Origin of the sequence: Rathayibacter sp. VKM Ac-2804, assembly GCF_009866655.1 — a bacterium.
Taxonomy (GTDB): domain Bacteria; phylum Actinomycetota; class Actinomycetes; order Actinomycetales; family Microbacteriaceae; genus Rathayibacter.
Map to the genome: position 1 here is coordinate 282240 of NZ_CP047420.1, position 223799 is coordinate 506038.

A 223799-nucleotide genomic window follows, 5' to 3' on the forward strand; every position below is an offset into this window, starting at 1 on the left:
CCGAGACCGGCGAGCCCCTGCGCGGCGGCACCGAGCAGGGCGCCTTCGACGACTCCTGCTGGGCGCGCGGGCAGGCCTGGGGCGTCTACGGCTTCGCGATGGGCTTCCGCGTGCTGGGCGACGAGACGCTGCTGGAGGCGTCGCGCGCGTGCGCCGAGTACTTCCTCGCGCACCTCCCGCAGGACCTGATCCCCTACTGGGACCTCGTCTACGCCGACGGCAGCGACGCGCCCCGGGACAGCTCGGCGGCCGCGATCGCGGTCTGCGGACTGCTCGAGCTGGCGCTGGTCGAGACCGACGCCGAGTGCGCCGAGCGCTGGCGCGACGCCGCGCACCGGATCCTCGCGGCGCTGATCCGGGAGTGCGCTCCCGAGAGCCCCGAGGTCGCGGACACCGTCCTGCTGCACAGCGTCTACGACCTGCCGAAGAACGTCGGCGTCGACGAGGGCTCGCTCTGGGGCGACTACTTCTACCTGGAGGCGCTGATGCGCGTCTCCCGACCGGGATGGCGGCCCTACTGGTGAGACTCGTCCGATTCGAGAGCGCCGAGGGCGCTCGCACCGGAGTCGTGCTCGACGGCGACGGCGACGGCGACGGCGATCGCGACGGCGACCGCGTCCTCGACCTGGGCACCGCGACCGTCACAGAGCTGCTCGCCGACCGCGCGCTGCTGACCGCGGCGCGGGCGGTCGGCGCCTCGACCGTCCCGCTCGGCTCCCTCCGCCTGCTGCCGCCGGTCGTGCCGGGGAAGATCCTCTGCATCGGCTACAACTACCGCGGCCACGTGCCCGCCGGCGGCGAGGACCGGCCCGTGCCGACGACACCCGACGTGTTCGTCAAGACGCCGAACACGCTCGGCGCCCCGGGCGACCCGGTGACGCTGCCGCTGACGGCGACCGACGTCGACTACGAGGGCGAGATCGCGCTCGTCATCGGCCGCGGCGGGCGGGACATCCCGCTCGACGAGGCGGCCTCGCACATCGCCGGCTACACCGTGATCAACGACGTCTCCGAGCGCACCTGGCAGGGCCGCTCGAGCCAGTGGACCCTCGGCAAGTGCTCCGACGGCTTCGCGCCGCTCGGCCCGTGGCTCGTGACGCCCGACGAGATCGCGGACACCGGCGACCTCCGCGTCGAGGTGGTCCGCGACGGCGTCGTCACCGTCTCGCAGAGCACCGCCGACGTGGTCTTCAGCATGGCGGCGCTCGTGCACCACCTCAGCGAGGGGATGACCCTCGAGCCGGGCGACGTGATCGCCACGGGCAGCCCGCAGAAGCTGCCGGAGGCGCTCGCGGCGCACCGCCCGCTGGCCGACGGCGACGCGGTGACGATCCGCGTCGACGGGATCGGCTCCCTCACCACGACCTTCCGAAAGGCACGACCATGACCGCCGACGCGCCCACCTCCGCCCCCGCCGCCTTCACCCTCGAAGCCTTCCGCCTCGACGGCCGGGTCGCCGCCGTCACCGGGACCAGCCGCGGCATCGGCCGGGGCGCCGCGCTGGCGCTCGCCGGGGCCGGCGCCGACATCGCGCTGATCGACCGGGGCGACGCGAGCGAGACGGCCGAGCTGATCCGCGGGCTGGGCCGCCGGGCGCACCTGATCCGCCGCGACTTCGCGACCGCGACCGCCGCCGAGCTGCACTCCGCGATCGACGAGGTCGTCGGCGAGCTCGGCCGGATCGACGTGCTGGTCAACAACGCCGGCACGATCAAGCGCACCGCCGCGGCCGAGCACAGCGCCGAGGACTGGGACGAGGTGCTGAAGGTGAACCTCGACTCGGTCTTCCACCTCACCCAGGCGGCCGGCCGGCGGATGCTCGCGCAGGGCTCGGGCCGGATCATCACCGTCGCGTCGATGCTGTCCTTCCAGGGCGGGATCACCGTCCCCGGCTACACCGCGTCGAAGCACGCGGTCGCGGGGCTCACCAAGGCGTTCGCGAACGAGTGGGCCGCCTCCGGAGTGACCGTCAACGCGATCGCCCCCGGCTACCTCGCCACCGACAACACCGCCGCGATCCGCGCCGACGAGGCCCGCGAGGCGTCGATCGTCGCGCGCATTCCCGCCGGCCGCTGGGGCACCCCCGCGGACCTGCAGGGCGCCTTCGTGTTCCTCGCCTCGGACGCCGCCGCCTACGTCACGGGGACGATCCTCCCCGTCGACGGCGGCTGGCTCGTGCGCTGACGCCGACCGGCTCCCCGAACCCACCCGACCAGAACCGACCCGACAGGAGTCTCCCCATGGAGCAGCGCTACGCCACCAACCCCTCGCAGATCCCCGGCATGAGCACCGAGGACCTGCGCCGGGAGTACCTCGTCCCCGACGTGTTCGTCGCCGGCGAGATCACGCTGGTCTACACGCACCACGACCGCATCGTGCTCGGCGGCGCCGTCCCCGCGGGGCAGCGGCTCGAGCTGACCGGCTACGAGGAGATCCGGAGCGACACCTTCCTCGAGCACCGCGAGCTGGGGATCGTCAACGTCGGCGGCACCGGCACGGTGACCGCGGACGGCGAGACGTACACGCTCGTCTCGGGCGCCTGCCTGTACCTCGGCCGCGGGATCGAGGCGGTGGCGTTCGAGGACGCCGACGGTGCGGGCGACGCGGGCGCGCAGTTCTACCTCTTCTCCGCCCCCGCGCACACGACGTACCCGTCGGTGCTCGTCGCGCCCGGCGAGGGCACCGTCCGCGAGCTCGGCGAGCAGGCGACGAGCAACCGCCGCACGCTCAACCAGTACATCCACGAGAACGGCGTGCGCAGCTGCCAGATCGTGATGGGCGTGACGACCCTGCACGAGGGCTCGATGTGGAACACCATGCCCGCGCACACCCACGACCGCCGCACCGAGTGCTACCTCTACTTCGACCTGCCCGAGGACGCCCGCGTCATCCACCTGCTGGGGGAGCGCCAGGAGACCCGACACCTCGTCGTGGCCGACCGCCAGGCGATCCTCTCGCCGAGCTGGTCGCTGCACTCCGGCGTCGGCACGGCCGCCTACTCCTTCGTCTGGGCGATGGCGGGCGAGAACCAGGCGTTCGACGACATGGATGCGGCGCCGGTGAAGGACCTGGCGTGACATCCGGATCCGCTGCCGGCGGGGTGCTGCTGGCCATGGGGGAGACCATGGCCGTGCTGGTGCCCTGCGGCGGGTCGGTCGCCGACGCGGACGACTTCCTGGTCGACGCGGGCGGCGCGGAGTCGAACGTGCTCGCGCACGCGGCGGCGCTGGGCGTTCCGGTGCGCTGGCACAGCCGGCTCGGCGCCGACGCGCTCGGCGAGCGGGTGCTGCGGCAGCTGGCGGAGCGGCGGATCGACGTCTCGCGCGTCGTCCGCGACCCCGGGCATCCCACCGGCGTCTACGTGAAGGACCCCGGCCGCGGCGTCTCCTACTACCGGGCGGGCTCGGCCGCGGCGCACCTCGACACCGCCGACGCCGATGCCGCGCCGTTCGACGACGTGGCGCTGCTGCACCTGTCCGGGATCACCGCGGCGCTCTCGGAGCCGGCCGACCGCTTCCTCCGCCGCGCCGCCCTCCGCGCCCGCGAGCTCGGCGTGCCGGTGAGCCTCGACGTCAACTACCGTGCCGCGCTCTGGAGCGTGGCCGACGCCGCGCCGGTGCTCGCCGAGCTCGTGCGCCTGGCCGACGTGGTCTTCGTCGGCCGCGACGAGGCGGAGACGCTGTGGGGCACCCGCACCGCCGAGGACGTCCGCGCGCTGTTCCCGGACGTCGGCGAGCTGGTCGTCAAGGACGGCCACATCGGCGCGACGGTGTTCTGCGCCGATGCCGGTGTCGGTGCTGCCGGCTCCGTCTTCGAGCCCTCGCACGAGGTGGAGGTGCTCGACGCGGTCGGAGCGGGCGACGCCTTCGCCGGCGGCTACCTGTCCGCACTCCTCCAGGGCGCCGACCTCGGCGCACGCCTGCGCCGCGGCCACGACCGCGCCGCCCTCACCCTCGCCGTGGCGGGCGACTCCCTCGACGAGAGAACGGCACGACGATGACCGCGTTCACCACCACCCCCGCGACCACCCCGACTGCGAGCCCGACCGCGAGCCCGACCGAGAGCCCCTTCGACGAGGTCTTCGCGGGCGCCCCGCTGATGGCGATCCTGCGCGGGATGGGCGTGGAGCGCTCGATCGCCCTCGCGACGACCGCCTGGGACCTCGGCATCGACTCGGTCGAGGTGCCGCTGCAGACCGCGGAGGACGAGGTCGCCCTCCGCGAGGTCGCGCGTCTGGGCGCCGAGCGCGGCAAGACCGTCGGAGCGGGTACGATCGTCCGCCCCGAGCAGGTCGCGCTCGCCCGCGAGGCCGGCGCCGGCTACCTCGTCTCACCGGGCCTCGACCAGCGCATCCTCGCCGCCGCCGGCGCCGTCGACCTCCCGCTGCTGCCCGGAGTCGCGACCCCCTCGGAGGTGCAGCTCGCCGCCTCGCTCGGCCTCACCTGGCTGAAGGCCTTCCCCGCCACCTGGCTCGGCGCCGGCTGGTTCAAGCACATCCGCGGCCCCTTCCCCGGCATCCGCTTCGTCGCCACCGGCGGCCTCGACGCCGCCAACGTCTCCGACTTCCTCGCCGCCGGCGTCCGCGTCGCCGCTGTCGGCTCCGCCCTCGAGGACCCGGCCCAGCTCGCCCGCCTCGGCGCCGTCCTCGCCGCGGCCCGCGCCTGACCCCGGCCCCGCTCCATGCTGATCGAGTAGCCCGCGGCGCGTTCCCTCCATGCTGATCGAGCAGCCCGCGGCGCAGGCCCTCCATGCTGATCGAGTAGCCCGCGGAGCGGGCGTATCGAGATCCACCACCGTTCGAACGCCGGCGGAACGATGCCTGATCGCGTGGGTCTCGATACGCCCTCCGGGCTACTCGACCAGCATGAGGGGGTGGCCTCCACGTCGTGTGCCCGCGCCATTGCATGCTGATCGAGCAGCCCGCGGCGCAGGCCCTCCATGCTGATCGAGTAGCCCGCGGCGCGGGCGTATCGAGATCCACCACCGTTCGTACGCCGGCGGAACGATGCCTGATCGCGTGGGTCTCGATACGCCCTGCGGGCTACTCGACCAGCATGAGGGGGGCGTCGGTCCGCGTCGTGTGCCGCGTCGCACCTGCGGGCTGCTCGACCAGCATGAGGGTGCGAGGCCGACCCCGGGCGGTCAGGGCACCGGGGCCTCCTCCGCGCCGAGCCGCACCGCCAGCTCCATGCAGCGCAGGCGCGCCGGCGAGAAGTCGTAGGGCATGCTCCGGACGACCTCCGCCGCGCTCCTGGCGCGCGCACTCGCGGTCGCGCCGCCGTCGTCCGCACCGCCGTCGTCGGCCGGCGGGTGCCGCTCGTCCCACGCCTCGAAGAGCGCGTCGTCCTCCTCCAGCTGGCCGGCCTCCTCGCAGGCGCGCATCAGCGCGGTCTCGAAGGCGTGCCGCTCCGCCGCCACCTGCGCCACCCGGGGGTCGTCGACGGCGACCGTGTCGTCCAGCGCCTCCTCTGCGGCGTCGACGCGGTCGGACTCCGCTCGCAGCGCCGGATCGGCGGCCAGCGCGACGAAGCGGCCGGCCTGCACGGCGGCGCCCAGCGGACCGAAGACCCGCTCGGTGACCAGCAGAGTGTCCAGGTCGTCCTGGCGCAGCGATCCCTCGGGCGCGCCCTCGAGGCGGCCGGACACGAGATCGTCCAGCAGCCCCAACCGGGAGCCGAGGCTCCGCATGCGCTGCACCGCCGCCCGCTTCCGCTGCAGCTCGGCCTCCTGCTCGGCGAGCGCAGCCTCCAGCCGTGCGAGGACGCCGGCGACCTCGTCCGCCCCGCCAGCGCCCTCCACACGACTCGGCGCAGCGCCGTCGAAGGCGTCGCGGATGTCGTCGAGCGCGATCCCCGCGTCGGCCGTTCGCCGGATCCAGAGCAGCCGGATGATCTCCTCGTAGCCGTACCGCCGCCGCCCGTCGGCGCCCCGCTCGCGCTCGGGCAGCAGCCCCAGCCGGTGGTAGTGGCGGATCGCCCGCGGCGTGATGCCGACGAACGCCGCGGCGTCGCCGATCAGGACCTCTCGGGGCGGGGTCGGGAACGACGGCATGGCTGACCTCTCGGAGCGGGGGAACAGGACGTGCATCGAGCAGACCACATGACGCTGCGGCAGGAGCAAGCCGGGAACGCCGACGCCGCCCCACCGGAAGGCGGGGCGGCGTCGGCGACCGCAGGTCAGCGGCGTCAGCGGTGTCGGCGTCAGCAGCTCGCGGCCGGGTACTCCTCGCTCTGCTCGCGCGTCACGTCCTCCCCGTCGACCGTGCCCGTCACGGTCAGATCGACGGCGTCGGCCGGAACCGTCTTGGCCCGGGTGGTGAAGGAGTGGAACGCGCTCTTCCCCGGCGCGACGGCGGTGAACGCCTTCTCGCCGTACGGCGTCGTCATCGTGATCCCCACGGGCACATCGGCCGTGTTGACCGCGGTGACCCCGAGCTGCACCTTGCCCGCGACGCACCGGCTCTGCACCGTCACGTCCAGGTCCGGCAGCGCCGGGGCGGCGGGGGCGACCGCCGCGACTCCGAGCCACGAGATCACCGGCTTCTCGCCGCCCGCGCCCTCGTTGGTGACCCGGTACTCCACCGTGGTCGCCGCGTCGAGCGTGAAGGTCAGCGCACCGGTCAGCGGCGTGTTCGTGCCCGAGAGCGGGATGCTGCCCTTGGCCAGCTCCACGCCACCGGCCGAGACGGTGTGGTTCATCGTCCGGCTGAGGTTCCACCACTCGGTGAACCCGCCCGTCAGCGTGTAGGTCCCGGCGGCCAGCGGCAGTCGGTAGATCAGCTGGGTGGTGTCCTGGTAGAGGCCGGTCGAGAACTTGTCGTTCACGTCCGTCCCGGACTTCACCTTCATGCCCTCGGGCGCGAAGCCCCACTGGTCGGCGGCGGTCGAGGCCCGGTCCGACACGGCGTTGAGCAGCGACGGGACGGCCGCCTGCACCGCGCCGTACTGCGGCGAGGACGTCGCCGCGGTACCGGAATCGATGTAGTAGACGAGCCCCTCGGGCACGACCTCGTAGCGCGCGGTCACCTTCGCGCCGTTCGCGAGCGTCCCGCGCAGGGTCACCGGCGCATAGTCGCTGCGGGTCTGCGCCGCGGAGTCCGCGTCCCAAGTGACGCCGCTCGAGGCCCCGTCGACGGTCAGCGTGGTCGGCAGCGCCGCGCTCGCGGTGAGCGCGCCCTGGTAGCCGAGGTCGCGGGTGACGCTCTGGACGTAGACCAGGGCGAGCCGCGCGTTGTAGCCGCTCGTCCCGTCGGTCCCGAAGGACACGTCGACGACGCCCGGCGCCGCGAGGGTCACCTGCTGGCGGACCGGGGTGGCCGCCCCGGTCGAGACCGCGGTGGCGCGCTTCGTCGTGCCGGCCGCGGTCACGGTCGAGACGACGTTGGTCGTCAGACCGGGTCGCGGCGCCTGCACGGCGACGACGTCGTAGGTCCCGGCGGGCAGCGTCAGGTGCGTCACGACGGGCTTGCCGAAGTCGGCCGGCACGTACGAGGAGCTCCAGTCCGCCGGGCTGCCCGGGACGACGGCGCCCGTGGACGTGGTCGAGTACCCCCAGGTGCTGCCCGCGGAGACGCCGTCCCACTTGCGGTCGGCGGCGTCGTTGAGGACGCCCGGCTGGCTCGCCTTCACGGCCGCGTAGGCGGATCCGGCGGCGGCTCCGCTCGACCCCGAGTCGACGAAGTAGCGCAGGTCGGCGGGAGTGACGAGCAGCGGCACCGAGAAGCGCTGGAACACGCCGGTCGAGGCGACCTTCTCGGTGGTCCGGCCGGTCAGCCGCACCGTGCCGAGCTCGGCCGTCCCCGCGAGGGCCTGCGCGGCGCCCGCGTCCCAGGTGACGGCGCGGTCTGCGCCCTCGAGGGTCAGGGTCTTCGGCAGTCCGGCGGAGGCGGTCCCGGCGATCAGGCCGAGGTCGCGGACGTCGGTGCTCACGCCCTCGGGCACGAGCTCCGCAGCGGTCCGGCTGAGGCGCGCCACCAGAGCGGCGGCCCCCTCCGCGTCGAGTCCGTAGCCGGCCGGGTCGGCCAGCGCCGACCGCGCAGAACCGACGACGCTCGCGAACGGGGCCCACGAGGAGGCGCTCCACTCCGCCTCGACGAAGCGCTCGGCCGTGGCCAGCGCCGCCGCGAGGGCGGTGGTGTCGACGGCGGACGAGTCGGCGTTCGCGACGACCACGCCGACCGCGTCGACGTTCAGCGCGCCGTCGTTCGCCGTCTCCAGCACCACCGTGTGCGCGCCGTCAGCGAGACCGCGGAGCTGGAACGCCGTGCGCTCGCTGCCCGCGGCCCAGGTCGGCGCGTTCGTCGCCACCCGGACGCCGTCCACGGTCACGTTCAGCGTCGCGGCCCCGGTGTTGCTGCCGAGGACGTCGAGTCCGGTCCCGGTGAAGGAGTAGGTCAGCGCCGCGCCCTTCCCGGTGCTCTTGGAGGCCGTGCGCTGCCACTCGAACATGCCCTGGCCGTTGACGTGCGTCCACTGCTCGTCGAACTCCAGCACCGGAGTGCTGCTGTCGCTCCAGCTGGTCTGGTGCATGCCGTCGACGACGGTGGAGTAGTAGGGAGTGAAGCCGGGCACCTGCTCGACGACCAGGTCGTCGAACTGCGTGAAGGTGAAGGCGGAGCCGAGCTGCACGCGCCCCGCGGCCTGCGGCGCCGGGTCGGTGTACGCGGCGACCTGCACGCCGTTGAGGAAGGCGGTGTAGCGGTCGCCCGCCACCTGCACGGAGATCCGGTTCCACACTCCGGTGCCGGTGCGGAACGCCGTGCCGGGAGTGGCGGAGGCGGTGCCGGACGCGACGGAGGTGCCGTAGCGCAGCAGGCTCCAGGCCCCCGTCGCGTCGACCCGCAGCTCGGCCGCGGAGACGTTCTGGCCGTTCGCCGTCCCGCCCTGCTCGCGCGCGCCCAGGGTCGCGTACGGGGTGCCGCCGTTCTCGAACAGCACGTCGACCGAGGCGCGGTAGTTCGCCCAGCGGTAGTCGCCGATCGTCGTCTTCGGGTCGCCGCTGTTCCAGGCCGAGCCGTTCATGCCCGGGCCGACTTGCTGGCGCAGCACGCGGTCGCGCGCCGCATCGGCGGTCGCCACGGACTCGAAGGCGCCGTTGGTGTCGTTCGTGTAGCGCGGGATCGCGCCGTCGTCCTCCGGCTGCACCGCGGGGGTGCCGGCGGGCTTCGCCTTCGCGCCGCGGCTGTCGAGGAAGGACTCGCCCGAGTCGCCGAGCGCGCCGGTCGCCGGGTCGTAGGAGCGGATGTCCGCGGCGTCGGCGTAGTCGAAGTCGTCCGCGTAGAGGACGGAGTCGGTGGTGACGCCGTTGACGTCGCCGCTCGCATCGGTGTCGAGCACGTCGCGGCCGCCGTCGGCGTCGGTGTACTCGGGCGCGGTCGGCAGGGTCGAGCCGTAGCCCTCGCGTGGAGTGAGGACACCGCCGGCGCTCGCCGCGTGGTCGAGCGTGGTCGCGGTCGCCGTCGACCAGGGCTTCACCGTCACCGTGTACGTGCCGTCCTGGGCGGTCAGCTCCGACACGGGCACGACGTAGTTCGCGTCGTAGGCCTCGCCGGCGTCGGCCGCGCGGGTCTCCCAGACCTCCATCGTGCGGTCGGCGCCCAGGTCGAGGTCCTTCGCCGAGAGCGCGTAGGTCTTCTCGAACGGGCTGTCGTTGACGATCACGGTCGAGAAGTCCGAGCCGTCGGGAGCGGCGAGCGTCGTGTACGACACCGCGCCGGTCGAGGCGCCGCTGGGCGGGTTGCCGCCGCCGAGCGCGCTGCCGGAGGCCTGCGGGATGCCGCGCCAGACGCCCGCGGTGTTGTCCTCGTTCTCCCAGCCGAGCTGCGCGAACTGCGTGTACTGCTCGACCGCGGCCAGGCCGCCGTCGTAGTAGAGCCAGCCCGACCACGGGTCGCGGGCGCTGACCAGCTCCTTCGAGGAGTACTGGAAGCCGTCGTAGAACGAACCGATCGCCGGCTGGAAGATGTTCAGGGTCCGGAGCGACTTCGCGAAGCCGGAGGTGACCCAGTTGCTCATCTCGAGGGCGCTGTTGGTGCCGCCGAACTCGGTCCCGGTGCCGCCCTGGCCGTCGGGGTTGGTGTTGTTCGGGCGATCCGCGGAGTTGGAGAAGGTCGCCTGGCCCTCGGAGTTCCAGATCTCCTTGTCGTAGGTCTGCGCGAACCTCTTGAGGTTCCCGTTCGCGTCGTCCGAGGTGGCGTAGTGGAAGCCGACGACGTCGACGGCGTCGCGGAGCGACGGGTCGGTGGTCGAGTTCAGCTGGTCGCCGAAGGAGGTCGGGGGAGTGCCGACGGTGTCCGCCGCGACCGTGCGGATCGCGCGGTAGCGCTCGCCCTCGTCCGCCGAGGCGAAGCCGTTGCTCGGGTCCTCGGCGCTCGCGCCCTCGTAGCCCTTCGTATCCGTCCGCAGCCAGGTGGAGAACTTCTTGTAGAGCGCCGCGTTCGGGCTGGAGGTCTCGTTGGTGTCCGGGTTGATCGAGTCGACCATGATCCCGTACTCGCGCTCCGCCGCCAGGACCGTGTTCTTGAACCAGATGTACTGGTCCTCGTCGCTGGTCACCCAGGTCGGGCGGCTCCAGCGCAGGATGCTGACGTGCACGTCTCCCTCGGCGACCTTCTGCGCGTCCGCCGCCAGCTGGAAGCCGGGCTCGCGCTGCACGTTCGGGTACTCGTCGCGGGAGCGCATCGTCGCGACGTTCGGACCGGTCGAGGTGTTGCGGTCGTTGCCCATCTCGATCTTGATGGTGGTCATGATCGGGTGCTCGCCGCCGAAGAGCGTCTCGATCAGCTCCCAGTACTTCTCGGGGTGCTGCGACTTGTAGTCGAGCAGCAGCCCGCTGGTCGAGTTCGCGGAGAGGATGCCGAAGCCCTTGAAGGTCAGCGCGTTGACGCTCTCGGCCGCGGCGGCGACGTCGGCCGCGGTGACGGTCACGGCCTGGACGTCGGAGGGGGCCGCCTGCGCCGGTGCGGCCTGCGCGAGTCCGGAGGCGAGCAGGGCGCCGAGCGCCGTTGCCGCGACGAGGCCGCGTCCCCTGCCCTCCCTTCTGCGGCGGGAGGAGGGCTCGGGCTGCGAGCCTCGAGCGTGCCAGGGGGAGCGGTTGAGCATGGTTGCGCCTCGTCGTCGAGTCGAATGGGATGAGCGATCCGCCACATCCGATCATTTCAGGACAGGCAGAGAGCGATGGCTGTGGTCACCGTAACCGAGGGCTTTCCCGGGCGCAACGGCGCGAAGCAGCGTGCGAGCAGGGTCTTTCCGTGCGGACGCACCGCGGGGTAGTGTGCTCGGCAGCGCGACCGAGGGTTCCTTCATGATCGATACTGATCGATTCGGGAGTCGGAGTGCGCGACACGAGTCGGCGACGGTGCCGACCGGAGAACGGAGAGACCCCGCCATGACCACCCGCTCCACACGGATTCGCCCCCTCCTCACGCGCGGCGCCGCCGGCATCGCTGCCAGCATCGCCGGGGGCCTGCTCCTGCTCGGCGTCGCCGGCACCGCCTTCGCCGACGAGCAGCAGGGCGCCGACGACGTCGACGTCAACGTGCAGATCGCGCCGCTCACCACGCCCGGCTCGCTGTCGATGACGGTCGCGAGCGACGCCACCGCGCTGACCGAGAGCGGCTCCACCAGCGTGGTCCGCCAGTTCACCGGCACCCTGCCGACCGTGACGGTGACGGACACCCGCGACGCCGCCGACATCCCGGCCGGCGCCGGCTGGTACGTGCTCGGCACCGCGAGCGACTTCACCTCGTCGACCGGCGACACCATCGGCGCGGAGAACCTCGGCTGGGCGCCGAACCTGATCGACGGCGGCGACTCCGGCCTGGTCGCCGAGGGCGACGTCGTCGACACCGCCATCGACGGCGGCCTCGACGGAGTCGGCCTCGTCGACCAGGAGCTCCTCGCCATCACCAACGACAGCGCGGGCGTCGCCGAGGAGGGCTCCTGGACCGCGAACGCGGCCCTGACCCTCAAGACCCCCACCACCGTCGACGCCGGCGACTACAGCTCCACCCTCACCCTCTCCCTCTTCGAGTGACCCGGCGCACGCCGGCCGAGTAGCAGCCGGCGTGCCCCTTCCTTGCCGGCCGAGCAGCCGCCGCAGGCGGCGTATCGAGACCCACCCTGCTGGACATGCCCTGGCGTCCCGCCGGACGGCTGTGAACGTGTCGTATATGTTACGCTCGGCCGATGGCGAACCAGTTCTGGCAGGACCTGCAGACCGACCTGAACGACCCCGAGTTCGCGCGTGCCTACGCGGCGGAGTCGATCCGGGTAGCCACGCTCGACGCGGTCGTGAGTCAGCTCGACGACCTTCGCGAGACCGCGCACCTGTCCAAGGCCGCGCTCGCGCGAGCGATCGGTGCCGACCCGTCGGTCGTCCGCCGGCTCTTCTCGTCCTCGTCCGCGAATCCCACGCTCGGCACCCTCGCCGAGATCGCGGCGGCGCTGGGGATGAAGGTGGCGCTCGTGCCGATGGAGTCGGAGGAGCGGCAGCGGATCACCGAGCCCCTGCTGGCCTCGACGCGATGACGTCAGATCACCGACCTCGGTCGGCGTGACCGGTACTCGTCACCCAGACTCCGGACGTCTCTGTAGTCGGACGCGCTCACTATCGTCCTGAAGGGCTTGCTTCGGCCGTCGACGACCACGAGGAGGGGCTTCCCGCCATCGTCGGCACCGTAGTCGAGCAGGCAGAACAGTCGGTGGTGAGTACGGTGCGGGCCGTCCACCCGCACCTCGAACCAGCCGGTCATGTCGCCGTGCATCGCCTCCCAGTACCCGCCGCCGGAGAACCGCTTCGGCGGCGCTGCAGCCACTGCCACGAGAACGGCGCGCATCGTCGCCCGGACCTTGGGGGGAAAGCCGTCGAGCGCTTCCTTGCCCGGCGCGCACTCGGACGGATCGTCTTCTCGGTGTCGTCGGAAGTAGACGATCTCGTGGGTGTCGTCCGCGGACGGTCCGGTCTTCAGTGCCAACGTCGTCGCCTTGCGGGAGCGGCCTCGGGGAACCATGCGGTCACCGTAGTGAAGCGACGGTCCGCACTGTCTGCGCGATGGCGCGGCACGGCAGGGAAGGGGCCGAGACCCACTCGGCTGGACGTGCCGGATCTCGATGCGCCCGTTGCGCGGGCGACTCGATCAGCGAGCATCCTCCAGTGGACCTGCGACGGGTCTCGAGTGTCGAGCAGGCCCCTGTGCGCGTCCGTTCGGCGAGGTCGGCTCGCGCGAGTGGACGCGCGCCGGGCCCTGCGGCTGGGCCGGAGCCCGTTCCAAGTCCACTCGCTCGCGCCGCTGCGCCTCATGCTGGTCGAGTAGCCGCCGGAGACGGCGTATCGAGACCCACCCTGCTGGACACGCCGGATCTCGATGCGCCCGCTGAGCGGGCTGCTCGATCAGCATGCCGGGGCCCCACTCCGCGGTCTGTCCGATCACCGGGCAGGGCAGATTGCGCTCAGGCGCTCAGGCGCTCAGGCGCTCAGGCGCTCAGGTGCTCAGGCGCTCGGGCGCGGGGTCGCGGTGCTCTCGCGGAGGACGAGCTCGGGGAGCTCGGAGGAGAAGGCGGCGCCCGTGCGGCCCTCCATCGCGGTGAGGAGCAGGCCGAAGCCGCGGCGGCCGAGGCCGGCGAAGTCCTGGCGGACGGTGGTCAGGGCGGGTGTCCACATCCGGGCGAGCGGGTGGTCGTCGAAGCCGACGACGCTGATGTCCTCGGGGACGCGCAGCCCGGCCTCGGTGATGCCCTTGATCACGCCCATCGCGATCTCGTCGTTGCCGCAGAAGACGGCGGTGACGCTCGGGTCCTCGACCAGCCGAGCGGCGAGCAGCCGCCCGGACTCGGGCTCCCAGGTCGCCTCGAGCGGAGTCGGCGCCGTGGCGACTCCCGCGGCCTTCAGTGCGCGGCGCCAGCCGGTGGTGCGGCCGTCCTCGCGTCGCGACGGCGGGATGCGGATGTGGTGCACCGTCGCGTGCCCCAGCTCGAGCAGGTGCTCGGTCAGCGCCTGGGCCGCGCGGAGCTCGTCGAGCACCGCCTGCGGCCGCCGCCCGCGGACCCCCGAGAGCGCGACGACCGGCACGGTCTCCGGGATCGCCGCGAGCACGGCCACACCGGGCGGGTCGAACTTGAGGACCACGATCCCGTCGGGGCTCTGGTCGAGCACCGAGGAGAGCGCCCGCTCGACATGCTCCGGGTCGGCCGACTCGACGACGGTGATGGTGACGGTCCAGCCGCCGGCTCGCGCCTCCTCCTCGATGCCGCGGATCGCCTCGGCGTAGCCGTACTGCGAGGTGTTGCCGGCGACGACGGCGATGGTGCGCGAGCGCCGGGTCACGAGGTTCCGGGCGACGGCGCTGGGCCGGTAGTTGAGCTCCGCGATGGCCGCGAGCACCCGCTCGCGCTTGTCGGGGGCGACCCGCGCGGCGCCGGTCAGCACCCGCGACACGGTCGGCACCGAGACGCCGGCGAGGCGGGCGACGTCGGCGATGACCGGTGCCCTCGTCGCCTTGTCGCGCGTCACGCCGTCCCGCTTCCGTCCTCGACCGTCCTGCAAGTGCCCGGCGAGCCACGACGGAGCGAGGGCGACCGGCTCGGTGCCGCGGGCTCCGGCGGTGGTCACTTCACCGCGCCGCTCGTGATGCCGGAGATGATCTTGCGCTGCGCGAAGACGAACACCAGGAGCAGGGGCAGGCTCATCAGGATGATATAGGAGAAGATCAGGTGCCAGTTCTGCAGGTAGAGCCCGGCGCTGGCCACCTGGTAGAGGTTCAGCGGCAGGGTGTCGAGCCGGCCGCCGACCACGAAGAGCGCGTAGAAGACGTCGTTCCAGATGTAGAGGCAGATCAGGATCGTCGCGGTCGCGAGCACCGGCATCAGCAGCGGCAGGATGATCGTGAAGAACACCCGGATCGGCCGCGCGCCGTCGACGCGGGCCGCCTCCTCCAGCTCCGCCGGGATGGTGCGGACGAAGCCGGTGACGAAGAAGATCACGGTGGAGAGGTACATCCCCATGTACACGCCGACCATGCCGATAGCGGTGCCGGCGAGCCCGAGCTGGCGCAGCAGCAGCACCACGGTGACCACCGCGGGCGGCAGGACGATGCCGCTGATGGCGAGCGCGTAGACGACGGCCATGCCGCGACCGGTGCGGCGGCCGAGGATCCAGGCGGCCATCGAGCCGAGCACGAGCACGCCGAGCACCGAGGGCACCATCACGAGGACGCTGCCGAGGAACGCGGGGACCATGCGGCCGTCGGTGAAGACGGTCGCGAAGTTCTCGAGCAGCTGCCACTGCGAGGGCGCGGCGAGGTTGGGGTTCAGCGCCTCGGCCTGCGTCTTCCCGGCGGTGCTGATGATCAGCCAGAACGGCACGCCGAGCAGGAGGGCGACGGCGGCGAGGGCGGCGATCGGCTGCAGCAGCGGGCGGCGGGAGCGGCGGACCCGCGACTCCGGGGCAGCGGGAGTGGACGTGACCGGTCGCTCGATGACGGTGCTCACAGGACGTCCTCTCGACGGCGCAGGGTGCGGATGACGGGGAAGGCGAGGACGGCGACGGTCACGAAGAGGATCAGGCTCATCGTGGTCGCCTGGGCGAACAGGCCCTGGCCGAAGGTGCGGAAGATGAAGATGTTGAGCAGCTCGGTCGTGCCGCCGGGGCCGCCTTCGGTGGTGGCCTGGACGATGTCGAAGCCGTTCATCGAGCCGAGCAGCGCGGTGGCGACGTTGAAGGTCAGCGCCGGCGCGATCAGCGGGAAGCGGATGTCGCGGAAGGTCTGCCACCAGGAGGAGCCGTCCAGGCGCGCGGCCTCGAGCACGTCGCCGGAGATCGTCTTGAGCCCGGCCAGGTAGATCAGCATCGACAGGCCCATCCACTTCCAGGAGTGGATCAGCGCGACGACGACGATCGTCCAGGTGGTGTCCCCGAGCCAGGCGATCGAGACCGGCTGTCCGGAGACGAAGGAGAGGATCCCGTTCAGCGCGCCGTCCGGCTTGAGCAGCGCCTGGAAGACGTAGCCGACCGCGAGGGCGGACATGATCACCGGGATGAAGAACATCACCCGGGCGAAGCGGTTGACCCGGGTGTCCCTCTCGAGCAGCAGCGCGAGGATCAGGCCGAAGACGTTCTGGAAGACCGCGACGAGCACCGCGTAGACCAGCGTCACCCGCAGCGCCTGGATCAGCGTGCCGCTCTGGAAGAGGTCGACGAAGTTCGCGACGCCGACGAAGCCGATGGCGGCCTTGAAGCTGGACCAGTCGGTGAAGGCGTAGACGAAGTTGAACACCGTCGGCACGAAGAAGAAGACGATCAGGACCAGCAGGGCCGGCACGAGGAAGACCAGCGGGTGGTCGGAGCGGCGTCCGCTCGGCATGCCGCCGGTCTTCACGGCGCGGGCGAGGACCCGGGGTGGCGCGGCTGCTCGGGTGGTGGACACGCGGGGCACTGCCTTTCGAGAGAGGGGGTCGTGCGCGGGAGGGTCCGGGGCCCGCCGTCGTGGCCGGGCCCCGGTGTCGAGCGGCTAGAAGCCGGTGGCGCCCTGCGCCTTCGCGAGCTGCGCGAACTGGTCCTGCGTCGCCTGCGCGACCTGCTCCGGGGTCTTGGTGCCCTGGATCATGTCGGCGAGGTAGATGTACAGGTCGGGGTTCGCGATCGCCTGGGCCTGCATCGAGCCGACCGAGTCGCCGACGGAGTCGCTGACCGAGACGAGGGCGGTGGGCACTGTGTCGGGCGTGGTGACCGACGGCTGGAGCGAGATGGTGTCCTGCGCGGTGACGAAGTCCGAGTAGCCGTCGCCGAGCCAGTAGGAGAGGAGCTGGCGCGAGGCCGCCTCCTTCTTCTCGTCTCCGGTCGCGAAGGCGACGAGCGCGTTCGACTGGTCCGGGATGAAGGTGCCGACGTTGCCCGAGGGCGAGATCGGGAAGAAGCCGATGGTGTCGTTGAGCGTCGCGGTGTCGGACAGCGACTGCAGCTGGCCGAAGAACGAGTTGACCTGGACGACCATCGCGGCGTCGCCGGCGAGGAGGGCCGCGCCCTGGTCCTCGAAGGTGGCGGTCGTGATGTCCTCGTTGAAGAGGCCCTCGTCGATCAGGCCCTTGTAGGTGTCGATCGTGCCCTGGATGGTCGGGTCGGTGAACTTCTCCTCACCCGAGTTCACGCGGTCCCAGAGGCCGTCCTTCGCGGCGTCGGCGAGCTGCACCTGCACCCACCACTGGGTGGCCCAGCGGTCGGCGCCCATCTCGAAGAACGGGGTCTCGCCGGCGGTCTTGAGCTGGCGTGCCGTCGCGAGGAACGAATCCCAGTCGGTCGGCGTCTCGGTGATCCCGTTCGCCTCGAAGACCTTCTTGTTGTAGTAGACGCCCTCGACCGCGGGGGTGGTGACCAGCGCGGCGTAGCGGGTGTCGTCGAGCAGGCCGGTGATGTCCTTCAGCGAGGGGTCGACGTCCTCGAGCCAGGGCGCTCCGTCGAGGCTCTGCAGGTTCGTGGAGGCGTTGAGTGCGGTGAGCTGCGAGGCGGTGGGCTGCCAGAAGGCGAGGTCGGGCTTGTCGCCGGTGGCGACCTTGGTCTGCACGCCCTGCTCGTAGGGGTCCGGGATGGTCTCGACGTCGACGCTGGCGCCGGTGAGCTCCTCGAAGCCCTCGATGACCGACTCCGGGACGGTGTTGGAGTTCTGCGCGGCCCAGATGGTGAGGTCGGTGCCGGACAGGTCGGTGTCCTGGGCGGGCCAGGAGGCGGGTGCGGCGTCGCCGCCCGCGGTGCCGCCGCCGGCCCCGGGGTCGCTGCAGCCGGCGAGGAGCAGGGCGGAGGCCGCCGTCAGGACGGCCGCGCTGAGGAGTGACTTCTTCATCGAAATACTCGAGCTTTCTCTGTGTGGAGAGGGTGTACCGGAACGGGTGGAGCCGGCAGGGGGTCAGGTGGTGCGGAGGGACAGGCGGAAGGTGCGGGCGGAGGGACCGGAGCCGGTGGGCCGGACGGTGAGGCGGGCAGTGCTGGGCTCCCACTCGAGGGGCCAGGCCGTCAGCGCGACCGGGAACACGACCGAGACGTCGACGTCCTGTCCGCGCAGCTCCGGGACGTGCAGCACGACGTCGTCGCTGCCGCTGCGGCGCCAGACCGAGACCAGGTGCTCGTCCTCGGTCCGCAGCGCCAGGGCGACCGCGTCGTCCGTCCAGCCCGGCAGCTCGAGCGGCCAGCGCGGCGAGGAGGAGGCGATCGCGCCGCGGAGCGCCTTCGCCGCGGCGACGGCCTCGTGGACCAGGGCGAGCTGCGGGTCGGACATCCGATTGAGGTAGCCCGAGAGGTAGAACCGGCCGAGGAGCCCGGTGACGAGGCAGAACGCGATCTCCTCGTCGTCCATGTCGGCCTGCGGGTACGCCCAGCTGGCGGCCTGCTCCGGCAGGAGCATCATCGGCGCGGCGGCCGCGATCGGCGGGTAGCGGCGGAAGTCCTGCTGGTCGGAGGTCGACTGCATCTGCAGGCGGGACATCACGGCCCAGTCCTGCCGCATCGCGCCCGAGGAGCAGCTCTCGATCACCAGGGTCGGGTGCCGGTCGAGCACGCCGTCGAGCCAGGCGAGGTAGGCACGGTTGTGGCCGAGCAGGCCCGCGCCGATCGAGTCGGCGCCGCGGTCGGTGCCGGGGCCGGCGTCGATGTTGTAGTCGAGCTTGAAGAAGCCGATGCCGAAGTCGGCGATCAGCCGGTCGACGGTCGCGTCGAGGTGCGCGCGCGCCGCGGGGTGGCGCAGGTCGAGGTGGAACCGCTCGTGCTCCTCGATCCGGGCGCCGGCGCGCTGCAGGAACGCGTCGTCCGGCAGCTCGCCGGCGAGGGGGCTGTCCACGCCGATGACCTCGGGCTCCAGCCACAGCCCCGGCACCAGACCGCGGGCGCGGATCCGCTCGATCACCTCGCAGAGGCCGTCCGGGAAGCGGACCGTGGAGGGCTGCCAGGCGCCGACGCTGCTCCACCAGCCGCCGGCGACCCCGCTGTCGTCGTACCAGCCGGCGTCGATGCAGAAGATCTCGGCGCCCGCGGCGGCCGCGGCGTCGATCAGCGGCAGCAGCTTCGCGGTGGTCGGGTCGCCGTCGAGGGTGTTCATGTAGTCGTTGAAGACGACGGGCATCGCCGCGTTGTCCGGGTGCGCGCGGCGCCGGGCCCGGCGGCTGAGGGTGAGCGCGTCCGCGGCGGCCGTGGTGTCGGCGCCGACGGCGACCGTGACGGGAACGGAGCGGAACTCCTCGCCCGGCTCGAGCACGCAGAGCCAGCCGTGGTCGAGGTCGGTCGGGCCGGAGAGGGCGATCGAGCCGCCGTCGATGTCCTCGCCGACCTCCCAGCGCCAGGCGCCGTTGTGCTCGATCTGCCAGAGGAGGGCGGCGTCGGGGGCGTGGAGGCCGGCGACCGGGAGCTGCTCTCCCGTGGACCAGCTGCCCGTCGAGACCGCGCCGACCGCGCCGCGCGGGTCGTGCCCGGTGATGTCCTCGCGGAGGGCGACCAGGCCGGCCTCGCGCAGCGGCGTGCTGCTCCAGCGGCCCTCGCCGAGCCAGTCGTTCCGGCCGCGCAGCAGCGACCAGCGGGCGAAGGACTCCTTGCCGGACACCGCCGCGTCATTCACGGTGGCGCCCGGGTCGCAGCTCCAGGAGACGACTGAGCGCAGCACCTGCCGCTCGACCGCGCGGACGACGACCTCGGAGGTGACGGCGGCGACGCCGGGCACCCTCCGGAGCACGGCGGTCGCGACCAGTCCCGGCGCCTCAGCCGTGACCTCCAGCACGTCGAGGCCGTCGACGACGCTCTCGCGGTGCGAGACGTAGCGCAGTGCGGTGCCGAGCTGCGAGTGGGTCAGCCGGCTGCTCGCCGGGGCGTGACCGGCGGCGACGGTGGTGATCTCGAAGAACGGAGCGACGTGCGTCGCCCGGAGCGCGACACCGCGGGCCGTCAGCGCGACCAGCCGGAACGGAGCATCGGCGTCGCAGGCGAACGTCAGCTGCAGGTCCTCGGGGTCTCCCCAGGTCAGGTCGTTCGGCACAGGGGCTCCTTGTCGTCGTGGAGTGGGAAGGGCTCGCTCCCGGTGGAAGCTCGACTGATACTGATACCGATTTCAGTTGAGCGCAAGGGCGAGATGAAACCGTTATCGCTGAGGACGCATGGACATGCGATACCGATTTCAGAATTCTCTGGCTCGCCGAGTCTGAAATCGCTATCGTGCTGGCAGCGGCGCCTCGCCGTCCCCTCCCACAGGAAGAGCATTCGATGATGAAAGCCTCCAGAGCACTGGCCTGCGCCGCCGCGATCGGCGTCGCCCTCAGCGGATTCGGCCTCGTCGCGGTCGCCGCCCCCGCGAGCGCGGCGGGCAGCTCCGAGACCCTCGCCGTGGACTTCTCGCGGTCCACCGGTGATTTCCGCGGCGGTGCGACCGGCACCCTCTACGGCTTCGGCGACGAAGGAGCGCCCACGCAGGCGCTCATCGACGGAGCGCACATCACCAACACCTCGCAGAAGGCGCCGTTCGGCACCCAGCACCCGAGCGGTGACGCCCTCAAGGTCGAGGACGGCTTCTTCGCCGAGCACGGCGAGGACATGTACATCTACACGCAGGACTACTACCCCGACTGGGCCTACAACGGCGGTCAGCGCCCGGGCGACACCCGCACCTACGACCAAGCGACCGGCACGTACACGAACACGCCGAACGGAGTGTGGGACTACCTCGAGATCGTCGAGTTCGTCACCGAGGCGGTCGCCACGAAGTCGGACCGCCCGCAGGACTACGTGCACATCCCGTTCAACGAGCCGGACGGCGGCAACTGGTACAACGACTGGGGTGCGCTGAAGGACACCTTCCTCGCCGACTGGAAGGCCTCGTACGACGTCATCCAGAAGGTCTACGCCCGCCACGGCCTGGGCACCGCGCGCGTCGGCGGACCCGGCGACGCCTCCTATCACGCCGATCGCACCGCGGACTTCCTCGACTACGCGAAGTCCACCGGCACGCTCCCGCAGGTCATGATCTGGCACGAGCTCGGCATCGACAATCTCGCCACCTTCCGCTCGCACCTGGAGGACTACCGCGCCCTCGAGGACGCCCGCGGGATCGCCGACATCCCGATCAACATCACCGAGTACGGGATGCTGCGCGACATGGGCACGCCCGGCCAGCTGATCCAGTGGCTCGCGATGTTCGAGGACGAGAAGGTCGACGCGCAGGTCGCCTACTGGAACTACGCCGGCAACCTCTCCGACAACAGCGCCCGCCCCAACGCGGCGAACGCCGGCTGGTGGATGTTCAAGTGGTACGGCGACCTCGACGGCTCGAAGACCGTCGCGGTCACGCCCCCGAAGCTGAACACCGCCGACACCCTGCAGGGCATCGGCGCGGTCGACGCGGTGAACAAGCGCGCGACCGTCCTCTACGGCGGTTCGGGCGCGCAGAACGTCGCCCTCGATCTCGACGGGCTCGATCCGGCCGTCTTCGGCTCGACCGTGGACGTCGAGGTCCGCGAGGCGACCCTCTCCGGCGCGCAGGGCGTGCACGGCACGCCGCGCGTGATCGCCGCCGTCGACGGAGCGGCCCTCGCCGTCGGCTCGCTCGATCTCGCGATCCCGAGCTACGACCGCTACGCCGCCTACCAGGTGGTCATCACTCCCGCCCAGGACCGCGTCGTCAGCACCACCGCGAGCTGGCAGACCAGCATCGAGGCCGAGGACACGGCGCTCACCGGCGCCCAGGCCTACACGCAGAACCCCACCGACGGCGGCGGTTGGAAGTTCCTCGCCTCCGGCGGGCGCGACGTCGGATCGTTCAACAACGCCTCCTCGAAGGCCGACTGGACCGTCACCGTCCCGCGCACCGGCAGCTACCGCTTCCAGGTGATCGGATCGACGCCCGGCGTCCCCGGGCGCCACGCCCTCTTCGTCGACGGCGCGAAGAACCAGCTCGTGCAGTACACCGCCGACCTCGCCCTGACGAACACGCAGAAGTGGCAGTACCGCGGCAGCGCCGAGGTGACCGTCGAGCTGACCGCCGGCCAGCACACCCTCTCGCTGCGCGCCAGCGAGAACGGCACGACGGTGCTCCCGAACGCCGACATCACCCTCGACAAATTCCTCCTCACCGACGTCACCGACGGCGAGAAGACCGTGTACCCGGCCTCGACCCTGCGCTACACGGGAGGAGCCGAGGTCGTCTACGACACGGCGGGTGCGCGCGGCTTCGCGAGCATCGCCGGCCAGCAGCGCGCCGACGTCTACGCCAACGCGTGGAAGACCGGCTACTACGACGTCGCGCTCGACTACCGCACGAGCGGAGCGTCGAGCATCGACGTGTCCGTCAACGGCCGCAAGGTCAGCACCGTCAGCGCCGGATCGGCCGGACTCTGGTCCTCGACCACCCGACTGCACCTCGTCGAGGGCATCAACGAGATCGAGCTGCACTCCACCGCCGGCGTGCTGCTCAGCACCGTGACGACGACCCGCGCCGCCGACTCCGACTCCGCCGCGACGACGATCGAGGCCGAGAACGCGACGAAGACGGGTGCGGCGGCGAACGCCTCGCTCGCCGCGAGCACCGGCTCCAACGTGTCGGGCGGGCAGTACGTCGGCTTCGTCGGCAACGGCGCGGCCAACACCCTCGAGATCGCGCGGGCCTCGGGCTTCGACACCGCCGGCGCCTACGACCTCTCGGTGACCTACTCCAACGCCGAGCTCAGCGGCCGCCACGACTACAACCCGCAGGTCGTCGACCGCCGGATCGACGTGACGGAGAAGGGGGTCGCCGGCACTGTCGGCAGCGCCTACTTCCGCTACACGATCTCGTGGAACAGCTTCTGGGAGCGCACCATCCCCCTGACGCTGACCACCGGGACCGCGCCGATCGTCCTCGGGAACGCCACGGCGTACGCCCCGAACATCGACAAGGTCACCATCGCGCCCGTCGCCGTCGGCACGCCCACCACGGTGTCGATCGCGCCGGCACTGCCGACGACCGTCACCGCGTCGAGCCGCTGCGTCGCCGGCAAGGTCGTGCTGACCGTCAGCGCCCGCAACGATGCGACGGTCCCGGCCGACCTGCAGGTCGCGACCAGCCACGGCACGAAGTCGTTCCCGAAGGTCGCGCCCGGCTCGAGTGCCAGCGCCGCCTTCACCGTCCGCGCGACGAGCATGCCGGCCGGAACGGCGACGGTGACCAGCACCGCCACGGTCGGCGGCGCCCCCGCGACGTCCACGACGAGAGCCCCTTACCCGGCGGCCACCTGCTGAGGCCCGCCGCGCGACCAGCAAGCGGAGGGACGCTGCGCGAGCTTCCGGGCGGTTCCATGCTGGTCGGGTAGCCGCGGGAGGCGGGGTATCGAGACCCACCCTGCTGGAGGCGGTGGATCTCGATACGCCCGCTGCGCGGGCTACTCGATCAGCATGTTCTCCGCGGGCTACTCGATCAGCGTGAGCTGGGCGGGTGACCCGATCTGCGCGGTTCCATGCTGGTCGAGTAGCCGCGGGACGCGGCGTATCGAGACCCGCCCTGCTGGAGACGGTGGATCTCGATACGCCCGCTGCGCGGGCTGCTCGATCAGCATGCGCGCTACGAGGTGTAACCCGCCTGGATGGTGTCGAGGACCTGGTCGGTGCTCGAGCCGTCGATCCAGTCCACGATGCCCTTGAAGAAGCTGTCGGAGCCGACGGCCTTGGGCATCAGGTCGGAGGCGTCGAAGCGGAAGGTCGTGTTCGGGTCCTGCAGGATCGCGATCGAGTCCTTCAGCACGTCACTGCTCGCGTTCTCCGGGTCGAGACCCGTGTTCGCCGAGATGACGCCGCCGAGCGAGACGCGGCTGTTGGCCCAGTCGGCGCTGGCGAGGTACTCCTGGACCTTCGCGGTGTCCTCGTCGTCGGAGAACGCGGCGACGAACTCGCCACCACCGGTGACGGCCTGGTCGTCGTCCGCGGCGATCGGCGGGGTGAGGAACGCCCAGACGTCGCCGTCCTCCGCCACCGTGGCGTCGGCGCCGGTGATGAAGCCCTCGAAGAAGGACGCCTGGTGGGTCAGCGCGCAGGAGCCGTTCGCGACGTTCTGCGCGACGTCGCCGAAGGCCGTGGAGTTGATCGAGGACACGTCGCCGTAGCCCGCGTTGACGAGCGTCGGGTCGAGCAGGATCGAGCCGACCCGGTCGAACGCGGCCTTGATCTCCGGGTCGGTGAACGGGGTGTCGCCCGCGACCCAGGAGTCGTAGACGTCCGGGCCGGCCTCGCGGAGGACGGCGTCCTCGATCCAGTCCGTGCCCGGCCAGCCCGACGCGGCGTCGGAGGCGAAGCCCGCGCACCAGGACGGTCCGCCGGACTTCTCGGCGATGGTCGTCCCCAGCGCCTCCATCTCGTCCCAGGTCGTCGGGACCGAGACGCCCCACTCCGCGAACTTGGCCGGGGAGTACCAGACGTAGCCCTTGACGCTCGCCATCAGCGGAGCGCCGTACTGGGTGCCGTCGACCTGGCCGTACTTCTGCCAGTCCTCCGACCAGTTCTGCTTCACGTTCGCCAGAGCGCCCTCGGGCAGCTCCTTCACCTTGCCCGAGGCGACCGTGTCGGCGAGGAGTCCCGGCTGCGGGAAGATCGCGAGGTCCGGGACGTCGCCGCCCTGGACCTTGATGCCGATCTGCTGCTCGAAGCCCTTGTCGCCGGTGTAGTCGATCTCGATCCCCGACTCCTCCTCCCAGTCCGCCCAGGACTCCTCGAGCAGGGTCGCCTCGTCGCCGTTGATCGTGCCGTAGACGGTGACCGAGCCGTCGCCCGCGGCGCCGCCGGAGCTCGCGCCGCCGCCGGCGTTCGGGTCGTTGGGGTCGCTGCTGCTGGAGCAGCCCGCGAGCGCGAGACCGGCGGCCGCGAGAACGGCGACCGGAAGGGTGAGACGACGGTGCAGGGATGACCGCATGGTTCCTCCTCGTTGAGTGATGGTGCGACGAGGGGAGGAGCCCCCCAGCTGCGTCTGGCCAGCGTACGTCTCAGGAGAGCGCTCTCTCGGTAACGATCCGGCCTCGATCACGGGGCGGCCCGTCGTCGGCGTCCCTGCCCCCGCCCAGCGGGCTCCGCTACCCTGACCGGGTGATTCCTCCTGTCGTCCGCTCCGCGCGCGCCCGCGCCGCGGTGCCGGCGGCGTTCCCCACGCGGCTGCTGCTGACCAAGCGCACCTCGGGGACCAACGGCTGGATGAGCCTCTGGGGCACGAACGCGCACGGCGAGATCGCCGGCTGCCCGCCGCCGCGCGCCTGACCCGCGACCGTCCCTCCGAAGGAGCCTGCGGTCGCGCGTCCCCGCGTCCCCTCTTCCTCCGACCGGAGCACTCATGCCGCATCACCCCCTGCCCGCCGACCAGGCCCCGCACTCGATCTGGCGCGGACTCCGCCAGACCCTGCAGAAGGACACGACAGGCGGAGCCCTCCTCCTGAGCGCGACCCTGCTCGCCCTGATCATCGCCAACAGCCCCGCCTCCGGCCTCTACGAGACAGTCCGCGACTTCCGCTTCGGCCCGGAGGCGCTGCACCTGGACCTCTCCGTCGGCTCCTGGGCCGCCGACGGTCTGCTCGCGATCTTCTTCTTCGTCGTGGGCCTCGAGCTCAAGGAGGAGTTCGTCGCCGGCAAGCTGCGCGATCCGCGCACCGCCGTCGTGCCGATCGTCGCCGCGGCCGGCGGCGTGGTCGTCCCCGCGCTGATCTTCGTCGCGATCAACCTCCCGCGCGGCGGAGCGGCGCTGGACGGCTGGGCGATCCCGGCTGCGACCGACATCGCCTTCGCCGTCGCCGTCATCGCCGTCGTCGGGAAGTTCCTGCCGCCCGCTCTGCGCACGTTCCTCCTGACCCTCGCGGTCGTCGACGACCTGATCGCGATCACGATCATCGCCGTCTTCTACACCGCCGGCATCGACGTGCTGATGCTGCTGCTCGCCCTGATCCCGCTCGCGGTCTTCGCCGTCTGCGTGCAGCGCGGCGTCCGCGCCTGGTGGGTGCTCATCCCGCTGGGTGTCGCGACCTGGGCGCTCGTGCACGCCTCCGGGATCCACGCGACCGTCGCCGGAGTGCTGCTGGGCTTCGTCGTCCCGGTCGTCGCCACGAAGCGCGCGCGCGTGCAGGTCGGCACCGACCAGGCCGGGAAGCCGCTCTACGACGGCCTCGCCGCCCACTTCGCCGACCGGTGGAGCGTCCTCTCGACCGCGTTCGCCGTCCCCGTCTTCGCCTTCTTCTCCGCCGGGGTCACCGTCGGCGGCGTCTCGGGCCTGATCGCGTCGTTCCAGGACTCCATCGCCGTGGGCATCATCGCCGGACTCGTCCTCGGCAAGGCGATCGGCATCACCGGCAGCACCTTCCTCCTGACCCGCTTCCGCGGCATCTCGCTCGACCCGACGATCCGCTGGATCGACGTCCTCGGCATGGCCTTCGTCGCCGGTATCGGCTTCACCGTCTCGCTCCTGGTCGGCGAGCTCTCCTACGGCGCCGGCAGCGAGTCCGACGACCACGTGAAGGTGGGCGTGCTCGCGGGCTCGTTCCTCGCCGCGCTCATCGGCGGCAGCATCCTCTCGGTCCGCAACCGGCACTACCGCCGCGCGGAGAACGACGCGCAGCACGTCGCCGTCGCCGACTCCGCCGGCTGAGACCGGGTCCGACGCCGGATCGAGACCCCGATCGCCCCGGGATTCCGGTAGTTTCGAGACGCTCGGCTCTCCCGGTCCACCCGCCCGGCGTCCCTTCTCCCCCGAATCCTGGCGGGGGAGCGCACGGACCCCCGCGGGACCCGGGTGCGGCGCGTCCCCGGACGTCACCGCGACGCCGGCTCCCGCGTACCCGGCGCGGGGACGACCCCCCGAAAGGCGTCCTCATGGACCCCGACATCGACCCGCGCACGCCCCTGCGACCCCCGCTCCGCTCCGCCGCGGAGGTCCCTCCGAGACCCGCGCGCCGCGGCCGGCTGCGCGCCTCGCTCCTCGCGGTCGCCGCTGTGCTCGCCCTCGTCGTCGTCGGCGTCGTCGTGCCCACCGCGAGCGCCGAGACCGCGTGCGCACCCGGGCAGAACGCGATCGTCTGCGAGAACGCGAAGCCGGGCACCGACCCGTCGGTCTGGGACGTCTCCGGGGCCGGCGACCCGTCCATCCAGGGCTACTCCACCGACATCAGCGTGAACGTCGGCCAGCGGATCGACTTCAAGATCGACACCGACGCCGCGGCGTACTCCATCGACGTCTACCGCACCGGCTGGTACGCCGGGAAGGGCGCGCGTCTCATCACCTCGGTGACCCCGACCGCGGCCCTCCCGCAGATCCAGCCCGAGTGCCTCTCGGACGTCACCACCGAGCTCTACGACTGCGGCACGTGGGCCGTCTCGGCGGGCTGGGACGTGCCGAGCACCGCCGTCTCCGGCGTCTACGTCGCGCTGCTGACCCGCGCCGACACGGGCGGCCGCAGCCAGATCACCTTCATCGTGCGCGACACCGCCAGCACCTCGGCCGTGCTGTTCCAGACGTCCGATCCCACCTGGCAGGCCTACAACACCTACGGCGGCTCGAACTTCTACAGCGGCGGCGCCAACGGCCGCGCCTACAAGCTCAGCTACAACCGACCCGTCACCACCCGCGGCGACAACCAGGGCCGCGACTTCTACTTCGCCAACGAGTACCCGCTGGTGCGCTTCCTCGAGCGCAACGGCTACGACGTCAGCTACTTCTCCGGGATCGACACCGACCGCTTCGGCTCGGCGCTGAAGCAGCACCGCACCTTCCTCTCGGTCGGCCACGACGAGTACTGGTCCGGCGCCCAGCGCGCGAACGTCACGGCCGCCCGCGACGCCGGGGTGAACCTGCAGTTCCTCTCCGGCAACGAGGACTACTGGCGCACCCGCTACGAGCCGTCGCAGACCCCCGGCGGCGCCGACTACCGCACCGTCGTCACCTACAAGGAGACCTGGGCGAACGCGAAGACCGACCCGGCGGCCGAGTCCACCGGCACCTGGCGCGACCCGCGCTTCGCCTCCGTGGCGAACGGCGGCGGCCGGCCCGAGAACTCCCTGGCCGGCACGCTCTACATGGTCAACTACTCCGATCTGCCCGTGACGGTCAGCGCCGCGGAGGGGAAGCTGCGGCTCTGGCGCAACACCTCGCTCACCGGGCTCGCCACCGGCAGCCGCGCCGCGCTGGCCCCGCACACCATCGGCTACGAGTCGAACGAGGACGTCGACAACGGCGCCCGCCCGCCCGGCCTGATCCGCCTCTCGACGACGACCGGCGCCGTCCCCGAGTACCTGCAGGACTTCGGCACCACCGTCGCGGCGGGCACCACCCGGCACAACCTCACCCTCTACAAGGCGGCGAGCGGCGCGCTGGTGTTCTCCGCCGGCTCCGTGCAGTGGACCTGGGGCCTCGACCAGGAGCACGACGGCGACGGGGCAGCCGCCGACGTCCGGATGCAGCAGGCGCAGGTGAACCTCTTCGCCGACATGGGCGTGCAGCCCACCACGCTGATGAGCGGCCTGGTCGCCGCGACGAAGAGCACCGATACCGCGGGCCCGACCGTCTCGGTGACGAACCCCTCGGGCGCCACCAGCAAGGCCAACGGCAGCAGCGTCACGGTCTCGGGCACCGCCTCCGACGCCGCGGGCAAGGTCGCCGGCGTCGAGGTCTCGACGGACGGCAGCACCTGGCACCCCGCCTCCGGCACCACCTCCTGGACCTACAGCTACGTCCAGCACGGGACCGGCACCGGCACGATCCGGGTGCGCGCCGTCGACGACAGCGCGAACATCGGCGCCGTCACCAGCCGCGCCGTCACCATCACCGGCACGGCCACCGTGTTCGGCGCCGAGGTGCCGAAGACCGCCGATTCCGGCGACGTCGATCCGGCCACCCTCGGCCTGCGCTTCACCCCGACCGCCGACGGCTTCGTCCAGGGCGTGCGCTTCTACAAGAGCGCGGGCAACACCGGCCCGCACACCGGCGCGCTCTGGAGTGTCGACGGCCGGCAGCTGGCCACCGTCGCCTTCGCGAACGAGACGGCGAGCGGCTGGCAGACCGCCACGTTCGGCGCGCCCGTCGCCGTCACCGCCGGCACCACCTACGTCGTCTCGTACACGACCACGACCGGCCGCTACTCGGCCGCGGACTGGTTCTGGTCGAGCGCCGGCTACGACGCGGCCCCGCTGAAGGTGGCCGGCGGCTTCGGAGCGACGCCCGCCGGGGTCTACAGCACCACCGGCGGCTTCCCGACCGACAGCTACCGCGCGAACAACTACTACGTCGACGCCGTCTACAGCACGGTCGACGCGACACCGCTGAGCGTCGCCTCGCAGACGCCGCTCGCCGGCTCCTCGAGCGTCGCGCCGTCGACGAAGGTCTCGGCCGTCTTCTCGAAGGCGGTGACGGCGACCTCCGTCGCGATGACCCTGAAGACCGCCGCCGGCGCGAGCGTCGCGGGCACGACCTCCTACAACGCCACCACCCGCACCGCCACCTTCACGCCCACCTCCCCGCTCGCCGCGTCGACCGGCTACACCGCGACCCTTGCCGGCACCGCGACCGGCGGCGGAGCGGTCACCTCGGGCGGCAGCTGGACCTTCACCACGCAGGCGCCCGACACCGTCGCGGGAGCGTGCCCGTGCCGGCTCTTCGACGATTCGACGACCCCGGGCATCGCCCAGGTCGCGGAGGGCACCCCGGTCACGCTCGGCGTCCGCTTCGCCCCGCTGGTCGACGGCACCGTCACGTCGCTCCGCTTCTACAAGGGCCCCGGCAACACCGGCACCCACGTCGGCACGCTCTCGAACGCCGACACCGGCGCCGAGATCGGCCGCGCGACCTTCACCGCCGAGAGCACGGCCGGCTGGCAGCAGGTGACGTTCGCCACCCCGGTGGCCGTGACCGGCGGCACCGACTACGTCGCCGCCTACACGTCGACCACCGGCACCTACTCCGCCACGATCAACGGCTTCGGCTCCGGAGCCACGCGCGGCCCGCTCGTCACCGCGAGCGACTCCGGCGCGTACACCTACTCCGGCGGCTTCGCCGGGCAGCGCTCGACCACGAACTACCTGGTCGACGTCTCGTTCACGCCGTCGGCGACGCCCACGCCCACTCCGACCCCGACGCCGGTCACCCCGTCGGGCACGCGCCTGTTCGCCGACGCGACGCCCGCGACCGCCTCCGTGGAGGACTCGTCCTCGGTCGAGGTGGGGATGGCCTTCACCGCCTCCGCCGCGGGCAGCGCCACGGGCATCGCCTTCTACAAGGGCTCCCGCAACACCGGCACCCACGTCGGCTCGCTGTGGGACGCCTCCGGCACGCGGATGGCGCAGGTGACCTTCACCGGCGAGACCGCCACCGGCTGGCAGAGCGCCGCCTTCGCGACGCCGGTCGAGCTCGTGCCGGGCGCCCGCTACACGGTGTCGTACCTCGCGCCGGCGGGCTACTACGCCGCCACGGGAGCCGGGCTGGCGTCGCCGGTCACGAACGGCCCGCTGACCTCGGCCTCCGGCGACAACGGCGTGTACCGCTACGGATCCGGCGGAGTGATGCCGTCGTCGTCGTACAACGCCACGAACTACTTCGTGGACGTGTACTTCCAGGCGAAGGGGTAGGGGAGCGGGAGCAGTGCGTCGAGACCCTCCTCCGGGCCGCTAGTCGACGTACGCCCCCTCGACGCCGAGCGCTTCGATGTCCAGGCCGGTCCCGGACTCGATCATGTCGCCCGAGGGGCCGTCGACGACGACCGTGTACACGTCCCAGGTCTTCGCCACCGTGCCCGAGATCGCGCCGTAGTTCTGGACGGTGTCGTGCGCCGTCAGGACCCAGACCGGGCGGTCCGCGGCGATCTGCACGTCGGAGCCCAGGCGCGGACTGATCCTCTGCAGATCCCCGTAGGCCAGGGCGGCGGCGAAGACGGGGATCTTCTCGGCGCCGTCGTCGCTGCCCGCTCGCAGGGAGCCGACGAGCTCGGAGACGGGCACCAGGGGCTCGGTCGTGTCGTACGGCTGCAGAGCGGGGAAGTTCGCCACCCGCTCCGCGAGGGCCTCCTCCGGGGAGATCGTGGGCTCGCCGCCCGCGGCATCGTGGTGGGCGATCTGCTCGATACCGAGTACGGCGTCTTCGCCGGCCTTCGCAGCGGAGACGCTCGTCGCTGTCGTCGTCGTGGCCGTCGTCGTTGCCGCGACCACGCCCGCCGCGAGCAGCACGCCGGCGACGCCCAGCGCTACGTGCGTGCTTCTCATCGGAAACCCCGTCTCGAGTCCGTCCCGGATGTCGTGAGCGTAGCGGCGGAGGGGCCCGTCTCCTAGGGGCGGGGCAGGAGGGGTGGGAGTGGCACCCCGGCCCAGCCGCCCGTCGAGCCCCTCCTCTGCGGTATCGCTTACCCCGGAGACTGCAGAAGCCCCACATGAAGTGGGGCTCTCACACTGGTGACGAGCAGATCCTGCCTGCCGTTGTTCTCGACGAGATCAGCATCCGACGCCGCCCCCGGCCGAGCCTCTCGTCGCCGGCCGAGGTCTCCGCGATCAGCGCATCGGCCACGGACGGCCTGCCGCTGCGGCGGCTGGAACGCGTCCGCGTCTCAGTTCTCTGAGCTCGCCGCTGTCAGCCCCCGCCCCGGAGCGCGTCGCATGATGGCGGGATGTTCATCCCGACCCGAGCCGCCGGTCTCGAGGCGCTCGACGACTTCGTCGCGCGCGCCGGCTCCGCCTACACGCGCGAGCGCAATCACGACCACGGACCGTCCCGGAGCAACGTCTCCGGGCTCTCCCCGTACCTCCGCCACCGGCTCGTCACCGAGCGGGAGGTCGTCGCCGCGGTCCTCTCGAGGCACTCGCTGACCGCCGCGGAGAAGTTCGTCCAGGAGGTGTTCTGGCGCACCTACTGGAAGGGCTGGCTCGAGCAGAACCCCGAGGTGTGGCGCCGCTACCGCCGCGAGGTGAGCGAGTTCGAGGGTCACCTCCCGACCGGCTACCACGACGCGCTCGAGGGCCGGAGCGGCATCGACGCGATGGACGCCTGGGTGCGCGAGCTCGTCGAGACCGGCTACCTGCACAATCACACGCGCATGTGGTTCGCGAGCATCTGGGTCTTCACCCTCGGCCTGCCCTGGCAGCTCGGCGCCGACTTCTTCTACCGGCACCTGCTCGACGGCGACGCCGCCTCCAACACCCTGTCCTGGCGCTGGGTCGCCGGTCTGCAGACCCCGGGCAAGACCTACCTCGCGACCGCGTCGAACATCGCGAAGTACACCGAGGGCCGCTTCTCGCCGCAGGGTCTCGCCACCTCGGCGCCCGCGCTCAGCGAGGAGCACTTCCCGCCGCGGACGCCGATCGAGCCGGACGACGTCGACGGCACGATCGGCACCCGGCCCGGACTCCTGCTGCACGAGGAGGACCTCGACGCGGGGAGCCTCCTCGCCGAGCAGCCCGGGCTGGCGGAGCGGCTGATCGCGACCGCGGTCGTCGCCGACCCGGGGGAGCGCTCGCCGTTCGCGGTCTCCGAGGCGGTGCAGGACTTCACCGCCGCGGCGATCGCCGACGCCGCGGAGCACACGTCGGACAAGGGCGGGCGGCCGGCGCGGGTGCTGGCCGATGCGCTCCCCGCGACGGTCGTCGACTGGGCGGCGTCCGAGCGGCTCGACACCGTGGTGGTCCCCTACGCGCCGGTCGGCCCCGTGCAGGAGCGGTTGGACGCGCTCCGCTCCGCCCTCGCTCAGGAGGGCATCGCGCTCGTCACGGTGCGCCGCCGCTGGGACGGCTCCGCGTGGCCGTCGGCCTCGCGCGGGTTCTTCGCCTTCAAGAAGCGGATCCCGACGCTGGTGCGCGGCCTGGACGAACCGGCCGACGCGGTCCGGCTGTTCTGAGCCGCGGCGGGGGAGGAGCGCTCACGACCCGCTGAGCGACTCCCCCGCCGAGTCCTCCTGCACCGCGGACGAACCCGCCCTCACCCCTCCCCGACGATGTTCGCGGGTCGCTCCGAGCGCAGCAGCGCCTCGATCTGCCGGCGGAGCAGCGCGAGGATCCGCGGCGTCATCGCCGAGGAGGCCCCGCCGACGTGCGGCGTGAGGATCGTGTTCGGCGTGCTCCAGAGCGGGTGCGAGGGCGGGAGCGGCTCGGGATCGACGACGTCCAGCGCCGCCCGCACCCGCCCCCGCCGGAGGTGCTCGACGAGGGCGACCGTGTCGACGACCGCCCCGCGCGACACGTTCACGAGCAGCGCGCCCGGCGGAAGCGCGGAGAGGAAGGCGTCGTCGACGAGGTGGTGCGTCGACGCGTCGAGGGGGACGGCGAGGAAGACGACCTCGACCTCGGCGGCGAAGGACGCGAACGCGGCGATCGGATGCACCGGCCGCTCGGGGTCCTCCCGCGCCGTCCGGGCGAAGCGCAGCACGTCGACCTCGAAGCCCTGCAACCGCCGCTCGATCGCGCGCCCCACGCCGCCGGAGCCGATGATCGCGACCCTCCGGTCGGCGAGGCTCTCGCCCGGGACCTGCTGCCAGATCGCCGTCTCCGCCGCGCGCACGTAGGTGTCGATCCTCCTCAGCGACGCGATCGCCAGACCCACGGCGAGCTCGGCGGTGGACGACTCGTGCACCGAGCTCGCGTTGGCGAGCAGCGCCCCCGGCGGCAGGGCGGCCAGGACGCCCTCGACGCCGATCGTCTGAGCCTGCACGAGCCGGCAGTCGACCGTCCTCAGCGCGTCGAGCAGCGCCGGGTCGCCCTGATAGGGGAGGACGACCATGTCGTAGGCCGCACGGGGAGGCGGACCGGTGAGGTCCCAGAGGTCGAGCTCGTAGGAGCCGTCGCCCGGTCGGAGGGCGTCGAGCAGGGCGGGACTCGGGACCGAGATCGAGAGGGGAGTGCGCGTCATGCCCCTCACCCTTGCCTACATCGTGGGTTCATGTCCATAATCTAGGAATCGCTTCCCGGCGCGACAGCGCAGGACCGGGAGCACTCACCTGATGGGACGACGATGACGTCAGACACCTTCACCCTCGTGATCACGGCGGTCGCCATCCTCGGCGTCGTCGTGCTGATCACCCGCTTCCGCCTCAACCCCGTCGTGGCGCTGGTCCTCGGCTCGGTCTTCCTGGGCCTCGCGATCGGCCTGGGCCCCGCCGAGACGATCAGCACCGTCACCGGGGGCTTCGGCTCGATCATGACCGAGGTGGGCCTGCTCATCACCTTCGGCGTGCTGCTGGGCTCGATGCTCAGCGAGATGAACGCCATCCAGCGGCTGGTGTCCCACCTGCTCCGGATCTTCGGCGCCAAGGGACTGCCCTACGCCATGGGCCTGACGATCGGGACGCTGCTGCAGTCGATCTTCCTCGACGTGCTCCTCGTGATCTCCGCGCCGCTGGCCCGGAGGATGGCGCCGCAGATCGGCAAGCACGGAGTCCCGCGGATCGCCACGGCGATGGCCATCAGCCTCGAGTGCGGCATCGTGCTGATGGTCCCCGGAGTCGCCGCGCTCGCCCTCGCCGGCGTCCTCGGCGTCCCGCTGGGGACGATGCTGCTCTTCGGACTGATCGTCGTCGTGCCCACCATCCTGATCTCGATCCTGATCATGAGCACCCTCTTCCGCCTCGGGTTCTGGAACCCGGAGAAGGACGAGGCGCCCTTCGAGGAGGAGACCGCCCCCGAGCCCGTGCCGCTCGACACGTCCTCGCTGCCCGCCGCGGAGCGTCTGAGCAAGGTCGGCGGAGTGCCCCGGGGGATCGCGGTGGCGCAGCGCGAGGCCGTGCGGACCGAGCCCCGGCTGATCCTGCTCTCGCCCCGCTCCTGCTCTGCCTGGCCCTCATCGCCACCGGCGCGATCCTGCAGATCGCCGAGGTGTCGATCGCTCCGCTGGATCTGGTGACCGACCCGGTGGTCGCGCTGCTCCTCGCCGTGCTGGGGACCAGCGCGGTCGGCCGCTTCACCGTCGGACGTCCGCGGGTGGAGAAGTCGGTGGTCGCCGGATTCCGCGAGAGCGGGCAGATCCTCATCCTGACCGGCGTCGGCGGCTCCCTCGCCGCGGTCGTCGCCGCGACCGGGCTCGGCGACATCCTCGGGCAGGCCTTCAGCGCCAACAGCTTCGCCCCGCTGCTGATCGTCTGGGCGATCGCGGCCGTGCTGCACGTGGCGGTCGGCTCGGTGACGATCTCGGCGATCACGGCGGCGGGCATCCTCGCCCCCATCGCGCCGGTGATCGGACTCGACCCGATCCTGATCGCCCTCGCCGCCGGTGCGGGCTCGCTCTTCGCCGTCCACGTCACCAGCAACACGTTCTGGCTGCTCCAGTCGCTCCTCGGCCAGACCACGCGTGGCACGCTCAAGACCTGCACCATCGGCGTCTCGGTGGCCTCGGTCGTGGCGCTGGGCGTCACCCTCGTTCTCAGCATCTTCATCTGACCCGACCGGAAGGCAGATTGTGACCACCGCACCTCCCACCGCACCGCCCGCAGCACCCCGCATCGCCCCGCTCGACGGGCTCCGCGTGCTCGAGCTCGGCAACTTCATCGCCGCGCCCACCGCCGGCCGGCTGCTGGCCGACTTCGGCGCCGAGGTGATCAAGGTCGAGCGCCCCGGCACCGGCGACGAGCTGCGGAAGTGGCGCCTGCACGCCGGCTCGACCACCTCGATGCTCTTCCACACGATCAACCGCAACAAGAAGTCGATCACCCTCGACCTCCGCACCGAGGAGGGGCGCGACGCCGTCCGCCGCCTCGCCGCGGAGTGCGACGTCGTGCTCGAGAACTTCCGCCCGGGCACCCTGGAGAAGTGGGGGATCGGACCCGACGTGCTGAACGAGGCGAACCCGGACATCGTCATCGGCCGCATCTCGGCGTTCGGGCAGACCGGGCCCCTCTCCGAGCGGCCGGGCTTCGCCGCCGTCGCCGAGGCGATGGGCGGGTTCCGCGAGCTCGTCGGCGACCCCGACCGGCCGCCCGTGCGCGTCGGCGTCTCGATCGGCGACTCGATCGCCGGCCTTTACGCCGGCTACGGAGTGATGATGGCGCTGTTCCAGCGGCAGACGCGGCGCGCGGCGGGCCTGGGGCCGGCTCCGCTCGAGGAGCGCGTCGTCGACGTCGCCCTCAACGAGGCGATGTTCTCGATGATGGAGTCGCTGATCCCCGACTACCAGGCGCACGGCATCGTGCGCGAGCGGGTCGGCGGGCGGATGGAGGGCATCGCCCCCACCAACGCCTACACCTGCTCCGACGGGTCGAGCATCGTCGTCGCGGGCAACGGCGACGCCATCTTCCAGCGCTTCATGGGGATCATCGGGCGCGAGGACCTCGCCGCCGACGAGGGGCTGGCCACGAACGACCTGCGCTGGAAGCGCCGCGACGAGCTCGACGCGGCGATCGGCGCCTGGACCGCGACGAGGACCTCCGCCGAGGCGCTGGCGATCCTGGACGAGAGCGGCGTCCCCTCCGGCCCGATCTACACCGCCGCCGACATCAGCTCCAGCGAGCAGTACGCCGCACGCGACATGATCCAGAAGTTCGACGTCGACACCGGCGCCGGCACGATCGAGGACGTCGGCTTCCCCGGCGTCGTCCCCGTGCTCGGCGGTCGATCCCTCCCCATCCAGACCCTCGCCCCGGCACTGGGGCACGACACCGAGGAGGTTCTGGCGATGCTCCAGAGCAGCACCCCGACCACCCGCGCCACCGAGGCGGACGCCCGATGACCGCCGCGGCCCCGACGGCCTCCGTCGCGACGATATCCGCAGCCCGGCTGCGCGACGTCACCCTGCGCGACGGCCTCCAGCTCACCGGCCGGATGCTCTCCACGGAGCGCAAGGTGCGCCTCGCCCGCGCGCTCTTCGCCGCGGGAGTGCCGGAGCTCGAGATCGGCTCGATGGCACGCGGCGACGTGGTGCCGCCGATGGCGAACACCCTCGAGGTGATCGAGGCGCTGACCCCCGAGGAGCTCGAGAAGAGCTGGGTGTGGGTCGCCACTCCGCGGCACATCGAGAAGGCCGCGGCGGCCGGGGCGCGCAACTTCCAGTACTGCTTCTCGGCGTCCGACTCCCACAACAGGGCGAACATCGGCCGGCCCACCGAGGCGAGCCTGGACGCCATGCCCGACGCGGTCGCGCTGGCGCACGGCGTCGGCGGCCGGATCCAGCTGTGCATCGCGACCTCCTTCACCTGCCCGTTCGAGGGGATGGTGCCGGAGGAGCGCGTGCTCGCGATCGCGAACGACCCGCGGGCCGAGGGCGCGGAGGACATCGTCATCTGCGACACCCTCGGGCAGGCGCATCCCGGTCAGGTCGCGTCGCTCGTCTCGCGCGTCGCCGCGGAGACGCCCCCGCGCGAGATCGTCTTTCACGGCCACGACACCTGGGGAGCCGGGGTCGTCAACGCGCTCACCGCCGTGCAGGCCGGCGCGACGGTCGTCGACGGCGCCCTCGGCGGGCTCGGCGGCTGCCCCTTCGCGCCGGGTGCGAGCGGCAACACCGCGTCCGAGGACCTCCTCTTCGCGATGCGGCCGGAGTGGCTCGACACCGAGGCGTTCGCGCAGCTCGTGCGGGAGTCGGAGAGCCTGCTCGAGGACCTCGGCGAGCCCAACCGGTCGAAGGCGCGGCAGGGTGCGCGGTCGACGGCGGCGGCGTTTCCGTGGGTCGTCCCGGCTGAAGGGGTCGTCTCGGTCTAGGGGTCGTTCCGGCCGAGGTCAGCCGGCCGAGGCCGGCGCGCGCCCGCCGAGCCGCCGCGTCGCCTGGTCGGCGGCCTCGCGCACGAGGGGCGTCCAGCGGTCGAGGTCGTCCGGCGAGATGCGGGCGACCGGGCCGCTGACGCTGATCGCCATCCGGACGCGGCCGTCGGGGTCGAAGACCGGGGCGGCGACGCCGGTGAGCCCGTCCACGCGCTCGTTGCCGGTGATCGCGTAGCCCCGCCGCGCCGTCTCCGCGAGCGCCTCGGCGAGGGCCGCCGGGTCGGTGATGGTCCGGTGCGCCAGGTCCGGGATCGGCCGGCCCAGCACCTGCGCGCGCAGCTCGTCGTTCCACGCCAGCAGCACGCGGCCCGCGGAGCCGACGGTCAGCGGGGCGACCTTGCCCACGTAGCTGTCCTGCCGCAGCTCGTGGTGCGTCTCCTCCAGCCCGATGCAGACGCGGTAGTCCTCCTCCGAGCGGAAGAGGCTGGCCGTCTCGCCGGTCGCGTCGCGCAGCTCCTGCAGCAGGGGCGCGACGACGTCGACCGCGCGGATCCCGCGGACGGCCGGCGCCGCCCAGTACGCCATCCGCAGCCCGATGCGGAACCGGTCGCCGTCGCGGTCGAGGAAGCCCTGCGCGACCAGGTTGACGACCAGCCGCTGCGTGGTCGACACGGGCAGCCCCGTCGCCTCGCGGATCTGCGTGAGTGTGAGGGCGGGGGCCTCGAGCGTGAACGCGTCGAGGATGTCCGTGATCTTGGAGAGGACGAGCAGCTGGCTCGGCCCGGGTGCCGACCCTGCTGCGCTCACCATGTGTCGAATCTAGGCCATGGCTGCGTGGGCGGATCGGGCGCCGCAGCACCCTGCGAGGCCTGCCTCACGTGCAGGGCGAGGCCCGTGCCTCCCAGCAGGGTCTGCCTTGCGCGCAGGGCGAGGCCCCTGCTGGGACCGGTTGCCGGAGCTCCCAACAAGGATCGCCTCGCCTGCAGGGCGATGCCCACGCCGGGACCGGTTGCCGGAGCTCCCGGCAAGGATCGCCTCGCCTGCAGGGCGATGCCCATGCTGATCGAGTAGCCCGCGGAGCGGGCGTATCGAGATCCACCACCCTCAGAACCTGAGTCTGCAGACCCGTCCTGCTGTTGACGGCGGGTCTCGATACGCCGCTGCGCGGCTACTCGACCAGCATGAACTATGACCCGCTGAGCGCCTCCTCCTCCGCCGCCACGTCCTTCTGCACCGCGAACTGCGTGCGGTGCAGCTCCTCGTAGCGGCCGGCCGCGGCGAGGAGCTCCTCGTGCGTGCCGCGCTCGACGATCGTGCCGTCCTCGATCACGAGGATCAGGTCGGCGCTGCGGATGGTGGAGAGGCGGTGGGCGATCACCATCGCGGTCCGGCCCTCGAGGGCCTCGCTGAGCGCCGCCTGCACCGCGGCCTCCGAGGTGGAGTCGAGCGCGGCCGTCGCCTCGTCGAGGATGACGACGCGCGGCTGGGCGAGCAGGAGCCGCGCGATGGTCAGCCGCTGGCGCTCGCCGCCGGACAGCCGGTAGCCGCGTTCGCCGACGAGGGTGTCCAGCTGGTCGGGCAGGGAGCGGATGAGCGGCTCGAGTCGCGCGCGGCGGAGGGCGTCCCACACCTCGTCGTCGGTCGACTCCGGGCGGGCGAGGCGCAGGTTGGACAGGATCGTCTCGTGGAAGAGGTGGCCGTCCTGCGTCACCATGCCCAGGGTGTGCCGCATCGAGGCGAAGGTGACGTCGCGGACGTCGGTACCGGCCAGGCGTACCGCGCCGCTGTCGACGTCGTAGAGGCGCGAGAGCAGCTGCGCGATCGTGGACTTGCCGGCCCCGGACGTCCCGACGAGGGCGACGGTCTGCCCCGGCTCGATCCGGAAGGAGAGGCCGTGCAGCACCTCCTCGCCGCCGCGGGTGTCGAGGACGGCGACCTCCTCCAGGGAGGCGAGGGACACCTTGTCCGCGGACGGGTAGGCGAAGCGGACGTCGTCGAACTCGACGGACACCGGGCCCTCCGGGACGGTGCCCGCGTCGGGCTTCTCCTGGATGAGCGGCTGGAGGTCGAGCACCTCGAAGACGCGCTCGAAGCTGACGACCGCGCTCATGATCTCGACGCGCGCGTTCGCGAGGCTGGTCAGCGGCGCGTAGAGGCGGGTGAGCAGGAGCGCGAGGGTGACGACCGCGCCGGTGTCGAGCTGCCCGCCGAGCGCGAGGACGCCGCCGAGCCCGTAGACGAGCGCGAGGGCGAGCGCGGAGACGAGGGTCAGCGCGGTGACGAAGACGAGCTGCAGCATCGCGGTCCGGACCCCGATGTCGCGGACGCGGGCGGCACGGACGCGGAACTCCTCGGCCTCCTCGTCGGGCCGGCCGAACAGCTTCACCAGGGTGGCGCCGGGCGCCGAGAAGCGCTCGGTCATCTGCGTGCTCATCGCGGAGTTGTGGTCGGCGGCCTCGCGGCGGAGCGCGGCGAGGCGGCTGCCCATCCGGCGCGCGGGGATGAGGAAGATCGGCAGCATGATCACCGCGAGGACGGTGACCAGCCACGACGTGCTGAGCATGACGATCAGCGTGAGGACCAGCGCCACGACGTTCGTGACCACCCCGGAGAGCGTGCCGCTGAAGGCCTGCTGCGCGCCGATCACGTCGTTGTTGAGCCGGCTGACGAGGGCGCCCGTGCGGGTGCGGGTGAAGAACGCGATCGGCATCTTCTGCACGTGGTTGAAGACGGCGGTGCGGAGGTCGAGGATGACGCCCTCGCCGATCCGCGCCGAGTACCAGCGCGTGACGAGCGAGACCCCGGCGTCGGCCACGGCCACGACGGCGATGACCACGGCGAGCTGCACGATCGTGCCCACGGCGCCGCGCGCGACGATGGTGTCGACCACCCGCCCGGCGAGCACCGGCGTCGCGACGGCGAGGAACGCCCCGACGACGCTGAGGCCGATGAAGAGGAGGAGGCGGGCGCGGTAGGGGACCGCGAAGGTCATGATGCGGCGCACGGACTCGCGGGAGATGCCGTGCTTGCCGCTCTGGGCGGAGGAGATCCGGTAGAGGGAGCTCCAGGCGACGCCTTCCATGCTCATGATGTGGGGGTCCTTCTAGTGGGGGTGGGGCGAGGGGCGGATTCCGTGGGGTTCGCGCGACTGATGCAGTGTGCGCCTCGATCGAGCGACGCCCCGTCTCGGGATCGCCGATTCGCGGCAAACTGGGCAGATGAGTGCGGATCAGCTGGGCAGCGGAATGGTCGCGGAGCAGCTCGGTGGGCGGCCGTATCGAAAGCGGTCGCACCTGCGGTGGATCGTTCCGCTGGTGTCAGCACCCGTAGCGTTCGTCGGATTCGGCTGGTCTCAGTATCTCGTATGGCTCTCGGCCGCCGAGGGGGACCTGCAGTCCTTGCTTCTGCAGCTCGCCCTGCTGGCAGCCGCGTTCCTCGTGCCGGTCGCCGCCGTGATCGTGGCGATCGTGCAGGCCGTCATCGTCCACGGGCGCGCGCGGCGGGCGAAGGGGCGCTTTACTGCGACGGAGCGGGCGACGATCGAGGCGCGGGAAGCGTCGGACCGCGGGCGGGGCGCGGCCGTCGACCTGCGCGCGCTGCTGCTGGCGCGGCAGCTGCCCGCCGAGATCCGAGTGTGGGACGTCGTCCCCGGACCGGGCGAGTTCTTCTTCCTGGACACCCGGGCCGACTACTTCCGGTACTACGGCCGGGACGTCTCCTACACCCGCACGTCAGGCTTCTACGTGGGGCGACCGGCTTTCGTCGCGGCAGGCCTCTTCGCCAACGCCGTCAGCAATACGGTCAACGCCTCGGTCGCGCATGCTCAGGCGCAGGCCCAGTGGCGGGATCGTCAGCAGGTCCGCCTGCTCGTGTCGAATCAGCGGCTCGTCTGCCAGGTGAGCGGCGGCCGCTGGCTCAGCTTCCACTACAGCGCCATGACGGCCGTGCATCCCGAGGTCGACTCCTGGACCCTCGTCACCCAGTTCGATTCGGCCGAGCCGCTGATGCTCCGCGGCGTCGATGTGCCGGCCGCGGCGGTGCTGACGGTCAGGATGACCCATGGCGAGGATGCTCTGGGTCGGCATCCGGGGTTGATGTCGCTCGAGGGCAAGGACTGAGTTCTGCTCCGGGGAGGGGGAGCCGAGAGGCGTTCGGCGGCCGATCCGTCTTCACTGGCTCAGGACAGCAGGTGATCCGAAACGACGACTGATCGATATCCGACCCTGACGGCCGCGTGGACGGTGCGATAGGCGCAAGGGTCGGAGTCGATGTTTCTTGAATTCGGAAGATCGGGTGGGTTGTGCGACAAGGGATCAGGCCATTTCTGTCTACGGCAGGCGAAGCGACCAATATTGCCAATGCGCTGCTATGTTTCGTAGTGTGCGCGCCCAACTATTGATGCCCATAGTGGTTCTCCTCATCGTGCCCTTGGGATCGGCTGGTTGTACGTCGTCGGAAGGCCAGGCGGCCCAGACGGCGTCCCCAAGTCAAAGCGAAAGCGTCACGCCGACCCCGATGAGGGAGACGCCGACGCCCACCCCGACCTCTGCTCTAGCGCTGCCCACACCCGAACCGACCCCGTGGAGCGATGTGCTCATCGACGGCTACGCGAAGATCCTTGCGGGCAAGGATGGGGCGAGTTTCTGCGCGGTTTTCCGACAGACTCCCCCGCCGTACTACAGCGGTCTGTTGCAAAGTACGACCATCAGCAGCTACGCGATCGACTTCGTACCCCGCGCTCAGGCGTACGAGATCGCGGGGGCCGCCCTGTACTACTCGGTCCGAGACAACTGCCCCGATCTCCTCCCAGACGTTGAAGCGTCGCTCGTGTCGGACGCAGCGGGAGACCCCTACGTCTTCGCCGGAGTGTACTGAACCCTTCACTCGACCTCTTGCCGTTCGCCAGGCGCGGCACGTCGTACTTCTTCTGCTGTCAGCGCTGAGCGCTCCATCGGTCTCGAGTCACTAGTCCAGAAAGTATTCGTGCACCTTTTCGTCGGTGTCCAATATGTCTTCGGAGGGCACGCCGACTTCGCGTGCGAGCTCGATCGAGCCGAGTAGCGCAACCTCGATGTCGGGGGAGAATGCCCGATCGAGCGCCGTCACATAACCGCTCATGCTCGCTTCCAGCTTCCCGATAAGAGCGTCGTGCTCGACAGCGAGTTTCTCGTCGAGCACGCGCTGGTCATCGAGGTAGCTGTTGACGAGTGCAGTCTCGCGTGCAGAGAGTGAGGATGAAGCGGCGTTGTACATGATGGTGCCGACGGTGTTCCCGATGACGGCGCCGAGGATGGGAATGGGGATGATCGCTTGCCCCACAGCGGAAGACAGGGCGCATACGCCGACCTCAAGGCAGACGAGTTCGGCGTTCTCAATGAACGTCACTTCGGAGATCTCCCCCCGACGGAACTTGTTGGCCTGGTCCGCGACGCCGAACGCAGCGGCCGCCATCATGTTTGCGACGGCGGCGGATGTCATGGTGAGGTTGATGAGCGAGTAGATGCTGAGGCCCCGAACCCCGCCCCTTGCTGCGCCGATAGCCGTGTCGCCCGCGATCTCCGTCCAGTCGTCGGTCGTGAGGTCCTTGAGCTTCTTTCCTTGGCGACGCTTGTCGACCAGGGAGAGTACGAAGGTTGTTCCGCCCTCGACTCCTGCGGCCACGAGGGTGGCTCTCGCGCCTTGACCGACCGTTGGCCGATTTTCCTGACGAGTCTTCTCGCGCAGGTTCGCGTCGGTGGCGCGCAGTGTTTCCTTCTCCGCCTCGAACGTGACCCCGTAGGCGTCGCGTTGTACATCCGCGTATCCCAGATGGGAGGCCTCGACAGATTCGAGTCCGATGGAGTCGGTTGAGAAGAAGGTCTGAACGCGCTTCCAGTCGGTGAGTGAGGGGCCGTCGCCGCTGCGAGACAGAAGCTTGCCGGCGTCCTCCGCAGTCATCGCGTAGAGCTTCTGAATCGTCTCGAAGTGATCGTTCGGGATCTGGTACTTTCCGCCGTTCGCGACGAAGTCGGGGTATCTGTCGAGGTGCTCGGCTATCGCGCCGAGCCCGAGTCGGCCGCCGGCCGCGACGAACTTCTGCTGGATCTGAACTCCGGCGCGCAAGAGATCCGTGGGGCCGTTGTTGTTCACCCATGCGTAGCTGGTGTCCTCGCCACGGATCGCGGTTCGGGCATTGCCGATCCCAACCTCTGCGACCTCCGCGATGAAACCGTGCATGCCCTTCACCCCTCCGCGATTCGAGGCCACGACGTCGCCGATCATCTGCAGCGCGGCATCGACATGATCGAGGGCATCGATCAGGTTCTCGTCCTGGCCGCGCAACGCGCTCAGCAGCCGCTCAGCTCTGAGGCGGTCTAGGTAGCCCAACCATGCCGCGACAGCCTGCTCCTGATTTCTCTTCGCGAGATCAGCGAGATTATTCATCGACGGAGTCTTTCTCGATGCGGGTACTCAGCAAGGCTGCGCAGGCCTTCGCCGTGTTGACGAGCGCGACGAGTTGAGCTTGCTGTTGGGCGGATGCGGCTCGAAAGTCACATCCGACGTACGGCACAGCTTCGCTGTATACCTTCACGAGCAGTTCACGTATGGAGGCGGTGCGGTCGAGAAGGTCGCTTATCTGCACATCTATCGCCTTCACTTCGGCGACGTTCTGCATGATCGCCGCCAGCGTCTGTCGCTTCGTCTCCTGTGTCTCGAATCTCTTCCGGGCGAACAGGGCGATCGATGTGAGGAGTGCTGCTCCCGCGAGGGTCCAACCGACAGGGCCGGCGAGAGCGAGCAGGGCGCCGCCGACAGCGGTTCCTCCTCCGCCGGCTGCGATGGCGCCGCCTCCGAGCCATGCCAGAGCGGCCTGGCTCGCTGCCGCACCGGAAAGAGTCGAGATCGCGGTTCCTGTCGACGCCGTTCCGAACGTGGTGGCGACCCACATGGCCGCCGTCGGTGCGACGCTGGCGAGCGCAGCCCCAGCAGTCACTCCTGCCCCGGCGCCTGCCGCTGATCTCCGCGCAGCGGCGAGATCTCGCCGGGCGAACTCCTCGGCGTCGAGGAAGCGAGCCTTGTGCATGTCGATCTCTTCGAAGTCTGCGTTGAAGGACTTCGGGGTGTTGACGATGCTGTTCACGAGCAGCTCGACCAACCCGATGAGATCTGTCGAGCGCTCCCGCTGGCGGAGCAGGGAGAGCCCCTTGTCGCTCATCTCTGTGAACACAGCATTGTACTCGGCAGTGAGCTCCTCGTAAGAGGCGAGGTGCCGCGCTCGCAGCATGTCGACTGCCGCTTCCCTAAGGTCTCCGGTCTGCTCTTTGAGGTGCGACGAAGCGTGCCTCGCGAGTTTGCTGACGTCGTCAGCCGCTCTCACCGCGTTGTCCTTCGCCTTCCGGAAACCCGGCTGCTCAACCATTACCAACCACACTTTCCTGACACAAATGCTGTGGTCTAGCGTAGTGAGTACCTACGACATGCCCTCCCGGCTCGATGAGTGACCAACCGAATCTTGACCGGTCCTACCTCGCGATACCGATGGCCATCGCAACTAGGAACGGGGAGCGGCGGCAAGGATTCGGGCACGGACCGGGCCGCCGAGCAGCTAGGCCCCTGGACGGTCTCGCTCGAGTGACTTCTATGCCATAGTTCGCTGGCCGAAGCGGGAGCGCCACCTCTTGAGAGTTCCACGTCCGTCTCGCCGCGCCGATCTGCTCCTTCCCTTAGCTGACGAGGGCGCCGGTGCGGGTGCGGGTGAAGAACGCGATCGGCATCTTCTGCACGTGGTTGAAGACGGCGGTGCGGAGGTCGAGGATGACCCCTTCGCCTATCCGCGCCGAGTACCAGCGCGTGACGAGCGAGACGCCGGCGTCGGCCACCGCGACGACCGCGATGACCACGGCGAGCTGCACGATCGTCCCGACCGCACCGCGGGCGACGATGGTGTCGACCACCCGCCCGGCGAGCACCGGCGTCGCGACAGCGAGGAACGCGCCGACGACGCTGAGGCCGATGAAGAGGAGGAGGCGGGCGCGGTAGGGGACCGCGAAGGTCATGATGCGGCGCACGGACTCGCGGGACGTGCCGCGCGTGCCGGTTGTGGCGCTGGAGACCTTTTAGAGAGAGCTCCAGGCGACGCCTTCCGCGCTTGTCTGGGGGGAGATCCTTCGGTGGGGATGAGAGAGGTGCTCGAACTACGAATTACGATGCCGACAGTGGCTGGAGGTTTTGCCAATCTCGAGACGGCCAGCGACAAATGCGGCGGTGGTGTTTGGGGCGGAGCGGCGAGTGACCCATGGACACGACCACGTACTGCTCTAAGTGGGCCCGTTCAATGCTCGATCGCGCGCAACAGGAACTGGCCGTCTTCACCACGCAGTTCAAGGAGTAACAAAGGCAGGAGGGGCACGGTAACCGAGAGGACTGTGGCTTCTGCCCCGCATACGCCGGTCAGATCAGGACCACGAGACGTGTCAGCGCAAAGAGTACTCACCGAGTTCTTCGAGCCCCTGCATCCGGCGAACTGACACAACATGATCCGCTATGTCTGGGACTCCGCCGGTGACCGCGAGTTCGACAATGGCATTAACTGGTCCTCGCGCACGTCGCCGGGCCGCGTAGTCGTAGTCAGCGATCGGCAGGAACGTATTCGAACCGCGCGGTGTCGCGGTCGGATACAGGGCGGCACCGGAGTTGATGGGCGAGAGTCGAACACGCTGCACCGCCGACTCCAGCAAACTCCTTGTGTCCACCGTCAGAACGTCTTGGACACTGTCCCGGTACCTGCGCGCAGTCAACAGACCGGCGAGCTTGTCCGGGTGGAGCCAGAAGAAGACCCGCTCGTTGAGGATATCCAGCCAACCCTGCACCGACACATCGATGAGCTTCGGCTCCAGGTGCGTCAAGTTGAGCGGACCCTGGTCGCGGACGACAACGTCGCCGAGCTGCGGATGCAGGATGTGAACGGACGTCGCGCGCCGCTGGTCGAGCAGCTCCGACCTCTCCTCCTCGTTCAGGTCAGACGACTCCACGATGGTCCGCGTAGGAAGGAGCCCGTGCTGTGCTATCGCTGGCCAACTGCCCGCCTCAGCCATGTGGAACAGCTGTGGATGCAGCTCGATGAGATGCTCAAGATCCATGAGTTACCACTCTCTTCGGTCGATCAGGGCGCGGTTATCGAATCCTGTTGCAATCAACGACACTGGGGCGCCGCCGACCCGAGACACTTCCTCGACGAATCGGATGGTGTCGTCCGTCAGCTGGTCGAACCGGCGAGCGTGCAGGTTCTCAGCGCTGAGGTAGTCGGCGAAGGTCAACGCGATGTCTGTAGTGCCATTTAGTTCGGATGCGCGACGCAGGAGGTTCCAGTCGAACTCCGCAACCCGTCGTTTGCTGCCGCTGACGGATCCTCGCTCGGTGGCGCGCAGTCCTTCTTCGTCGAGGCCGGAGCGCTCAGCAATATCGCTCCAGTTTATCTCCGCACCCATCACACCTGACGTCGACGCGGACGTCGGCGGGTCACCGACGCGGATGGGGTACGTGCGCACAACCATGACCACTTTGCGGAGCCGGTGCGGCCCGATACCCGCCTCGGACAGACATGCGGCAGTTGTCGTGTCCCGGCTAGTCACCCAGGGGTAGAAGCCATGGAACAGGCTCAGAAGTGTGCCCTGCGTCCCTTCAAGCATTACTTTCTTGCCGTCGCGGAACGCTGCCTCGATGATGTCTGCGGTCGAACGGACATAAGCGGTGAGTTCCGTGACGTCCCTGGCCAGCCGAACGTTCGGGCTAGCACCCCCATGCCGTCCCATGATGCGACGTGCCGCGGCTGCGCCTCCGCCTTTTCCGGTCGACGCGATGGTTCTGACCAGCTCGGCTTCCTTCTCGAGGTCCTCGGGTTCAATAATCATCGCCTGCGGGTCGATCGACAGCCGCTCGGAGTCGACGGAACAAGCCGCGATTTCGTCCATCAGGACCGTGAGGTCCAGGGTCGCACCGGGCCCAATGACAAGCTTGGCGCTCGGGTTCGCGAGGGTGCCTGAGGGCAGCAGCCGGTGAGTGTACGGCGGCGTCGTGGGGACCTTGTGTCCAGCGTTCGGGCCGCCGACTCGCATCAGCAGGTCGTACTCGTTTGCGAGATGGTAGGCGATGTTGCCCTTCCCTTCGCTGCCGTACTGACCGCCGATGAAGACATCGACCAGTCGGTCTGCAAGCGAGGGAAAGAGACTCAACGCCGCAGTCGCTCGCGCGAGGACGTCTAGCTCGGAGCACCGGTAGGTGTCAATGGTGATATCCGCGTCGCTTGTGAGGGTGACGACCTTCGCTTCGGTGGGGTCTTCGGCAACGTCCTGATAGCTCCTGAGTTCGGTGAAGCCGCTGTCGTGACGGTTGCGGTACCGCTTCGTGAGCACCGATTCCGGAGCGTGCACGTGAATGTGGGTTACGGCCGCGGGGAAGGCGTCTCGCAACGCGTCAACCTGCCCGAGGGTGCGAACAGCATCGACGATGAGAAGTTCGCCTCGCGCTCCTCCTTCACCTACGAACTTCGCGACCTGGTCCGCGACCCACTGCTCGTCGGTGTCGCGGTCAAGCTGCTCACCGAACTTCTGCATCGCGCGACGTTCGGGTTCCAGGGCAATTCCCAGGCCCGCTGCCGCATCTGCCATCAAGTCCTGCGTTCGGATATGAACGGCGTTGAACTTCGCCGCCAGGCTGCGAGCCAGGGTTGTCTTGCCAGATCCGACCGGCCCGCTCAGGGCAACGATGCGTGGTTTGGCCTGGACGTCGCCGTCGTCCGGGTCGGGAAGCATTGCACTCATACCAAATCCCCTAGCGTTCCGGCGGAAATGCTCAGTTTCAGCGAGGGGCTGGGCGTGGCATTGCTCGCGGCTTGCAGCGGATCTCTCCGTAATGCCATCGCACACACAAAGGTGTTAGTCCACTGACGTTCGTCCACGGACTCACATTAGAGGGAATTGAGGACGCGTCGGCAAGTGTTCAGTCGAGAAAAAGAGGCGGCTGGTCGAGGAGGACGCGGCGGACATCTGGCGCCACATACGACGGCGGCTTGAGCACCTTGCCGTCCTCCCGGAGTACCGGTCCGCCGTCGGGCCCAAGTTTGCTCATGTTCGCACGGTGCACCTCGCGGAGGACAGCGTCAAGATCGATGCCGTACGTCAGCGCTGCACCGTACGCGACGTACACGATGTCTCCGAGTGCGTCAGCTACAGCAACGACGTCCTGGCGGGCAACGGCGTCCTTGAACTCTTCGAATTCCTCTCGAAGCAGCTCCACGCGCAGCGCACCGAGCTGCGTGTCGACTTGCTGCTGAGGGGTGCGTTCCAGGGGCAGGTCGAAGGACATATGAAACTCGGCGACAGACTGCATCGCGCGGCTCACGCCGTTGCTCCGCTTCGGGCGGCGGGTGAGAAGCTTCGGCGGGAGGCCGAGATCGAACTCGAGCTGCTTCGTCGACGCTGAAACGTCAACTTCCGCGACGAGTTCGATTGCCAATCCCATGGTGGAATCATCCCACAGCGGTGTTGACCGTGATCTCCTCATCTGCTGGAACCGGGGGTCGTGCCGGTCACCGATTCCGTGGTCGGGTAGCTGGTGATGCCGACCGCGCAGCCGCTCTGTAGGGGCGATCGGTAGCGACGGTGCACGCTCCACCGTGCCGCTCCGACGCACGTCAAGCCGAGTTGAGCCGGCGATGGTGATTGGCAGCGAAGCGCACTACGACTCCAGGTCGCCCGGGTCCGGGACGGCTGGGTCAAGCGAGCGGAGGACGTTCTGGGTGGAGACGATGGCGGGCGTCTAGGAGTGGCCGGTGATGAAGGCGGTGGTGATGAGTGCCCCGTCGCCGAGGCGGGCTCGGCTGGGGGTGTCGGGCAGCGGCCAGTGCTGCAAGTTTTCGCCGTCGGCACCGGTCGGCGCGGCCTCGAAGGTGGCCAGCGGAGCCGCGCGAAAGTGGGCTGGCGACGACCGGACACTTCCTCTCCGCACGCGGCAGGCACTCGCTGATTCTGTTGCAATCTAGGTTTTGGGTGAGGAGGACTTCAGTCCTGCGTAGTTCGACTCATTTCCAGAAGCCAACCTCCGCGGTTGCTGCAAGTCCTGCCATGCTTCCCGCGCGGTGCGCTCTGCAGCGCCCCTGGAATGCACGGAGACAGTCATGCCTCGCTCTGCCCGCCTGTTCTCCCTCGCCCTCTCGGCGCTTCTGGTCGGCGGCATGGTCGCCGTCGCGCCGAGCGCCGTGGCTGAGACGGCCGCCCCGCTCAACTCTTCTATCGAGCCGGCGCCGCACGATCGCCCACCCGTCAAGACGCCAGCCGGCCCGAAGGTGCATGGTCGCCGTCGCGTCGAGCGCCGTGTCCGAGACCGCCGCCCCGCTCAACTCGTCCATTGAGCCGGCGCCGCACGATCGCCCGCCGGTCAAGACGTCTAACGGCCCGAAGGCGAACTCGGAGTCGCCTCAGGCTCGAGTCGCCGCCGGCCCTCCGGTGAACGACAGCATGGCCTCGGCGACCGTGATCCCGGCACTCCCGTTCGTCACCTCCAGCGCTCCTTACTACGGCGCCACGCTCGAGGCGAACGAACTGACGTCCTGTCGGACGACCGACCCCGACCACAGCGACTACTACTCCGACGTCACCGAGTCCGTGTGGTTCCGCTACACCGCGACGGCCCGACAGACGCTGACCCTTCAGGGCCACGTCGGCGACAAATACTCGGCGGTCAACGCCTACCCGGCTGGCGAGCTCGCCGAGCTCAACCGCGTCGCCTGCGTGGAGACCGAGTTCCGCGAGACCAACTATCTGCAGGTCGAGACCGGGAAGACCTACTACTTCCAGGTCGGTGTCGCCTTCGGCTGGTACTCGGGAGACGACGACCCCGCCACCCCGAGCGACCTCGTCCACCTGAGCATCACCGCGAGCCCTCCTGTCGCCGGGACCACCGTCGGTTCCGCGACGGCCATCGCTTCGTTGCCCGCGTCCATCTCAGCCTCGAACGCTCAAGTCGATTCGAACTGGTACACCCCCTACGACTCCTGCTCGAAGATCGAAGTGATGAGCGGCAGCGTCTGGTACCGCTATCGGGCGCCGGTGACTCAGAACGTGCAGGTCGACCTGCGACAGAGCGAGCGCGGGCAGGCCTTCATCGTCTACAGCTCCGACGGCGCGAATCCCACGTATGTGGAGACCTGCCCCCGGCCCAACGGCGAGTCGGACTACAACGGCACTCCGGCTCTGGATCACTTCACCGCGGAGGCGAACCGGACGTACTTCATCCAGGTCGCGAGCAGCCATTCGAGCGGCAGCGCATACACGTTGAAGCTCGCGGCCGTTTTCGGAGTTTTCGCGACCGCCGTTCCCATCATCACCGGCACGGCAGCGGTCGGGGGAGAACTGACGGTCGAGGCGCCGGCGTGGACGCCCGAGCCCAGCTACTACCAGTACCAGTGGTTCCGCAACGGCACCCGCATCGATTCCGCGTACAACGCGACCTATCGGCCGACGGCCGAGGATGCGGGCACCACGCTCACCGCCTCGGTCACGGGCGGCCGCACCGGCTACGTCTCCGCGACGACCACGAGCGCCCCGGTCACCATCGCCGCGCCGCTTCTCACCCTCATGCCCACCCCGACGGTGTCGGGCACCACCACCGTGGGCTCGACGCTCACCGCGAACCCGGGTACCTGGGATGCCGGTGTCACCCTGAGCTACCAGTGGAAGAAGAACAACGGCACCTCCATCTCGGGCGCAACGGCGAAGACGTACGTCCTCCGACCTGCCGACGCCGGCGCGACGCTGACCGTCTCGGTGACGGGTACCAAGTCGGGCTACTCCCCGGCGACGAAGACCAGTGCCACCACCGCGATCATCACGAACACGGCTGCGATCACCGGTCCGACCCCGACGATCACAGGGACCGCGACGGTCGGGCAGAAGCTGACCGCCGTCGCGGGGACGTGGAGCCCCGCTCCCGTCACCCTCGCGTACCAGTGGAAGCGCGCGGGCGTCGCCATCACTGGGGCGACCGCCTCGACCTACACTCTGGTCGCCGCGGACGCCGGCGCAGCGGTGACCGTCTCCGTGACCGGCACCAAGACCGGCTACGCGAGTACGACGAAGACGAGCGCGGCAATCACCGTCAAGGCTGCTCTCCAGACGCTGATGCCGACGCCGACCATCACCGAGACCAAGACCGTCGGCGCGACGCTCACCGCCGCAACGGGCACCTGGGACGCGGGGACGACGCTCACCTATCAGTGGAAGAAGAACGGCGGCGCGTACATCACCGGCGCGACCGCGAAGACCTACGTCCTCAAGGGCAGTGACGCCGGCGCGACCCTCACCGTCTCCGTGACGTCGACCAAGCCGGGCTATTCACCCGCGACCAAGACCAGCGCCACCACGGCCGCGATCGCCACGGGCACGCTGACGTCGGCGACTCCGACCATCACGGGCACGGCGGCCGCCGGTCAGACGCTCACCGCAGCCCCGGGGGCGTGGGGCCCGAGCCCCGTGACCTACGCCTACCAGTGGAAGCGCGGCACGACCGTGATCTCCGGCGCGACCGGAGCGACGTACACGGCCACCGCCTCCGACGTCGGCGCGAGCCTGACCGTCACCGTCACCGGATCCAAGACCGGGTACACGAGCGTGACGAAGTCCAGCGCGGCGAAGGTGATCGCCAAGGGCATTCTCACTGCGCCGACCCCGACCGTCACGGGTACGAAAAAGGTCTGCTCTACCCTGACGGCCGTCGGCGGCACCTGGGGCCCGGCTCCTGTCTCGCTGAGCTACCAGTGGTACCGCTCGGGCACGCTGATCAGTGGCGCGACTACAGGTGCGTACAAGCTGGTCACTGCTGACAAGGGGAAGACCATCACCGTGAAGGTGACCGGGACGAAGACGGGCTACACCACCACCGCGAAGACGAGTGCGGCGACGGCGGCCATCGGCTGATCCATACGGCCGTGGCGTCCTCGCCCGTGCTCAGGAGTTCCTGACAGTTCTCCGTCTTCGACCGTGTGCTCGTGCGCAGCAGCTCGTCCTTCGCCGCTGAAGGAGTGGACTGCAGCAGACCGATGGCAACCCGCTCACCGAGGGGGGCGGTCGGCGACTGCCGCGGCCTCACCTGAGACAGCAGATGACCACTCGAGGCCCGCATCGGAGGGAAGGGGTGGGGCGGTGAAACGTCCTGTCCATCAGTCACGGTCGAGCGCGGAGAGGCGCAATACCTCTGCTTCTCTCTCGACCCTCTCGCTGATGTCCAACGTCGGTTCACCAATGCACCGGATGATCCGCTTGGAAGCATGATCCACCTCTGGGTAGCCGGGTATGGCGACCGGGCTCGTGGTGTAGCCCGCCTCCCTCTCGCGCTTGGAGACCTCGCCCATGCGAGGGTGCAGATACCACGCGTGAACCGCGTAGAGGATGGCGGCGACCGCGCCGAAGGACAGGCAAACCCAGGGCGCTTCGTTCCAGAAGATCATTCCGGCGAATGCCGTCATGGCGCTCGCCGCAATCATGCCGTAGACGACATTCTTCGACATGCGGTGATACCAGGAAAAAGGCTTTCCATCGATCACGCGATGCTCGGAATACAGGTCGTCTCCCGGAGGCGTCAGGTCGCTCACGAGACATGCCTCCTACCATCCTCAACTTGCAGTGACATCACCGTTCCTACCGCAGCCGTCTCGGAATCCTCGTGCTGGTGGGACAGCTTGCGATGCCGATCATCGCGAAGATCGAGTGACGAAGACGGCTTTGCGAGGACCATCCTCGAAGCAGGTCGACCTTCTCCGGACTTTCGCTCTCGGGCATCTGCACGTCCTGGTGAATCGAGTGCACGACTGCCGGTCGTGCCTATCGGGCCGAGAGGCTGGGCCTTCTGGCTCCGACTGTCATGACAACGTCCGTCATGACTGCGACCAGCCGGGCGGCACGCGGTGCCGGAGAAGGACCGTCTCTGAAGGGGTGTGCACCGGCAGAGGCAGATGCCGATGATCCGGAGGAGCGGACTGCGCTTGCCCTCCGAGAGTGCTCGATCCGAGCGAGGACGGCGATGGCGGCGCGGCAAGTGGCGCGCGACACCCGCTCGATTGACAGCCGAGGGTGGTCCCCGAGCCTCCCCGGGAGCGCAGGCACTCAGGTCGAGTCGCTCCTCAGGAAGAGTCGCTCCTCAGGAGGAGTCGCTCCTCAGGAGGAGTCGCTCCTCAGGAGGAGTGGGGCTTCGCGTCAGCCACGCACGATCGACGGCGACCACGCGTGCTCGAGATACAGCTCGGGCCCACCCGAGCCGTCGGCCGGGATCGACCAGACGTCTGTGTCGCCCGCTGCGCCCTCGCGGGGGAGGCCGTAGAGGAGGGTGCCGTCGTCGAGCCACGCGACTTGATTGTCCACGCTCCGCTCCTCCGGCAGCACCGTCTCCACATCCGAGGCCAGATCGAGCACCGCGATCCGCCAGTCCGGCACTCCGTCCCCGACGTCCTTCTTGTACGCGACCCGCGTCTCGTCCGGCGAGAGCGACGGGCACTCCGCCGTGTCGTGGATCGCGGTCATCGTCCGCGCCGACATGCTCCCGCGCACCAGCCACGTCCGCGACCCCGACGCCGCGGTCGCATAGAAGGTGTCCCCGTCGTCGGCGAAGGTGACCCCCCACAGGTTCCGGTCCGCAGCCGTTGACATGGCGGGCGGGAAGTAGCCCTGTATAAAAAACTGAAGAAGCCCGAGCCGCTTAGTAGCGACTCGGGCTTCTTACTGCCTACCCTTTGCCTAGCCGAGCTGGCGAGTAATCTGACAGGCCCAGGAGCCGATCGCCCAGTTCGGATTCGTCACGACGGCCACTGACCCCGGGTGGGTCTTGTCGCAATAGGCCTGGATGTCGAGCGAGCCTGCGAGCGTCGGGGGGAAGCCCAGGTCGTAGCAGTAGCCCGAGTACGGGTCCCCGAAGTTGTAATACGAGGCGCCCCAGTTACCTTGATCCTTGCAAACCTTGCTCTCGAGCACGGTGTAGGAGGTGGTCTCGGTGACCGCCTGGGCGGACGGGGCGAGGGCGGCGATTCCGCCGATCCCGAGCGTGAAGGCCGCGACGGTTGTGGCCGCGGCCTTCTTGGACAGAGAATAGGACATCTGTTTCTCCTTCGGTTGGAGCGCGTGAGCTCCCGATGAGGCAGATGCGGACGAGACGTGGTTCGAGCCAGTCTCGTCTGCAGGTGGCGTGTGGGCCCGCAGGGGCCCCGCGCCACCTCGCATGCGCGAGGTGTGTGAGGCGACGTTCGCGCTAGATGGCTTCTAGCGATACCTTCACACTAAGCGGTTGGGACCGCAAACACAAGACTTTGTACTGCAAGTACGCGAAGGAGAAAAAATGAGTGAAACTCCGTCATACCCGTCCTGGGCTCGGCCGCATCCGACTCCACGCCTGAAGGGCTCGGAGGTTCGCGAGAGGGTCCTGTCGGCCGCTGAGAAGCTCCTTGAGCAGACGGGGCTCACGGTCGGACTAGATCATCTGAACATGGAGGAACTGATTCGACACGTCGGAGTACCTCGGACTTCGGTCTTCAAAGAGTTTGGCGGCAAGGAGAGCCTGGTCACCGCGCTTACTATTCGGATGATTCAACCTGAAGAAAGTATTGGAGCGGCGTTTTCTCCCGAGACGATTAAGGCTGCAAACCTCGTACTCTACGCTAATGGTCATCGGATGGGTACTCAAGAAGGGCGAGACGCCGTGCTGAGGGAAGCTGTGCGAGTCGGCGCCTTGCGGAACTATCAAGATGTGCTCACCTCGCCTTCTTGGAAAACATATATGGCCCTATCTGTCTCACTCCCGGGCTTGGAGCCAAGTCGGAGAAATGCTATTCTTGAGGCCTTGCAGACGGTCGAAGTACGCTTTATCCAGAGAATGGCGGAATTCTATGCCTCTCTGCTCAAGCCATTCAATCGTAAGGTTCGGTCTGGCTGCTCATTGGAACAGATTGCGGCTGCGGGGTCTGCGGTCGTTGAGGGCCTGGCTCAGCGCCATATGCTCAATCCGGAGATAGTCGATACGCCGCTCATGCTCTCAGGTCTAAATGGAGACCTCGTGGAGTGGCATCTTGCGGCTCTCGGCTTTTGGGCGGTAGTCGACGGTATGACCGAGGTAGATTCTCCGGATAATTAGCGACTAGCGGTGGATGACTAATCGTGTGACCTATACACTCGGATTTCATCCTCACGACTCGGTCCGCGAGAGCACGCCAGTTGTTAACGTTGGACGACCGTGATTTTGTCAGGGTTCACGCTGACTTGATCTTCGACTTTTGCAAATCACTCAAGAGTTTAGGCTTGGTAGTTCAGCCGATGGCGGAGAAGGCTTTTGGTTAGCCTCGAACGACTGACGGCGACCAGGCGTGCTCGAGGTACAGCTCGGGGTCGCCCGCACCGTCGGCAGGGACCGACCAGACATCTGTATCGCCGGCCACCCCCTCCCGCGTCAGCCCGTAGAGAAGCGTCCCGTCATCCACCCACACAACCTGATCGTCCACGCTCCGCTCCTCCGGCAGCACCGTCTCCACCCCCGACACCAGATCCAGCACCGCGATCCGCCAGTCCGGCACCCCGTCCCCGACGTCCTTCTTGTACGCGACCCGCGTCTCGTCCGGCGACAGCGATGGGCACTCCGCCGTGTCGTGGATCGCCGTCATCGTCCGCGCCGACATGCTCCCGCGCACCAGCCACGTCCGCGACCCCGACGCCGCGGTCGCATAGAAGGTGTCCCCGTCGTCGGCGAAGGTGACCCCCCACAGGTTCCGGTCGGCGGCCGTCAGCGGCGCCCCGGCGACGCTCAGCGCGAAGGACTCCAGATCGCCCGGGTCCGGCACGGCCGGGTCGAGGGAGCGGATCACGGTCTGCGTGGAGAAGGTGGTCGGCGCATACGAGTGCCCGGTGACGAACGCGGTGGTGCTCATCATCCCGTCGCCGATGCGGGCGCGGCTGGGGATGCCCGGCAGCGGCCACGACTGCAGGGTCTCGCCGTCGGCGCCTGTCAGCACGGCCTCGAAGGTGGTCAGCACGCCGCGGTCGGTCCGCAGGCAGAGCTCCATCGACTCGGTCGCGGCGACGCGGTCGCAGGCGCGGTCGGTGAGGGTGCGCGCCGCGCCCGGGTCGGCCAGGGGCACGGAGGCGACGAGACCGTAGCCCTGGCCGCTCGCGGTGTTGCGGAAGACGATCCGGTCGCCGTCGGCGGGGGCGTCGATCGAGACGGCGACGGCCGAGTCGGCGGAGGCGCGCGCCTGGTACCGCGCCCAGGCGCCCGCGCCGTAGATCGCCGCGCCGCCGAGCAGGGCGACGGCGGACACCACGGCGATGATCCAGCGCGCGCGGTCCGAGAGGCGGCCCGCCTGCCCGGCCGTCATCCCTTCTTCTCCGCGAAGCGCTCGCGCAGGAGCAGCACCGCCAGGGGGAGTGCCACCGCGAGGCCGACGGCGACGGCGATCATCGCGCCCTCCCGGCCGAGCCACAGCCACAGCGCGCCGAAGCCGACCGACGCGAACAGCCGCGCGACCGCGACGACCGTCTGGGCCGCGGCGATCCCGCTCGCCCGGATCTCGGCGGGCACGCTCGCCCCGGCGACGGCCGCGAGCACGCCGTCGGTCGCGGCGTAGAAGGCGCCGAGCAGCAGCAGGCAGGCGATGGTCACCGCGAGCCCGGAGGCGGGTGACGCCGCGAGCACGTAGACGGCGAGCAGCAGCACGTGGCCGGCGGCGAACATCCGCGCGCGGCCCCAGCGGTCGGCGAGGCGGCCGAACGGGATTGCGAGGGCGAGGTAGGCGGCGTTCGTCCCGACGTACAGCAGCGGGAACCACTGCGCCGCGAAGCCGCTGCGGCTCTGCAGCACCAGGTACACGAAGCCGTCGCCGACGGTGAGCAGCCCGAGCAGGCCGGCGGCGAGCAGGAGGCGGCGCGGGCGCCGGTCCCAGAGGCGGCGCCAGGGCAGCCTCGTTCGCGCCGCGCCGCCCGCGATGCGCGTCCGCACGTCCGGCACGAACAGCAGCAGCACGACCACGCCGAGCGTCGCGAACGCGGCCGACAGCACGAAGACCGTCGAGTAGCCGTCCGGCACGAGCAGCAGGACGACGAAGGCGAGGAGCGGGCCGATCGTCGCGCCGATGGTGTCGAGCATCCGGTGCACGCCGAAGGAGCGGGCGAGCGACGCGGGCTCGGACGAGGCGGAGATCATCGCGTCGCGGGGCGCGGTGCGGATGCCCTTGCCGAGGCGGTCGACGGTGACGACGGCCGTCAGCGCGGCCGGCCCGCTGCCGACCAGCAGGCCCAGGCGCGCGATCGCAGACAACCCGTAGCCGGCGAGGGCGACGAGCTTGGGGCGGTCGGTGCGGTCGGCGGTCCAGCCGGCGCCGATCCGGACGAAGGCGCTGACGCCCTGGTACAGCCCGTCGAGGAAGCCGTACGCGAGCGTCGACATGCCGAGCGCGGCGGTGATGTAGAAGGGGAGGATCGCGGCGGTCGACTCCGAGGAGATGTCGGTGAAGAGGCTGACGATGCCGAGGGCGATGACGGCGGGGGCGATGCGCGACGGACCGGTGCCGCGCGCGGGCTGCTCCGCGGCGCCCTCGGGCCGGTCGGACAGGGAGATGTACACGTCTAGCCGCCGCTCGGGTGCAGGACGGTGATCAGCGAGTAGCTCATCCGCGGGGTGCCGGTGGGGGTGACGGAGAGGCTCACGCTGTCCTCGCCCGCGGTGAAGACCATCGCGGCGCCGTCGGCGGGGGCGTCGACGGCGGCGGAGGTGAAGCCCTGCGCGGCGAGCGAGCGGCGGTAGCTCTCGACGATCTGCTCGGCGTCGAGGGCGACGGTCGCGGTGAGGCCCGAGCGCAGGGCGTCGCCGGCGGGCTCGACGGAGCTCGAGGCGACGATCGAGTCTCGCAGCGGGGCGACCACGGCGGTGGGGTAGCCGGCGACCAGCGCGCGGGTGGCGCTCGCGGCGGCGGGCAGGGGGAGGGAGACGAGGGCGGCGCGCGGGGTGGAGTCGGGCAGGCCGGTGTCGACGGGGGCGGGGCCGGAGACCTCGAGAGGGGCGGACGGGTCGGAGACGGCGGCGGGGGTCGACGGGTCGGGCGGGGTGACAGTGGCGGCGGAGGTCGCGCCGGGGGTCGCGGGGGCGCCGGGGGAGGAGGAGCCGGGGGAGGAGGCGCCTGGGGAGGCTGCGGCGCCGGGGGAGGAGGTGCCCGCGGATCCGGTCGCCCCCGCGCCGGTCGGGCTGCCGTCGCCGGGGCCGCCGGCGGTCGCGTCGAGCACGAGAGCCCCCGCGACCAGCAGCAGGGCGACCGCCCCGGCCGCCACGAGGAGGCGTCGTCGAGCGTCCATGGGGTCTCCGAATGCGGGCGCACCGACGATCGTGGTCGGCCAGGATCCGTCCATCCGCGTCGGGTCGCGTCTCGCGAACCTTAGCCCCCGCGGGCGTGGAGTGCACCTGTCGATACGGTGGACCGATGAAGCGGAGGCGGGCGCGGGCGGTCGCGGGCGTCCTGCTCCTCGGGCTGCTGACCGGGTGCGCGACGGGGCGCCGACGCCGTGGAGGCGCGGCATCAGGAGTGGCTCAGCCCGGACGGGGTGCTGCCGTGAGCATGTGGTGATCGCGTAATCCGCAGAGCGGATGGAGATCTGCCGTTCTGGAGTGGGTGTGGTCTCGATACGCCCTGCGGGCTACTCGACCGGCATGGATATCGATAGGCCCCTCCGGGGCCGGCCGACCATCGGGGAGCGGGGCGTCAGCTCGCTCGGCGCACGGCTCTCGAGCGGAGCGACTCACCCGGCTCACCGGGCTTGTCGCCCCTCATCACGGCCGCGCCACCGCTGCCGCGCGGGCCGACGGTGTACCGCCCCGTAGCCGCGTCCTGCACGACGGAGCGCCCCGACCGCCGCAGGTTCCTCGCCGCCTTCTCGGCGAGCTCGCGCGCGAGCCGTTGCGATTGCTCGCTGTAGCCACTCACTTCCGCCACCACCTCTGCTCGGGCGCCATCGCTCCGTTGATCACGTTGAAGACGTCGATCGCCATCTCATTGTCCTCATCACGGGCCCAGGGCGCATCGATGAGAGTCGTGAGAACGGACAGACCCATCTCCGACTCGCCACGCTTCGTGCTCACCGCTTTCTCGCACGCCCAGGCGAACCGGCCCCACCACCGTGCGAGGGCGTCGGCCTCGTGTCTCTGCTCTCGATCGCTGCGCGAATTGTGGAACGCGATGGAGGAGGCGATGCCGGCGCCCACGACGGCGAGGCTGCCTCCGAAACCTGCTGAGGTGAAGAAGATCCCCCACCAACTCGCGTCGGGAGTCGAGGGCGGGAGGAGCCGTGCGGTCACGAACGCTCCGACAGCTGCTGCTGCAGAGATCCACCACCACCCTCGAGGACGCCGGCGCGGGCGACGCGAACGGCGGGCGGCGGTCTGATGTCTCCGCCGGGCACTGGTCATTCCGGCAGCCTCCCACGATGGACCGGCTCGTCAGCGGGACCGAATCGTTCGCTGTCGTGTGGTGGCGTGCCGCGGTAGTCAGGTGCTCGGCGGCCCGGCCGTCAGGTCAGGCGCTCCGTCAGGTGGACGGCGACCTCGTCGCCGAGGTCCTTGCCGAGCTTCGTGCGGAGCTTGGCGCTGATCGAGAGCATGTGGCCGCCGGCGCCGGTGGGCATCAGGCCCGCGGTCACCGGCTCGCCGTCGACGGTCGCGACGACCTTCACCGCCTTGCCGGTGCCGAACAGCGCGACGGAGTCCGGCACCTCCACGCACGACCAGAGGTCGCCCTTCACGGTGACGCCGATCGGCGCGGTGAAGGCGACGTCGAGCGGGCCGACGCCGGTCATGCGGGGACCGCCGCGAATCGGCTCCAGAACTCGGCCGTGCGGATCTCGTCGTCGTGGTCGGGCATCGTCGTCCTCCAGGTGTCGTCGGTGCGGCAACCCAACCACAGGAGGCGTCAGCGCGTCAGTCGGCCGATCCGCTCCGCCGGGAGCGGGCGGTCGGCGTCGGTCGTCACGACGAGGCTCGGCTCCGCGCCGTCGCGCTGGTCCGCTGCGTCCATCGGGCGAGCCTCTCACGGGCGAGGTGGAGCGGCGTCGGAACATGCTGGTCGAGCAGCCCCACAGGGGCGTCTCGAGACCCGCCCGCGAGCACACGGCTCCTCCACACGCCGACTTCAGGCCCCGATCGTCCCGCCGGAGTCGCTCGCCGCCCCCGGTGTCAGTGGTCGCTGGTTCAATACTCGTATGACGGACAGCGGATCGGACGACGCGGCACCCGCCGGCGTGCGCGGGCGAGGCGACCGCGCCGCCGCCTTCGCCCGTGCCGTCGCGCCGCTGCGCCTCGCCGAGGCGGAGGAGCTCTACGCCGGCCACCTCGAGGCCCTCGCCGACTCGGACGCGTACGCGCGCGGCGCGACCCGCAGCGAGACCCGCGATCTCGTCGAGCGCTCGATCCGCGCCGAGCTCGCGGTCGCGGAGGGCCTGCCCGAGCAGGTGATCGCCCGGCGCCTCGAGAACGCGCAGCTGCTGATCGAGCACCTGCCGCTCACGCGCGCGCTGCTCGCCCAGGCACGGCTGCACTGGGAGGAGGGCGAGGCGATCTGCGCCACCGCCAGCAGCCTCCCCGAAGCCTCCCGCGCCGCGCTCGACGAGTACGCCGCCGAAGCGGCGCCGTCGATGACGCTCACGCAGCTGCGCCGAGCCCTGCGCCGCTGGAGGGAGGAGCTGCACGAGCAGCCGCTCGCCGAGCGGTACGCACGAGCCCGGGAGGATCGCGCGGTCTGGGTCACCCCGGACGTCGACGGGATGGCGACGCTCAGCCTCCACGCTCCCGCACAGGCAGTGACGGGTGCGTACGACCGGCTGCGGCGCATCGCCCGCACGCTCCGAGACGACGGCGACTCGCGCACGCTGCAGCAGCTGAGCGCCGACGCGGCGGTCGACCTCCTCTGCGACGGCGACATCCTCGGCACCACTCCCGACGCCGAGCACCGCCCCGACCCGACGTCCGTCCCCGGTGTGCGCGCCGAGGTGCGGCTGACACTCGCCGCGTCCACCGCCGTCGGCCTCGACGACGCTCCCGCGGAGCTCGACGGGTACGGGCCCGTCCCCGCGGTCATCGCCCGCGAGCTGATCCGGACCGCCGCCTCCTTCACCCGGGTGCTCACCGATCCGGACACCGGCGCCGTCGTCTCCGTCGGGCGGACGTGGCGCGTCCCGCCGCCGCAGATGCGCCTGCACCTGCAGCTGCGGGATCAGACCTGCCGGTTCGCGGGCTGCACCCGTCCCGCCAGCACCAGTGAGGCCGATCACACGGTCGAGTGGCGCCACGGCGGGGAGACGTCGCTCGAGAACCTCGTGTCGCTCTGCACCAGCCACCACCACCTCCGGCACGGCGACCGGTGGACGTACGCGAAGGGCGACGGCGGGGAGATCGTCTGGACGACGCCGACCGGACGGCGCATCAGCAACCGGCCGCCGCCACTGCCCGGGCGGCCGCCCGACCCGCCGCCGCGGCCGCGCTTCGACGACGCGCCCGCGCCGTTCTGACGGAGGGTCGATCTCGAGACGGCCACTCCGCGCGGGGCGCCGTCGCGGGCGACGCGATCAGCGCCGGCTGCTGCATGCTCTCTCTGCGCCTCTGCGCCGGGCTGCTCGCCCCGCGCGCCGGCTGCGGGCAGGGGCGGCCTCCGCTCGCTCGCGCGCCTCGTCCTCGCGGCGGCTCAGCCAGCCCGGTCCGTCCCGGCGCAGCCGCTCGGCGTCGGGGCTCGGCGCGCGGTGTGCGGCGCGCCGCCTCCGCACGAGACCGATCTGCTTCACGACGCCGACGACGACTCCGGCGCCGAAGAACGGCAGCCCGATGCCCGCCACCAGCCAGAGCGGCGCGTGCCGCCGGCCGCCGCCGACGACCGCGGTCGGATCCCAGCCGACGTCCGAGCCGAGGACGACGATCATCGCCACGAACACCCCGCTGAGCACGGCCAGCGTCCACGGCCGCGCGAGGAGGAGCGCCTGCGCGCGCTCCGACACCCTCCGCCTCGCCATTCCGCGAGCCTAGGCGCCGGGCGGTTCGGCCTGCGAGATCGGGCCCGGGCCCGGCGTCGCCCCCACCCCCGGTGAGCCGTTCGTCGGCGGGACGGGATAAAATCGTCGCTCACTCTCCTGCTCGGGCCGGCTGTCCGTCGGCCGCACCCCGCCGGCCGCCCGCATTCGGGAGGTCGGCTCTCCCGGTGGGACAGCGCAGGGGGAGATCGGATGTCGCAGCGACTCGGGTGCGAGCCGACGGCTCGGCGGCGTCGACCGGCGCTCGAGGCGGCGTCGTGACGCCCGAGCCGACACCCGCGACCCCGCTCGAGGACCAGGGCGGCATCCGCATCGAGGCCGTCGGCAGCGACGTCGAGCGCGCGCCGAGCGTGCTCCGCGGCTTCTACGCCGGCACCGACTGGACGGTGACCCCCTCCGCGGCCCCGTTCTCGTACCGCTACGCCGCTCTCGGCGACGCGGCGATGACCCTGCGGACCTCGCAGATGCAGGGCACCAACGTCGGCGACATCCCCGTCGGCGACGACTACATCGTGCAGTGGCTCGTCGCCGGCAGCTCGGTCGTCGACGTCGAGCGCGACGCGATCCCGCAGCGGCGCGGTGTCCCCCTGCTGTTCCCCGCCTACCGGTCGTTCGAGTTCTCGTTCACCGACTACGACCAGAAGCTCGTGCACCTGGGCCGCGACCACGTCGACCGCATCGCCCGCGAGCGGGGCCTGCGCGGGCCGCTCCGCTTCGACCACCTCCGGCCGGTCGACCCGGCGGCCGCCGACCGCTGGCACGCCGCGATCACCGAGATCTCCACCGCCGTCCGCTCCTGGCGCGTGACGCCGCTGCTCTGGGACCGCCTCTCCCGCCGCGGGGCGGCCGCCTTCCTCGAGCTGTACCCGCCGGAGGCCGCGGTGCTGCCCGAGGTGCTGCTCGCCCCGCGGAACGCGAGCGTGCGCACCGCCGCGGAGTTCGTCCAGGAGAACGCGCACCTCGCGCTCGGTCCGCTCGAGATCGCCGCCGCCGCGCACCTCAGCGTGCGCGGACTGCAGGTCGCCTTCCAGCGGGTCCTCGGCACGACGCCGCTGCAGTACCTCCGCGACGTGCGCCTCGACCGGGCGCGCACCGATCTGCTGCTCGCCGACCCGGCGGACGCCACCGTCGCCGACATCGCCCGCGACTGGGGCTTCACCCACCTCGGCCGCTTCTCCGGCGCCTACGCCGCGCGCTTCGGCGAGTATCCGAGCGGTACCCTGCAGCGCTGACCGACCGACTATCCGAGAAACGCACGGGCGGCGGGCGGCGTCGGCCGACGTGGAAAACTGACCCCGATGAACGAGGACCACGCGCGCGTGCGGCGCTCCGAGGTGACCGGCACCGACGTCGATCAGGCGCGCGCACTGCTGCAGGGCGAGTACAACGGCGCCGGATTCAGCGTCGAGCCGACGGTGCCGAGCTTCTCCTACCGCTACTCCTCCATCGGCGACGACGAGCTGACCCTGCGCGGGAGCCTCTTCGCCGGCTCGGTCCACGGCTCGATCCTCACCGAGGGCGAGTACATCGTCTCCTGGCTCACCGCCGGCTCCGGCGCGACCGACCTCGGCCGCGACGCGGTGCTCCTCGCGCACGGGCAGCCGGCCGTGCTGGTGAACAACCGGCCCGCGGAGTTCGACTTCACCGACTACCGCCAGAACCTGATGCACTTCGACGGCGCCTTCCTCGAGCGCGTCGCCGCCGAGCACGAGGGCGCCACCGGTCCGCTGCTGTTCGACACCCGCGCCCGCCCCACCGGCGACGCCCTGCAGAGGTGGGGAGCGACCGTCGCGACCGTCGCCCGCATCGTCTACAGCGCCGACAGCCCGGAGCTGCTGCGCCGCGAGGCGAACCGCACCGCCGCGATCGCGCTGCTCGAGACCTTCCCCCACGTCGCCCTCGCCGTCCCCGCGGAGATCGCGCTGCCCTCGACCGCCAAGCTGCGCGCCGCCATCGAGTACCTGCACGCCCACGCCCACGTGCCCCTTCGCGTCGAGGACGTCGCCGCGGCCGCCGGGCTGAGCCTGCGCGGCCTGCAGGCCCTCTTCCGCCGCGAGCTGGAGCTCAGCCCGCTCGACTACCTGCGCCGCATCCGCCTCGACCGCGTCCGGGAGGAGCTCCGCGCCGGCCAGGCGGGAGTCCTCTCCGTCGCGGAGGTCGCGCACCGGTGGGGCTTCGCGCACTTGGGCCGCTTCTCCGCCTCCTACGCGCGCCGCTTCGGCGAGTACCCCCGGGCGACGCTGCACGACTGAGGCCGCGCGATCCGCCGCGGGCGTCCGTCCGCGCGGCGGCTCACGGCGTCGTGTTCTCGCCGATCGGCCGCAGCGCCCAGCCGGTCACGGCGACCTCCGCGCCCGCCGGGATCTCGACCCGCACCGGACCGGCGTCCTCGGTCATGAAGGAGCCGCCGCGGACGAAGTCGACGTCGACGGTGTTGCCGTTCTGGTCGGCGAAGGCCAGGTCGGGGTAGCCCTCGATCACGCAGCCCCGTCCGCCTCGGGCGCGGCCGGTGGTCGTCCTCGCCCGACGCCGCGCCCGGTGCCGGTGCAGACGGCCGCTGTCAGCCCCGCGACCGGTTCGCGTGCGCGCGGGCCTTCATCCGGTTGCCGCAGGTGGCCATCGAGCACCACTTCGCGGTGCCGGGCCGGCTGCGGTCGAGGAGGAAGAGGTTGCACTCGTCGTTCGCGCACGCGCGGAGCCGCCCCGGGAACCGGGCGCTGACGGTCGACCAGGCGAGGACCGCCTCCACCGCGAGGCGATCGGCCTCGGGAGCGCTCAGCTCCCACTCGACACCCTCAGCGGTGACGCGCGGGGTGCGCACGGCGTCGGCGATCACGCCCGAGAGCTCCGCCACGGCCGTGGGTGCGCCCGAGCGCACGACGGCCTGGAGCGCGTCGCGGGCACTGCGCAGCCGGTCGAGCTCGTGCTCGGTGCCGACGCCGCCCCACCGTCGCGCGAGCTCCCGCCCGGACGCGTCACCGAGGTCGTCCGTCGGCCGGCCGTCGACCACGGGCGCGCTGTTCAGCACCGCCAGGAGCAGCTCCTCGTCCCAGTCCATCGCTTCCCGCTCTCCCGCGCCGAGTGGCCCGTTCGTCCATGCTAGCGTCCTGCTAACCAGTAAATCTACTTGAAAGGGTTAGCCATGGTCGCCGTCCATCACCGCACCGTCTCCGTGGGAGGGCTCGACGTCTTCTGGCGGGAGGCCGGGCCCGTCGACGCCCCCGTCCTCCTGCTGCTGCACGGATACCCGAGCAGCTCGCACATGTTCCGCCACCTGATTCCCGCCCTCGCGGGGCGCTTCCGCGTCATCGCGCCGGACCACCTCGGCTTCGGACGCTCGTCCGCGCCCTCCGTCGACGACTTCGACTACACCTTCGCGGCCCTGGCCGAGACGACCGGCCGCTTCCTCGAGACCATCGGGGTCTCCCGGTACACGATCTACGTCCAGGACTACGGGGCCCCCGTCGGCTGGCGCCTCGCCCTCGCCGACCCCGCGGCGGTCGTCGGCGTGATCTCGCAGAACGGCAACGCCTACGAGGAGGGCTTCGTCCCCGGCTTCTGGGACCCGATCTGGGCGGACGCCGCTGAGCGGACCGACGCGACGCGCGAGGCCCTCAGGCCGGCCCTCGGCCGCGAGGCCGTCGAGTGGCAGTACACCCACGGGGTCACCGACCCCACCGCCGTCGATCCGGACGCCTGGGAGCACGACCTCGCGCTCCTCGCCCGCCCCGGGCAGGACGATGTGCAGCTGGCCCTCTTCCGCGACTACGCCGCCAACCGCGAGCTGTACCCCGCCGTGCAGGCCTGGCTCCGCACATCCCGGGTCCCCGTCCTCGCCGTCTGGGGGCGCAACGACGAGATCTTCGCCGCGGCCGGCGCTCAGGCCTTCACGCGCGACGCGCCCCACGCACGGGTCGAGCTCGTCGACGGCGGGCACTTCCTGCTCGAGTCCGATCTCGACCGGGTGGTCGGCGCGATCACCGACTGGCTCGACCGCGAGTGATCCGGGCGCCGGAACCGGTCGTCTCGGGGTCGTCGCCGTACCGCGGTCGTGACGCGCCTGAGACCGGCGCCCGCCGGACGGGGGATGCGCCCCCGGGCGCCGCGCTGATAGACATCGGACAGTTGTGCTGCGAGCCCGCGGACCGCGCTCCTCCGTCCGGCCCCGCCGGACCGGGGCAGGTGGGGATCGACGCTCGATCGCCCGTCTCCCACCACCCACCACCGACCGAAAGAGCATCGCGATGACGCCTTCCCTCTCCCGTCCCCTCGTCTCCGGACTCGCCGCGCTGGCGCTGACCGGCAGCCTGTTCGCCGGCGCGGCCCCGGCCTTCGCGGCGACCGCGCCGCTGTCGACGGAGGCCGCCGCCTCGGCGGCCGTCTACGAGCCCGCCAGCCTCAGCCCCGGGTCGGAGCTCGTCAAGGGACAGGGACTCCTCTCCGCGAACGGCGCCGTCCGCTTCGTCCTCCAGGACGACGGCAACGCGGTCGTCTACAGCGCCGGCCGCGCGACCTGGAGCTCCGGCACCCAGGGCCGCGGTGAGCGCCTGGTCATGCAGACCGACGGCAACCTCGTCATCTACGACGCCGCCGGCCGCCCCGTCTGGTTCACCGGCACGAACGACTTCAGTTCTACGCTGTGGATCCAGGACGACGGCAACCTCGTCGTCTACCGCTACAGCGGCTCCCCCGCTTGGGCGAGCAGCGTGAACGGCCGCATCGCCGCTCCCGACGCGCCGACCCTCGGATCCGGTCAGACCCTGTTCGCCGACGAGCAGCTCACCGCCGGACCGAGCCGCGCGATCCTGCAGGCCGACGGCAACTTCGTCGTCTACAGCGGCGGCTCCGTGCTGTGGTCGACCGGAACGAGCGGGGTCGGCAACACCCTCGTCATGCAGACCGACGGCAACGCCGTGATCTACGGCGGCGACAGCTCGGTGAAGTGGTCCTCCGGAACCGCCGGCAACCCCGGCGCCACGCTCAACCTGAACCCGGGCGGGAACCTCGTCATCGCGTCGCCCCGCCAGATGATCTGGAGCAGTGACGGTCAGCTCCGGCGCGACACCCTGCCGGAGGGCTTCCTTCTCATCGATGAGCAGCTGACCTCGACGAGCGGCGCCTGGCGGGCCGTCATGCAGCGCGACGGCAACTTCGTCGTCTACGGACCCCGCGGCGCCGACTGGTCCTCCGGCACCTCGATTCCCGACAGCGTCCTCGGCCTCGACCTCGACGGCTACCTGACCATCTACGCGCCCGAGTCCGGCGAGGGGAAGGGCCACTGGGGCACCGAGCCCGCGTTCTTCGGCGGGGGCCCCTTCCGCCTCGTCATGCAGAACGACGGCAACCTCGTCGAGTACGACGCACTCGGCCGTGCCGTCTGGGCCAGCCGCGGCGTGTAGCCACCGCCCCGGGACGCTCCCGACCACGAAGGCCCGCCCCCGGACTCGGGAGCGGGCCTTCGTGCTGCTCGGACCGGGCGGGAGCAGGATCGCGGCGATCGGCTCGTGGACCCCGTCAGCTCGTGGACCCCGTGAGCGCGAGGGTGCCGCCGAGGCCGATCATCAGGACGCCGCCGGGTCCGGGTCAGCGCTGGACGAGCGGGATCGCGATGTCGGTGACGTCCGCGCCGATGGTGCCGAGTCGGGTGGCCGTGCCGTTGAGCACGCCGACCTCGTAGAGCGACCCGTTGACGGCGGCGAGGCCGATCGAGGCGATGGAGCCGCCGTTGCGGAGGACGGAGTAGATGTCGAAGCCGGTGACGCCCGCGGCATCGACGCCGAGCTTCCCGGTCGGCGCCAGCGTGCCGGCGTTGGCGGGGGACTGGATGGCGATCTGGTCGAGCGCCGTGTCGAGGACGAAGAGGGTCGTCGCGGTGTTCGGGTCGAGATCGTTGTTCGTGTACGCGGCCCCGTTGACGCCGGTGGCGACGGCGGGCGCGGCGTAGCTCAGCGCGCCGTCGGCGACCGTCGCGGCGCCGGGGGTGGCGAACGGCTGGCGGAGGTTCTGGCCGGTGTCGCTGATCACGCGGAGCGCGTTGGCGGCGGGGTTGAAGTCGACGCCGAAGGTCGAGCCGCTCAGCGCCACGGTGAGCCGGGTGACCGGGGTGGCCACGCCGGTGGTCGTGTCGATGGAGTAGACGCCGGCGCTCGCCGCGGTGTTCCCGACGCCGTAGAGCTTGCCGTCCTGGACGCGGTAGTCGATGCCGACGAGCGAGGTGTCGCCGCCGGTGAGACCGGTGACGGCGACCCTGCCGGTGACCGTTCCGGGCTTGGTGGGGTTGAACTGCACGAGCGTCGTGCCGCCGTCGGCGAGACCGACGACGCGCAGCTTGGCGGCCACCGAGCGGGCGGCGCTGACCAGCGCGCTGCTGGAATCGCTGGTCGCGACGGCGGGAGCGACACTGCTCGCACCGGCCAGCACGGGGGCCACGGCCATCACACTCGCGACGGCGACAGCGGTGATGCCGACCTTGAACGTCCTGTTCATCGGGTACTCCTTGAGACTCTCGGTCGCCGGCGATCGGCGACTCGCAGAGGTGTACCGGCGCATCGGGGTCGGCGTTCATCGGGGCGGCGAGTTTCTTCTCGGGTTGCGGTGGTCCGGGGCGTGACGTCGATGTTTCTGCTGTGCCGTTTCGTCGCTTCTGTGTCTGCGATCTCCGATCTGCTCGAGCTCACGGTGACGATCTTCCGAGCTCCGCGCGGTCTCGGCGGGGAGGTCGTCCGTCGCCGACGCTGCCTGGAGCAACTCGTCGTCGCCATCGGAGCGGCCGGAGGCAGGCTAAGTCTGGAGCGCGATGACACGCTGGTCGCCCGCGGCTCCGCTGGCTGCTTCGGGCGATCATCCCCGTCGCGGGTCGCCGGTCCTCCTGCGCGGAGGATCGATCAGGCGCCGCGGGTTGACGCAGCGTCGGAGTCAAGACCGGGCGGGCCTGCTGAACAGGTTCACGACCGTGCCGTCCGGATCGCGGACGAGGGCTGAGCGGTTGCCCCACGGCATGGTGGTCGGCTCGAGCACCACGTCCTCGCCGGAGAGTCCGAGCGCGGCGAAGGCGCCGTCGACGTCGGCCACCTCGAACTCGAGGAGGACGGAGCGGTTCGTCGCGGGGGTGAGGGCTCCGTCGAGCATCGCGACGGTCCCCGCGGCGGCGATCGCGAGGGTTCCACCCGGTCCGCTGAACTGCGCGAAGACGGGTGCCGGGCGCTCGGCGGGCCGGCCGGTGACCCGCTCGTAGAAGGCGACGAGGCCGTCGAGGTCGTCGGTGATGATGCGGACGGAGGCGAACGACATGGGATTCCTTCGGTGAGCCCGGTGACGGGAGCGGATGATGGGAGGGCCCCAGCCTCGCCGGTCGTCGCGACACCGTCCTGTCGGTGTTTCCGGGAGATCGCCGGCGCAGCGTCAGTCGCCGAGGACGGACCGCAGCCGCCCGTCCTGGATCGCGAGGTCCTCGACGCGGAGGGCGCGCTGCGGAGGCCGCTCCCCGGTCACCTCGACCGACAGCATCCGGTCACCCCGGAACGCCCGCACCCCGTCCCGCAATCGGCACCACGCGATCAGGTACCACTGGCCGTCCTTCCCGATCGAGCCGAGCGGTTCGACGTCGCGGACGGACTCCGCGCCGCTGCCGTCCCGGTAGCGCAGCCGCACGACCCGGTCCGCTCGGAGAGCCGCCGCGAACTCCGCGGGAACGGCCGCGTCCTCGCCGCCCTCGAGGAAGTACACCCGCGACGCGACCGCACCCGCGCGTGCGGCGTCCCCCTCCGGCATGACCGCGAGCACCTTGCGGGCGGCGCTCCGGGCGGCGTGACGGAAGGGACTGCGCTGCAGCGCACCGAGGCCGATCAGCACTGCGAGGGCCTCGTCCAGCGTGAATCCCGCCGGGCCGAGTGTCGCGGACGCGTCGATGACGTACCCGCCCGTCCGGCCGGGCTCCGCCCAGATCGGCAGACCCGACTGCTGCAGCGCGGAGAGGTCCCGCTCGATGGTCCGCACCGACACCTCGAATCGCTCGGCGAGGCGACGGGCGCTCCGCGGCCGGGGCGAGACCGCCCGCAGCTCCTCGACGAGGCCGTAGAGACGATCGGTGCGGTTCACCCGGCCATCCTCCGCCCTGCGCGCGTCAGCCGGACGGCGCGTCGTGCGTCAGTCGGAGGGCGCGTCGGCCTGGTAGACCTTCCGGAACGCGTCCTTCCGGGCGATCTTCCCGCCGCGGAACTCGTAGATGTCGCAGCCACGCGTGACCTGGGGTGCGCCGTCCGGTCCGGTCCCGGTGAAGGACCAGGTGGCGGCCCCGCGGGTTCCGGAGATGAGGGGCTCGCCCTCCTCGTGCCGCTCCTGGCCGGTGTCGAAGGCGAGCATGAGCGCGAAGCCCTCGCGGACCTGCTCCTTGCCGGACCAGGTCCGGCCGGGCTCGGGACCGACGGACGCGCCGTAGACGCAGTCGTCGGTGACGTGGCTCATCAGCGCCTCGAGGTCGTGGCGGCTCCAGGCGTCGCTGAACGCGGCCAGCACCTCGGGCGTCATCTCGCTCGTGCTGTCGTCGGTCAGGAGGGGATCGCTCATCAGAACTCCGGTCGTTCGCGTCGGTGGACCGTCGTCGGTCGCTCTGCGACCGTGACAGGTGCCGGTCGCGGGGGCAATGCCCTCTAGCGGTCATGTCCGGAATCGGACGGCCGGGACCACTGCCGCTGCGATCACTGCGGCAGGAGCCCGACCAGGGGAGGCGGGACGAGCGTCACCAGCCCGACGAGGTCGCCTCGGATCGAGGTGCGCGGGGGCGGCGTTCTCACGCCGCTCCGGGTCGCATCGCCGCGACGTCAGGCGGCGGCGATGAGCGCCGCGAGGGAGTCGAGGGCGCCGGGGACGAGGCGGTAGTAGGCCCAGGTCCCCCGCTTGTCGCGGGTCAGGATCCCGGCGTCGACGAGGACCTTCAGGTGGTGCGAGACGGTGGACTGGCCGAGTCCGAGCGGCTCGGTGAGGTCGCACACGCACGCTTCCTGGCCGTCGTGGGCGGCGATCATCGAGATCAGTCGCAGCCGCGCGGGGTTCGCGATCGCGCGCAGCGAGCGGGCGAGCTTCTCGGCGTTCTCCGTGCTCATCGCCTCGCGGGTCAGCGGTGCGCAGCAGGCGGCGACGTCCGTCAGGGGGAGCATCTCGAGAACGGCCATGCCCCATCTTCCCATGGATCGACGCGTGTCGATATAGTCGGCCGTGCCTGCATCGACGGAGATCGATGCGGCCGCCCCGTTCCGTCGACGCCCAGGAGTTCCGATGACCGCCCCCACCGTCCTCTTCGTCTGCATCCACAACGCGGGACGCTCGCAGATGGCCGCCGGCTACATGCGCGCCCTCTCGAACGGCGCTGTCGAGGTCCTCTCCGGCGGGTCCGAGCCCGGCGACCAGATCAACCCGATGGCGATCGCGGCGATGGCGGAGGAGGGCATCGACATCTCGCAGGCCGTGCCCACGCTGATGACCACCGAGCAGGTGCGCGAGTCGGACGCCGTGATCACCATGGGCTGCGGCGACGTCTGCCCGATCTTCCCCGGCAAGCGCTACGAGGACTGGTCGCTCACGGACCCCAAGGGCAAGTCGCTCGACGAGGTCCGTCCGATCCGCGACGACATCAAGGCCCGCGTCGAGGCGCTGCTGGCCGAGCTGCTGCCCGCCGGCCGCTGACCCGACGAGCCGAGGATCCCGCCATGACGATGCTCCTGACCGTCCCACCCCGCGCCGACGAGCGCCGCAGCTCGCTCCGGTCATCCGCTACCGCTCCCGGGTGACCGCCGTGAGCCGCGAGGGCATGGACCGCACCCGCTCCACCGGCTCGTCCGCGACGGCGCGATCACCCTCCTGGACCGCTTCGAGATCGACCGCCTCGAGAAGGCGCCCTCCGGCGGTGTCACCGTGATGGGGCGGCGCCGGAAGGAGCGCGAGAGCATCGAGGCCGACGTCGTCGTGCAGGCCACCGGGTTCCGTCCCGACCTCGGCATGCTGCGCGAGATCCGCATCTCCCTGGACGAGATGGTGGAGGCGCCGCGCGCGCTCGCGACGCTGATCGACCCGAACCTGCACTCCTGCGGCACGGTCGACCCGCACGGCGTCGCCGAGCTCGCGCACCCCGAGCCGGACTTCTCCATCGCCGGGATGAAGTCGTACGGCAGAGCGCCGACGTTCCTGCTCGTCACCGGCTACGAGCAGGTCCGCTCGATCGCGGACGAGCTCGCGGGCGACCACGCCGCGGCTCGGCGGGTGCAGCTCGTGCTCCCCGAGACCGGCGTGTGCTCCACCGACATCGGATCCGCCGGAGGAAGCTGCTGCTCGTGACCGACGCGACCCGTCCCCGCCTCCTCTACGTCAGCGACCTGGGCTACCAGGCCGAGGGGCGCCGGTACTGCGACGAGGACATCGACCTGTCCGCGCGCCTCGGCGGGGACTTCGACGTCGCGATCTGCCACCCCTCGGCCGCCCGCCGCCTCCTGGACCGCTTCGACCTCGTCGTGGTCCGCAACAGCGGTCCGGTGATCCACGACCTGGCCGGGTACGAGGCGCTCCGGGCCGCGATCCGAGCGAGCGGAGTCCCGGTGTTCACCGACCTCCGCGGCAAGGCCGACCAGATCGGCAAGCAGTACCTGCTCGACCTGTTCACCGCCGGCCACCCGGTCATCCCCACGGTCGACGACCTGAGCGAGCTGGACCGGCTGCCGGCGGTGCAGGAGTTCGTGGTCAAGCCGCGGTTCGGCGCCGACTCCCTGGGCCTCGAGTTCGTGACGCGCGACGACCTTCCGGGGCTCGACCTCGAGGGCCGCCTCCTGCAGCCCCGCATCGACTTCGCGCACGAGATCTCGTTCTGCTTCGTGGACCGGACACCGCAGTACGCGCTCTTCGCTCCGGATCCGGCCGCGCGCTGGCGACTCGAGCCGTACGACGCGACCCGAGCCGACTGGGACTTCGCGCAGCGCTTCGTCGACTGGAACGACGTCGAGCACGGCGTCCAGCGGGTGGACGCCTGCCGCACCCGGGAGGGCGAGCTGCTGCTCGTCGAACTGGAGGACCTCAACCCGTACCTCTCGCTCGCCCTCGTGGACGACGCCACCCGGGACGCCTTCGTCGAGAGCATGACGCGGTCGCTGCACGCACTGGTGCGCGGAGACTGACGCCGCGAGTCGACGAGCGGCGGGGCTTCAGACGAGTCGAGCGATCCCGGCGCGCCGGTCGGCGTCGGCGCTCGCACCGGGGCCGGCGCGGTGGTGGCGGGGGAGGGTCTCGACGGAGTGCTCCGCCTGGTGGATCGCGTCGGTGACGAGGCGGCGGGCGTGCTCGTCGACGAGGCGGTAGAAGACGCGGGTCCCGTCGTGGCGGGTGGTGACCATGCGGGCGAGGCGGAGCTTCGCGAGGTGCTGCGAGACGGCGGTGGGGCTCTTGTCGACGAGGGTCGCGAGCTCGGTGACGGAGCGCTCGCCGTCGCTCAGCGCGAGGACGATGCGGACGCGGGTGGCGTCCGCGAGCATCGCGAAGACCTCGACGGCGAGCTCGACGTACTGGCTGTCCTGCTCGTCCGGGGCGCGGTCGTCCTTCATGTGCCGATCCTGTCACGGGTGCCGGTGGGGATCCTGCCCTCTCCCGAGGTGCCTGCGGATGATGCTGCAAACCTGCGTACCTTCACGATCGTGCAGGTATAGGCTGGGGCGCCCCGACGTCAGGAGTCCTCGCGTGCTGTCCGTTCTGCGCTCCCGCGCCTACCGCTCGCTGTTCGCCGCTCAGGTGATCGCGCTGATCGGCACGGGCCTGCTCACCGTCGCGCTCGGCCTGCTCGCCTACGACCTCGCCGGCGCGCAGGCGGGCGCCGTCCTCGGGACGGCGCTGACGATCAAGATGGTCGCCTACGTCGGGGTCGCTCCTGTGATCGCGGCGCTCGTGCACCGGCTGCCGAAGAAGGTCGTCCTCGTCGGCGCCGACCTGATCCGCGCCGCCGTCGCGCTGTCGCTGCCGTTCCTGACGGATGTCTGGCAGATCTACATCCTCGTGTTCGTCCTCCAGGCCGCGTCCGCGACGTTCACGCCCGCGTTCCAGTCCCTCATCCCCGTGGTGCTCTCGGACGAGCGCGAGTACACGAAGGCGCTCTCCCTCTCCCGACTCGCCTACGACCTCGAGGCACTCGTCAGCCCGATCCTCGCGGCGGTCCTGCTGACGGTGATCAGCTCCAGCGACCTCTTCCTCGGCACCGTCATCGGCTTCCTCTGCTCCGCGATCCTCGTCGTGACGACACGGCTGCCGGGCCGGCCCGAGGTCGCCGCCCCCGGGAACCTCTGGCAGCGGACCACCGCCGGCGTCCGCGTGTTCGCCCGCACCCCGTCGCTGCGGTTCCTGATGGGCCTGAACCTCACCGTCGGCGCCGCGACCGCCCTCGTGCTCGTCAACACCGTCGTCTACGCCCGCGACGTGTTCGCGCTCGGCGACTCCAGCCTCGCCCTCGCGCTCGCCTGCTACGGCGGCGGCTCCCTCCTCGTCGCCCTGAACGTCCCGCGGCTGATCGACCGGTACGGCGACCGGCGGGTCATGCTCGCCGGCAGCGTCCTCGCGATCACCGGCCTCGCCCTCGCGATCGCGATGACCCTCCTCTCCGCGACCTGGCCGGGCGCCTGGTGGCTGCTCCTGGGCACCTGGGCGGTCCTCGGCGCCGGGAACTCCCTCATCGGCACGCCCTCCTCGCGACTGCTGATGCGGGCGGCGACGGAGGAGAACCGCAGCGCGATCTACACCGCGCAGTTCTCCCTCTCCCACGCCTGCTTCCTCATCACCTACCCCCTCGCCGGCTGGATCGGCGCCGTCAGCCTCCCCGGCGCCGCCGCCGCGCTCCTGGTCCTCGCCCTGCTCGGGGCCGTCCTCGCCCGCCGCTCCTGGCCCGCCGGGGAGCCGGCCGGGCAGGACGCCGCGCCGGCGGGGGATCAGCCGGACAGGCGGAGGGCGCCGAGGAGGTGGCCGCGCAGCTCCTCGGGGTCGACGGAGGGCCGCAGGGCGAGCAGCGTCGCGTAGCCGAACGAGACGGCGATCACCAGGTCGGCGGTCCGCGTCGCCGTCGCGAGCCCGAGCTCCGCGCCGTCGCGCTGCTCCGCCCAGGGCCGGAGGCCGCCGACGAGGAGCGTCCGCAGGTGCGCCAGGTTCTCCTCGGCCACGGCGGCGAGGTCGCCGTCCCGCGCGATCTCGCCCCAGACCTGCACGAGCACGGACGTCCGCGAGCGGTCGGCGGCCGCTCCGTCGAGCAGGCGCGCGACGAGCGCCTCCGGGGTGGGCGCGGGCGCGGCCTCCGGGGCGTCGCCGATCGCGGTGAAGCGCTCCTCGAGCATCGTCGACATCACGTACCGCAGCAGATCGGCCTTGCTGTCGAAGTGGGAGTAGATCGCTCCGGAGGACAGGCCGGACGCCCGGATGATGTCCGCCATCGTCGTGCCGGCGATGCCGTTCTCCGCGAAGCAGTCCAGGGCGGCCGCCGCGATCCGGCGGCGCCGCTCCAGGCGGGTGCTGTCCTTGAGCCGAGGCATGCAAACAGCGTATCCGGTCTGTTAGTGTCGCAAACAGCACCGGCGTTCGCTTTGAGTAGCCGGTCTCGAGCGAGAGGATCCCCATGACGGACCAGCAGACCCGCCCCCGCGCGGTCGTGTCCGGAGCGAGCATCGCCGGACTGTCCACGGCGTTCTGGCTCCGGCGGGCGGGCTGGGACGTCATCGTCCTCGAGCGCGCGCCGCGGTTCCGCGACGGCGGGCAGAACGTCGACGTCCGCGGACTCGCGAAGGACGTCCTGGAGCGGATGGGGCTCCTCGACGCCGTGCGAGCGGCCACCACGACCGAGACGGGCACGGTCGTCGTCGACGCCGACGGAGCGGTGCGCGCGACCCTCCCCTCCGACGGTCCGGAGGGCGCGACGGCGGAGCTCGAGGTGCTGCGCGGCGATCTCGCGAGGATCGTCCTCGACGCCGTCGCGGACGTCGAGGTGGTCTACGCGGACACGGTCGCGGACGTCCAGGAGCACGCCACCGGGGTGAGCATCGCCACGACGGCGGGGCGGCGCCTGGAGGCGGACGTCCTCGTCGTGGCGGAGGGCGCGCGGTCGACGACGCGCGACCGGCTCTTCCCCGCCGCCTCGATCCACCGCCGCGACCTCGGCATCACGATGGCGGTGGGGACCATCCCCCGGACCGCGTCGGACGATCGGACGTGGCGCTGGTTCAACGCGATCGGCGGCCGATCGGTGCACCTGCGTCCCGACAACCACGGCACCACCCGCGCGATCCTCGCCTACGCGCCGGGGGAGGACCTCCTCGGCGTCGACCGCGCGGAGGCCCTCGCCCGCGTGCGGGCGCGCTACGCGGGGGTCGGCTGGCAGGCGCCCCGGGTCCTCGACGCCTTCGAGAACGCCGACGACCTCTACTTCGACCAGCTCACTCAGATCCGCGTCGACCGGTGGCACCGCGGCCGGGTCGCCCTCGTCGGCGACGCGGCCTGGTGCGTGACCCTGATGGGCGGCGGCGGCGCCTCCCTCGCGCTGGTCGGCGGCTACGCCCTCGCCGCCGCGCTCGCGGCGCCCACCGCGGCAGCCGACCCGGCGGCCGCGTTCGCCGCCTACGAGCAGTGGATGCGGCCCCTCGCCGACCGGGTCGGACGCACGCCCCGGGCTCTCGTCCGCTTCGCCTACCCCCGCACGCGCCTCGGACTGGCCGCTCGCGGCGTCGCCGACCGGCTGGTGACGGCCACGATCCTCCGCACCCTCGTGCAGCGCCTGCACGCCGGGAGGAGGGACGACGCCCGGATCGCCCTGCCCGCCCTGTGACGGCGGCGCCGCGCCGCAGACGGCGGCGGAGCAATGCTCCCGGTCGCCGGTCCCCGCACGCGGGGTGCTCGCCGCCGAGGGGGCGAGCGCTGCGTCCCTAGGGTTCGAAGGACCACCATCGGCTGCCCGAAGGAGCCAGACGTCATGGCCGTTCCGCGCGCTCTTCCCGCTCTCCTCCTCGGCCTGCTCGTGCTGCTCGGCGCGCTGACGGTCCCCGCCCCTCCCGCCTCGGCGGCGACCGCGACGCTCTCGCTGTCGCCCTCGAGCGGACCGGTCGGCACCTCGGTGACGGTCTCCGGCACCGGGTTCGCGAAGAAGACGCAGGGAGCGGTGTCCGCGGGATCCGCGAGGACGGTCTTCAGCACGACCGCCGCCGGTTCGTTCTCCGCGATCGTCGTCGTCCCGGCGACGACCGCGGGAGTGCTGACCGTGTCCGCGTCGGTCGCGGGGCGCGTCGCCTCGGCACCCTTCACGGTGACCGAGAGCGGGGCCTCGACGACGGCCGGTCCGGGAGCGACGACGAGCACGCCGACGGCGGTCCCTCCGCAGCGGACCTCGCGCCTGCGCTTCGGCGTCTCGACCCCCGGAGGTGCCGCGGCGAACAGCGAGCTCGACGCCGTCGCCCGGCTCGTGGGCGAGAGCCCGTCGATCGTCCTCTCCTATCAGGACTTCGGCCAGGCGCCTCCGATCGCCGGGCTCGACAGCGTCGCCAGCCGGGGCGCCACGAGCCTGGTCACCTGGGAGCCCTGGCGCTGGGGCGGCGGGGTCGCGCAGCCCGCGTACTCGAACGCCCGCATCCTGGCGGGCGACTTCGACCCCTTCCTCCGGGAGTGGGGTGCGGCGCTCGCCTCGTGGGGGAAGCCGGTGCTCCTGCGGTACGCGCACGAGATGAACGGCGACTGGTACCCGTGGTCGGAGGGGGTGAACGGCAATGCGCCCGGCTCCTTCGCGGCCGCCTGGAGGCACGTGCACGACGTGGTCTCCGCGCAGGGCGCCTCGAACGTGTCGTGGGTGTGGAGCCCGAACATCCCGTACGCCGGCTCGACCGCGCTCCCGGGTCTCTACCCCGGGGCGTCGTACGTGGACGTGGTGGCGCTCGACGGGTACAACTGGGGCACCGCGGCCTCCTGGAGCAGCTGGACCGAGCCGTCCGCGCTCTTCGGCGACGGTCTCGCTCAGCTCCGAGCACTGGCGCCCGGGGTGCCGATCCTGATCGCGGAGACGGCGTCCGCGGAGTCGGGCGGCTCGAAGGCCGCCTGGAACTCGGCGCTCGTGTCCTACCTCGGCGCTCAGCCCGACGTCACCGGCGTGGTCTGGTTCGATCACGACAAGGAGGTCGACTGGCGCATCGGCAGCTCGGCGGCCTCGAGCTCCGCCCTGGCCGCGGCGCTGGCGCAGCGCGGCTGACGGTCCGAGCGGTCGGGAGCCGCCGCGGTCCGGGATCAGTCCGCGGTGCGGGCGGTCTCGGACGGCGCCGGCTCCTCCGTGGCCCGCGAGTCGGTCAGGGAGAGCGAGCCGATCGTCGCGATCACGCCGACGAGGACGGCCACGGCCGCGTAGATGATCCGCTCGCCGGCGAAGAAGGACTGGACGAGGTCGGAGCTCCAGGCGCCGGACGGGAGGGCCTCGGTGACCAGAGCGGCGACCAGGGTGCCGACGACGGCGGTGCCGAGGCTGGTGCCGAGCTCCTGGGAGGTGTCGTTGAGGGCGGCGCCGAGGGAGGTGCGGTTCTCGTCCATCGCCTCGATCAGGGCGACCGCGCAGATGGTCATGATCGTCCGCAGGCCGATCGTCAGCAGGACCATCATCGCGGCGATCGCGAGGTAGCCGTGGTCCACCGCCCAGGCCAGGCCGAGCAGCGAGCCCACCAGCAGTGCCGTGCCGACGAGGCAGGCGAGGCGGTGGCCGAGGCGGGCGGCGAGCCGTTCCGCGATCGGCGTCGCGGCGATCATCGTGACGATGATCGGCAGGTTCGCCAGGCCGGCCTGCATCGGGCTCCAGCCGTACGCGTACTGGAAGTGCAGGATCAGACCGAACAGGACGCTGGCGAACGCGATCGAGGCGGCGAGCTGCGTGAGCGCCGCGCCTCGGACGGGTCCGGTGCGCAGGAGCGCGAGGTCGAGCATCGGCGAGGCCGCGCGCCGCTCGCGGAGGACGAAGCCGACGATCGCGGCGACCGTGCCGAGGGCGCAGGCGATCGTGACGAGCGAGAGCCAGCCGTCCTGCACGCCGCTGGTGAGGGTGTAGCAGCCCAGCCCGATCGCCGTGACGGCGAGGGCGGCGCCGGGGAGGTCGAGCCGCTCGGAGGTGAGATCGGCGCGCCGGTCGGCCTGCACGCCGGCGCGGACGCCGATCCAGGCGATCAGCGCGATCGGCGCGTTGACGACCAGGAGCCACTGCCAGCTGAAGTGGCTGAGGACCGTGCCGCCCAGGATCGGGCCGAGGACGAATCCGGACATGCCGACGATCATCACGATCGTGATCGAGCGCATGCGCAGCTTCTCGTCGTCGAAGAGGCGGAAGATCAGTGACATCGTGACGGGCGCCATGGCCGCAGCGGCGGCTCCGAGCAGCGCCCGCAGCGCGATGAGGTGGCCGATGTCGGTGACGAACACGACGGCCAGGCTGATCAGGCCGAAGGCCGCGAGGCCGGTCAGCAGCACGCGCCGCCGGCCGAACCGGTCGGCGGCCGAGCCGGCGACCAGCAGCAGGCCGCCGAAGGTGAGGGAGTAGGCGCCCGTCACCCACTGCAGTCCGGCCGTCCCGCTGTCGAGCGATCGCCCGATCGTGGGCAGCGCGATCGAGAGCAGCGTGTTGTCGACCATCTCGACGAAGAAGGCCAGGCAGAGCGCGGCCAGGGGGAGCGCCGCGGCGCGCAGCGAGGTGTAGGCGGTGGGCTTGGTGGAGACGGCGACGAGGGAGCTCATGGCGGACCTTTCAATCGAACGCCGTACGAGAATCGGACGACGTTCGATAACATAGAACCACGTTCGATAAGATGCAAGACATGCCTGCGGATCGATCGAAGGAGACCGAGCGCGGCAGTGCGCCGCCCGACCGTGCGCGGGGTCGACGGCGGGCGTCGCACTCGCTCGACACGGTGCTCGCCGAGGCGATCGCGATCCTCGACGAAGCGGGGGAGCCGGCGCTGACCTTCCGGGCTCTGGCGGCACGGCTCGGCGGCGGGGTGGCGAGCATCTACTGGTACGTCTCGAGCCGCGACGAGCTGCTCGACCGGGCGACCGAGGAGGTGATGGGCCGGGTCCTCGAGGACAGCGAGCCGCTCACGCACGGTGCCGACCCGGTGGCGAACCTGCGCGCCCTGGCCCTCGCGCTGTTCGACGAGTTCGTCCGCCGGCCGTGGTTCGGCCAGTTCATGCTCCGCAACAACGGCCTGCAGCCCAACTCGATGGCGATGCACGAGCGGATCGGCCAGCAGCTGATGAGGCTGGACCTCACGCCTCGGCAGCGCTTCCACGCGGCGTCGTCGATCGTGAGCTACGTCGTCGGCGTCGCGATCGACCTCGCACAGCCGCCGCCCAAGGAGTTCCTCGAGAGCGGGCTGGACCGGCTGGAGTTCCTGGCCCTGTTCGCCGACCGCTGGCGGGCCCTCGACCCCGAGGAGTTCCCCTTCACCCACCAGGTCGCGGACGAGATGGCGACGCACGACGACCTCGACGTGTTCCGCTCCGGACTCGACCTGCTGCTCGACGGGCTGCGCCTCCAGGCCGGGCTCGGACCCTCACCGTGACCGTCCGGCCGCCGGCCCGCCCCGGAGGGGAGCGGCTCGCTCATCGGTGACGGTCCAGCCGAGCGCGCGTCCGCCGGCCGCCGGCCGGGACCCGGCTCAGCGGCGGACGGGGCGGGTCACCGCGCCTCGCCCGCGCGGAACGCGGAGCCGGGGTGCCCGGCCGGCAGCGTGGGCACGCCGCGGCCGAGGATCCGCTCGCGCATCGATCCGGAGCGGGGCGTCCCGGGCAGCATTCCGCGCTCGCGCAGCAGCGGCATCACCTGCTCGGCGAAGTCCCGGTAGGTCTCCCACGAGCCGTAGGTGTACTCGATCAGGAAGCCGTCGACGTCGGTCCGGTCGACGATCTCCTGCAGCTGATCGGCGACCGACTCCGCGGTGCCGGTGACCCGCATGCCGCCGATCGAGGACGTGATCACGTCGAGGATCTCGGCGACGGTCGGGCTGTACTCGGGCTGCTGGAACATCGCCAGCATGGTCTGCCCGACCTCGGTCGTCACCTCGGCGAGGGTCGCGTCGAGCGGGAACGACATCAGGTCGACGCCGCTCCACCCCATGAACAGCGCGGCGGCGGCCTCGCGCGAGGGCGTCGCGTCGAGCTCGGCGCGCAGGCGGGCCGCCTCCTCCTCCGTGTCGCCGACGATGATCGAGACGGAGGGGAGGACCGTGATGTGCCGCGGGTCGCGGCCGTTCGCCTCGGCCCTCGCCCGCAGGTCGGCCACGGTGGCGGCGGCCTTGCCGAGGTCGCGGTCCTGGATGAAGACGCACTCGCCGTACCGGCCGGCGAAGGCGCGGCCGGCGGAGGAGGTGCCCGCCTGCAGCAGCAGCGGGGTGCGCTGCACCGACGGGATCGCCGGGAAGTAGCCGTCGTAGCGGAAGTACTCGCCCTCGTGGGTGATGCGGTGCACCTTGGCGGGGTCGGCGTAGGTGCGGGTGGCCTTGTCGTAGACCACCGCGTCGTCCTCCCAGGCGCCCTCCCAGAGCTTCAGGCACAGCTCGACGAACTCGGTCGCGCGGCGGTAGCGCTTGTCGTGGGGCGTGACTCCGTCGTGCCCGAGGAGCTTGGTGAGCGCGACCTGGTTGTCGGAGGTGACGATGTTCCAGGCGATGCGGCCCTTCGTCAGGTGGTCGAGCGTGGTGAAGGTGCGGGCGTTGAGGTAGGGCTGCTGTGCGGTGGTGGAGGCGGTGACGACGAAGCCGAGGCGGTCGACGGTCGCCGCGAGAGCGCCGACGAGGGCGAGCGGATCGTGGACGGGGACCTGCACGGCCTCGCGGATCACCACCTCCGGGACGTCGTCTCCGCTCATCGGGTAGCCCAGCGCCTCGGCGAGGAAGAGGAAGTCGAAGCCGGCGTCCTCGAGCTTCCGGGAGAGGTCCTGCCAGTACTCGAGGGTGGCGAAGTCGCGGGTGTCGCCGCGCGGGTGGTGCCAGGCGTTGCTGATGAAGTTCGGCGTGAACTCCTCGAACGCGCCGAGGAAGATCTGCTTGGTCACGGTGCTGCCCTTCGACGGCGATCGGATGCTCCCGATCGGAGGGCTGATAACCTGGCGTTATCACCGTGGCCGATGATAACCAGGAGTAATCACCTGCCGCAAGAGCACCGCCGGGAGGACCGATGAGCGACGACGCCGCGGAGGCCCCCGCCCTCGCCTCCGAGATCGGCCTGCTCGTGCGCGCCCTGCGCACCGCGCGCGGACTCTCGATGCGCGCGCTCGCGGCCGAGGCCGGGGTCTCGCAGCCGTTCCTCTCCAAGCTCGAGAACGGCCGCCTGCTGCCGAGTCTCTCCACCCTCTACGCGCTGGCCGCCGCGTTCGACGTGCCGCCGGCCGAGCTGGTGCCGGCGATCGCCTCCTCCGACGACACGACGCCGGAGGCGCACCTGCGCGCGAGCGACGCGCCGCACGCCCCGCGCGCGCGGCTGGTCGCGGGGGGACCTGGCCGGCGGACGGAGGCGTACCTCTTCACCGCGCAGCCGGGGCAGTCCGACGACGTCGACTTCGAGCACCAGGGCGAGGAGTTCGTCTTCGTCACCGAGGGCACCGCCGTGCTGACCTACGCCGACGGCGCCTCGCACGCGGTGTCGGCCGGCGGATCGATCACCATCGAGACGACGCGCCCGCACCGCTGGTCGGTGCCGGCGGACGCCGACGGTCCGGCCCGCTACCTGCTCGTCACCACTCCTCCGGGCGCCACCGCGGGCTGAGGGTCGCCGCCCGATGCGATGCACCGCCCAGCATGCTTCCCGCAGTACGGGGATCCGGTACTCGCTTCCGACGAGGTTCGCGGACGCGGCCCCGAGACGGACGATGTGCCGCGCTCCTCACCCTCCCTGGGTGAGGCTGGTGATCAGGTTGATGGCGACGGCGACGACGAAGGTGCCGAAGAAGTAGGACAGCAGAGCGTGGGCCAGGGCGATGCGGCGTGAGGGGGTGGAGGACTGCGTGATGTTGCTCGCGCTGTACGCCATCCCGATCGAGAACGCGGTATAGGCGAAGTCGCTGTAGGACGGCTCCTCGTCCTGGTCGAAGTCGAAGCGGTGGTGGTCGTCGAGGTAGTACATGCGCGCGTACTTGAAGGCGTAGACGGTGTTGATGAGCGCCCAGGCCGCGACGACCCCGACGACCGCGAGGATCGCGGCCGCGGATCCGACGGGGTCCTTCTGCTGGCTGCGGAGGAGCGCGATGACCACGAGCACGAGGCTGAGGAAGGTGGCGGCGATGATGAGCGAGTCGACCAGCTTCCGGGACCGGTCCTCGTGGCGGGCGAGGTCGCGGGTGCGTTCCGGGTCGGCCGGCCACGCCGTCGACCAGGCCCAGACGAGGAAGACCGCCGCGGCGATCGCCCAGCCGAGCAGAGGCGACAGATCGGGGACACCGAGGAGCGCGGCGATCGCCGCGACGGCTGCGCCGACGAGTGCGGCGACACCGGCCTTGACGGACAGGTGGGACATGACGGTTCCTTTCCGATCGGTGGTTCGTCGTCCGGTCGCGGAGTGCCGTGATGCTCCGCGCCGAGCTGATCCGGGGCGGACTCCTCCGGCCCGGGCTCGCGAGAGGGGGACGTAGAGGCCGGCGCGCTCGGCGCGGACGGCGGCGAGCGTGCGCGACGTGGCGTCCAGCTTGACCAGGATGTGCTCGAGGTGAGCGGCGACCGTGCGGGGAGCGACTCTCAGCGCCCGGGCGATCTCGAGATTGGAGCACCCCTCGATCACGTGGCCCAGCACCTCGAGCTCCCGCGGTGTCAGGCCCCGCAGGCGTGTCGCGGGGGAGAGCACGACGACTCCGCGGCTCACTGCGGCGAGGTCTCTCTCGCAGGCCAGCACCGTCACCCGCACGTAGCCGTCCGGCGACTGCCGGCGTCCGCGGGGCCACAGGAACGAGGCGTAGTTCCGCCCCTCGGCGAGGGCGTCCCTCGCAGCGTCGATCAGAGCCGAATCGGCGGCGAGCAGCTCGTCCGCGGAGAGGCCCGGAAGGGAGGCGACGCCGTGGTCGGGCAGGAGGACCACGCCTGCTCCGGCTCCGTTGACGACCGAGGCCGACGCGGCGAGCGAGCGGACGGGGTCGATGCCCGACGTGAGCGTCGGCACGAGTCGAGCGAGGCGTCGGCGGACCGCCGGCGACGGTGGTTCCGCGCTCCGGAACAGCACCGTCATGAAGCCCACGTGCCGGCCCCCGTCCTCGAACAGAGCGACGGACAGGGTCTCGTGGAATCCCGCGGGGAGCAGGCACTCCGCCCAGGTCTGCAGGTCCCTCGGGGAGTAGGGGACGTCCGACAGGCTGGTGGGGGGCCGATCGCGATCCGCACCGGTCCTCTCGATGTCGAGCGCCATCTGCGGACCGCTCAGGTAGCGGACGCAGGACTCGTCGAGGTCGGTGCTCGCGACCGAGCGGTACCCCGTGCCGTTCGGCTCGGCCAGTGCCAGCCACGCGCCGTCGAAGGGGATGTGCTGGTGCAGCTCGTCCAGCATCGCCTGAGCCCGCTCGCGGACCGGGCCGGGGCGCGCGGCCGTCTCGGCGAGTTGGAGCGCAGCAGTTCGTGACACGGGACTCGACCACCTCAGGACCAGGGGCAGGGGAAACGGAGGGATTGTCCGAAGACCGGTGCTACTGGGGTACCACCAGGAGCCCCTTCACGGGGACCCCCTCGACGGCAGACCGCATCGGCAGGTCTGCCGATGGCGCTCCCCTCTCCGCAGGGCGTGACATGGGCGTGTCGCGCGGTCGACCGGGCCGCGGAACGTTCGAGAGCACGTCGCGCACGGGAGGGGAACGAGCATGAGAGCAGTGGTGTACGAGGGGCCGCGCACAGTCGCGGTGAGAGACGTCCCGGATGCGCGGATCGAGCGCTCCACCGACGTGCTGGTGCGCATCACGACCACGAACATCTGCGGGTCGGACCTGCACATGTACGAGGGGCGCACCAGCTTCGAGACCGGGCGGTGGTTCGGTCACGAGAACATGGGCGAGGTGATCGAGGTCGGCGACGGCGTCGACAAGGTCGCGGTGGGGGATCACGTCGTCCTGCCGTTCAACGTGGCGTGCGGGCACTGCAAGAACTGCGAGCGCGGGCTGACCAACTACTGCCTCACCGCTCAGCCCGTCCCCGAGTGGGCCGGTGCGGCCTACGGCTTCGCCGACATGGGACCGTGGGCCGGAGGCCAGGCCGAGCTGCTGCGGGTGCCCTGGGGGGACTTCAACTGCCTCCGCCTGGGAGAGGACGCGGAGGAGAAGGCCGCCGACTACGTGATGCTCGCCGACATCTTCCCGACCGGCTATCACGCGACGGAGATGGCGGGGGTGAAGCCCGGGGACCAGACCGTGATCTACGGTGCCGGCCCCGTCGGACTGATGGCCGCGCTGTCCGCCACCATCAAGGGTGCGAGCAAGGTCATGGTCGTGGATCGGCACCCGGACCGTCTTCGACTGGCGGAGTCCCTCGGCGCGATCGCCATCGACGACTCGAAGGTCGATCCTGTGGAGGCCGTCCTGGAGTACACCATGGGGCTCGGCGCCGACAACGGCTGCGAGTGCGTCGGCTATCAGGCGCACGACTCCGGCGGCGACGAGCAGCCGAACCTCACGCTGAACCGCCTGGTCCAGTCGGTGCGCTTCACCGGGCGGATCGGCACCGTCGGCGTCTTCGTCCCGCAGGACCCCGGTGGTCCCGACGGGCTCGCGAAGGAGGGGCGGATCGCCTTCGACATCGGCTTGCACTGGTTCAAGGGCCAGACCATGGGCACCGGACAGGCGCCCGTCAAGAAGTACAACCGCCGGCTCCGCGATCTGATCGCCGCGGGAAAGGCGACGCCGTCGTTCCTCGTCAGTCACGAGCTGCCGCTCGAGCAGGCACCGGACGCCTACGAGCACTTCGACAATCGGGACGACGGCTGGACCAAGGTCGTCCTCAAGCCGGGAAAGGCGGCGTGATCATGGCGGGCAGAGCGGCTGCGGCTGTCGGAGTCGGCATCGCAGGGGTCGCGGTGGGCCTCGTCGCCCGTTCCCTCGTGAAGAAGGAACGGGAGTCCGACGGGGACGGGCCGCACCCGGAAGGGTGGAAGGCGGTCACCGTCCTGGGCGAGGCCCGGGACTTCGAGAGCGGCGGGTATCCCGAGCCGCTGGCGCGTCTGGCGGAGTCGCTCGAGATCCGGATCGATCCGGCCCCCGGGGACAAGGGCTTCGAGGTGCACGCCCGGGTCCGCGAGGGTGCCGATCCCGGGGTGGACGACGATCCGGGCAAGGCGCTGCGCGCGGCTCTGCGCGACGCCAAGCAGATCTTCGAGACGGGCGAGGTCCTGCGGGCGACCCCGAGACCGCACGGAGAACGACCGCGCACCCTGCTCGGTGGCGCGGTCGACGAAGCAGAGGACGAGGCGAAAGGCGGAGGTGTGCTGTGAAGGCTCTGTGCTGGACCGGAGTGAACGAGCTCTCGGTCGAGACCGTCGAGGATCCCGGGATCCTCAATGCTCAGGACGCGATCGTCAAGGTGACCCTGAGCACGAGCTGCGGCTCGGATCTCCACCTCCTCGGCGGGTACGTCCCGACCATGCGAGCGGGCGACGTGCTCGGGCACGAGTTCATCGGCGAGATCGTCGAGGTCGGATCGGCCGTCACGAAGCACCGGGTCGGCGACCGTGTCGTGGTCTGCTCGTTCATCAGCTGCGGGAGGTGCTGGTACTGCCGCAACGAGCTCTACTCCCTGTGCGACAACGGCAACCCGAACGCGGGGATCCCCGAGATGCTCTGGGGCCAGGCGCCGGGCGGCTGCTACGGCTACTCCCACGCGCTGGGCGGATGGGCCGGCAGCCACGCCGAGTACATCCGCGTGCCGTACGCCGACCAGGGCGCCTTCCCCGTTCCCGACGGGATCAGCGACCAGCGGGCGCTCTTCGCCTCCGACGCCGCTCCGACCGGATGGATGGGAGCGGACCTCGGCGGCGTCCGGCCCGGAGACACCGTCGCGGTCTGGGGCGCCGGCGGTGTCGGGCAGATGGCGGCGCGCGCGTCGCTGCTGCTCGGCGCCGAGCGCGTCATCGTGATCGACCGCTTCCAGGAGCGGCTGACCCAGGTCGAGCAGGTCATCGGCGCGGAGACCATGAACTACGAGACCAGCGAGGTGACGGCAGAGCTCCGCGAGCTGACGGGCGGACGCGGCCCCGACGTGTGCATCGAGGCGGTCGGCATGGAGGCGCACCGCGACGGACCCGACTTCGCCTACGACCAGCTGAAGCAGCAGCTGCGGCTGCAGACGGACAGACCCACCGCCGTCCGTGAGGCGATCTTCGCCGCGCGCAAGGGCGGCAGCGTCTTCGTGCTGGGCGTCTTCGGCGGCTTCGTCGACAAGTTCCCCCTGGGGGCGGTGATGAACAAGGGCCTCACGCTCCGGTCGGCTCAGCAGCACGGGCACCGGTACATCCCGATGCTCCTCGAGAGGATGGCGCGGGACGAGATCGTCACCGAGCACCTCGCCACGCACGTCCTGCCGCTCGAGGACGGCCCCGCCGGCTACGCCATGTTCAAGGAGAAGACCGACGGGTGCGTGCGCGCGGTCTTCCGGCCCTGAGCGTCGAGGGTGCCGCTCCTCCTCCGCCCTCACGGTCGGCACGACCCCTGGCCGTGGCTGCGCTACTTCGTCGCCGTCCTGAAGGACTCCTACGAGCGGTTCGCCGCGGTCACTGCCGCGAACCGCTCCTCCGGAAGCAAGCAGGACCGAGTCCGCGACTACGTCACGAATCACGCCGCCCCGACGTTCCGCATCGCCGACGTCCGCGCCGCCCTGCCCGGCGTCAGCGATCAGACCATCCGCCTCGCCCTCGACCAGCTCCGCGTCGCCGGCGTCGTGCGGTCCGACGGGGCCGGCCGCACCGCGACGTGGACCCGGATCGGCGGCACCTCGACCTGATCCGGAGAGGACGACCGCGCGCCCTGCGCGGCCGCATCTGGTTCGATGGACGTGCGCGTGCCTCCGATCTGCGGCGCGCTGCCGCTCGAGGAAAGGTCGTCGGAACCCGTGGTCTCCCAGCTCGTACTCGTGGACGATCTCACCGGGGCGCCCATCGCCGCCGGACGCGGCGGGACGGTGTCCTTCTCGGTCGGGGACGACGCGTACGAGATCGACCTGTCCGCGGCGAACATCGGGCACCTGCACCGGGCGCTCGCGCCGTTCGTGGACGCGGCCCGGCCGCTGTCCGAGGCGCCGGCCCGGTCCCGGGTGACGCCGATCGCCGCGAGCGCCGGGCGCAAGAGCCCCGAGATGCTCGCCGCGATCCGGCACTGGGCGCGGCGGCATGGCTACGAGGTCCCGCGCTCCGGCCGAGTGCCCTCGGACGTGCAGGCCGCGTACGACGCGGCGCACTGATCGGGGCCGGTGCTCTCGGCCGCAGTCCCCCGATGCGGCCGAGAGCACCTCGGCACCGACGTCCTCGTCGGTCCGCCTCGCGGCGTCGGCGGAGCCCCCACTCCTCGGCCGCCCCTCCACAGTAGGTTTCCGCGGCGATATCCGCCATCTGTCGTTTTGCGCCATCGGGTCGATTCGCGGTGGCGGACGGGCCTTCCTAGGCTCGGAGGATGAACGAGGACGTGATCGGTCGGATCGTGCTGGGCCTGGTCATGCTGGGCTCGGGGGTGCTGGTGCTGTGGGCGGCGCGGGCAGCGGCGAGCGGGCGGCTGGGGCGCAACCAGGTCGCGGGCATCCGCACGGCGTCGACGCTCGCGAGCGACGCCGCCTGGCTCGCCGCGCATCGGCGCGCGGAGCGGTCGACCCTCGCGGCCGGCGTGTGCGCGATCGTCTCCGCGGTGCCCGCGGTGCTGCCCGTGCCGATCGGAGCGGTGCTGGTCTCGGTGCTCGTCGGGTGTCTCGCGATCCTCGGGTTCGTGGTGCACGGGGCCGTGGTCGGCGGGCGGGCGGCGCGCGAGGCCGAGGCGGGCGAGCAGGGGCGGTCTCGGCAGGGGAGCTAGGCGCTCCCCTCGCGGGTGCTGAGGAAGGCCGCCGCCGTCGCTGCTGCGAGCAGGACGGCGGCGGCGATCAGCATGCCGGTCTGCATCCCGGTGACGAAGTCGCCGCTGCCGGCGAGGAGCGCGCCGAAGACGGCGATGGCGACGGCGCCGCCGACCTGGCGGAAGGTGTTGAAGACGGCGCTGGCGGTGCTCGCCCGGTGCGGAGGGACGCTCGCGAGGACCACGGCGGTCGCCGGGGGCATGGCGACCGAGCCGCCGACGCCGGTGAGCACCAGCAGGCCGCTGACGAGGAGCGGGGAGCCGAGCGGTGCGGCGGCGAGCAGGCCCGCGAGACCGGCGGCCATCGTGGCGAGTCCGCCGACGATCGGCAGGCGCGGTCCGAAGCGGTTGGCGAGGCGGCCGCTGACGAGGTTCCCGACGACCGCGAAGACGGCGGAGGGCAGGAAGGCGAGCCCCGCGAGCAGCGGGGTGAGGCCGAGGTGCTGCTGGAGGTGGAGGCTGACGACGAAGACCGAGCCGAAGTTGCCGACCATGAACGCGAAGCCGACGAGGAGGGCGAGGCGCATGTTCCGGCCGCGGAAGAGGTCGGGCGGCATCATCGGGTGGCGGGCGCGCTGCTGCACGACCAGGAAGCCGGACAGCGCGGCGACGGCGAGGGCGAGGCAGCCGAGGACGAGCGGGTCGTCGAAGCCGATCGCGCCGCCCTCGATCAGCCCGTACATCATCGCGCCGAGTCCGGTGAGGGAGAGGGCCTGGCCGGCCCAGTCGAACGGCGGCGAGGTGGTGGGCGAGGGGGCGACCCGGCGCAGCAGGGCGAGCATGACCGCGCAGACCGGGATGTTGATGAGGAAGACGAGCCGCCAGTCGATCGTGGTCAGCAGGCCGCCGAGGAGCGGGCCGACGGCGCCGGCGACCGCGCCGCCGACGGCCCAGATCCCGAGGGCGCGGGCGCGCTCGCGGGCGTCGGGGAACGCCTCGCGGATCAGCGCCATCGAGGAGGGCAGCATCGCGGCGGCCGCGGCGCCCTGCACGAACCGGGCGGCGATGAGGGCCCCGACCGTGGGCGCGAGGGCGCAGGCGATGGACGACAGCAGGAACAGGGCGATCCCGGTGCCGAGGGCGCGCTTGGCGCCGATCCGGTCGGCGAGGTTCCCGGCGAAGAGCAGCAGCGACGCGAACAGGAGGGTGTAGCCGTCGATGATCCACTGCTGGCCGGTGGTGCCGCCGCCGAGGTCGTCGCTGATGCGGGTGAGGGCGACGTTGACGATGAGGATGTCGAGCGTGATCAGGAAGAACCCCAGCGACGCGAGGAACAGGGTGCGCCGGGGGGAGGCGTGCTGTTCCGGGTGGCCCGGTCGGGGATGGTCCATTCCCCTCACGCTAGGACCGGCCCGCACCGGCTGGGGTGCCCCAGCAGGGCACCCGGTCGGTGCGGTGGGCGGATCTCGAGACGCGCGCTGCGCGCGCTGCTCCATCAGCATGCTTCCGCGAACGGACCCGCAACGGGCCTCGCGCCCCGCGCAGAGCCCTTCCCGCGTCCAGTCGACGGTGCGGATCCGCACGAGCGGACCCGGGCGGGGCTCTGCGGTTCCGCCGGAGCCCGTCCTGCGTCCACTCGCCCGCGGCGGCATGCCTCCGGTGCAAGCGCCGCTGCACGCTGGGCTCCGCCCGCTGGTCGGGCAGCCCGCAAGGCGCCCCCCTCATGCTGGTCGAGTAGCCCGCAGGGCGTATCGAGACCGACGAGTTCGTGCGCGGGATCTCGATACGCCCGCCCCGCGGGTTACTCGATCAGCATGCATGCCGTGCTGGCTGAGGGCCTGCGGGCGGGCACGACCGCGTTTCGTCGACCCGCCGCCGCCGTTCTGACGGTGGTGGATCTCGATACGCCCGCGTTGCGGGCTACTCGATCAGCATGCAGAGACGCCGCCGCGTCAGCGGGGGCGGCACTCCAGGCTGAGCCAGAGCTCGAAGCAGGCGCTGCGGGAGAGGGCGGTGGCGCCGATCGAGGCGCGGCCCATGCGGCCGGCGTCGGGGCCGAAGACGTCGAGGAGGAGGTCGCTCGCGGCGTTCGAGACCTCGTTGAGGCGCTCGAAGCCGGGCGGGCAGAGCACGAAGCAGAGGCCGCGCGAGAGGGCGACGACCTCGTCGAGCGAGCCGAGGGCCGCGCGGATCATGCCGAGCGCGTTGACGGCGGTGTAGCGGGCCGCCTCCCGTGCCTGCTCGAGGGTGATGTCGACGCCGACCGCGCCGGGGTGCAGCAGGGCGCCGTCGCGCGACTCCGGGGTGATGCCGCTGAGCTCGAGCAGGTCGCCGGTGCGGTGGAACGCCCGCAGGGTACTCCCGCCGTAGCGGCCGCCGTAGGGCGGGTCGAGGTAGTCGGGGATCGCGAGGCCGAGCTCGCGGGCGCGCCGTTCGGGGGAGTGCTCATCGGCGGAGTGGCTCATACAGCCAGCGTATCCGGCGGTAGCCAGAATGGATACAACCTGCGTACGATGGGATCCATTCAGGGGTCGGCGGTACGGCGACCGCGAGAAGGGACCTGCAGATGACGATCGGCCTCACCGGTGGCGCCCCCGCCCGGACGTCCATCGATGTGGCCGCCGAGCGCGCGCGCACCGCCGGGACGACCGGCCGGCACTACTTCAATGCGGCCGGCGCGGGCCTGATGACCGACTCCGTCCTCGAGACCGTCATCGCGCACCTCCGCCTCGAGCAGCGGATCGGCGGCTACGAGGCCGCGAACCACGTGGCGGACCGGGTCGACGCCGCGTACACGGCGGCCGCCGCCCTCCTCGGCGCGGACGCCGACGAGATCGCCTTCTTCGACAGCGCGACCACCGGGCTCCGCGCCGTCTTCGACGCCCTGCGCCTCGGCCCCGGCGACACCGTGCTGGCCCCGCGCTCGAGCTACGTCAGCCAGGCGCTGCGGCTGCTCGCGCTCGAGCGCTACGACGGCGTCCGGCTGACGCTCCTCCCCAACGACTCCAGCGGCGGCCTCGACGTCGAGGCGCTCGAGAGCGCCCTCGCCACCTCCAGCGGTCGCACCGTGATCAGCGCCGTGCACGTCCCCACCTCCTCCGGACTCGTGGAGCCCGTCGCCGCGATCGGCGCGCTGGCCCGCCGCTACGGCGCGATCACCGTGCTCGACGCGACCCAGTCGGTCGGCCAGCTCGACATCGACGTCCGCGCGATCGGCTGCGACGCCCTGGTCACCACCGGGCGCAAGTTCCTCCGCGGGCCGCGCGGGACCGGGCTGGTCTTCCTCCGCCGCGGTCTGCTCGACGGCATCGGGGCCTGGGCGCCCGACGTGCGAGGCTCGCAGTGGACGAGCGAGCAGGAGTGGACGATGGACGGGACGGCGCGAGCCCTCGAGACCTGGGAGTCGTCGGTGGCCCTCCGGCTCGGACTCGGCGAGGCGCTGCGCGAGGCGCACGAGCGCGGTACGGCGGCGACCGAGGCGCACCTGGTCGCGCTCGGCGCCCGGCTGCGCACCGAGCTGTCCGCGATCGGCGGCGTCACGGTGGCGGATCCGCCCGCGTCGCCCTCCGGGATCGTCACGTTCACCGTCGACGGCGTCCCCGGAAGGACCGTCTCGGCGCGGCTGCGCGAGGCGGCCGTCGACTCGCTCGCCGTCCCGGCCTCCCACGCGCAGTGGGACCTCGGTGCGCGCGGGCTCGCGAGCGTCGTCCGGGTGTCGCCGCACGTGTACACGGACGAGTCGGACGTCGAGGCGCTGCTGACGGCGGTCGCGGGAGTGAGCTCATGACGGTCTCCGACGACACCGTGCACGACGCGATCGTCGTCGGCCTCGGGATCCACGGCTCCGCCACCGCCTACGAGCTCGCCCTGCGCGGGCGCGATGTCGTCGGGATCGAGCAGTTCGGCCCCGGTCACGTGCGCGGCTCCTCGCACGGCGCGACCCGGATGATCCGCCGCGCCTACCCGAGCCCGGTCTGGAACGACCTCGTCGACCGCGCCTTCCGCAGCTGGGACCGCTGGTCCGCCGCGGCCGGCGCGCCGTTCGTGCACCCGACCGGCGGCCTCTACGCGCACCGCGGCGAGGCGGCGCTGCAGGGCGGGCGCAGCCGGCCGGTGCCGGTGCCCGACACCGCCTTCGCTCCGCCCGCCGACTACGGCGTCGTCCGCGATCCGGACGCCGGCGTCGTCGAGGCGGCCCGCGCGCTCGCCTTCGCGCAGTCCGCCGCGACGGCCGCCGGGGCCGAGCTGCGCTTCGAGGAGGAGGTGCTCGACTGGAGCGTCGGCACCGGCGACAGCGCCGGCGTCGTCACCGTCCGCACCTCCGCCGGCGAGCTGCGCGCCCGGCGGCTCGTCGTCTCCGGTGGCGCCTGGGTCGCGCGGCTGCTGCCCGAGACCGCGGGCTTCTTCGAGGTGCAGCGGATCCTCACCCTCACCGTCCCGGCCGGCCAGAGCGTCGCGCAGCCGCCGGCGCTCGGCTGCTTCTCCGTCGATCTGCCGGACGGGCTCGTCTTCGGCCTGCCCGAGGCGGCCGGTTCCGGCGCCAAGATCGGCGTCGACGCGGGACCCGTCTGGGACCCGGCCGTGCCGGTCGCCCCGCCGACCGAGGCGGAGATCGCGCACCTCGCCTCGCTCCTCGAGCGCTTCGTCCCCGGGATCGAGACCGCCGGCGGCGAGGCCGTCGCCTGCCTCTACACGATGACCCCCGACAAGCGCTTCGTCGTCGGCGCGCTGCCCGGGCGGCCCGAGGTGCTGGTCGCCGCGGCCTGCTCCGGCCACGGCTTCAAGTTCGGCCCCGCGATCGGCGAGGCGCTCGCCGACCTCGTCGACGGCGTCGCCCGCCCCGACCTCGCCTTCCTCAGCCCGGACCGGACGGTGACCGCATGACCTCCTCCCCTCCTCCCGCCCGCGTCGCCGTCGCGGCGCCGCATCCCGCCGCGCTCGACGCGGCCGCCCGCGCCATCGCCGACGGCGGCGACGCGATCGACGCCGCGCTCGCCGCGGCCACCGCGCTCACCGTCGTCTACCCGCACCAGTGCGGACTCGGCGGCGACCTGATCGCGCTGGTCCGCCGCCCCGGCGAGGACGTCGTCGCGGTGCTCTCGGCCGGAGCCGCGCCCGCCGGCATCGATGTCGCGGCGCTCTCCCGCGAGGAGCGGATGCCGCGCCAGGGCGCGCAGACCGTCACGATCCCCGGAGCGGTCGCCGGCTGGCGCGCGATCGCCGGTCTCGGCGGGCGGCTCGGCCTCGACACGCCGCTCCGCCGGGCCGCGACGCTCGCCGCCGACGGCTTCCCGATCTCCGCGGGGCTCGGGCGCGCGATCGCCCTGCGCCGCGACGAGCTGCTCGCCGACGAGGGCATGCGCGAGGTCTTCGGCGACGGCGACGGCGGGCTCCTCGGTGAGGGCGACCCGCTGGTGCAGCCGGCGCTCGCCGCGTCGCTGGCCGAGCTGGCCGAGGACCCCGGAGCGCTCTACCGCGGCCGGATCGCCGACTCCCTCGCCGCGCGGCTGGCCGCGCTCGGCGGGCGCACACCCCGCCGACTTCGCCGCCGCGCACGAGGCCGAGCTGGTCGAGCCGGCCGCCTCCCGCGAGGGCGGCGTGCGCTGGTGGGTCGCCCCGCCGCCGAGCCAGGGCGTGGTGCTGCTCGGCGTCCTGCCCGAGGCGCTCTCGGGCGACACCGCGCAGCTCGTCGAGGCGGTCCGCGATGCGGCGCTCGTGCGGCAGTCCGCGCTCGGCGACCCGCGCGGCGGAGCGATCGACGTCGCCGCGATGCTCGACCCCCGCTCCCTCTCGCGCGGCTCCCTGCCGCGGGCCGGGCGGGCGCTCGGCGACACGGTCGCGGTCACCGCGGCCGACACCGACGGCACCGTCGTCACCCTGATCCAGAGCGTCTACCAGCTCTTCGGCTCCGGGATCCTCGACCCCGGCACCGGCATCGTCCTGCACAACCGCGGCTCCGCCTTCAGCACCGACCCCGCACACCCCGGCCGGGTCGGCCCGGGCCTGCGCCCGCCGCACACCCTGCTGCCGGTGATCGCCGAGAGCGCCGACCTCCTGCTCGGTCTCGGCTGCCAGGGCGGCAGCGCCCAGCCGTGGATCCTCGCCCAGCTCGTGCGCGAGCTGCTCGATCCCGTCGCGGATCCGGGTGCCGTGCTCGAGCGGCCGCGCTTCGTCATCGGGGCGCGGGACCTCGGGCACGAGGAGCTGACGCTGGTCGCGGAGCCGGGGGTGCCCGCTGCGTTCGCGGCGGCACGGGAGCTCGGGCTTCCGGTCGCCGAAGCCTCCGGGCCGATCGACGAGGCCGGGCACGTGCAGCTCGTGCGGCTGCATCGCGACGGGCGCCTCGACTCCGCCAGCGATCCGCGGGCCGACGGCCGCGCGCTCGTCGCGGGGGCGGGCTGACCGCTCTTCCTCGTCTTCTCCTCCCGCTGAACTCCCCTCTTCTTCCGCACGCCTGACGCCCCGAACCGAAGGACCGCCGCCGCCATGAGCACCACCGCCACCCTCACCACCCACTCCCACGTGCTCGACCCCCTCGCCGCCGCCGAGATCGCCTCCTTCGTCGCCGCCGTCCGCGCGAGCGACCGCATCGGCGCCCGGCCGCGGTTCTGGGGCATCAGCCTCGACGAGGAGAAGGCCCGCGGCATCGCGCCCGGCGGCGCCCGACCCGTGCGACTGGTCGTGCTCGACCCCGACGCCCGCGCCGCCTGGGAGGTGCGCGGCTGGACCGCCGGCCCCGACAGCCCGGCGATCGTCGAGGTCTGGACCGACGTCGACCACCGCCGCCCCGGCGTCTCCAGCGACGAGGCGCGCCTGATCGCCCAGGCCGCCCGCAACTCCCCGCTGCTCAAGGAGGCGCTCGCGCTCCGCGGCATCACCGACACCTCGCTGGTCTGGGTCGACCCGGAGTCGATCACCGGCTTCGTCCCCGACGACCTCGCCGACCGCCGGCTCAGCTGGGGCACGGTCTGGTACCGCGAGTTCCCCGAGGACAACGGCTACGCCCGCCCGGTCGCCGGCCTCGTGCCGATCCTCGACCTCGACACGCTCGAGGTGATCCGGATCGAGGACCACGGCGTGATCCCGATGGCGAGCGAGACCGGCGTCTACACCGCGGGCACCTGGGGCCCCGACCGCGAGGTGTCGAAGCTCGACATCGTGCAGGCCGACGGCCCCGGCTTCGCGATCGAGGGGCACCGCGTCGAGTGGCAGAACTGGTCGTTCCGCGTCGGCTTCAGCCACCGCGAGGGCCTCGTGCTGCACGAGCTGACCTACCGCGACGGCGACGTCGAGCGCCCGGTGCTGGCGCGCGCCGCCGTCAACGAGATGTACGTGCCGTATCTCGACAGCGACCCGACCGCCTACCGCAAGAACTTCTTCGACTGGGGCGAGTACGGCGCCGGCCCGCTCACCGCGAGCCTCGAGCTGGGCTGCGACTGCCTCGGCGAGATCCGCTACTTCGACGTCGACTACCTCGACGGCCACGGCGAGCCGCAGACCATCGCCAACGGCATCTGCCTGCACGAGGAGGACGACTCGATCCTCTGGAAGCACGTCAACACCCGCACCGGCAGCGCCGAGGTGCGCCGCAGCCGCCGCCTGGTGATCTCGAGCTTCGCGACCGTCGCGAACTACGACTACGGCTTCTACTGGTCCCTCTACCAGGACGGCTCGGTCGAGCTCGAGGTGAAGCTGACCGGCCTGATGTCGGTGAGCGGCATCGCCGACGGCGAGTCGCCGCGCTCGGGGCGGATGGTCGCGCCGAACGTGCAGGCGCCGATCCACCAGCACTATTTCGCGGTCCGCCTCGACACCGCGATCGACGGCCCGCTCAACCGCCTGGTCGAGGTGCACGCCGAGGCCGACCCCGACGAGACGACCAACCCGTACGGCAACGCCTGCCTCGCCGTCGAGACGCCGCTGGCCTCGGAGTCGGTGGCCGCCCGCCGCGCCGACCCGTCGCGCGCGCTGCACTGGCGGATCGAGAGCGAGTCGGCGCAGAACCGCTACGGCGAGGCGACCGCCTACCGCCTGGCGCTGCAGAACACCGCGCAGCTCTACGCCCGCCCGGGCAGCGTCGTCGAGCGGAAGGCGCCCTTCGTCGGGCAGCACCTCTGGGCGAGCGCGTTCGATCCGGAGCAGCGCTTCATCGCCGGCGAGTACCCCAACCAGGGCGAGCTCGGCGACGACGGCGTGCACGTCTGGCAGCAGGCCGACCGCTCGCTCGAGAACGAGCGCCTCGTGCTCTGGCCGGTCCTCGGCGTGCACCACTTCCCGCGGCCGGAGCAGTGGCCGATCATGCCCGTCGACCGCATCAGCCTGCGGCTCGAGCCGGACGGCTTCTTCGACCGGAACCCGTCGCTGGACGTGCCGGCGTCGGAGTCGGCGCACTGCGCGCCGGGGGGCTCCGGCGAGGCGCATGCGTGCCACACGGACGCCGCCTCCGACGCCCACGGCGGGCACGACCACGCGGAGCAGCAGCACGGGCACGAGGGCGGGCGCTGATGGCGGGCCTGGCTGAGCACCTGGCCGACAGCAGCGCCGTCGCGCTCGCGGCGGCCGTCGCCTCCCGCGAGGTCTCGGCCGTCGAGGTGATGCGCGCGCACCTGGAGCGGATCGAGGAGCGCAACCCGTCGATCCGCGCCGTCGTCTCTCGGCAGCCCGACTCGGTCTCGCTCGCCGCCGCGGAGGCCGCCGACCGGCGCACCGCCGAGGCGCTCGCCGCCGGCGAGCCGCTGCCCCCGCTGCACGGCCTGCCGACCGCGGTGAAGGACCTGATGGACGTCGCCGGCTTCCCGACGACGAACGGCTCGGCCGCCTTCGCCGACGCCGCACCCGCCGCGCACGACAGCGTCCTGGCGACGCTCCTCCGCGAGTCCGGCGCCCTGATCATCGGCAAGACCAACACCCCCGAGATGGGCCAGGGGGTGCTGACCTTCAACCCGGTCTTCGGCACCACCGTGAACCCGTGGGACCTCTCGCGCCACGCCGGCGGGTCGAGCGGAGGCGCGGCCGCCGCCCTCGCCGCGCGGATGCTGCCGATCGCCGACGGCTCCGACAGCGGCGGGAGCCTGCGCTACCCGGCCGCGTTCTGCAACGTCGTCGGCGTGCGGCCGAGCCCCGGCCGCGTCGCGAGCGGGCGCACCGGCAACGCCTGGACCCCGCACGGCGTGACCGGGCCGATGGCGCGCGACTCCGCCGACGCCGCGCTCTTCCTCGACGCGCTCTCGGTCGAGAAGAGCGTCTGGCCGCTGTCGTCGCTGCCCGTGCACGCCGCGCGCCCGGTCGCGGTCGACGGCCTGCGGATCGCCTGGAGCGAGGACGCCGGCGGGCTGCCGATCGACCCCGCGGTGCGCGCCGTGCACGCGGCGTTCGCCGCGCAGCTGGCCGGACTCGGCGCCGTCGTCGAGGCCGACGAGCCCGACTTCGCAGGCGCCGACGAGGCCTGGGAGACCATCGAGACCTTCGAGTTCTTCCTCGGCGGCCGGCACGCCGTCGACGCGGGGGCCACCGGCTTCCGCCCCGACTACGTCCGCAACGTCGAGCAGGGCCGCGCGACGACCGCGACCCAGCTCGCCGATGCCTACGAGCGCCGCACCCGCCTCTTCCGCGACACCGCCCGCGTCCTCGAGACGCACGACGTGCTGATCCTGCCGGCGACCCCCGTCGTCGCGCCGCCCGCGGAGCTCGAGTGGGTGCCGTCGGTCGACGGCCGCGCCTTCGACCGCTACTTCACCTGGCAGATGCTCGCGAACCGCCTGACGCTGACCGCCCACCCGGTCGTCGTCACCTCGGCCGGCTTCACCCCCGACGGCCTCCCCGTCGGCGTCCAGGTCGTCGGCCGCCACGGCCGCGAGGCTCAGCTGCTGGCGGTGACCCGCGCCCTGGAGGAGGCGACGGGGTGGATCGCCCGCACGCCGTCGTTCTGAGGCGGGCCCTCCGAGAGCCGCGGCCCCTCCGAGAGCCGCTACCGGAGCCTCAGCTGTAGCTGGCGCGGTTGACGGCCACCAGGAACCTGCCGTCCGTGGCGTCGCCGCCCGCCTCGATGTAGTCGCCGATGACGGCCATCGCGAGGTCGCGGCGCTGGGGGACCCGCTCCTGCACGGCCGCCGCCAGCCAGTCCGGCATCTCGGCGCGCGTGCGGTCGGTGCAGTAGACGGGGGAGCCGGGCTGCTGGCGCCAGGACTCGGCGAGCACCCCGGCGTCGACGGCGTCGAAGCCGGTCTCCTCCACGAGCCGCATCGCGAGCCGGCGGTCGTCGTCGCGGTCGGCCGCCACGGGGATCGCGACACGACGAGGGTCGCCGGCCTCGGTCGCCTTCGCGTCGAAGGACTGCGAGGTGATCGCGTTCCACGCCTTCGTGACCGGGCGGCCGAACAGCTCCGACAGCCACACGCTCTCGGGGACGCCCTCCTCGAACTCCCGCACCGAGCCGTCGCGCACCGGGTAGTGGTTCGACGTGTCGATCACCACCGCACGCTCCGGTGCCGAGCGGACGTGCTCCGCGATGTCGGCGTTGCGGTTCATCGGGACCGAGACGATCAGGACGTCGACCCCCCTGGCGGCCTCGGCGGCGGTGACGGCTCGCGCTCCCGTCCGGAGGGCCGCGTCGCCGATGGTCTCCGGGCCGCGCGAGTTCGCGATGGCGACGTCGTGCCCGCGCCGCGCGAGCCGGCGGGCGATGGTGGAGCCGATGGAGCCGGCGCCGATGATCCCGATCTTCAGACGTTCTTCTTCTCGTTCGATGGACATGCTCTCCATGATGAACCTTCGCACTAGTGTGAAGGTCAAGTCGACGGAGGAGGGTGCATGCGCATCGGAGAGCTCTCGAAGCGGACGGGCGTGCCGTCCCGGATGCTCCGCTACTACGAGGAGCAGGGCCTGATCACCCCGCGGCGACTCGACAACGGCTACCGGGAGTACGACGACTACCTGATCGATCGCGTCGGCAAGATCAGGGGCCTGATCGACGCGGGCATCCCCACCCGGATCGTGACGAGCATCCTCCCCTGCCTGGGGCAGCCGCAGACGATCGTCGTGGAGAACGCCGAGCCCGGCCTGGTCGAGCTGCTCGAGACCGAGCGCGACCGGATGAGCGAGAAGATCGACTTCCTGACCCACAACCGCGACGCCCTGACGAGCTATCTCGAGGCCCTCACGGCGGCCGGAGTCCTGTCGTCGCAGCGCGAGGCGAGCTGAACCGGATCCGCCGTCCGGCTTGACCTTCTCACTAGTGTGAAGGTTCAGACTGGTCGTTGACGAGCGCTCCGACGGAGCGGTGCTCGATCCGGGAGGTCCTCAGGAGGGCGTCCCGCCGAACGTCCGCGCGACTGCTCCGGAGCCGACCCCTCATGACCACTGACGTCCACTTCACCCCCGACACGGACTCGATCGCCGTCCCTCCGGACCGCACCGGGGCGGAGCCGGCGACGCGGCTGTCCCGCGGCGAGATCCTGACGATCTCCGTCCTGGTGTTCTCCGCGTTCGTGGCGTTCCTGTCCGAGATGGTCATCGGGGTCGCGCTGCCGCAGATCATGGTCGACCTGGGGATCACGGCGACGACGGGGCAGTGGCTCACCACCGGCTACGCGCTCACCCTCGCGGTGCTCATCCCGACCTCCGGCTGGGTCATGCAGCGCTTCCACCTGCGGACGATCTTCCTCGTCAGCGTCGGCCTGTTCACCCTCGGCACCGCGATCGCGGCCGTCGCACCCGGCTTCGAGCTGCTGCTCACGGGGCGGATCGTGCAGGCGCTCGGGACGGCCGTGCTGGTCCCGCTGCTGATGACGACGTCCATCGGCCTCGTCGCGCCGTCCCGGCGGGGGCGGATGATGGCGCTGGTCACCGCCGTGACCGCCGTCGCGCCCGCCCTCGGCCCGGCGTTCTCCGGTCTGGTGATGGCGCAGCTGGGCTGGCGGTGGCTGTTCCTCCTCATCCTGCCGCTGTCGATCCTCGGCCTGGTCCTCGGCGCGATCACGATGCCGAACCTCACCACGCCGCGGCGCACCCGGTTCGACTCCCTGTCGCTGCTGCTCTCCGCGATCGGCTTCGGCGCACTCGTCTACGGACTCGCGAGCGCGGGCGAGTCCGCCGGCGAGGGCGTCTCCGCGGCCACCTGGACCGCCCTCCCCCTGGGCGTGGCCGGCATCGCCGCGTTCGTCTGGCGGCAGCTGCGGCTGCAGCGCCGCGACGCCGCGGTCCTCGACCTGCGCATCTTCCGCTACGCCGCGTTCACCCGACCCGTGATCGTCTTCGTGTTCCTGGTGATGGGCGCCTTCAGCCTCGCCACCGTGCTCCCGCTCGTGCTGCAGGAGTCCCTCGGCCTCGGCTCGCTGGAGACGGGACTGCTGATGGTGCCGGGCGGCGCGACGATCGGGATCGTGTCGGTGCTGGTCGGCCGCTGCTACGACCGGCTCGGAGCCCGCGGGCTCGCGATCCCCGGGGCGCTCGTCGTCGCCGCCGGATGGTGCTTCCTGACGACCTTCACCGAGGACACGTCCGTCTGGGTGGTCCTCGCCACGTTCGTGATCATCTGCGCCGGGCAGGCGTTCGCCTGGGTCGCGATCTTCACGATGTCGCTCGGCGCGCTGCCCGGCTCCCTCGCCGGGCACGGCAGCGCGGCGCTCAACACGATCCAGCAGCTCGGTGGCGCGGCCGGTCTCGCCGTGCTCATCGGAGTCCTCAGCGCGACCGCCGGTGGCGCCGATCCCGCCGCGATCGCCGCCGGCGCCCGAGCGGCGTTCACGGTCGGCGCCGCTCTCGCGGTCGTCGCCCTCGTGCTCGCGCTCCTCCTCCCGCGGCACACCCGCACCGCGACCTCTCTTCCCTCCGGAACGGAATCAGCGTGACCACCCCCGACCTCTCCGCGAGCACTCGCCTGCCGGGGCGCGACGTCCTCCTCGGGATGACCCTGACCGACGGCTATGGCAACCTCCACGGCGCGTGGCGGGCGCCCGGGGTCGACCCGGGCGCCTACGCCGACATCGACGTGAGCATCCGGTACGCGCGGTCCGCGGAGCGAGGCCTCTTCGCGTTCCTCTTCACGCCCGACTTCCCGGCCGTGCGCGGCGACCTCGAGCACTCGACGATCAGCAACGTCCTCGACCCGATCGTCTCGCTCACGGCGATCGCCCGGGCGACCGAGCGCATCGGCTTCGTCGCGACGGGGTCGACCACGTTCCAGGAGCCGTTCAACCTGGCCCGGCAGTTCAAGGCGCTCGACGTGATCAGCCACGGCCGCGCCGGCTGGAACGCGGTGACGACGAGCGATCCGGCGGTCGCGGCGAACTACGGCCGTCCGGTCGCGGAGCGCAACGAGCGGTACGAGCGCGCGCACGAGGCGATCCAGATCACCCAGGCGCTCTGGGGCAGCTGGGAGCAGGACGCCTGGCTGAAGGACCAGCCCGGGAACCGCTTCCTCGACCCGGCCAAGCTGCGGCCGATCGACCTGCAGGGGCGGCACGTCGCCTCCCGCGGGCCGCTCGCGATCCCGCCGTCCGAGCAGGGCCAGCCCGTGGTGTTCACCTCGGGCGGCCCGAGCCCGCACCTGCTGTCGATCGCCGGCCGCTACGCCAGCGGCTTCATCGCCGAGGTCTGGACGATCGAGGAGGCCCGCGCGCAGCGGGAGCTCGTGCGTCGGGCCGCGCAGGACGCCGGCCGGGATCCGGACGAGGTCAAGTACTTCGCGGGCCTCATGACGACCGTCGCGCCGACCGTGCGCGAGGGACTCGATCGGCGGATCGCGCTGGCCGGCGACGTGATCGAGGCGCGCCTCTCGCACCTCGGCGCGATGATCGGCGTGCCGCTCTCGCCCGACCGGATCGACGAGCCGCTCTCCGAGCGCGAGCTCGCGGCGGCCCGGCCGTCGCCGGCCGATCCGCGCTCCGGCATCGCCCTCGACGTCGCCCGCCGGGGCTGGTCCCCCCGCGACGTCCTCGCGCACGGCGTGATCGACTACCACCCGACCGTCGTCGGCCCGGGCGCCCTGCACGCGGACCACATCCAGGAGTGGCTGGAGGCCGGCGCGGTCGACGGCTTCTGGATCTCGCCCGACGTCTACGAGGACGGCGTCGACGCCTTCGTCGACGAGGTGGTGCCCCTGCTGCAGCAGCGCGGCCTCTACCCGACCGAGTACCCGGGAGCCACGCTGCGGGAGAACCTCACCGTCCCGCCCCAGTACGGGATCGACCCGCGCCTCTCCGCCTGATCGCCGGCCCGGCTCGGGCAGCGGCTCGTCACGCTCAGCCGAGGTCGTGCGGGTCGCGCCGCCTCAGAGGCCGACCGCGACCCCCGCGAGCTGCTCGACCTGGCGCCAGAGTCGGTCCGCCGCGTCCGCCGGGGGAGCGGCGGTCCGGGTCGGCGGCGCGACGAGGACGGGCGCGCCCCGCAGCCGGCCCCGCGGGGAGACGTACTCGCCGCCCTGCAGCTGCGGATCGGTGAGCGCCCGGACGGCGGACCATGCGGCGGCGTCCTTGCCCTGCGCCCACGGCGTGTACGGATTGCGCTGAGAGGGGGTGGTCGCGTCGCGGATCCCCGGGCGCTCCGGCGTCCTCGCGTCGACGCCCACTCCCGGCCGGGTGACGATCGACGCGACGGGGATCCCCGCGGCCCGCAGCCGGCGGTCGAGCTCGAAGGCCCAGATCTCCGTCGCCGTCTTGGCCTTCGTGTAGGCGCTGATGCCGAGCCGGGGCACGCGGCGCAGGTCGTCGACGCGCATCGGGAACTGCTGGACGAATCCCGTCGACGTGTGCACGATCCGGCTCCGGCCGCCGTGCTCGGCCGCGGTGGCCGCGAGTGCGGGCAGCAGTCGGGCGACCAGCCGCGCCCCGGCGGCGACGTGCGTGCCGAGCAGGAGCGGCAGCCCGTCCTCGGTGACCGCGCGCGGGTCCATGCTCATCGCGCCGCCGTTGAGCAGGACGCCGTCGAGGCGCGGCAGTGCGGCGAGCTCCTCCGCGGCCCGGTCGACGGAGGCGGAGGAGCCGAGCTCGAGGACGACGGTCCGGACCCGGGCGCGCGGGACCGCGCCGCGGAGGGTGTCCGCCGCCCGCCGGAGCTTGCCCTCCGAGCGCGACGCCAGGACGACGTCCGCGCCGGCGCCGGCCAGCTGCTCGGCCGCGAAGTAGCCGATCCCGGCGGTCGCGCCGGTCACGACGACGGTGCGCCCGGTCTGGTCGGGGAGCCGTGCAGTGTCCCAGGTCGGCTGCTCGCTCGTCATGCGGTCCTCGTCTCTCGAAGCGGATGATCTATCCGCATCGGACGATAGCACGAACGGATGGGTCATCCGCTTGCGTAGGATGGGCGCATGGCAGTCCTCCGATCCGACGCGGCGCGGAGCCGCGCGCGCATCCTGGAGGTCGCGCGCACTCATGACCGCGGCACGCTGCGGCTGAACGAGGTCGCCCGCGAGGCCGGGGTCGGCGTCGCCACCGTCTACCGGCACTTCCCGACCGTCCACGCGCTCGTCGAGGCCCTGTCCGCCGACACGCTCGACGCGATGCTCGCCGTCTCGCGCCGCGCCGCCGCGCTGCCCGATCCCGGCGCCGCCCTCGCCGTCTACCTGCGCGAGGCGCTCGACCTCCAGCTGTCGGACGGCGGTCTCCAGGCGGTGCTGCTCTCGCCGGAGGACGAGGCCGCGTCGGTCCGCGCGGCCAAGCGCGAGATCTTCGAGTCGTTCGCCGCCGTGCTCGCGGCGGCGCGCGCCGCGGGCGCCGTCCGCCCGGACCTCACGATCGACCACCTCGAGCACCTCGTCTGCGGCATCGAGCACGCGGTCCGCCTCGGTGCTCCTGGCGACCGGGCGGTGCTGCTCGACGTGCTGCTCGACGGCCTGCGGCCGCGCGCGGTGCAGCAGCCGTGACCTGAGACCCGACCGCCTGAGACGACACCAGAGGAGCCGTCGTGCGCCACATCCCCCGGATCCGGCTCGACCGTCGCATCCCCGTCCCGCCGTTCGCCGACACGGAGGCCTCGGCCGCGTTCCACGGCTCCCTCGCGATCCACCTCGCCGAGCTCGGCCGCGCCTCCGGAGGACCGCACCCGGAGACCCTCGCGGTGTGCGCGCTGGTGAGCGCCGGCCGTGCGGACGCGTCGGCGCTCCCGACTCCGCTCGTGCTCGCGACCGCGCTGCGCACCTTCTTCCCCGCCGGGTGGACACCCGTCACCGTCGTGGAGGCCGCGCGGGAGCTGCTGCCGTCGCGGGACCGGCACTGGTCCGTCGTGCGGGAGGACCGCCTCGCCTACGACGGCGATCCGCGCTGGTCGGCCCGCCGCGACTCCACCGGCCGCTGGAGCTCCGAGTGGAACGAGCGCGGCACCGCGAGCCCCGACACGACCGCCGAGGACGACGACGAGATGGTGCTGCACCTGATGGCGCACCTCACCGACCCGTTCCCCTACCCCTACGCCTGGTCGGGCACCGACGAGGAGTCCGCCCGCCGCCGCGACGACGCGGCCGAGATCGCGCGGGTCTTCGCGCTCGAGCGGCGGCTGCCCTACCTCGCCAGCTGGGCGCAGGACTGAGCTCAGGCGATCGGCCGGCGCGCGGCGACGTCCGCGGCCTGCGCGACTCCGGACCGCCACGGCACCCCGTGCCCCGGCAGCAGCACGGCCGCCCCGGTCGCCGCCAGCACGTCGAGCGATGCGAGCGAGACCGCCGTGTCCGCGGTCGCCGCCCGGGCCACGAGGTGCGGACCGGTCCGGGCGGAGTACGGGTCGAGCGTCACCAGGGCGTCGCCGCCGATCACCGCGCCGCGCTCGGGCAGGTGCAGCGAGACGTGCCCGTCGGTGTGCCCGGGCGTCGCGAGCACGACGGGCGAGCCGGGCACATCGAGGACGGCACCCGATTCTAGGGCGGTCGTGCCGGTGAGCGGAGGGACCCGCAGCGCGCCCGCCCGCGCCATCGCGCCCAGCACCGGGACGGCCGACGGGTGGCGCAGCGGGTACAGCAGCGGCGTGCGCTGCCGGCGGTAGGAGTAGGGGTGCGCGGCGAGCCGGGCGTCGGCGGGGTGCAGCCACACCGGCACGCCGCGCTCGCGCAGCCGCCGCGCGAAGCCGAGGTGGTCGAAGTGCGCGTGCGTGAGCACCAGAGCGTCGATGTCGGCGAGCCCGCGGCCGAGGGCGTGCAGCGTCCGGAGGAGGTGCGGCCAGGTCCCGGGCAGCCCCGCGTCGACGACGGTCAGCCGCCCGCCCTCCTCCAGCAGGAACAGGTTGGTGAACGCGTGCTCGAGCCGGTGCACCCCCTCCACCTCGTGCCGGTGGAGGCTCGGGCCCCCGCGCCGCCGTCCGCCCGTGTACGCGCTCATGCCGCCTCCTGCTCGTCTCCGCCCGGGCGCTCACCCGGGTCCGACGACGGTAGGACGCCCCGCCCCGCGAGCATCAGGGCGTTGACAGCCCCTGCCGATCGAGTGGCCCGCGCGGCGGGCGCATCGAGATCACCGGCGCCGGAACGAACCGGGACCCCGGGCGCACGGCGCGCCAGGGGCGGCGTCGTCCTGGCCATCGGCTCGACAGTGGTCGGCGGGCGATCTATGATCGTCGGTGCAGACCCCCCCGCACACGTGGATAAGGGGGTCTCGCTGTTTAAGTCCGCCTCCCGCGGCACCTGCTACACCTCGCACGGCGCCCTCGACGGATCACGCTCGCTCAGGTGATCGCTGTACCAGCTCCACGCGAACCGGTTGCGGGGGTGCCGCTCGATGTGGGCGTACGCGGACCAGGCGACGAGGTCCGCCATCTGAACGAGCTGGGACGCGCGGGAGTCCAGATGGATCGCATCCTCGATGACTCGGCGTTCCGAGAGCTTCAGGTTCCGATGGGTCGACCGATAGCTCGGGTCACTGCCGTTCCCGTCCATCACGATGATGCCGAGGGACTGCTCGGCGGCGAGCTCTCGTTCCACCCGGGTGACGAGTGCCGCGTAGGTGTCCTGCCGCGTGCGGGCGATGTCCTGCGCCCGGCCTCTCCGCCAGACGGCTCCGACCCGGAGTCCTTCGATCGATCGGAGGGTCTGCAGGCACTCGACGGCGACCTCGCGGCCGAAGTCCTTCCAGTACTCCGCGCCCGAGTGGACGTGCCTCTCCGGGATCCGCTTCGAGATGCGGCCCCGCCCGTTGACGTACTCGGTCGTGTGCAGCTCCTGCACGTGGGGGATCCCGAACTCCCGCCACAGCCGCTTGCGCAGGTCGAGCCAGGTGCGGAGGACTCCGGCCCAGTGGTCGGGAGCGAACTCGATCCAGCCGTAGACGACGAGCCCCGAGGCGGGATGGCCCGAGTCGTCCACGTACATCATCCGATCGAGACGCCCAGGCATCACGCAACCCTAGGCAGCCCCATCGCTTCGGCGGCCCCGAGGCGGGAGCGTCGGCGCCGGATGTCGGGAGGGGGACGGAGCGGACTGACGCGATGCGCTGCGCGGGATGTGGTCGACTCGGAGGAGGCACGATCCCGCGCGCTGCGCGGATCGCAGGAAGGGGGAGACGTGACGGAGTCGACGCGCGCCGGGGGTGCGCCCGCGACCGCCCTGCTGCTGCGGGGGGACGGGCGGTACGCCGATCCGTGGCATTCCTTCGGGGAGACGGCGGCGGCGCTCGCCCGCCTGCTCGCGGCGCGCGGGTGCGAGGTGGAGGTGCGCGGCGACGTCGACCGGGCGCTCGCCGACCTCGGGGCCGGGCGGGTCCCGCTGCCGGGGCTGCTCGTCGTCGACGTCGGGCAGCCGCGGGACGGCGGGGCGAGCCCGCTCGCCGAGGGCGCGGCGGCGCTCGCGCTGCTCGACCGGGCGGCGGTGCCGGTGCTCGGGGTGCACGTCAGCGCGACGAGCTTCGGCGACTCGCCGGAGTGGGCGGCGCTCCTCGGTGGGCGCTGGGTGCGGGGGAGGACGATGCATCCGGAGTACGGACGTGCGAGCGTCGCGATCGAGGCCGGCCATCCGATCAGCAACGGGCTGGACGACTTCGAGGTGGACGACGAGCGCTACTCCTGGCTCGAGGTCGCGCCGGCCGCGCGGATCCTCGCGACGCACGAACACGAGGGGGAGCGGCACCCGATCGCCTGGGCCCTCGCGCGCGAGGGCGGCGGCCGCACCGTGTACGACGCGCTCGGGCACGACGCGGCGTCCTACTCCTCGGCGGGACACCTGCGGCTGCTCGGGCGGGCGCTCGACTGGCTCGGGGTCTGACCGCCGGAATCCGTCGGCCCGCCCGCGTGCCTCAGCGCCCGCCCGCCTCCTCGTCCGCGAGCCGCTGCAGGAAGCGCTCCGACGCCGACGACATCTCGGCCGGGACGTCGAGCGCGGTGAGGTACTCGACGACGGACGCCATCTCGTGGCTGCGGCGGACGGCGTGCTTGCGGCTGCCGGTCTCGTAGCGCTCGATCTTCGCCTCGACGTCACCCGACAGCTGCGCGGCGATCTGCTCGCGCACCCACGGCTCGCAGCCGGCGGCGCGGCCGGCGGTGACGGCCTCGACGACGACCGCCGCGAGGCTCTTCATCAGGACGCTGCGCAGGAGCTTGCGCGAGGTCGCGACGCCGGCCGGGCCGTCGATCCGCTCGACCTCGGCGCCGAGCGCCGACAGCCAGGCCTCGACGTCGGCCGCCGCGGCGCCGCTGACGATGGTCTCGGTCCGCGCGCCCTTCGCGGGCACCGGGCCGAGGATCGCGACGTCGGCGAAGCGGGCGCCCGCGGCGTCGATCACTCGCTCGACCGCCTCCATCGTGGCGGGGGAGGCGGTGGTGAAGTCGGCGTAGACGGCGCCGGTGCGCAGGTGCGGGGCGGCGTCGGCCGCGATCCGCTCGCTCAGCGACGCCGCCGTCAGCACGACGACGAGGTCGGCGGAGGAGACGGCGCTCGCCAGGTCCGCCGTCCGCTCCACCCCCTCGGGAGTGCCGGGCGCGGCCGGGTCGTAGCCCGCCACCGTGTCGCCGTGGGCGGCGGCGGCCGCCGCGTAGAGGGCTCCGGCCTCGCCGAGTCCGATGAATCCGATGCGCATCGCGCGTCCTTCCTTCGCCGGACGCTCGTGCGCTCCGGCTGATCAGCGCTGGAGGGCGTTCGCCGCTCGGCGCAGTTCTGGCACCTGCGCCTCGAGGTGGGCGCGGGAGGTGGTCTCGAGGGGGCCCGAGGCCGAGATCGCGGCGATCACGTCACCGGAGGCGCCCGGCAGGGGCACGCTCACGGCGGCGACGCCGGTCTCGCGTTCGTTGATGGAGATGTGGAAGCCGTCGCGGCGGACCTGCTCGAGCTGCTCGCGCAGCTCCCGGACCGTGATCCGCTCGCCGGCCGCGGTGTCGGTGTCGCCGAGCCCCTCGAGGATCCGGTCGCGCTCGTCCTCCGGCAGGGCGGCCAGGATGTTCTTCCCGGCGCCCACGTGCAGCGGGAGTCGCCGGCCGAGCGGGAGCTGGTAGCGCAGCGGGTCCTGCCCGTCGACGCGGACCGTGAGGATCCGGGAGTCGCCGATCCGCGCGTAGAGCGAGGCGGTCAGACCGGTGCTGCCGGCCAGCTGCTGCAGCACCGGTCGAGCCCGGGCGATCAGAGGGTCGGTGGCGAGGTAGCTGTGCCCCATCCCGAGCGCCGCCGGCCCCAGCCGGTAGAGCCCGTTCTCGGTGGCGACGAGACCGCGGTGCTGCAGCGAGCCGAGGATCCGCAGCACGGTCGCGTTCTGCAGGCCCGAGCCGCGGCTGAGCTCCACCAGCCGCAGCGGGGCGTGGCTGCGCTCGAGGAGCTCGAGCAGGTCGAGCGCGCGGTCGACGCTGCGCACGGTCGAGGCGGACGCGTCCGCGGGAGTCTGGGCCATGGCCACCATTGTCCCGGGCGGCGCTGCCGTCCCCGTCCCCGGTCACGGCCCCGCCAGGATGCTCTTCCGGGTCGCGGTCTCGGTGGCGTGCTTGGCCTCCGCCCGCTCCAGCACGGCCTCGGCCTCGCGGCGCGGGACGACCGCGAGGCCGTCCGAGTCGCCGAGGACGAGGTCGCCGGGGGAGACCACGACCGAGCCGATCGCGACGGGCACGCCGATCCGGAACGGCCCGTTCTTGTAGGGGCCGGCCGGGCTGACCGCGCGGGCGAAGGCCGGGAAGCCCATCTCCTCCAGGTCGTCGACGTCGCGCAGGGCCCCGTCGATCACGATGCCGATGCAGCCGACCTTGCGCAGCCGCTCGCCGATCAGCTCGCCGACGAGCGCGCGGTCCTGCACGCCGTGGCCGTTGACGACGAGCACGTCGCCCGGGCTGAGCCGGCCGATCGCCTCGTGGATGCCGGCGTTGTCGCCGCCGGCGACCTCCACCGTGAAGGCGGGGCCGGCCAGGCGGGCGCCGCGCCAGACGGGGCGGATCGCGGCGTCGACGACGCCGAGGCGGTCCATCGAGTCGCCGACGTTGGCGACGGGGAGGGCGGCGAAGCGCTCGAGGAGGGATCTGTCGGTCATGTCGTTCTCGTTCCGTGTCGAGGGGGCGCCGCCTAGTCGGCGGGCTTCCAGCCGTGGGCGTAGGAGAGGAGGAGCGTCCAGATGCCGAGCACGCCGGCGACGCCGAACGTCCACGGGCTGAGCGCGGCGGAGGCGCCGGAGATCAGCCCGCCGTTCACGACGATCAGGCCGGCGATCTGCAGCAGGACGAGGATCGTGCCGAGCACGAGCATCGTGACGAGGAGGACCACGAAGACGGTGGTCATCACGGAGATGACGCGCTGACGGCCGGGGCCGTGCGGGGAGTCGCGGGGGGCGGTTTGTTCGGACATCAGTGTCTCCAGGACGAGGGCGGGAAAACGGTGGCGGGGCGGACGCGGGCGCGGGCGCGGGCGCGGGCGGGCATCAGTGCGGCACCGGCAGCCAGCCCGGCCCGATGAGGGCGGCGATGAGCAGGATCGGGAGGACGTAGAGCACGATCAGCGGGACGAACGTCTTCACCGGGTTCACCTGCGCGATGCCGGTCGCGATGTAGATCGCGGAGGCACCGGGCGGGGAGGCGCCCTCGGTCGAGGCGGCGACGAGGACGACGCACGCGGCGAGCACCGGATCGACGCCCGAGGCGACGAGGACGCTGAAGCCGATGCCGCCGATCGTGGCGATGGTCGCGGTCGAGCTCAGCGGCCCGGCGACCAGGACGACCATCACGGCGACGATCACCGACATCACGACGGGCGAGGCGTTCAGCCCGTTGAGCACGCTGGAGAGCTGCTCGGCCAGGCCGAGCTCGGTGAGCACGGCACCGCCGGCGAAGGCGAAGACCAGGGTGGCGCCGATGTCGCGGTAGCGGGGCGCCGTCTTCGCGACGAAGCCGTACCACTCCCGGCCCGACTTCGGCAGGCCGCGCCAGCCCAGCGCGGCGGCGAAGAGGCCGAGCAGCACGGGGATCCAGACGATGATGCTGACCGTGTCCATGACGTCCGCGCCGAGCACGCCGATCAGTGCCTCGCCGGTGGGGCCGAGAGTGACGACCACGGGGATGACGATGCCGAGGAAGACGAGCAGCGAGGTCCAGCCGCGGCGGAACGACTTCGCGAACGGCAGGATGTCGGCGGCGGCGACGCGGCCGATCTTGTACTTGCGGACGAAGTAGAAGACGACGATCAGGCGCCAGAGGATGCACCAGGCGGCGGCGGCGAACATCGCGAGCAGCAGCTGGTCGATCGAGATGTACGGCGCGACCGTGGCGGTGCCGATCAGGATGAAGAACGAGGCGCTCGGCGGGATCACGGTGCCGTTGCCCGCGTTCCCGGCGATCAGCGTCGCGGCCACGTGCGGCGGCCAGTTCGAGCGCTTCATCCACGGGATCGCGACCGAGCCCATGGTCGCCGCGTTCGCGGATCCGGAGTGCGCGACCGCGCCGAACAGCGCCGAGCCGACGGTGGCGACGTAGCCCGCCCCGCCACGGAGGCGGCCGAGCAGCGAGTTCAGCAGGTCGACCTGCCGGTCGATGACCCCGGTGGAGGCGAGCAGGAAGCCGATGAAGGTGAAGGCCAGCGCGGCGAACACGATCTCCTGGTCGAAGGCGGCCTGCATGCCGACCAGCACCAGGCGGAGGAAGTCGCCGCCGCCGAAGGCGCAGACGACCAGGAAGCCGACCACCATGGCCTCGCCGATGCCGCGCTTGAGCGCGACGCTCCAGATCACGATGACCGCGATGTACGCGATGAGGGCCCAGACAGCCAACCCCATGGAGTGTTCCTTCCGCTCGTCGTTGAGGGATGCGGAGTTCACTAGGTGAACTCAAAGTTCGTTTTGACGAGTATGGAGGGTCGGTGCGGGAGGGGTCAAGTCGGACGGGTGGTGCACTTCGCCTCCGGCACCCGGGCGATGAATGCGAAGACCGACGCCTCCTTCGACGGCAAGGGCCAAGAGCTGCTGTCCGATCTGCTGCTCGCGGCCGCGGCCGGGAATCGGCCGATCAGCGACGTGCTGCTCTGGCTGACCTCCGTCGAGGACGAGACGCCCGTCGAGCTCCTGCACGACACCGGCTACCCGACGAACGCGCGAGCGGTCCGCGGCATCATGAACACCGCCGACAAGGCCCGGGACGGGATCTACTCGACCGCGCAGGGCATGGCCGTGTGCTTGAAGAGCGCCGCGACCGCCGAATGGGTGAACGCCCGCCCGAACGACACCCGCCCGCAGTTCGTCCCCGAGACGTTCGTCACGTCGACCCAGACGCTGTCCTCGCTGTCGCAGGAGGGCGCCGGCACCGCCGGCCCGCTCGTCACCGCCCTGACCGCCGCGACCATCGAGGCCGCGGAGGAACACGCCGCGCGTTCACGCGGAGGCCGCCTCGCAACGCCGCTCGTCGCCGTTCTCGATGAGGCCGCGAGCGTCTGCCGGTGGAAGGACCTCCCCGACCTGTACTCGCACTACGGCTCCCGCGGAATCCCGATCATGGCCGTGTTCCAGTCCTGGTCCCAGGGCGTCGGCGTGTTCGGCAAGGAGGGCATGCTCAAGCTCTGGTCCGCCGCGAACGTGAAGCTCTACGCGGGCGGAGTCGCGGAAGACGAATTCCTGCGCACCCTCTCCGAGCTGATCGGCACCTACGACAAGGAGACCACCTCCGCCAGCTACAACAAGGGCGTCCGCTCCACCACCTCAGCGCTGCGCCGAGAAAAGATCCTCGAAGTCGCGGACCTCACCAGCATGGGCCGCGGACGCGCGATCATGCTCTCCTCCGGCTCCCGTGCGGCCCTGGTCGACACGGTGCCCTGGTACAACGGCCCGAAGGAGCAGGTCGCCGCGATTAACGCCTCCATCGCCGCGCACGATGCGAGCAGCGGACCGGCGAACGCCGCGCCGGTGTCGCCCGTCGTGACGGTGATGCCCCCGCTCGAGGCGCAGCCGGCGGCGGAGCTCGACGTGGAGCAGGGCTCGGAGAACCGGAGCGCGTGATGAGCGACGAGGACGTGTTCGACGTCGAGCCGGATCCGTTCTCGGCGCCCGCTCGAGTGGTCGACGTGCGACCGGAGCCGGCGCAGGCGGCGGAGGACGAAGTGCCACCGACGTACTTCGGCTCGGCCGACGAGTGGGTGCGGAAGTTCCTCCTGCCCCCCTACCGGCGCCGCGTGACGGCCAAGGGCCAGAACGGCGGAGAGCGGTGGGCAGCCCAGTGGTGGGGCTGCGTGGAGGCGCTGACCCGCATCGAAGCGCTCTGGCGGATGTGGGAGGAAGTTCGCACGAGTCCTGCGGATCTGAGCGCCTACTGGATCAGCCACCTCGACATACACATGAAGGTGCTGCTCTCACACACGGGTCCGTTCGCGACGTCGATGGATGAAAACCGGGCCGGCGACATGCTGCCGTACACCGCACCCCCTATTGGAATGTTCCCACCGGACCAGCTGGGCTGAACGCAGCTCTTGAGACAAGGTGCCAAGCCGCTCCTCGTCAGCATCCGACCATCGCCAGCGCGTATCGATCGCCGGGACCCAGCCCGCCGATGTGTGCCGCATCTACTGTCGGCGCCATAATTTCTGGCCTTTCCGCGGCCGTGTGGCCCAGCCCCAGCGCGTGGCCGAGCTCATGGAGGAGTACGTGTCTGCCGGTTGAGCTCGCGGGGTCGGCCGTGGCGTCGTCGTTGCGGACGAGGATCTGTGCACTGTCGATGATGCCGTTTCCGGACCATTGGGCCCGCGCGACACCGAGGGTGGTCGGCCCGGGGAAAGACATCCCGTCCACCGAGGCGTCGAGGGCGCTGAACCGGAGAGTGATGTCTGCGGAGTCGTCGGTCGCGATGACCAGGTCGAGTCCGGTCGCCTCTCGGAGGACGCTGACCACCTCGTCGAGGGCAGCAGCGGTTGCGGGAGGCACCTGACCGATGGACCCGATCTCGATCCTCGCCTCGCAGGACCAGCGGACGGGTTGACCGTCGACGCGACCGCTGAAGGAGTAGTCGGTTCCTTCGACGACAGTGCTCGCTTCAGGTACTGGAAGCCGCGGCGCCGGAGAGGAAGCGCGGTCGGGCGTCGGCGGGCGTGCGGACGAGGGTGGCGAGATCGAGATCCAGGCCGCCATCGCGAGCGCCAAGCCGAGGAAGACGGCAGTCAACGCGCGCCCGTGAGGAGGGCCGCTACGTGGGCGCCGCGTCCGTCTCGGCCGCCGCTGGCTCGTGGTCCGACGGACCGAGCCGTGTCGGGATCGACGTCGCACTGTTCGAGTCCTTCCGCCCGTGGAACGGCGGCGTATGGGGTGGCGGGGGATGGTGCGCACGGTGGTCCTCTCGGTGGTATCGGGCTTGGGGGTCTTCACGGACCAGATGCACGAGGGCCGCACGCCGAGGGGTCTCGGCGTGCGGCCCTCGTGTCGGGGCGTCAGCTCTTGCGGGCGGCTGCCCACGGGTGGGCGGGCGTGTCCAGGAACCGCTTGTGGTGTGCCTGGCGCAGCTTCTCGAGGGCGGCGAGCCTGTCGAGGCGGTCGATCAAGGGGCTCAGGTCGACGCTGCGCGCGCCGGGGATGCTGACCTTGATAGAGCCGCCGATGATCTGCCCGGTCTCGTTCCGCGTGAGCGTCGGCGTGGTCTTCTCCGGGGGGTCGGCCTGGAGGTTCCCGATGAGCACACGGATGGCGTTGTACGGGAAGTAGCACTCGTCGACGGTCCTCTGAGCGGAGTCGACAGTGCGCGGGAAGTCGCTCGTCTGCAGGTGATCGCGGACCTCCTCGACCTCAGCCAGCTCCGAATGGACGGTGGCGCGGGTCTTGAGATCGTCTTCGAGATCCGCGTCGAGGACCTCCACGAGTCGGTCCCGCTCTCGGGAGGTGGTGCTGCCGTCGCGGGCTTCGGCGAGCCAGGCCAGGGTCGGCATGAGCAGCCCGGTCACGACGGCCAAAGCGACCAAGATCACCAGCGTGCCGAGCTCCGCGTCGCCGAGGGCCACGATCGCGCGGGCGATCATGCCGCCGGTGATCGTGGTCGCCGTGATCGCCGCGATCAGCAGGTACCGGTTACGTGCGCGGTACGCCTTCTCTGCTTCGTGCCGGTTGCCCTCGGCTTCGTCTTCGCGTGCGTGGTTGTGGGCGCGAGCGCTGCCGTGGACCGTGTACGTCTGGCCGAGGATCACGACGACCACGACGGCCATCGCGAAGGTCCATCCCAGCGGATCCACCCACGGCTGCATGAGCGGCACATTCAGGAAAAAAGCCATGAAGGCGGCTAGGCCGACGGCCTCGAGCCAAGGAGCGATGCGCCCGACCAGCATGAGCGCTCGGCTCGTCCGGAGGTGATGGGTCCGCCCGGCGCGGGTGTCGACCCTGATCTTCTCGTTGCTCGTGCCCACGCGCTCGATCGCCTCGGCGTTCGTCATCGTCTCGCCCGACTCGGGCGTGACGACCGGGAGGGTGTCCTCGTCCAGGGCGTCGAGCCCCGCCTTGACGCTCTCGAGGGTGTCGCGCATCTCGTCGAGTTGCGGGTCGATGTCGACGTCCAGCCGTTCCTCGAGCTCCGCGTCACCCGCCTCGATGTACTCGGAGGTGAAGAGGTCGTTCTGGGTAGTGCCGGGTTCACGGAGGTGCGGCGGGAGTCCCTTCGCGGCGCCCTCCTCGTTCGCCGTCCGGGCGAGCACGACGAGCTGCCGGTACATCTGAGGACTCATTCCCTGTGCCCGGGCTTCCCGCTCGGTCAGGGCGGGCTGCCACGGCTTCTCGTCGTCTGCGCCGGGCGTCGAGCCAACGGTGGTGTTGATGGTCATCTGGGTCTCGTTTCTCGTGTGGGTTGGGTCAGGGGGTGGTGAAGGTGATGTCCACGCGGCGGTTCTCGGGGCTTCCCGGGTCGTCCGGGACGGGCTGATCGACGTTCCCGTGGCCGCGACGCGCGAGGATGCGGTCTGCCGGGACACCGAGGCGGTCGATCATCACGGTGTCCGCGATCGTGTCGACGCGGTCCTCGGAGAGGGTCTGGTTCTCGGGCAGCGCGATCGCCGGCCTGCCGTCCCCGTCGAGAGGACCGCTGTAGCTGGTGTGGCCGTCGAGCTCGAAAGTCGCTCCAGCTGCGAGAGCGTTCTCGATGCAGTCGCGCAGAGCCGCGACCGTGCCTTCCTCGTCCAACAGCGTCGGCTCGTTGACCACGAAGAACGCAGAGGGCACCGAGCACGTCGCCCTCTTCGGGTCGGCAGGATCCCCAACGGGCGTGATCGGCAGCGGCGGGACGCTGACGACCGGAGCCTCCGGCCGACCCGACACGTCGGCGGTGTCGACCGCCACGGCGTCGATGAAGCGGACGCTCGACGCCCCACCCCCCTGGAGCACGCCGGTCCAGACGTCGTTGCGGTAGGTGCTCTGCAGGTCGCGGAGCTGCGGCTGCGCACCCGCGGAGGGCACCACGACGAAGGTGACATCGTCGGACACGTTCAGCCGCTCTCCGGAGTCCTTGACGTTCGCCACCACGTCCTCGACCGGCACGGTCCACGCCAGCGACGGGAAGGACACGGGATCGGCGAGGTCGAGTCCGCTGCTGACGATGATCGTGGGGGCGTCCGCGAGCTTGAGCTTGGTGAGGCCGCTGAAGAGGGCGCGGTCCCCGCCGCTGGCCGGGTTGTTGATCGACTTCTCGATCGTGTCGATCTTCTTGTCGATCGCCTCCGCGGCGCGCTCCGGGATGTTTAGGATCGCGCTGTCCTTGGAGTCGTCGACTCGAGGCGTCATGTCGACGACCTCGACGTCGACCGTGCCGTCGGAGTCGACGCGGCTGACCGCGACGCCGGCGCCGGCGAGGCCGTCCTCGTGCAGGAGCTCGATGACCTCCGAGGGCAGCTCAATTTCTGCGTCCGTGGAGATCGGCGCGGTGTAGATGATGTTGTGCGCGATCGGGACCGAGGGCGTCGGTTCGAATACGCCCGTCAGGATTCCGACGCCAGCGAGCACCGCGGCCGTGATGACGCCCGCGAGGGCGAGCCCCACACGACGGGGGGTGAAGCCACTCCGCCCGGCGCGTCCCGCCCGCGAGGACGATCGAGAGCGGCTAGCAGAGGTGCGGCGGGTCGACGACGGGCGGCGACGCGATCGGGAGGAAGACGGACGACGCGCGGGGCGGCGAGACGGTCGGGACATGACTACTCCAGTCGGATTCGGGTGAGGGTCACGCCGCGCGGTCTGCGAGGTCGTGGCGAAGGTGGACGGTGACCGCGCGAAGAGCTGACGGGCGGATGACGGTGCGGGTGTGCACGACGGCGGACAGCACCCTTGACGGCTTCCCCAGGCCGATGACCTGGTGAACTTGCATGCCGACCGCGCGGGCTTCGAGGGCCAGGTGGACGAGTCCGCCGTCGGCGCTGCAGAGCATCACGCGACTGAACCCGGCTCGGCTCAGATGTGCGAGGTCGAGACCGTCGGTGATGCTCAACTCGCCGCCATCGGGGCCGCTACGCACGCGCCGCTGGATGTTCTCGCCCAGGAGCGCGAACCAGACGGTCTTCGCAGCCCGGTGACTCGCTCCGACGATGACCTGGTCGCCGGGCTGGATCACAACGATCTGCGACCGGTAAACGGCGAACCATCGACGCACGTCGTCGACAGAGGCGTTCGGCCCACCGACCTCGTTCTCGATGTCGATCACGTGGAGCGTACGTCGAACGACCGGGACGGAGGCATGTCGCTTCGTCTTCATCTCATGGCCCGTCGACCGCGCGTTACGCATCCGCGATTTCCATTCGCAGACGCACCGTCGATGTACCGGCGAGCTGGTGGGTTGCAAACTGCTCGGCCGCACAGGGCGACACCGCGAGAACAGACCCACGACCACCCTCGGCACCAGAGGCGTCGAGCAGGTCGAAGTGGTACCAGCGGGGCTGCGTCAGCGAGGTTGCCAACAGCTCGTTGAGAGCGTCCATCTCACGTTTCCTTTCACTCCTGGCGACCCGTGCGGCTCGCTCACCTGGAAGGTAGGCGGACCGAAGCGCTGGCGAGCAAGATGCACTGCATGAGATGATTTCGGCCCCTTCGCGACGTCGAATGGCCTCTTCAGACGCCGCCGAACTGCGCAAATCACCAAGACTGCGCCTCGACCAGGAGCGACCATGGCACTCGTCACCCCGGATCAGCTACGGGCCCTGATCGAAGCCCACCGGCAGTTCCTACGCGGAACAAGCCCTCGACCATCCGTGGGGTCTTTAGGACCGCTGGCAGGCCTCGTTCGCGTGCACGACGGCTGGCGCGACGATGGACCAACTCGTACACACGAGCTGTTGGAAGCGATCCTTCGCTCAACGAAGGAAGCACAAGTCGGACGCTTCTACGGCGAAACCACCTTGGCGGATGTCGTCGACGTGCTGTCAGCCCGATGGGGGATCTCTGGACGCTCGCAGGCGACACTACCCGGCACAAGCAACCAGACAGCCCGAAACTGGTCGTCCCGAGTAACTGCAAGTACCCAAGCTCGAGTCTTGGCCACCGAAGCGGCGCTTTCCATCGGGCGCCTAAATAAAGAAGCCAACCCAGACCCCGAACGCTTTACCTATCCAATCGACACGTGGACTCAACCATCATCGATACCGTTCACCATCGCAGCTTCGCTCATAAGCAAAATGCCACATCAGGAGCAATTTAGCTCCGAAGATATAACTCAATTGCTTCGGGCGCGAATCGTAACTCGCCTTCTGGATTACGCCCGCGACGATGACGCCAAGCTATATCGACACGTTTGGCATCGGGTGTTTGCGCCATGGTTTGAGGACGACAGGTACTTCAACACCACTCGGCAGCCAGGAGAAGCGCTGCCTGCGGGAGGAGCACTGCGCCGCGAGACCGAGGCCCTTATTCAGCTGTTTGCGTTTTCGGTAGTGAGCGAATCTGACACAAGATCTCTCGAGCAAGCCGTACAACGCCGAGATGGAGCTAAAGCTTTTGGCCGATCGATTCCCGCATCATACTTTGAGGGCGTCACGCCGATTACAGAACTACTTGAGCCCGCAAACACACGAGGCGCATTCGCCCGTTCAAGACTTGCAGTATTGATGGCTCAATCCCAGATGCCTGCCGAAATAGGCGAATTCGACGTAGCCGGAACCCGAACGGATGACGTCGGCGCCAAAGCACTCCAAGACGCCTACTTTATCCGAAACGCTCCATCGGACACCAAAGCAGAAATGATTCGCAAATATGTCGCCATGCGCCACAATATCAAACCGCCATCGGAACGTAGTATCCAAAATAGGCTGCTCGCGTTAGCAGACCAATCCGTCGGACTCGATGCTGTCGAAACCAGAAACCCGCAACTGCTCGGCTGGGTAGCAGAAGCGACTCATGGCGGCGAGTATTCTGAGATACGTTGGGCATACTCCGCATTCACGACTCGAGACCGCGCCCTTCTCCTCGGAAAAGACGGCGACCGGGAACTCGCTTTAGCTAAATCGATTGAAGCCTGGCGCCACATAGACTGGGTAAGGACCGCGGAACTTTCCACCGACCGACGCGCATTAACGGAGGCCGGCCATCAGATCGCACTAGGTGCCGCGGGAACATGCACAAAGATCGTGGAAGACGCCCTCATCGACCCAGCGACGCGAGACCGAGAAAATATGCAATCACGCATAACGGCCGCGCTCGCCTGGACGTCATACGCCATGAATCAACTTAGTATTCTCGACAGGGCGGACGACACCGCGGGACTTGCAGCCCGGCGGCACCAGGACGGCTACATATCGTCCATCGACTGGAGAATCCAAACTAGAATTATCCGGACACGAGCACTACTCGGTGCATATACAGCAGCCCACTCCGGATTGGCGCAGTGGCTGACAGAACCAAGCCTCGACTCCCTTCGGGCCGCCTACCTTGATATCATTGAGGCTCAAGAAACAAAGGCAAGCACTCGGGTCGACGTCACAAAACTCGCAATTTGGCTCGGATTTCTGTCTAACGGTTTTGTCCCATTCACAAGACACCTCGCGCCCGCACTGAAAGATCTGCACTTTATCGACACAGATCCAGATAGTATCGACGGGGGTTGGGAACTTCGAAGGATGAACTTTAGCGCGGCCTCCGAGTGGCTTTTGGCCAGAAACCAAGACTCAGGCGCACCCCACTGGTTTAGCCCATCCAGTAAGGCTTACGCACTGCTGCAGCGACGTACCGGCGGCCAGTACGAACGATGGTATGTAGGGATGCGCGGCACGGTACGGAGGTCTGTCAACTGATGCATGAGCGACCTGCGCCAAGCCCGAGACCGTTTCGTGGGGGAGCACCCGACCTGAGCGAAGAGGTTAATCACGCTCTGGAGCAAGGCATCACTCTGAGGCGATTCAGCGCCACCGCCTGGGCGTTCGGCAACCAGAACGGGCTGATCGCCGAAGGCGCCGCCGGCGAGACTGACCCCGAGACCCCGGAACAGTCAGTACCGGTCACCGAGTCGACACTGTTCGACCTCGCAAGCCTGACCAAGATTGTGGTTCTGTGGCCTTTGATCGGACATCTTCAATCCACAGACAGGATAAACTTGGACGACAATGTCCAGCACCTGTTGCCTGAAGTGCCGGAATCTCTCAGCAAAGTTACCGTCTTACAGCTTCTAACTCACACTGCGGGTCTCCCCAAAGACGCATTTCCGACATGGCTCGTTTCCCGAACCACCGACGGACTTCGGAAAATCGACCCGACAATCGATCAAAGCACTTTTCTGAACGCAGTGCTCGCGGCCCCTTTAGAGGCACAGCCTGGAGACCGGGTGATATATTCTGATCGCGGCGCTCTGATTCTGGGCCTTATCATCGAGAGAACTCTCGAAACTAGCCTTGCCGCCGCCGCGGACAGATTCATCTGGAAACCGCTCGGGATGTTCGATACGCGCTTCGGTCCATTAAACAGTCAAAATCGGATGCGGGCGGCCGCGACTGTTTCCCCAGCAGGGCTACACCCTAGCCTCACCGGAATTGTTCACGATCCATCGGCGCGACTTATGGGCGGAGTTGCAGCAAACGCGGGAGTATTCTCCACAATCCACGATATTGCGCGATTCGCCCAGAGGGTCGTCATGTCGCACAACATGAACGTTGGCCTTTTGTCAAGCATGGATTCTTCTTGGACTCGCGACAGCCTCACAGTCCTTACCAAGGAGCTTTTACCGGCACGAGGCCTCATGTGGCATCCTGATCCTGATTTCTCAGAATCCGGAACGTGGATGCATAACGGGTATACCGGAACCTCTATCTGGGTCAATCCACAACGGAATCTGTGGGCAGTCCTGCTGACGAATCGGACCTACTCCTCCGACGCACTAACGATGGCTCGAGTCCGTAGGGAGTTCTGGTCGAGCATTCTTCGAACTACTTTGGGCCGAACAGAATAGTCGCAAATTGTTCGCGGACACGACGTATCTCGTCCGAACTAGACGTGAAGTATAGTTTATTTGTCAACATAATCGCCCAACGATCTTGGTCGAAATCTAGCCAGATCGCAGTGCCCGTAAATCCGTAATGTGACCAAGTCGAGACTGACCCACCTTTAGCAGGATGCCAAAACAGCCCTCGCGACGGACAGAGGTCTCCGGTCCGAACGGAAAGCGATAGTTTCAGCCAATCCTGAAAGCCTGGCGAGGTGCGATCTTCACGAAGAATCGATTGAGCAAATTTGCCCATGTCGCCGACGGTCGAGAAAACTCCGGATATTCCCGACACTCCGCTAAGAAGCCGGGCAGAGAAGTCGTGAACAACGCCCTTCAAATGAACCCCAGTGACATCATCTACTGCTGTTGGTGCCGCAGCGGACAACGCTCGACCGCTAAGCGGCCCGAAACACGTCCTACTCATCCCGAAACGACTCCAAATTAGCTCTCGAGCTGCTACATCGAGCGAGGATGAGGTAAGTTCCTCAACAATATACCCAGCGATCAGGGCAGCTCTATCCGTATATCGAACTGTCGATCCAGGTCGGTCGTGAAGAGATTCTCGAAGCACGCCTTTTCGAATTTCCATCGGGTCAGTTCCATACAAAGCCTTCAAATTCGCACGCGGAGGAAGCCCGGCGGTGTGAGAAAGAAGCTGCTCGACCGTCACAACATCGAGTGGGCCGCCGGTCGCATCTTCAAGTAATGACCCTACCGTCGATTTCAAGCTCAGCTTCGAGTTTGACCAGAGGAAGCCTAGTGGTGCCCAGACGGCGACTATCTTCGTGAGACTCGCAATATCGAACACAGTGTCGAAACTTGCCAACCATGACGAATTCGTCGGGTCAGGTTTTCCCAACCCGTCCTCGAAGTACGTGGTGCCACGATCACCCCATGCCCAAACCGCTGACGGGAAGGTACCCGACCCAACGGCTTCAACCAGCAGCCCGGTCGCCGCGCGGGCGCGCCGCTCACGCTCATCAGGGGACATCATTCTCACTTCTCGATGGGGGCCACCAGTTTCGACTATACTTCTAACGTGCCCGACCATCGAGCCTCAGCCCCGAAGGGCGTCGTGGTGTCAAATGACGTGCACTCCACGATACTCTCGTGTCCGAGCTTTCTGAATCGACTTGCCGAGTTGCGTGCGCAAGGTTTTCTAATCGCTGATTCCGGGGACTTCTTCGAGGGTACCGCTGAATACGACCGCTTCCTTGGAGTCCCAGAGATCCTCGCTCTGCAAGGTTTATATGACGTCATCGCTCCGGGTAACCATGGATTCGATCTTTACTTGCGACTGGCCTCTGACGAAGCAGTTCACTTGCCAATTGTCAATTCAAATTTGGCTGGCTGGCCGGGTCCGAGATATTGGATCGACCCTTCAGGTAAGTACCTGTTCACGGGCATCATAGGCAGACAGGCTTTCTCCAGCATTGAGCCACGAAACGATCGGCTTTCATTTATCGAACCCCTCGATACCCTCCAAGTCATTGCCCGCCGTGCGATTGCTTCCGGGCTTCGATTGATTGTATTGAGTCACCAAGGCTTTCAGCGTGACGTCCTACTATCGCAGCAGCTTCACGATCGTGGGTATCCTGCGGTAATTTTTTCCGGACATTGTCATTCCGAAACAAACTACTGGCCTCACCCGAATCCTGTCGTGAAAGGTCCTGAATTGGGGAGAGGTTTCGCTTCACTGGATGACAGAGGGAGAATCGTGGTGGAATCGCTTCCGTTGGGCGGCGACGAGATTGCGCCGCATCCCCTTGTGTCGAGTTATGTGAAGGCATACCGAACTGTAATCGATTCGGAACCCAGTCTCGAGATCGAAATTGATCCCGACGTGGCGGAAGACCGTGAACGATTTACTGGTTGGGTCGTGGATAAGCTGGCGGCATTAAACCCCACGGGCGGCGCCTTCCTCAATCGAGGCAGCGTCCGCGAGTCTCTTCCCAGCTCGACTCATATAACGGCCTCCCAGTTGATCCGGGTTGTGCCTTTCCCAAATGAGCTAGAAATCGTACGCCTATCCGTTGAAGTAGAGAAGGCCATGCAAGTCTTAGGAGAACTCTACGGTGAGTCACTTATTCAAGTAGGTGGCGGTGACACGTATGTCACCACCACTTTCCTAGGCGGTCGACTCTCCGCCAATTCGATCCTCAGGTCGACCCGACCCGTTAACCAATTCGATCTTCGAAGCTTGATACGACAAGAGTTGTCTTCGACCCGGGCGGCCACGTGATACTCACGGGCAGTGAGATTGAACGCCGTGTAGCCGATGGTTCAATAACCCTCGAGCCATTCTCGTCCGATCTGCTCAATCCGAATAGTTACAATTACCGCCTAGGTTCGGAAATATTGATGTCCTCATCCGACACCTTGGATGTGGCAAAATCTGAGCCAGATGAATGGACTAAGCACCGTATTCCGGATGCCGGATTTGTCCTGCGGCCCAAAACGCTCTATCTTGGTCACACGGTCGAAACAATTGGCAGTCTTGAGTATGTGCCGCTTCTTATTGGTCGTTCGTCGATAGGTCGACTAGGACTTTTCCTTCAAATATCGGCTGACCTTGGCCAACTGGGGTCAATTCATCGCTGGACCCTCGAACTAGTTGCAGTCCAGCCGATCCGCGTCTATCCCGGAATGCGCATCGGGCAAGTCTCATTCTGGAAGCCAACCGGACAGATTATGGAATACAACGGCTTCTTTGGCACTATGTCAGAACCAACCGCTACTCCTGGAGGCTACGCTCTCAATGATCCTGACAGGGCACGAAATTAAGAAGCAACTGAGCCATGGTCGGCTGGTGATTGAGCCCTTCACGGCCGACCAGATCAATCCGAACTCGTACGACTTCCGCCTGAGCGACACAGTATTGACTTACGACTCGGAGTTGCTTGATTCGCGTGTCGAGAATTCCACTACAAGCACGGTAATCCCACCGTCTGGCCTGCGTCTCGAGCCGACGAGGGTTTATCTCGCGAGCACCTTCGAGGTGATGGGGTCAGACCATTATGTCCCTATCATTCGCGCCAAGTCGTCCATCGCGAGACTTGGGCTTTTCATTCATGTTACTGCCGATCTGATCGATATAGGGTCCGTCAATCGGTGGACCCTGCAGTTGCACGCCGTTCAACCTCTCATTATCTATCCTGGGATGCTGATCGGACAGGTCACGTTTTGGGAACCAGTTGGCGGTATCTCCTTGTACGACGGCAAATACAAAGGATCCATGTCAGCGATGGCGTCACTAGCTTATAAGGATTTTCTGACCTCGTGAATATTCTGTCAGGAATTGATCTGCCCGGCGATCTCGTCTGTGGGAGTTTCATGATTGCGCAAGACATCTATGAACAATCGAGGGAACGAGGCGATGACGTTCGCTTCTTCGTCCTGAAGTCGACAGCTGGCAGCCCGCTCGTCGCAGGGGCTATCGAGCTAGATGTCGCGAAGTCTGATGGCTCAGACTATGTCAACGCTTTACGAAGTGCGATCGAGTTTCAACTGGCTGGTTGGTCGCCAGATGTCATTCATTTGCACCACCTCGCTTACGGGATGGCCCAGGCGTTGTCGATGTTGCCTTTTTCGGCACCACGATTAGCATTCGCGCATGGCACCGACGTGTACGACGCTATTCGAGATGAAGAGGCCCGGTCGCTTGCAGGCCGTATCGCAAAATCATCGGACCAGGTCGTCTTTCCTACGGTTTCGCTAGTTCGAGATGCAATTGAGACCGGAATCCAATTGGACCCGCGGCGCGTGGTGATCGCCCCCTGGGGAGTACCCGATGCGATCGGGCAACCAGAATATCGATCCCTTGAAAACTCAAAGCAAGTTATCGTTGCCTCGAGGTTTACTGCAAATAAGGACATTCAGACTGTTGTTGAGGCGGCTGCTCTGTTACCTCCCGAGATTTCTGTCAGTATCATTGGCGAAGGAAGGGAGAGGGAAACGCTGTTGAAAATTCGTGACGATTTGGCTCTCGAAGACAGGGTGATGATTGAGCCTATGATGCCTCGAGTGAGTCTTTGGCGACGCATGAGAGCAGCAACAGTCGCTGTGTTTCCAACGAGAGAGACAGAAGCCTTCGGCCTATTCGGCGTCGAGTGTCAGGTTCAGGGTTTACCGGTAATCACGAGCGACCTGCCTGTCTTCGGCGAGGTATTCGGTGGAAGTGTTGAGCGATTTCGGGCTGGCGACCCAGCGGATCTCGCGAGGGTCATCACGAGTACGGTTGAATCTGACACCAAGTTGCGCGCGCTGTCCGCGGCAGGCCTGGTCAATGCTCGTCGTTACCAGCTATCGTCAAAATTGAAGGACCTTCTATCGCTGAGCGACGCACTCGTGAGCCGAAAGTGATTGCTCGCGTGCTGTTCCGCTTTGCAAAATCGAACGCGGGCGGATATATCTTTGGTATGGTTGTACTTGCAGTGCCTCGTTTGATTCCTGGGGTGATTTTTGTCTCTAGGGATCTCGTTGTTCTGAAGCACCCGCGCCCGATTAGTGTGGTGCATTTAGTTGCGGTACCACGTAAGTATTTGCGCGATATCCAAGATTCGACGCCATTGCGGGATGTTTTCTTGGACCGATTATCGGCTTGGTGGAGGCAAGAGCCGGTTGTGGAATACGTTGGAATCTCGAACGTCGGCGTTCGGCAAGAGGTACGTTATCTCCATGTGCACCTGGTAGGTGGAGCCTCATTGAATGGTTTCAGGTCTGTGGCCGCGGACCGACTCTCGGTCGGGGTGCAAATGGCAGTTCGTGAAGCCGACCAGTCGGGTGCCGCATATGTGGCTCGAACTTATAGTTTCGCGCCAATCAATCAAAGCGTCGGCTGGTTAGTTTCTGTCGATCAGGTTTAGGCGAGGAGCGATAACAACAGGACGCGCTGCACCGGGTCCTCGAGTGCTGATGGTGGCGACCCGCACCTTCACGAAGAGGAAGTCCTCGAGCACCGGGAGCGGGCCGTTCTACTCCAACGCGCGACGCATGCCGCCTTGCTGAAGGGCGCCAGCACCCGCGAGCGGACCGGCTGATTCGCACTGGATGCGAGCTGCCCGGGGCTCGCGAAGCTCAAACTGACATAATATCGGTTATCGGAGCTTCCCTCAGCGGTTGAAGAGGGGCGAATATGCGCGAGAACTTCCCGCACAAGCGAGCCAATCGGACGGTTGCTTCGAAGGCCTTGACCGTCGAGATCTCGCGGGCGCAGCCGCATCGCACGAAGTGTCGCCCCTGGTTCCGATGGAGGAAGGTCGCCGTCGGCTCGCCTGTCACTGGTGGCTGGCCTGAGCTGCGGACTCCGGTCAGTGGAACGGGCAGCGTGCGGGTGCGTCGGCGGCTCGCACGTCGCCTCCTGAGGCCGGCTTGGTCGGCAGTCGACGTCGGTTCACGCTCAGCCCGCTGCCCAGGATCCGAAGCCGTGGGTCGCTGAGCGCGGCGATCGCCGTCGCGAGGCCGGCGATGGCCGGCTTCTCCCCGGGGCAGCGATGACCGGTGGCGACGTCCGCTCCGCCGTGCGGAATGAAGACGGAGACGGACTCGTAGTCGTCGATACCGACGAAGCGCTCGGGGTCGAAGACGTCGGCGCGGGGCCAGGACTGCTCGTCCGTGTCGGTGCCCAGGATGTCCAGCAGCACTCGGCCTCCGGCGGGCAGTCGGGCGCCGTCGAGTTCGACGTCCGTGATCGCCCAGCCGGGCAGCATCGGCACGAAGGGCGCCGTTCGCCGGATCTCCTGCGCGAAAGCGGTCGCGAGCCGGCCCGCCCTCGGCGCGCCGGACTCCTCCGACTCGGCGGCGATCCTCTGCCGCCACTCGGGCCGGTCGTGGAGCTCCTTCGCGGCGAAGGCGACGAACCGGGCGACGGCGATCATCGGCCGGATGCTGTTCTGCAGCTCGATGCCCGCGAGGCGGTCCGGCAGCAGCTCCCCCGACAGATCGCGATGCCACGCCCACTCGTGCAGCGCGGTGCCGGGTGGGGCGGACAGGGCGCCGCCTCTCACCGCTCCGATGAGCCGCTCCGCGTGCCGGTCGGACCACAGCCGGTTCGCGGCGGCAAGGAGGTACTCGGGCGAGTAGGGCGCACCGAACCCGTCGACGATCTGCGCGAGACGTTCGGCCCACCGGGTCTTCGCGCGCCGAGTCCCGGGAAGACCGGCTCAGCTCATGCTCGCCCGGCCGAACGCGCCGACCGCCACGTCGTAGGCGCTCCGGGTTCCGCCCGCCAGCCACGCCTCCTGCTCGATCCGCCACTCCCGTTCGAGCAGGGGGATCAGCCGCTGGACCTGCGCGTCTTCGTAGGCGACGTCGACGAAGGCGGCCTTGCGGTGCCGGTGCTCGTCACCGTCGAGGCTGTGCACCGAGCCGTTCCCGAACAGGGTCTGCTGCACGATCGCAGGCATCGCGCCGTGCCGAGCGATGCGGGCGTCGTCGTAGAACAGGTCGACGGCCTCAGCGCCGCGGACCAGGAGCGCGTCGCGTCCCAGCAGACGAAGGGGCACCGCTCGAGCGTCGGCGCGGGCGCGACGCCAGATCCGCGCACCGAAGCCGTAGCCGCGCGTCAGCAGTGACAGGGAATCGTCGCGGAGCTCGGTCGTCATCGTCATCGTCCTCCTCAGGCTCCGGCGCGGCCACAGGAGCGGACGTTCCTCTGAGGCGTCATGTCACCCAGGGTCACCACCGGACCGCCTCTCGGCCAAGGGGGTGCCGCTCGCAGCGGAATCGTGCTTGCGCGCCATCGGAGCGGCAGCGCGCCCGGGCGATTCGGCCGGCTGCTGCAGGGCGGGAGGCGCGTACCGTTGCGGCGCGGGAACTCGGTACGGTGAGGCCTTCACAGGAACGCTCGATGTCGGGAGGGGGCGGATGACCTTCGCAGATCGCAGCAGGAAGGGTGCGGGTGTCGTGCTCGCGGTGGCGCTGCTGAGCGGCTGCGGGATCCCCTCGGATCCGGACGGGACTCTGGAGGGTGTGCGCGGCCAGGTGCTGACGGTCGGTGCGACGGCGGCCCGGGACCGCGTCTCGCTCAGCGCAGGGGAGGAGCCGACCGGGATCGAGCCGGATCTCGTGCGGGCGTTCGCGGACACGCTCGACGCCGACGTCGTCTTCGTCGAAGGCAGCGAGGCGGAACTGGTCGATCTCCTCGACCGCGACGCCATCGACATCGCGGTCGGCGGGTTCCTCGAGGACACCCCCTGGACCGATCACGCCGGGACGAGCCTTTCCTACGCGGAGACTCGGAGCCCCACGGGGACCACGGACCGGCATGTCCTGCTCGTGCCTCTGGGCGAGAACGCGCTGCTGCTCGCACTCGACCGCTTCCTCACCGACCAGGAGAACACACGATGAGTCAGCGACGTGCCGGTCACCCTCCGCGCTTCGGTCGCACCGAACTCCCGGACGAGCAGCGCCGAGCCCTCCGGGACGCGACCCGGCTGGAGTGGGGCACCCTCGCGTTCCTCGCCGTCACCACCACCCTCGTGTTCCTCGTGCTGGGCAGCTCGCAGGCGATGCGCACGGCCTGGATCGAGGACCTCCTCTCCTTCCTCCCGCCGATCGCCTTCCTCATCGCCACCCGGGTGATCCGTCGCCCCCCGACCGAGAAGCACCCGTACGGGCTACACCGCGCCACGGCGATCGCCCACCTCGTCGCCGCCGTGTCCCTCCTGGTCACCGGCGGATACCTGCTCGTCGACTCCGCCCTCACCCTCGTGACCGCCGAGCACCCCACCATCGGTGGCGTTCAGCTGTTCGGAACCACGATCTGGCTCGGTTGGCTGATGATCGCGGTCCTCGCGCTCACCGTCGTCCCCCCGGTCCTCTTCGGCCGGGCGAAGCTCACGCGCGCAGAGATCCTGCACGACAAGGTGCTGTACGCCGACGCCGACATGAACAAGGCCGACTGGCAGACCGCGGCCGCCGCGATCCTCGGCATCCTCGGGATCGGCATCGGCTGGTGGTGGGCGGACTCCGTCGCCGCGATCCTGATCGCGGCCAGCATCACCTGGGACGGCCTCCGCAACCTCCGCTCCGCCGTGTCCGGCCTCATCGACACCCGAGCCCGCACCTACGACGACTCCGCCGTCCACCCGCTGGCCGACGACATCGACCACTTCCTGCGCCAGCAGGACTGGATCAGCGACGCCCGCTCCCGCCTCCGAGACCAGGGCCACGTCTTCCACGTCGAAGCGTTCATCGTTCCGCGCGAACCGGATCACCTGAGCGTGAAACGGCTCGAGGAGACCCGGCTGGCGTGCAGCCGACTCGACTGGAAGGTCCAGGACCTCGTGCTCGTTCCTGTCTAGACCCTCCCCGAGCAGTTCCTTCCCGGCCTCGCCTCCTCCGGCGAGCAGTAGCCGGACGGAGCCCGCCTCCGCGCCGGAGTCCCCCCTGGAGGAGGGCGATGGCGCTGAGGAGGGCGGCGCTGCGCATGCGCGCGGCGCCGCCCCGGGGGATCAGGCGGTGGCGGCGATCAGACGATCGCGGCGCGCAGCGCGGCAGCCGCCGCACCCACGTCGGGCGCCCCGTAGATCGCGCCGCCCGCGACGGCGACCACGGCGCCCGCGCGCTGCACGGACTCGATGGTGGCGGTGCTCACGCCGCCCGCGACCGAGAACGGGACGCCCGAGGCCTCGCCGTCGCGCAGGAGCGTCTCGAAGGTGAAGCCCTCCTCGGCCTGCTCGTCGAGACCGGCGTGCATCTCGACGAACTCGGCGCCGAGTGCGACGACCTCGCGGGCGCGGGCGGCCTTGTCGGGGACGCCGATGAGGTCGACGACCACGCCCTTGCCGTGCTTCTTGCCGGCGGCGATCGCGCCGGCGATGGTGCTGTCGCCGGCGACGCCGAGGACGGTGACGAGGTCGGCGCCGGCCTTGAAGGCCATGTCGGCCTCGAGCTCGCCGGCGTCCATCGTCTTGAGGTCGGCGAAGACCGTCTTGTCGGGGTGCGCCTCCTTGACGGCGGTGATGGCCGAGAGGCCGGCGCTCTTGATCAGCGGGGTGCCGAGCTCGAGGATGTCGACGTGCGGGGCGGCCGCGGCGGCGAGCTCGAGGGCGGCGTCGGTGCTGAGGGTGTCCATGGCGAACTGGAGCTTCACGGGGTGCTTCTTCCTGTCGAGGTGGGGGAGTGGAGTGATGTCATTCGAGGTTCGCGTGGCGCGGCCAGAGCTCGTCGGCGCTCGCGCCGCCGCGCTTCCAGAGCGCGTGGAACAGCGCGTCGCCGGTGAGCACGACGACCTGCTCGAAGAGCCCGCCCGAGTACTGTGCCGAGGCGGCGCCCGAGCGGTCGAGCTTGTCGGCGGCCGGCACGATCACGACGGCGGCGGCCAGCTCGGCCAGCGGGGACCCGGCGGCGGTGGTGATCGCGGCGACCCGCGCGCCGGCGTCGACGGCGGACTGCGCCGCGCGGACGATGCCGCCGGTGGTGCCGGAGCCGCTCGCGGTGAGCAGCACGTCGCCCTCGCGGATCGCGGGTGTGGTGACGTCGCCGACCACGTGCACGACGAGACCGAGGTGCATCAGGCGCATGGCGGTCATCCGCAGCGCGAGCCCGGAGCGGCCGGCGCCGTGCACGAAGACGCGCTCGGCGCCCGCGAGCAGCTCGGCGACCGGCTCGAGGCGGTCGGTCGTGAGCGCGGCGGTCGCTGTCGACACCTCGGCGACGATCGCGGCGAGGGCCTGGGCGGGGTCGACGGTGACGTCGGTGGATGCGGGCATGCGGCCAGCCTGCGCTCACGGGAGAGCGGCTCCCACCACCCGATGGGACGGGTCGGCCTACCCGATCGGGTGGGTCGCGCCTCGCGCGGGTAGGACGGGTAGGTTCGGAGCATGGAGCCCGCCGAGACCGCCGCCGAGACACCCGCCTCCCGCGCCCTGCTGCAGCAGCACGCCCGCACCGTCGCCGAGCAGGCCGACCGGCACGCGGTGGCGCTGGAGTCGGTGCTCGCCGCCCTGCGCGCCGAGCGCCTGGACGACCGGGCGGCCCGGACCGTCGCGATCGACATCGCCGCGAACGCGCTGGTCGAGCTGCGCACCGCCTCCGACGAGCAGCGCAGCGCGATGCTCGAGCCGGTCGTCGGCGCCTTCGCCCGGCTGCGGCGCGATCTGCGCCCGCTCGTGCGGTTCGGCGACCTCGACGTGCAGTTCGTCGAGCCGCCGGCCACCGGCCGCGCCCTGCCCGGCGAGGTCGCGCACGCGGCCCGTGCGATCGTCCGCAGCGCCGTGCTGGCGTTCGTGGAGTCGGAGCAGACGCGTCGCGTGCGGATCCAGTGGGACTGCGACGGACTGAACCTGCTCGTCGAGATCCGCGACGACGGCCGCGGCGAGCTGACCACCCGCGACGAGGCGCTGCGCCCGATCGCCGAGCGCGTCCGCGGTCTCGACGGCGAGCTCTCGATCGCGTCGACCGCGGGCTGGGGCTCGACCCTGTCGATCCGCCTGCCGCTGGACCCGCCGGCTCAGCCGGACGGACTGGACCTCGCCGAATTGAGCGCCCGCGAGCGCGAGGTGCTGAACCTGATCACGCTCGGCGCCTCGAACCAGCGGATCGCGGACGACCTCGGCATCAGCGGCAACACCGCGAAGTTCCACGTGTCGAACCTGCTGCGCAAGGCCGGCGCGCGCAACCGGGCGGAGCTGGCCGCCCTCGCCCGGTGACGCGCGCCGGTCGCGCCGGACCGTCGGCGGGTCAGCCGATCAGCTCGGCCACCGTGTAGCCGAAGACGGCGCCGTCGGCGTCCTCCGCTTCGACGCCCGCGTAGACGAAGCCGAACGGGTTGTCGCCGCCGACGATCGCGTTGTAGACGCCGTGGACCTCGAAGCGGCCCGTCGCCGGGTCGACCGCGACGTACCGGCCGGCGTCGCGGCGGAGGTCGACGCGACCGGCGCTCACCTCGGAGAAGTTGAGGAAGACCTTGGTCGGCAGGGGGCCGCGGGAGATGGTGACGACGCCGGTGAGCACCGGGAACTCGACGCGGTCGCCGGCGCGGGTGCCGCGGTACTGGACCGGGGTGAAGGCGATGGTGCCGGTGATCGGGCCCTTGTCGGCCTCGGGCGCGGTCGAGGCGGCGGCGGCCGGCGTGGCGATCGCGACGGCGATCACGGGGACCGACCAGGCGGCGCCGGCGAGGACGCTGCGTCGGGGCAGGGCGGGCAGGGTGGAGCGCAGGCGGGTGTCGTTCATCAGGGTGTCCTTGGGGGTGAGGAGCGCGGGCCCGGGCGCTCCGGAAGGAGGCGGGCCGGCGGCGGGCGTGAGAGCGGCGGGGCAGCGCCGCACGCGAGGTGCGCCGCTCGGGATGCCCGTGCCGCTCAGGTCTTCGTCACGACGGCAGTTTCGGGTTGCCTGTCGCGACAACCGACCTTCTCACACCCTGCATGCGTATGCATAGACCTTCTCCGGCAACTGTCGGGTTTCGACGTGCCGACGGCTCGGGCCCCCTGCATGCTGATCGAGCAGCCCACGGAGCGAGCCTCCCGGCTGATGGGTAGCCCCCGCAGCGGGCCTCCACGCCGATCGGCGTGCCCGCGGGGACGGGCCCATGCTGATCGAGTAGCCCGCGCAGCGGGCGTATCGAGATCCACCACCGCCCGAAGGCGAGTCCGCAGTCCCGCCCTGCCGGCGACGTCGGGTCTCGATACGCCCCTGCGGGGCTACTCGACCAGCATGTACGCCCCTGCGGGGCTACTCGACCAGCATGTACGCCCCTGCGGGGCTACTCGACCAGCATGTACGGCGAGTGGACCCGGAACGGGGTCCTGCTGGAGCGCAGGGCCCAATAGGCGTCCACTCGCGTAGGTCGGCGCTCGTGAGTGGACGCGGGCGGGGGCCTGCTCGCGGCGCGAGCCCCATCGCGGGTCCGCTGGCGAAAGCATGCCGATCGAGGTGCCCGCGCAGCGGGCCCCCATGCTGATCGAGCAGCCCGCGGAGTGGGCGTCTCGAGATCCATCGCCGTCAGAACGCGAGTCTGCAGACCCGCCCTGCTGGCGATGTTCGGTCTCGATACGCCCCTGCGGGGCTACTCGACCAGCATGTTCGGGCGGGCGCAGGTCTCGATCCGGGGGTCAGCGCCTCGCCGGTGCTTCCCTCCGCCCGCCCACGCCTGCTACGGTGCCTGAACCGGTTAAGTAAACCGGTTCAGACCACTCGACGACGAGCAGGAGGCGCGGCCATGGCGGCACGACCGACGATCCTCGACGTCGCCCGCGCGGCCGGCGTCAGCAAGGCGCTCGTCTCCTTCGCGCTCAACGACCGGCCGGGCGTCTCGCCGGAGTCGCGCGAGCGGATCCTCCGCGTCGCCGCCGAGCTCGGCTACCGCCCCAGCCTCACCGCCCGCTCGCTCTCGACGAGCGTCTCGTTCGCGGTCGGGCTCGTCGTGGCCCGCGACCCCGAGGTGATCGCCGCCGACCCGTTCTTCCCCGCCTTCATCTCCGGCGTCGAGCGGGTGCTCGCCGAGCACGGCCGGGTGCTGGTGCTCAGCGTCGTCGACCCGGGCGCCTCGGAGGAGGCGGTCTACCGCACGCTCGCCGCCGACCGCCGCGTCGACGGCGTCTTCCTCAGCGACCTCCGCGAGGGCGACGCCCGGCCCGCGCTGCTCGCCGAGCTGGGCCTGCCCGCGGTCACTCTCGGTCGCCTCGACGGCTCGACCTCGCCCGCGGTCGTGATGGACGACACCGCCGGCATCACCGGCGCCGTGCAGCACCTCGCCGCGCTCGGCCACCGCCGGATTGCTCACGTCGCCGGCTCCGGGCACCTGCTGCACTCCCTCCGCCGCCGCGAGGCGTTCGAGCGCGCCTGCGCCGACGCCGGCCTCGAGCCCGGCCCTGTCGTCGCCACCGACTTCAGCGCCGGCCAGGGCGCGAGCGCCACCGAGACCCTGCTCGACTCCGCCGTGCCGCCCACCGCGATCGTCTTCGCCAACGACCCGATGGCCATCGCCGGTCTCGGCGTCGCGCACACCCGCGGGCTGCGCCTGCCGGACGACCTCTCGATCACCGGCTTCGACGACTCCGAGATCGCCGCGCACGTCTATCCCTCGCTGACCTCCGCCCGCACGCGCCCCGCGCGCTGGGGCGAGGCGGCCGCGCGGACCCTCCTCGACCTGATCGAGAACGGCACCGCCCCCGACGTCGACCTCGAGCCCGCAGGACTCGTGGTCCGCCGTTCGACCGCCGCGCCGCGGCGCCTGCACACCTGAGCACCACCCGCCTGAGCACAAGGAGAACACCATGGCCTCGATGAAGAGACGCTGGCTGACCGGAGTGGGCATCGCCTCGCTCGCGACCCTCGGACTGACCGCCTGCAGTGGCGGCGGGGGAGGCGCCTCCACCGACCTGACCGCGACCGGCCCGATCACCATCTGGTACTCGAACAACGAGCAGGAGGTGCAGTGGGGGAAGTCGATGGTCGACGCCTGGAACGCCGACCACCCCGACGAGCAGATCACCGGCCAGGAGATCCCGGCCGGCAAGAGCAGCGAGGAGGTCATCGGCGCCGCGATCACCGCAGGAAACGCGCCCTGCCTCGTCTTCAACACGGCGCCCAGCGCGGTCGGCCAGTTCGAGCGCCAGGGCGGCCTCGTGAACCTGTCCGAGTTCGAGGACGGCGTCGACTACATCGAGACCCGCAGCGGCGACCTCGCCGAGCAGTACCAGAACGCCGACGGCGACTACTTCCAGATGCCGTGGAAGAGCAACCCGGTCGTCATCTTCTACAACAAGGACGTCTTCACCGCGGCCGGTCTCGACCCGGAGAATCCCTCGCTCGCCACCTACGACGAGTTCACCGCCACCGCGAAGACCCTCGTCGAGTCCGGAGCCGCGCCCGCCGCGATCCAGCCCGCGCCGACCAGCGAGTTCTTCCAGACCCAGTTCGACTTCATGCCGCTCTACGCCGCGGCGACCGGAGGGACAGGGCTGGTCGAGGACGGCAAGGCCACCTTCGCCGACGACGCCGGCTACCAGGTCGCCGACTTCTGGAAGAGCCTCTACGACCAGGGCCTCGCCGGCCGCGAGCAGTACCAGGGCGACGCGTTCGCCGACGGCCAGGCCGCGATGTCGATCGTCGGACCGTGGGCGGTCTCGGTCTACGAGGACCTCAACTGGGGCTCCGTCTCGGTGCCCACCCCCGACGGCACGCCCGCCGAGGACACCTGGACCTTCAGCGACGCGAAGAACGTCGGCCTCTACTCCGCCTGCGAGAACAAGGGCACCGCCTGGGAGGTGCTGAAGTTCGCCACCAGTGAGGAGCAGGACCGCTCGCTGCTGGAGACCACCGGCCAGATGCCGCTGCGCACCGACCTGCAGACCACCTACGCCGACTACTTCGAGGCCAACCCCGCCTACCAGCGCTTCGGCGACCAGGCGAGCCGCACCATCGAGGTGCCGTCGGGCCCGAACACCGTGCAGATGCTGCAGGCGATCCGCGACGCCTGGGGCAAGACCGTGATCTTCGGCGACGGCGACGTGCAGTCGGCGCTCGACGGGGCGGCGGAGACCGTCACCGGGCTCGCCGGCCAGCAGTGAGACGCCGGACGGCAGTGAGATGACGACCCTCGCCCCGAAGGCTCCGGCGTCGCAGGGCGCCGGAGCCCCGCGGCCGCAGGACAAGCGGAGCCTGCTCCGCCGCGTCCTCGGCCCGCAGCCGTTCGGGCTGCTGCTCGGCAGCCCCTACCTGCTGTTCGTGCTCGCGGTCTTCGCGTTCCCGGTCGGCTACTCCGTCTACATCGCCTTCCACGACTTCTTCTTCGCGGCCCCCGGCGTGCAGGTCGAGCGCCCGTTCGTCGGCCTCGACAACTTCGTCACCGCGTTCTCGAGCCCGCAGGTCATCCGCTCCTTCGGCAACATCGGGATCTTCCTGGTGATCAACGTGCCGCTGACCGTGGTGCTCTCGCTGCTGCTCGCCTCGGCGTTGGACAAGGTCGTGCACCTGCGCACGTTCCTCCGGGTCAGCTTCTACGTGCCCTACGTCACGGCGAGCGTCGCCGTCGTCGGCGTCTGGCTGTTCCTCTTCAACGGGAACGGCCTGGTCAACAGCCTGCTCGGGCCGCTCGCGCCGGACCCGTCCTGGCTGATCAACGACAGGCTCGCGATGCCGATCATCGCGCTCTACGTCACCTGGAAGCAGCTCGGCTTCTACATCCTGCTGTACCTGGCGGCGCTGCAGAACGTGCCGAAGGAGCTCTACGAGTCGGCGTCGACCGACGGCGCGGGCCGCATCCGGCAGTTCTGGTCGGTGACCGTGCCGAGCGTGCGGCCGGCGACGCTGCTGGTGCTGCTCGTCTCCACCGTGACCGGCGCGAACCTCTTCACCGAGCCCTACCTGCTCACCGGCGGCGGCGGGCCCAACGGCGCCTCCGCCTCGCCCGTGCTGCTGATGTACCAGCTGGGCATCCAGCAGGGGCAGCCGGACGTGGCCTCGGCCATCGGCGTCGTGCTGGTGCTGCTCGTGCTCGTCATCGCCTACCTGCAGAACCGCTTCGCCGGGGAGAGGAACTCATGAGCACGCTCGCCAGTGCCGGAGGCGCGACCTCGGCCGTGCCGGCACCCGTCACCTCCCGGCGGAAGCGCCCGGCCTCGAGCCGATCGGCCGTGATCCTCCGCGGCGTGGTGCTCGCGCTCGGCGCGATCGTCTTCCTGTTCCCCTTCTACTACATGGTGATCGGCTCGCTGCAGACCGACCCCGACCCCACCCTCGCCGGGGCGATCCCCGAGGCGGGCAACCTCACCCTCGACAACTACGTCAACGTGAACGAGCGGATCAGCCTGCTCACCGGCCTGATCAACTCCGGGATCTTCACCGGCGGCGTGCTGCTCTGCACGGTCGTCTTCGGGGTGCTGGCGGGCTACGCGCTCGCGATGCTCGAGTGGCGCGGCCGGAACGCCGTGTTCGCGCTCGCGCTGCTGGTGCAGGTCATCCCGTTCCAGCTGCTGCAGATCCCGCTCTACGTGCTGATCGCCCGCGACTACGGCCTCGCGGACAGCCACCTGGGCATGATCCTGCCGTTCGCGATCAACTCGACGGCGGTGATCATCTTCCGGCAGTACTTCCTGCAGCTGCCCAAGGAGCTGTTCGAGGCCGCGCGGATCGACGGGGCCGGCGAGATCAAGCTGCTCTGGAACATCGCGCTGCCGCTCGTGCGCCCCGCGCTGGTGACGGCCGTGCTGCTCACCTTCATCGGCCCCTGGAACGAGTTCCTCTGGCCGTTCCTGATCACCAAGGACGCGTCGCTGCAGCCGCTCGCCGTGTCCCTCGCCAACTACATCTCCAACGTCGCGTCGTCGACCGACAACCCGTTCGGCGCGATCCTCGCGGGCGCCGTCGTGCTGGCGGCCCCCGTCGTCGTGCTCTTCATCGTGTTCCAGCGCTACTTCGTCTCGACGGATCTCGGATCCGGAGTGAAAGGATGACCATGACTCCCACCCCCGGTACCACCGCCACCACCACCCGCACCTCCGTCCCCTACCGCCTCGAGCGCGTCGGCGTCGTGATGGAGCCGCTCGCGGGCGAGCTGTTCGAGGCCGAGGGGGTGCTCAACCCCGGCAGCGGACGCGGCCCCGACGGCGAGCTCTACCTGCTGCCCCGGATGGTCGCCGCCGGCAACGTCTCGCGGATCGGCCTGGCCCGCGTGCTCGTCGAGGGCGGCGTCCCCGTCGGCGTCGAGCGCCAGGGCGTCGTGCTGGCGCCCGACCGCGGCTTCGAGCGCGGGGCGGTGAACTCGGGCGTCGAGGATCCGCGGGTCACCTTCGTCGAGGCGCTCGGGCTGCACGTGATGACCTACGTCGCCTACGGGCCGCTCGGGCCGCGGACGGCGCTCGCCGTCTCGAAGGACCTGCGCGAGTGGCGGCGCTTGGGCCCGGTGACCTTCGCCTACGACGACGCCCTCGACATCGACCTCGGGCTCTTCCACAACAAGGACACGGTGTTCTTCCCCGAGATCGTCGCGGCGCCCGACGGCACGCGCTGCTTCGCGGTGCTGCACCGGCCGATGTGGGACCTCGGCGAGACGAAGCCGGGGGAGGGCGTGCGCCTGCCCGCCGGCGTCGACGACCCGCGGCAGAGCATCTGGATCAGCTACGTGCCGGTCGAGGACGTCGACCGCGACCTGGCGAACCTCACGCGCTGGACCCGGCACCGCTTCGTCGCGGGTCCCGAGTTCCCGTTCGAGGAGCTGAAGGTCGGCGGCGGCCCCGTGCCGCTGCGGGTGCCCGAGGGCTGGCTGCTGCTGCATCACGGCGTCACCGGCACGATCGACAGCGCCTTCTCGCAGCAGCAGCACGTCAACTACGCGGCCGGCGCGATCCTCCTCGACGCCGAGGACCCCTCGAAGGTGATCGCCCGCACCTCCGAGCCCCTGCTCGAGGCCGAGACCGAGGAGGAGCGCAGCGGCATCGTCCCCAACGTCGTCTTCCCCACCGCCATCGAGGAGATCGACGGCCGGCACTACGTCTTCTACGGCATGGCCGACTCCAAGATCGGCGCGGCCCGCCTGGTCCGCACGGACGAGTAGCGCCTCCGAGCCCGCGCTGCGGGCGCCCCACCGAGCCCGCGCCGCGGGCGCCTTTTCATGCTGATCGAGTAGCCCGCTCAGCGGGCGTATCGAGATCCGCCGTTCTGCAGGCGCCGGGTCTCGATACGCCCCTCCGGGGCTGCTCGACCAGCATGCGATCACTCCCCCCGAGCCAGCCTTTTCATGCTGATCGAGTAGGCCGCGCAGCGGGCGTATCGAGATCCCCCACCCCCAGCCACCACCCCCCCTTCAAGGAGAGAGTTCAATGACGAACTTCAGACCCCGCGCCGCCGCCGTCCTGGCCGCGACCGCCCTCGCCGCCGGAGGCCTCGCTGTCGGCGCGGCCCCCGCCCAGGCCGCCGAGCCGCTGACGAACACCGCGCACCTCGACTTCCTGCTCGACACCGCCACTCCGGAGCCCCAGGTCGGCCACAGCACCTACCGCCTCGCCGAGGAGCCGGACCTCGTGCTCCCGTGGACCTACGCCGACGCCCGCGACGGCGGCACCTTCGAGCGCGTCGGCGGCGGCCCCCTCGACCCGGCGACCGGCGACTGGGCGCAGGGCGCCTACAACACCGACGACGTCTCGCGCGCGGCGGTCGTCTACCTGCGGCACTGGCAGCAGACCGGCTCGACGGCGAGCCGCGACAAGGCCTACGAGACCCTCCGCTCCCTCGCCTACTTCCAGACCACCGACGGCGCGGACGCCGGCAACGTCGTCCTCTGGATGCAGCCCGACGGCGACCTGAACCCCAGCGCCGAACCCGTGGAGCTGCCCGACCCGAGCGACTCCGAGGACAGCTACTGGCTCGCCCGCACCCTCTGGGCGCTCGGCGAGGGCTACGCGGCGTTCCAGGACGAGGACCCCGACTTCGCCGCCTTCCTGCAGGATCGCCTGCGCCTCGGCGTCTCCGCCGTCGACCGCGAGGTGCTCACCCGCTACGGCGAGTACGCGGTCGCCGACGGCGTCGACGTGCCCGCCTGGCTGATCGTCGACGGAGCCGACGCCACCGCGGAGGCGCTGCTCGGCCTCTCCGCCTACGTCGTGGCCGCGCCCGACGACGCCGCCGTGCGCGCCAGCACCGCGAAGCTCGCCGAGGGCGTCGCCGCCTACGCCCGCACCACGACGGAAGCGGACACCACCTCCTGGCCGTACGGCGCGATCCTGCCCTGGACGAAGTCGCGCTCGCTCTGGCACTCCTGGTCCTCGCAGATGGCGGGCGGCCTGGCCGCCTCGTCCGTCGCGCTCGGCGACGCGTCGCTCCTCGAGCCGGCCGTCGTCGACGCCGCCCGCTTCGCCCCCGAGCTGCTGACCGCCGGCGGCCCGGACAACGGCTGGAACCCGACGCCGACCGACCGCGTGCAGATCGCCTACGGCGCGGACTCGCGGCTGCAGAACTCGCTCGCCCTCGCCGACGCGACCGGATCCAGCGCCACTGGTCCCACCGCCTACCTCGACCTCGCCGGCGTGCAAGGCGCCTGGTTCTTCGGGCTCAACCTCAGCGGCGCCCCCGTCTACGACCCGGCGACCGGAGTCACCTACGACGGCGTCCAGGCCGACGGCAGCGTCAACCGCAACAGCGGCGCCGAGAGCACCATCCACGGGCTGCTCTCGATGCTCGCGCTCGACGCGCACCCGTCGGTCGCCGCCCGCGCGACCGCGGTCACGACCCAGGCGAGCCGCGACGGCCTCCGCCTCGTCGAGGCCGAGTCGACCCGCGGCGGCACCGTCGTCACTCCGGAGTCGGCCTGGACCGGCGAGTCCGGCTGGAGCGGCTCCTACCTGTCGCTCTCGAACTGGCGCCGGTCCGCGACGATCCCCGTCGGCTCCGCGACCCAGGACCGCCTGGTCGAGGCCGTGATCTTCGCCGCCGAGCGCGGCACCGAGAAGACCCCGATCAGCCTCTGGAACTCCGGCCGCCGCCCGCTCGACGTGCTCACCAGCACCGTCGGCGCGCAGGGCGTCACCGAGGCGTCCGGCATCCTGCTGCCGCAGAAGCTCCGCCGCACCCTCCCCGCGAGCGCGACCACCGTCGAGGTCCGCGCCCTCTCCGGCGAGACGAAGCTCGACGCCCTGCTGGTCCGCCCCGTCGTCTCGCGCCTCGTCCTCGTCGGCGACACCGGCCGCACCGAGCTCGTCCGCAACTCGACCGCGACGCCCCAGCCGACGACCGTCGACGGCACCGGCACCCTCCGCGTCTACGCGCAGGACGGCGCCCTGGTCAGCGAGTCGCCCGCCGCCGGCCCGACCCCGGTCACCCTCCCCGCCCAGGGCTTCGCGATGCTCGTCGGCTGACGCCCCTGCTGATCGAGCAGCCCGCTCGCCCCAGCGGTGCTGCTCGCAGCAGCATGCTGATCGAGTAGCCCGCTCGCGGGCGTATCGAGATCCACCGTCCTGCAGAGGGTGGGTCTCGATACGTCCCTGCGGGACTACTCGACGAGCATGTCTCTCACGACCGCCGCCCCCGACCATGCTGATCGAGCAGCCCGCTCGCGGGCGTCTCGAGATCCCGCCCGCCGGACGGCCCCCATTCCTCCAGAGTTGCGGTAGTCGCGCTCGACTACCGCAACTTCTGCGTTGTCGACGCGGCGACCGGCGGGCCCCGCGCGTCAGCGGCTGCGGTGCAGCGTCTTCGACGCGAGGCCGGCGATCGCCGCGCCGAGCACCGGCGCCAGCAGGAACACCCAGACCTGGCCGAGCGCGTCGGGGCCGGCGAAGACCGCCGCGGCGATCGAGCGCGCCGGGTTCACCGAGGTGTTGCTGATCGGGATGCTGATCAGGTGCACGAGGGTCAGCGTGAGGCCGATCGCGAGCGGGGCGACGGACTTGTACTCGCTCTTCGAGGTGACGGAGAGGATCACGCCGACGAAGACGGCCGTCAGCACGACCTCGGCCAGGATCACCGCGCCGAGCCCGAAACCACCGGGGGAGGCGGCGCCGAAGCCGTTCGAGGCGAAGCCGGAGTCGCGGGCGGCGTCGAAGTAGCCGGCCGGCCCGTCGGCCGCGATCAGCGCGACGACTCCGGCGCCCGCGATGCCGCCGATCAGCTGGGCGACGATGTAGCCGGGGATGTGCCGCCACTCCGTCCGCCCCGCGAGGGCGAAGCCGATCGAGACGGCCGGGTTGAAGTGCCCGCCCGAGATGTGGCCGACGGCGTAGATCCCGGCGACCAGCGTGAGCCCGAAGGCGAGCGCGACGCCGAGGAAGCCGACGCCGAGCGCATTGCCGCTGTCGGGGAACGCGGAGGCGAAGATCGCGGTGCCGACGCCGCCCGCGACGAGGAGGAACGTGCCGAACGCCTCGGACGCGTAGCGCGCCGCGGCGGAGTACTGCTCGGCGTGCTCCTTCCGCTGCTCACTCGTGGTGCGGCTGGCGGGCTTGGATGACGGCATGGGAGTTCCTCCGCGGGTCGTGGACGGCCCCGCGGCGCGCGAGGGCAACGGCCACTCCAGCACCCGCGGGCGCCGCGGGAGCCGCGCGCCCAGTCGGCTCCCGGCCGCACGCCCCCGGAGGCGCCCTGCGCGGCCAGCCGCCCCTCGCTCAGCGGCCAGCGCTGCATGCCGGTCGAGCAGCCCCTCCATGCTGGTCGAGCAGGCCCGGAGGGCCCCCAGCATGCTGGTCGAGTAGCCCCGGAGGGGCGTATCGAGACCCACCGCTCGCAACACGGCGGATCTCGATACGTCCGCTGCGCGGACTACTCGATCAGCATGCAGGAGGCCCGCTCCGTTGGTGCGCGACCGCAGTGCCGCGCGTCACGCCGCCAGGTGGAACGTGCTCGCGAAGCGCCCGAGCAGGGCGTCCCGCCCGCGCAGCACCGTGACCGCGCCGGTCGCGATCGCCCGCTCCGGCGCGAGCTCGCCCGACAGCAGCAGCCGGATGTCCGCGCCGGTCGAGAACGCCAGGTCCACCGGGGCCTCGCCGCCCGGCACCTCCCCGCGCGACACATCCAGCGCGATGCCGTCGACGCGGATCAGCAGTCCGGCCGGTCCGACCTGCGCCGCGTACACCGTCGCCGGCAGGTCGGCCGCGACCTGCGGCCGGAACGCGGTCCGCAGGTCCACCGTCATCGAGTCGGGGGTGATCACCTGCTCCTCGCGCGGATCGCCCAGCGCCTTGAACCCCCACGCGCCGAGCGCGAGCACGATCGGCTCGAGCTCGCGGCCGTAGGGCGTCAGCTCGTAGACGATGATGCGCGAGCGCGGCGCCCGCCGGATGATCCCGGCCGCCTGCAGCTCCTTCAGTCGGCCGGCCAGCACGTTGCTCGGGATCCGCGCGAGCCCCTGCGCGAGCTCGCTGTAGCGGCGCGGCCCGACCAGGAGATCCCGGACGATCAGCAGCGCCCAGCGCTCGCCGACCAGCTCGACCGCGCGGGTGAGCGCCGAGTACTGCCCGTAGTCGCGTGCGGCCATCGCCCTCAGGCCTGCTCGCCGGTGAACGCCTCCGGGCCCTGCGCCGCGGCGACCGGGTCCATCCAGCCGAACTCGAGCAGGTTGCCGTCGGGGTCGGCGACCTGGCGCTGGTACATGAAGCCGTAGTCGGAGGCGGGCCGCGACTCGGAGCCGCCCGCGGCGAGCCCCGCGGTCACGGTGGCGTCGACGGCCTCGCGGGTGTCGAGGAAGATCGCGGTCGAGACGGAGGGGTTCACGGCCGGGTCGCCGATCGGCAGATCGCTGAAGGTCTGGAAGTACTCGCGCACCAGGATCATGAAGTAGTTGTGGTCCTCCTCCACCACGACGCAGGCCGCGTTGTGGTCGGAGAACGCCGGATTGATCGAGAAGCCGAGCGCGACGTAGAACGCCTTCGCGCGCTCGAGGTCGGTGACGGGCAGGTTGACGAACATGGAGGTCATGGCGGTCTCTCCTTCGAGGCGATGCTGCGGATTGCGGCGTCTGCGCTCATGCTTGTGAAAAACAAGTTCCACGTCAAGAGGCGGACCCGAGACGCCGCGATCGACGCGGGAGCCGCCCCCGGCTCGTGAGCCGACCTCCGGCTCGCTGTTCCACCCGGTTTCCGCGTGCCGGAGGTGATTCCACGAGCCGGAGTCGCTCCGGAGTCACCTGCGGCTCGCCAGGTCGGCTCCGGCTCGTCGTTTCCGCGGGTTTCTCCGTGCCGAGGGTGGTTCCGCGGGCCGGAGGCGCCTTGGGCCGACTCCGGCTCGTCGGATCACCTCCGGCTCGCAGTTCTGCCGGGTTTCCGCGTGCCGAGGGCCGTTCCGCGTGTCGGAACCGTGCCGGGCGTGTGCCGGAACCGTCCGGAACCGTTCAGGGCCGCCCGGGGTCCCGGCGGATCTCGGGCTCGCACATCTCCGGCTCGCGGACTCCGCTCCGGCCCGTTGTTTCGTCCGGTTTCCACAAGCCCAGGGCTGTTCCGCGTGCCGGAGATCGCCCGGCGTCACCTCCGGCTCGCGGAACCACCTCCGGCTCGCGATTCCGGCCCGATTCCGCGAGCCGAGACCGATCCCGCGCGCCGGACCTCCTCCGGGACCCGATCAAAGAGAGCGCTCTCACAAAACCCTTGACCTCTCCGCGACCCGCTCCGTATGCTCGCCTCACACCTCGTGAGAGCGCTCTCACACACGGCAGCACAGCACGTGAGAGCGCCCCCAGGGGTGCCCTGACACCCATCACGAAGGAGTGACCGTGCTCGAATCACGACGCGCCAGGATCGCCTCGGCGATCGCCGGCGCCGCCACCCTCGCCCTGCTCGTCTCCGGATGCTCGTCCGGATCCGGCGCGGCCGAGGGCGGGGACATCGAACTGACCGTGACCACATTCGGCGCCATGGGGTTCGACGACCTCTACGCCGAGTACGAGGAGGCCCACCCGGGCGTCACGATCGTCCCGAACAACATCGACACCGGCGGCAACGCGCGGACCGACGCGTTCACCAAGCTCGCCGCGGGCTCCGGCCTCGCCGACGTCGTCGCGATCGAGGAGGGCTGGCTCGGCTCGATCATGGAGGTCTCCGACCAGTTCGTCGACCTGCGCGACCACGGCATCGAGGACCGCAAGGCCGACTGGGTCGACTGGAAGTACGAGCAGGCCGTCGACCCCGACGGCCGCGTCATCGGCTACGGCACCGACATCGGGCCCGAGGGCCTCTGCTACAGCACCGCCGCCTTCGAGGCCGCGGGGCTGCCCACCGATCGCGCCGCCGTCGCGGAGCTGCTCGGCGGCGCGGACGCGACCTGGGAGGACTACTTCGCGGCCGGCAAGCAGTACCACGACGCGACCGGCAAGGCCTGGTACGACCAGTCCGGCTTCGTCTGGAACGCCATGGTCAACCAGCTCCCCGAGGGCTACTACACCGCCGACGGCGAGCTGAACATCGACGGCAACGCCGAGCTGCAGGAGCGCTGGGGCTGGATCACCGACGGCGCCGCCTCCGGACTCTCGGCCGCGCAGAAGGCCTGGGACTGGAACAAGGGCAAGTCGTTCAACGACGGCACCTTCGCGACCTTCGTCTGCCCGGGCTGGATGCTCGGCCAGGTGAAGGCGCAGGTCGAGGCCGGCGGCGGCGACCCCGAGGCCACCGGCTGGGACTTCGCCGACGTCTTCCCCGGCGGCGCGGCCAACTGGGGCGGCTCGTTCCTCTCCGTCCCGACGCAGTCGAAGCACCCCGCCGAGGCCGCGGAGCTCGCCTCGTGGCTGAGCGAGCCGGAGCAGCAGATCGCCGCGTTCGACGCGACCGGTCCGTTCCCGAGCACCGTCTCCGCCCAGGAGGAGCTCGCCTCCGCCGCCGCGCCCGACCCGGCGCTGAACGGCTCGCCGACCGGCGCGATCCTCGCCGAGCGCGCCCAGGGCGTCGTCGCCCAGTACAAGGGTCCGGACGACTCGCTGATCCAGGAGAACGTCTTCGGCCCGGTCCTGCAGAAGGTCGACCGCGGCGAGCTCGACGGCGACAAGGGCTGGGACGAGGCGCTCTCGCTCCTCGACGAGCTGGTCGACTGACCCGCTCCCCTCGGACAGGGCCCCCGTCCGGTAGCAGGCCGGGCGGGGGCCCTCCCTCCCCTCCCGATGACGCGTCCGACGACGCGTCCCACGAACGAGTCCCCCACGAGAGCGACCGACGAGAGCGACCCATGACGAGCACCCTGACCCCGCCGACCGCGTCGGCCGCGCCGCCTCCCGGCCGCCGCCCCGCGCCCCGCCTGCCCCTGACGGCCAAGCAGCGGATGAGCCGCTTCGACGTCAAGGCGTCGCCCTACCTCTACATCTCGCCGTTCTTCCTGCTGTTCGCGATCACGGGAGCCTTCCCGCTCGTCTACACGCTGGTGGTCTCGCTCTACGACTGGCAGCTGCTGCAGGGCCAGGGCGACTTCGTCGGCCTCGGCAACTTCGCCGCGGTGCTCGGCGACCGCTTCTTCTGGAACTCGATCGGCAACACGCTGAGCATCTTCCTGCTCTCCACGATCCCGCAGCTCGCCGTCGCCCTGGTGCTCGCGGCGGTGCTCGACCAGTCGCTGCGCGCCCGCACCTTCTGGCGGATGAGCGTGCTGCTGCCCTACGTCGTCTCGCCCGTCGCCGTGGCGCTGATCTTCTCGAGCATCTTCGGCGACCAGGAGGGGCTGGCGAACAACCTGCTCGGCCTGGTCGGCATCGCCCCGATCGACTGGACCAACGACCGCCTCGCCAGCCACATCGCGATCGCCTCGATGGTCAACTGGCGCTGGACCGGCTACAACGCGCTCATCCTGCTCGCCGCGATGCAGGCCGTGCCGCGCGACCTGCACGAGTCGGCCGCGCTCGACGGGGCGGGCTCGTTCCGCCGCTTCACCTCGATCACGATCCCGAGCATCCGGCCGACCCTGATCTTCGTGATCATCACCGCCACCATCGGCGGGCTGCAGATCTTCGCCGAGCCGCGCCTGTTCGACGTCTCGAACGCCGGCGGCATCGGCGGCTCGGACCGCCAGTTCCAGACGACCGTCCTCTACCTCTGGGAGATGGCGTTCTTCCGGCAGAACTTCGGCGAGGCGGCGGCGGTCGCCTGGCTGCTGTTCCTGCTGATCGTGCTGATCGGACTGGTGAACTTCGCGATCTCGCGGCGGATCGCGTCCGTCGAGAACCGCGTGAGAACGCGCACGCGCCGACCGGCGCAGAAAGCGAGCGACCGATGACCGCGACGATCCCCACCGTTCCCGCCGCCGCCCCTGTCGCGGCCGAGCCCGAGCGTCGCACCAGGCGCCCGCGCTCCTCCGGGGCCGGCCGCGTCGACCGCCCCGGCTTCCTCACCTACGGGCTGCTCAGCGCGTTCATCCTCGGCTCGACCTACCCGCTCTGGTGGTCGTTCGTGGTGGCCAGCGGGAGCAACGCGACCCGCGGCGAGACGCTGCCGCTGATCCCGGGCGGCAACTTCCTGGCCAACGCGGCGCAGGTGTTCACGGCGATCCCGTTCTGGACGGCGCTGCTGAACAGCGTGATCGTCTCGGGGATCATCACGCTCTCGGTCGTCTCGTTCTCGACCCTGGCCGGCTACGCCTTCGCGAAGCTGCGCTTCCGCGGGCGGGACGGGCTGATGATCACCGTGATCGCGACGATGGCGATCCCGACCCAGCTGGGCATCATCCCGCTGTTCATCCTGATGCGGCAGCTCGGCTGGACCGGCACCCTGGGCGCCGTGATCGTGCCGACGCTGGTCACCGCGTTCGGCGTGTTCTTCATGCGGCAGTACCTCGTCGACGTGATCCCGGACGAGCTGATCGAGGCGGCGCGGGTGGACGGAGCGAACCAGTTCCGGACGTTCCTGACCGTCGCGGTGCCGGCCGCGCGCCCCGCGATGGCGATCCTCGCGCTGTTCACCTTCATGATGGCGTGGACCGACTTCCTCTGGCCGCTGATCGTGCTGAGCCCGACGAACCCGACGCTGCAGACCGCGCTGTCGCAGCTTCAGTCCGGCTACTACGTCGACTACTCGATCGTGCTGGCCGGTGCGGTGCTGTCGATCGTCCCGCTGCTGGTGCTCTTCGTGCTGGCGGGCAAGCAGCTGATCGCCGGCATCATGGGCGGCGCGGTCAAGGGCTGACCCCCGGGCGCTCCTCCTGCCGGCGGATCTCGATACGCCCGCTGCGCGGGCTACTCGATCAGCAGGGGAAGCCCGCTGTGGCCGCAGTGCGAGCGGACCCCCGGGAGCGTCTCGAGCCCCGCGCGCCCGCTCGGCTACTCTCGGGCCCGGGGACCACCGCTCGAGAGGCACGCATGAGTCACGACACCGCACCGGCCGCACCCACGCTCGAGGCGGTCGCCGCGCTCGCCGGAGTGTCGCGCGCGACGGTCAGCCGCGTCGTCAACGACTCGCCGAAGGTCAAGGCCGAGGCGCAGGCCGCCGTCCGCCTCGCGATCGAGCAGCTCGGCTACGTGCCCAACCGGGCGGCGCGCTCGCTCGCCAGCCGGCGGACCCAGGTCCTCGCCCTCCTCGTACCCGAGTCGATCGGCAAGGTCTTCGGCGACCCGTTCCTCGCCGCCGTCGTGCAGGGCGCGGCGACCCGCCTCGCCGCGACCGACTACATGCTCAACATCGTGATCGCCTCCGAGGCCACGCCCGACAAGACCCGCCGCTACCTCCTCGGCGGCAACGTCGACGGCGCGCTCGTCGTGTCGCACCACAGCGGCGACCACTCCTACGCCCGGATCGGCGCGAGCGTCCCCCTCGTCTTCGGCGGCCGCCCGCTCAGCCTCGACGACCACGACAGCCACTTCGTCGACGTCGACAACGTCGGCGCGGCGCGGCAGGTCACCGAGCATCTGCTGGGCCTCGGGAGGCGCGCCCCGGCGATGATCGCCAGCCGCCAGGACATGCCCGGCGCCATCGACCGGCTGGCGGGCTGGCGCGCGACCGTCGAGGCGGCGGGCCTGGACGCCTCGCTCGTCGAGATCGGCGACTACTCGCCGCGCGACGGCGCCGAGGCGATGCGGCGCCTCCTCGACTCCGGCCGCCCGATCGACGCGGTCTTCGCCTCGAACGACCAGATGGCCTCCGGCGCCCTGGCGGTGCTGCGCGAGCGCGGGCTGTCCGTGCCGGGCGACGTGGCGCTGGCCGGCTTCGACGGCGACTACTCCTCCGAGGCGGCCGAGCCGCCGATCACGACCGTCCGGCAGCCGGCCGCCGGCCTCGGCGACGCGATGGCCGAGGTCCTGGTGCGGCTGCTGGCCGGCGAGGACGTCGCGCGCGCGACCCTGCTGCCGACGGAGCTGCTGATCCGCGGGTCGACGGTGCCGCGGAGCTGACACCGCCGCACGACATCAGCTGAGAGCCGTGTTCATCGCCGATGGGCGATGACGGCGATTCCTGGCTGACGTCGTGCGCGGGCCGGCGCGCCTCAGCCCGTGAACACCGTCGAGGAGCGGCGCTCGTACCAGTGCGCGAGGTGCTCGCCGGCCCGGAGGACGTGCTCGCGCATGATGCCGGCGGCGCGATCGCGGTCGCCGGCGACGAAGGCCTCGACGATCTGCTCGTGCTCGCGGAAGTTCTCCTCGCGGTGGCGCGAGTTCTCGCGGAGCACCAGGCCCGAGACGTTCCGGGGGAAGGCGTCGTTGATCTCGATCAGCATCCGGCTGAGGCGGGTGTTCCCGGAGGCCTGATAGATCAGGCCGTGGAACTGGTCGTTGGCGCTGCCGTCGCGCTCGGCCGCGGTGCCGGCGGCGACGGCGAGCGAGCGCTCGTACATCGCCGTGTTGACGGAGCGGAGCTCGGCGATCGTCGCGTCGTCCAGGCGGTCCACCGCGCGGCGGGCGGCCAGCGACTCGAGCTCGGCGCGCACCTCGTAGGCCTCGCGCACCTCCCACGGCACCGGCACGCGGACGACGGCGCCGCGGTTCGGGACGACCTCGATCAGCCCGCCGGTCTGCAGCTGCCGCAGCGCCTCGCGGACCGGGGTGCGGCTGATGCCGAACTGGGTCGCGAGCTCGGCCTGGCGCAGCGGGGCGCCGATCGGGATCTCACCGGACATGATCTTGGCCCGGATCCGGGCGGCCAGATCGTCCACGAGTGCATTGTCGCCCTGAGTCGTCACGCGATGATCCCCTCCGATCAGCGGCCGCACGCGGGCCGGGATCCAATCATGGCAGGGATTGGATCCCACGCGGCCGCCACCGCGTCGATCGACGGGCGTGCAGGATCAGACCGAGCTTGACCTTGGATCCGCCCGGCCATACATTGGATCCAATGTTGCCCGCCATGGCGACCGATCGAGGTCTGGAGGCCGGCGTGGACGTGCTGCTGGTCGTGATGGTGGCGGGCGCCGCCGCCTCCCTCGCGCTCGGTCTCGCCGGCTGGCGGGGAGTCGGCCGCGGCTGGCTCGTCGCCGAGGGCGCCATGCTCGCCGCGATGCTCGACGTGCACCTGCCCGCCCTGCACCTCCTGCCGGCGCCGCTCTGGTCCGCTCTGCTCGCGGGCTGCGCGCTCGTCGCCGCCCTCGTCGACCGGGTGCGCCGCGGCCGCGGAGTCCGACGCCACGGCGCCGACGCGCTGCACGCCGTCGGGATGCTGCTCGCCGCCGTCCTCGTGCTCCTCGCCGAGGCCGCGCCCGCCGCGGGTGCTCTCGCGGGCGCCGGGCACGCGCACGGCGGCGGACTCGCCCTGCCGCTCGGCGCCGCCGTCGCCGTCTACGCGGCGTGCACGCTCCGCGTCGCCCTCGCCGGCCGCCCCGGCCGCCTCGACACCACCCGGAGGCTCGCCTCCCTCGCCGCGCTCGTCGCCATGGGCGCGATGGCCGCGGTCGGCTGAGCATCCCAGCCCTCGAACGACACCCCACCCGCGCACGACACCCCCGCACCACACCGGAAGAAGGAGACGCCGCATGATCATCGACGCGTACAACACCACGCAGGACCGCCGAGGCCGCAGCGACTACCTCAGCGGGGTCCGCCCCGGCGAGCAGCCCCCCGCCTACACTCCGTTCGACCCGAAGCGCATCCTCGACCGGATGGACGCCGCCGGCGTCGACCGCGCGATGGTCTGCTCCCTCGCGCAGGGCATCGAGAACGACTTCCTGATCGACCTCGTGAAGGCGCACCCCGACCGTCTCTTCGGCTTCGGCCAGGTCATGCCGCAGTGGGAGAACGCGACGGACGAGATCCGCCGCTTCGCCGACGCGGGCCTGGTCGGGCTCAAGCTGCACCCCAGCCTGCACGGCTATCACGTCGCCGACCACGGGCTGCTCGACCCGCTGTTCGCGGTCTGCGACGAGCTCGGGCTGCCCGTGCTGATCAACGCGCTCGACGACGCGTTCTGCGCGCCGTTCGCCATCGAGGAGATCGCCAAGGGCTTCCCCGGGGTGCCGACGATCATCGCCCACATGGGCGCGGTCTGGAACGTGCCCGAGGCGATCATCGTCGCCGAGCGCAACCCGCACGTCTACCTCGAGACCTCGGCGACGCTGATGTCCGACGTCAAGCGCGCCTACGCCCGGCTCGGCGCCGAGAAGATCCTGCTCGGCTCCGAGTGGCCCGGCAGCGACTTCGACCTCGAGCGGATGAAGATCGCCAAGGCGATCCCGGACGAGGCCGACCGCGCGCTGGTCGAGGGCGGCAACATGGCGCGGATCCTGGGCTGGTCGTGACCGAGCGGGCGGCGTCGGAGCCGTCGGTGCCGGAGAGCCCGGTGCTCGATCGGCCGGTGCTCGACGGGCCTCCGGCCGGGATGTCCGCGCCGGACCGCGAGCTGCTCGAGACCGCGTCGGCGATCCTCGATGCGCGCTACCGGACCGGCGTGCACGAGGTCGCGGCCGCGCTCCGGCTCGCGGACGGCCGGATCGTGACCGGCCTGCACGTCGAGGCGAGCGCCGGCCGGGCCTCCGTCTGCGCCGAGTCGGCAGCCCTCAGCGCCGCGGTCGTCGCCGGCTCGCCGGTCGTCTCGATCGTCGGAGTGCTGCAGCGCCCGGGCGGCTCGCGCCACCTCATCGAGCCGTGCGGAGTCTGCGCCGAGCTGCTCGGCGACCACGCCCCCGACGCCTCCGTCTGGGTCGCCGTCGCCGACGCCTTCGCCCCGGTCCCCGTCGCCACCCTGCTCCCGCACCGCCGCCGCCGCGCCGCCCGCCCGGTCTAGCCCCCGGGCCGCGCCCGACCCACTCTCCACAAGTTGCGGTAGTGGCGCGCGACTACCGCAACTTCTGAGGAATGGCGGCCGGCCACGCTCCTCCACACGCGGGGGAGTGCGGCGTTCTCCACAGGCCCGCCGCGCTCCGCCTCCGCCGCTCGCTGAATCTCCAGAAGTTGCGGTAGTCGAGCGCGACTACCGCAACTTTTGAGGAATCAGGGGGCGCGGACGACCCGGCCGGCCCGCGCCCGACTCTCCTCCACAAGCCGAGCATCCCGAGGTTTTACCCCGGGGAAACACAGCCGACCCCCGCCCGAACGATCGCCTGGCCAGACTTGCCGGGCGGACGACGGGCCCCGGCCCTCGCGCCGCCGGGGTCGTGGGGGCACCTCACCCGACCCGCGCACCACCCGGAAGGATCCACCCGCATGCTCGCCGTCTCCGGCACTCCCGTCCTCCTCGTCGTCGACATCCAGGGCGGGGCCGCCTCGGGCCTGCCGACCCCCGGCATCCCCGTGATGAGCGGCCGGGCGGAGCGCGCGCCCCGGGTGCGCGACCTGATCGCGCACTGCCGCAGTGCCGGCGTGCCGGTCGTCTTCGTGCAGGAGGTGCACAAGCGCGACCTGATCGACATCGGCCGCGAGCTGGACGGCGCCGAGGGCCCGCACTGCCTCGAGGGCGACCCGGGCACCGAGCTGGCGTCCTGGCTGGAGCCGCGGCCGGAGGAGTTCGTGATCCGCAAGCGCCGCTACTCCGCCTTCTTCGGCACCGAGCTCGAGATCGTGCTGAAGGCGTACCGCGCGGGCACGCTGCTGCTGGTCGGCGGCCTCACCGACGTCTGCATCCACTACACGGCCGCGGACGCGCACCAGCACGACTACGCCGTCCGGGTGCTCACCGACTGCGTCGCCGGCTCGAGCGAGCGCGCGCACGCCGCCACGCTGGAGGCGATCGAGTACCTCCAGCGCGACGCCCTCGTCACCGCGGCCGACGTGCACGACTGGCTCGACCGCCGCGAGACGATCGATGCCTGAGTCGCAGAACGGCGTCGCCCCCTACCTCCTCGTCGCCCGCGTCCGCACGATGGACCCGGCGAACCCGCTCGCCGAGGCGCTCCTGATCGAGGGCGACCGGATCGCCGCGGTCGGCACCCTGCAGGAGGTCCGTGCCGCCGCCCCGGCCGGCACCCCCGAGGAGCACCTCGACGGCACCCTCCTCCCCGGCTTCATCGACGCGCACTCGCACGCCCAGCGCGCGGGCCTGAAGGCCCTGCAGCTGCTCGACGCGGGCGCCGGCGCCGACGCGTTCTCGGCCGCGATGCTCGCCGACGCCGACGCCGATCCGGACGCCCCGGACTGGCTCGGCGACACCCCGCCCACCCCCGAGGACCGCCGCGCGGCCCTCCTCCGCATCCAGCCGCTGCTGCACGAGCTGGGCTTCACCGGTGTCGTCGACCCGGCCGTCACGCTCGACGAGCTCGCCGCCTACCGCGCGGCGCACGAGCGCGGCGAGCTGTCGCTGCGCGTCGTCGCGATGCCCTACTCCGAGCTCGGCACGGAGGCGGTCCCGAGCGTCGACGAGGCGCTGGCCGTGCTCGACTCGATCGACGGCACCACCGGCGACGGCGACGAGCTGCTCCGCCTCGGTCCGATCAAGGTCTACTACGACGGCGAGGGGATGAAGGGCCAGGCGCTCCTCGAGCAGCCCTGGCCCGACGGCGGTCACGGTGTGCAGCGGATCGAGACGGCCGAGTTCGCGCGGCTCGCCGCGGAATGCGTCCAGCGCGGCTGGGGCCTGGGTGTGCACGCGGTCGGCAGCCGCGCGGTCGCCGAGGTGCTCGACGGGCTGGAGGCCGCGGGCTCGCCCGAGCGGATCGCCGCCCTGCGCTGCCAGCTGATCCACGCCTACCTCGAGCCCTCCGCCGAGAGCCGCGAGCGCGCGGCCCGGCTCGGCGTCGTCGCCTCGCTGCAGCCCTCGATCGCCTGGAGCAACGCGGCGGGACTGACGGCCCGGCTCGGCGCGCGGGCCGACCCGGTGAACCCGATGCGCGACTGGCGCGACTCCGGCGCTGTGATCGCGCTCGGCTCCGACGCCCCCTACTTCCCGTTCGACCCGCGGCAGGTCGTCGCGACCGCGGTGACCCGGCGGATGCGCCGCCGGGCCGAGCCGCTCGGCACCGAGCAGGCGCTGACGGTGCTCGAGGCCGTCGAGGGCTACACGCGGGGGGCGGCGCACGCGGCCTTCGCGGAGGACCGTCGCGGGATGCTCCGGGCCGGGTTCCTCGCCGACCTGGTGCTGCTCTCGGTCGACCCGGGGGAGCGCTCGGCGGAGGAGTTCGCCGAGGCGCGCGTGCTGCGCACCGTGTTCGGCGGGCGGACGGTCCACGACCGGCCCGCGGGGGACGCCCGGGAGATGTAATCCCGACGAAACACAATGGGATCCGCATTGCCTTAGATTGGATCCAAGTTGAGCGGCCCCCCGAGCAACTCCGCCCCGCCCCGATGCACCACCCGTACCCCTTGGAGGACAGCACCATGGTCAGGAAGAGCTTGCTCGCCGGCGTCGCACTGGCGGCCGTCGCGAGCCTCGCGCTCACCGCCTGCGGGACCACCAGCGCCCCGCAGAGCGCCACCGGCACCGCCGGCACCACCGACACCATCAACGCGGAGCTCTGGTACGCGCCGTCCACCTTCGACCCCGCGAAGGCCTCCGCCGACGCCGACGTGACCGTCGCGCGCCTCGGCTTCGACACCCTGCTCCGCCAGGGCGAGACCGAGGGCTACATCGGCGGCCTCGCCTCCGAGTGGAACGCCGTCTCGGCCTCCGAGTACACGTTCACCCTCCGCGACGGCGCCACCTGCGCCGACGGCACCGCGATCACTCCCACGGTCGTCGCCGACTCCTTCAGCTACCTCACCGGTCTCGAGGACTCGGGCGCGGTCACCTGGAAGAACCAGGCCTTCGGCTCCGGCGAGCCGACCTTCACCCCCGACGACGCGGCCGGCACGCTGACGATCTCGCTCAGCCAGCCCTACTCGCAGCTGCTCGGCGGCGTCACCCGCCCCGGCACCGGCATCATCTGCCCCGCCGGTCTCGCCGACCCCGAGGGTCTCGCCGCGGGCACCGTCGACGGCGCCTGGTCCGGCCCGTACACGCTGTCGGACCTCTCGGCCGGTGTCAGCGCCGCCTACACGCTGCGCGACGACTACGACGCCTGGCCCGACTGGCAGGACGTCGAGGGCGAGCCCGCGAAGACGATCAACCTGACCGTGCAGTCCGACTCCAACACGAGCGCCAACCTGCTCGAGTCCGGCGGCGTCGACCTCGCCCGCTTCTACGACTCCAACGCGCTGCGCTTCGAGGACGACCCGGCCTACACGACCGTCACCTTCGCCAGCTCGGCCTACAACCTCGTCTTCAACGAGGCCCCCGGCTCCGGCTCGATCTTCGAGGGGAAGCAGGACCTCCGCGCCGCCGTCGCCCAGGCGATCGACACCCAGGGCTTCAACTCCGCCGGCCTCGACGGCCTCGGCGTGCCGCAGTACACCGTCAACGCGGCGAGCTACCGCTGCGCCCTGGACGACGAGTCGCTCGTGCAGACGTACGACCCCGCCGCCGCGATGCCCGAGCTCACCGGTCAGTCGATCCGCCTGCTGATGATGTCGAACTGGGACCCGGCCGCCGACTACCTGGCCGAGTCGCTCCGCGCCGCGGGCGCCACGGTCACCGTCTCGGCGCTCGACCCGGCCGACTGGTCGAAGGCCATGCGCACCGAGCCCACCACCTGGGACGTCGCGATCGCGGCGGAGAACGCCGGCCCCGGCCTCATCCACACCACGATCGCCCGCTACCTCGGCCCGACCTACGCCGACGGCGGTACCAACGTCTCCTCCAGCGACAACCCCGAGGGCGTCGCCTACTACGAGGCCGCCATGGCCGCCTCGGACACCGAGACGCAGTGCGAGAACCTGCTCGCCGCCCAGAAGACGATCCTCGAGCGCGTCGACATGACGCCGCTGATCACCGACACGCACCGCTACGTGGCCCGCTCCGGCTTCGCCACCTCGGTGTTCTCGGGCTACTGGGACATCTCGGCCATGCGGATCCTGTCCTGATCCGCTGACGCCCTGAACACCTGAGCAGCCCACCCGAGCCGGACGACACGAGGAGACGACGCGATGAGCACCACGACCGCCACCACCGCTGCATCGTTGGGCCTCGGGTCGTCCGGCGCGGGGGCGCCCGGCCCGGGCGCCGTCCGCGCCGGCACCCTCGGCGGGGCCTGGCGAAGGTTCCTCCTCCGCCGGGCCCTCGGCCTGCTCGTCAACCTCGCGCTGCTCGTGCTGGTCACCTTCCTGATCGTGCAGCTCATCCCCGGCGACCCGGCGATCGCCATCGCGGGGGAGGCGGCCTCGCTCGACCAGGTCGAGCTGGTGCGCACCCAGCTCGGGCTCGACCAGCCGCTGCCCGCGCAGCTCTGGACCTACCTGGTCGGCGTGCTGCAGGGCGACTTCGGCGCCTCCTACCGCTACTCCATCCCGGCGATGGACCTCGTGATGACGGCCGTGCCGTACACGCTGACCATCACGATCTCCGCGGTGCTCCTGCTGCTCGTGCTCGGCATCGCGCTCGGCATGGCGGTCGGCGTCGCGACCCGCGGCGACCGCCGCCGCTGGCTCGACGCGGTGTTCAGCACGGTCACCGGCCTGATCTCCTCGGTGCCCACCTACGTGCTCGCGACCGGCTTCGTCGTCGTCTTCGCGGTGCTGCTGAAGGTGCTGCCGCCCGCGTACTCGCCGGCCTACGACTTCGGCACCGCCGCAATCCTCCCGATCGCCTCGCTCACCGTCGGCGGCACCTGCTCCGTCGCGAGGATCGTCCGCCGCGAGACCGCGGTGATCCTCGAGCAGGACTACATGCGCACCGCCCGCGGCTGGCGGCTGCCCGCGCTGACGCTCTACGCCAAGCACATGCTGCCCAACCTGCTGACCACGGCGCTGACGCTCTCGGGCATCATCCTCACCGCCCTGCTCGGCTCGGCGCTGATCACCGAGGCGGTCTTCGCCTGGCCCGGCCTCGGCGGCGTGATCGTCCAGGCGATCGCGATCGACAAGGACTACCCGGTGATCCGCGCGGCCGTCTTCGTGATCGGGCTCATCTCCCTCGTGATCACCCTCGTGATCGACGTCATCCTGGGTCTGATCGACCCGCGCACCCTCGGAGAGCAGCGTGGCTGAGTCCCTCACCGCCGTCCGCGGCCTGAAGCCCGCCGGCGCGCGCACCTTCGCCTGGAACCCCGGGCTCGTGATCGGGCTCGGCCTGCTCGGCGTGATCGCGCTCACCGCGCTGATCGCCCCGATCGCGCTCGAGGGCCAGGCCACCGGCCTCGGCGGCAGCCCCAGCCTCGGCTCGACCCCCGAGCACCCGCTCGGCACCGACACCCTCGGCCGCGACATGCTCGCCCGCACCCTCGTCGCCACCCGCTCGACCGTGCTGATGGCGCTCGCCGCGACCGTGCTCTCCGCGATCGTCGGCATCGCGGTCGGCATCGGCGTCTGGCTCGCCCCGCGCCGGGTCCGCGAGCTCGGGCTGCGCGCGATCGAGCTGGCCGTCAGCTACCCGACGATGCTCGTCGCGATCATCGTCGCCGCGATCCTCGGCCAGGGCGTCGTCCAGGTGGTGGTCGCCATCGCGGTCGCCAACATCGCCGGCTTCGCGCGGCTCACGGCGAACCTCGCCTCCAAGATCGCGGCGAGCGAGTACGTCACGACCGCCCGGCTGACCGGCGTGCCGACGCACCTCGTCGCGCTGCGGCACGTGCTGCCGAACATGGCCGAGCCGACGCTGATCCTCGTCGCCGGCGCCTTCTCCGGCGCGCTCGTCGAGATCTCGGGCCTCTCCTTCATCGGCCTCGGCGCGCAGACGCCCGCCTTCGACTGGGGCACGCTGCTCAACGACGGGCTGAGCCGCATCTCGGTGAACCCGGTCGTCATCCTCGGCCCGGCGCTCGCGCTCACGGTCGCCTCCTTCGCGGCGCTGCTGGTCGGCGACGGCCTGGCGGCGGCGGCGAACCCGCGCTCGAACACGACGCGGGCCCGGATGACGCGGGCCGCCGGCTCCTCGACCGCCGCGCCCGCCCCGGCCGACGCCGTGCTCGTCGCCGACGGCATCACTGTCCGCCACGGCGCGACCGGCCGCGAGCTCGTCTCCGACCTCTCCTTCACCATCCGCCGCGGCGAGGTGCTCGGCATCGTCGGCGAGTCCGGCTCGGGCAAGTCGCTGACCGCCTCGGTGGTCGCGAAGCTGCTCGGCGAGGGCCTCGAGGCGTCCGCGCGCCGGCTCGAGCTCGGCGGCACCGACCTGCTCGGCCCCGTGCCGGACCGGGTGCTCGCCGCGAAGATCGGCCTGATCTACCAGGACCCGGGCACCGCGCTGAACCCGGCGATGGTCCTCGGCACGCAGCTCTCCGACGTGCTGCGGATCCGCCTGCGCCACTCCCGCCGCGACGCGCTCGACCTGCTGCTGCGCGGCTTCCGCTCGGTGATGCTCTCCGATCCGGAGGGGCGCCTGCGGCAGTACCCGCACCAGCTCTCGGGCGGCATGAAGCAGCGCGCGATGATCGCCTCGGCGATGAGCGCGAAGCCCGACCTGCTGATCGCCGACGAGCCGACCACCGCGCTCGACGTCACCGTGCAGCGCGAGGTGCTGAGCGTGCTCAAGCGGATGAACGAGGACTCCGGCACCGCCGTGCTCTTCATCTCGCACGACCTCGGCGTCGTCCGGGCGCTCTGCGACCGCGTCCTCGTGATGAAGGACGGCCGCATCGTCGAGCGGATCGACGACATCGCCCACCTCTCGGAGGAGACCGTGACGCATCCGTACACGAGGCAGCTGCTCGCCGCGACGCCCGTCGTGACCGTGCCGACGCCGCCGGAGGTGCGCTCGTGAGCGCCGCCGCCGCCGCGGCCGCTGGAGCCGCCGCGTCCTCCGCGATGGTCGACGTCCGCGGTCTCGACGTCGTCTTCGGCCACGCGAAGGTCCTGCACGGCGTCGACCTGAGGGTCGAGCGCGGCCGCACCGTCGGCGTGGTCGGCGAGTCCGGCTCCGGCAAGTCGACCCTCGCCAAGGTGCTCGTCGGCTCGGTCCGCGCGGCGGCCGGCACGGCGAGCGTCGACGGCGTCGACATCGTCGCCGCCAACCGCTCGGCGATGCACGCCTACCGCCGGCGCACGCAGATGATCCCGCAGGACCCGTACTCCTCGCTCTCGCCGCGGCGCACCATCGCGCAGACCCTCGCCGAGGCGATCGACCCGGTCCGCGCCCGCGTCGGCCGGAACGAGGAGCTGATCGTCGCCTGGCTGGAGCGCGTCGGTCTCAGCGCCGACATGCGGCACCGGTTCCCGCACGAGTTCTCCGGCGGGCAGCGCCAGCGCGTCGCGATCGCCCGCGGGCTGATCATCGACCCGACCTTCGTGATCGCCGACGAGATCACCTCCGCCCTCGACGTCTCGGTGCAGGGGCAGATCCTCGATCTGCTGGCCGGGATCAAGGAGTCGCTCGGTCTGACGATGATGTTCATCTCGCACAACCTCGCCGTCGTCCAGCGCGTCAGCGACGAGGTCGTGGTGCTCTACCGCGGCGAGGTCGTCGAGGCCGGCCCGGTCGAGCGGATCTACGCCGACCCCCAGCACTGGTACACCCGCCGCCTGCTCGACGCCGACCCCGGCTCGCCGGGCTTCAGCCTCTCGGGCCCGGCGGCGGTCCCCACGAAGGAGAGCGCATGACGGCCCGACTGCCCGCCACCCCCGTCGCCGAGGGCGTGCTCCGCCTCGTCGGCGCGACGCTCGTCGACGGCACAGGCGCGGCGCCGCTCGAGGACTCCGAGGTGGAGATCCGCGACGGCGTGATCGCGTACGCCGGGCCGCGGCGTTCCGGCACCGGTCCCGAGGGGCGCACGGTCGACGTCTCCGGCGCGTTCCTGCTGCCGGGCTTCGTCGACGTGCACGTGCACCTCGCGATGGTGCCGGTCGCCCCGGAGGCGGCGCGCGAGCGCTTCCCGGAGGAGGACGTCCTCGAGATCGCCGGGCTGCTCCGCCGCACGCTCGACGCCGGCGTCACCACCGCGCGCGACCTCGACGGGCTCTCCCCGGGCTACCGCGAGGCCGTCGCACGCGGCGCGGTGGCGGGCCCGCGCCTGCACCTCGCGATCGCCATGCTCTCGCCGACCGGCGGCCACGCCGATCCGCACCACCGCAACGGCAGCCTGCCGGCCTGGGCCGTGCGCCCGGGCATGCCCGCACCCGGACTGGTGGACACGGACGAGGACGTCGTCCGCATGGTCCGCACGCTCGTGCGCACGGGTGCCGACGTGATCAAGGTCGCGACCTCGGGCGGGCTCGGCTCACCCAACGACGACGCGCGCGATGTCGGCATCACCGAGAAGCAGGTCGCCCTGATCGCGGAGCTGCTCGCCGAGCGCGGCGGCCGGCCGATCACGGCGCACGCCCTCTCCGACGACGCCGCGCGGGCCGCGGTGCTGGGCGGCGCCACGAGCATCGAGCACGGCTACGACCTCTCCGACGAGACCATCGCGCTGATGCGCGAGCGCGGGACGACGCTCGTGCCGACCCTGAGCATCCTGGTCCGCGCGTTCGATCCCGCGACGACCACCGCCGAGCGGCTCCGGCAGCGCGAGCTCCTGCGCGAGCGCGGTGTCGACTCGGTGCGCCGGGCCGTCGCGGCGGGGATCCCTCTCGCGCTCGGCACCGACGCCGGAGTGCACCCGCACGGCCGCAACCTCGCCGAGCTGGCGCAGCTGGTCGCCGTCGGGCTCACGCCGCTGGAGGCGCTGAGCGCCGGAACGCTCGGCGGCGCGCGCCTGCTGGGCCTGGACGCGCAGCTCGGCTCGGTCGAGCCGGGCAAGCTCGCCGACCTCGTGCTGACCGACGCGGATCCGCTGGCGGACGTCGCCGCACTCGCCGACCCGTCGGCGGTGCGGGTGGTGCTGCAGTCCGGCCGCGTGGTCAAGGACCTCGACGGGCGCCTGGGCTAGGCGGGCCTAGTACTCCTCGTAGTTGTAGGGCTCCGGGTCCGGCTCGATGACGGGGCGGGCGACGGTGCGCCGGTTGTCCTTGATGCGCGAGCGGATGTCCTCGACGGCCTTCGCGACGGCCTCCTCGGTCGCGGCCTCGTCGTGCACGGACCGCTCGACCGGCACCGCGACGAGCTCGCTGCTCGCGTCGAGCGTCATCTTCGCCTCGATCAGCACGCCGTCGTCGGTGAAGGCGGGGACGCTGACGGCCTCCGAGTGCTCCTGCCGGTCGATCGCGGTCACGAGGTCGAGGAGGGCCTCGGTGACGGCGTCGGTGGTGACGATGCTCTTGGAGGCGTAGGTCAGCTGCTGCATGCCTCCAGTCTGGTCGCGGAGGCTCGGCGTCTCTCGGGCTTGCGGCGGGGGTGGGTGGCCGTCTAGCGGGCGGCGGGCTCTCGTGCTCCGTTCATCTCGGAAGCCTTGCGGCGGGCGCGCCGCGCGTCGCAGTCTGGAGGCATGCGAGACGTGCTGAGGCGATCCAGCGGCGGCGAGATCGCCGGCGCGGTCCTGATCGTGCTGGCCTCGATCGCGCTCCTGGTCGGCGCGTTCGCCGCCGGCGCGGGCAGCGTCCACGGGATGCTCGGCGTGATCGTCGCGTTCGCCGCCGGCATCACCGGCCTGGGCGTGCACATCGCCGGCCGCGAGGCCCGGCTCCGCCGCGACGGGAACTGACGCCTTCATGCTGATCGAGTAGCCCTCTGAGAGGGCGCATCGAGATCCACCGAGTGCAGGGGCCGGGTCTCGATACGCGCTGCGCGCTGCTCGACCAGCAGGCAAGGAGCGCGCTCGGCCCGACCCGTGCTGTGCGGCGGGTCAGCGGTCGACGAGGGTGATCTCGAAGGAGTAGAGGTCGGGGCGGTAGCAGTGCTGGCCGTACTCGACGGCGCGGCCGGAGTTGTCGAAGGCGGTGCGGGTCATCGTCAGGACCGCGGCGCCCTTGCGCAGGTCGAGCAGCTGCGCCTCGCGGGGGGTCGTGGCGCGGGCGCCGATCCGCTGCTTCGCGACGCGCATCGCCACTCCGCGGGCGCGGAGCAGCTGGTAGAGGCCGTGCGTCTCGAGGGCGCCGAGGTCGAGGTCGACGAAGTCGGCCGGCAGGGTGTTGTCGAGCACGGCGAGCGGGACCCCGTCCGCCGACCGCAGCCGTACGAGGTGCAGGACGGGCGAGCCGACCTCGACGCCGAGCGCCTCGGCGGTCTTCTCGTCGGCCGTGCCGACGGTGGAGGAGAGGGTGCTGGTCGTGGGGCTCTGGCCCGAGCGCTGCAGGTCCTCGAAGAGGCTGGTGAGCTCGACGTTGCGGGTGACCCTGCCGTGCACGACCTGGGTGCCGATGCCGCGGCGGCGCACGAGGAGGCCCTTGTCGACGAGGTCCTGGATCGCGCGGCGGATGGTCGGCCGCGACATGCCCAGGCGGTTGCCCAGCGACACCTCGTTCTCGAGCCGCGAGCCGGCCGGGAGCGTCTCGTCGAGGATGGCCCGCTCGAGTCGCGTCGCGATCTGGTGGTAGAGCGGGATCGGCCCGGAGCGGTCGAGGTCCATGAAGAGGTCCATCGGCAGGGCGTGCTCCTCCTGCAGCGCCATGTCGTCCCCCTCCGCCCGCCGGCTCTCCGCCGGGAATGATCGACACCCGTCGGCGTCACCCCATTATGCAGCGCAGGTCAGCAGCACGGCAGACCGTCCCATTGTGCTATTGTAACGACATTACAGACCGCCCTCTCGAGGAGTTGTACACCGTCGTATGGTCCAGATGATCCTCCGCGCCCCCGCGAGCGCCGCCCCCGAGCACGCCGCCCCCGGAGCGGCCCGATGAAGGCCGCGGTCGCCGGCGCCCCCGTCAGCTTCGGCGTCTTCGAGCTCACCCCGGAGGGCGCCGACGTCGTCTCGCCCGACGATCTGGTCGATGTGCTCGCCGAGGCGGGCTACACCGGCGTCGACCTCGGTCCGGCCGGCTACCTCGGCCGCGGCGCCGAGCTGCGGAACCGCCTCGAGCGCTCGGGACTCGACATCGCCGGCGGCTGGATCCAGCTGCCCTTCTCGGACGACGAGGCCTTCGCGGCCTCACTCCCCGAGCTCGACGCCGCGCTCCGCCTCTTCGCCGAGGCGTCCGAGCACGGCCCCGCGCGGCTCCCGCTGCCGACCCTCGCCGACGACGGCTCCGCGGCCCGGCGCTCCTCGCCCGGGCGCGGCGCCGAGGCCGATCCGCTGGACGACGCGCGCTGGTCGCGGCTCGTCGCCAACGTCGAGCGCGCGACCGCCGTCGTCCGCGGAGCCGGCTTCGAGCCGACCTTCCACCACCACGCCGGCACGTACATCGAGTCGCCCGAGGAGATCGACCGCTTCCTCGGCGCCGTCGACATCGGCCTCACCCTCGACACCGGTCACCTCCTGATCGGCGGCGGCGACCCGGTCGCGGCCGTCGAGCGCTGGGGCTCCCGGATCAACCACCTGCACCTCAAGGACGTCGACGTCGCCGAGCTGCGCCGGGTCCTCGCGGCCGGCGGCGGGATGCGCGAGGTCTGGTCCTCCGGATCGTTCGTGGCCTTCGGCCGCGGCGACATCGACCTCGACGCCGTGATGACCGCGATCGACGCCCAGGGCTACGACGGCTGGGTCGTCGTCGAGCAGGACGTCCTCAACGCGCCCGACGCCGACATCACCGCGTTCCGCGACGAGCGCCGCGACGACCAGGCCGTCAACCGCGAGGCCCTGCGCGCCTGGGCCTGACCGCGCCCCTCCCGAACCCCACCCCTCAGACCGCCCCCGGGCAGCAAGGACATCGCCGTGACCGACACCCCTCTCCGCTTCGGACTCATCGGCACCGGCCGCATCGGCCAGGTGCACGCGGCGAACATCGCCGCCGACCCCGAGGCGACGCTCGCCTGGGTCTGCGACCCGTTCGTCGACGGCGCGAACGACGTCTCGGCCCGCTACGGCGGCACCGTCACGACCGACGCCGCCGAGATGTTCGCGTCCGGCGAGATCGACGCAGTGCTGATCGCCTCGCCGACCGCGACCCACATCGACCTCCTCGAGGCCGCGATCTCGGCCGGGATCCCCGCGCTCTGCGAGAAGCCGATCGACCTCGACATCGCGCGCGTCGACGCCCTGCTGCCCCGCGTCACGTCGTCGGGAGTGCCGATCGCCCTCGGCTTCAACCGCCGCTTCGACCCGGCCTTCGCCGAGGCGCGCGCCCGCGTCGCCGCCGGCGAGATCGGCGCGCTCGAGCAGCTCTCGATCATCAGCCGCGACCCCGCCGCCCCGCCCGCGGCCTACATCGGCGTCTCCGGCGGCATCTTCCGCGACATGACGATCCACGACTTCGACATGGCGCGCTTCTTCCTCCCCGACATCGTCGAGGTCACCGCGACCGGCACCACCACGTTCGACCCCGGCGCGCGCGCGCACGGCGACTTCGACACCGCCGTCGTCACCCTCCGCTCCGCCTCCGGTGCGCTCGTCTCGATCACCAACTCGCGGCACAGCTCGGTCGGCTACGACCAGCGCCTCGAGGCCTTCGGCGCCGACGGCTCGATCGAGGTCGCGAACGCCCTCACCAGCCTGGTCAGCGTCTCGAACGGCACCAGCGTGCAGGCGAAGCCGCCGTACCAGGACTTCTTCCTCGAGCGCTACGCCGTGGCCTACCGGGCCGAGCTGACCGAGTTCATCAGGCTCGCCCGCGGCGAGGAGTCGACGAGCCCCACGTTCGCCGACGGCCGCGCCGCCCTCGTCCTCGCCGATGCCGCCGCCCGCTCCGCGGTCGAGCGCGTCTCGGTGAGCGTCGAGCTGTAGGGCACCGGCCGTGACCGTTCGTCTCGCCGCCTCCGCGGAGATGCTCTTCCCGGAGCTGGAGTTCGTCGACCGCGTCCGCCGCCTGCACGAGCGCGGCTTCGAGGTCGAGATCTGGGACTGGTCCACCAAGGACCTGCCCGCGCTCGCGGCGACCGGCGCGACGTTCTCGTCGATGACCGGCTACCTCACCGGCGACCTGATCACGCCCGACGGCATCGCCGAGACGCTCCGGACGGCCGAGCTCTCGCTCGCGGCGGCCGAGATCATCGACAGCCCGCGGCTGAACCTGCACGGCACCGGCCTCGCGCCGGGCGGCCTGCCCGTCCGGCCCGGGACCGAGGTGACGCCCGAGGACCGCGAGCGCGCCGAGGACACCCTCCGCCGGCTGGCCGCGCTCGGCGAGGAGCGCGGCCGGGTCTTCACCCTGGAGAACCTCAACACGGCCGTCGACCACCCGGGCACGCCGTTCGCCCGCGCCGAGGACACCCTCGCGCTGGTCAGCGCGGTCGACCGCCCGGGTCTGCGGCTGAACCTCGACCTGTACCACGCGCAGATCGGCGAGGGGAACCTGCTCGAGCTCGTGCGCCGGTGCCTGCCCTGGATCGGCGAGATCCAGGTCGCCGACGTGCCCGGCCGCTGCGAGCCCGGGACCGGGGAGATCCGCTACCCGGCCGTCGCCCAGGAGCTGCGCGCCCTCGGCTACGACGGGGTCGTCGGCCTCGAGGCGTGGCCGTCGACCGACTCCGAGGCGGCGCTCGACGCCTTCGAGGCGGCCTTCGCGCTCTGAAGGCCGCCCCGCGGCGGGGCGTCGGACGGGGGCGTCGGACGGCTCAGGCGTCGTAGGTGACGTCTCCGTTGACCGTCCCGACGCTCTCCCACGCCCGCGAGCGGTCGCTGCGGAGCGCCGCCTCGACGATCTCGGCGGCCGACCAGGCGTCCGCGGCCGACGGCGCGAGCTGGCGCCCCTCCAGCACCGAGGTCAGGAAGAGCGACGCCTCGATCGTCTTGAGGTCGTCGAAGCCCATGCTCGTCCCGGCGCCCGGCTGGAAGCGGGAGAAGTCGCCGAAGCCCGGCTGCGCCATGATCGTGCGGTAGCCGCTCGGGTCGTCGGCGAGCTGCAGCTCGTTCAGCCGCTGGAAGTCCCAGCGCAGCGAGCCCTTCGTGCCGTAGACCTCGAGCGTGTACTCGGCGCGGGGCCCGACCGCGACCCGGCTCGCCTCCAGCACCGCGACCGCGCCGGACTCGAAGCGGCCGAGCACCGCCGCGTAGTCCTCGTTCTCGACCGCGCCGCGCTCGCCGCCCTCGGTGCCCTTGCTGAAGTGGCCCGCCGCGGCCGAGCCGGGCAGCGGGCGCTCGCGCACGAAGGTCTCGGTGAGCGCGGAGACCGAGTCGATCCGCCCGACCAGGTACTGCGCCAGGTCGGCGCCGTGCGAGAGCAGATCGCCGAGCACGCCCGAGCCGGCCCGCGCCTGCAGGAAGCGCCAGGTGAGGGCGCCGAGCGGATCCGCGGAGTAGTCGGCGAGCAGGCGCACGCTGACGTTGGTGACCCGGCCGATCGCTCCGTCGCGGATCAGGGAGCGGGCCTGTGCCAGGGCCGGCGCGTGCCGGTAGTTGAAGCCGACCGAGGTGACGACGCCGGCGTCGGCGGCCGCGCGCGCGATCTCGGACGACTCGGCGGCGGAGCGGCCCATCGGCTTCTCGATCCAGAACGGCTTGCCGGCCGCCGCCGCGGCGAGCGCGACCTCGCGGTGCAGGAAGTTCGGCGCACAGATCGAGACGATGTCGACCTCCGGGTCCTCGAGCACCTCCCGGTAGTCCGCCGTCGTCCGGCGGTAGCCGAGGACGTCCTCGGCCAGCGAGCGCGTGCCAGGATCGGTGTCGGCCGCCGACACGAGGTCCACGGCGACGCCGAGGTCCGGGTAGTGCTCCGGGACCGCGCGGTACGCCCGCGTGTGCAGGCGCCCCATCCAGCCGACCGACACCAGACCTACTCCGAAACGGTGCACCATTGCGCGCTCCTCCATGCTTCTGACAGCGGCTCACGACCCGGTGCCACTCACCGGCGAGCCGCTCCGAGCGTAGCGCAATGACAATATGTATTGACATTTGCAACGCGCGATTTCATACTCGACCCGACAACGACGTTCCGGACCGTCAGAGACGACGCCGTCCGCAGAGAAGGAGCTCTCCATGAAGAAGCGATTCCTCGCAGGCCTGGGCCTCGCGGCCTCGGCGGCCCTGCTGCTCAGCGGGTGCACGGGCACCGGTCAGGAGCCCGCCGCGACCGCTGGCGGCGGCGGCGGCGCGGGCGGCGGCGGCGACTACACCTACGCGGTCGTCACCCACTCCGGCCCCGGCGACGCCTTCTGGGACCGCGTGAAGTCCGGCGCCGAGGCGGCCGGCGGCGACTACGGCGCGACCATCACCTACAACGCGGACCCCGACCCGGCGAAGCAGTCGCAGCTGATCGACAACGCGGTCGCCCAGCAGGTCGACGGCATCGTCGTCTCGATGGCCAACCCCGACGGCGTCAAGGACAGCGTCGAGAAGGCCGTCGCGGCCGGCATCCCCGTCGTCACCATCAACTCCGGCATCGAGCGCTCCGCCGAGTTCGGCGCCCTCACCCACATCGGCCAGAGCGAGACGGTCGCCGGCGAGGCGGTCGGCACGAAGCTCGCCGAGGCCGGCGCCACCAACGCGCTCTGCGTCATCCAGGAGGCGGGCAACGTCGGTCTCGAGGAGCGCTGCAAGGCGGCCGCGTCGACCTTCGGGGGCAGCATGAGCAACCTGCAGGTGGACGGCACCAACGACGCCGACGTCAAGGCGACCATCAAGTCCAAGCTGCAGGCCGACCCGTCCATCGACGGCGTGCTCACCCTCGGCGGCCAGTACGCGATCGACGCCGTCGGCGCCGTCTCGGAGTCGGGCAGCTCGGCCCAGGTCGGCACCTTCGACCTCTCCGAGGACGTCGTCACCGCGGTCGAGGACGGCACGATCGCCTTCGCCGTCGACCAGCAGCCCTACGTCCAGGGCTTCCTCGGCGTCACGGCGCTCCAGCTCTACACGACCAACGGCAACGTCATCGGCGGCGGCCAGCCGGTCTACTCCGGCCCTGCCTTCGTCACCAAGGAGAACGCGGCCGCGGTCGCCGAGTTCGCCGCGAACGGCACCCGCTAGCGGCCCCGCCCGTCCCCCGACAGGAGTCAGCAGTGACGACGACAGACATCGTGACGATCGCGACGAGGCCCCGCCTCGAGCGCCGTCCGCTCCGCAAGATCCTGGCCCGGCCCGAGACCGGCGCGTTCGTCGCCGCCCTCGCCGTGCTCGTGTTCTTCTCCCTCTACACCCCGCAGTTCCTGAGCTTCGCCGGCGCCGGGGTCTGGCTGGAGTCGGCCTCGACCTTCGGGATCATGGCCGTCGCCGTCGCACTGCTGATGATCGGCGGCGAGTTCGACCTCTCCGCCGGCGTGATGACGGGCTTCTCCGCCCTCATCGTCGGGATCCTGACCACCCACTACGGACTCAGCATCTGGGTGGCGGTCTTCGTCTCGCTGGTCGTCTGCCTCGGCGTGGGCGCCCTCAACGGCATCCTGGTGATGAAGACGGGGCTGCCGAGCTTCATCGTGACGCTCGGCACCTTCTTCGCCCTCGCCGGCATCGACCTGGCGGTGACGAAGATCATCACCGGCCAGGTCGCGATCCAGGGGATGACCAAGGTCCCGGGCTACGACGGCATCCAGCCGCTGTTCGGCTCGTCGGCCGGCATCGGCGGCGGCACCTTCTACGTCTCCGTGCTCTGGTGGTTCGTGGTGGCGGCCGTCGCGACCTGGATCCTGCTGCGCACCCGCGCCGGCAACTGGATCTTCGCCGTCGGCGGGGCGCAGACCGCGTCGCGCCAGGTCGGCGTCCCCGTGCTGAAGACCAAGATCGGCCTCTTCATGGGGACCGCCGGTGCCGCCTGGCTCGTCGGCATGATCTCGCTCTTCCGCACCTCGACCGTGCAGGCGAACACCGGCGTCGGCCAGGAGTTCATCTACATCATCTGCGCCGTCGTCGGCGGCTGCCTGATGACCGGCGGCTACGGCTCGGCGATCGGCGCCGCCCTCGGCGCGCTGATCTACGGGATGGTCTTCCAGGGCATCACCTTCGCCCAGTGGGACACCAACTGGCTGCGCACCGTCCTCGGCGGCATGCTGCTCGCCGCGGTGCTCCTGAACAACTTCGTCCGGACACGAGCAGGAGGCGGACGATGAGCGCCGACACGACGAGCGGCCCCTCGACCGGACAGCCGGCCGCGCCCCGCACCCCGGTGGGCACGACGATCGTCGAGGTCCGCGACATCGGCAAGAGCTACGGCGCCGTCAACGCGCTCGCCGGAGTCTCGACCACGGTCAACGCCGGCGAGGTCACCTGCGTCCTCGGCGACAACGGCGCCGGCAAGTCGACGTTCATCAAGATGCTCGCCGGCGCGCACACCCCCTCCGAGGGCGAGCTGCTCCTCGACGGGTCGCCGGTCACCTTCTCGTCGCCGCGCGCCGCGCTGCAGGCGGGGATCGCGACCGTCTACCAGGACCTGGCCGTCGTGCCGCTGATGCCGGTCTGGCGCAACTTCTTCCTCGGCTCCGAGATCACCAAGGGGCGCGGGCCGCTGCGCCGCCTGGACGTGAAGCGGATGAAGGAGATCACGCAGAGCGAGCTGGCGAACATGGGCATCGACCTGCGCGACGTCGACCAGCCGATCGGCACCCTCTCCGGAGGCGAGCGCCAGTGCGTCGCCATCGCCCGCGCGGTCTACTTCGGTGCCCGCGTGCTGATCCTCGACGAGCCGACCGCGGCGCTGGGCGTGAAGCAGTCGGGCGTGGTGCTCAAGTACATCGCCCGCTCCCGCGACGCCGGGCTCGGCGTGGTCTTCATCACCCACAACCCGCACCACGCCTACCCGGTGGGCGACCGCTTCCTGCTCCTCAACCGCGGCACCAGCCTGGGCAACTTCGAGAAGAGCGAGATCACCCTCGGCGAGCTGACCAGCCTGATGGCCGGCGGCGCCGAGCTCGCCTCCCTCGCCCACGAGCTCGAGCGCTCGATGCCGGACTCCGCGGTCACCGCGGAGCTCGCGCACGAGGCCGCCGCGAGGCCGGAGTGACGGACGCGCCGGCGCCCTACGACGTCCTGACCATCGGCCGGGTCGGGGTCGACATCTACCCGCTGCAGGACGGCCTCGGGCTCGAGGACGTCGAGACCTTCGGCAAGTACCTCGGCGGGAGCGCCGCCAACGTCGCGATCGCGGCCGCCCGGCACGGGCACTCCGCCGCGCTGATCTCGCGGGCCGGCGACGACCCGTTCGGCCGCTACGTGAAGCGCGAGCTGGTCCGGCTCGGCGTCTCGGACGAGTTCGTCGGCACCGAGCCGGACCTGGCCACGCCGGTCACGTTCTGCGAGATCTTCCCGCCGGACGACTTCCCGCTGTACTTCTACCGCAAGCCCAAGGCGCCCGACCTGGCGATCACGGCGCAGTCGCTCGACCTCGACGCGATCGTCCGGGCGAAGGTCTACTGGTCGACCGTCACCGGGCTCACGGAGGAGCCCAGCCGGTCCGCGCACTTCGTCGCCTGGCAGGCGCGCGACCGCCGGCCGTTCACCGTGCTCGACCTCGACTACCGGCCGATGTTCTGGCCGTCGCCCGAGCGGGCGTCGCAGGAGGTCGCCAAGGCCCTCGAGTGGGTCACCGTCGCGGTCGGCAACCGCGAGGAGTGCGAGGTCGCCGTCGGCGAGACCGACCCGTCGCGCGCGGCCGACGCGCTCCTCGACCGGGGCGTCGAGCTCGCGATCGTCAAGCAGGGGCCGCGCGGCGTGCTCGCGAAGACCCGCTCCGAGACCGTCGAGGTCGCACCCTTCCCGGTCCAGGTCGTCAACGGCCTCGGCGCGGGCGACAGCTTCGGCGGCGCGCTCCTCCACGGCCTCGTCGAGGGCTGGGACCTCGAGCGCATCCTCCGCTTCGCGAACGTCGCCGGCGCGATCGTCGCCTCACGGCGCGAGTGCTCGACGGCGATGCCCAGCACGGCCGAGGTCGAGGCCTTCCTGGAGGAGCGCACCGATGTCACTCTCTGACCGCGATGTCGCGGAGCTGCGCCGGCTCCGCGCCGAGGACCCGGCCGCCGTCGCACGGGCGCTCGCCGGGCGCCGCCGCCGTCCGCTGCTCGGCGGGAACGGCCGGCTGCTGCTCGTGGCCGCCGATCACCCCGCCCGCGGCGCGCTCGGCGTGCGCCGCGACGGCATGGCGATGGCCGACCGCTACGACCTGCTCGACCGCCTCGCGACCGCGCTCTCGCGGCCGGGAGTGGACGGGGTGCTCGGCACGCCCGACATCATCGACGACCTCGCCCTCCTCGGGCTGCTCGACGACAAGGTCGTCGTCGGATCGATGAACCGCGGCGGCCTGCGCGGCGCGTCCTTCGAGATGGACGACCGCTTCACCGGCTACGACATCGACGGGATCGTCCGCGACGGCCTCGACTTCGCGAAGACGCTGCTGCGGATCAACCTCGCCGACGCCGGCTCGGTCGCGACGCTCGAGGCCAACGCGGCGGCCGTGACCGCGGCCGCGGCGGCGCACGTGCCGATCATGCTCGAGCCCTTCCTCAGCGAGTGGGTCGACGGCGCCGTCGTCAACGACCTCTCCGCCGACGCCGTGATCACCTCGATCGCGATCGCCTCCGGGCTCGGCTCGTCCTCGGCCTACACCTGGATGAAGCTGCCCGTCGTCGGCGAGATGGAGCGGGTGATGGCCGCCACCACCCTCCCGACGCTGCTGCTCGGCGGCGACCCGACGGGGAGCCCCGACGAGACCTACGCGGCGTGGGGCGCTGCCCTCGCGCTGCCCGGCGTCCGCGGCCTCGTCGTCGGGCGCACCCTCCTCTACCCGGCCGACGGCGACGTCGCGGCAGCGGTCGACACCGCCGCCGCGCTCGTGCACGGCTGACCGCCTCCCCTTCCCGACAAGCCCCTCTTCCACGAACCCCCTCTCCACGAACAGAGACAGGAACCATGTCCGAGACCATCGGAACCACCCCGCTCCACCAGCTCGCCGTCGTCCCGCACTGGATCGACGGGCGCGAGTCGCCGTCGACCTCGGGCCGCACCGCACCGGTCTACGACCCCGCCCTGGGCGTCGCGACAAAGGAGGTCGCGCTGGCCGACGAGGCCGAGATCGCCGCGGCGATCGCCTCCGCGAAGGCCGCGTTCCCGGCCTGGCGCGACCTGTCGCTGGCCAAGCGGCAGCAGATCCTCTTCTCCTTCCGCGAGCTGCTGGAGGCGAAGAAGGGCGAGCTGGCCGAGATCATCACCTCGGAGCACGGCAAGGTGATCTCCGACGCACTCGGCGAGATCACCCGCGGGCAGGAGGTCGTGGAGTTCGCGACCGGCCTCGCGCACCACCTCAAGGGCGAGTACTCGGAGCAGGTGTCGACCGGCGTCGACGTGTACTCGACGAAGCAGCCGCTCGGCGTGGTCGGGATCATCTCGCCGTTCAACTTCCCCGCGATGGTGCCGATGTGGTTCTTTCCGATCGCGATCGCGGCCGGCAACACCGTCATCCTCAAGCCCTCCGAGAAGGACCCGACCGCGGCGATCTGGCTCGCGAAGCTGTGGAAGGAGGCCGGGCTGCCCGACGGCGTCTTCACGGTGCTCAACGGCGACAAGCAGGCAGTCGACGGGCTGCTGACCTCGCCGGATGTCCGCTCGATCTCGTTCGTGGGCTCCACGCCGATCGCGCAGTACGTCTACGAGACCGGGACGAAGCACGGCAAGCGCGTGCAGGCGCTCGGCGGAGCGAAGAACCACATGCTGGTGCTGCCGGATGCCGACCTCGACCTGGTCGCCGACTCGGCGATCAACGCGGGCTTCGGCTCCGCGGGCGAGCGCTGCATGGCGATCTCGGTCGTCGTCGCGGTCGAGCCCGTCGCGGACGAGCTGATCGGCAAGATCCAGGAGCGCGCGTCGCAGCTGCGCATCGGCGACGGTCGCCGCGGCTGCGACATGGGCCCGCTGGTGACCGAGGCGCACCGCGACAAGGTCGCCTCCTACATCGGCATCGCCGAGCAGGACGGCGCCGAGGTCGTCATCGACGGCCGCGGGATCGAGGTCGACGGCGACGAGAACGGCTTCTGGCTGGGACCCACGCTGCTCGACAAAGTGCCGACCACCTCGCGCGCCTACACGGAGGAGATCTTCGGACCGGTGCTCTCGATCGTCCGCGTCGCCTCCTACGAGGAGGGCGTCGAGCTGATCAACACCGGCGCCTTCGGCAACGGCACGGCGATCTTCACGAACGACGGCGGAGCCGCGCGGCGCTTCCAGAACGAGGTCGAGGTCGGGATGATCGGCATCAACGTGCCGATCCCGGTGCCGGTGGCGACGTTCTCGTTCGGCGGCTGGAAGTCGTCGCTGTTCGGCGATACGAAGGCCCACGGCGCGGAGGGCGTGCGGTTCTTCACGCAGCAGAAGGCGATCACGAGCCGCTGGCTCGACCCGTCGCACGGCGGCATCAACCTGGGCTTCCCTCAGAACTGAGGCCCTTCACCGGGAGGGTGGATCTCGATACGGCCGCTCCGCGTCCTACTCGATCAGCATGGGGCCCGCTCATGCTGGTCGAGTAGCCGCGCAGCGGCGTATCGAGACCCGCCGCACCAGCACCCCCGCACCGAGACACGACGGAAGGCCCGAGATGACCACGCAGAACGAGTGGCTGTTCCCGAGGGGCGCGCTCGCCCGCGACGGCTGGGAGTCCGTCGTCGACGCCGGCCTGCCCGGCTGGCGGCACACGGGCCTCCGCGTCGCGGACCTCGCCCCCGGCGACGAGCTCGCGCTCCCCGCGGCGGGCGTCGAGCGCCTCGTCGTCCCGCTCTCCGGCTCCTTCACGGTCCGCCACGAGACCGGCGGCCCCGCCGAGACCACCGTCCTCGCGGGCCGGGCCTCGGTCTTCGACGGCCCGAGCGACGTCCTCTACCTCTCGACGCTGTCCTCCGCGACGGTGTCGGGGGAGGGCCGCGTCGCGATCGCGGAGGCGCCCGCCGCGACCGCGCACCCGAGCCGCTACGTCCCGCGCGCCGAGGTCCCCGTCGAGCTCCGCGGCGCCGGCCGCTCCAGCCGGCAGGTGCACAACTTCGGCACCCCGGCCGCGCTCGAGGCCGACCGCTTCATCGTCTGCGAGGTGATCACTCCGGCCGAGAACTGGTCGAGCTACCCCGCGCACAAGCACGACGAGGACGTCCCCGGGCGCGAGTCGCGGCTCGAGGAGATCTACTACTTCGAGACCGCCGTCAGCCGCGGGGTCGCAGCGCCCGAGAGCGCCGAGCCGTTCGGGATGTTCGGCACCTCCTCCTCGCCCGCCGGCGAGATCGCGATCGACGCGACCGTGCGCACCGGCGACATCGCCCTCGTCCCGTTCGGCTACCACGGCCCCGCCGTCGCGGCGCCGGGCTACGACCTCTACTACCTCAACGTGATGGCGGGCCCGGGCGAGGAGCGCGCCTGGCTGATCAGCGACCACCCGGCGCACGGCTGGATCCGCAGCACCTGGGACGACCAGGACATCGACCCCCGACTCCCGTACACGAGCGACACACCCGACACGACCGACAGCACGACCAGCACCACCGGAGGACAGCACTGATGGCCGACAAGACCCAGCGGATGACCGTGAGCCAGGCGCTCGTCGAGTTCCTCGCCCGGCAGTGGACCGTGGACGGCGACCACCGCGAGCGCACGATCCCGGGGATGTTCGGCATCTTCGGGCACGGCAACGTCGCCGGCATCGGCCAGGCGCTCGCGCAGTCGAACGCCCTCGATCCGACCCTGATGCCGTACCACCAGGCGCGCAACGAGCAGGCGATGGTGCACCAGGCCGTCGGCTACGCGCGGATGCACCGCCGGCTCGGCACCTACGCCAGCGCCGCCTCCGTCGGCCCGGGCGCGGCCAACATGCTCACCGGCGCCGCCCTCGCGACCGCCAACCGGCTCCCGGCGCTGCTGCTCCCGAGCGACACCTTCGCGACCCGCGTCGCCGATCCGGTCCTGCAGCAGCTCGAGCTGCCGCACGACATCGGCATCACCGTGAACGACGCGTTCCGGCCGCTCTCGCGCTTCTTCGACCGCGTGCAGCGACCCGAGCAGCTCTACTCGATCGCCCTCGCCGCGCTGCGCGTGCTGACCGACCCGGCCGAGACCGGCGCGGTCACCATCGCCCTGCCCGAGGACGTCCAGGCCGAGGTGCTCGACGTCCCGGTCGCCTTCCTCCAGGAGCGCGAGTGGCACCTGCGCCGCCCGGTCCCGGAGCGCGGTGCGCTCGAGCGCGCCGTCGCCGCGATCGCCGGCGCGCGGAATCCGATCGTCGTCGCGGGCGGCGGCGTGATCTACTCCGGCGCGGAGGAGGCCCTGCGCGCGTTCGCCGAGGCCACCGGCGTCCCCGTCGCCACCACCCAGGCCGGCGGCGGCGCCCTCGCCTGGGACCACCCGCAGTACCTCGGCGGCATCGGCGCCACCGGCTCCACCGCGGCGAACCGCCTCGCGGCCGACGCGGACGTCGTCATCGGCATCGGCACCCGCTACAGCGACTTCACCACCGCGAGCCGCACCGTCTTCCAGAACGACGACGTCGTGTTCGTGAACGTCAACATCGCCGCCTTCGACGCCTACAAGCACGGCTCGCAGCTGCCCGTCGTCGCCGACGCCCGCGAGGCGCTGGTGGCGCTCCGCGAGCAGCTGAGCCGGTTCCACGTGTCCGAGGAGCTCGCGGAGCGGATCCGCCGCGAGAAGGCGGAGTGGGACGCGACGGTCGACGCCGCGTTCGCCCCCTCCGGCCTCGCGCTGCCCGGCCAGGCCGAGATCATCGGCGCCGTGCAGTCCTCGACCGCGCCCGAGGACGTCGTCGTGCAGGCGGCCGGCTCGCTGCCCGGCGACCTGCACAAGCTGTGGCGGGTGCGCGACAGCCTCGGGTACAACGTCGAGTACGCCTTCTCCTGCATGGGCTACGAGATCGCCGGCGGCCTGGGCGTCAAGCGCGGGGCGGAGGCGTCGGGCTCCGACCGCGACGTCGTCGTGATGGTCGGCGACGGCTCCTACCTGATGCTGCACACCGAGCTCGTCACCGCGGTGGCCGAGGGGCTGAAGATCATCGTGGTGCTGATCCAGAACCACGGCTACGCCTCGATCGGGCACCTCTCCGAGACGGTCGGCTCCGGCCGCTACGGCACGCAGTACCGCGGGCTCGACGACCGCGAGATCCCGCTCGATCTCGCCGCGAACGCGCGCAGCTACGGCGTCGACGTGATCGAGGTGGCACCGAGCGGGTCCTCGATCGAGGACCTGCGCGCCGCGATGGCCGCCGCGAAGGCGTCGGACCGCACGACGCTGATCCACATCAACAGCGACCCGCTGCTCTACGCGCCGAGCGGCGAGGGCTGGTGGGACGTGCCCGTCGCCGAGGTGTCGGAGCTGCCGAGCACGCAGCGCGCGTACGCGGAGTACACGGAGCAGCGGGCGGCGCAGAAGCCGCTGCTCGGCTGAGCGCGACGACCGAGAGTGACCGGCTAATGTCAGGACATTTGCACAGAAAACATCTAGGATGAGCACATCCGCCACCGGCGCCGCCGCGCCCGATCCTCTGGAGAAGACCATGAGCGCCACCGTCACCGCCGACACCGTGACCGCCGACGCGGCGACCGCCCCGTACGAGCCGCTGCGGGCCGGCGCTGCGACGGCGACCAGCCTCTGGAACGACTCCGCGGACCTCGAGGAGCTCGGCCGGTCGATCGCCTTCGGCGCGGTCGGCGCGACCTGCAACCCGGTCATCGCGCTCACCACGATCGAGAAGCACCTCGACGTCTGGGGTCCGCGGATCGCGGCGCTCGCCGAGCAGCACCCCACCGCGGGCGAGAGCGAGCTCGGCTGGCTGGCCATCGAGCAGATGTCGATCGAGGCGGCCGAGCTGCTGCTGCCCGCGTTCCGCGCGAGCGGCGGGCGCGACGGGCGCCTCTCGGTGCAGACCGACCCGCGCCTGCACCGCGACGCCGACGCGCTCGTCGCCCAGGCCGTGCACTTCTCGGAGCTGGCCGAGAACATCATCGTGAAGATCCCCGCCACCGCGATCGGCATCCGCGCGATCGAGGAGGCGACCTACCGCGGCGTCAGCATCAACGCGACCGTGTCGTTCACGGTCGCCCAGGCCGTGGCCGTCGCCGAGGCGATCGAGCGCGGCTTCGACCGCCGCGCGGCCGAGGGGCTGCCGGACCACGAGTTCGGCTCCGTCGTCACCATCATGGGCGGGCGGCTCGACGACTGGATCAAGGCGTCGGTCGCGGCCGACCGCCGCCTCGTGCAGCCCGGCCACCTCGACTGGGCGGGCGTCGCGGCGCTCAAGGAGGCGTACCGGATCTTCCGCGAGCGCGGCTACCGCTCCCGCATCCTCTCGGCCGCCTTCCGCAACCACCTGCAGTGGTCGGAGCTGGTGGGCGGCGACCTCGTCGTCTCGCCGCCGTTCGAGTGGCAGCTGCTGATCCACGAGAACCGCATCGAGGTCGACCCGGCGCAGATCGACGTCCCGGTCCCCGCCGAGATCCTCGCCGCGCTGCTGGTGCTCCCCGAGTTCCGCCGCGCCTACCTCGAGGACGGCATGACCGTCGACGAGTTCGGCTCGTTCGGCGCCACCCGCCGCACCCTCCGCCAGTTCCTCGACGCCGACGCCCGCCTCGACGCCCTCGTCCGCGAGATCCTCCTCCCGACGATCTGAGCCGAGCGGCCCGCATGCGGGCGCCCCTTCATGCTGATCGAGTAGCCCGCGCAGCGGGCGTATCGAGATCCACCGTGCTGCAGAGGGTGGGTCTCGATACGCCCCTGCGGGGCTACTCGACCAGCATGCATGCGGGCGTATCGAGATCCGGCGCCGGTCAGCGGGCGAGGTACGCGCGCCAGCCGCCGAAGGCGGTGATGTCCTCCGCGCCGGCGAGTGCGATCGGCTCGACGAGGAAGCCGCTGACGAGCGAGCCGTCGGCGAGCGACACCGAGCCGATGGCCATCGGCTGCGGGAGCGCTGCGACGAACGAGCCGAACGCCGCCTCGGTCAGCCGGTACACCTCCACCTCGAGCGCCGCGCCGCGCTCGGCGACCCGCACGACGCCGGGCTTGGGCGGCACGGTCGCCAGCGCGAACAGCCGGTAGTCGGCGCTCGTCGTCGTCGCCCCGACGAACTCCGCGTCGCGATCCGCGAGCTGGTGGTGCAGCGGCTGGTCGCGCAGGTGCGCGCCGGCGACGGCGAGGAGGACGGTGGTCGCAGCGGCGGTGCTCATGAGCGGCTCCAGACGAGGTCGGCGAGCTGGTGGTCGGAGAAGGCGGGCCCGATCAGCTGCACGCCGAACGGCAGCCCGTCGACGACTCCCGCGGGGTAGGCGACGGCCGCCAGGTCGAGCAGATTCGCGAAGTTGGTGAAGCGCCCGAGCCGCGAGTTGACGCCGATCGGGTCGGCCTCGACGGCCGCGAGCGTCGGGTGCTCGGTCGTCGTCGGGAGCAGCAGCGCGTCGATCCGCTCGAACACGGCGTCGGAGGCGACCCGCGCCCGGTCGAGCCGCTCCTGGTCCTGGAAGAGCCTCCAGGCCGGCAGCTCCCGCGACCGCGACACGATGCCGCCGACCACCGGGTCCACCTCGTCGGGGTGCGCGTCGACGAACTCGCCGACCGCCGCGTAGCGCTCGGCCACGAACGCGCCGTCGTAGAGCATCCGCGCGGTCTCGAGGAACACCTCGATGTCGAGCTCGACCAGCGTCGCGCCCGCGTCGGCCCAGCGGGCGACCTCGGCGTCGAACGCCTCGGCCCACCCGGGCGCCAGCTCGCCGAGCTGCCCGGGCCGCGGGACGCCGATCCGCGGCGTCGACGCAAACGGGGCGGCGACTCCGCTGCGGCTGAGCGGATCGCGCGAGTCCGGCCCCGCCATCACGTCGAGCGCGCGCCGGGCGATCGCCGGATCCGGCGCCATCACCGTCACCACGTCGAGGCTCCGGCAGGCCGGCACGACCCCGGCCGCGCTGACCCAGCCCTTCGTCGGCTTGAGCCCGGCCAGCCCGTGGAACGCGGCCGGCACCCGGCCGGAGCCCGCGGTGTCCGTCCCGAGCGCGAAGTCCGCGCCGCCGAGCGCCACCGCGACCGCGGACCCGGAGGACGAGCCGCCCGAGATGCGCGCCGGGTCGACCGCGTGCCGCACCGCGCCGTACGGGGAGCGGGTGCCGACCAGGCCGGTCGCGAACTGGTCGAGGTTGGCCGAGCCGAGCACCACCGCGCCGGCCGCACGCAGCCGGGCCACCACGGTCGCGTCCTCGGCAGGGGCGTACGCGAACGCCGGGCAGGCCGCGGTCGTCTCCAGCCCCGCGACGTCGATGTTGCCCTTCACCGCGAACAGCAGCCCGGCGAGCGGGAGCGCCGGATCGACGGCCGCGAGCTCGGCCGCCACCTCCGCCTCGGGCCGCAGGGCGATGAACGCCTCGGGCCGGGCGGCCAGCCGCCGGTAGCGCTCGGCGACGTGCGCCGCGGGGTCCTGAAGCACGGGATCGTCCATCATGCTGCGTCCTCTTCCTCGGCCGACTCGGCCCTCGTCTCCAGCACCACGAGCACCGTGCCCGCGGCCACGTGCGCCCCGACCTCGGCGACCACGGCGACCACGCGCCCGGCCGCCGGGGCCGTCACGGGCGCCTCCATCTTCATCGCCTCGAGGGCGACCAGCGTCTGCCCGGCCGCGACCGCGTCGCCCACGGCGACGTCGATCCGGAACACGGTCGCCACGAACGGCGCCTCGACGCCCTCGCAGCCGTCCGGGATCTCCACCGCGGAGGACGCGGGCGGCGCGGGCACCGCCTCCACCCGGTCGAACTCGCCCGACGCCTCCCAGGCGGCGCGCTCGGCGCCGAAGGCCCCGGCCTGCACCGCGCGGAAGTCCGCGATCGACTCCGCGTTCTCCGCGAGGAACTCCTGGTACTCCGCGAGCCCGAACTCGCCCTCCTCGATCCGCAGCGGCAGCCGCCCCGCGGCCATCTCGGAGCGCAGCTCGAGCAGCTCCTCCGGCTCCACCGGGTACCAGCGGATGCGGTCGAAGAACCGCAGCAGCCAGGGCACGCCGGTCTCGAAGGCCCCGGCCTGGTGGTGCGTCGACCAGATCGGCACCGTGCGGCCGACGAACTGGTAGCCGCCCGGCCCCTCCATCCCGTAGATGCAGAGGTAGGCGCCGCCGATGCCGACGGCGTTCTGCGGCGTCCAGGTGCGCGCCGGGTTGTACTTGGTCGTCACCAGGCGGTGCCGCGGGTCGAGCGGAGTCGCGACCGGTGCGCCGAGGTAGACGTCGCCGAGACCGAGCACCAGGTACTCGGCCTCGAACACCGTGCGGTAGACCTCGTCGACGCTGTCCAGGCCGTTGATCCGGCGGATGAACTCGATGTTCCACGGGCACCAGGGCGCGTCGTCGCGGACGCCCGCCATGTAGCGGCGGATCGCCTCGCGCGTCGACGGGTCGTCCCACGCCAGCGGCAGATGCACGGTGCGACTCGGCACGCGCAGGTCGGCCGTCGCGGGCAGCAGCGCCTCGGCCGCGAGCACCGCCTCGGCGACCGCGTCGGTCGAGGTCGTCCGCGGGTCGAAGTGCACCTGCAGCGAGCGGATGCCCGGCGTCAGCTCGATCACGCCGGGCAGCGCCGCCTTCTCGAGCGTCTCGGCGATCGCGTGCACGCGCATCCGCGAGGCGAGGTCGAGGATCGTCTCGCCGATCTCGACGAGCAGGTTCGCGTCGCCGCTGCGGCGCAGCACCAGCGACGGGTCGCCGTCGTGCGCGGGCCGGCGGTGCAGCACGCCCTGGTCCTCGACGGCCGCGCGGCCGGCCGCGGGCTCGTCGAGCGGAGCGTCGAGCAGCCCGGTCGCCTGCGCCGCGGTGACCGGCACGAAGCGCACCGTGTCGCCGGGGCGGAGCTGCCCGAGCCGCCAGAGGTGCCCGGTCGCAACGCTCGCCGGGCAGGTGAAGCCGCCGAGGCTCGGGCCGTCGGGGCCGAGCAGGATCGGCAGGTCGCCGGTGTAGTCGACGGCGCCGACCGCGTACGGGGTGTCGTGGATGTTCGAGGGGTGCAGCCCCGCCTCGCCGCCGTCCTCGCGGGCCCAGTGCGGCTTCGGGCCGAGCAGGCGGACGCCGGTGCGCGCCGAGTTGAAGTGCACCTCCCAGTCGGTCGCGTAGAAGACGGCCATGTCGTCCTCGGTGAAGAACTCCGGAGCGGCGTGCGGGCCCTCGAGCGCGGCGAGCGTCCAGGCGTGCGGGAACGCGGGGCGCTCCGCGGCCGGGACGACCGCCACGGCGTTCGGAGTGCTCGGCGTCCGCAGCCCGAGCACGTCGCCCGGGGCGAGCGCCCGCCCCGCGTGCCCCCCGATCGCGCCGAGGTCGAAGGTGCTGGCCGAGCCGAGCACGAGCGGGATGTCGAGCCCGCCCTCGACGAGCAGATACATCCGCATGCCGCTCTCGGCCGTGCCGATCGCGAGCACGCCGCCGGCCGGCACCGCGACCGGCTCCCACGGCGCGATCGGCGCGCCGTCGAGCCTGACGGGCGCGGGAGCCCCGGTCAGCACCACGCGGGTCGCCGTGTGGAAGCGCAGCGTCGGCCCGGTCATCGTGATCTCGAGGCCCGGTGCGTCCTCGGGGTTGCCGAGCGCCGTGTTGCCGAGCCGGAACGAGAGCGGATCCATCGGCCCCGACGGCGGCACGCCGACCGGCCAGTAGCCCAGGCGCCCGGTGGCGTCCTGCACGGTCGTGAGCATCCCGCCCTTCAGTACCTCGACCCGCGGACTCGCGTCGCGCAGCCCGTCGAGGGTCGCGGTGGAGTGCTCGGCCGCGAGCACCGACGGCTCGGCCGCGATCGCCCGCAGCAGACCGACGTTGGTCGCGATGCCGTCGACGCGGGTGGCGGCGAGCGCCCGGCCGAGCGCGGCCCAGGCCTCCTCGCGGGTGCCGCCGCTGACGATCACCTTCGCGAGCAGGGGGTCGTAGGAGGTGGACACCTCGCTGCCGGGGCGGATCCAGCCGTCGACGCGGACGTCGTCGGGGAAGGACAGCCCCGTGATGGTGCCCGAGCTCGGCGCGTTACCCAGGTCCGGGTTCTCCGCGTAGACCCGCGCCTCGACCGCGGCGCCGCTCGGCTCCGGGACCGCGTCGAGGAACGCCGTCTCGCCCTGCGCCAGCAGCAGCATCCACTCGACCAGGTCGATGCCGTAGCGCGACTCCGTCACCGGGTGCTCGACCTGGAGCCGGGTGTTCACCTCGAGGAACGCCGCCTCCCGCCGAACCGGGTCGTAGATGTACTCGACGGTGCCCGCGCTGCGGTAGCCGGCCTCGGCGCAGAGCCGGCGCGACGCCTCCGCGATGCGCTCGCGCACGGCGTCCGGCAGATCCGGGGCCGGGCTCTCCTCGACCACCTTCTGGTTGCGGCGCTGCAGCGAGCAGTCGCGGTCGCCGAGCGAGACGACGCGGCCGGCGCCGTCGCCGAAGACCTGCACCTCGACGTGCCGGGCGCGCTCGACCAGCCGCTCCAGGAACACGCCGGCGGAGGAGAAGCCGGCCTCGGCCAGGCGCCGCACCTCGCGCCAGGCGGCGCGCAGCTCGGCCTCGTCGCGGCAGGCGCGCATGCCGATGCCGCCGCCGCCCGCCGTCGCCTTGAGCATCACCGGGTAGCCGATCCGGTCGGCCTCGCGGGCCGCGTGGTCGGCGTCGTCGAGCAGCCCGGTGCCGGCCAGCAGCGGCACGCCCGCGCGCTCGGCGGCGTCGCGCGCCGTGTGCTTGGCGCCGAACACCTCCAGCTGCTCGGGCGTCGGGCCGACGAAGACGATCCCGGCCGCCGCGCAGGCGCGCGCGAACTCGGCGTTCTCGCTGAGGAAGCCGTAGCCCGGGTGGATCGCGCCGGCGCCGGTCCGCGCGGCGGCCTCGAGGATCCGGTCGATCCGCAGGTAGCTGTCCGCCGCGGGGGCCGGGCCCAGCCGCACCGCCTCGTCGGCCAGCGCGACGTGCGCGGCGCCGAGGTCGGCGTCGGAGTAGACCGCGACGGTGCGCAGGCCCATCGCCTTCGCGGTGCGGAGGATGCGGACCGCGATCTCGCCGCGGTTGGCGACGAGGAGGGTGTCGAAGGTCATGCGGTCGCGCCCGCCCCGCTGTGCACGATCATCTCCGCGCGCGACGGGTCGAAGCCGTTGCACGGGTTGTTGATCTGCGGGCAGTTCGAGACGACGACGAGGGTGTCCCGCTCGGCCCGCAGCACGACGCTGAGGCCGGGGGAGGAGATCCCGTCGACGATCCCGAGCGCGCCGTCCGGGTCGACCGGGACGTTCATGAACCAGTTCACGTTCGAGACCTGGTCGCGCTTGCCCATCCCGTGCCGGGAGAGCTCGGCGACGAAGTTCTCGGCGCAGGCGTGCTGCGCCGTGGTGTGGAAGCCGTAGCGGAGCGCGTTGCTCTCCTTCGAGCAGGCGCCGCCGAGGGTGTCGTGGCGCTCGACGTCGGTCGCTACCACGCTCAGCAGCGGGCGGTGCTCGGCGTCGCGCAGCACCGAGCCGGTGACGAGGTACACCGTCGCCTGCGCCTGCAGCGTCGCGGCGGCGGAGTAGGCGGTGCGGTCCTCCGCGTCGTAGGCGAGGAAGTCGACGGCCTGGTTGCCGTCGACGTCGACGATGGTGAGGTACTCGCCGCGCTTCAGGAGGCGGGACCAGGGCGCGCGGGCGGCGACGGTCTCGCGGTGGGTCTCGGTGCCGTAGCTGCTGCTCGGGCTCGTGCCGGTGCTCGTGTCGGTGCCGGTGGTGCTCATGCGATGCCCCTCGCGCTCAGGTACTCGTCCGTCTGGAGGAAGGCGCGGCGGCCCTCCGGGGTGGCGTCGCGCTCGTCGGCGCTCGCCTGCTCGCCCGCCCAGGCGTGCACGTCGACCGCGCCGACCGTGAACTCCGGTCGCGGGTCGAGCGGATGCGCGGTGTTCGCCAGCAGGACGATCGCCGGCATCTCCAGCCGCAGCGTCACCGAGCGGCCGGGGCCGGCGCCGCCGAGCCACTCCGGGCTGCCGTCCTCGCGGATCCGCACGCCCTGGAAGTACGAGACGCTCGGCGGCAGATCGCCCCGGCCCAGCCCGTGCTTGGCGGCGCCGAGCAGCAGCAGCTCGCGCCCGGCCGGCGACGGGCCCTGCGGTGCACCGTCGCCGTAGCGCTCGACGTTCCGCGCCAGCGCGGTCGTGCCGTAGATCGTGTCGTGGCGGCCGGAGTCGTCGGCGACGACGCTCGCGAGCACCCGGCCCTGGTCGCTGAGCAGCAGCTGGCCGGCGCCCGTGTAGACCTGCCACTGCACCTTGACGGTGTCCGCGACGTTCAGCCGCTCGTGCGGCTCCAGCGCGTTGTAGACCAGCAGCGAGACGCAGGCGTCGCCCGTGACGTCGGTCAGGCGGAGGCGCGTCCCGCGGGCGAGGACGCGGTGGCCGTAGCCGCCGCCCTCGATCCGCTCCGACCAGCGCAGGTCGTCGGGGGAGACGTCCGCCGGCGGCGCGGGGCGCGTGCTCGCGGCCGCCGCCTCCTGGGCGCGGGCGTGCTCGCGCGCACCCGCCGTGGTCGAGGTGCCTGATGTCGTCATGCTGCGCCTGCTCCGTCTGCTGGTCCGGTCGCTGCCGGGGTTTCTATCGCTCGACAGGAAGTCAACCGCGCCCCCGTGTCGCCCCCGTGACCCCGACGTTGCGATCGTGTTTCGCGCGCGTCCTGCTCGCCCACCCGCCCCCGTCCGCCCGCCCGGGCCCCTCGCCCACCCGCCCACTCCTCAAAAGTTGCGGTAGTCGCGCGCCACTACCGCAACTTTTGGAGAGTCGGCGGGGCTCGACGGCGCTGATACGGTCGAGCGCATGGCCAGCGCACCCCCCGGACGGCCGCGCGCCTCCGGGGCGTCGCTCACCGGGCTGGGCACGCGGGCGGACATCCTCGCGGCGAGCGCGGCGCTCTTCTGCACGGAGGGCTTCGGCGGCACCAGCACGCACGCCATCGCGGCGGCGGCCGGCATCCGCCAGGCCTCGCTCTACCACCACTTCGGCGGCAAGCACGCGGTGCTGCTCGAGCTGCTGCTCGGCACGGTGCAGCCCTCGCTCGACGCCGCCGCCGTGCTGCTCCCCCGCGACGAGCCGCCGGCCGCGCGCCTCTGGGCGCTCTGCGTCTCCGACGCCCGCCTGCTCGCGGCCGGCGAGCACAACGTCGGCGCGCTCTACCTGCTGCCCGAGCTCGGCGACGAGCGCTTCGCCGAGTTCCGCGACCGCCGCTCCGAGCTGGAGACCGCCTACCGCACCCTCGTCGCGGCCTGCGGCGCCGCCGATCCCGCGACCGGCGCCTCCCTCGTCCTCGCCCTGGTCGAGAACGTCATCCTCCAGCGCCGCCGCCAGCCCGCCGAGCCGCGCACCTCGCCCGAGGCGGTCGCCCTCGCGGCCCTCCGCGTCCTCGACCTCCCGCGCCCCGCCGTCGCCGAGGCGCTCGCCGCGGGCCCGGCCCTGCTCGCCCGAGTCTGACCCCGCGTCCGCCCCGCCCGCCGAGCCTGCCGAGCCCCCGCCCATCATCCAAAAGTTGCGGTAGTCGCGGCCGACTACCGCAACTTTCGCGTTCTCGTCGAGGGGGCCGCGCGCCGGAGTTAACAGGATCGACCCACGCCCGAAAAGAACCGCGACCGAGCGCGCGGCAGGATCCGTGTCTATCAACCGATAGAAACACCCCGCCGCACCACCCAGCAGCTCGGAGCACGCATGATCATCCTCGGAGTGGGGATCACCGTCGTGGTGATCCTCGCCGTCGGCATCGCGGTCGCCCGCAAGATCGACGGCGACAGCGCCAACTACCTCGTCGCCGGACGCCGCCTCGGCATCCCGCTCGTCGCCGTCAGCCTCACGGCCGCGGCGGTCGACTCGAACGCCACCGTCGGCAACACCGACCTCACCTCGCAGTTCGGCTTCTGGGCGGGCGCCTCGCTCGCGATCGGCCTGGCGATCTGCCTCCTGATCACGGGCCTCTTCCTCGCCAAGCCGATGAACGCGATGAAGCTCTTCACCCTCGCCGACTTCTTCCGGATGCGCTACGACCGCACCACCGAGGTCGTCGCCTCGGTGATCATGGTCTTCTCCTTCACGATCCTGCTGGCCGGCAACCTGGTGGCCTGCGGCTTCCTGCTCGAGCGCTTCGCCGGCATCCCGTACGCCTGGGGCGTGATCCTCTCGGTCGCGCTGGTGCTCAGCTACACGATCGCCGGCGGCCTCTTCTCCGACGCGTACACCGCGGCCATCCAGACCGTGATCACGGTCGTCGCGGCGGTCTCGCTGCTGGTCTGGGTCGCGCTCGCCTACGGCATCGTCATCCCCGAGGGCATGGGGCCGTTCGACTTCGAGCAGCTCACCGACCCGGCGATGGGCGCCCCCGTCAACTGGGCCACCCTCGTCGCCCTCGGCATCGGCGACCTGGTCGCGATCGACTTCATGCAGCGGATCTTCGGCGCCAAGTCGCCCGAGGTCGCCCGCCGCGCCTGCTACGCCGCCGCCGTCGGCACCGCGGCCATCGGCTCGATCTTCGCGATCGTCGCCCTCAGCGCCACCGCCGTCCTGGGCCTCTCGGCCGCCGACGGCCCGGTGCTGTTCACGCTGCTCGACGACTACGCGCCGCCGGTCATCGCGATCCTGGTGCTCTCCGGAGTCGTCGCCGCCTCGTTCTCGACGGCGTCCGGCGCGATCCTCGCCACCTCGGCGATCGTCGTGCGCAACGTGCTCTCGGTCCGCCGCCACTCCGGGACCGGCCCCGACCCGCTGCTGCGCTGGACCCGCGTCGCCATGGTGCCGATCGTGATCCTGGGCTCGTTCCTCGCGATCCGAGTCAGCCAGACCGGCATCCTGCTGACGCTCGCGTTCGACATCATGCTCGCCTGCCTCGCCGCGCCGTTCCTGCTCGGCGTGTTCTGGAAGCGCCCCGGAGTCGTCGCCGCGCTCACCGCGGCAGGCGTCGGCCTGGTCGTCCGCCTGGTCTTCCTGGCGCTCACCCCGACCCTCTACGGCGTGCCGAACGACATCCTCTACGTCCCGAACGACCTGATCGGCGCCGGTTTCGACGGCTACGCCACCCTCGTCGCCGCCGCGATCGGCTTCGGCACCTTCGTCGTGGTCGGCCTCCTCGCCCCGCGCACCCCGCGCGAGCTCGAGGGCGAGCGCTCCGTCCGCAGCGAGCTCGACCGCGAGCAGCAGGGAGCCCTCGAGCCCGCGGGAGTCTGACCCCCGCCGCGAGTCCGCCTCCTGCCGCGAGATGCCACTTGTGCACGCGACACGCCGTGAAAAGCGTGCACAAGTGGCATCTCGCGGCGGGCGGCTCACGGGAGGGGGAGCAGGACCGTCGGGGCGGGGGCGGCCTCGCGGCCCTCGAAGGCCACCGGCTGGCAGACCATCAGGTAGTCGCCGGGCTCGACCTGCGCGAGGTCCGCGTTCTCGAGGATCACGACGCCGGCGCCGCAGAGGATCACGTGGGTCGGCCACTCCGCGGTGTGCGCGGGCGCCTCCATCGTCATGTAGTCCAGGCCCGCGAAGAGCACGCCGTGCTCGACCAGCCAGCGGGCCCCGCTCGGCGCGAGGCCGACCCAGGTCTCCGACTTCACCGAGCGGGTCAGCGCGTCGGTCGAGTTGCGCGTGCGGAACAGCACGCGCACGGCCCCCTCGGCGCCGGCCGCGACGAGGTCCTCGTCGGTGATCTCCTCGGCGACGTGCCGCAGGTCGAGCACCCGGACCGGCCCGACCACGCTCTCCAGCGCGATCTCGTCGACGGTCGCGCCGCCCGGCACGAAGTGCGACGGCGCGTCGACGTGCGTGCCGGTGTGCGCGCCGATCAGCCAGCGCGAGACGTCGGAGGGGTAGCCGTCCACGATCCGCTCGACCATCTCGTACGTCGGCCGCCGGCCCCAGTGGAGCATCTCGGTGGTGATCGGGATGTTGATCGGGATGGCGCCGGTCATGCGAGCCCTCGTCTCATGCGGGAGTGGATCAGTGGATTCATTCACGACTATATTGGATCCAATCCGAGTGCGAAGGGGGACCGCATGATCACCGAGGACTGGCCCGGCGCCCTCGCCGGCGATCGCCCCCACCGCCTCGTGCCGCTCGTGCTCGGTCACGAGCCGATCGCCGAGTCGATCTCGCTCCGCGGCGGCGACCCGGCCCGCTTCCTCCTCGAGCCGGTCACCGGCGCGGCGATCGACCTCGGCGACTCCTGGATCCTGATCGACGGCGGCTTCCACCTCGACCGCGTCCGCGACCCGGCGCAGCGCGCCGCGCACTACGACTACGAGAGCTACACCGCCGTCGTCCCGCCCGGCGACGCGCTCGCCGAGGGGATCGCCGCGGCCGGCCTGCGCTGGGAGGACCTCGCCCTCGTCGCCCTCTCGCACCTGCACCTCGACCACACCGGCGGGCTGCGCCTCGCTCCCGCCGGCACCCCGGTCGCCCTGCAGCGCCGGGAGTGGGAGTGGCTCGGCGAGGGTCTCGGCCGCCGCGAGACCGTCGTCCCGGCCGACCTGCTCGAGGCCGACGTGCGGGTGCTGCTCCTCGACGGCGACACCGAGCTGGCCCCCGGCGTCGCCGCGCTCGACACCCGCGGGCACACCCCGGGCCACCAGTCGTTCCGGATCGACCTCGCCGACCGCTCGATCGTGCTCGCCTGCGACGCCGCCGACCTGCAGCGCAACCTCGACGAGCGCACCCCCTGCGGCTGGACGGCCCGCCCGTCGGACGCGGACGCCGCGCAGCGCTCGATCGAGCGGCTCGCGGACCTCGCGGCGCAGCACGGAGTCGATGGCCGGCCGGTCGAGGTCTGGCCCGGTCACGACCCCGATCAGCCCGCCTGGCGCGACTTCCTCGGCGTTCGCTGAGACGCTCTTGCACGAGCGCTCCCGCCGTTGTAAATACTTGTGTGTCACCGGCGAAAGGCCCGGTGGCGACCGATATCCAGCGAGTGAGGAGACCATGATGCTTCTGCAGCAGGACCCGTTCCGCGACCTCGACCGCTTCAGCCGGCAGGTCTTCGGCACGGCCGCCCGTCCGACCGTGATGCCCCTGGACGCCTGGCGCGAGGGCGACGACTTCGTCGTCGAGCTCGACCTGCCCGGCGTCCAGCCCGAGCGGATCGACATCGACGTCGAGCGGAACGTGCTGACCGTGCGCGCCGAGCGCGCCGGCCACCTCCCCGAGGGCGCCGACCCCGTCGCCGCCGAGCGGCAGTGGGGCGTCTTCAGCCGCCAGCTCGTCCTCGGCGACTCCCTCGACACCGAGAGCGTGCACGCCGACTACACGGCGGGCGTGCTGACGCTGCGCATCCCCATCGCCGCGAAGGCGAAGCCGCGCCGGATCCGCCTCGCGTCGACCGACGTGGGGGCGAGCGACGTGAGGGTGACCGACGGGGGGCCGGCCGACGCGGGTGCGAGCCCCGATCCCGGCGCGCAGCGCACGATCGACGCCTGACCGGCGCTACTCCGCGGCGCGCCCCGAGTCCTCGATCAGCCGGACCTTCACGTTCACGGCGAGCGGGCCGGTCACCGACGGCTCCGCGTCGAGCAGGCGCCGGAGCCCCTCGCCGACGGCGCGCAGGGTCTCGGGGGCGGGGAGCGCCGCGGTCGCCGCGATGTGCGCGGTGACGGTGGTGAAGCCGTCCGAGCGGTCGATGTCGACGAGCACGTCCGGCTGCCGCAGGGCGAGCTTCACCGCGAGCGCGTCGGCGGCCGCCTCGAGCAGCGGCTGCGCGGGGTAGACCCCGGCGACGCCCTCGGTGTCGCGGATCGCGGCGGTGAGGCGCTGCGAGAGCGCGGTGTCGTCGTGAGCGGTGTCGTCGAGAGCGGTGCCGTCGAGAGCGGTGCCGTCGAGAGTGCTGTCGTCCGTCCCGGTGCTGTCGGCCGCGGTGCTGTCGGTCACGGCTGGTCCTCCCTGCTCGGGTACACGTCGTCGACGGTGACGTCGATCGCGCCGACGACGAGCTCGGTGTGCCGCTCGAGGGCGTAGCGGATCCGCTCGCGCAGGCGGTCCGCGACGGTCGCGACCGGGATCCCGAACTCGAGCGCGAAGGTGACGTCGATGCGGATCACCGCGCCCGGGGTCGCGACGTCGCCGTCGAGCGTGCAGCGGCCCATGATGACGCCGCCCATCGTGTCGCCCGCGCGCCGGATCATCCCGCGCACCGCCGCCTCGGTCAGGGCGAGCCGCAGGGTCGGGTCGGGGTGGCGGATCGGCACGTCGCGCCCGGAGCGCACCTCGGAGCGGATCGCGTCGAGCAGCCCGGCGATCCAGACCTCGTCGCGGTCCGGCTCCGCGTCGGCGCGGCGGCGCAGCGCGCTCGCGGACAGCTCGTTCAGGCGGGTGAGGTTCGCGAGCGCGAGGCGGCAGGCGGCCGAGCCCTCGATGGAGGGGTCGAGCGGGGTGCGCCCGCGGTCGAGGTACTCCCCGAGCTCCTCCAGCGTGTGGCCGTCGAGGTCGTCGTCGGGCACCGCGCCACCGGGCGCGGAGGTCTCGGCAGCGCCGTTCTCGGGCGTGCCGTCCTCGGGCACGGCGTCGTCTGCGTCGATCATCGCCATGCCTCCAGTTCGTGGAGCAGGAAGCGGCGGGCTCGGGCGAGCAGGCCGCGGACCGTCGAGACGGGGAGTTCGAGAGCGTCGGCGATCTCCTGGTAGCTGTAGCCGGCGGTCTCGCGGAGCAGCCAACAGCGTCGCTGATCGGGAGGCAATCGGTCCAGTGCTTCCCAGACGGCGTCCAGCTGGAGCCGCGCCTCGACGATCCGCTCGGGTGAGCTCTCGGCGGGCGCGGGCGGATCCCAGTCGTCGATGTCGTCGTGGCGGCGGCGGACGCGGATCCGGTCGATCGCCTTGTGCGAGACGATCCGCATCAGCCAGTTCCGGATGTGCGCGGGGCTGTCGAGGTCGCCGAGGCGGCGCCAGCCGGTGAGGAACGCCTCCTGCACCACGTCGTCCGACTCCGCCTCGGAGCCCAGCAGCTTCGCGGCGTAGACCCGCATCAGCGCGCCGTGGCGCCGGGCCAGCTGCTCGAAGGCGGCGATGTCGCCGTCCACGGCCCGGGCGGCGAGCGTGGCGTCGGAGGCGCGGAGCAGCGCGTCGTCGTCGGGCCGGACGTCGTCGGGCCGGATGTCGTCGGGCCGGACGTCGTCGGGCCGGGCCTCGTCGGGCAGCGCCTCCGCCACGATCGCCACCTCCCGCCGTTCCGCCGTCGTTGCGCGCCTGCGCGCGTTCTCGGCAGCCGCTGCTCCGAATGCCTACCAGCCTCCTCCGTCGCCGACGAATCCGCTGGCCGGATTGCGAGCACGGCCCGGATCCGTGACGTTTCCGGCCGTCGACCCGTCTGTATCTGTAGAGCACCGAGGCGAAGACCGACCCCCGTCCGCCCCTGATCTCCCAGACCCCGAGAGAAGCCCGACCATGCACACCTCCCCGTCGCCGACAGCGCCCGCCCAGGCACCCAGCGGCTCCTCCTTCACGATGGGCAGCCCGTTCGCCCCGGTGAGCGACTCCTCCGTCGGCGCCGAGCGCCGGTTCGAGGCGGCCGGAGCCGACCCCGCCGAGGCGTCCGCCGTCTACGCCGAGGCCTACGGCGGCGGCTCGTTCCGGGTGCAGCCCGGCGCGCACGCCTTCTCCTTCCGCTACGCCTACCGCGGGAGCGAGCGGGTCACGCTCCGCACCTCCGACTGCGCCGGCGCGCTGACCGGCGAGATCGCGCATCTGCGCGAGTACGTCGTCGGCTGGTTCCGCGCCGGCGGCGGCCAGCTCAACCTGCGGCCTTTCACCCGCACCGGAGCCGCGTCCGCGCCGTTCCTGCTGCCCGCCGAGCGCCAGTTCGGCCTGGCCTACCAGCCGCACCGCCAGAACCTCGTGCACTTCGCGCCCGGCTTCCTCGAGGACGTCGCGACCGAGTCGCACTCCGGCCCGCGCCAGCCCGTCTCCTTCGACCACGAGGCCGACGCCGACCCGGGCGTCCTCGCCCGCTGGCGCACCGCGGTGACCGACGCCACGTCCGCGCTCGCGAGCGCCGCGATCGCCCCGCTCGTCCGCTTCACCGCCGAGCTCAACCTGGCCCGCGCGCTGCTGCTGCTCTTCCCGTGGCGCGCCTGGGACGTCCCCGCCGTCCTGCGCCGCCCCTCCGCCTCGCGCACCCGCGTCGCCCTCGACTTCCTGCAGCACCACGCGCACGAGCCGATCACCCCGGCCGACGCCGCCCGCGCCGCCGGCCTGCACACTCGGACCCTGCAGCAGGCCACCCAGCGCCACCTCGGCGTCTCGCCGTCCGTCTACCTGCGCGACGTCCGACTCGACCGCGCCCGCCACGACCTCGTCGAGGGCGACCCCTGCTCGACGACCGTCGCCGCCGTGGCCCGCGAGTGGGGCTTCGGCAACCTCGGCCGCTTCGCCAGCGCCTACCAGGCCCGCTTCGAGGAGCTGCCGAGCCACACGCTGCGCCGCTGAGCACGCGGCCCACCGCCTCCTCCCCGAGGCTCGCCGACAGCTGCCGCGCAACTCCGCGGGCCTGTGGACGGCGGTGGCCGCAGAGCGCGTCGTCGCTCCGCGCTTCCTGCGCACTGGCTGATCCGGCGGGACGATCCCGCAGCCCCGCACGTCTGATTCATGTGCGACGGATCGTCGTCACCGCGACCGAGTCGCGCATCACCTTCGAACAGGGAGAGCACCATGACCACCGTCACCCCCACCACCGTCGCGAACACGGCCAAGCACGGCACCGAGACCTCGACCGGCAAGAACACGATCGCCGACGGCGTCGTCGAGAAGGTCGCCGGCATCGCCGCCCGCCAGGTCGCCGGCGTCCACGACCTCGGTGGCGGAGCCGCCCGCGCCATCGGCGCCATCCGCAACGCGATCAACGCGCAGGACCGCGGCCAGGGCATCTCCGTCGAGGTCGGCGAGAAGCAGGTCGCCGCCGACATCACCGTCGTCGCCGAGTACCCCGTCGCGCTGCAGAAGCTCGCCGACAGCATCCGCTCCGCCGTCTCCGAGGCCATCTCCTCGGTCGTCGGCATGGAGGTCACCGAGGTCAACGTGACCGTCGCCGACGTCTACATCCCCTCGGACGACAAGGACGAGGACACCGAGAGCCGCGTCAAGTGACTCCGTCCCGCCTCGGCCTGATCCTGGGCGCCGTCCTCGCCGTCACCGGCCTGGTCTTCGGCTTCTGGGCTCTCCTCTGGGTCGCCCTCGCCATGGCCGTCGGCTACGGCGTCGGCCGCGTCGTCGAGGGCAAGCTCGACCTGAGCTCGCTCGCCGACACCCTCCGCGGGCGGCGGTCCTCGTGACCGCGGCGGTGATGGCCGACCAGGCCCGCCACGGCCGCACGACGATCACCTCGCGCGCCGTGCGCAGGGTCGTGTCGGCCGTCACCGCGGAGGCGCTCGACGTCGACGCGTCGGACGTCTCGGTCGAGCTGGACGACGACGGAGGGAAGCTGCACGTCACCGCGCAGGCCCCCCTGCGCATCCGTCCGCTCGGCGAGACGGACCGCCGGTCGTCCGGCACCCTCCTGAGCCGTCTCAGCACGGCCCAGTCCACCATCCGCACCCGCTGCCTCGAGCTGACCGGGTCCACCATCGGGCGCGTCGACCTCCGGATCACCGGGGCCGACCTGCGCGAGCGAAGGAGAGTCTCGTGACGACCCCCGCAGCCTCAGGGAGCCGCTCGACGGGTTCACCGTCGGTGTCCGCTACCTATCGACGGCTCGTCCGGCGCGAGATCACCTCGTCCCGCTCCACCTCGGCGATCGTCCTGGCGGTCCTGCTCGTCCTCGTCTTCGCGTGGCTGGGCACGGAGGCGGTGCTCGCCGCCCTCGGGCAGCCCGCGCTGCTCGTCGCCCCGCAGGACGGAGCGGCCGCGGTGCTCGGCGCCGCGAGCGCTCCCGTCCCGCTGATCGTGGCCGGCGGAGCGGTCGCCGCGCTGATCGGGCTCGTCCTGATCGTCGTGTCCTTCTCCCCGGGTCGTCGCGGCCGCCGCCGCGCCGGCGCCGATCGCACGGCGGCCGTCATCGACGACCGCGTGATCGCGCAGAGCCTCGCCCGCACCGCCGCCTACGCCGGCGACGTCGACCCCGACCAGGTGTCGGTGTCGATCGGCGGACGCACCGCCGGCGTCACCGTCGGCCGCACCTCCGGGCGCAGCCTCGACGTCGACAGCATCCGCGCGGCGGTCGACGCCGAGCTCGCCGGCTACGACATCAGCCCGACGCTCACGGCCCGCGTGCGCCTGTCCGAGAAGGGGACGGTCCGATGACCACCACCAACCGGTTCCTCAACCGCCTCCTCCTGTTCGTCGTGGGCCTCGTGCTCCTGCTCGCCGGCGGTGCCGTCGCAGCGGGGGCGCTGTTCCCCGACATCCAGCAGACGGTCTCGACCGGCGCGGAGGACGCGACGCAGCCCACCAGCGACGCCCTCTCCGGCGGGCAGCCGTGGATCCTCTGGGTCACGGCCGTGGTCGCGCTCGTGCTGATCCTGCTGCTGGTGCGCTTCATCGTGCGCCAGGGCCGGGGACGCACGTCGACCCTGCTGCGCGTCGGCTCGGGCTCCGGCTCGGGCACGCCGACCGGCGGCTCCGTCACCATCGACGCGAAGGTCGCCGAGCAGGTCCTCGAGGAGGCGCTGTCGCACGATCCCTCGATCGTCGCGCTCGACGTCACCGCGTTCGAGGTCAAGCACCGCACCGTCCTGCGCCTCACCGCGCACACCCGCCGCGGCGTCTCGCCGATGCGGACGCGCCGCGCGATCGACGAGGCCGTGAAGAGCTGGGACGCGGTCCTCGGCGAGGAGACCCCCGTGGTGATCCAGATCGTCAGCGGACTGCGCACCAGGATGAGCGGCAGCGCCCGCGTGCAGTAGCGGCGCCCCCGTGCCGCGCCGCCAGTGCCGCGCTGCACTGGCACCGTACGATCCGGCCCTCCCGCTCGGGAGGGCCGGAAGACCACCGAGGAGCACCCCATGACCGACCCCGTCGGAACGAACGACCTCCGCGCCATCGACGGCGCGCACCCGGAGGACGAGTCGATCGAGCGCCTGCTCGCGACCGCCGCCGCGGAGACCACCGCCGGTGTCACCGGCGTCCACCACCTCGGCGGCGCCGCCGCCCGCACCCTCGACCGCGCGACCCGCGCCGTCCTGGGCACCACCACGAGCCCCGGCGTGAGCATCGCCCGCGTCGACGGCGCGCTCGTCCTCGACCTCGACCTGGTGTCGGAGTATCCGCGCCCCGTCCAGGAGGTCATCGACGCCGTCCGCGAGCAGGTCGGCAAGGCCGCCGCGCAGCTGACCCGCGAGCACGTCGTCGTCAACGTCAACGTCACCGACGTGCACGGCCCCTTCGACCCGATCGAGGTGCCGGACTCGGAGCGCGAGGACGGCCCCTCGCTGGTCGAGAAGGCCGGCGACGCGCTCGACTCCGCCCGCGAGAAGAGCGGCGCCGCCCTCGACTCCGCCCGCGAGAAGGGCGCGGCAGCGCTCGACACCGCCCGCGAGCGGACCGCCGACGCGCTCGACGACGCCTCGGACCGCCTCGACGAGGCCGCCGACCGCGCCGCCGCGTCGGACGCCGCCGCGGACTCGCTGTCCGACGAGGTCGCGACGCGGCCGGCTGCGCCCGTGACCGACGCTCCTGTCGCGGAGCGCGCCGGCGACTCCGAGCACGACTCCGAGCACGACTCCGTCGAGACCGTCGTCGTCACCGCCGATGCTCCCGCCGCCGAGTTCGTCGTCCGCGTCGAGGTCGAGCCGGTGGACGCCGACACCTCGGCCGACGCTGCATCGGCCGCCGACACCTCAGCCGACGTCGCCGACGCCGAGCGCCGCAGGTCGGAGTAGGCCGTGCGCACCCGCTCCTACGGCTCGCGCCGGAAGCCGCGCGCGGCCTGGGCCGCCCTCGCGACCGGCGTCGTCGTCAGCGTCCTGATCGTCGTCGGCGTGCTGCTGCCCGTGCTCGGTCTGATCGGCGCGGCCGACGCGACGACCGCGGGCGTCCTCGACGTCCCGGTCGGCGCGATCACCCTCTCGATCGTGATCAGCTACCTGATCGCCCTGGCGTTCCTCGCGCTGGCGTTCGTCTCCCGCAACGCCGCCCTCGCCTGGGTCGCCGCGGTCGCCGCCGTCGTCGCGACCCTCGTCGGCTCGCTCTGGCCGCTGCTCGCCACCGCCTTCGCGAGCGTCGACCAGGCCGGCGACGTCCTCCCCTTCCTCCAGGACCTGATCGCCCGCGTCACCGGCTGACCGACGGGTCCTCCTTCCTCCAGAGGTCCTCGTCGAGCCAGGCCTCTCGCACTCCGACGGACTCCACAGTCACGCGGCCCGTCGCGGGAAAGGCGCGGAGGAGCTCCGCAGCCCGCAACGCCCAATCCCGTTCGGGATGCACCTCCTCGAGAAGGCAGGCCATCACAGCCAGCGTGCTGTAGGTGCCGAACTCCTTCGGGGCGTCCTTCTGAGTGAGATGGGCGAGCAGGGGGACGTCGGCCGGCGAGGGGCGTTTCGGAGCGACGACGAGCTTCCTGTTGAACAGTCGTGCGTGGTGAGCGGCGATGTTGCGGACGTAGTTGACGCTGGCGATCCAGCTCTGCAGCAATCGCTTGGTCGGAACGCCCCATCGGACAGCGATCTCCGTAGCGATGTCGTTCCGCAGCCCGCCGTAGAGCCGTGACACCTGGCCCAGCTCGAGAATCTCGGTGAGGGCCCAGATGGGCATCCGACCGTCGAACGTCGCGCGGAAGTGCCTCACGAACGCCTCGTCGGAGCTGTTGCGTCGGTCCTCTGCTCGCTGGAGCCAGGCCTCATGTCGGCTCGGGAGCCGCTCGCCGCCACCGTCGAAGCGCGGCTCTGTGAAGGACGACACGAAGACGGCCCGGTCCTCATGAGCGAAGGCGGAGAATTCTCCGATCGAGTGGCCCAGCTGCGTGCGGCGAGCGACCTCGATGCGTTCGACTCCTTCGAGGACGAGGAGGCGCAGCTTCCGGTCGAAGTCGATCAAGCCTTCGGCCTGAGCCAGTCGTGTCCCCGCCTCATACCGGTCGAGCACGTGAACGCGGCTTCGACCGTGCTCGTCGTGGAAGGCCGTCGACTCGCGGAACGGGTGCAGATATCCGGTCAGCCGGTAGTACCCGACCTCCTGGAGAAGTTCGGCGGCGTCGCGCCGATCGGCGACCGCAAGGCCTCGCTCGACGAGCCTTCCAACTTGCTCGTCGATCGACAGCCACGGCTTGGTGTACTCCACGGGCCCGCTTCCGGAAGAAGAACGATCAGGGTGGCGGACCTGGGGAAAGGAAAATCGGCCCGAGCCGTGAGGCGAGCGGGCCGATCGTGATGAGTCGAGATTACCCTCACCGGGCCTGATTCGATGAAGTCGGAGGGGCCGATGGCGCGATGCACAGGGTCGCTCCGAGCGATGAGCGCCGGGAGGGACGTCGGACCCCTGCTCGAACCGAACGTCGACGGCCGTAGCGTGGTGGGATGACGAGTACCACCGACGATCTCCGCGCGCAGTACCTGCGCGTCTACGACGAGCAGCTCCGCACCGACGCCGAGACGCCGAGCGCCGTGGCGGTGACTCTCGCCGGGCCGCTCCGGCTGGTCACCTTCGCCGGCGGGCGCGGCTTCGTCACCTACCGCGACCTCGGCGGGGCGGACGAGGCGGCGATCGACGCCCTCGTCGCCGCGGCCCGCGCGCACTTCGACGCCGACCCGGAGATCCGCAAGGTCGAGTGGAAGACCCGCGGCCACGACCGGGCGCACGGTCTGCACGAGGCGCTGCTGCGGCACGGCTTCGTGGCCGAGGAGATCGAGTCGATCATGATCGGCCCGCTCGAGGCGCTGACCCGCGACGCCCCGGTGCCCGACGGCGCGTCCCTGCGCCGCGTCGTCGACGAGCCGGACGTCCGCGCCTTCAGCGCGATGATCGACGCCGCCTTCGGCGAGGACGTCGACACGGACATCGCCGACGCGCTGGTCGCACGGCTGGCCCGCGGCGACGGCATGGAGCTGTGGGTCGCCGAGGTCGACGGCCGCATGGTCGGCGGCGGCCGGCTCGAGCCGGTCGCGGACTCCGACGTCGTCGGCGTCTGGGGCGGCGCCGTCCTCGAGGAGTACCGCGGACGCGGGATCTACCGCGCGCTGACGGCCGCGCGCGCCACCGCCGCGCTCGCGGCGGGCCGCACCCTCGTGCACAGCGACTCGACGGAGTACTCGCGCCCGATCCTCGAGCGCTCGGGCCTCGTGAAGGTCTCGACGACGACCCCGTACCTGTGGCGCCGCCCGTGAGAGGCACGCCCGCCGCCTGCTGATCGAGCAGCCGACGGAGCAGGCGCACCCTTCATGCTGATCGAGTAGCCCGCGGAGCGGGCGTATCGAGATCCGCCGTCCTGGAGACGCCGGGTCTCGATACGCCCCTGCGGGGCTGCTCGACCAGCATGCGAGCGCTCAGCTCGGCGAGCTGATCTCCAGCGCGATGTTGTCGGGGTCGCGGAACTCGAGGATGCTCTGGCCGCCGGCGTCCTTGATCGGCTCGTGCGCGATGCCGAGCTCGTCGAGTGCGGCGGCGGCGGCCTTCAGAGCGTCGAGGTCGGAGACGGCGAAGCTGAGGTGGTCGAGGCCGATGCGGTCCTCGTCGAAGCGGTCGCCCGCGTCGGCGACCGGGCGCAGGCCCAGCAGTCCGCCCGGGAACTGGTAGATCACGCCGCCGAAGAGGAAGGCGAGCTGCTCCTTCTGCTCTTCGGGCGCGTCGGCGGGCGGCGCCTCGAACGCGACGTCGAAGCCGAAGACGGAGTCGTAGAAGGCGCGCGAGACCGCGATGTCGCGGACGGTCAGGCGGATGTGGGCGTAGTCGACAGCGGGGATCGGCACGGAGGTTCCTCTCGGGAGTGCAGGGCGGAGTCGCCCTGCCCTCATGATTCGGAGCGGGCGCCGCACCCGGCGAGGGCTGGCGCCGCGCCCCGGGATCGAGTAGCGCCGCTCGGTCCGGCTCAGGCCGGCCCGCTCAGGACTCAGGCCAGCTCGGTCGGCCGCGCCGGCTCGGCCAGCAGCGCGCGCGCCGCCATCCCGATCACGGCGCTGTAGGTCGGATACGCGAACCGCACGTTGGCGAGGGTCGCGACGTCGACTCCGGCCGCCATCGCGGTCGTCACCGACTGCACGACCTCGATCGCGTTCTCGCCGACGGCGTGCGCCCCGAGCAGCAGCTCGCGGCGGCGGTCGGCGATCAGCGTCAGGAATCCGCCCTCGCGGTCGTCGATCACGGCACGGTCGACGCTCGAGAACGGCACCGAGGCGACGATGCACTGCGGGTCGCGCTCGCGCGCCTGCTCCTGCGTGAAGCCGACGCCCGCGTAGTCCGGGTCGGTGAAGCCGCCGGCCGGCAGCAGGAACTGCGGGGTGCGCCGGTTCGCGCCGAGCACCGCGTTCTCGGCCGCCGCCTCCGCTTCGAACTGCGCCGCCTGCACGAGCATGTCGCGCCCGTTCGCGTCGCCGACCGCGAAGACGTGCGGCACGATCGTGCGGAAGTACTGATCGGCCGGGATCGCCGAGCGGACGACCTCGATGCCGGCGTTCTCCAGCCCCAGGTCCTCGACGTCGGCGGGCCAGCCGGTCGCCATGATCACGGCGTCCATGCCCTCGGTGCGGGAGGCGCCGCCCTCGCGCCAGGTGATGTCGATCGAGCCGTCCTCCGCGCGGTCGAGCCGCTCGACGGTCTCGATGCCCAGGTGCACGCGCACGCCCTGGCGCTCGAAGGCACCGGCGACGTGCTCCGAGATGCTCGCGTCCGAGGTGGTCAGGATGCGCGGCGCGAGGTCGAGCAGCGTCACCTCGGAGCCGAAGGCGTTGAACACCGTGACGAGCTGCGCGCCGGTGTTGCCGCCGCCGATGACCGCGACGCGGCGGGGGAGGGTCGGCAGCGCCAGCACGTCCTCGGGCACGGTGGCCAGCTCGGCGCCCGGGATCGGCAGGCGGCGCGAGTGGCCGCCGACGCAGATCAGGATCGAGCGGGCGCGGACGCGGCGGCCGCTGTCCAGGACGAGGGTGCTCTCGTCGACGAAGCGCGCCCGGCCCTCGTGGATCAGCTCGACGCCCGCCTCCTCGAAGCGCTGCGCCTCGCGCTTGATCGAGCGGACCTTGTCGACCCGCGCGTGCACGTGCCGGACGGTCGCGGCCCAGTCGACGACCGGCGTGCCGACGTCGACGCCGTAGTCGCCGGCCGTGCGGGCCTCGCGGACGATGCGCGCGGTCTTCGCGAGCACGCGGGTGGGCACGCAGCCGGTGTTGACGCAGGTGCCGCCGACGCGGCCGGCCTCGAGCACGACCACCTTCGCGCCGAGCTCGGCGGCGCGGAGGGCGGCGGCGGTGCCGGCCGGGCCCGCGCCGATCACGGCGACGTCGTACACCTGGGGCGCGGTGCCGGAATCGGTGGTGGCGGTGGCGTTCTGGGTGCTGGCGGGCACGGCGGGGCCTCTCGGGTCGGCGCTCGGCGGAGCGGGCGGTGTTCTCGCATCCTGGCGCCCGCGCCCTCGGTTTCTCTGAGCGCCTGCGCAGGCTTGACAGGCGCGTTCAGCGCTCGGTGCTCGCGCCGTCAGGACCGCCGGGCGCGGAGGAGCAGCTCCCGGTGAGCGCGATCGGCCGTCATCGCGCGCCCACGAGCCGGCGGAAGGCGAGGGGAGAGCCGATCAGGGGGATGCCCTCGTCGACGATGGACCGGAGCACCGGCTCGTCCGCGGCCGCGTCGCGCAGTTCTCCCTCCGACATCTCGAGGACGCGGGGGTCGTTCCCTGTCCACGCCTTCGCGTCGCGCACAAGGGCGGACACCTGCTCGTGCCAGGCGTCCGTCGGCGCCTCGGGCTGCTGGAGAAAGAGGTCGAGATCGCTTCCCGCCCGCATCTCGCCGCGAGCGGCGGAGCCGAACATCGCCGCGTAGCCCGGCTGGTCCGCCCAGCCCTCGAGAGTCGAGACGAGGCGCTCGTGCAGCGTCTCATCGAGGCGCGCGAGCTCCATGATCGCGCCGGCGGCCAGATGGGAGCGGTTGAGGCGGTAGATCGTCGCCCGGCCGGCGCTCCGGCTCGTCACGATGCCCTCCTCGACGAGGCGGGTGAGCGTGCGCCGGATTCCTTCGAGCGAGCGGCCGCCGATGCGGGTGCGCAGATCGCCGACGGTGAACCAGTCGTCGGCGCGGGCCAGGACAGCGAGGACATCGCCGTCGACGGTGGGCGTCACGACGGCGAGTGGACGCTGAGTCCGCACGATGCGCTCCTCACTCAGAAAACGTGGTGTTCACCAACAATAATACGTCTGGTCGGTGATGAGGGAGGTCGTCGGCGCGGACGCGGCGCTGCTCACGCCTCGGGCACCGGCGTCGCGACGAGCTGGAAGCCGCCCTCGACGGAGCCGTCGGGGCGGAGGGTGACGCGCGTGAAGACCGGGGTCCCGTCGCCGGTCGCCGTGCCGACGACGTCGAGTGCGTCGCCGGCGAAGAAGGCGTCCAGACCTGTGCAGCCGGCGGAGAGCGAGCCGTCCGGACGCTGGAGGGCGAGGCAGATCCGAGTGTCGTCGGGCGCAGTGAGCAGCAGCCGGTCGTCCTGGGCGGTCTCGAAGGTCGGGCTGTAGACCTCGGCGCCGCCGGAGATCAGTGAGAGGCCCGGGGGGATGTCGGTGGTGAGCGCCCAGCCCTCGACGATCGCGGCGAACCGGTCGATCCCGCGCGGCGTGGGCGTGGTCGATCCAGTGGCGGCGACCTGCCCGGGTGCCGCCGCACCGAGGGCGGAGGCGGTGGCCGCGCCGACGACGAGACCGGCGACGAGCAGCCCGGCGCCGAGGAGGGCGAGGCGCGACCGGGCCGGGGGCGCGGCGAGCGTGGACCCGCCGGACGTCCGCACGGCGCCGGCGGCTCGCGGGGCGGGCCGCGCCTCCGCGCGCTGGGCGACTCCCTGGGCCTCGATGCGCTCTGCCTCGATGCGCTGGGCCTCGATCCGCTCTGCCTCGATGCGCAGCGCCTCGACTCGCAGCGCCTCGACCCGCAGCGCCTCGTCGCGGTCGTCCCCGGTGGGGCGGGCGTAGAGCGCGCGCTCGAGGTCCTGGCGCTCGTCGTCCTCGTCCTGCACGCCGTCAGTATGCCGGAGCGTCGCGCGACCGGCCGGTCGGCAGCGGGTCAGGGCCCCATCGTCCCGACGGCCGGCGTCCCGTCGACCCGCGTGTACTGCAGCCGCACGACTCCGCGCGGCGAGGTGGCGGCCGGCCTGTCGAGGCGCAGGCTCGTCGGCACCGCCCCGCCGCCGAACACCGGCTTGCCCGCGCCGAGCAGGATCGGGTGCAGCCACAGCGTCAGGCGGTCGAAGAGCTGCTCGGCGAGCAGCGTCTGCACCAGGTCGAGGCTGCCGATCACGTGCACGGAGGAGTGGCGCTCGCGCACCTCGCGGACGGCGGCCGGCAGGTCGGCGCCGAGCTGCATCGAGCCGGCCCAGGGGAGCGGCGGCGTCCCGCGGGAGGCGACGTACTTCGGGATCCGGTTCAGCAGCTCCGCGATCGGCCCCTGCTGCTGCGGCCAGTAGCCCGCGAAGAGGTCGTAGGTGCGGCGGCCGAGCAGCAGGGCGTCCATGCCGTCCATCCCGCTCAGGACCTGCTCGCCGACCACCTCGTCGACCAGCGGCGCCTGCCAGCCGCCGAAGGCGAAGCCGCCGCTCGGATCCTCCTCCGGACCGCCCGGTGCCTGGGCGATTCCGTCGAGCGTGCTGAACAGATCGATGTCGAGGGTTCCCACGGTGCGCTCCTTCGCGTCGGCGGCTGCGGCTCACGCTCCCACTCGCCCGGGGGCGGAGCAAGCGTCCGCGGCTGCGTCCTCGCGGCCCGCCGGCGTCCCGCTGCCGTCCCGCTGCCGGGGACAGCGGTGCAGCGACCCGAACGCCCCCCTTAGGGTGACAAGCCGTCGATCTGCGCCCGGATCCCCGGGAGATCCGCGCCGAGTCGGCGATCGCGCCCTGTACTCCTGCTCAGGACGGGGGCTACGGTTCGACTCCACTCACCTCGGGTGTCACGAGCCCACGCTGTCGTGGGCGGAACGCTGCGCAACGATGCCGCACGGAACTCCTTCCCACGTCCGACGAGACCGGGCCCGATGGAAGGTGGGGATCGCGGCGTCGACCGGGATCCTGCTCCTGTCCGCCGGGCTCCTCTCCGCCAACGCCGCCCAGGCGGCCACGGCCCCCACCCTCGGAAGGGCGGGGAACTTCTCCGTCCTCGGCGGCTCGACCGTCACCAACACCGGCGACACGCTCCTGCCGCTCGACCTGGGCGTGAGCCCCGGCACCGCGATCACCGGCTTCCCGCCGGGCGAGGTCCTCGGCGAGACGCATGCCGCGGACGCGGACGCGATCGGCGCCCAGTCCGACCTGGTCAAGGCCTACGACCAGCTCTCCTCGCAGGCGACCACGGAGTCGGTCGCCGGCGACCTGGTCGGCCGCACCTTCACCCCCGGTGTCTACACCGCTTCCGGCCCGATCGGAGTCACGGGCACCGTGACCCTCGACGCCGAGGGCGCGAACGGGGCCGTCTTCGTCTTCAAGGCCGCCTCGACCCTCATCACGGGCTCCGGGAGCAGGATCGAGCTGATCAACGGCGCTCAGGCCTGCAACATCTTCTGGCAGGTGGGCAGCTCGGCGACCCTCGGCACCGGCTCCGACTTCGCGGGCTCGATCCTCGCGCTCACCTCGATCACCGTGACCAACGCGGTCACCGTCGACGGCCGCGCCCTCGCCCGCAACGGCGCCGTGACCCTCGACGACGACACCTTCGTCTCGTCCACCTGTGCCCCGCCGACCACGGCGCCGCCCACCACCGCGCCGACGACGGCGCCGCCGACGACGCCGCCGACGACGCCGCCGACGACGCCTCCGACGACGCCGCCGACGACGCCGCCGACGACTCCGCCGACGACGCCGCCGACGACTCCGCCGACGACTCCGCCGACGACTCCGCCGACGACGCCTCCGACGACTCCGCCGACGACTCCGCCGACGACGCCTCCGACGACTCCGCCGACGACGCCTCCGACGACTCCGCCGACGACGCCTCCGACGACCCCGCCCACGACGCCGCCGACCACGCCGACCACGCCGCCCACGACGCCGCCGACCACGCCGCCCACGACGCCGCCGACCACGCCGCCCACGACGCCTCCCACGACGCCGCCGACCACGCCGCCCACGACGCCGCCGACCACGCCTCCGACCACGCCTCCGACGACGCCGCCGACGACTCCGCCGACGACGCCGCCGCCGACCCCGCCGCCCACGACGCCCCCGACCCCACCCCCGACGACGCCTCCTACGACGCCGCCGACGACTCCGCCGACGACGCCGCCGCCGACGACCCCGCCGACGACGCCGCCGACCACGCCGCCCACGACGCCGCCGACCACACCGCCGACGACGCCTCCTACGACGCCGCCGACGACTCCGCCCACGACCCCGCCGACGACGCCTCCCACGACGCCGCCGACCACACCGCCGACGACCCCGCCGACGACGCCTCCCACGACGCCGCCGACCACACCGCCGACGACGCCGCCGACGACGCCTCCCACGACGCCTCCCACGACACCGCCGACCACGCCGCCGACGGCCTCGCCGACGACGCCGCCGGCCGTGACGCCGACCCCCACTCCGTCGCCGACGGTGCAGCCCACGCCGCGGGCGTCGACGACGGCCGTGATCCCGACGAAGTCCGGGACGCCCCCGACGAGCGGACTGGCCTCCACGGGGGTCGAGACCGGAGCGGGTCTGTCGCTCGCATTCCTCGCCCTGGGTGGCGGTGCACTGCTGCTGCTCCAGCAGCGACGAGCACGACGACGCCACCGCGGCTGATCACCGCGACGCGGCCCCGCCGCTGACGGGGGCGGCTCCGAGCCGCCCCCGCCCCGCCCGCGGGAGCCTCGGTGACAGCATCGCGGCTCCCGTGCACGAGAAAGGCTGAGAGCGCCGGACCCCTCGAGATCGGGGGGATCGGCGCTCTCAGCCTTTCTCGTTCCGCGCGGCATCCGCGCAGGTGCGGCTCAGCCGGACGGGTTCTCGACCGGGTCGCCCTCGGGGTCGGTCGCCGTCTCGGGGTCGACCTCGTCCGGGTCGACCGGCTCGGTGTCGGGAGTGCTCTTGTCCGTCATCGGATCCTCCTCAGTGCTCGTCGTGTGATCAGTGCGGTTCTTCGGATCGTGCACCGGCCACGCTACGGTCCGCCGAGCCCGACGTGACCCCCGTTGACGCGGGCGGCGAGCGCGTGCGCCGTCACCGCGTCGTGCGGCGGTGCCGGCGCGCGTGGCAGTCCGCCGCCTCCTCCGCAAGGCCTGGCTGCACTTCGGCGCGATTCGTAGGGTGAGGGCACCGAGTCGAGGAGCAGGCGCGCCAGATGATCCGAACCACCGTCACCATCGAGGGCAAGACCTACGGCCTCTCCCAGGGCACGGACGTCGCCGATCTCAAGGACTCGGCGACCCGCGCGACCCAGGCCGGCGGCGGACTCATCGACTTCGTCGTGGTCGGCAACCGCCAGGTCAGCGTGCTGATCTCGTCCGGCGTGCCGGTGATCTTCGAGGAGGTCCAGGTCCCCGACGACGACCGCGACACCGGCGACCTGCAGGAGCCGTGGGACGACATCGACTACCTCGACTGACCCGAACCTCCGCCCGGACGCGCTCCCCTGCGAGTGTCGCCTGCGCGGTCCCCGACGCCTGAGGGGCGCCGCCGGCTCGACCCGGCGTCCCTCGGGCTCCCTCTCTCCTGCTCCCTCCGTGCCCGGCCCTCTCGCGGCGGGCCGGGTGCGATGACCGGGTCAGGACACCGCGCTCTCCGGGTCCTCAGCGCCGGACTCGGCGAGCTCTCCCGCGACGAGGATCGCCGCGGCGGCGCTGAGGGCCGATCGCACCTGCGCGGTCGTGATCTCGAGGAGGCCGGCGATCGCCTCGACGTCGTGCCCGCCGGTGTGACGCAGGAGCCAGCACTGGCGCTCGAGCGCGGGCAGGCCGTGCAGGCGCCGGTGGAAGCCGCTGCGCACCAGGTCCTCCTCGCGGAGTCCGATCGTCGTGCTCGCCGGAAGGAGAGCCGCCCGGCGGCCGACGCTCCGGCGGCCGATCTCGGTCCGCGCGATCTCGAGGGCGGACTGCTCGTCGACGATCCGAGGCGATCCCGAGCGGAGGGTGACGGCGGCCTGATGCAGGGCGGCAGTGGCCATCGACTCCGAGAGCGTCAGCCGGTAGGCGTAGGCGTAGAGCCCGGCCGTGCGGTTCAGCCCGGGGGACTGCGCCTTCGGCGCCTTCGCGGACGGCGCTGTCGCGGACGGCGCTGTCGCGGACGGCGACGTCGAGGGCAGGGCGTTCGCGCTCACGGGTCTCTCCTCGGGTCTGCGCGCCCCGGTCGGGATCACGTCGAAGCCGATGCTAGGGCGCAGAGAACGATCGTTCTACCCTTGACTTTCTCGGGTCGTTATCGATACATACGCATCTACGTCCTCCGTCAGTCGCGCGCGCAGAGGATGCAGAACTCGTTCCCCTCCGGATCCGCGAGCACCACCCACGACTGCTCGCCCTGGCCCACGTCGATCCGAGTGGCGCCCAGCGCGATCAGCCGGTCGACCTCCGCCGCCTGATCGTCGGGGACGAAGTCGAGATGCAGGCGGTTCTTCACGGTCTTCTTCTCCGGGACGTCGAGGAAGAGCAGGCTCGGCCCGCGACCGGAGGCGGGCAGCAGCTCGATCCCCTCGTCGTCCTCGTCCACGACGTCCCAGCCGAGGGCCTCCTGCCACCAGTGCCCGAGGGTGCGGAAGTCGGTGCAGTCGACGATGATCTCTTCGAAGCTCAGGCTCATGCCGCCGACGCTAATCGGCGTCCGCGGTGTCGCGGAAGGGGTCGCGGAGATCGGTGGAGAGAGCCCGGCCGCGGCTCCTGGGGAGGAGCTCGTGCCGAAGCGGCACGAGGGCTCGCTCCGGAGTGCGTCGTCCGGCATCCTCGAGCGGAGCCGGACGGACGGATCGCGCTCGCGAAGGGGAACGACATGAGCGAGCACGAGCACGGCATTGAGCGCGGCAGTGCCCGGGAGCACTGGGAGGCGCGCTACTCCGACTCCGACCGCGTCTGGTCGGGCCGGCCGAACGCGACCCTCGTCGAGATCGTCGGCGGACTCGCCCCCGGCCGCGCGCTCGACCTGGGCTGCGGCGAGGGCGGCGACGTCCTCTGGCTGGCGGCGCAGGGCTGGGCCGTCACGGGCCTCGACCTCTCCGAGACCGCTCTCGAGCGGGCCCGCGCCGAGGCGCTCGCCCGGGGCCTCGTCATCGACGTCCGCCAGGCCGATCTCGGCGCCGACTGGCCGATCGAGGGTGTCTTCGACCTGGTCGCCTCGAGCTTCCTGCACTCGATGGTGGAGCTGCCGCGGATCCCGATCCTGCGCCGCGCCGCCGGCCTCGTGGCGCCCGGCGGCGTCCTCGCGGTGGTCTCGCACGCCGCCGCGCCGCCCTGGTCCGCGCACTCGCACCGGCACGAGGGCGGGCCCGTCCTCGCCTCGCCCGAGGAGGAGCTCGCCGCCCTCGCCCTCGATCCGGCGGAGTGGACGCCGCGGCTCGTCGAGACGCGCGAGCGGACCGCGACCGGCCCGGACGGCGAGGACACCGTCCTCCTCGACGGGGTCTTGCTCCTCGAGCGGCGGGCTGTCTCGACGCGCTGAACCCGCTGGGAGTCGCCGTCGCTCCTCCACAGGACGGGTTCCGAGGAGTCGTCGTCGGGTGGGCCCGAGCGGCCCCGCGGGTGTCGGTGGTCCCTGCTTGAATACGCGTATGGATGAGGTCAGCGACGCGGACGCGGCGGAGGGACGGCCCGGGCCGGCCGCCGCCGTCGGCGCGGTGCTCGGCGTCGCCGCCGATCTCGGCCTGACATCGGCGCGGTTCCTGCTCACGCGTGCGGAGGCGCTGCATCTCGCCTATCGGACGGCGCTCGCCGCTCCCCAGGAGTTCGCCCGCGGCGGCAGCCTGTCCCGGAGCGAGGTGCGCGGCCTGGTCGAGCGCTCGATCCGTGCGGAGTTCGCGGTCGCGCTCCGCCTGTCGGAGCGGGAGGCGTCGAAGGTGCTCGATCACGCGGTCCTGCTGGTCGAGGATCTTCCGTGCACGCGCGCTCTGCTGGCCGCGGGCCGCCTGCTGTGGGAGGCGGGCGAGGTGATCTCCGCGACCGCCGCGATCCTGCCCGCCGCCTCCCGCGCCGTCTACGACGAGCGCGCGGCCGAGGTCGCCCCGGAGGTGACGCCGACGCAGCTGAGGAGGATCGTCGCCCGCCTCCGCGACGAGCTGCACGAGGAGCCGCTCGCCCAGCGCCATGCCCGCGCCCGCCAGGACCGCGCCGTGTGGATCACGCCCGACGTCGACGGGATGGCCACGCTCTGCGCGCTGCTGCCCGCGCCGGACGCGAGGGGGATTGGGGATCGCCTCGACCGCATCGCCCGCTCCCTCCGGGAGGGCGGCGACGAGCGCACCCTGGCGCAGCTGAAGGCTGACGCGATGAGGGACCTGCTCCTCGACGGCGACATCGCCGGAACCACACCCGCGAGCGACGGTCCGGAGATGTCCGCGACGTACGTCCCCGGCGTCCGAGCCGAGGTGCGGCTCACTCTCGCCGCATCGACCGCCGCCGGTCTCGACGACGCACCCGCGGACCTCGACGGCTACGGACTCATCCCGGCCGACCTCGCCCGCGCGCAGGTCGCGACCGGCGCGTCGTTCACCCGCGTCCTCACCGATCCGGACACCCGCGCGGTCGTCTCCGTCGGCCGCACCTGCCGAGTCCCGCCGCCGCAGATGCGCCTGCACCTCCAGCTGCGCGACCAGACCTGCCGCTTCCCCGGCTGCACCCGCACCGCATCGCGAGCGGAGGCGGACCACACCCTCGAGTGGCGGAACGGCGGCGAGACGTCCCTCGACAACCTCGTCTCCCTCTGCACCGGCCACCACCACGTCCGCCACGGCGACCGCTGGACCTACGTCCCCCGCCCGGACGGCAGCATCGTCTGGACCACGCCGACCGGCCGCCTCGTCGTCGTCCGTCCGCCCGCGCTGGCCGGGGCGCCGCCGGGCCCCCGCTTCGAGGACGCACCGCCCCCGTTCTGACGCGCGGGTCTCGATACGCGCTGCGCGCTACTCGACCAGCATGTTCGCGGCATGCTCACCGAGCCGGGGTGATTCATGCTGATCGAGTAGCCCTCGCAGAGGGCGTATCGAGATCCACCCGGCAGTCCGCGGGCCGCCGTGCTGACTACCGTGTTCTCCGTACCCCGCACCCCCTCCAGGAGGCACCGTTGCCGCTCGATCCCTACCTCGCCGCCCGCCTGCCGCTGCTCGACGGCGTCGCCTACCCGCTCGACGCGGCGCAGGCGGCGAAGGTCGCCGAGTTCGAGGGGGACCCCGGCCCCTGGTCGCTCCCCGAGGGCGTCACGGTCACCGACGCCGCGATCGACGGCCCGCACGGCCCGATCCCCGTCCGTGTCTACGCGCCCGCCGCTCCCGTCTCCGCGCTCCTTTGGGTGCACGGCGGCGGCTTCCAGGCCGGCGACCTGGACATGCGCGAGTCGCACGTCGTCTCGGCCGAGCTCGCCGCCCGTGCAGGCAGCCGCGTCGTCTCGGTCGGCTACCGCCTCGCGAGCGCCGACGTCCGCTTCCCCGTGCCGCTCGACGACGTGCAGGCGGCCTGGCGCCACCTCCGCGCCGAGACCCTCGAGGCGCTGCCCGTCGCGATCGGCGGAGCGAGCGCCGGCGCCGCCCTGGCCCTCGCCGCGACCCTCCGCGAGCGCGACGCCGGCACCCGCCTCCCCGACCACGTGCTGCTCGCCTACCCGTTCGCGCACTTCCCCAACCCGGCGCTCGACGACGCCGTGATCCGCGAGCTGCTGCCGCTCCCGCCGCTGCTGCGCTTCCCGACCGCCGGCATCGAGGGCATGGTCCGCACCTACGTCGGGCGCCTCTCCGATCTGCCCCCGCACGCGCTCCCCGGCGCGGCGCCGCTGCACGGCCTGCCGCCGACCTCGGTCCTCGTCAACGAGTTCGACGAGCTCCGCGGCTCGGCCGAGCTGCTGCTGCGCCAGCTCGCGGAGGCGGGCGTCGCCGCGACCGGCTACCTCGCGCAGGGCATGCCGCACGGCCACCTCAACCGCACGCCCGCGCTGCCCGAGGTCGACCGCTCGCTGGCCTTCTTCGCGGCGCAACTGCGCACACTCGGGCGGTGAGGTCCCCGAACCCGCCCTCGGCGCACCGGCCAGCACGTGGTGATGAGATGTCCTGTCTGCGCGGTCACCGGTCGTCGGTGCTGGGCTGTGAGTGATGGCCGGAGCCGTACGCTGCCCACCGCGTGACAGTGGACCGGATTGACCGCCGGCCCGACGGTGTGTGCTCGCTCCGGTGCGCCTACCGACTCACCGCCCGACTGCGCCCCGCTGGGCGCTCCTGCTCACTCCTGCAGCAGATCGACCTCCCAGTTCGTGCGCTGGATCGCCGCGTCGAGGTCGCGCAGCTCGCGGGCGAGCACGTCGGCCCGCGCGCGCAGCTCACGCACCGGCAGCGCCGGCAGCCGCCGGAGCTCGCTGCGCAGCTGGCGGTAGCCGCGGTCGCCGGCCGCCGCATCGGCCGCTCGGACGACGATGCTGTGCTGTGCGCGCAGCGACTCGCGCCGGGCGAGCGCCGCGGTCAGCCGCACGCCGTCGGGCGTGGTCGCCGCCGTGTTGGTCAGGTTCACCGCGGTGACGAGGCGCTCCAGCGCATCCAGCGCGCGCAGGCACTCCGCCAGCAGCTCCGACGGGTCCTCCGTCGGCTCCTCCCCCTCCTGGTAGGAGGCGTTCGCGACGATCCGCGACTGGAGGGCCTCGATCCGCTTCTGCAGATCGGCCCGCTCGAGGAGTGCTTCGGCAAGCTTCATGACTCCAGGCAACCACACGCGCGGCATCCCTGCGGCCCGTCTAGGCTGCCGATCGTGCCGCTGCAGAATCACCCCGGAGACGTGGAGTTCCCCGTGCGCTCCCGGCTGCGCTACGCCCGCGTCGCGGACGCGCATCGGCGCGCTCCCGGCGGCGGGATCGGCCGCCGCGCGCTGCTGGTGACGGCGTGCGCCGCTCCGCTCGGGATCGTCGGCTTCGTCCTCGGCCTGGCGACCGCCGACGGCAGCACCGGTCTGCCGCTCTTCACCTTCGGCATCGGCCTCGTCTTCGGGCTCGCCCTGGCGTCCATCGCCTTCCAGATCCGCGACGCCGGCGCGCCCCGCCGGCAGCAGCTCGCCTACCGCGCCGAGGCGCGGACGCCCGCGCCGACCCTGCGCCAGCAGCAGCTGCTCGCCCTCGACGCCGTCAGCGACTTCTCCTTCGGCGGCTGGAACTCCTCGCTCGCCTTCCAGCCCACCTGGGCCGAGCTGCCCGCCGCGCTCCGCGCCCGCTTCGCCGACGGTGCCAAGGGCTCGCCCTGGCCGGAGCTGCCGATGCCCGCGCTCACCGAGCAGCGCGGCGCCCTCGACCGCGACTTCCGCATCGCCTCGGCCGAGGACGTCGAGCTCTTCGTCGCCGACGTCCTCGCCGGCGGCCCGCTGTCGACGCGCTTCGCCGAGGTCTCCGCCTCGGAGGACGCCGAGCGGATGCGCTCCCGGATCGCCGCCCTCACCGGCGCGAGCGAGTTCCAGCTCCTCGAGCGCGCGCAGCCGATCGGCGGCCGCCCGCCGGTGCTGCTGCTCGCCGGCGACGCCGAGCGCACGATCGGAGCGATCCGCTACGCCTACGTCGCCGGCTACCTCGCGGCCGACCGCGCCTGGCAGCTGCTGGAGACCATCGGCTCCCGCGTCTTCGCGCAGTACGGCGGCTGGGACGACTACTGGCGCGACGCCGCCGTCGCGATCGCGTTCCGCACGGACTCGCTGAGCGCCGTCCAGCAGTACCACCGCCTTCGGGGCGAGCTGACGGCGTCGGCCTGGCCGGCCGCGAGCACGCCGTATCCGGAGAGCGGATCGTGACCGAGCCGCGTCACGATCCCGACGCGCTCGATCCCCACGTGCCCGACGACCGCGACCCCGCCCAGCAGGCGCTCGAGGCGATCCAGCGGATCAGCAGCGGAGGCGATCCCGCCGCGGCGGCCTTCGCGCTGTCCAACGAGTGGACGGACCGGCAGGTCGACCGGCTCAAGGCCCTGTGGCGCCGGTCGCGCCGGGACATCGGAGGCTCATAGGCGAGTCATAGGGGACGGCCTGCCGCGCCGGTCACCCTGGGGTTCCCCGAGCCCCCGAGTGACAAGGATCCCCCGATGACCCGCATCCCCGAGCCCGACCGCACCGCCGACGGCCTCCGCTACGAGGGCCGCACCCTCGACCGCCCCGACGACGAGGTCGTCGACCAGGGGCTTCCCTTCGACGTCCGGACTCTGCTGGGACGCCGGATGTTCGATCGCCGCCGCGTGCTCGGCCTGATCGGGGCCGGCGCCGCCACGACGGCGCTCGCCGCCTGCTCGGCCGCCGCGGGCAGTGCCTCCGGAACCGCGACGGGCACCGCGAGCAGCAGCGCCGCCGCGACCACCGGGGAGATCCCCGACGAGACCGCCGGCCCCTACCCGGGCGACGGTTCGAACGGCCCCGATGTGCTGAGCGACTCCGGCATCGTCCGCAGCGACCTCCGCTCGAGCATCGACGGCGGCGCCACGGCGGCGGGTGTGCCGCTGGCGCTCACCCTGACGATCCTGGACACCGCGAACGGCGACGTCCCGTTCGAGAACGCCGCCGTCTACGTCTGGCACTGCGACGCGGCGGGCGGCTACTCGATGTACTCCGACGGCATCACCGAGGAGACCTACCTCCGCGGTGTGCAGATCGCCGACGCGAACGGCGAGGTCGCCTACACCTCGATCGTCCCCGCCTGCTACTCCGGGCGCTGGCCGCACATCCACTTCGAGGTCTACCCCGACGTCGACGCGATCAGCGACTCCGGCAACGCCGTCGCGACCTCGCAGCTGGCCGTCCCCGAGGACGCCTGCACCGCGGTCTACGCGCTCAGCGGCTACGAGGGCTCGAGCGAGAACCTCGCCAGGGTCAGCCTCGACGACGACAACGTCTTCGGCGACGACGGCGGAGCGCTGCAGCTGGCGACCGCGACCGGCGACGCGACCTCCGGCTACCGCTTCGCCCTCACGGTCCGCGTCGACACGACGACCGAGCCGACGGGCGGCAGCGTCCCGGCCGGCGGCGGAGCAGGCGGCGGCGCGGGTGGACGCCCGCCCTCGGCCTGACCGCGCCCGGCGTGCCAGGCTTGCCGCATGGCTGCGGAGGTGGGTGCGGATCTCGAGGTGTCCGCGCGCCTGACGATCCCCGCCTCCGAGCTGCAGTGGCGGTTCTCGCGCTCCTCCGGCCCGGGCGGGCAGCACGTCAACACCTCCGACAGCCGCGTGCAGCTCACCTGGAGCGTCGCGGAGTCCCCGACACTGACCGAGGACCAGCGAGCGCGCCTGCTCGAGCGCCTCGCCTCGCGCCTGGTCACCGGAGCGATCACCGTGACGGTGTCGCAGGAGCGCTCGCAGCTGCGCAACCGCGAGGTCGCCCTCACGACCCTCCGTGACCTCGTCGCCGCGGCCCTCGCCCCGCCCGCCGCTCAACGCCGGCCGACCCGCCCCACCCGCGGCTCCGGCCGCCGCCACCTCGCGAGCAAGCAGCAGCGCTCCGCCACCAAGCAGCAGCGCCGCCGCCCGACCGCGGAGTAGGCCGCTGGCGGAGTGCCGGCGCTAGACCCGGTCGCTCCGCCACTCCGCCGCGAGCTCCTCGCCGCGGGCGAAGGCCTGCTCCTCGCGCTCGCGCAGCTCGACGCGGCGGATCTTGCCCGAGATGGTCTTGGGCAGCTCGTGGAACTCGATCCGGCGCACCCGCTCGAACGACGAGAGCAGCGCGTCGGTGTGGCGGAAGACGGCCGCGGCGGTCTCGGCGGTCGGCTCCCAGCCCTCCGCCAGGGTGACGTAAGCCTTGACCACGCTGTGCCGCGTCGGGTCGGGCGCCGGGACGACCGCCGACTCGGCGACGGCGGGGTGCTGCAGCAGCACGCTCTCCACCTCGAAGGGCGAGATCTTGAAGTCGGAGGACTTGAAGATGTCGTCGGTGCGGCCGATGAAGGTGATGGTGCCGTCGACGGCGCGGACGGCGACGTCGCCGGTGTGGAAGTAGCCGTCGGCCCGGGCGCGCGAGGTGCGCTCGTCGTCACCGAGGTAGCCGGACATCAGGTTGACCGGCTCGGTGGAGAGATCGAGGCAGATCTCCCCGGTGGAGGCGGGCTCGCCGGTGACCGGGTCGATCAGCGCGATCGCGACGCCCGGCAGCGGCCGGCCCATCGCTCCGGAGACGACCTCGGCGCCGGGCGGGTTGGCGATGATCGCCGTGGTCTCGGTCTGGCCGTAGCCGTCGCGGATGGTGAGACCCCAGTCGCGCTCGACGGTCGCGATCACCTCGGGGTTCAGCGGCTCGCCCGCCGAGAGGATCTCGCCGAGCGCGCGCGGCCGGGCGCCGAGGTCGGACTGGATCAGCATCCGCCAGACCGTCGGCGGCGCGCAGAAGGTGGTGACGCCGGCGCGGTCCAGCTGCTCGCGCAGCGCGACCGGCGAGAAGCGGCCGTAGTTGTAGACGAACACCGTCGCCTCGGCGTTCCACGGCGCGAAGAAGCAGCTCCACGCGTGCTTGCCCCAGCCGGGCGAGCTGATCGCCGAGTGCACGTCGCCCGGCCGCACGCCGAGCCAGTACATCGTGCTGAGGTGGCCGACCGGGTACGACTCGTGCGTGTGCACGACCATCTTCGGCTTCGAGGTGGTCCCCGAGGTGAAGTAGACGAGGCAGGCGTCGGTGCTGTCGACGACGACGGCCGGGGCGATGCCGGGGGCCTCGATCGAGTCGGCGTAGTCGAGCCAGCCGTCGGGCACGGCACCGCCGGGGCCGCCCACCGCGATCAGACCGACGTCCTCAGTGAGGCCCTCGAACTTCGCGGTCTCGGTCGCATCGGCGATCACGTGCGCGACCTCGCCGCGCTCGAGGCGGTCGGCCAGGTCGGCGGGGGAGAGGAGGGTCGTGGTGGGCAGGATGACCGCGCCGAGCTTCATGATCGCGAGCATCGACTCCCACAGCTCGACCCGGTTGCCGAGCATGAGCATCACGTGGTCGCCCTGCTCGACGCCGACGGAGTGCAGCCAGGCGGCGACCTCGTCGGAGCGCCAGCGCATCTCGTCGAACGAGACCTTCGTCTCCGAGCCGTCCTCCTCGACGATCCAGAGGGCGGTCTTCTCGTTGCCGATGGCGATCTCGTCGAACCAGTCGACGGCCCAGTTGAACTGCGGGCCGACGTCCGGCCAGCGGAAGGCGTCCGCGGCGGCCGCCGCGTCGGTGCGGTGCTGGAGCAGGGTGTCGCGCGCGGCGCGGAAGCGCCCGGTGGGGTTCATCCGACCATTCTCTCGCGCCGCGGCGGCTTCCAGGGGGGCCTCAGTACTTGATCGACTGCCCGCCGTCGATCGGCAGCACGATCGCGTTGATGTAGGAGGCGTCGTCCGAGAGCAGGAAGGCGACGACCGAGGCGATCTCGGCGGCCTCGCCGTAGCGCTTGGTCGGGTTCACCTGGATGAACTCCTCCGCGGCCTTCCGCGGGTTCTCGGCGTCGAGCTGCTTCATCGAGTTCTCGACCATCGGCGTCCAGATGGCTCCCGGGGCGATCGCGTTGATCCGGATGCCGTACTGCCCGTACTCGATGCCGGAGTTGCGGGTGAGGCCGACGACGCCGTGCTTCGCGGCCGCGTAGCCGGACTGGTTGCCGATGCCGGTGATGCCGCCGACGCTCGCGGTGTTGACGACCATGCCCGAGCCCTGCTCGCGCATCACCTTCAGCACCTTCTCGAGGCCGAGGAACACGCCGCGCAGGTTGATCGCGACGACCTTGTCGAACTCGTCGGCGGTGAAGTCCTCGGTGCGGTTCTGGCGGCCCTCGATGCCGGCGTTGTTGAAGAAGCCGTCGATCCGGCCGAAGCGCGCCAGGGTCTGCGCGACGTAGTCGTCGACGTCGGACGCCTTCGACACGTCCGCGATCACGGTGAGCGACTCGGTGCCCTCGGGGAGCGCCCCGACGGTCGCGGCGAGTCCCTGCTCGGAGACGTCGACGAGGGCGAGCTTCGCGCCCTCCGCGGCGAGGCGGACGGCGGTGGCGCGACCGAGGCCGGAGCCGCCTCCGGTGATGAGGACGACGCGATCGGTGAAGCGGGTGCTGCTGATATCCATAGCCCCACGATATACCTAGTGCTGCTCGGGAATCTGGGCGCCGGCTCCGTGCTGCCTCCGGCGCTCGGTGCCTGGCAACCGCCGCAGAGACAGTCCCGCTCGGCGGCCGCCTCGGGTAGACCGGAGGGACCGACACGAGCAGGGGGAGCCGTGAAGAGCTTCAGAAGAACGATGACCACCGGCGCCGTTCTGGCGCTGAGCGGGCTGGCGCTGGCCGCCTGCACCGCCCCGGCGGAGAGCGGGGCGGAGGCGACGCCGACCGTCTCGGAGGCGCCCGCCGCCGCCTCGACCGCGTCCGCGAGCCCCGGCGACCGGCCGATCGGCCCGGTGCGACTGCCGGAGGGCGCGACCGCCGCCGTCGAGTGGATCGACGAGACCGGCGCGGTCGAGCCGCAGACCGTGCGCCTCGCCGGCGAGCCGCTGCACGTGACGGTCTCCGTCGTCTGCGACACCGCCGACGCCGAGGTGACCGTCGAGGTCGAGGGCCTGATGACGACCGGCTCGTCCTGCGTCTACGACCCGGGCACCACCCGCACGACGAGCAACGGCGGCGGCAACACCGGCTCGATGCAGATCGCCGTCGACCAGGACGCCCGCATCACCGTGACGACCGACCCCGCCGACGCCCACTGGTCCGGCGCCGTCTCGACCGGCCCGCGCACGGTCCCGCTCGGCTAGCGCCCGCCGGCCCCGGTTCCGCGTCCCGAGCCCCGTCCGACCAGACGCGAACCGGGCCCTGCGAGCATCGCGAACCCCGTTCAGCGTCTACTCGCGACGAGGGCGTTGCGTGAACGGACGCGAACGGGGGCGCGCGAGCATCGTGGAGCCCGTGGGGCGTCCACTCGCGGCTGCGGCCCTGCGGGCGAGCCGGTCCACTCGCGGGGGTCAGCCCAGCGGCACGCCCAGGGCGGCCATGAACGGGACGGCGTCGACCGCCTCGCCGTCGACGCGGGTCTCGAAGTGCAGGTGGCAGCCCGTGGAGGCGCCGGTCGAGCCGCGGGTCGCGATGACCTCGCCCGCGACGACGGTGTCGCCGACGTCGACGAGCAGGTCGGTGTTGTGCGCGTAGCCGGTCTCGATGCCGCCGCCGTTGTCGAGCAGGATCCAGTTGCCGTAGCTGCCGGAGTAGGCGGCCTCCTCGACGGTGCCGCTCGCGGCCGCGAGGACCGGGGTCCCGCAGGCGCCGGCGAGGTCGGTGCCCTTGTGGAAGAGGTTCACGCCGGACACGGGCTGGTCCGGACGGGGGCCGTAGCTGCTGCTGATGCGGCCGGAGATCGGCAGCACCCAGGCGCCGGAGACCCCGGCGGCCGCGGCCGTCGACTCGCCCGCGCCGGCGGTGATCTCGTCGAGCGAGGCGGTGGGCACGAGCACCTCGGGCTTGGCCTCGGCGGCGAAGGCGTCGCGGGTGACGCTCTGCTGGACGACTCCGGCGGCGACGAAGCTCTGCGGGCGGGCCGCGGCGACGGCGTTCGCGGTGTCGGTCGCGACGGCGGACTCCGGGGTGTCGCCGACCGCGAAGGCGGGCATCGTCGAGGTGACGGCCAGGCCGACCACGAAGGTCATCGCGGCGAGGGCGGAGACGCGGCGCTTCGAGGAGGGGCCGGCGGCGGTGCCGCGGGCCGTGCGGCGGGCGGTGACCTGCTCGGCCTCGCGCTGCTCGCGCAGCCGGCGTCGGGTCGGGAGGGGCTGCGCGGTCGCAGCGGAGACGGGGGCCGGGGCGTGGTCGGAGTGGTGCATGCAGTCGTGGTTTCCGGGTCGTTCGCCGCGGTGGAACGGGGGGCGCGGCAGGGCGGGTCGGGGGCGGCGGAGCGCTCAGCGGGGCTCAGCAGGTGGTGCTCAGGGGGTTGACAGCCGGGGCTCAGGGGGCCGCGCGGCGACCCTCCAGAGTACCCGCGCAGCTCCGGAACGCCACTGGGAGAATGCCGAGCGGTGCGCGGTATCGGACCGGAGCGGTCAGGCGAGCGCCTCCGCGCAGGAGCGCAGCAGGGCGTGCAGCTCCCGGATCCGAGCCCCGTCGAGCCCCGTCAGCATGCGCTCCTCGACCGCCCGGACGGCCGCGCTCGCCTCGCCGAGCAGTTCCTCGCCGGACGCCGTGAGGCGCGTCGGCAGCGCCCGCCCGCTCGGCGCCGTCTCCGCGCGGATCAGGTGGCCGTCGCGCTCCAGCGACTGCAGCAGGACGTTCATCGACTGGCGTGTCACGAAGGCGCCGCGCGCGAGCTCCGAGCCGGACAGGCCCGGCCGGTGCGCCAGCAGCTCGAGGCAGGAGTAGGCGGTGACCGTGATCCCGAGCGGCCGCAGCGCCGCCTCCATCGCGACGCGCAGGGCGCTGGACGCCTCCTTCAGCACGTAGCCGACGGAGGTGTCCAGCTCGATCCGCGCGGTGCTCTCGCCGTCGTGACTCATGTCAGTAGTCTGACATACGCTCGATGTAAGGAAACTGACACGCACCACCGACGGAAGGCATTCCCATGACGATCACCGGCCCCGACTTCCTCTCCCTCCAGGTCCGCGACCTCGAGCGCTCCGCCGAGTTCTACGAGACCCGCCTCGGCCTCTCCCGCCGCCCCGGCCCGCCGCACGCCGTCGTCTTCGACACCAAGCCGATCCCCTTCGCCATCCGCGACCTGATGCCGGGCACCGAGCTCCCCGCCGAGCCCGGCCGCGGCGTCGCCCTCTGGCTGCACGCCACCGAGGTCGCCGCCCTGCACGACGACCTCGCCGCCGCCGGCGTCCCGATCACGTCGGCCCCCGCCGAGGGCCCCTTCGGCCTGACCTTCACCTTCGCCGACCCGGACGGCTACCTGATCACCCTCCACGACCGCGCCTGACGCGCCTGCGACTGCGAGACGCTAGGCGTCCGCGCCCGCCGGCTGCCAGAGCTGGAGGCGGTTGCCCTCGGGGTCGTGCAGGTCGGCGAATCGGCCGTTCGGGTAGGTCTCGGGATCGATCTCGACGGTGATGCCCGCGGCGCGGAGCTGGGCGACGAGCGCGTCGAGCGAGTGCACGCGGAGGTTCAGGGTCCAGCCGGCGGGGCCGAGCGGCTCGGAGCCGGCCGGCATCGGGGCGAGGACGGTGGTGCCGGCGTCCTGGCGCCACGAGGGGGCTCCGTACTCCATCGGCACCTCGTCGATGCCGAGGTGCTCGGCGTACCAGCGCGCCAGCGCCTCCGGGTCGCGCGCGGCGAAGAAGAAGCCGCCGATGCCCGTGACCCTCTCGCGCGACACGATCAGTACCGGCCGCTCGTGAAGACCAGCAGGGCGATCAGGCCCGCGAGCGTCGCAGCGACGCCGGAGCCGAGGCGCCACCACATCCAGCGGTCGCGCTTGGGGCCGCGCATCGGTCGGCGCAGCCCGTGCCTGCCGGAGTAGCCGCCGTGGTTCGGAGTGAAGACCATGAGGACCAGCCTGCACCACCCCCCCTCGAAGAGGCGCTGCCTCAGGCGCTCCACTCGCTGTCGTCGCGCCAGGGGGCGAGGTCGACCTCGTTGCCCTCGGGGTCGGCGAGGGTCCACCACTCCGGAGCGTTCTCCTCGTTCACGACGCGGCCGCCGGCGGCGAGGGCCGCGGCGAGGCGGGCCTCGATCGCGTCGCGGGGCAGGTAGAGGTCGAGGTGGATCGTGTTGCGCTCCGCCCGCGGCTGCTCGATCCGCTGGATCCAGAGATTCGGGCCGAGAGCGCGCGGGTCGGCGAGGTCGGCGTCCTCGACGGGGGAGTAGCCGAGCACGGCCCGCCAGAAGGCGCGCACCGCGGCGACGTCGACGGCGTCGATCGCGATCTGCAGGCTCTGCACCGCGGCCGGCTCGGCGGCGAGGCCGAGCGCGCGGGCGGCGGCGGAGATCTCGCGCGCCAGGCCGAGGTCGCGCTCGCTGATGTCGCCGACGTCGTGGCTGATGAGGCGCACCCCGACGCCGCCGCAGCGCAGATCGACGTCGGGGTGGTGGCCGGCCTCCTCGGCGAGGGCGGCGATCGCGGCGATGAGGGCGGCCCCCGCGGCGAAGGAGCCGGCCCCGCGATCGCCGGTGCGGAAGTAGGCGCGGGCGCCGTCGCCGACGACCCGCCAGTCGGCGGTGCCGGGGGCGGAGCGGAAGTCGCGCGGGGAGATCGCATCGGTCATGCGGCAGTTGTACTCCCCTCCCGCCCGGCTGCCCAGGCCCTCCGCCGCCCAGGCCTGTCCGATGCCCGCTCGCTACGGTGGACCCACGACCGATCGGGTCGACGAGTGTGAGGAGCGAGCATGGCGCAGCAGAAGAAGTCGGATTCGAAGAAGTCGTCGCAGAAGAAGGACGACAAGGCGGCGCAGAAGCGCGCGAAGAAGGCCCTGGCGAAGGCCGAGAAGTCGGTGCGCGCGGCCCACGACGCCGTCCGCGACTCCAGCAAGAAGCTGCGCAAGAAGGCCCGCAAGCTCGCGGAGCAGACCGACAAGCTGAAGCGCCGGCAGGAGAAGGCCGCGAAGAAGGCGGCCCAGGCCGAGAAGCGCAGCACGCCCACCGCGCCCAAGCACGTCGTCGAGCGCGAGCACGTCGCCGTCGGCGCGGCCGACCCGTCGGTCACGCCCGACCTCACGCTGCCGCTGCCCAGCGCGCCGCACGAGGACCAGGACCAGGACCAGGACCAGGCTCCGGAGGAGCAGCCCGCCCCCGACGCCGACCCCGAGCACGTGCCGGATCTCACGCCGCCGCTGCCGCACTCCTCGAACTGAGCGAACCCCGCGGGACGCCCCTACCCTGAGATTCTGCACAGGGTAGCCCGGCGCGCCGCTCGGAGAGGTGAACAGCCGGTGAACGCCCCGGCGATCGCTTCCGAGCGGCCCGTGCGGGCGGGAGGATCTCCTCCGTGGATCCCTTCATCCTTCTCGCGCTCGTCATCGTCACCGCCCTGGCGTTCGACTTCACCAACGGCTTCCACGACACGGCGAACGCGATGGCCACGTCCATCGCGACCGGCGCGTTGAAGCCGAAGGTGGCCGTCACCCTCTCCGCCGTCCTCAACCTGGTCGGCGCGTTCCTCAGCATCGAGGTGGCGCTGACCGTCACCAACGCGGTCGTCAAGATCCAGGACTCCAGTGGCGCGCCCGATCCGGCGCTGCTCGAGGGCGGCGGTTCGGCGCTGCTGCTGATCGTGCTCGCCGGCCTGATCGGCGGCATCGTCTGGAACCTGCTCACCTGGCTGCTCGGCCTGCCCTCGAGCTCGTCGCACGCGCTCTTCGGCGGCCTGATCGGCTCGGCGCTCGCCGGCCTCGGCCTCAACGGCGTCAACTGGGCGGGCGACGGCTCGAAGCTCGACGGCGTCGTCGGCAAGGTGATCCTGCCCGCGCTGATGTCCCCGGTGCTCGCCGGCGCGGTCGCCGCGATCGGCACCTGGCTCGTCTTCCGCGTGATCGGCAACCTGGCCGACCGCCGCATCCACCGCGGCTTCCGGATCGGCCAGATCGGCAGCGCCTCGCTCGTCTCGCTCGCGCACGGCACCAACGACGCGCAGAAGACCATGGGCGTCATCACCCTCGCGCTGATCGCGGCCGGTGGCTGGAGCGACACCGAGTCGGTGCCGTTCTGGGTCAAGCTCAGCTGCGCGCTCGCCATCTCGCTCGGCACCTACATCGGCGGCTGGCGGATCATCCGCACCGTCGGCAAGGGCCTCGTCGAGATCGACACCCCGCAGGGCATGGCCGCCGAGAGCGCCTCCGCCGCGGTCATCCTCGCCTCCAGCCACCTCGGCTTCGCCCTCTCGACCACGCACGTCGCGACCGGCTCGATCCTCGGCTCCGGCGTCGGCCGGCCCGGCGCGCAGGTCCGCTGGCGCGTCGCTCTCCGGATGGTGATCGCCTGGGTGATCACGCTCCCCGCCGCCGCCCTGATGGGCGCCGTGATGTGGTGGATCGGCCACCTGGTCGGCGGGGCCGCGGGCGGCATCCTGATGACCGCCGTGCTCGTCGCCGTCGCCGTCTTCATCTACGTCCGCTCGCGCCGCGACAGCATCGGCGCCCACAACGTCAACGACGAGTGGTCGGACGCGGGCACCGCGGCCAAGCAGACCGCCGGCGTCTAGCCCACCACCGACTCGGAAGGACCGATCCGTGCTCTCCCTCTTCTTCAGCGCCGCCGGCCAGGTGGCGGTCGTCGCCCTGATCCTCGGGGCCGGTCTGCCGGTGCTCTTCGCCGTCGGCGTCCGCTCGTTCGCCCTCGCCGACGGATCCACCGGCACGGCACCGGCCCCCGGCGGCCTGCCCGCGCCGCTGCTCCGCGCGCTCGGCGTGCTCTGCTTCGTGCTCGTGGTGGGCGCCGTGGCCGTCGGCCTCAGCGTCATCATCGCCACGGGCCTCGGCCAGGCCGTGAGCTTCGAGCACGTCTTCCCGACGTTCGTCCCCAAGGGCTGAGCATGGCGGCGACCGACCCGGCAGCGCCCGACTCCGCTCCCGCGGACGGCGTCGTGGCGCGGGTGGTCAGCTGGCTCCGGGCGGGCTACCCCTCCGGGGTGCCCGAGACCGACTACGTGCCGCTGCTCGGCCTCCTCCAGCGCAGCCTGACCCGCGACGAGCTGGAGCAGGTCGTCCGGCAGCT

The 223799-nt window shown here is 71.6% G+C and carries 217 protein-coding genes and 2 pseudogenes (2 of these 219 cut by a window edge); 125 read left to right on the top strand and 94 right to left on the bottom strand.

Going from position 1 to position 223799, the window contains the following annotated elements:
- The 6 genes in view from GTU73_RS01325 to GTU73_RS01350 are tightly spaced (at most 56 nt apart) and all read left to right on the top strand, a layout consistent with a single transcriptional unit that may run on beyond the window.
- Positions 1-524 carry the 3' portion of a glycoside hydrolase family 88 protein gene (locus GTU73_RS01325; RefSeq protein WP_160086297.1) on the top strand. 655 nt of this gene lie to the left of the window's left edge, so the window shows 524 of its 1179 coding nt (coding positions 656-1179); its start codon lies off the left edge, out of view; its stop codon occupies positions 522-524.
- Entirely contained in the window at positions 521-1387 is an 867-nt protein-coding gene (locus GTU73_RS01330; protein ID WP_244231726.1) for a fumarylacetoacetate hydrolase family protein, read from the top strand. Before GTU73_RS01325 ends, GTU73_RS01330 begins: the two co-directional genes overlap by 4 nt.
- On the top strand, positions 1384-2184 hold the full coding sequence (gene kduD / locus GTU73_RS01335; RefSeq protein ID WP_160086301.1) for a 2-dehydro-3-deoxy-D-gluconate 5-dehydrogenase KduD: 801 nt from the start codon (positions 1384-1386) through the stop codon (positions 2182-2184). Before GTU73_RS01330 ends, kduD begins: the two co-directional genes overlap by 4 nt.
- Before the next feature lie 56 nt (positions 2185-2240).
- Positions 2241-3077, top strand: a complete 837-nt coding sequence (gene kduI / locus GTU73_RS01340) for a 5-dehydro-4-deoxy-D-glucuronate isomerase (RefSeq protein ID WP_160086303.1) — start codon at positions 2241-2243, stop codon at positions 3075-3077.
- On the top strand, positions 3074-4000 hold the full coding sequence (locus tag GTU73_RS01345; RefSeq protein ID WP_244231727.1) for a sugar kinase: 927 nt from the start codon (positions 3074-3076) through the stop codon (positions 3998-4000). Before kduI ends, GTU73_RS01345 begins: the two co-directional genes overlap by 4 nt.
- Entirely contained in the window at positions 3997-4665 is a 669-nt protein-coding gene (locus GTU73_RS01350; RefSeq protein ID WP_160086305.1) for a bifunctional 4-hydroxy-2-oxoglutarate aldolase/2-dehydro-3-deoxy-phosphogluconate aldolase, read from the top strand. Before GTU73_RS01345 ends, GTU73_RS01350 begins: the two co-directional genes overlap by 4 nt.
- Positions 4666-5142: 477 nt before the next feature.
- Here GTU73_RS01350 and GTU73_RS01355 read toward each other — a convergent pair whose 3' ends face one another.
- A complete protein-coding gene (locus GTU73_RS01355) occupies positions 5143-6051 on the bottom strand; it encodes a MerR family transcriptional regulator (protein ID WP_160086307.1) in 909 nt (302 codons plus the stop codon).
- Between the two features lie 149 nt (positions 6052-6200).
- Complete coding sequence (locus GTU73_RS01360) at positions 6201-11099, bottom strand: hypothetical protein (RefSeq protein WP_160086309.1); 4899 nt, start codon at positions 11097-11099, stop codon at positions 6201-6203.
- 286 nt (positions 11100-11385) lie between these two features.
- Between GTU73_RS01360 and GTU73_RS01365 the strand changes: the two genes are divergently transcribed.
- Entirely contained in the window at positions 11386-12033 is a 648-nt protein-coding gene (locus tag GTU73_RS01365; RefSeq protein ID WP_160086311.1) for a hypothetical protein, read from the top strand.
- A 152-nt stretch (positions 12034-12185) separates the two neighbouring features.
- A complete protein-coding gene (locus tag GTU73_RS01370; protein ID WP_160086313.1) occupies positions 12186-12527 on the top strand; it encodes a helix-turn-helix transcriptional regulator in 342 nt (113 codons plus the stop codon).
- Between the two features lie 2 nt (positions 12528-12529).
- Here GTU73_RS01370 and GTU73_RS01375 read toward each other — a convergent pair whose 3' ends face one another.
- The 6 genes from GTU73_RS01375 to GTU73_RS01400 all read right to left on the bottom strand — a co-directional run bounded on the left by GTU73_RS01375 (position 12530) and on the right by GTU73_RS01400 (position 20005).
- Entirely contained in the window at positions 12530-12973 is a 444-nt protein-coding gene (locus GTU73_RS01375; protein ID WP_208543712.1) for a hypothetical protein, read from the bottom strand.
- Between the two features lie 515 nt (positions 12974-13488).
- Complete coding sequence (locus GTU73_RS01380) at positions 13489-14508, bottom strand: LacI family DNA-binding transcriptional regulator (RefSeq protein ID WP_160086315.1); 1020 nt, start codon at positions 14506-14508, stop codon at positions 13489-13491.
- A gap of 95 nt (positions 14509-14603) precedes the next feature.
- Positions 14604-15485: a carbohydrate ABC transporter permease gene (locus GTU73_RS01385; protein ID WP_244231728.1), complete on the bottom strand. Its 882-nt coding sequence runs from the start codon at positions 15483-15485 to the stop codon at positions 14604-14606.
- Positions 15482-16420, bottom strand: a complete 939-nt coding sequence (locus tag GTU73_RS01390; protein ID WP_244231729.1) for a sugar ABC transporter permease — start codon at positions 16418-16420, stop codon at positions 15482-15484. The genes GTU73_RS01385 and GTU73_RS01390 overlap by 4 nt, the downstream gene beginning before the upstream one ends.
- Positions 16421-16504: 84 nt before the next feature.
- Positions 16505-17830, bottom strand: a complete 1326-nt coding sequence (locus GTU73_RS01395) for an ABC transporter substrate-binding protein (protein ID WP_160086317.1) — start codon at positions 17828-17830, stop codon at positions 16505-16507.
- Between the two features lie 63 nt (positions 17831-17893).
- Positions 17894-20005 (bottom strand): glycoside hydrolase family 36 protein, encoded by a 2112-nt coding sequence (locus tag GTU73_RS01400; protein ID WP_160086319.1) that lies wholly within the window; start codon positions 20003-20005, stop codon positions 17894-17896.
- 224 nt (positions 20006-20229) lie between these two features.
- Between GTU73_RS01400 and GTU73_RS01405 the strand changes: the two genes are divergently transcribed.
- Positions 20230-23235, top strand: a complete 3006-nt coding sequence (locus GTU73_RS01405) for a CBM35 domain-containing protein (protein ID WP_244231730.1) — start codon at positions 20230-20232, stop codon at positions 23233-23235.
- A gap of 319 nt (positions 23236-23554) precedes the next feature.
- Here the strand turns inward: GTU73_RS01405 and GTU73_RS01410 are convergent, their stop codons facing one another.
- Entirely contained in the window at positions 23555-24895 is a 1341-nt protein-coding gene (locus GTU73_RS01410) for an ABC transporter substrate-binding protein (RefSeq protein ID WP_160086321.1), read from the bottom strand.
- A gap of 170 nt (positions 24896-25065) precedes the next feature.
- On the opposite strand from GTU73_RS01410, the gene GTU73_RS01415 reads away from it, so the two are divergent.
- The 3 genes from GTU73_RS01415 to GTU73_RS01425 all read left to right on the top strand — a co-directional run bounded on the left by GTU73_RS01415 (position 25066) and on the right by GTU73_RS01425 (position 30576).
- Positions 25066-25233 (top strand): hypothetical protein, encoded by a 168-nt coding sequence (locus GTU73_RS01415; RefSeq protein ID WP_160086323.1) that lies wholly within the window; start codon positions 25066-25068, stop codon positions 25231-25233.
- Between the two features lie 73 nt (positions 25234-25306).
- The gene (gene nhaA / locus GTU73_RS01420) at positions 25307-26608 is read left to right on the top strand and encodes a Na+/H+ antiporter NhaA (protein WP_160086325.1); all 1302 of its coding nucleotides are present in this window, start codon (positions 25307-25309) and stop codon (positions 26606-26608) included.
- Between the two features lie 224 nt (positions 26609-26832).
- Complete coding sequence (locus GTU73_RS01425; RefSeq protein ID WP_160086327.1) at positions 26833-30576, top strand: DUF4082 domain-containing protein; 3744 nt, start codon at positions 26833-26835, stop codon at positions 30574-30576.
- A gap of 39 nt (positions 30577-30615) precedes the next feature.
- On the opposite strand, the gene GTU73_RS01430 is transcribed toward GTU73_RS01425, so the two are convergent.
- Complete coding sequence (locus GTU73_RS01430; RefSeq protein WP_160086329.1) at positions 30616-31206, bottom strand: hypothetical protein; 591 nt, start codon at positions 31204-31206, stop codon at positions 30616-30618.
- A gap of 164 nt (positions 31207-31370) precedes the next feature.
- Between GTU73_RS01430 and GTU73_RS01435 the strand changes: the two genes are divergently transcribed.
- Both GTU73_RS01435 and GTU73_RS01440 read left to right on the top strand, forming a co-directional pair.
- Positions 31371-31556, top strand: coding sequence for a hypothetical protein (locus tag GTU73_RS01435; RefSeq protein ID WP_160086331.1), 186 nt, complete (start codon positions 31371-31373; stop codon positions 31554-31556).
- Positions 31557-31604: 48 nt separating this feature from the next.
- Positions 31605-32828, top strand: a complete 1224-nt coding sequence (locus GTU73_RS01440) for an FAD-binding domain-containing protein (RefSeq protein WP_160086333.1) — start codon at positions 31605-31607, stop codon at positions 32826-32828.
- Between the two features lie 80 nt (positions 32829-32908).
- Here GTU73_RS01440 and GTU73_RS01445 read toward each other — a convergent pair whose 3' ends face one another.
- Positions 32909-33835 carry a 2-hydroxyacid dehydrogenase gene (locus GTU73_RS01445; protein ID WP_160086335.1) on the bottom strand — a complete coding sequence of 309 codons (927 nt, stop codon included), beginning with the start codon at positions 33833-33835 and terminating at the stop codon, positions 32909-32911.
- Positions 33836-33937: 102 nt separating this feature from the next.
- On the opposite strand from GTU73_RS01445, the gene GTU73_RS19175 reads away from it, so the two are divergent.
- Genes GTU73_RS19175 through GTU73_RS01460 form a run of 4 tightly spaced genes read left to right on the top strand, consistent with a single transcriptional unit; the run spans position 33938 to position 37611 of the window.
- Entirely contained in the window at positions 33938-34825 is an 888-nt protein-coding gene (locus GTU73_RS19175; RefSeq protein WP_244231731.1) for an SLC13 family permease, read from the top strand.
- The gene (locus GTU73_RS19180; RefSeq protein ID WP_244231732.1) at positions 34798-35358 is read left to right on the top strand and encodes a GntP family permease; all 561 of its coding nucleotides are present in this window, start codon (positions 34798-34800) and stop codon (positions 35356-35358) included. Before GTU73_RS19175 ends, GTU73_RS19180 begins: the two co-directional genes overlap by 28 nt.
- Positions 35359-35377: 19 nt before the next feature.
- Positions 35378-36643 carry a CoA transferase gene (locus tag GTU73_RS01455; protein ID WP_208543713.1) on the top strand — a complete coding sequence of 422 codons (1266 nt, stop codon included), beginning with the start codon at positions 35378-35380 and terminating at the stop codon, positions 36641-36643.
- Positions 36640-37611 (top strand): hydroxymethylglutaryl-CoA lyase, encoded by a 972-nt coding sequence (locus GTU73_RS01460; protein WP_160086337.1) that lies wholly within the window; start codon positions 36640-36642, stop codon positions 37609-37611. The genes GTU73_RS01455 and GTU73_RS01460 overlap by 4 nt, the downstream gene beginning before the upstream one ends.
- Positions 37612-37629: 18 nt before the next feature.
- On the opposite strand, the gene GTU73_RS01465 is transcribed toward GTU73_RS01460, so the two are convergent.
- On the bottom strand, positions 37630-38421 hold the full coding sequence (locus tag GTU73_RS01465; protein WP_160086339.1) for an IclR family transcriptional regulator: 792 nt from the start codon (positions 38419-38421) through the stop codon (positions 37630-37632).
- 376 nt (positions 38422-38797) lie between these two features.
- Entirely contained in the window at positions 38798-40699 is a 1902-nt protein-coding gene (locus tag GTU73_RS01470; RefSeq protein ID WP_160086341.1) for an ABC transporter ATP-binding protein, read from the bottom strand.
- A 130-nt stretch (positions 40700-40829) separates the two neighbouring features.
- Between GTU73_RS01470 and GTU73_RS01475 the strand changes: the two genes are divergently transcribed.
- The gene (locus GTU73_RS01475; RefSeq protein ID WP_160086343.1) at positions 40830-41729 is read left to right on the top strand and encodes a hypothetical protein; all 900 of its coding nucleotides are present in this window, start codon (positions 40830-40832) and stop codon (positions 41727-41729) included.
- A 289-nt stretch (positions 41730-42018) separates the two neighbouring features.
- Positions 42019-42486, top strand: a complete 468-nt coding sequence (locus GTU73_RS01480) for a hypothetical protein (RefSeq protein ID WP_127888001.1) — start codon at positions 42019-42021, stop codon at positions 42484-42486.
- Positions 42487-42576: 90 nt separating this feature from the next.
- On the opposite strand, the gene GTU73_RS01485 is transcribed toward GTU73_RS01480, so the two are convergent.
- From GTU73_RS01485 to GTU73_RS01510, 6 genes and pseudogenes are all read right to left on the bottom strand, one after another.
- Positions 42577-44034, bottom strand: a complete 1458-nt coding sequence (locus GTU73_RS01485; protein WP_160086345.1) for a hypothetical protein — start codon at positions 44032-44034, stop codon at positions 42577-42579.
- Positions 44027-45010 (bottom strand): hypothetical protein, encoded by a 984-nt coding sequence (locus GTU73_RS01490; protein WP_208543714.1) that lies wholly within the window; start codon positions 45008-45010, stop codon positions 44027-44029. The genes GTU73_RS01485 and GTU73_RS01490 overlap by 8 nt, the downstream gene beginning before the upstream one ends.
- Before the next feature lie 307 nt (positions 45011-45317).
- A pseudogene (locus tag GTU73_RS01495) lies at positions 45318-45755 on the bottom strand (ABC transporter transmembrane domain-containing protein); the annotation flags it as partial.
- A 309-nt stretch (positions 45756-46064) separates the two neighbouring features.
- Positions 46065-46730: a hypothetical protein gene (locus GTU73_RS01500; protein WP_160086347.1), complete on the bottom strand. Its 666-nt coding sequence runs from the start codon at positions 46728-46730 to the stop codon at positions 46065-46067.
- Positions 46731-46733: 3 nt separating this feature from the next.
- Positions 46734-48401, bottom strand: coding sequence for an adenylosuccinate synthetase (locus GTU73_RS01505; protein WP_160086349.1), 1668 nt, complete (start codon positions 48399-48401; stop codon positions 46734-46736).
- 187 nt (positions 48402-48588) lie between these two features.
- On the bottom strand, positions 48589-49110 hold the full coding sequence (locus GTU73_RS01510) for a MazG nucleotide pyrophosphohydrolase domain-containing protein (protein ID WP_208543715.1): 522 nt from the start codon (positions 49108-49110) through the stop codon (positions 48589-48591).
- A 995-nt stretch (positions 49111-50105) separates the two neighbouring features.
- Here GTU73_RS01510 and GTU73_RS01515 point away from each other — a divergent pair.
- Complete coding sequence (locus tag GTU73_RS01515) at positions 50106-52562, top strand: hypothetical protein (protein WP_160086351.1); 2457 nt, start codon at positions 50106-50108, stop codon at positions 52560-52562.
- A 242-nt stretch (positions 52563-52804) separates the two neighbouring features.
- On the opposite strand, the gene GTU73_RS01520 is transcribed toward GTU73_RS01515, so the two are convergent.
- The 3 genes from GTU73_RS01520 to GTU73_RS01530 all read right to left on the bottom strand — a co-directional run bounded on the left by GTU73_RS01520 (position 52805) and on the right by GTU73_RS01530 (position 54731).
- Positions 52805-53236: a hypothetical protein gene (locus GTU73_RS01520; RefSeq protein ID WP_160086353.1), complete on the bottom strand. Its 432-nt coding sequence runs from the start codon at positions 53234-53236 to the stop codon at positions 52805-52807.
- A 601-nt stretch (positions 53237-53837) separates the two neighbouring features.
- The gene (locus tag GTU73_RS01525) at positions 53838-54287 is read right to left on the bottom strand and encodes a hypothetical protein (protein WP_160086354.1); all 450 of its coding nucleotides are present in this window, start codon (positions 54285-54287) and stop codon (positions 53838-53840) included.
- An 87-nt stretch (positions 54288-54374) separates the two neighbouring features.
- Positions 54375-54731 (bottom strand): hypothetical protein, encoded by a 357-nt coding sequence (locus GTU73_RS01530; protein WP_160086355.1) that lies wholly within the window; start codon positions 54729-54731, stop codon positions 54375-54377.
- A gap of 238 nt (positions 54732-54969) precedes the next feature.
- On the opposite strand from GTU73_RS01530, the gene GTU73_RS01535 reads away from it, so the two are divergent.
- Positions 54970-55761 carry a TetR family transcriptional regulator gene (locus GTU73_RS01535; RefSeq protein ID WP_160086357.1) on the top strand — a complete coding sequence of 264 codons (792 nt, stop codon included), beginning with the start codon at positions 54970-54972 and terminating at the stop codon, positions 55759-55761.
- A gap of 199 nt (positions 55762-55960) precedes the next feature.
- Here GTU73_RS01535 and GTU73_RS01540 read toward each other — a convergent pair whose 3' ends face one another.
- The 5 genes from GTU73_RS01540 to GTU73_RS01560 form a co-directional block, all read right to left on the bottom strand.
- Complete coding sequence (locus GTU73_RS01540) at positions 55961-56995, bottom strand: hypothetical protein (RefSeq protein ID WP_160086359.1); 1035 nt, start codon at positions 56993-56995, stop codon at positions 55961-55963.
- Complete coding sequence (locus GTU73_RS01545) at positions 56992-58233, bottom strand: MFS transporter (protein ID WP_244231885.1); 1242 nt, start codon at positions 58231-58233, stop codon at positions 56992-56994. The genes GTU73_RS01540 and GTU73_RS01545 overlap by 4 nt, the downstream gene beginning before the upstream one ends.
- 8 nt (positions 58234-58241) lie before the next feature.
- Complete coding sequence (locus GTU73_RS01550; RefSeq protein ID WP_160086363.1) at positions 58242-58964, bottom strand: hypothetical protein; 723 nt, start codon at positions 58962-58964, stop codon at positions 58242-58244.
- 622 nt (positions 58965-59586) lie between these two features.
- Complete coding sequence (locus tag GTU73_RS01555) at positions 59587-59961, bottom strand: hypothetical protein (RefSeq protein ID WP_160086365.1); 375 nt, start codon at positions 59959-59961, stop codon at positions 59587-59589.
- Positions 59962-60173: 212 nt separating this feature from the next.
- Positions 60174-60458 (bottom strand): DUF1905 domain-containing protein, encoded by a 285-nt coding sequence (locus GTU73_RS01560; protein ID WP_160086367.1) that lies wholly within the window; start codon positions 60456-60458, stop codon positions 60174-60176.
- Positions 60459-60860: 402 nt separating this feature from the next.
- Here GTU73_RS01560 and GTU73_RS01565 point away from each other — a divergent pair, with 402 nt between their 5' ends.
- Entirely contained in the window at positions 60861-62165 is a 1305-nt protein-coding gene (locus tag GTU73_RS01565) for an HNH endonuclease signature motif containing protein (RefSeq protein ID WP_160086369.1), read from the top strand.
- A 57-nt stretch (positions 62166-62222) separates the two neighbouring features.
- Here GTU73_RS01565 and GTU73_RS01570 read toward each other — a convergent pair whose 3' ends face one another.
- Complete coding sequence (locus GTU73_RS01570) at positions 62223-62660, bottom strand: hypothetical protein (protein WP_160086371.1); 438 nt, start codon at positions 62658-62660, stop codon at positions 62223-62225.
- Positions 62661-62935: 275 nt separating this feature from the next.
- Here GTU73_RS01570 and GTU73_RS01575 point away from each other — a divergent pair, with 275 nt between their 5' ends.
- Positions 62936-63910 (top strand): helix-turn-helix domain-containing protein, encoded by a 975-nt coding sequence (locus GTU73_RS01575; RefSeq protein ID WP_160086373.1) that lies wholly within the window; start codon positions 62936-62938, stop codon positions 63908-63910.
- Positions 63911-63976: 66 nt separating this feature from the next.
- On the top strand, positions 63977-64930 hold the full coding sequence (locus GTU73_RS01580; protein ID WP_160086375.1) for a helix-turn-helix transcriptional regulator: 954 nt from the start codon (positions 63977-63979) through the stop codon (positions 64928-64930).
- 40 nt (positions 64931-64970) lie between these two features.
- On the opposite strand, the gene GTU73_RS01585 is transcribed toward GTU73_RS01580, so the two are convergent.
- Together GTU73_RS01585 and GTU73_RS01590 are read right to left on the bottom strand one after the other, a co-directional pair.
- On the bottom strand, positions 64971-65159 hold the full coding sequence (locus tag GTU73_RS01585; RefSeq protein ID WP_160086377.1) for a hypothetical protein: 189 nt from the start codon (positions 65157-65159) through the stop codon (positions 64971-64973).
- Positions 65160-65238: 79 nt separating this feature from the next.
- On the bottom strand, positions 65239-65736 hold the full coding sequence (locus GTU73_RS01590) for a CGNR zinc finger domain-containing protein (protein ID WP_160086379.1): 498 nt from the start codon (positions 65734-65736) through the stop codon (positions 65239-65241).
- Positions 65737-65820: 84 nt separating this feature from the next.
- Between GTU73_RS01590 and GTU73_RS01595 the strand changes: the two genes are divergently transcribed.
- Positions 65821-66681: an alpha/beta hydrolase gene (locus tag GTU73_RS01595; protein WP_160086381.1), complete on the top strand. Its 861-nt coding sequence runs from the start codon at positions 65821-65823 to the stop codon at positions 66679-66681.
- A gap of 241 nt (positions 66682-66922) precedes the next feature.
- Positions 66923-68077, top strand: coding sequence for a hypothetical protein (locus GTU73_RS18995; protein WP_208543716.1), 1155 nt, complete (start codon positions 66923-66925; stop codon positions 68075-68077).
- 184 nt (positions 68078-68261) lie between these two features.
- Here GTU73_RS18995 and GTU73_RS01605 read toward each other — a convergent pair whose 3' ends face one another.
- The 5 genes from GTU73_RS01605 to GTU73_RS01625 all read right to left on the bottom strand — a co-directional run bounded on the left by GTU73_RS01605 (position 68262) and on the right by GTU73_RS01625 (position 71848).
- Positions 68262-69164, bottom strand: coding sequence for a DUF4394 domain-containing protein (locus tag GTU73_RS01605; protein WP_208543717.1), 903 nt, complete (start codon positions 69162-69164; stop codon positions 68262-68264).
- 429 nt (positions 69165-69593) lie between these two features.
- Positions 69594-69968 (bottom strand): VOC family protein, encoded by a 375-nt coding sequence (locus GTU73_RS01610; protein WP_160086383.1) that lies wholly within the window; start codon positions 69966-69968, stop codon positions 69594-69596.
- A gap of 111 nt (positions 69969-70079) precedes the next feature.
- Positions 70080-70775: a WYL domain-containing protein gene (locus GTU73_RS01615; RefSeq protein ID WP_160086385.1), complete on the bottom strand. Its 696-nt coding sequence runs from the start codon at positions 70773-70775 to the stop codon at positions 70080-70082.
- Positions 70776-70823: 48 nt separating this feature from the next.
- A complete protein-coding gene (locus tag GTU73_RS01620) occupies positions 70824-71243 on the bottom strand; it encodes a nuclear transport factor 2 family protein (protein ID WP_160086387.1) in 420 nt (139 codons plus the stop codon).
- A 254-nt stretch (positions 71244-71497) separates the two neighbouring features.
- Positions 71498-71848, bottom strand: coding sequence for a metalloregulator ArsR/SmtB family transcription factor (locus GTU73_RS01625; RefSeq protein WP_160086389.1), 351 nt, complete (start codon positions 71846-71848; stop codon positions 71498-71500).
- A 103-nt stretch (positions 71849-71951) separates the two neighbouring features.
- Between GTU73_RS01625 and GTU73_RS01630 the strand changes: the two genes are divergently transcribed.
- The 3 genes and pseudogenes from GTU73_RS01630 (at position 71952) to GTU73_RS01640 (ending at position 73837) form a co-directional block, all read left to right on the top strand.
- Positions 71952-72359: an arsenate reductase ArsC gene (locus tag GTU73_RS01630; protein ID WP_160086391.1), complete on the top strand. Its 408-nt coding sequence runs from the start codon at positions 71952-71954 to the stop codon at positions 72357-72359.
- A 258-nt stretch (positions 72360-72617) separates the two neighbouring features.
- A pseudogene (locus GTU73_RS01635) lies at positions 72618-73007 on the top strand (flavoprotein); the annotation flags it as partial.
- Positions 73004-73837, top strand: coding sequence for a hypothetical protein (locus GTU73_RS01640; protein WP_160086393.1), 834 nt, complete (start codon positions 73004-73006; stop codon positions 73835-73837). The pseudogene GTU73_RS01635 and the gene GTU73_RS01640, both read left to right, overlap by 4 nt.
- Positions 73838-73864: 27 nt before the next feature.
- Here the strand turns inward: GTU73_RS01640 and GTU73_RS01645 are convergent, their stop codons facing one another.
- Complete coding sequence (locus GTU73_RS01645) at positions 73865-74260, bottom strand: metalloregulator ArsR/SmtB family transcription factor (RefSeq protein WP_160086395.1); 396 nt, start codon at positions 74258-74260, stop codon at positions 73865-73867.
- Positions 74261-74393: 133 nt separating this feature from the next.
- On the opposite strand from GTU73_RS01645, the gene GTU73_RS01650 reads away from it, so the two are divergent.
- Positions 74394-75716 (top strand): MFS transporter, encoded by a 1323-nt coding sequence (locus tag GTU73_RS01650; RefSeq protein WP_160086397.1) that lies wholly within the window; start codon positions 74394-74396, stop codon positions 75714-75716.
- Here GTU73_RS01650 and GTU73_RS01655 read toward each other — a convergent pair.
- Positions 75629-76222 (bottom strand): TetR/AcrR family transcriptional regulator, encoded by a 594-nt coding sequence (locus tag GTU73_RS01655; protein ID WP_160086399.1) that lies wholly within the window; start codon positions 76220-76222, stop codon positions 75629-75631. The genes GTU73_RS01650 and GTU73_RS01655 overlap by 88 nt on opposite strands.
- An 83-nt stretch (positions 76223-76305) precedes the next feature.
- Between GTU73_RS01655 and GTU73_RS01660 the strand changes: the two genes are divergently transcribed.
- Together GTU73_RS01660 and GTU73_RS01665 are read left to right on the top strand one after the other, a co-directional pair.
- Positions 76306-77508: an FAD-dependent monooxygenase gene (locus GTU73_RS01660; RefSeq protein ID WP_160086401.1), complete on the top strand. Its 1203-nt coding sequence runs from the start codon at positions 76306-76308 to the stop codon at positions 77506-77508.
- Between the two features lie 144 nt (positions 77509-77652).
- The gene (locus GTU73_RS01665; RefSeq protein ID WP_160086403.1) at positions 77653-78915 is read left to right on the top strand and encodes a glycosyl hydrolase; all 1263 of its coding nucleotides are present in this window, start codon (positions 77653-77655) and stop codon (positions 78913-78915) included.
- 35 nt (positions 78916-78950) lie between these two features.
- Here the strand turns inward: GTU73_RS01665 and GTU73_RS01670 are convergent, their stop codons facing one another.
- Positions 78951-80435: an MFS transporter gene (locus GTU73_RS01670; protein WP_160086405.1), complete on the bottom strand. Its 1485-nt coding sequence runs from the start codon at positions 80433-80435 to the stop codon at positions 78951-78953.
- Between the two features lie 80 nt (positions 80436-80515).
- On the opposite strand from GTU73_RS01670, the gene GTU73_RS01675 reads away from it, so the two are divergent.
- A complete protein-coding gene (locus GTU73_RS01675; RefSeq protein WP_160086407.1) occupies positions 80516-81259 on the top strand; it encodes a helix-turn-helix domain-containing protein in 744 nt (247 codons plus the stop codon).
- Positions 81260-81375: 116 nt separating this feature from the next.
- Here GTU73_RS01675 and GTU73_RS01680 read toward each other — a convergent pair whose 3' ends face one another.
- Positions 81376-82749 (bottom strand): NtaA/DmoA family FMN-dependent monooxygenase, encoded by a 1374-nt coding sequence (locus tag GTU73_RS01680; protein ID WP_160086409.1) that lies wholly within the window; start codon positions 82747-82749, stop codon positions 81376-81378.
- A gap of 122 nt (positions 82750-82871) precedes the next feature.
- On the opposite strand from GTU73_RS01680, the gene GTU73_RS01685 reads away from it, so the two are divergent.
- Entirely contained in the window at positions 82872-83459 is a 588-nt protein-coding gene (locus tag GTU73_RS01685) for a helix-turn-helix domain-containing protein (protein WP_160086411.1), read from the top strand.
- A gap of 117 nt (positions 83460-83576) precedes the next feature.
- On the opposite strand, the gene GTU73_RS01690 is transcribed toward GTU73_RS01685, so the two are convergent.
- On the bottom strand, positions 83577-85298 hold the full coding sequence (locus GTU73_RS01690) for a DUF1345 domain-containing protein (protein WP_160086413.1): 1722 nt from the start codon (positions 85296-85298) through the stop codon (positions 83577-83579).
- A gap of 271 nt (positions 85299-85569) precedes the next feature.
- On the opposite strand from GTU73_RS01690, the gene GTU73_RS01695 reads away from it, so the two are divergent.
- From GTU73_RS01695 to GTU73_RS01720, 6 genes are all read left to right on the top strand, one after another.
- Entirely contained in the window at positions 85570-86682 is a 1113-nt protein-coding gene (locus GTU73_RS01695; protein WP_347877744.1) for a glutathione-independent formaldehyde dehydrogenase, read from the top strand.
- Between the two features lie 53 nt (positions 86683-86735).
- Positions 86736-87149, top strand: a complete 414-nt coding sequence (locus GTU73_RS01700; protein ID WP_160086417.1) for a hypothetical protein — start codon at positions 86736-86738, stop codon at positions 87147-87149.
- A complete protein-coding gene (locus GTU73_RS01705; RefSeq protein WP_160086419.1) occupies positions 87146-88315 on the top strand; it encodes a zinc-dependent alcohol dehydrogenase in 1170 nt (389 codons plus the stop codon). The genes GTU73_RS01700 and GTU73_RS01705 overlap by 4 nt, the downstream gene beginning before the upstream one ends.
- Positions 88316-88324: 9 nt before the next feature.
- Positions 88325-88654, top strand: a complete 330-nt coding sequence (locus GTU73_RS01710) for a hypothetical protein (RefSeq protein ID WP_160086421.1) — start codon at positions 88325-88327, stop codon at positions 88652-88654.
- A 45-nt stretch (positions 88655-88699) separates the two neighbouring features.
- Entirely contained in the window at positions 88700-89110 is a 411-nt protein-coding gene (locus tag GTU73_RS01715) for an Lsr2 family protein (protein ID WP_160086423.1), read from the top strand.
- 209 nt (positions 89111-89319) lie between these two features.
- Positions 89320-89709, top strand: a complete 390-nt coding sequence (locus tag GTU73_RS01720) for an SdpI family protein (protein ID WP_160086425.1) — start codon at positions 89320-89322, stop codon at positions 89707-89709.
- Here GTU73_RS01720 and GTU73_RS01725 read toward each other — a convergent pair.
- Both GTU73_RS01725 and GTU73_RS01730 read right to left on the bottom strand, forming a co-directional pair.
- Entirely contained in the window at positions 89706-91079 is a 1374-nt protein-coding gene (locus GTU73_RS01725; protein WP_160086427.1) for an MFS transporter, read from the bottom strand. The genes GTU73_RS01720 and GTU73_RS01725 overlap by 4 nt on opposite strands.
- A gap of 561 nt (positions 91080-91640) precedes the next feature.
- Positions 91641-92153, bottom strand: coding sequence for a RidA family protein (locus GTU73_RS01730; protein ID WP_160086429.1), 513 nt, complete (start codon positions 92151-92153; stop codon positions 91641-91643).
- Between the two features lie 101 nt (positions 92154-92254).
- Here GTU73_RS01730 and GTU73_RS19000 point away from each other — a divergent pair, with 101 nt between their 5' ends.
- The 5 genes from GTU73_RS19000 (at position 92255) to GTU73_RS01750 (ending at position 99617) form a co-directional block, all read left to right on the top strand.
- Positions 92255-93475, top strand: coding sequence for an aminotransferase class V-fold PLP-dependent enzyme (locus GTU73_RS19000; RefSeq protein WP_208543718.1), 1221 nt, complete (start codon positions 92255-92257; stop codon positions 93473-93475).
- Positions 93472-94572 (top strand): FAD-dependent oxidoreductase, encoded by a 1101-nt coding sequence (locus GTU73_RS19005; protein ID WP_208543719.1) that lies wholly within the window; start codon positions 93472-93474, stop codon positions 94570-94572. The genes GTU73_RS19000 and GTU73_RS19005 overlap by 4 nt, the downstream gene beginning before the upstream one ends.
- Positions 94573-95085: 513 nt before the next feature.
- A complete protein-coding gene (locus GTU73_RS01740; RefSeq protein ID WP_208543720.1) occupies positions 95086-96090 on the top strand; it encodes a gamma-glutamyltransferase in 1005 nt (334 codons plus the stop codon).
- Positions 96091-96174: 84 nt separating this feature from the next.
- The gene (locus GTU73_RS01745; RefSeq protein ID WP_160086431.1) at positions 96175-98193 is read left to right on the top strand and encodes a primary-amine oxidase; all 2019 of its coding nucleotides are present in this window, start codon (positions 96175-96177) and stop codon (positions 98191-98193) included.
- Positions 98193-99617, top strand: a complete 1425-nt coding sequence (locus tag GTU73_RS01750; RefSeq protein WP_160086433.1) for an amidase family protein — start codon at positions 98193-98195, stop codon at positions 99615-99617. The genes GTU73_RS01745 and GTU73_RS01750 overlap by 1 nt, the downstream gene beginning before the upstream one ends.
- Positions 99618-99666: 49 nt before the next feature.
- Here GTU73_RS01750 and GTU73_RS01755 read toward each other — a convergent pair whose 3' ends face one another.
- The gene (locus GTU73_RS01755) at positions 99667-100440 is read right to left on the bottom strand and encodes an NAD(P)-binding domain-containing protein (protein WP_160086435.1); all 774 of its coding nucleotides are present in this window, start codon (positions 100438-100440) and stop codon (positions 99667-99669) included.
- Between the two features lie 57 nt (positions 100441-100497).
- Between GTU73_RS01755 and GTU73_RS01760 the strand changes: the two genes are divergently transcribed.
- From GTU73_RS01760 to GTU73_RS01770, 3 genes are all read left to right on the top strand, one after another.
- Positions 100498-100887 (top strand): MerR family transcriptional regulator, encoded by a 390-nt coding sequence (locus GTU73_RS01760; protein WP_160086437.1) that lies wholly within the window; start codon positions 100498-100500, stop codon positions 100885-100887.
- 152 nt (positions 100888-101039) lie between these two features.
- Entirely contained in the window at positions 101040-102536 is a 1497-nt protein-coding gene (locus GTU73_RS01765; protein WP_160086439.1) for a DHA2 family efflux MFS transporter permease subunit, read from the top strand.
- The gene (locus GTU73_RS01770) at positions 102533-103894 is read left to right on the top strand and encodes an NtaA/DmoA family FMN-dependent monooxygenase (protein ID WP_244231733.1); all 1362 of its coding nucleotides are present in this window, start codon (positions 102533-102535) and stop codon (positions 103892-103894) included. The genes GTU73_RS01765 and GTU73_RS01770 overlap by 4 nt, the downstream gene beginning before the upstream one ends.
- 63 nt (positions 103895-103957) lie before the next feature.
- On the opposite strand, the gene GTU73_RS01775 is transcribed toward GTU73_RS01770, so the two are convergent.
- On the bottom strand, positions 103958-104902 hold the full coding sequence (locus GTU73_RS01775) for an SDR family NAD(P)-dependent oxidoreductase (RefSeq protein ID WP_160086441.1): 945 nt from the start codon (positions 104900-104902) through the stop codon (positions 103958-103960).
- Positions 104903-104989: 87 nt separating this feature from the next.
- On the opposite strand from GTU73_RS01775, the gene GTU73_RS01780 reads away from it, so the two are divergent.
- Entirely contained in the window at positions 104990-105544 is a 555-nt protein-coding gene (locus GTU73_RS01780) for a TetR family transcriptional regulator (protein ID WP_160086443.1), read from the top strand.
- Between the two features lie 41 nt (positions 105545-105585).
- Positions 105586-106206, top strand: a complete 621-nt coding sequence (locus GTU73_RS01785) for a hypothetical protein (RefSeq protein WP_160086445.1) — start codon at positions 105586-105588, stop codon at positions 106204-106206.
- 2 nt (positions 106207-106208) lie between these two features.
- On the opposite strand, the gene GTU73_RS01790 is transcribed toward GTU73_RS01785, so the two are convergent.
- Both GTU73_RS01790 and GTU73_RS01795 read right to left on the bottom strand, forming a co-directional pair.
- Positions 106209-106988, bottom strand: a complete 780-nt coding sequence (locus tag GTU73_RS01790) for an MBL fold metallo-hydrolase (protein ID WP_160086447.1) — start codon at positions 106986-106988, stop codon at positions 106209-106211.
- A 302-nt stretch (positions 106989-107290) separates the two neighbouring features.
- Positions 107291-107995, bottom strand: coding sequence for a DUF3800 domain-containing protein (locus GTU73_RS01795; RefSeq protein ID WP_160086449.1), 705 nt, complete (start codon positions 107993-107995; stop codon positions 107291-107293).
- A 168-nt stretch (positions 107996-108163) separates the two neighbouring features.
- Here GTU73_RS01795 and GTU73_RS01800 point away from each other — a divergent pair, with 168 nt between their 5' ends.
- A complete protein-coding gene (locus tag GTU73_RS01800) occupies positions 108164-108859 on the top strand; it encodes a ThuA domain-containing protein (protein WP_160086451.1) in 696 nt (231 codons plus the stop codon).
- A gap of 31 nt (positions 108860-108890) precedes the next feature.
- On the opposite strand, the gene GTU73_RS01805 is transcribed toward GTU73_RS01800, so the two are convergent.
- The 5 genes from GTU73_RS01805 to GTU73_RS01825 all read right to left on the bottom strand — a co-directional run bounded on the left by GTU73_RS01805 (position 108891) and on the right by GTU73_RS01825 (position 112829).
- Positions 108891-109670: an NAD(P)-binding domain-containing protein gene (locus GTU73_RS01805; protein WP_160086453.1), complete on the bottom strand. Its 780-nt coding sequence runs from the start codon at positions 109668-109670 to the stop codon at positions 108891-108893.
- A 42-nt stretch (positions 109671-109712) separates the two neighbouring features.
- Complete coding sequence (locus GTU73_RS01810) at positions 109713-110471, bottom strand: IclR family transcriptional regulator (RefSeq protein ID WP_160086455.1); 759 nt, start codon at positions 110469-110471, stop codon at positions 109713-109715.
- 42 nt (positions 110472-110513) lie between these two features.
- On the bottom strand, positions 110514-111098 hold the full coding sequence (locus GTU73_RS01815) for a methyltransferase (RefSeq protein WP_160086457.1): 585 nt from the start codon (positions 111096-111098) through the stop codon (positions 110514-110516).
- A 32-nt stretch (positions 111099-111130) separates the two neighbouring features.
- Complete coding sequence (locus GTU73_RS01820; protein WP_160086459.1) at positions 111131-111409, bottom strand: hypothetical protein; 279 nt, start codon at positions 111407-111409, stop codon at positions 111131-111133.
- A 73-nt stretch (positions 111410-111482) separates the two neighbouring features.
- On the bottom strand, positions 111483-112829 hold the full coding sequence (locus tag GTU73_RS01825) for a TRAP transporter large permease subunit (protein ID WP_160086461.1): 1347 nt from the start codon (positions 112827-112829) through the stop codon (positions 111483-111485).
- A 108-nt stretch (positions 112830-112937) separates the two neighbouring features.
- Between GTU73_RS01825 and GTU73_RS01830 the strand changes: the two genes are divergently transcribed.
- Positions 112938-114041 (top strand): TraM recognition domain-containing protein, encoded by a 1104-nt coding sequence (locus GTU73_RS01830; RefSeq protein WP_160086463.1) that lies wholly within the window; start codon positions 112938-112940, stop codon positions 114039-114041.
- Positions 114041-114499 carry a DUF4913 domain-containing protein gene (locus tag GTU73_RS01835; RefSeq protein ID WP_160086465.1) on the top strand — a complete coding sequence of 153 codons (459 nt, stop codon included), beginning with the start codon at positions 114041-114043 and terminating at the stop codon, positions 114497-114499. The genes GTU73_RS01830 and GTU73_RS01835 overlap by 1 nt, the downstream gene beginning before the upstream one ends.
- A 37-nt stretch (positions 114500-114536) precedes the next feature.
- Here the strand turns inward: GTU73_RS01835 and GTU73_RS01840 are convergent, their stop codons facing one another.
- From GTU73_RS01840 to GTU73_RS01860, 5 genes are all read right to left on the bottom strand, one after another.
- Positions 114537-115196, bottom strand: a complete 660-nt coding sequence (locus tag GTU73_RS01840) for a matrixin family metalloprotease (RefSeq protein ID WP_160086467.1) — start codon at positions 115194-115196, stop codon at positions 114537-114539.
- A 263-nt stretch (positions 115197-115459) separates the two neighbouring features.
- Positions 115460-116980 (bottom strand): hypothetical protein, encoded by a 1521-nt coding sequence (locus GTU73_RS01845; RefSeq protein WP_160086469.1) that lies wholly within the window; start codon positions 116978-116980, stop codon positions 115460-115462.
- On the bottom strand, positions 116862-118040 hold the full coding sequence (locus GTU73_RS01850; RefSeq protein WP_160086471.1) for a hypothetical protein: 1179 nt from the start codon (positions 118038-118040) through the stop codon (positions 116862-116864). The genes GTU73_RS01845 and GTU73_RS01850 overlap by 119 nt, the downstream gene beginning before the upstream one ends.
- A gap of 178 nt (positions 118041-118218) precedes the next feature.
- The gene (locus GTU73_RS01855) at positions 118219-118695 is read right to left on the bottom strand and encodes a hypothetical protein (protein WP_123734491.1); all 477 of its coding nucleotides are present in this window, start codon (positions 118693-118695) and stop codon (positions 118219-118221) included.
- 73 nt (positions 118696-118768) lie between these two features.
- Positions 118769-118969, bottom strand: coding sequence for a hypothetical protein (locus tag GTU73_RS01860; protein WP_160086473.1), 201 nt, complete (start codon positions 118967-118969; stop codon positions 118769-118771).
- Between the two features lie 186 nt (positions 118970-119155).
- On the opposite strand from GTU73_RS01860, the gene GTU73_RS01865 reads away from it, so the two are divergent.
- The gene (locus tag GTU73_RS01865) at positions 119156-121273 is read left to right on the top strand and encodes a hypothetical protein (protein ID WP_160086475.1); all 2118 of its coding nucleotides are present in this window, start codon (positions 119156-119158) and stop codon (positions 121271-121273) included.
- Positions 121273-122421 carry a serine hydrolase domain-containing protein gene (locus GTU73_RS01870; RefSeq protein WP_160086477.1) on the top strand — a complete coding sequence of 383 codons (1149 nt, stop codon included), beginning with the start codon at positions 121273-121275 and terminating at the stop codon, positions 122419-122421. Before GTU73_RS01865 ends, GTU73_RS01870 begins: the two co-directional genes overlap by 1 nt.
- Here GTU73_RS01870 and GTU73_RS01875 read toward each other — a convergent pair.
- Positions 122399-123451 (bottom strand): serine hydrolase domain-containing protein, encoded by a 1053-nt coding sequence (locus GTU73_RS01875; RefSeq protein WP_160086479.1) that lies wholly within the window; start codon positions 123449-123451, stop codon positions 122399-122401. The two genes, GTU73_RS01870 and GTU73_RS01875, sit on opposite strands and share 23 nt — an antisense overlap.
- An 84-nt stretch (positions 123452-123535) precedes the next feature.
- On the opposite strand from GTU73_RS01875, the gene GTU73_RS01880 reads away from it, so the two are divergent.
- The 5 genes from GTU73_RS01880 to GTU73_RS01900 all read left to right on the top strand — a co-directional run bounded on the left by GTU73_RS01880 (position 123536) and on the right by GTU73_RS01900 (position 127322).
- On the top strand, positions 123536-124699 hold the full coding sequence (locus GTU73_RS01880) for a hypothetical protein (protein ID WP_160086481.1): 1164 nt from the start codon (positions 123536-123538) through the stop codon (positions 124697-124699).
- 119 nt (positions 124700-124818) lie between these two features.
- Positions 124819-125241 (top strand): hypothetical protein, encoded by a 423-nt coding sequence (locus GTU73_RS01885; protein WP_244231734.1) that lies wholly within the window; start codon positions 124819-124821, stop codon positions 125239-125241.
- Positions 125216-125740 (top strand): 2'-deoxycytidine 5'-triphosphate deaminase, encoded by a 525-nt coding sequence (locus GTU73_RS01890; protein ID WP_160086485.1) that lies wholly within the window; start codon positions 125216-125218, stop codon positions 125738-125740. Before GTU73_RS01885 ends, GTU73_RS01890 begins: the two co-directional genes overlap by 26 nt.
- Positions 125737-126819 carry a glycosyltransferase family 4 protein gene (locus GTU73_RS01895; RefSeq protein WP_160086487.1) on the top strand — a complete coding sequence of 361 codons (1083 nt, stop codon included), beginning with the start codon at positions 125737-125739 and terminating at the stop codon, positions 126817-126819. Before GTU73_RS01890 ends, GTU73_RS01895 begins: the two co-directional genes overlap by 4 nt.
- Before the next feature lie 8 nt (positions 126820-126827).
- Positions 126828-127322, top strand: coding sequence for a hypothetical protein (locus GTU73_RS01900; protein ID WP_160086489.1), 495 nt, complete (start codon positions 126828-126830; stop codon positions 127320-127322).
- A gap of 444 nt (positions 127323-127766) precedes the next feature.
- Here GTU73_RS01900 and GTU73_RS19550 read toward each other — a convergent pair whose 3' ends face one another.
- Positions 127767-128462, bottom strand: coding sequence for a cytochrome P450 (locus GTU73_RS19550; protein WP_347877745.1), 696 nt, complete (start codon positions 128460-128462; stop codon positions 127767-127769).
- 156 nt (positions 128463-128618) lie between these two features.
- Positions 128619-129065 (bottom strand): hypothetical protein, encoded by a 447-nt coding sequence (locus GTU73_RS19555; RefSeq protein ID WP_347877746.1) that lies wholly within the window; start codon positions 129063-129065, stop codon positions 128619-128621.
- A 121-nt stretch (positions 129066-129186) separates the two neighbouring features.
- On the opposite strand from GTU73_RS19555, the gene GTU73_RS01910 reads away from it, so the two are divergent.
- Both GTU73_RS01910 and GTU73_RS01915 read left to right on the top strand, forming a co-directional pair.
- Positions 129187-129804 carry an ABC transporter substrate-binding protein gene (locus GTU73_RS01910; RefSeq protein ID WP_244231735.1) on the top strand — a complete coding sequence of 206 codons (618 nt, stop codon included), beginning with the start codon at positions 129187-129189 and terminating at the stop codon, positions 129802-129804.
- The gene (locus tag GTU73_RS01915) at positions 129801-130760 is read left to right on the top strand and encodes a cation transporter (RefSeq protein WP_160086491.1); all 960 of its coding nucleotides are present in this window, start codon (positions 129801-129803) and stop codon (positions 130758-130760) included. Before GTU73_RS01910 ends, GTU73_RS01915 begins: the two co-directional genes overlap by 4 nt.
- A 167-nt stretch (positions 130761-130927) precedes the next feature.
- Here the strand turns inward: GTU73_RS01915 and hxlA are convergent, their stop codons facing one another.
- Complete coding sequence (hxlA, locus tag GTU73_RS01920) at positions 130928-131551, bottom strand: 3-hexulose-6-phosphate synthase (RefSeq protein WP_160086493.1); 624 nt, start codon at positions 131549-131551, stop codon at positions 130928-130930.
- Between the two features lie 40 nt (positions 131552-131591).
- Positions 131592-132170 carry a 6-phospho-3-hexuloisomerase gene (gene hxlB / locus GTU73_RS01925; protein WP_160086495.1) on the bottom strand — a complete coding sequence of 193 codons (579 nt, stop codon included), beginning with the start codon at positions 132168-132170 and terminating at the stop codon, positions 131592-131594.
- 111 nt (positions 132171-132281) lie between these two features.
- Between hxlB and GTU73_RS01930 the strand changes: the two genes are divergently transcribed.
- On the top strand, positions 132282-133109 hold the full coding sequence (locus GTU73_RS01930; RefSeq protein WP_123731607.1) for a LuxR C-terminal-related transcriptional regulator: 828 nt from the start codon (positions 132282-132284) through the stop codon (positions 133107-133109).
- A 31-nt stretch (positions 133110-133140) separates the two neighbouring features.
- Here the strand turns inward: GTU73_RS01930 and GTU73_RS19010 are convergent, their stop codons facing one another.
- Positions 133141-133635 carry a hypothetical protein gene (locus GTU73_RS19010; RefSeq protein ID WP_208543721.1) on the bottom strand — a complete coding sequence of 165 codons (495 nt, stop codon included), beginning with the start codon at positions 133633-133635 and terminating at the stop codon, positions 133141-133143.
- 985 nt (positions 133636-134620) lie between these two features.
- On the opposite strand from GTU73_RS19010, the gene GTU73_RS01940 reads away from it, so the two are divergent.
- From GTU73_RS01940 to GTU73_RS01965, 6 genes are all read left to right on the top strand, one after another.
- Positions 134621-135646, top strand: a complete 1026-nt coding sequence (locus tag GTU73_RS01940; RefSeq protein ID WP_160086497.1) for a LacI family DNA-binding transcriptional regulator — start codon at positions 134621-134623, stop codon at positions 135644-135646.
- 31 nt (positions 135647-135677) lie between these two features.
- On the top strand, positions 135678-136973 hold the full coding sequence (locus GTU73_RS01945; RefSeq protein WP_244231736.1) for an extracellular solute-binding protein: 1296 nt from the start codon (positions 135678-135680) through the stop codon (positions 136971-136973).
- A 19-nt stretch (positions 136974-136992) separates the two neighbouring features.
- A complete protein-coding gene (locus tag GTU73_RS01950; protein ID WP_160086499.1) occupies positions 136993-137949 on the top strand; it encodes a sugar ABC transporter permease in 957 nt (318 codons plus the stop codon).
- Positions 137946-138857 (top strand): carbohydrate ABC transporter permease, encoded by a 912-nt coding sequence (locus tag GTU73_RS01955; RefSeq protein WP_160086501.1) that lies wholly within the window; start codon positions 137946-137948, stop codon positions 138855-138857. Before GTU73_RS01950 ends, GTU73_RS01955 begins: the two co-directional genes overlap by 4 nt.
- Before the next feature lie 2 nt (positions 138858-138859).
- Positions 138860-139957 (top strand): glycosidase, encoded by a 1098-nt coding sequence (locus tag GTU73_RS01960; RefSeq protein WP_160086503.1) that lies wholly within the window; start codon positions 138860-138862, stop codon positions 139955-139957.
- Between the two features lie 265 nt (positions 139958-140222).
- The gene (locus GTU73_RS01965; RefSeq protein WP_160086505.1) at positions 140223-142253 is read left to right on the top strand and encodes a hypothetical protein; all 2031 of its coding nucleotides are present in this window, start codon (positions 140223-140225) and stop codon (positions 142251-142253) included.
- A gap of 314 nt (positions 142254-142567) precedes the next feature.
- Here GTU73_RS01965 and aqpZ read toward each other — a convergent pair whose 3' ends face one another.
- The 3 genes from aqpZ to GTU73_RS01980 form a co-directional block, all read right to left on the bottom strand.
- Positions 142568-143350, bottom strand: coding sequence for an aquaporin Z (gene aqpZ / locus GTU73_RS01970; RefSeq protein WP_160086507.1), 783 nt, complete (start codon positions 143348-143350; stop codon positions 142568-142570).
- Between the two features lie 360 nt (positions 143351-143710).
- Positions 143711-144367 carry a winged helix-turn-helix transcriptional regulator gene (locus GTU73_RS01975; protein WP_160086509.1) on the bottom strand — a complete coding sequence of 219 codons (657 nt, stop codon included), beginning with the start codon at positions 144365-144367 and terminating at the stop codon, positions 143711-143713.
- A 5-nt stretch (positions 144368-144372) separates the two neighbouring features.
- On the bottom strand, positions 144373-144807 hold the full coding sequence (locus GTU73_RS01980; protein ID WP_123731615.1) for a VOC family protein: 435 nt from the start codon (positions 144805-144807) through the stop codon (positions 144373-144375).
- A 790-nt stretch (positions 144808-145597) separates the two neighbouring features.
- Here GTU73_RS01980 and GTU73_RS01985 point away from each other — a divergent pair.
- The 4 genes from GTU73_RS01985 to GTU73_RS02000 all read left to right on the top strand — a co-directional run bounded on the left by GTU73_RS01985 (position 145598) and on the right by GTU73_RS02000 (position 150184).
- Positions 145598-146908: an ABC transporter substrate-binding protein gene (locus GTU73_RS01985; protein WP_160086511.1), complete on the top strand. Its 1311-nt coding sequence runs from the start codon at positions 145598-145600 to the stop codon at positions 146906-146908.
- Between the two features lie 131 nt (positions 146909-147039).
- The gene (locus tag GTU73_RS01990; RefSeq protein ID WP_160086513.1) at positions 147040-148077 is read left to right on the top strand and encodes a sugar ABC transporter permease; all 1038 of its coding nucleotides are present in this window, start codon (positions 147040-147042) and stop codon (positions 148075-148077) included.
- Entirely contained in the window at positions 148074-148982 is a 909-nt protein-coding gene (locus GTU73_RS01995; protein ID WP_160086515.1) for a carbohydrate ABC transporter permease, read from the top strand. Before GTU73_RS01990 ends, GTU73_RS01995 begins: the two co-directional genes overlap by 4 nt.
- A gap of 173 nt (positions 148983-149155) precedes the next feature.
- Positions 149156-150184 carry a LacI family DNA-binding transcriptional regulator gene (locus tag GTU73_RS02000; RefSeq protein ID WP_160086517.1) on the top strand — a complete coding sequence of 343 codons (1029 nt, stop codon included), beginning with the start codon at positions 149156-149158 and terminating at the stop codon, positions 150182-150184.
- 92 nt (positions 150185-150276) lie between these two features.
- Here the strand turns inward: GTU73_RS02000 and GTU73_RS02005 are convergent, their stop codons facing one another.
- Positions 150277-150942 carry a GntR family transcriptional regulator gene (locus GTU73_RS02005; RefSeq protein ID WP_208543722.1) on the bottom strand — a complete coding sequence of 222 codons (666 nt, stop codon included), beginning with the start codon at positions 150940-150942 and terminating at the stop codon, positions 150277-150279.
- A 191-nt stretch (positions 150943-151133) separates the two neighbouring features.
- Between GTU73_RS02005 and GTU73_RS02010 the strand changes: the two genes are divergently transcribed.
- The 10 genes from GTU73_RS02010 to GTU73_RS02055 all read left to right on the top strand — a co-directional run bounded on the left by GTU73_RS02010 (position 151134) and on the right by GTU73_RS02055 (position 162045).
- Positions 151134-151682: a hypothetical protein gene (locus GTU73_RS02010; RefSeq protein ID WP_160086519.1), complete on the top strand. Its 549-nt coding sequence runs from the start codon at positions 151134-151136 to the stop codon at positions 151680-151682.
- 73 nt (positions 151683-151755) lie between these two features.
- Entirely contained in the window at positions 151756-152517 is a 762-nt protein-coding gene (locus GTU73_RS02015) for an amidohydrolase family protein (RefSeq protein WP_123447441.1), read from the top strand.
- 26 nt (positions 152518-152543) lie between these two features.
- The gene (locus tag GTU73_RS02020) at positions 152544-153002 is read left to right on the top strand and encodes a hypothetical protein (protein WP_208543723.1); all 459 of its coding nucleotides are present in this window, start codon (positions 152544-152546) and stop codon (positions 153000-153002) included.
- Between the two features lie 419 nt (positions 153003-153421).
- Positions 153422-154027 carry an isochorismatase family cysteine hydrolase gene (locus GTU73_RS02025; protein ID WP_123731621.1) on the top strand — a complete coding sequence of 202 codons (606 nt, stop codon included), beginning with the start codon at positions 153422-153424 and terminating at the stop codon, positions 154025-154027.
- Positions 154020-155411 carry an amidohydrolase family protein gene (locus GTU73_RS02030; RefSeq protein ID WP_160086521.1) on the top strand — a complete coding sequence of 464 codons (1392 nt, stop codon included), beginning with the start codon at positions 154020-154022 and terminating at the stop codon, positions 155409-155411. The genes GTU73_RS02025 and GTU73_RS02030 overlap by 8 nt, the downstream gene beginning before the upstream one ends.
- A 116-nt stretch (positions 155412-155527) precedes the next feature.
- Positions 155528-157108, top strand: coding sequence for an ABC transporter substrate-binding protein (locus tag GTU73_RS02035; RefSeq protein ID WP_160086523.1), 1581 nt, complete (start codon positions 155528-155530; stop codon positions 157106-157108).
- Between the two features lie 63 nt (positions 157109-157171).
- Positions 157172-158230 (top strand): ABC transporter permease, encoded by a 1059-nt coding sequence (locus tag GTU73_RS02040; protein WP_160086525.1) that lies wholly within the window; start codon positions 157172-157174, stop codon positions 158228-158230.
- Positions 158223-159941: a dipeptide/oligopeptide/nickel ABC transporter permease/ATP-binding protein gene (locus GTU73_RS02045; protein WP_244231737.1), complete on the top strand. Its 1719-nt coding sequence runs from the start codon at positions 158223-158225 to the stop codon at positions 159939-159941. The genes GTU73_RS02040 and GTU73_RS02045 overlap by 8 nt, the downstream gene beginning before the upstream one ends.
- Positions 159938-160777 (top strand): ABC transporter ATP-binding protein, encoded by an 840-nt coding sequence (locus GTU73_RS02050; protein ID WP_244231738.1) that lies wholly within the window; start codon positions 159938-159940, stop codon positions 160775-160777. Before GTU73_RS02045 ends, GTU73_RS02050 begins: the two co-directional genes overlap by 4 nt.
- Positions 160774-162045 carry an amidohydrolase family protein gene (locus tag GTU73_RS02055; protein ID WP_160086527.1) on the top strand — a complete coding sequence of 424 codons (1272 nt, stop codon included), beginning with the start codon at positions 160774-160776 and terminating at the stop codon, positions 162043-162045. Before GTU73_RS02050 ends, GTU73_RS02055 begins: the two co-directional genes overlap by 4 nt.
- A gap of 6 nt (positions 162046-162051) precedes the next feature.
- On the opposite strand, the gene GTU73_RS02060 is transcribed toward GTU73_RS02055, so the two are convergent.
- A complete protein-coding gene (locus tag GTU73_RS02060) occupies positions 162052-162399 on the bottom strand; it encodes a hypothetical protein (protein ID WP_160086529.1) in 348 nt (115 codons plus the stop codon).
- A 150-nt stretch (positions 162400-162549) separates the two neighbouring features.
- On the opposite strand from GTU73_RS02060, the gene GTU73_RS02065 reads away from it, so the two are divergent.
- Complete coding sequence (locus GTU73_RS02065; protein ID WP_160086531.1) at positions 162550-162756, top strand: hypothetical protein; 207 nt, start codon at positions 162550-162552, stop codon at positions 162754-162756.
- A gap of 141 nt (positions 162757-162897) precedes the next feature.
- On the opposite strand, the gene GTU73_RS02070 is transcribed toward GTU73_RS02065, so the two are convergent.
- Positions 162898-163662 carry a GntR family transcriptional regulator gene (locus GTU73_RS02070; protein ID WP_123705876.1) on the bottom strand — a complete coding sequence of 255 codons (765 nt, stop codon included), beginning with the start codon at positions 163660-163662 and terminating at the stop codon, positions 162898-162900.
- A gap of 225 nt (positions 163663-163887) precedes the next feature.
- Here GTU73_RS02070 and GTU73_RS02075 point away from each other — a divergent pair, with 225 nt between their 5' ends.
- The 3 genes from GTU73_RS02075 to GTU73_RS02085 are packed head-to-tail and all read left to right on the top strand — an operon-like array spanning position 163888 to position 166657.
- On the top strand, positions 163888-164805 hold the full coding sequence (locus GTU73_RS02075) for a sugar phosphate isomerase/epimerase (RefSeq protein WP_160086533.1): 918 nt from the start codon (positions 163888-163890) through the stop codon (positions 164803-164805).
- Positions 164806-164862: 57 nt separating this feature from the next.
- Positions 164863-165870, top strand: a complete 1008-nt coding sequence (iolG, locus tag GTU73_RS02080) for an inositol 2-dehydrogenase (protein ID WP_160086535.1) — start codon at positions 164863-164865, stop codon at positions 165868-165870.
- Between the two features lie 40 nt (positions 165871-165910).
- Positions 165911-166657: a TIM barrel protein gene (locus tag GTU73_RS02085; protein WP_160091176.1), complete on the top strand. Its 747-nt coding sequence runs from the start codon at positions 165911-165913 to the stop codon at positions 166655-166657.
- A 43-nt stretch (positions 166658-166700) separates the two neighbouring features.
- Here the strand turns inward: GTU73_RS02085 and GTU73_RS02090 are convergent, their stop codons facing one another.
- Positions 166701-167879, bottom strand: coding sequence for a Gfo/Idh/MocA family oxidoreductase (locus GTU73_RS02090; RefSeq protein ID WP_244231739.1), 1179 nt, complete (start codon positions 167877-167879; stop codon positions 166701-166703).
- Positions 167880-168060: 181 nt separating this feature from the next.
- Between GTU73_RS02090 and GTU73_RS02095 the strand changes: the two genes are divergently transcribed.
- The 9 genes from GTU73_RS02095 to GTU73_RS02135 all read left to right on the top strand — a co-directional run bounded on the left by GTU73_RS02095 (position 168061) and on the right by GTU73_RS02135 (position 178654).
- Positions 168061-169047 carry a sugar ABC transporter substrate-binding protein gene (locus GTU73_RS02095; protein WP_160086539.1) on the top strand — a complete coding sequence of 329 codons (987 nt, stop codon included), beginning with the start codon at positions 168061-168063 and terminating at the stop codon, positions 169045-169047.
- A 32-nt stretch (positions 169048-169079) separates the two neighbouring features.
- Entirely contained in the window at positions 169080-170123 is a 1044-nt protein-coding gene (locus GTU73_RS02100) for an ABC transporter permease (RefSeq protein WP_160086541.1), read from the top strand.
- Positions 170120-171013 (top strand): ATP-binding cassette domain-containing protein, encoded by an 894-nt coding sequence (locus GTU73_RS02105; RefSeq protein WP_160086543.1) that lies wholly within the window; start codon positions 170120-170122, stop codon positions 171011-171013. Before GTU73_RS02100 ends, GTU73_RS02105 begins: the two co-directional genes overlap by 4 nt.
- Positions 171010-171978 carry a 5-dehydro-2-deoxygluconokinase gene (iolC, locus tag GTU73_RS02110; protein ID WP_160086545.1) on the top strand — a complete coding sequence of 323 codons (969 nt, stop codon included), beginning with the start codon at positions 171010-171012 and terminating at the stop codon, positions 171976-171978. The genes GTU73_RS02105 and iolC overlap by 4 nt, the downstream gene beginning before the upstream one ends.
- Positions 171965-172849, top strand: a complete 885-nt coding sequence (locus tag GTU73_RS02115) for a deoxyribose-phosphate aldolase (RefSeq protein ID WP_160086547.1) — start codon at positions 171965-171967, stop codon at positions 172847-172849. Before iolC ends, GTU73_RS02115 begins: the two co-directional genes overlap by 14 nt.
- A 65-nt stretch (positions 172850-172914) precedes the next feature.
- Positions 172915-174438, top strand: coding sequence for a CoA-acylating methylmalonate-semialdehyde dehydrogenase (locus GTU73_RS02120; protein ID WP_160086549.1), 1524 nt, complete (start codon positions 172915-172917; stop codon positions 174436-174438).
- 154 nt (positions 174439-174592) lie between these two features.
- Positions 174593-175540, top strand: a complete 948-nt coding sequence (gene iolB, locus GTU73_RS02125) for a 5-deoxy-glucuronate isomerase (RefSeq protein WP_160086551.1) — start codon at positions 174593-174595, stop codon at positions 175538-175540.
- On the top strand, positions 175540-177432 hold the full coding sequence (gene iolD, locus GTU73_RS02130; RefSeq protein WP_160086553.1) for a 3D-(3,5/4)-trihydroxycyclohexane-1,2-dione acylhydrolase (decyclizing): 1893 nt from the start codon (positions 175540-175542) through the stop codon (positions 177430-177432). The genes iolB and iolD overlap by 1 nt, the downstream gene beginning before the upstream one ends.
- A 58-nt stretch (positions 177433-177490) precedes the next feature.
- Positions 177491-178654 (top strand): transaldolase family protein, encoded by a 1164-nt coding sequence (locus GTU73_RS02135; protein WP_160086555.1) that lies wholly within the window; start codon positions 177491-177493, stop codon positions 178652-178654.
- Between the two features lie 157 nt (positions 178655-178811).
- Here GTU73_RS02135 and GTU73_RS19015 read toward each other — a convergent pair whose 3' ends face one another.
- The 5 genes from GTU73_RS19015 to GTU73_RS02155 are packed head-to-tail and all read right to left on the bottom strand — an operon-like array spanning position 178812 to position 185539.
- The gene (locus tag GTU73_RS19015; protein ID WP_208543724.1) at positions 178812-179210 is read right to left on the bottom strand and encodes a hypothetical protein; all 399 of its coding nucleotides are present in this window, start codon (positions 179208-179210) and stop codon (positions 178812-178814) included.
- Complete coding sequence (gene atzF, locus GTU73_RS02140) at positions 179207-180472, bottom strand: allophanate hydrolase (protein WP_208543725.1); 1266 nt, start codon at positions 180470-180472, stop codon at positions 179207-179209. The genes GTU73_RS19015 and atzF overlap by 4 nt, the downstream gene beginning before the upstream one ends.
- Positions 180469-184065 carry an urea carboxylase gene (gene uca / locus GTU73_RS02145; RefSeq protein ID WP_160086557.1) on the bottom strand — a complete coding sequence of 1199 codons (3597 nt, stop codon included), beginning with the start codon at positions 184063-184065 and terminating at the stop codon, positions 180469-180471. The genes atzF and uca overlap by 4 nt, the downstream gene beginning before the upstream one ends.
- Positions 184062-184733: an urea amidolyase associated protein UAAP2 gene (locus tag GTU73_RS02150; protein ID WP_160086559.1), complete on the bottom strand. Its 672-nt coding sequence runs from the start codon at positions 184731-184733 to the stop codon at positions 184062-184064. Before GTU73_RS02150 ends, uca begins: the two co-directional genes overlap by 4 nt.
- Positions 184730-185539: an urea amidolyase associated protein UAAP1 gene (locus GTU73_RS02155; protein ID WP_160086561.1), complete on the bottom strand. Its 810-nt coding sequence runs from the start codon at positions 185537-185539 to the stop codon at positions 184730-184732. The genes GTU73_RS02150 and GTU73_RS02155 overlap by 4 nt, the downstream gene beginning before the upstream one ends.
- Positions 185540-185801: 262 nt before the next feature.
- Here GTU73_RS02155 and GTU73_RS02160 point away from each other — a divergent pair, with 262 nt between their 5' ends.
- Both GTU73_RS02160 and GTU73_RS02165 read left to right on the top strand, forming a co-directional pair.
- Positions 185802-186452 carry a TetR/AcrR family transcriptional regulator gene (locus GTU73_RS02160; RefSeq protein ID WP_160086563.1) on the top strand — a complete coding sequence of 217 codons (651 nt, stop codon included), beginning with the start codon at positions 185802-185804 and terminating at the stop codon, positions 186450-186452.
- A gap of 231 nt (positions 186453-186683) precedes the next feature.
- A complete protein-coding gene (locus tag GTU73_RS02165; protein ID WP_160086565.1) occupies positions 186684-188189 on the top strand; it encodes a sodium:solute symporter family protein in 1506 nt (501 codons plus the stop codon).
- Positions 188190-188284: 95 nt separating this feature from the next.
- Here GTU73_RS02165 and GTU73_RS02170 read toward each other — a convergent pair whose 3' ends face one another.
- Positions 188285-188920, bottom strand: coding sequence for a cyclase family protein (locus GTU73_RS02170; protein ID WP_160086567.1), 636 nt, complete (start codon positions 188918-188920; stop codon positions 188285-188287).
- Between the two features lie 84 nt (positions 188921-189004).
- Here GTU73_RS02170 and GTU73_RS02175 point away from each other — a divergent pair, with 84 nt between their 5' ends.
- On the top strand, positions 189005-189832 hold the full coding sequence (locus GTU73_RS02175; protein ID WP_160086569.1) for an N-acyl homoserine lactonase family protein: 828 nt from the start codon (positions 189005-189007) through the stop codon (positions 189830-189832).
- A 94-nt stretch (positions 189833-189926) separates the two neighbouring features.
- The gene (locus tag GTU73_RS02180) at positions 189927-190421 is read left to right on the top strand and encodes an Hsp20/alpha crystallin family protein (RefSeq protein ID WP_347877747.1); all 495 of its coding nucleotides are present in this window, start codon (positions 189927-189929) and stop codon (positions 190419-190421) included.
- A 6-nt stretch (positions 190422-190427) separates the two neighbouring features.
- On the opposite strand, the gene GTU73_RS02185 is transcribed toward GTU73_RS02180, so the two are convergent.
- Genes GTU73_RS02185 through GTU73_RS02195 form a run of 3 tightly spaced genes read right to left on the bottom strand, consistent with a single transcriptional unit; the run spans position 190428 to position 192144 of the window.
- Positions 190428-190868 carry a hypothetical protein gene (locus GTU73_RS02185; protein ID WP_160086571.1) on the bottom strand — a complete coding sequence of 147 codons (441 nt, stop codon included), beginning with the start codon at positions 190866-190868 and terminating at the stop codon, positions 190428-190430.
- Complete coding sequence (locus GTU73_RS02190; RefSeq protein ID WP_160086573.1) at positions 190865-191518, bottom strand: Asp23/Gls24 family envelope stress response protein; 654 nt, start codon at positions 191516-191518, stop codon at positions 190865-190867. The genes GTU73_RS02185 and GTU73_RS02190 overlap by 4 nt, the downstream gene beginning before the upstream one ends.
- On the bottom strand, positions 191515-192144 hold the full coding sequence (locus tag GTU73_RS02195) for an RNA polymerase sigma factor (protein ID WP_347877748.1): 630 nt from the start codon (positions 192142-192144) through the stop codon (positions 191515-191517). The genes GTU73_RS02190 and GTU73_RS02195 overlap by 4 nt, the downstream gene beginning before the upstream one ends.
- Positions 192145-192379: 235 nt before the next feature.
- Here GTU73_RS02195 and GTU73_RS02200 point away from each other — a divergent pair, with 235 nt between their 5' ends.
- From GTU73_RS02200 to GTU73_RS02235, 8 genes are all read left to right on the top strand, one after another.
- Positions 192380-193420: a helix-turn-helix domain-containing protein gene (locus GTU73_RS02200; protein ID WP_160086576.1), complete on the top strand. Its 1041-nt coding sequence runs from the start codon at positions 192380-192382 to the stop codon at positions 193418-193420.
- Between the two features lie 222 nt (positions 193421-193642).
- Positions 193643-194077, top strand: coding sequence for an Asp23/Gls24 family envelope stress response protein (locus GTU73_RS02205; RefSeq protein WP_160086578.1), 435 nt, complete (start codon positions 193643-193645; stop codon positions 194075-194077).
- Entirely contained in the window at positions 194074-194262 is a 189-nt protein-coding gene (locus GTU73_RS02210) for a hypothetical protein (RefSeq protein WP_160086580.1), read from the top strand. The genes GTU73_RS02205 and GTU73_RS02210 overlap by 4 nt, the downstream gene beginning before the upstream one ends.
- Positions 194259-194615 carry a hypothetical protein gene (locus GTU73_RS02215; protein ID WP_244231740.1) on the top strand — a complete coding sequence of 119 codons (357 nt, stop codon included), beginning with the start codon at positions 194259-194261 and terminating at the stop codon, positions 194613-194615. The genes GTU73_RS02210 and GTU73_RS02215 overlap by 4 nt, the downstream gene beginning before the upstream one ends.
- A complete protein-coding gene (locus tag GTU73_RS02220) occupies positions 194612-195229 on the top strand; it encodes a DUF6286 domain-containing protein (RefSeq protein ID WP_244231741.1) in 618 nt (205 codons plus the stop codon). Before GTU73_RS02215 ends, GTU73_RS02220 begins: the two co-directional genes overlap by 4 nt.
- Positions 195226-195831 (top strand): hypothetical protein, encoded by a 606-nt coding sequence (locus GTU73_RS02225; protein WP_160086582.1) that lies wholly within the window; start codon positions 195226-195228, stop codon positions 195829-195831. Before GTU73_RS02220 ends, GTU73_RS02225 begins: the two co-directional genes overlap by 4 nt.
- 99 nt (positions 195832-195930) lie before the next feature.
- Positions 195931-196806: an Asp23/Gls24 family envelope stress response protein gene (locus GTU73_RS02230; RefSeq protein ID WP_160086584.1), complete on the top strand. Its 876-nt coding sequence runs from the start codon at positions 195931-195933 to the stop codon at positions 196804-196806.
- 3 nt (positions 196807-196809) lie between these two features.
- Complete coding sequence (locus GTU73_RS02235) at positions 196810-197208, top strand: hypothetical protein (protein WP_160086586.1); 399 nt, start codon at positions 196810-196812, stop codon at positions 197206-197208.
- On the opposite strand, the gene GTU73_RS02240 is transcribed toward GTU73_RS02235, so the two are convergent.
- Entirely contained in the window at positions 197198-198202 is a 1005-nt protein-coding gene (locus GTU73_RS02240) for an Abi family protein (protein WP_160086588.1), read from the bottom strand. The two genes, GTU73_RS02235 and GTU73_RS02240, sit on opposite strands and share 11 nt — an antisense overlap.
- A gap of 236 nt (positions 198203-198438) precedes the next feature.
- Between GTU73_RS02240 and GTU73_RS02245 the strand changes: the two genes are divergently transcribed.
- A complete protein-coding gene (locus GTU73_RS02245; protein ID WP_160086590.1) occupies positions 198439-199245 on the top strand; it encodes a GNAT family N-acetyltransferase in 807 nt (268 codons plus the stop codon).
- Positions 199246-199404: 159 nt separating this feature from the next.
- Here the strand turns inward: GTU73_RS02245 and GTU73_RS02250 are convergent, their stop codons facing one another.
- The 5 genes from GTU73_RS02250 to GTU73_RS02270 all read right to left on the bottom strand — a co-directional run bounded on the left by GTU73_RS02250 (position 199405) and on the right by GTU73_RS02270 (position 203725).
- A complete protein-coding gene (locus GTU73_RS02250; protein WP_160086592.1) occupies positions 199405-199827 on the bottom strand; it encodes a VOC family protein in 423 nt (140 codons plus the stop codon).
- A gap of 140 nt (positions 199828-199967) precedes the next feature.
- Positions 199968-201419, bottom strand: coding sequence for an NAD(P)/FAD-dependent oxidoreductase (locus GTU73_RS02255; RefSeq protein ID WP_160086594.1), 1452 nt, complete (start codon positions 201417-201419; stop codon positions 199968-199970).
- 178 nt (positions 201420-201597) lie between these two features.
- Entirely contained in the window at positions 201598-202185 is a 588-nt protein-coding gene (locus GTU73_RS02260) for a nucleotidyltransferase domain-containing protein (protein WP_208543726.1), read from the bottom strand.
- Between the two features lie 119 nt (positions 202186-202304).
- Positions 202305-203069 carry a hypothetical protein gene (locus GTU73_RS02265; RefSeq protein WP_160086598.1) on the bottom strand — a complete coding sequence of 255 codons (765 nt, stop codon included), beginning with the start codon at positions 203067-203069 and terminating at the stop codon, positions 202305-202307.
- A 47-nt stretch (positions 203070-203116) separates the two neighbouring features.
- A complete protein-coding gene (locus tag GTU73_RS02270) occupies positions 203117-203725 on the bottom strand; it encodes a dihydrofolate reductase family protein (protein ID WP_160086600.1) in 609 nt (202 codons plus the stop codon).
- 310 nt (positions 203726-204035) lie between these two features.
- Here GTU73_RS02270 and GTU73_RS02275 point away from each other — a divergent pair, with 310 nt between their 5' ends.
- Together GTU73_RS02275 and GTU73_RS02280 are read left to right on the top strand one after the other, a co-directional pair.
- Positions 204036-205826, top strand: coding sequence for an ice-binding family protein (locus GTU73_RS02275; protein WP_160086602.1), 1791 nt, complete (start codon positions 204036-204038; stop codon positions 205824-205826).
- A gap of 538 nt (positions 205827-206364) precedes the next feature.
- Positions 206365-206628 carry a hypothetical protein gene (locus tag GTU73_RS02280; RefSeq protein WP_160086604.1) on the top strand — a complete coding sequence of 88 codons (264 nt, stop codon included), beginning with the start codon at positions 206365-206367 and terminating at the stop codon, positions 206626-206628.
- 159 nt (positions 206629-206787) lie between these two features.
- On the opposite strand, the gene GTU73_RS02285 is transcribed toward GTU73_RS02280, so the two are convergent.
- Positions 206788-207339 carry a hypothetical protein gene (locus GTU73_RS02285; protein ID WP_160086606.1) on the bottom strand — a complete coding sequence of 184 codons (552 nt, stop codon included), beginning with the start codon at positions 207337-207339 and terminating at the stop codon, positions 206788-206790.
- A gap of 128 nt (positions 207340-207467) precedes the next feature.
- Complete coding sequence (locus GTU73_RS02290; protein ID WP_160086608.1) at positions 207468-207818, bottom strand: VOC family protein; 351 nt, start codon at positions 207816-207818, stop codon at positions 207468-207470.
- Between the two features lie 186 nt (positions 207819-208004).
- Between GTU73_RS02290 and GTU73_RS02295 the strand changes: the two genes are divergently transcribed.
- The 3 genes from GTU73_RS02295 to GTU73_RS02305 all read left to right on the top strand — a co-directional run bounded on the left by GTU73_RS02295 (position 208005) and on the right by GTU73_RS02305 (position 211211).
- On the top strand, positions 208005-208670 hold the full coding sequence (locus tag GTU73_RS02295; RefSeq protein ID WP_160086610.1) for a class I SAM-dependent methyltransferase: 666 nt from the start codon (positions 208005-208007) through the stop codon (positions 208668-208670).
- A 109-nt stretch (positions 208671-208779) separates the two neighbouring features.
- Positions 208780-210099 (top strand): HNH endonuclease signature motif containing protein, encoded by a 1320-nt coding sequence (locus tag GTU73_RS02300; RefSeq protein WP_160086612.1) that lies wholly within the window; start codon positions 208780-208782, stop codon positions 210097-210099.
- A 188-nt stretch (positions 210100-210287) separates the two neighbouring features.
- Positions 210288-211211, top strand: a complete 924-nt coding sequence (locus GTU73_RS02305; RefSeq protein ID WP_160086614.1) for an alpha/beta hydrolase — start codon at positions 210288-210290, stop codon at positions 211209-211211.
- A 221-nt stretch (positions 211212-211432) separates the two neighbouring features.
- Here the strand turns inward: GTU73_RS02305 and GTU73_RS02310 are convergent, their stop codons facing one another.
- Positions 211433-211897: a DIP1984 family protein gene (locus GTU73_RS02310; RefSeq protein ID WP_160086616.1), complete on the bottom strand. Its 465-nt coding sequence runs from the start codon at positions 211895-211897 to the stop codon at positions 211433-211435.
- A gap of 54 nt (positions 211898-211951) precedes the next feature.
- Here GTU73_RS02310 and GTU73_RS02315 point away from each other — a divergent pair, with 54 nt between their 5' ends.
- From GTU73_RS02315 to arfB, 4 genes are all read left to right on the top strand, one after another.
- Entirely contained in the window at positions 211952-212974 is a 1023-nt protein-coding gene (locus GTU73_RS02315; protein ID WP_160086618.1) for a DUF1266 domain-containing protein, read from the top strand.
- Positions 212971-213186, top strand: a complete 216-nt coding sequence (locus tag GTU73_RS02320) for a hypothetical protein (protein ID WP_160086620.1) — start codon at positions 212971-212973, stop codon at positions 213184-213186. Before GTU73_RS02315 ends, GTU73_RS02320 begins: the two co-directional genes overlap by 4 nt.
- Positions 213187-213261: 75 nt before the next feature.
- Positions 213262-214236, top strand: coding sequence for an intradiol ring-cleavage dioxygenase (locus GTU73_RS02325; protein WP_160086622.1), 975 nt, complete (start codon positions 213262-213264; stop codon positions 214234-214236).
- Between the two features lie 27 nt (positions 214237-214263).
- Positions 214264-214704 carry an alternative ribosome rescue aminoacyl-tRNA hydrolase ArfB gene (gene arfB / locus GTU73_RS02330; protein WP_160086624.1) on the top strand — a complete coding sequence of 147 codons (441 nt, stop codon included), beginning with the start codon at positions 214264-214266 and terminating at the stop codon, positions 214702-214704.
- A 21-nt stretch (positions 214705-214725) separates the two neighbouring features.
- Here the strand turns inward: arfB and GTU73_RS02335 are convergent, their stop codons facing one another.
- Together GTU73_RS02335 and GTU73_RS02340 are read right to left on the bottom strand one after the other, a co-directional pair.
- Complete coding sequence (locus GTU73_RS02335; RefSeq protein WP_160086626.1) at positions 214726-216417, bottom strand: AMP-binding protein; 1692 nt, start codon at positions 216415-216417, stop codon at positions 214726-214728.
- A gap of 40 nt (positions 216418-216457) precedes the next feature.
- Complete coding sequence (locus tag GTU73_RS02340; RefSeq protein WP_160086628.1) at positions 216458-217243, bottom strand: glucose 1-dehydrogenase; 786 nt, start codon at positions 217241-217243, stop codon at positions 216458-216460.
- A 171-nt stretch (positions 217244-217414) separates the two neighbouring features.
- On the opposite strand from GTU73_RS02340, the gene GTU73_RS02345 reads away from it, so the two are divergent.
- Entirely contained in the window at positions 217415-217921 is a 507-nt protein-coding gene (locus GTU73_RS02345) for a hypothetical protein (protein ID WP_160086630.1), read from the top strand.
- Positions 217922-218128: 207 nt separating this feature from the next.
- On the opposite strand, the gene GTU73_RS02350 is transcribed toward GTU73_RS02345, so the two are convergent.
- Entirely contained in the window at positions 218129-218980 is an 852-nt protein-coding gene (locus GTU73_RS02350; RefSeq protein ID WP_160086632.1) for a M23 family metallopeptidase, read from the bottom strand.
- Positions 218981-219196: 216 nt separating this feature from the next.
- Positions 219197-219646 (bottom strand): MarR family transcriptional regulator, encoded by a 450-nt coding sequence (locus tag GTU73_RS02355; protein ID WP_160086634.1) that lies wholly within the window; start codon positions 219644-219646, stop codon positions 219197-219199.
- A gap of 65 nt (positions 219647-219711) precedes the next feature.
- Between GTU73_RS02355 and GTU73_RS02360 the strand changes: the two genes are divergently transcribed.
- On the top strand, positions 219712-220071 hold the full coding sequence (locus GTU73_RS02360) for a VOC family protein (protein WP_160086636.1): 360 nt from the start codon (positions 219712-219714) through the stop codon (positions 220069-220071).
- A gap of 21 nt (positions 220072-220092) precedes the next feature.
- On the opposite strand, the gene GTU73_RS02365 is transcribed toward GTU73_RS02360, so the two are convergent.
- Genes GTU73_RS02365 through GTU73_RS02375 form a run of 3 tightly spaced genes read right to left on the bottom strand, consistent with a single transcriptional unit; the run spans position 220093 to position 221356 of the window.
- A complete protein-coding gene (locus GTU73_RS02365; protein WP_160086638.1) occupies positions 220093-220467 on the bottom strand; it encodes a VOC family protein in 375 nt (124 codons plus the stop codon).
- A gap of 2 nt (positions 220468-220469) precedes the next feature.
- Positions 220470-220637 (bottom strand): hypothetical protein, encoded by a 168-nt coding sequence (locus tag GTU73_RS02370; protein ID WP_159986316.1) that lies wholly within the window; start codon positions 220635-220637, stop codon positions 220470-220472.
- A gap of 41 nt (positions 220638-220678) precedes the next feature.
- A complete protein-coding gene (locus GTU73_RS02375) occupies positions 220679-221356 on the bottom strand; it encodes a VOC family protein (protein WP_160086640.1) in 678 nt (225 codons plus the stop codon).
- 120 nt (positions 221357-221476) lie between these two features.
- Between GTU73_RS02375 and GTU73_RS02380 the strand changes: the two genes are divergently transcribed.
- From GTU73_RS02380 to GTU73_RS02395, 4 genes are all read left to right on the top strand, one after another.
- Positions 221477-221941 carry a hypothetical protein gene (locus GTU73_RS02380; protein WP_160086642.1) on the top strand — a complete coding sequence of 155 codons (465 nt, stop codon included), beginning with the start codon at positions 221477-221479 and terminating at the stop codon, positions 221939-221941.
- A 134-nt stretch (positions 221942-222075) separates the two neighbouring features.
- Positions 222076-223287 carry an inorganic phosphate transporter gene (locus GTU73_RS02385; protein ID WP_160086644.1) on the top strand — a complete coding sequence of 404 codons (1212 nt, stop codon included), beginning with the start codon at positions 222076-222078 and terminating at the stop codon, positions 223285-223287.
- 28 nt (positions 223288-223315) lie between these two features.
- A complete protein-coding gene (locus tag GTU73_RS02390; protein WP_160086646.1) occupies positions 223316-223615 on the top strand; it encodes a hypothetical protein in 300 nt (99 codons plus the stop codon).
- Positions 223616-223617: 2 nt separating this feature from the next.
- A protein-coding gene (locus GTU73_RS02395) for a DUF3349 domain-containing protein (RefSeq protein ID WP_160086648.1) crosses the window boundary here: on the top strand, positions 223618-223799 show its 5' end (the start). It continues 487 nt past the right edge of the window; 182 of the gene's 669 nt are visible here — the first part of the coding sequence; the start codon lies at positions 223618-223620; its stop codon lies beyond the right edge, outside the window.

Excerpts from the sequence above, each read along its gene's own strand:
- GTU73_RS01775 (WP_160086441.1), bottom strand. The coding sequence starts at position 104,902 with ATGACGAGCGAGCAGCCGACCTGGGACACTGCACGGCTCCCCGACCAG.
- GTU73_RS01975 (WP_160086509.1), bottom strand. The coding sequence starts at position 144,367 with ATGGCCGCACGCGACTACGGGCAGTACTCGGCGCTCACCCGCGCGGTC.
- GTU73_RS01930 (WP_123731607.1), top strand. The coding sequence starts at position 132,282 with ATGGAGCCCGCCGAGACCGCCGCCGAGACACCCGCCTCCCGCGCCCTG.
- GTU73_RS01430 (WP_160086329.1), bottom strand. The coding sequence starts at position 31,206 with ATGAGAAGCACGCACGTAGCGCTGGGCGTCGCCGGCGTGCTGCTCGCG.
- GTU73_RS02040 (WP_160086525.1), top strand. The coding sequence starts at position 157,172 with ATGAGCACCACGACCGCCACCACCGCTGCATCGTTGGGCCTCGGGTCG.
- GTU73_RS02070 (WP_123705876.1), bottom strand. The coding sequence starts at position 163,662 with ATGGCGCTGCAGGAGGAGCACGCCCTGCCGATGGACCTCTTCATGGAC.
- GTU73_RS02075 (WP_160086533.1), top strand. The coding sequence starts at position 163,888 with ATGAAGGCCGCGGTCGCCGGCGCCCCCGTCAGCTTCGGCGTCTTCGAG.
- GTU73_RS01580 (WP_160086375.1), top strand. The coding sequence starts at position 63,977 with ATGAACGAGGACCACGCGCGCGTGCGGCGCTCCGAGGTGACCGGCACC.
- GTU73_RS01360 (WP_160086309.1), bottom strand. The coding sequence starts at position 11,099 with ATGCTCAACCGCTCCCCCTGGCACGCTCGAGGCTCGCAGCCCGAGCCC.
- iolB (WP_160086551.1), top strand. The coding sequence starts at position 174,593 with ATGACCACGCAGAACGAGTGGCTGTTCCCGAGGGGCGCGCTCGCCCGC.
- GTU73_RS01890 (WP_160086485.1), top strand. The coding sequence starts at position 125,216 with ATGATCCTGACAGGGCACGAAATTAAGAAGCAACTGAGCCATGGTCGG.
- GTU73_RS01815 (WP_160086457.1), bottom strand. The coding sequence starts at position 111,098 with ATGACCGACAGATCCCTCCTCGAGCGCTTCGCCGCCCTCCCCGTCGCC.
- GTU73_RS01715 (WP_160086423.1), top strand. The coding sequence starts at position 88,700 with ATGGACGTGCGCGTGCCTCCGATCTGCGGCGCGCTGCCGCTCGAGGAA.
- GTU73_RS01885 (WP_244231734.1), top strand. The coding sequence starts at position 124,819 with ATGTCCTCATCCGACACCTTGGATGTGGCAAAATCTGAGCCAGATGAA.
- GTU73_RS01780 (WP_160086443.1), top strand. The coding sequence starts at position 104,990 with ATGGCAGTCCTCCGATCCGACGCGGCGCGGAGCCGCGCGCGCATCCTG.
- GTU73_RS01995 (WP_160086515.1), top strand. The coding sequence starts at position 148,074 with ATGACCGCGACGATCCCCACCGTTCCCGCCGCCGCCCCTGTCGCGGCC.
- GTU73_RS01405 (WP_244231730.1), top strand. The coding sequence starts at position 20,230 with ATGATGAAAGCCTCCAGAGCACTGGCCTGCGCCGCCGCGATCGGCGTC.
- GTU73_RS02150 (WP_160086559.1), bottom strand. The coding sequence starts at position 184,733 with ATGAGCACCACCGGCACCGACACGAGCACCGGCACGAGCCCGAGCAGC.
- GTU73_RS01595 (WP_160086381.1), top strand. The coding sequence starts at position 65,821 with ATGGTCGCCGTCCATCACCGCACCGTCTCCGTGGGAGGGCTCGACGTC.
- GTU73_RS01500 (WP_160086347.1), bottom strand. The coding sequence starts at position 46,730 with ATGGATCTTGAGCATCTCATCGAGCTGCATCCACAGCTGTTCCACATG.
- GTU73_RS02345 (WP_160086630.1), top strand. The coding sequence starts at position 217,415 with ATGACCACCGGCGCCGTTCTGGCGCTGAGCGGGCTGGCGCTGGCCGCC.
- GTU73_RS01435 (WP_160086331.1), top strand. The coding sequence starts at position 31,371 with ATGAAGTGGGGCTCTCACACTGGTGACGAGCAGATCCTGCCTGCCGTT.
- GTU73_RS02200 (WP_160086576.1), top strand. The coding sequence starts at position 192,380 with ATGCACACCTCCCCGTCGCCGACAGCGCCCGCCCAGGCACCCAGCGGC.
- GTU73_RS01765 (WP_160086439.1), top strand. The coding sequence starts at position 101,040 with ATGACCACTGACGTCCACTTCACCCCCGACACGGACTCGATCGCCGTC.
- GTU73_RS02015 (WP_123447441.1), top strand. The coding sequence starts at position 151,756 with ATGATCATCGACGCGTACAACACCACGCAGGACCGCCGAGGCCGCAGC.
- GTU73_RS02290 (WP_160086608.1), bottom strand. The coding sequence starts at position 207,818 with ATGAGCCTGAGCTTCGAAGAGATCATCGTCGACTGCACCGACTTCCGC.
- GTU73_RS01745 (WP_160086431.1), top strand. The coding sequence starts at position 96,175 with ATGAGCACCACCGCCACCCTCACCACCCACTCCCACGTGCTCGACCCC.
- GTU73_RS01355 (WP_160086307.1), bottom strand. The coding sequence starts at position 6,051 with ATGCCGTCGTTCCCGACCCCGCCCCGAGAGGTCCTGATCGGCGACGCC.
- GTU73_RS02245 (WP_160086590.1), top strand. The coding sequence starts at position 198,439 with ATGACGAGTACCACCGACGATCTCCGCGCGCAGTACCTGCGCGTCTAC.
- GTU73_RS02230 (WP_160086584.1), top strand. The coding sequence starts at position 195,931 with ATGACCGACCCCGTCGGAACGAACGACCTCCGCGCCATCGACGGCGCG.
- GTU73_RS01410 (WP_160086321.1), bottom strand. The coding sequence starts at position 24,895 with ATGCGGTCATCCCTGCACCGTCGTCTCACCCTTCCGGTCGCCGTTCTC.
- GTU73_RS02060 (WP_160086529.1), bottom strand. The coding sequence starts at position 162,399 with ATGCAGCAGCTGACCTACGCCTCCAAGAGCATCGTCACCACCGACGCC.
- GTU73_RS02135 (WP_160086555.1), top strand. The coding sequence starts at position 177,491 with ATGAGCACATCCGCCACCGGCGCCGCCGCGCCCGATCCTCTGGAGAAG.
- GTU73_RS02025 (WP_123731621.1), top strand. The coding sequence starts at position 153,422 with ATGCTCGCCGTCTCCGGCACTCCCGTCCTCCTCGTCGTCGACATCCAG.
- GTU73_RS02000 (WP_160086517.1), top strand. The coding sequence starts at position 149,156 with ATGAGTCACGACACCGCACCGGCCGCACCCACGCTCGAGGCGGTCGCC.
- nhaA (WP_160086325.1), top strand. The coding sequence starts at position 25,307 with ATGCCGCATCACCCCCTGCCCGCCGACCAGGCCCCGCACTCGATCTGG.
- GTU73_RS01950 (WP_160086499.1), top strand. The coding sequence starts at position 136,993 with ATGACGACCCTCGCCCCGAAGGCTCCGGCGTCGCAGGGCGCCGGAGCC.
- GTU73_RS02035 (WP_160086523.1), top strand. The coding sequence starts at position 155,528 with ATGGTCAGGAAGAGCTTGCTCGCCGGCGTCGCACTGGCGGCCGTCGCG.
- GTU73_RS01875 (WP_160086479.1), bottom strand. The coding sequence starts at position 123,451 with ATGATGTCCCCTGATGAGCGTGAGCGGCGCGCCCGCGCGGCGACCGGG.
- GTU73_RS02375 (WP_160086640.1), bottom strand. The coding sequence starts at position 221,356 with ATGACCGATGCGATCTCCCCGCGCGACTTCCGCTCCGCCCCCGGCACC.
- GTU73_RS01515 (WP_160086351.1), top strand. The coding sequence starts at position 50,106 with ATGGCCTCGGCGACCGTGATCCCGGCACTCCCGTTCGTCACCTCCAGC.
- GTU73_RS01915 (WP_160086491.1), top strand. The coding sequence starts at position 129,801 with ATGAGTCAGCGACGTGCCGGTCACCCTCCGCGCTTCGGTCGCACCGAA.
- GTU73_RS01630 (WP_160086391.1), top strand. The coding sequence starts at position 71,952 with ATGACCGCCCCCACCGTCCTCTTCGTCTGCATCCACAACGCGGGACGC.
- GTU73_RS02275 (WP_160086602.1), top strand. The coding sequence starts at position 204,036 with ATGCCGCACGGAACTCCTTCCCACGTCCGACGAGACCGGGCCCGATGG.
- GTU73_RS02055 (WP_160086527.1), top strand. The coding sequence starts at position 160,774 with ATGACGGCCCGACTGCCCGCCACCCCCGTCGCCGAGGGCGTGCTCCGC.
- GTU73_RS01560 (WP_160086367.1), bottom strand. The coding sequence starts at position 60,458 with ATGACCGGCGTCGGCCCGCTCGACGTCGCCTTCACCGCGCCGATCGGC.
- GTU73_RS02095 (WP_160086539.1), top strand. The coding sequence starts at position 168,061 with ATGAAGAAGCGATTCCTCGCAGGCCTGGGCCTCGCGGCCTCGGCGGCC.
- GTU73_RS01465 (WP_160086339.1), bottom strand. The coding sequence starts at position 38,421 with ATGGTGAGCGCAGCAGGGTCGGCACCCGGGCCGAGCCAGCTGCTCGTC.
- hxlB (WP_160086495.1), bottom strand. The coding sequence starts at position 132,170 with ATGCCCGCATCCACCGACGTCACCGTCGACCCCGCCCAGGCCCTCGCC.
- GTU73_RS01425 (WP_160086327.1), top strand. The coding sequence starts at position 26,833 with ATGGACCCCGACATCGACCCGCGCACGCCCCTGCGACCCCCGCTCCGC.
- GTU73_RS02360 (WP_160086636.1), top strand. The coding sequence starts at position 219,712 with ATGACGATCACCGGCCCCGACTTCCTCTCCCTCCAGGTCCGCGACCTC.
- GTU73_RS01445 (WP_160086335.1), bottom strand. The coding sequence starts at position 33,835 with ATGACGCGCACTCCCCTCTCGATCTCGGTCCCGAGTCCCGCCCTGCTC.
- GTU73_RS01370 (WP_160086313.1), top strand. The coding sequence starts at position 12,186 with ATGGCGAACCAGTTCTGGCAGGACCTGCAGACCGACCTGAACGACCCC.
- GTU73_RS01980 (WP_123731615.1), bottom strand. The coding sequence starts at position 144,807 with ATGACCTCCATGTTCGTCAACCTGCCCGTCACCGACCTCGAGCGCGCG.
- GTU73_RS01820 (WP_160086459.1), bottom strand. The coding sequence starts at position 111,409 with ATGTCCGAACAAACCGCCCCCCGCGACTCCCCGCACGGCCCCGGCCGT.
- GTU73_RS01490 (WP_208543714.1), bottom strand. The coding sequence starts at position 45,010 with ATGGTTGAGCAGCCGGGTTTCCGGAAGGCGAAGGACAACGCGGTGAGA.
- GTU73_RS01835 (WP_160086465.1), top strand. The coding sequence starts at position 114,041 with ATGAGCGACGAGGACGTGTTCGACGTCGAGCCGGATCCGTTCTCGGCG.
- aqpZ (WP_160086507.1), bottom strand. The coding sequence starts at position 143,350 with ATGCCGTCATCCAAGCCCGCCAGCCGCACCACGAGTGAGCAGCGGAAG.
- GTU73_RS02175 (WP_160086569.1), top strand. The coding sequence starts at position 189,005 with ATGATCACCGAGGACTGGCCCGGCGCCCTCGCCGGCGATCGCCCCCAC.
- GTU73_RS18995 (WP_208543716.1), top strand. The coding sequence starts at position 66,923 with ATGACGCCTTCCCTCTCCCGTCCCCTCGTCTCCGGACTCGCCGCGCTG.
- GTU73_RS01605 (WP_208543717.1), bottom strand. The coding sequence starts at position 69,164 with ATGAACAGGACGTTCAAGGTCGGCATCACCGCTGTCGCCGTCGCGAGT.
- GTU73_RS01955 (WP_160086501.1), top strand. The coding sequence starts at position 137,946 with ATGAGCACGCTCGCCAGTGCCGGAGGCGCGACCTCGGCCGTGCCGGCA.
- GTU73_RS01625 (WP_160086389.1), bottom strand. The coding sequence starts at position 71,848 with ATGGCCGTTCTCGAGATGCTCCCCCTGACGGACGTCGCCGCCTGCTGC.
- GTU73_RS01440 (WP_160086333.1), top strand. The coding sequence starts at position 31,605 with ATGTTCATCCCGACCCGAGCCGCCGGTCTCGAGGCGCTCGACGACTTC.
- GTU73_RS01805 (WP_160086453.1), bottom strand. The coding sequence starts at position 109,670 with ATGCGCATCGGATTCATCGGACTCGGCGAGGCCGGAGCCCTCTACGCG.
- GTU73_RS01665 (WP_160086403.1), top strand. The coding sequence starts at position 77,653 with ATGGCCGTTCCGCGCGCTCTTCCCGCTCTCCTCCTCGGCCTGCTCGTG.
- GTU73_RS01645 (WP_160086395.1), bottom strand. The coding sequence starts at position 74,260 with ATGAAGGACGACCGCGCCCCGGACGAGCAGGACAGCCAGTACGTCGAG.
- GTU73_RS01675 (WP_160086407.1), top strand. The coding sequence starts at position 80,516 with ATGCCTGCGGATCGATCGAAGGAGACCGAGCGCGGCAGTGCGCCGCCC.
- GTU73_RS02380 (WP_160086642.1), top strand. The coding sequence starts at position 221,477 with ATGGCGCAGCAGAAGAAGTCGGATTCGAAGAAGTCGTCGCAGAAGAAG.
- GTU73_RS01565 (WP_160086369.1), top strand. The coding sequence starts at position 60,861 with ATGACGGACAGCGGATCGGACGACGCGGCACCCGCCGGCGTGCGCGGG.
- GTU73_RS01510 (WP_208543715.1), bottom strand. The coding sequence starts at position 49,110 with ATGGGATTGGCAATCGAACTCGTCGCGGAAGTTGACGTTTCAGCGTCG.
- GTU73_RS19010 (WP_208543721.1), bottom strand. The coding sequence starts at position 133,635 with ATGAACGACACCCGCCTGCGCTCCACCCTGCCCGCCCTGCCCCGACGC.
- GTU73_RS01395 (WP_160086317.1), bottom strand. The coding sequence starts at position 17,830 with ATGAAGAAGTCACTCCTCAGCGCGGCCGTCCTGACGGCGGCCTCCGCC.
- GTU73_RS01750 (WP_160086433.1), top strand. The coding sequence starts at position 98,193 with ATGGCGGGCCTGGCTGAGCACCTGGCCGACAGCAGCGCCGTCGCGCTC.
- GTU73_RS02160 (WP_160086563.1), top strand. The coding sequence starts at position 185,802 with ATGGCCAGCGCACCCCCCGGACGGCCGCGCGCCTCCGGGGCGTCGCTC.
- GTU73_RS02120 (WP_160086549.1), top strand. The coding sequence starts at position 172,915 with ATGTCCGAGACCATCGGAACCACCCCGCTCCACCAGCTCGCCGTCGTC.
- GTU73_RS01870 (WP_160086477.1), top strand. The coding sequence starts at position 121,273 with ATGCATGAGCGACCTGCGCCAAGCCCGAGACCGTTTCGTGGGGGAGCA.
- GTU73_RS01790 (WP_160086447.1), bottom strand. The coding sequence starts at position 106,988 with ATGAGCGCGTACACGGGCGGACGGCGGCGCGGGGGCCCGAGCCTCCAC.
- GTU73_RS02225 (WP_160086582.1), top strand. The coding sequence starts at position 195,226 with ATGACCACCACCAACCGGTTCCTCAACCGCCTCCTCCTGTTCGTCGTG.
- GTU73_RS02340 (WP_160086628.1), bottom strand. The coding sequence starts at position 217,243 with ATGGATATCAGCAGCACCCGCTTCACCGATCGCGTCGTCCTCATCACC.
- GTU73_RS02030 (WP_160086521.1), top strand. The coding sequence starts at position 154,020 with ATGCCTGAGTCGCAGAACGGCGTCGCCCCCTACCTCCTCGTCGCCCGC.
- GTU73_RS02335 (WP_160086626.1), bottom strand. The coding sequence starts at position 216,417 with ATGAACCCCACCGGGCGCTTCCGCGCCGCGCGCGACACCCTGCTCCAG.
- GTU73_RS02355 (WP_160086634.1), bottom strand. The coding sequence starts at position 219,646 with ATGAGTCACGACGGCGAGAGCACCGCGCGGATCGAGCTGGACACCTCC.
- GTU73_RS01460 (WP_160086337.1), top strand. The coding sequence starts at position 36,640 with ATGACCGCCGCGGCCCCGACGGCCTCCGTCGCGACGATATCCGCAGCC.
- GTU73_RS01960 (WP_160086503.1), top strand. The coding sequence starts at position 138,860 with ATGACTCCCACCCCCGGTACCACCGCCACCACCACCCGCACCTCCGTC.
- GTU73_RS01940 (WP_160086497.1), top strand. The coding sequence starts at position 134,621 with ATGGCGGCACGACCGACGATCCTCGACGTCGCCCGCGCGGCCGGCGTC.
- GTU73_RS01825 (WP_160086461.1), bottom strand. The coding sequence starts at position 112,829 with ATGGGGTTGGCTGTCTGGGCCCTCATCGCGTACATCGCGGTCATCGTG.
- GTU73_RS01730 (WP_160086429.1), bottom strand. The coding sequence starts at position 92,153 with ATGAGCCACTCCGCCGATGAGCACTCCCCCGAACGGCGCGCCCGCGAG.
- GTU73_RS02350 (WP_160086632.1), bottom strand. The coding sequence starts at position 218,980 with ATGCACCACTCCGACCACGCCCCGGCCCCCGTCTCCGCTGCGACCGCG.
- GTU73_RS01570 (WP_160086371.1), bottom strand. The coding sequence starts at position 62,660 with ATGGCGAGGCGGAGGGTGTCGGAGCGCGCGCAGGCGCTCCTCCTCGCG.
- GTU73_RS02010 (WP_160086519.1), top strand. The coding sequence starts at position 151,134 with ATGGCGACCGATCGAGGTCTGGAGGCCGGCGTGGACGTGCTGCTGGTC.
- GTU73_RS01660 (WP_160086401.1), top strand. The coding sequence starts at position 76,306 with ATGACGGACCAGCAGACCCGCCCCCGCGCGGTCGTGTCCGGAGCGAGC.
- GTU73_RS02105 (WP_160086543.1), top strand. The coding sequence starts at position 170,120 with ATGAGCGCCGACACGACGAGCGGCCCCTCGACCGGACAGCCGGCCGCG.
- GTU73_RS01725 (WP_160086427.1), bottom strand. The coding sequence starts at position 91,079 with ATGGACCATCCCCGACCGGGCCACCCGGAACAGCACGCCTCCCCCCGG.
- GTU73_RS01670 (WP_160086405.1), bottom strand. The coding sequence starts at position 80,435 with ATGAGCTCCCTCGTCGCCGTCTCCACCAAGCCCACCGCCTACACCTCG.
- atzF (WP_208543725.1), bottom strand. The coding sequence starts at position 180,472 with ATGATGGACGATCCCGTGCTTCAGGACCCCGCGGCGCACGTCGCCGAG.
- GTU73_RS02180 (WP_347877747.1), top strand. The coding sequence starts at position 189,927 with ATGATGCTTCTGCAGCAGGACCCGTTCCGCGACCTCGACCGCTTCAGC.
- GTU73_RS01620 (WP_160086387.1), bottom strand. The coding sequence starts at position 71,243 with ATGAGCGATCCCCTCCTGACCGACGACAGCACGAGCGAGATGACGCCC.
- GTU73_RS19175 (WP_244231731.1), top strand. The coding sequence starts at position 33,938 with ATGACGTCAGACACCTTCACCCTCGTGATCACGGCGGTCGCCATCCTC.
- GTU73_RS02090 (WP_244231739.1), bottom strand. The coding sequence starts at position 167,879 with ATGGTGCACCGTTTCGGAGTAGGTCTGGTGTCGGTCGGCTGGATGGGG.
- GTU73_RS02115 (WP_160086547.1), top strand. The coding sequence starts at position 171,965 with ATGTCACTCTCTGACCGCGATGTCGCGGAGCTGCGCCGGCTCCGCGCC.
- GTU73_RS01365 (WP_160086311.1), top strand. The coding sequence starts at position 11,386 with ATGACCACCCGCTCCACACGGATTCGCCCCCTCCTCACGCGCGGCGCC.
- GTU73_RS01655 (WP_160086399.1), bottom strand. The coding sequence starts at position 76,222 with ATGCCTCGGCTCAAGGACAGCACCCGCCTGGAGCGGCGCCGCCGGATC.
- GTU73_RS01525 (WP_160086354.1), bottom strand. The coding sequence starts at position 54,287 with ATGTCAACGGCTGCGGACCGGAACCTGTGGGGGGTCACCTTCGCCGAC.
- GTU73_RS19000 (WP_208543718.1), top strand. The coding sequence starts at position 92,255 with ATGACGATCGGCCTCACCGGTGGCGCCCCCGCCCGGACGTCCATCGAT.
- GTU73_RS01810 (WP_160086455.1), bottom strand. The coding sequence starts at position 110,471 with ATGGCCCAGACTCCCGCGGACGCGTCCGCCTCGACCGTGCGCAGCGTC.
- GTU73_RS01965 (WP_160086505.1), top strand. The coding sequence starts at position 140,223 with ATGACGAACTTCAGACCCCGCGCCGCCGCCGTCCTGGCCGCGACCGCC.
- GTU73_RS02370 (WP_159986316.1), bottom strand. The coding sequence starts at position 220,637 with ATGGTCTTCACTCCGAACCACGGCGGCTACTCCGGCAGGCACGGGCTG.
- GTU73_RS19555 (WP_347877746.1), bottom strand. The coding sequence starts at position 129,065 with ATGACGATGACGACCGAGCTCCGCGACGATTCCCTGTCACTGCTGACG.
- GTU73_RS02300 (WP_160086612.1), top strand. The coding sequence starts at position 208,780 with ATGGATGAGGTCAGCGACGCGGACGCGGCGGAGGGACGGCCCGGGCCG.
- GTU73_RS19015 (WP_208543724.1), bottom strand. The coding sequence starts at position 179,210 with ATGAGCACCGCCGCTGCGACCACCGTCCTCCTCGCCGTCGCCGGCGCG.
- kduI (WP_160086303.1), top strand. The coding sequence starts at position 2,241 with ATGGAGCAGCGCTACGCCACCAACCCCTCGCAGATCCCCGGCATGAGC.
- GTU73_RS01350 (WP_160086305.1), top strand. The coding sequence starts at position 3,997 with ATGACCGCGTTCACCACCACCCCCGCGACCACCCCGACTGCGAGCCCG.
- GTU73_RS02165 (WP_160086565.1), top strand. The coding sequence starts at position 186,684 with ATGATCATCCTCGGAGTGGGGATCACCGTCGTGGTGATCCTCGCCGTC.
- GTU73_RS02085 (WP_160091176.1), top strand. The coding sequence starts at position 165,911 with ATGCTCTTCCCGGAGCTGGAGTTCGTCGACCGCGTCCGCCGCCTGCAC.
- GTU73_RS01720 (WP_160086425.1), top strand. The coding sequence starts at position 89,320 with ATGAACGAGGACGTGATCGGTCGGATCGTGCTGGGCCTGGTCATGCTG.
- GTU73_RS01530 (WP_160086355.1), bottom strand. The coding sequence starts at position 54,731 with ATGTCCTATTCTCTGTCCAAGAAGGCCGCGGCCACAACCGTCGCGGCC.
- arfB (WP_160086624.1), top strand. The coding sequence starts at position 214,264 with ATGGCTGCGGAGGTGGGTGCGGATCTCGAGGTGTCCGCGCGCCTGACG.
- GTU73_RS01590 (WP_160086379.1), bottom strand. The coding sequence starts at position 65,736 with ATGGACTGGGACGAGGAGCTGCTCCTGGCGGTGCTGAACAGCGCGCCC.
- GTU73_RS01475 (WP_160086343.1), top strand. The coding sequence starts at position 40,830 with ATGAGTGCGGATCAGCTGGGCAGCGGAATGGTCGCGGAGCAGCTCGGT.
- GTU73_RS01505 (WP_160086349.1), bottom strand. The coding sequence starts at position 48,401 with ATGCTTCCCGACCCGGACGACGGCGACGTCCAGGCCAAACCACGCATC.
- GTU73_RS01755 (WP_160086435.1), bottom strand. The coding sequence starts at position 100,440 with ATGTCCATCGAACGAGAAGAAGAACGTCTGAAGATCGGGATCATCGGC.
- GTU73_RS01760 (WP_160086437.1), top strand. The coding sequence starts at position 100,498 with ATGCGCATCGGAGAGCTCTCGAAGCGGACGGGCGTGCCGTCCCGGATG.
- GTU73_RS19005 (WP_208543719.1), top strand. The coding sequence starts at position 93,472 with ATGACGGTCTCCGACGACACCGTGCACGACGCGATCGTCGTCGGCCTC.
- GTU73_RS01865 (WP_160086475.1), top strand. The coding sequence starts at position 119,156 with ATGGCACTCGTCACCCCGGATCAGCTACGGGCCCTGATCGAAGCCCAC.
- GTU73_RS01550 (WP_160086363.1), bottom strand. The coding sequence starts at position 58,964 with ATGGACGCTCGACGACGCCTCCTCGTGGCGGCCGGGGCGGTCGCCCTG.
- GTU73_RS02170 (WP_160086567.1), bottom strand. The coding sequence starts at position 188,920 with ATGACCGGCGCCATCCCGATCAACATCCCGATCACCACCGAGATGCTC.
- GTU73_RS01685 (WP_160086411.1), top strand. The coding sequence starts at position 82,872 with ATGAGCGACGACGCCGCGGAGGCCCCCGCCCTCGCCTCCGAGATCGGC.
- GTU73_RS01470 (WP_160086341.1), bottom strand. The coding sequence starts at position 40,699 with ATGAGCATGGAAGGCGTCGCCTGGAGCTCCCTCTACCGGATCTCCTCC.
- uca (WP_160086557.1), bottom strand. The coding sequence starts at position 184,065 with ATGACCTTCGACACCCTCCTCGTCGCCAACCGCGGCGAGATCGCGGTC.
- GTU73_RS01860 (WP_160086473.1), bottom strand. The coding sequence starts at position 118,969 with ATGGACGCTCTCAACGAGCTGTTGGCAACCTCGCTGACGCAGCCCCGC.
- GTU73_RS02155 (WP_160086561.1), bottom strand. The coding sequence starts at position 185,539 with ATGACGACATCAGGCACCTCGACCACGGCGGGTGCGCGCGAGCACGCC.
- GTU73_RS01795 (WP_160086449.1), bottom strand. The coding sequence starts at position 107,995 with ATGCCTGGGCGTCTCGATCGGATGATGTACGTGGACGACTCGGGCCAT.
- GTU73_RS02280 (WP_160086604.1), top strand. The coding sequence starts at position 206,365 with ATGATCCGAACCACCGTCACCATCGAGGGCAAGACCTACGGCCTCTCC.
- GTU73_RS01485 (WP_160086345.1), bottom strand. The coding sequence starts at position 44,034 with ATGAATAATCTCGCTGATCTCGCGAAGAGAAATCAGGAGCAGGCTGTC.
- GTU73_RS02205 (WP_160086578.1), top strand. The coding sequence starts at position 193,643 with ATGACCACCGTCACCCCCACCACCGTCGCGAACACGGCCAAGCACGGC.
- GTU73_RS02325 (WP_160086622.1), top strand. The coding sequence starts at position 213,262 with ATGACCCGCATCCCCGAGCCCGACCGCACCGCCGACGGCCTCCGCTAC.
- GTU73_RS02295 (WP_160086610.1), top strand. The coding sequence starts at position 208,005 with ATGAGCGAGCACGAGCACGGCATTGAGCGCGGCAGTGCCCGGGAGCAC.
- iolD (WP_160086553.1), top strand. The coding sequence starts at position 175,540 with ATGGCCGACAAGACCCAGCGGATGACCGTGAGCCAGGCGCTCGTCGAG.
- GTU73_RS01540 (WP_160086359.1), bottom strand. The coding sequence starts at position 56,995 with ATGACGGCCGGGCAGGCGGGCCGCCTCTCGGACCGCGCGCGCTGGATC.
- GTU73_RS01610 (WP_160086383.1), bottom strand. The coding sequence starts at position 69,968 with ATGTCGTTCGCCTCCGTCCGCATCATCACCGACGACCTCGACGGCCTC.
- GTU73_RS01535 (WP_160086357.1), top strand. The coding sequence starts at position 54,970 with ATGAGTGAAACTCCGTCATACCCGTCCTGGGCTCGGCCGCATCCGACT.
- kduD (WP_160086301.1), top strand. The coding sequence starts at position 1,384 with ATGACCGCCGACGCGCCCACCTCCGCCCCCGCCGCCTTCACCCTCGAA.
- GTU73_RS01945 (WP_244231736.1), top strand. The coding sequence starts at position 135,678 with ATGGCCTCGATGAAGAGACGCTGGCTGACCGGAGTGGGCATCGCCTCG.
- GTU73_RS02190 (WP_160086573.1), bottom strand. The coding sequence starts at position 191,518 with ATGATCGACGCAGACGACGCCGTGCCCGAGGACGGCACGCCCGAGAAC.
- GTU73_RS01990 (WP_160086513.1), top strand. The coding sequence starts at position 147,040 with ATGACGAGCACCCTGACCCCGCCGACCGCGTCGGCCGCGCCGCCTCCC.
- GTU73_RS02310 (WP_160086616.1), bottom strand. The coding sequence starts at position 211,897 with ATGAAGCTTGCCGAAGCACTCCTCGAGCGGGCCGATCTGCAGAAGCGG.